This window comes from Bacillus sp. AM1(2019) (assembly GCF_009906915.1).
GTDB classification, from domain to species: Bacteria; Bacillota; Bacilli; order Bacillales; family Bacillaceae; genus Bacillus; species Bacillus velezensis.
The window spans coordinates 2594916-2823603 of sequence record NZ_CP047644.1 but is presented as its reverse complement, the minus strand read 5'-3'; the positions used below and the strand labels follow the sequence as shown (position 1 = coordinate 2823603).

Below are 228688 nucleotides of genomic sequence, written 5' to 3'. Positions count from 1 at the left end.
GAACCATGTTGCCGCGGCCCGGTTTGTCGGAGAGCCGTCTAAAGAAAAAATCGCTGAAATCAAAACGTACTTTAAGGACAAATACGGATCTGAACCGAACGTCAGCACGGTATCGCCGACAGTCGGAAAAGAACTGGCCCGTAATGCTTTATATGCTGTCGCCATTGCATCAATCGGCATCATTATTTACGTGTCAATCCGTTTCGAGTACAGAATGGCAATCGCCGCAATTGTATCCCTGCTGTATGACGCTTTCTTTATCGTCGCGTTTTTCAGCATTACCAGGCTGGAGGTCGATGTCACCTTTATCGCCGCTGTACTCACCATAATCGGTTACTCGATAAATGATACGATCGTTACATTTGACCGGATACGTGAGCAGATGAAAAAACGTAAGCCGAAGTCATTTGCCGATCTGGAACATATCGTGAATCTGAGCTTGCAGCAAACCTTTACACGTTCGATCAATACGGTCTTGACCGTTGTGATTGTTGTCGTCGTGCTGCTCATTTTGGGCTCATCGTCAATTACAAACTTCTCCGTCGCTTTATTGGTCGGTTTATTGACGGGTGTTTATTCCTCTCTTTACATCGCCGCGCAGCTGTGGCTTGTATGGAAAGGAAAAGAATTTAAAGGGAAAAAATCAATCGAAGAGTAAAATGGGAACAGGCTGTCTTGCAGAAGGCAGCCTGTTTTTTCAGGCCGCATTGAACTTAAAACCTGCATTTGCTATAATGACATACGCTTACATAATCAATCATCATTGTAAAAACATGTAGGAGGGTTCTTATGAACGTTCGTGAGTCGGAGCTTCCGGGCATCGGCCAGAAAGTAGAAGTCATTACGAAAAATCACGATAAAATCAGTATTATTCTTCATGATGACGGCAGAAAAGAGCTCTATTACTTCGATGAGAATGATCATGACGAATGCTTGGCATGCGTTGAATTTAACGACGAAGAGGCGAGGCAGATTTCCGCTATTTTAGGCGGGATGACGTATAAGCCGAAAGCGCTGGAATCTGTGGAAGTCGCGCTTGATGGCCTCGTCATTGAGTGGTTTAAAGCCGAATCTCATGCACCGGCTGTCAGCCGTACAATCGGAGATTTGGAGATCAAGAAACATTACAACGTCCAGATTATTGCGATCGTAAAGAAAAATCGGCAAAAACAGCTGAGCCCCGGCATTGATACCGTAATTGAAGAAGGGGACACCCTCGTCATATCGGGAGAAAGAAGCGGACTGAAAAAGCTGGTCCGCGAGCAGTTAACGGCCCGGATTTCCTGAGACCGGGGTTTACTCCCGGGAAAATGGGGGAAAAGATAAGAGTGAACGATTGGGGGCAGACGCATGAATAAACAATGGACTATTATATTCGCATTACTATTTACTCTGATTGTCGCCATTTTTGCTGTCATTAACGTGCGGGCGGTTGAGGTTGATTATCTGTTCGGAACCGCTGAATGGCCGCTGATTTTAGTCATTTTAGGTTCTGTGTTAATGGGAGCGCTGATCGTGTTTTCGGCCGGCATATTTCAAGTGATGAAGCTGAAGCGCGAAATTAAAATGCTGCGGAAAGAAAACAGATCCGCAGGTGAATTGACGGCTGATTCGGACGGCCAAAAAACAGCCGCGCCGCCGGAAGAAATGCTTGAAGAGAAAAAAGGATCAGAATAACATTTGAAACCCCTCAGTCCGCTCTAGTATAATAGGGTGGTTGAGGGGTGAATTTATGTTAGCGTCAAAAATGCGCTGGGAAATCCAGCAGCCGGATCAGGAAAAAGTCAAATCACTCACAGAACAATTGGACATAACACCTCTTGTGGCATCACTGCTTGTAAAAAGAGGTTTTGATACTGCCGAAAGCGCAAGGCTGTTTTTACATACAAAGGATGCAGACTTTTATGACCCGTATGAATTAAAGGGAATGCGGGAAGCAGTTGATCGGATAAAACTGGCGGTTTCTCAAGGGGAACCGATTATGATTTACGGAGATTACGATGCAGACGGCGTTACAAGCACGTCAGTGATGCTGACGGCACTCAGACAGCTGTCGGCGGACGTTGACTTTTATATTCCCGACCGTTTCACAGAAGGCTACGGCCCGAATGAACAAGCTTTCCGTTCCATAAAAGAGCGGGGATTTTCGCTGATCATTACAGTGGATACGGGAATCGCCGCCGTCCATGAAGCTGAAGTCGCAAAAGAGCTGGGCTTAGACGTCATTATTACCGACCACCATGAGCCGGGACCCGAGCTTCCTGACGTATTTGCGATCATCCACCCGAAGCAGCCGGGCTGCGGCTATCCGTTTAAAGAATTGGCCGGCGTCGGTGTGGCGTTTAAGCTTGCCCATGCGCTTACGGGTTCTTTGCCGGAAGCTATGCTGGACTTGGCGGCAATCGGTACGGTTGCAGATCTGGTGCCTCTTCATGATGAAAACAGATTAATTGCGTCACTTGGGATCGAAAGGCTTCGAACGACAAATCGGCCGGGCCTCAAAGCTCTGATTAAGCTTTCCGGCGGAGATATCGGACAAGCTGATGAGGAAACGATCGGATTTCAGGTCGCGCCGAGGCTCAATGCCGTCGGAAGAATAGAACAGGCCGATCCCGCCGTGCATCTGCTGATGACCGAAGATCAGTTTGAAGCGGAGGAACTGGCTTCGGATATTGACCTGCTGAATAAAGAGCGGCAGAAAATGGTGAAAACCATGACCGAAGAGGCTGTTGAAATGGTTCAGCAGCAAGGCGGAAACCCGTCTGCCATTGTAGTGGCAAAAGCCGGCTGGAATCCGGGAGTCGTCGGTATTGTCGCATCGAAGCTGGCTGAACGTTTTTACCGGCCCGCTGTTGTGCTTGGGATAGATGAGGAGCAGGGCATCGCTAAAGGGTCGGCGCGAAGCATCAGAGGCTTCAACCTTTTTACGAGCCTTTCACAGTGCAGAGACATTCTTCCTCATTTCGGCGGGCATCCGATGGCGGCAGGAATGACGTTGAAGGCTGAAGATGTGGCGGAATTAAGGGACAGGCTGAATCAAATGGCTGAAGAAACCCTTACGGAAGAGGATTTTATTCCCGTTCAGGAGGTTGATCTTGTCTGCGGCGTTGAAGACATAACCGTTGAAAGCATTACAGAATTGAATATGCTGTCGCCGTTCGGCATGCTTAACCCTAAACCGCATGTGATGGTGAAAAATGCCGTGCTTGATGATGTGCGCCTGATCGGAGCGAATAAAAATCACGTGAAAATGACGGTGAAAAGTGATTCCGCCGTCCTTGACTGCGTCGGCTTTAACAAAGGGGAGCTTGAAGCCGGAGTTGTCCCCGGATCAACGATTTCCATTGTCGGCGAGATGTCCATTAATGAATGGAACAACAGAAAGAAACCCCAGCTGATGATTAAAGATGCTGCGGTGCCGGAATGGCAGCTTTTTGATATCAGGGGCAAGCGGACGTGGGAAGACACGGTCACCTCGCTGCCGAAGGAAAAACGGGTGCTCATCAGCTTTAACGAAAAAACCGCTCAGAAGCTCCGTGCAAAAGAGCTGTCGGGCGAGCTGGCCGGGATCACATCGGAATCCGAGGCGGAAGCTCTCCAGCTTGACGGAAAATATGCCGTTTTTCTGGATGTGCCGCCGTCAGCGGATCGCCTGCAGCATTTGCTTGACGGAAAGAAGCCGGAACGGATTTATTTTGTTTTTATCAATCATGAAGAACATTTCCTGTCCTCATTTCCATCGCGGAATGATTTCAAGTGGTTTTACGCATTTCTCTTAAAAAGGGGCGCTTTTGACTTCGGCAAGCATGGTTCAGAGCTTGCGAGACACAGAGGATGGTCAATTGACACAATCAATTTCATGACAAAGGTGTTTTTTGATCTCGGTTTTGTTAAAATAGAAGATGGTGTGCTGTCTGTCGTGAGCGGCGCGAAAAAACGCGACCTGGCAGATTCGCAAACCTATCAGGTAAAACAGCAGCTGATGGAATTAGACCAGAAGCTCAATTATTCCGCAGCCCATGAGCTGAAGGAATGGCTGAATAAGCTGATGAACCAAGGTTCAGAAGCTTATGAAAGTACGAGGAGGACATAGAACAGATGGATCTTAAAAAATACGTAACAATTGTGCCCGATTACCCGAAAGAAGGCGTACAATTTAAAGATATTACGACATTGATGGACAAAGGCGACGTATACCGTTACGCTACTGACCAAATTGTTGAATATGCAAAAGAAAAAGAAATTGATTTAGTTGTCGGGCCTGAAGCGCGCGGCTTTATTATCGGCTGTCCGGTTGCATACGCTCTCGGAGTCGGCTTTGCGCCGGTTCGGAAAGAAGGAAAACTTCCGCGTGAGGTCATTAAAGTCGATTACGGTTTGGAGTACGGAAAAGACGTACTGACGATTCATAAAGATGCGATTCTGCCGGGACAGCGCGTGCTGATTACTGATGACTTGCTTGCAACAGGCGGCACGATCGAAGCAACGATTAAGCTAGTCGAAGAACTGGGCGGCGTCGTAGCCGGTATTGCGTTCTTAATCGAGCTTTCTTACCTTGACGGCAGAGACAAGCTTGACGATTACGATATTTTAACATTAATGAAATATTAACCGCATATGGAAAAAAGCACTCGTGTCAGGGTGCTTTTTTCCTATTATTTCATCATCCTGACAGATTCTTTAGGTGTTTTGAACTTCTGCCCTTTACATCTCTCGTTTTTTTCTTGATAATAAACTAATACAGTTTACATTTAAAAAAGGTGATTCCATGGCGAACGAACAAGTATTGACTGCCGAGCAAGTAATAGATAAAGCGCGCACTTATCTGCCGGAGGAGCAGATTGCGTTTGTTGAGAAAGCTTACCTGTATGCGCAAAACGCGCATCGCGAACAGTACCGCAAATCAGGTGAGCCGTACATCATTCATCCGATTCAGGTGGCGGGGATTCTCGTCGATCTGGAAATGGACCCTTCCACAATTGCGGGCGGATTTCTGCATGACGTGGTAGAGGACACGGATGTCACCCTCGACGACCTGAAGGAAGCATTTTCTGAAGAAGTGGCGATGCTTGTCGACGGCGTGACGAAGCTCGGTAAAATTAAGTATAAATCTCAAGAGGAGCAGCAGGCGGAAAACCATCGAAAAATGTTTGTCGCTATGGCTCAGGATATCAGAGTCATATTGATCAAGCTGGCGGATCGCCTTCACAATATGCGGACGTTAAAGCATCTTCCGCAGGAAAAGCAGCGGAGAATTTCAAATGAGACGCTGGAGATTTTCGCTCCGCTGGCCCATCGGCTCGGGATTTCTAAAATCAAATGGGAGCTTGAAGACACCGCTCTCCGTTATTTGAATCCTCAGCAGTATTACAGAATCGTCAACCTCATGAAGAAAAAGCGCGCGGAACGCGAACTTTATGTCGAAGAGGTTGTCAATGAAGTGAAAAAACGGGTCGAAGAAGTGAATATCAAAGCGGACTTTTCAGGACGTCCGAAGCACATCTACAGCATTTACCGCAAGATGGCGCTGCAAAATAAACAGTTCAATGAAATATATGATCTGCTCGCCGTCCGTATTCTTGTCGGAAGCATTAAAGACTGCTACGCCGTACTCGGCATTATTCATACGTGCTGGAAGCCGATGCCGGGCAGATTCAAAGATTATATTGCGATGCCTAAGCCGAATATGTATCAGTCTCTGCATACGACCGTAATCGGGCCTAAAGGCGATCCGCTGGAAGTGCAGATCAGAACGTTTGAGATGCATGAGATCGCTGAATACGGGGTGGCCGCACACTGGGCATATAAAGAAGGCAAGGCTGCAAACGAAGAAGCGACATTTGAGAAAAAACTGTCCTGGTTCCGTGAAATTCTGGAATTCCAAAACGAGTCTACCGATGCGGAAGAATTTATGGAATCGCTGAAAATCGATCTGTTTTCTGACATGGTATACGTATTTACGCCAAAAGGCGATGTCATTGAACTGCCGTCAGGCTCTGTGCCGATTGATTTTTCCTACAGGATACACTCGGAGATCGGCAACAAAACAATCGGGGCGAAAGTGAACGGAAAAATGGTGACGCTTGACCATAAGCTCCGGACGGGCGACATCGTCGAGATTCTGACGTCCAAGCATTCATACGGCCCGAGCCAAGACTGGGTCAAACTGGCGCAGACGTCCCAGGCGAAACACAAAATCCGCCAATTCTTTAAGAAACAGCGCCGTGAAGAAAACGTCGAAAAAGGCCGTGAGCTTGTCGAGAAAGAAATTAAAAATCTTGATTTTGAAGTGAAAGATGTTTTAACACTCGAAAATCTTCAAAAAGTTGCCGACAAGTTCAATTTCTCAAATGAAGAGGATATGTACGCGGCGGTCGGGTATAACGGCATTACCGCTCTTCAGGTGGCCAACAGGCTCACCGAAAAAGAACGGAAGCTGCGTGACCAGGAAGAGCAGGAAAAAATCGTTCAGGAAGTCACTTCCGAGCCGAAACATTATCCGCAAGGGAGAAAACGGGAAGCGGGTGTGCGCGTAAAAGGCATTGACAACCTTCTCGTCCGCTTGTCGAAATGCTGCAACCCGGTGCCGGGCGACCATATTGTCGGTTTTATTACAAAAGGCCGCGGTGTATCCGTTCACCGGGATGACTGTCCGAACGTCAAAACGAATGAAGCGCAGGAACGTCTGATCCCCGTTGAATGGGAGCATGAATCACAGGTTCAAAGACGCAAAGAATATAACGTTGAGATTGAGATTTTGGGGTATGACCGTCTCGGGCTTTTAAATGAGGTGCTCCAAGCCGTAAATGAGACGAAAACCAACATCTCCTCTGTCTCCGGCAAATCCGACCGCAATAAAGTCGCTACGATTCATATGGCGATTTTTATTCAAAACATCAACCATCTGCATAAAGTGGTCGAGCGGATTAAGCAGATCAGAGACATCTATTCAGTCCGGCGGGTAATGAACTAAAAGGAGCTTGCTATGAAATTAGTTGTTCAGCGTGTAACAGAAGCAAGTGTGACGGTTGACGGCGCTGTCGCCGGCCGGATCGGACCCGGCATTATGGCGCTTGTCGGCATCACTCATGAAGATACAGAAGAAGATGCCGCTTACTTGGCGGATAAAATCGTGAATCTTCGGATTTTTGATGATGAAAGCGGCAAGATGAATTTATCGCTTTTGGATACGGGCGGGGAGATTTTATCCGTTTCCCAGTTTACGCTTTACGGCGAAACGAAGAAAGGGAGACGCCCGAATTTTATGAATGCGGCTAAACCGGATCAGGCTGTGCTCCTTTATGAAAAGTGGAACGAACTCCTTCGGGAAAAAGGAGTCAAAGTGGAAACAGGAATATTCGGAGCCATGATGGATGTTCAGCTGACGAATTCCGGGCCGATTACATTGATTATGGATTCTAAACAATAAAAAAAGCTGCCGTTCGGCAGCTTTTTTTATGATTGAAAATAATGTTCCAATCCGCTTTCAATTCCGTCTGTCACTTTTTCCTGATAAGAGCCGCTATGTATGATTGTTTCTTCTTGCGGTTGACTGAGATAGCCGAGCTCATACAGCATGGCAGGCCGTTTATTTTCCCTCAGGACGTAATAATCGCCAAACAGAACGCCGCGATCCGGGATAGGGGAACGCTTCAGTACTTCAGAATGGACGTCTGAGGCAAGCTGGCGATCCTTAGACGGACTGTAATAATAAGCCGTGCTTCCCCGCGTTGACGTATCGGCATAGCTGTCATAGTGAATGCTGATAAAGGCATCCGCATTCCGGTAATGAGAGGTTGAAACCCTGGCCTGCAGGCTGATAAAAGTATCATCCTGTCTGGTGATATACACGTTTGCACCGGATGCCCGCAATTTTTGGGCCAGCAGCTTAGCGGTTTTAATCGTTACGTTTTTTTCAAACTTTCCGGAGTAGCCGATCGTTCCGCTGTCTTTTCCTCCGTGTCCGGGATCAACGACGATCGTTTTGTTTTTAAGTGAGCCGCTGCCGCCCGACGTGTCGGGAGAAGGTGCTTCTCCTGTTTCCTCCCCGCTTTTTGACGTTTGTACGACCCAGTTTGCCACATATGCGGTTTGTCCGTTTTCAAGCCGGACTTCATACCATTTGCCGCTTGAGCCGACAATCGGGTAGGCTGCGCCTTTATCTGCTCTTTTTACGATAGAAGCGGAAGTCGAGGCCGAGCTCCTTAAGTTGGTGCCGCCGTACACAATATACGCTTTTTTCGAGGAGCCTGAGCCCGCAGAACCGTCTCCCGAGCCGGATGCGCTGCCCGATGAGTCAGAATCCTTTATGATGTAGTGGCTTGCTGCCCAGCCTTTTTGCCCGTTTGCTTCAATTTTCAGCCAGCCGTGGTCTTCACTTAAAATGGAAACCTTTGTTCCGCGTGATAATTTAGTCATAATCGCTGAATCATGTGATGCTGCACTTCTGACATTCAATGAAGAAACGCCGACCGTTCCGTTTTTTGACCCGCTTCGGGCCGAAGTTGCTTTCGTATCCGATCCGCCGCTGTCCGCGGTGACGTATTCGGAAGAAACCCATCCGGTTGTGCCTTGATAAGAAATGTTCACCCATCCGCTGTTCTTGTCCAGCACAGATGCATGTGCGCCTTGCGGAAGTTTGCCGATGACTTCATATGATGTCCCCGGGCCTTTTCTGATGCGGAGGTCAGGATCGGTGGAAGTGACTGTTCCGCTTGTTGCGGATGAATTGTCTGCTCCCCCGGCTGTTTTTGATATCAGCCAGGAAACGACCCATCCGGTTTTACCGGGGCTCAGCTGAAGCTGCACCCAGTCTCCCTCTTCTTTAGCGATCGGGTATCTTTCCCCTTTTTTTACTTCAGCCTTAATTCCATAGCTCAGGCCGGGACCGCCTCTGACATTGATCTTGTCTGTCGCGATGACCGCTTCTCCCTCTGCGGCGATTGCGGTGTGGAATGACGGAAGAAGCGCTGTGATGATGACGCCGCATAAAATAAGAGCAAGAGTTCTCTTCTTCATGGCTGTCCTCCTTTCTGAACTAACTAAAATACATTCTTGTATAATATCGTATTTTCCTTGCTGAATGTTAAATAAAAATAAAATGGTTTGTTTATACTAGTCATAAATACAGCGAAAAGGTGTGCAAATCATGAAATATCAACCAAAAATGGGACGCGCGCTGCACGATGCGGAAGGAAATCTGCACTTCAGTGATCAGAGCGATAGAGAAAAGGCGGGTTTTCTTGAAGAGACGGCGACGGAGTTCGGTCTCTTATCGAAAGAAGCGGTCGCAAGGAAAAACAGACGGAATAAAACTTGACAGGGGAGTGCAATCCCATTATTATAATAGAAATTGATGTACATAAGTCATGATAACGATTTTGAACCGATAATGGAGAAGAGTAGGTCAGAATGCATGGAGAAGAGAGGAACCGTCCCGGGCTGAAAGCGGATCCGCACTGCATCTTTCTCGAAACAACACTCCGGAGGTTCCCTGCTGAACGCTTTTGCAAGTCATTAGGCAGCGGACGTGAACCTGCGTTAAAGGTCAGAGCGGGGATGCTTCGGCATTCCAACTAGGGTGGCACCACGGGTATAACTCTCGTCCCTACTATACATGTATAGTAGGAGCGGGAGTTTTTTTATTTGAAGAAAGACATTAAGGAGGCCTGTAACATGGCATATCACATTCCAAGAGGCACACAGGACATACTGCCGGGTGAATCAGACAGATGGCAGTTCGTCGAACAAATTATGAGGGAGACGTGCCGCACTTATCAATATAAAGAAATCCGCACGCCGATTTTCGAGCATACGGAATTGTTCGCAAGAGGCGTCGGTGAGTCTACAGATATCGTGCAGAAAGAAATGTACACGTTTGAAGACCGTAAAGGGAGAAGCCTGACGCTTCGGCCGGAAGGAACAGCCGCCGCAGTCCGCGCGTTCAATGAAAATAAATTATTTGCGAACCCGGTGCAGCCGACGAAGCTTTATTATGTCGGACCGATGTTCCGTTACGAACGTCCGCAGACGGGGCGTTTCCGCCAATTCTATCAATTCGGAATTGAAGCGATCGGCTCCAAAGATCCGGCCGTGGATGCAGAAGTCATTGCGCTTGCGATGAGTATTTACCGTAAAGCCGGTTTGAAACATGTCAAGCTTGTGCTGAACAGCCTTGGTGACCAGGAGAGCCGCAAATCCTACCGGGAAGCGCTCGTCAAACATTTTGAACCGCGCATCGGAGAATTTTGCTCAGACTGCCAGTCGCGTCTGCACACAAACCCGCTCAGAATTCTTGACTGCAAGAAAGACAGAGAGCATGAACTGATGAAAACGGCTCCGTCCATTCTTGATTACTTAAATGAAGAATCAGCCGCTTATTTTGAGAAAGTAAAACAATACTTAAACGATCTCGGCATCCCGTTCGAAATAGATCCGAATCTTGTCAGAGGGCTTGATTATTATAACCATACCGCTTTTGAAATTATGAGCAATGCCGAAGGATTCGGAGCGATTACAACCCTTGCCGGCGGGGGCCGTTATGACGGGCTTGTTGAACAGATCGGCGGACCTGAAGCGCCGGGTATCGGATTTGCGATGAGCATCGAACGTCTGCTGGCAGCCATTGACGCTGAGAAAACAGAGCTTCCCGTCAATCAGGGGATTGACTGCTACATCGTGACGCTCGGAGAAAAAGCGAAGGATTATTCCGTTTCCCTCGTGTACAAACTGAGAGAAGCGGGCATCTCAAGTGAAATCGATTATGAAAATAAAAAGATGAAGGGCCAATTTAAAACGGCTGACCGTCTCGGCGCACGTTTTATTGCGATTTTAGGGGAAGATGAGCTTGCCCAAAATAAAATCAATGTAAAAGATGCGGAAACAGGAGAGCAGCGTGAAGTGGTGTTAGACGAGCTGATACAAGTGTTAAAGGCAGATCAAAAGCAGTGAAGGAGAGGAACGCTATGTTTGGAAGAACATATTATTGTGGCGAGATAACTGAAAAAGCGATTGGCGAAACCGTCAAACTGAAAGGGTGGGTGCAGAAGCGGCGCGATCTCGGCGGCTTGATTTTCATTGATTTGCGCGACCGCTCGGGTATTGTGCAAGTTGTGTTCAACCCTGACGTATCGAAGGAAGCCCTTGCCGCAGCGGAAGCAATCAGAAACGAATATGTGCTTGATATCGAAGGCACGGTTTCTGCCCGTGAAGAAGGCACGGTGAATCCCAACCTGAAAACCGGTAAAATTGAAATCAAAGCTGAAGCGGTGACGGTGCTCAGTACGGCGAAAACGCCTCCGTTTCCGATCAGTGACCAGGCGGCTGACGTTTCTGAAGACGTCCGGTTAAAACACCGCTATTTGGATTTGCGCCGCCCGGCGATGTTTCAAACATTGCAAATGCGCCACCAAGTCACAAAATCCATCCGCCATTTCTTGGATGAAAACGGATTTCTTGATATTGAAACACCGATTTTAACAAAAAGCTCTCCCGAAGGCGCCCGTGATTACTTAGTGCCGAGCCGGGTGCATGAAGGAGAATTTTACGCCCTTCCGCAATCGCCGCAGATTTTTAAACAGCTTCTGATGGTGTCGGGCTTTGAACGGTATTATCAAGTGGCCCGCTGCTTCCGCGATGAAGACTTGCGTGCCGACCGCCAGCCGGAATTTACGCAGATTGATATCGAAATGTCCTTTATGAGTCAAGAGGACATCATGGCTCTGGCGGAAGAGATGATGGCGAAAGTCATGCTTGAAACAAAAGGTGTTGAAGTACCGCTTCCGCTTCCGCGAATGACATATGAAGAAGCGATGAACAGCTACGGTTCCGACAAGCCTGACACCCGCTTCGACATGCTGCTGACGGACGTGTCAGACATAGTGAAAGATACTGAATTTAAGGTGTTCTCATCAGCCGTGGCAAACGGCGGCGTTGTAAAAGCGATCAATGTCAAAGGCGCTGCCGGCGACTATTCCAGAAAAGATATCGATGCGCTCGGCGTTTTTGCCGGAAATTACGGCGCGAAAGGTCTCGCTTGGGTGAAAGTTGAAGCTGACGGCGTAAAAGGCCCGATTGCGAAATTCTTTGATGAAGAGAAGCAGGCAAAACTGGCTGAAGCGCTTGATGCTTCTGAAGGCGATCTGCTCCTGTTCGGGGCTGATAAGTTTGAGGTTGTGGCTCAATCCCTCGGCGCGCTTCGCTTAAAGCTCGGCAAAGAACGCGGCCTGATTGACGAAAGCCTCTTCAACTTCCTGTGGGTTGTGGACTGGCCGTTACTGGAGCATGACGAGGAAGAAGGCCGTTTCTATGCGGCTCACCACCCGTTTACAATGCCTGTCCGTGAAGATCTTGACCTGATTGAAACGGCGCCTGAAGATATGAAAGCGCAGGCTTACGACCTTGTCTTAAACGGCTATGAACTCGGCGGAGGCTCAATCCGTATTTTTGAAAAAGACGTTCAGGAAAAAATGTTCGGGCTTCTCGGCTTTACAAAAGAAGAAGCGGAGGAGGAGTTCGGATACCTGCTTGAAGCCTTTGAATACGGCGCCCCTCCGCACGGCGGAATCGCGCTCGGCTTAGACCGGTTGGTTATGCTTCTTGCAGGCCGCACAAACTTAAGAGATACGATTGCTTTCCCGAAAACGGCAAGCGCAAGCTGCCTTCTTACGGAAGCGCCCGGCGAAGTGAGCGACGCCCAGCTTGAAGAACTTCACCTTTCTGTCAAAAGAAAAGTGAAACAGTAAAGATCAGCAGTTTGTTTCTTGAAAATCAAAATCTGCTGTGATATGATTTTGACAAGTTAAATAAAGTCCTGATGTGTTAGTTGTACACCTAGTTTTGACCGAACATTTTTTTGATTTGGGAGCCCGCATTTTTAAATGGCGTACATGCCTCTTTTCATTCGTTAAGAGGACTTACAAGATTTAAAAAAGGGCACCCACCTGCTGAGAGCGGGTTCAAAACGAAGGAAAGCTGCAACGGCACAATTGGGACTTTATTTTTTGTGCGCTAAAACCAGCGGCTTTTTGACAAGCCGAGTTTATAAAACCAGAATGTGGAGTGAGGTTCTTGTTACATCAGTTTTCCAGAAATGAGCTAGCGATTGGAAAAGAAGGGCTGGACACGTTAAAAAACAGCACGGTGGCCGTTCTCGGCGTCGGCGGAGTCGGTTCATTCGCAGCCGAAGCATTGGCGAGGTCCGGAGTGGGGCGGATCGTTCTCGTCGATAAAGATGATGTTGACATTACAAACGTAAACCGCCAGCTGCATGCGCTCTTGTCGACGGTGGGACAGCCGAAAACAGACTTGATGAAAGAGCGGATCGCGGATATTAATCCGGATTGTGACGTCGTCGCCTTAAAAATGTTTTATACTGAAGAGACATATGAGCAGTTCTTTGAGTATCCGCTTGATTACGTCATTGACGCGTCGGATACGATTCATTATAAAATTCATCTGATGAAAGAATGTCTGAAACGGAATGTTCCGCTGATTTCAAGCATGGGAGCAGCGAATAAAACAGACCCGACACGCTTTCAGATTGCTGATATTTCAAAAACCCATACCGATCCGATTGCCAAAGTCGTCCGCACAAGGCTTCGCAAAGAGGGCATTAAAAAAGGCGTACAGGTCATTTTTTCTGATGAAAGCCCGATCGTCATCCGTGAAGACGTCAGAAAAGAAGTCGGGAATGATGAAGCGAAAATCCGCAAAGCGCAAATGCCGCCGTCTTCCAACGCCTGGGTTCCGTCAGTGGCCGGTCTGATTATGGGCGGACATGTTGTCATGGAGCTCTTAAAGGACATCGACATTAAACGGGTTAAAGATAAATAAAAAGAAAAACAGCCTTCTTCAGGAAAGGCTGTTTTTTATTTGAATCCGCCGTTTACACGAAAGATTTTGGCCGGTATCAAAAAAGACAAGAACACATAGGTGTCCTTGTCCGGTTATTTTTTCTGCTTCATCAGTTTTTCATACACTTGCTTTATGGCGGCTTCAAATTTCCCCGTTTGTTTCGGTTTATAGTATTGCTTGTTTTTTAACGGATCAGGCAAATATTGCTGTTCGACCCATCCGTTCTCGAAATCGTGAGGATATTGATAGCCGATCCCGCGTCCGAGCTCTTGGGCCCCTTTATAGTGGGCGTCTTTTAAATGTTTCGGCACATCGCCGATTTTACCCGTCCTGATGTCTTTGAGCGCCTCATCAACGGCTGAGATGGCGGAGTTTGATTTTGGCGAGAGGCATAATTCGATTACCGCATTGGCCAGCGGAATTCTCGCTTCCGGAAAGCCGATCCGTTCTGCGGTCTGAATCGCGCTCAGCACCCGGGGGCCTGCCTGCGGGCTTGCGAGGCCGATATCTTCATAGGCGATCACGAGAAGCCTTCTTGATAAGCTTTCAAGGTCTCCGGCTTCGATCAGACGGGCCAGATAATGAAGGGCGGCGTTTGCGTCCGAGCCTCGGATTGATTTTTGGAAGGCGGATAAGACGTCATAATGCGCATCGCCGTTTTTATCATGAGTATAGCTTTTTTTCTGCAGACATTCTTCCGCCGTTTCCCGTGTAATCCGGATCGTGCCATCGCTTGATTCCTTTGTAGAGAGCACGGCAAGCTCCAGTGCGTTCAAAGCGGAGCGGACGTCTCCTCCGCACCCTTGTGCGAAATGATCCATCGCGTCGTCGTCCACCGAAACGCTGTAGGAACCGAGTCCCCGGTGTTTATCTGTGAGCGCTCTTTTCAATGCCTGCTTGATCAGATCGGGTGTTAACGGTTCGAGCTCAAATATCTGGGTCCGGCTTCTGATGGCCGGGTTAATGGCATGATAAGGGTTGGCGGTCGTCGCGCCGATTAAAATAATCATTCCGTTTTCTAAATAGGGCAGCAGAAAATCCTGCTTTCCCTTATCAAGCCTGTGCACTTCGTCAAGGATTAAAATGACCTGGCCTGACATTTTCGCTTCCTGTACGACAATCTCCATGTCTTTTTTATTATGAATGACGGCATTCAATTTCCTGAATGCGATGCTTGTCGATCCTGCGATCGCTGTGGCGATGGACGTTTTTCCGATGCCCGGCGGTCCGTACAGGATCATGGATGATAAGTGCTTTGCACGCACCATTCTGCCGATGATTTTATCTTCTTTGACCAAATGTTCCTGGCCGATAATGTCTTCGATATTGGCAGGCCGCATCCGATACGCCAATGGTTTCATGAACATCTCTCCTTACATATACAGGGTAACGGAAAACGGACGATTAGAAAAGCGAATTGCGGCGGGCCCCGTGTTTCAATGAAAATTAGGATAAGTTATGTTATAATAACAGTTGGTCTATAAGATACTAAACAGATTATTCATATCCATTTACTTGTATAAATTAACAATTAGAATTGACTGGGGTGTTCATATTGAAAATATCGACAAAGGGAAGATACGGGCTCACCATTATGATTGAATTGGCGAAAAAGCACGGAGACGGTCCGACGTCGCTCAAAAGCATCGCCCAAACAAACAGCCTTTCTGAGCATTACTTGGAACAGCTTGTATCACCGCTCAGAAACGCGGGACTCGTAAAAAGCATCAGAGGCGCTTACGGGGGTTACGTGCTCGGGGGCCAGCCTGAAGAGATAACGGCCGGAGACATTATCAGAGTGCTGGAAGGGCCGATCAGCCCGGTAGAAGTGCTTGAGGATGAAGAGCCTGCCAAGCGGGAGTTATGGATCCGCATCCGCGACGCTGTAAAAGACGTGCTGGACAGCACGACGTTAGAAGACCTTGCGAGCTACACGGACGGCGAGCAGGAAGCTTATATGTTCTATATTTAAACCAGAGGTGTACAGACAATGGAACGGATTTATTTAGATCATGCCGCGACTTCCCCGATGGATGAGCGTGTGCTTGAAGAAATGAAGCCCCATTTCTTCGGCAGTTTCGGCAACCCGTCAAGCATTCATTCATTCGGGAGAGAATCCCGGAAATGGGTCGATGAAGCGAGAGCGGACATCGCGCGCGAAATCAGTGCGAAAGAACAGGAAATTATTTTCACAAGCGGCGGCACGGAGGCTGATAATTTGGCGATTTTCGGAACGGCTGCCGCCCGGAAAAATGAAGGAAAGCATATCATTACGACCGCTGTTGAGCATCATGCTGTATTGCACGCCTGCGAAAAGCTGGAAGAAGACGGCTTTGAGGTGACATACCTCATCCCCGGCCCTTCAGGACGGATCAGTGCAAATCAGGTGAAAGAAGCGCTCCGTGATGATACAATCCTTGTTACCGTCATGTATGGCAATAACGAAGTCGGAACCATTCAGCCGATTGACGAAATCGGAGAGCTGTTAAGCGGGCATCAGGCCTATTTTCACACAGATGCCGTTCAGGCATTCGGTTATATGCCGATTGACGTGAAAAAAAGCAGAATTGACATGCTGTCTGTTTCCGGTCACAAGCTTAACGGGCCTAAAGGGACAGGCTTTTTATATGTAAATCAAGAGGTGAAGCTGTCACCGATTCTTCTCGGGGGAGAGCAGGAACGAAAGCGCCGCGCGGGGACGGAAAATGTACCGGGCATCGCCGGCTTAAAAGAAGCGGTCGTCCTTTCAAACCGTGAGAGGGAAGAGAAAACAGCGAAGTATAAGGAGTTTAAGAACATTATCATGAGCACGCTGGAAAAATCCGGCGTTACAGCGGAGGTGAACGGAGATGCCGAGAAATGCCTGCCTCATATTTTAAACCTTTACTTTCCCGGTGTGCCGGTGGAAGCGCTGCTGGTCAATCTTGACATGGAAGGCATTGCCGTCTCCAGCGGATCTGCTTGTACAGCGGGATCCGTTCTTCCGTCCCATGTGCTTACGGCCATGTTCGGAAGTGAGAGCGGCAGGCTGACTTCGTCAATCCGCCTCAGCTTCGGCCTCGGCAATACGGCGGAACAAATCGAAACAGCCGCCGAAAAGCTTGCCGCCGTCGTTAAACGGCTTGCTTAAAACGGCGGACTTACGTTTTTAATGGAGTGAATGCAAATGGAAAAACGGCCGGAGGATACAAGAGTCGTAGTCGGCATGTCCGGCGGCGTGGACTCTTCCGTGGCGGCCCTTCTGCTGAAGGAGCAGGGCTACGATGTAATCGGAATCTTTATGAAAAACTGGGATGATACGGACGAAAACGGTTTTTGCACGGCGACGGAAGATTATGAAGACGTCATCCGGGTCTGCAACCAGATCGGAATTCCGTATTATGCCGTCAACTTTGAGAAGCAATATTGGGAAAAGGTATTTCAATATTTCCTTGATGAATATAAAGCCGGAAGAACCCCCAATCCGGATGTCATGTGCAATAAAGAAATTAAGTTTAAGGCTTTCTTGGATCATGCTCTGTCACTCGGCGCGGATTATCTTGCGACGGGCCATTACGCCCGTGTAGACAGAAGCGCAGGTACAGTGCGCATGCTCCGCGGTCTGGATGAAAACAAGGACCAGACTTATTTTCTGAATCAGCTCAATCAGGAACAGCTCAGCAAAGTCATGTTCCCGATCGGTGATCTGCAAAAAAGCCGCGTGCGGGAAATCGCCAAAGAAGCGGAACTTGCGACAGCTGCGAAAAAAGACAGCACGGGAATCTGCTTTATCGGCGAACGCAACTTCAAAACGTTTCTCAGCCAATATCTCCCTGCTCAGCCGGGCGATATGATGACAATGGACGGAGAAGTAAAAGGGCGTCATGACGGTCTGATGTATTATACAATCGGACAGCGCCACGGTCTTGGAATCGGCGGAAGCGGCGAGCCGTGGTTCGCCGTCGGTAAAGATCTTGAAAAAAACATTCTGTATGTTGATCAAGGATTCCATAATCCGCTTCTGTATTCCGATAAGATCACGGCGACAAATGTCAGCTGGACGCGTCCCGGTCTGATGGACGGCGGCGAAATGACATGCACGGCGAAATTCCGCTACCGTCAGGAAGATCACAAAGTAACGGTGAAAATGACGGGTGATGATGAAGCGGAAGTCATTTTTGACGGGCAGGTACGCGCCGTTACGCCGGGACAAGCCGTCGTTTTTTATGACGGAGAAGAGTGCCTCGGCGGCGGAACGATAGATGACGTTTATAAAGACGGAACAAAACTGTGGTACGTATAACACATGTAAAAAACCTCAACTCGCATGTTGGGGTTTTTTAGCGAAAGGAAGTTAAAAATGGATTATAATAAAATCGGGATTGACGCCATGCAGGAGGGCGATTTTGAAAAAGCAGCAGAGGCTTTTACGAAAGCGATTGAGGAAAACGGCCAAGATCCGGTGCCGTATATCAACTTCGCAAATCTGCTTTCTTCTGTGAACGAACTCGAACGGGCGCTTGCATTCTATAACAGAGCGCTCGAATTGGACAATTCGGCGGCAGCCGCTTATTACGGTGCGGGAAACGTATACGTGATGAAAGAATCGTTTTCCGAAGCGAAGGATATGTTTGAAAAAGCGCTTCGCTCCGGAATGGAAAACGGAGATTTGTTTTATATGCTGGGGACCGTTCTCGTTAAATTAGAGCGGCCGAAGCTTGCACTGCCGTATTTGCAGCGTGCCGTTGAATTAAACGAAAATGACACGGAAGCACGCTTCCAGTTCGGAATGTGTCTCGCAAATGAAGAAATGCTGGATGAAGCTCTGGCGCAGTTTGAGACGGTGATCGAGCAGGACCCAAGCCACGCGGACGCATTTTATAATGCCGGGGTCGCTTACGCGTACAAAGAAAATCGTGAAAAGGCGCTTGAGATGCTCGAAGGCGCAATCGGCATACAGCCTGATCATATGCTTGCGCTTCATGCGAAACAGCTTATCACCCAGTCATAACAAAAGGAGGGAAGGCTCGTGGATCAGCTGAACATCGAAGAACAGCCGTATGTAAAAGGCGTCATTCATACGGTCATTTATCATAATGACACCAACCTGTATACAGTGCTGAAAGTCAAAGTTGCAGAAACGTCTGAGGCGATCGAAGACAAGGTCGTATCCGTAACGGGCTACTTCCCTCTGCTGCAAGAAGATGAGACCTACACATTTTACGGAAAAACCGCCACGCATCCTAAGTTCGGCCTGCAATTTCAGGCTGAACACTTTAAAAAAGAAATTCCGACCACAAAAGAAGGGATCATTCACTATTTATCAAGTGATCTGTTTGAAGGAATCGGAAAAAAAACGGCGGAAGAAATCGTCAAAAAGCTCGGAGACGGCGCGCTCAATAAAATTCTGACGGATGCGTCGGTGCTTTACGATGTGCCGAAAATGTCGAAAAAGAAAGCGGATAAGCTTGCCGGAGAGCTGCAGCGGCATCAGGGGCTTGAGCAGATTATGATCTCTCTGAACCAATACGGTTTCGGGCCCCAGCTATCAATGAAAATATATCAGGCCTACGAAACGGAAACCCTGGAGAAAATTCAGGAAAATCCTTATCAGCTTGTAAAAGACGTTGAAGGCATCGGCTTTGTGAAAGCTGACGAGCTGGGCGGAAAAATGGGTCTGTCAGGAAACCACCCGGAGCGGATCAAAGCGGCAATCTTATATACGATTGAATCGACCTGTCTTTCAGAAGGCCATACGTACATAGAGACAAAGCAGCTGATTATCAATACGCAAACGCTCCTGAATCAGTCAGCTGAAGGCGGCCGCGTCACGGAGATGGATGCGGCTGACGGCATCATCGCCCTCGGGGAGAGTAAGGATATCGTCATAGAAGGAGAGCGCTGCTATTTTCCGTCCTTGTTTTACGCCGAACAAAATGTCGCAAAACGCGTGCTCGACATTGCGGCTCAGACGGAGTATGCCGATCAATTTCCTGAATCGGAATTTCTGCTTGCACTCGGTGAACTGGAAGAACGGATGAATGTTCAATACGCACCAAGCCAAAAGGATGCCATTCAAAAAGCGCTGTCTTCACCGATGCTTTTATTGACCGGAGGACCCGGGACGGGGAAAACGACCGTTATTAAAGGAATCGTGGAATTATACAGTGAACTGCACGGAGTATCGCTTGACCCCGGTGATTATAAAAAAGACGAGACGTTCCCGGTGCTGCTTGCCGCGCCGACGGGAAGAGCCGCAAAACGGATGAGCGAATCTACGGGGCTGCCGGCTGTTACGATTCACAGGCTGCTCGGCTGGAATGGCGCTGAAGGCTTTACCTACAATGAAGATCAGCCGATTGAAGGGAAACTGATCATTATAGACGAAGCGAGTATGCTCGATATCTGGCTCGCCAGCCATTTGTTTAAGGCGCTTCCTAAGCACATTCAGCTCATTGTCGTCGGTGATGAAGACCAGCTTCCTTCAGTAGGACCGGGGCAGGTGCTCAGAGACCTTTTGGCTTCTGAGGTGCTGCCGACCGTGCGTTTGACAGATATTTACCGTCAGGCTGAAGGATCATCCATTGTGGAACTTGCGCATGATATGAAAAAAGGACTGCTTCCAAAAGGGCTGACCGCGCCGACAAAGGACCGCTCATTTATCCGCTGTAATTCTTCACAGATTAAAGAAGTCGTGGATCAGGTCGTCTCGAACGCGTTAAAAAAGGGGTATACCTCCAGGGATATTCAAGCGCTCGCCCCGATGTACAGGGGAAAAGCGGGAATTAACGAGCTGAATATGCTTCTTCAAGACATCATGAATCCGCCGAAAGAAAACAGGCGGGAGCTGAAATTCGGTGATGTCGTCTACAGGACGGGCGATAAAATATTACAGCTTGTCAACCAGCCGGAAAACAATGTGTTTAACGGCGATATCGGCGAAATCGTGTCCATTTTTTATGCCAAAGAAAATACGGAAAAAGAAGACATGGTCGTCGTCTCGTTTGACGGCAACGAAATCACCTTTACGAAAAAGGATTTCAGCCAGTTTACCCATGCTTACTGCTGTTCCATTCATAAGTCGCAGGGAAGCGAATTCCCGATTGTCGTCCTGCCTGTCGTCAAAGGCTACTATCGAATGCTCAGGAGAAATCTGCTTTATACCGCCATAACAAGAGCGAAAAAATTTCTGATTCTTTGCGGAGAAGAAGAAGCGCTTGAATGGGGCGTCAAAAACAATGATGCCACCGTCAGACAGACGTCGCTTAAAAACAGGCTCACAGAGCAGACTGAAGAGATGGATGCAGAACTGGCCGCCCTGCAAAAAGAGCTGCCGTTCAGTGTATATGATGCGAACATCGGAATGGAAGGCATCACGCCGTTTGACTTTATGGAAGAAAAAGCGTAAATAAAACCCGGCACATGTTTATGCGCCGGGTTTTCGCCTGTGGAAGTCATTTCAAAGTATGCTGCCCGGCTTCTTGGCAAAACCTATACGTGTTCAACAAAAGGTGGTTGATCACACTTTGAGAACATGCCATGCAGCTGAAGGACGAACAGTATATGACGAAAACTCCGGGCGCAGTCTCGGGATGATATCGGATGTTTGTTTCTCTCTGGACGGCCGGTTTCTCGGTTTCGTGCTGGAGCAGAAACGCCTGTTTCACAACCGCCATCTTTTTTTAGAGGCAAGTGATATAAAAGAGATGGATCAAGAAGCCGTAGCTGCCGGTCATGCTCATTTGCAGCCTTTGCCGAAGAGCTGTTTCACTTTTGAACAGATTAAGATGCAGCCGGTGAAATCGCCTGATGGTGAAATGTTCGGTTTGCTGGAAGATGTATACTTTTGTTTGGACAGGGGCATAATCGTAGCATATGAACTCTCGGACGGCTTCTTTTCAGATCTGGCTGGCAGACGCCAAGTGCGCCGCGCCGCCGATACGCTTATTGAAGCGGGGAAAGAAGGCATCGTCCTGAACGGATAAGAGGTGTAGTCTGTGCTTGTATGTCCGAACTGCAAAAGTAAAGATATCGGCAAAATCGGCGTAAACCAATACTATTGCTGGGGCTGCTTCATTGAGCTGACAGTGGCCAAAGGCAAAATTGCGACACATCAAGTAGAGGAAGACGGCACGTTAAGCAGTCTTGATGATTTGTTTTCTGAAGACGAACGCAGTATCAATTTTTAAAGTTGAAAGGAGATACGCGCGATGGGCAGAACAATGACCTCTCTGTTGGCTTTAGGAGCTGGAGCCGTTATGTATCGTATGGCTTCTCAGTCCGATATGCTGAATAAAAAAGGTATGAAACGGATGAGAAGACGAGTCATGAAAATGTTTTAAGCAGAAAAAAGGATACTTCTCCGGAAGTATCCTTTTTACGTTTGTCTCGCTTCCAGCCGTCTGGCTGCGAGAGACAGGCTGTAATTGACCGCGAAATACATCAGGGCCGCCAGCAGAAAGATCGGGAAAAAATACCCTCCGTCAGCGCTTTGTCCGTTTAAGATCTGCGCGTTATGAATCAGTTCGGGCAGAGCGATGACGACCGCAAGTGACGTATCCTTTAATAAAGAAATAAACTGGCTCACAATCGGAGGAACCATACGCCTGAGCGCCTGCGGCATGACGACGAGAAAAAGAGTCTGCGTGTATGTCAGTCCTGAAGAACGCGCCGCTTCAATCTGTCCTTTGTCAACGGATTGCAAACCGCTTCTGATGATTTCTGACAGCATGGCCGATTCAAAAATCGTCAGCGCCGTGATGGCGGCCGCGGTAATTTCCAGTTTGATCCCGATTTCCGGAAGGGCAAAAAACGTAAAGAAAATGATTAATAACAGCGGCAGGTTGCGGATGGTTTCCACAATGGCCGCTATAATGCCCGAGACGATAGGAATTTTCGCATAGCGCAAAGTGCCGGCGGCAAGCCCGAAAATAAAACTCAGGACAATGGAGATCAGCGCAACATAAAGTGTGACCAAAAAGCCGTCCCATAAAAACAGCAGATGGTCAGGTGTATAGGCGCCGCTAAAATCCATGTTTTTCACTCTCCTTCTCTAATAACTCTTTCCGAGACGTCTTTCCAAATAGTGAACCCCGATGCTGAGCGGGATCGTTACTATCAAATAAAAAAGCGCGACGAAAATATAGACATCAAACACGACAAGAGTACTTGAGGAAACGAGATCCGCCTGATACATCAAATCGAGTCCCGCCACCACTCCGAGTATTGACGAGTTTTTGACAAGGTTGAGAAATTGGTTTCCGAGCGGGGGAATCACGATTTTTACGGCCTGAGGAAGAATGACGTATCTCATCGCCTGACTGTAGGTGAAGCCTGACGATCTGGCCGCTTCCATCTGCCCTTTGGAGACAGTCTGAATTCCGGCTCTGATGGCTTCTGCGATAAAGGCCGACGTGTATATCGTCAGCGCAATCGTTCCCGCCTGAAAGCCGTCCAGTCTCAGCCCGGCGTTCGGAAGTCCGAAATAAAAAACGAATGTGATGAGGAGAAGCGGGATGTTGCGGATAAATTCCACATACGCAGTGCCGATCCATTGAAGGGGTTTGAAAGCCGTGATTCTCATGACTGCGATCAGAACGCCCAGCGCAAAGCTGCCTGCCAGCGCGATGAAGCTCGCAAGCAATGTGTGCAGGAAACCGTCCATATACATATCGAAGTTTTCCGTTAAGATTGAAAAGTTCATCTATGTCACTCCTTATAAAACGGGGATGAGCATGCCTGCTCATCCCGCGGTCCTTTCTATTTTGCCGGTTCTTCTTTAATCCATTTTTTATAGATTTTTTCGTACCTGCCGTCGGCTTTCATTTTTTTCAAAGAGGCGTTGATTTCCTTGATAAGTCCGGATTGGCCTTTTTTGACGGCGATTCCGTAAGGTTCATCGGTGAAGGTTTCGCCTGTCAGCTGATATTGTTTATTTTCATCCGCCATGCCGTATAAAATCGCATTATCGGTTGTGAGCGCATCTCCCTGTCCCGCTTTTAGCGCAGTGAATGCTTCGGCGTAATTTTCAAATTCCAGCACTGAGGCGTCAGGCGCTTTTTCTCTGATGTTTTGTGAGGAAGTAGAGCCTTTTACCGCCAATACTTTTGAGCCTTTTCCCAGGTCTTCGGTGCTTTTGATGCTGCTTCCTTTTTTGACGAGCAGGGATTGCCCGGCTTCAAAATAAACATCTGAGAAATCAACTTCTTTTTTCCGCTCATCCGTTATCGTCATCGTGGCGGTGATGGCGTCGATATCGCCGTTTTGCAGCATCGGAATTCTCGTTTTTGACGTCACTTCTTTAAATTCCGCTTTCTTCTCATCCCCCAGAATATCTTTTGCGAGCTGTTTTGAGATATCGATATCGAAGCCTTCAATATCACCGGAGCTTGGGTTTTTCAGTCCGAATAACCTCGTGTCGGTTTTGACGCCGAAGATGATTTTGTCTCTGTCTTTAATAGAGGCTAACGTGTCTTTTCCCGTTCCCTTTGAATCCCCGGACGTATCTTTCCCTCCGCAGGCTGCCAGCATAAAGACGGCCAGCAGTGATATCAATCCGAATGACAACCATTTTGTTACGCGTGACATAAGCACTCCTCCGTTTCTTTTCAGTGATTTAAAATACGGCTTAAGAATAAACGCGCCCTCTCTTCACGGGGGCTTTCGTAAAATTCAGCCGGTGCAGCTTCTTCTAAGATGGCTCCGCCGTCGATAAACACGATGCGGTCCGCCACTTCTTTTGCGAATCCCATTTCATGTGTGACGACTGCCATGGTCATGCCTTCCTTTGCGAGTGTTTTCATGACATCCAGCACTTCCCCGATCATTTCCGGATCAAGCGCGGATGTGGGTTCATCAAACAGCATAATTTCGGGCTTCATCGCAAGCCCCCTGGCGATGGCGACACGCTGCTGCTGGCCGCCGGAAAGCTGTGAAGGATAAGCGTCCGCTTTTTCCGGTATACCGACTTTTTTCAAATAGTATAAGGCCGTTTCTTTTGCTTCTTCTTTTGATTGCTTAAGTACTTTGATCGGTGCGAGCATGATGTTTTGCAGAACGGTTTTGTGCGGGTACAGATGAAAATGCTGGAACACCATGCCGATATTGCGGCGGACCTTATTTATATCCGTTTTCTTGTCATGGATGGAGACGGCGTTTACCGTTAAGGCGCCTCCATCAACTGTTTCCAGCTGATTAATGCAGCGGAGAAGCGTGCTTTTTCCCGATCCTGAAGGTCCGATGATAACGACGACTTCCCCTTTTTTAATGTGCAGATTAATGTTTTTCAGCACGTGGAAATGTCCGTAGTGCTTATTTACATCCTGAAATGAAATCATGGCCATCCTCCTTAAAAAAACATGAGTCATATTGACTGGACAGTTTTTGAAATCCTTTAACACATTACGATGGTTATACAGATTTTTATGAATATTATTTAGATTATTTCGTAATTTCTGATAATTATTTCCGTCAAGAGGTCTGCGTCATAAGGCGGAGTTTATGAAACGGGAATAATTCCGGCTTTCTGTCAAAAGATAAAGCAAGAGGTGAAACGTCATGCTTCAAAAACCGCTGCAGCTCTTAATGTGGACGGCTGTATGTCTGCTCGTTTTGTTAACAGTGTATGTCTTTTGCATGCTCGATATGTTATGGTCTCCCATTTGGCTTGTTATAAAATCTCTCTTTATTCCTATATTCATCGCAGTATTTATTGCTTATCTTTTACTTCCGATTACTGAATGGCTTCATAGAAAAGGGATGCCTAGAACTTTAAGCCTGCTTCTGATTTATTGCCTGTTTTTCGGCGGAATCGGCTGGGGGGTTTATAAAGGGGTTCCTGTTTTAATTGAACAGCTGCAGGATCTTTCTGAGAGCATTCCCGGTCTTGCCAAAAACTACAACAGCATGCTGAAGCATCTGCATAATCACACGGATCATTGGCCTGACGGCATGCACCATCGAATGGACAAAATGATTCAGCAGACAGAAACGTTTCTTGCCGGCACGATTGAAAGCACGATCAGAAGCATCCGTTTCGTGCTTGATTATATCCTGATCGCGGCGACGATTCCTTTTCTCGTGTTCTATATGGTGAAGGATATAGACGTCATGAAAAAGACAGTCTGGTATTTGACGCCGAAGTCCTGGAGAAAAAGGGGGAGTGAATTTCTGCGGGATGTAGACGACTCTCTCGGTGATTACATCCGCGGTCAGCTTCTCGTTTGTTTTTTGCTCGGGCTAATAGCCGGCGTTTCATTTTGGCTGTTCGGGCTTCCTTACCCGCTGATTTTGGGCCTTGCCATCGGGATTACGAATGTCATCCCGTATTTCGGTCCGTTTATCGGCGCTGTACCGGCGCTGCTCCTTTCGCTGGCGATTTCTGCTAAAGCTGTGATCATCGTAATCGTCACGATTTTTATTCTGCAATTTATAGAAGGAAACATTTTGAGCCCGCTTATTGTCGGGCGCAGTCTCAGAATGCATCCCGTCGTGATCATGCTGGCGCTCCTTGCCGGAGGAGAGCTCGCGGGCATTCCCGGCATGATTCTCGCTGTTCCGGCGGCAGCCGTTTTAAAAGTGACGGCCATACACTTTTTGCGGATCAGGACGGAACATTGACATTCGGGTTCTGCTTGTCTATAATTTCGAGTAGAATACATACGAATCTCGAGTGACGGATATGAGTACGCCGAAGCCCTGTTTAAGAGAGAAGCTCCGATACGCTGAAAGGAGCTTCAGCAGAAGATCGGCCGAAGCTAATCCTGAGTGCAGTTAAAGGCTGCCGCAGTCCTGCGTTACGGGATGAAAGGTGACAGGCCTTTTTCGGCCTGTAATCAGGGTGGTACCGCGAGACAGCTCTCGTCCCTGTGTGAACGCATGGTTTGCATAGGGAGAGAGCTTTTTTGCTGTCGCAAAAGAGAATTTCGGGTAGTGATAAGGAGGAATATAGATGAAACACTTAACTTCTGCTGAAGTGCGTCAAATGTTTTTAGATTTCTTTAAAGAAAAAGGTCATGCCGTTGAACCGAGCGCCTCATTGGTTCCGCATGAAGATCCGTCTTTATTATGGATCAACAGCGGCGTTGCGACGCTGAAAAAATACTTTGACGGCCGCGTTGTGCCGGAGAATCCGAGAATTGTAAACGCGCAAAAATCAATCCGAACAAATGATATTGAAAATGTGGGGAAAACGGCGCGCCACCACACGTTCTTTGAGATGCTCGGAAACTTTTCAATCGGTGATTATTTTAAAGAAGAAGCGATCACGTGGGCATGGGAATTTTTAACGAGCGAAAAGTGGATCGGCTTTGATCCGGAGCTGCTGTCTGTAACGGTTCACCCTGAGGATGAAGAAGCTTATACGCTATGGGCGGAAAAAATCGGCGTTCCGGAAGAAAGAATCATCCGTCTGGAAGGGAACTTCTGGGATATCGGCGAAGGCCCGAGCGGACCGAATACGGAAATTTTCTATGACCGCGGCGAGAAATACGGCAATGACCCGTCAGATTCTGAATTGTATCCGGGCGGCGAAAATGATCGCTATCTTGAAGTATGGAACCTGGTATTCTCAGAGTTCAACCACAACCCGGACGGCACATACACACCGCTTCCGAAGAAAAACATTGATACGGGCATGGGGCTTGAACGGATGGTCTCCGTGATTCAGGATGTCCCGACAAACTTTGACACTGATTTGTTTATGCCGATTATTGAAGCAACAGAGCGCATTTCCGGAGATGCTTACGGAAAGGACGCAGTGAAGGATACGGCCTTTAAAGTGATCGCCGATCATATCAGAACGGTCGCATTTGCGGTAAGCGACGGGGCGCTGCCTTCGAACGAAGGGCGCGGGTATGTACTGAGACGCCTCTTGCGCCGGGCAGTGCGATACGCGAAAACCATCGGTATCAGCCGTCCGTTTATGTACGAGCTAGTACCGACTGTTGCAGGAATTATGGACGCTTTCTATCCGGAGGTGAAAGAAAAGCAAGAGTTTATCGCCAAAGTCATCAAAACGGAGGAAGAGCGCTTCCACGAAACATTAAACGAAGGTCTGGCCATTTTATCCGACGTGATAAAGAAAGAGAAGGAAAAAGGCAGCGGCATCATCTCCGGAAAAGACGTATTCAAACTGTACGATACGTACGGATTCCCGGTTGAATTGACGGAGGAATACGCGGAAGATGAGCAAATGACGGTTGACCATAAAGGCTTTGAAGCCGAAATGGAAAAACAGCGTGAACGGGCGAGAAATGCGCGCCAAGATGTAGGAAGCATGCAGGTTCAGGGCGGCGCATTGCGCGATATTACCGCAGAAAGCACATTTGTCGGCTACAGTGCCGTAAAAGCTGAAGCGAAGGTAATCGAGCTTCTTCATGACGGGCAATTAATCAGTGAGGCGCATGAAGGGGATACCGTCCAAATCCTTCTTGACAAAACGCCTTTCTATGCTGAAAGCGGCGGACAGATCGGTGACAGAGGAGTGCTGAGAAGCGAGCAGGCTGTCGTAACCATTAAAGACGTGAAAAAAGCTCCGAACGGTCAGCATGTACACGAAGGCACGGTGGATAGCGGCACGATTCAAAAAGGTGCAGGCGTGACGGCTGAAGTTGAAGATCAAATGAGAAGCGGCGTGGTGAAAAACCATACGGCTACCCACCTTCTGCACCAAGCGCTGAAAGACGTTCTCGGCACACATGTCAACCAAGCGGGTTCACTCGTTACCGAAAACCGTCTGCGTTTTGACTTCTCTCATTTCGGTCAAGTGACGAAAGAAGAACTTGAACGCATTGAAGGAATCGTCAACGAAAAAATCTGGGAGAGCATTCCGGTAGCGATTGATTTGAAACCGATCAATGAAGCGAAAGAAATGGGCGCGATGGCCCTGTTCGGCGAGAAATACGGCGATATCGTCCGCGTCGTACAAGTCGGAGATTACAGCCTTGAGCTTTGCGGCGGATGCCATGTCACGAATACGGCAGAAATCGGCCTGTTTAAAATCGTATCCGAATCAGGGATCGGCGCAGGGACGCGAAGAATTGAAGCCGTAACAGGAAAAGGCGCTTATCAGGAAATGAACAGCCAGCTCAGCCTTCTGCAGCACGCTGCGGACGAGCTGAAATCAAACGTAAAAGACGTACCGAAGCGAATTCAGTCTCTTCAAGCGGAGCTGAAGGAAGCGCAAAGAGAAAATGAATCATTACTCAGCAAACTCGGCAATGTGGAAGCCGGAGTCATTCTGTCTAAAGTAAAAGACATCGGCGGCGTAAAAGTGCTGGCTGAAAAAGTAAATGCGAAAGACATGAACCACCTTCGCACTATGGTGGATGATCTGAAAGCGAAGCTCGGTTCTGCGGTCATCATTCTCGGCGCCGTGCAAAATGAGAAAGTCAACCTTTCAGCAGGCGTGACGAAAGACCTGATCGAAAAAGGCCTTCATGCCGGCAAAATGGTCAAACAAGCGGCTGAAGTCTGCGGAGGCGGAGGCGGAGGCCGTCCGGACATGGCGCAGGCCGGCGGAAAGCAGCCTGAAAAATTGGAAGAGGCGCTCGCATCTGCGGAAGATTGGATAAAATCCGTTTTATAATCCTTTCAAGTAGTGTAGAATGATGATAAGATGAGGACCTCAGGCTGAACTTTGCCTGCGAATTTGGGAAAGAGGTGCAAAACGGTGAGCTCGTTTGATAAAACGATGAAATTTAATTTCTCCGATGATTCTGCTGAAACAAACGTCGAAGAAGTGCTGATTACGGTATATGATGCGCTTCAGGAAAAGGGGTACAATCCTATCAACCAGATTGTCGGATACTTGCTGTCTGGAGATCCTGCATACATTCCTAGGCATCGCGACGCCCGGAACTTAATTCGCAAACTGGAACGTGACGAATTAATCGAGGAATTGGTAAAATCCTATCTAGAACAGCATAAAGAGGCGTAAATACATTCATGAGAATATTGGGACTTGATCTTGGAACGAAAACACTCGGCGTAGCTTTAAGCGATGAAATGGGCTGGACCGCTCAAGGCATTGAGACGATAAAAATAAACGAGGCTGAAGGAGATTACGGTCTGGACCGTTTATCCGAGCTGATGAAAGACTATAATGTAGAGAAGATCGTGCTCGGTTTTCCGAAAAACATGAACGGGACGATCGGTCCGAGAGGCGAAGCCAGCCAAACATTTGCGAAACTGCTTGAAACAGCGTACAATGTCCCTGTTGTGCTGTGGGACGAGCGTCTGACGACGATGGCGGCTGAAAAAATGCTGATCGCGGCTGACGTCAGCAGGCAAAAACGAAAAAAAGTCATTGATAAAATGGCGGCTGTCATGATCCTTCAAGGATATCTGGACAGTTTAAACTAAGAGGTGAAAAAAATGGAACACGGCGAAAAACACATTACAATTGTCGATGATCAAGGCAACGAACAGCTTTGCGAAGTGCTGTTCACATTTGAAAACGACACATTCAACAAATCTTACGTACTTTATTATCCGATTGATGCTCAAGACGATGATGAAATCGAAATTCACGCTTCAAGCTTCGAACCGAACGAAAACGGTGAAGACGGCGAACTGATGCCGATTGAAACTGATGAAGAGTGGGAAATGATCGAAGAAACGCTGAACACGTTTTTAGCGGAAGAAGACGAAGAATAAAATGAACGGAAAAAGCCGGAGCGCATATGCGCTTCGGCTTTTTTTTGTAATAAATTGCCGAATGGACATGAATCATGTAGTATAAGAGCTGTTGGGAGGAAAATACTTGTATGAATATCAATCAGACTAAACATTCATTTCCGCGTAAAAACAAAAAAACGACGATAATACTGTCCTCCGTGATCGCTCTGCTTATCATCATTTGCGGTGCTTTTTTCTATGGAAAATCTTTGCTGTCTCCGGTTGACAAAGGCAGCAAAACGGCAGTCAATATTAATATTCCGAGCGGTTCTTCCGTTTCGGCAATCGCTGAAATTCTTGAGGATCAGCATGTCATCAAAAGCAAAAAAGCATTTCAGCTGTATGTGAAGTATAAAGGCGCTTCCGGGTTTCAGGCGGGATTTTACCACCTGAATAAAGGAATGGATGCGGATGCGATTATCAAAAAACTGACCGCGGGATCAACGGGATATGCCTTTCAGATATCCGTTCCTGAAGGAAAACAGCTTACACAGATTGCGGATGCGATCGCAAAAGAAACATCATATTCAAAAGAAGAGATCATGGCGAAACTGGATGACAAAACATTCATCGGCAAACTGAAGAAACAGTTTCCTGATACGATAACGGACGCACTTTCAAACAAGAAGCTCAAGCATCCGCTCGAAGGCTATCTGTATCCGGCCACATATCCGTTTAATGATCCGGATGCATCGCTTGACACGATTTTGACGGCAATGGTTCAGGAAACAAACACCCGTATCGAAACGTATAAATCTGAACTGGAAAAAAAGAAACTTTCCGTCCATAACGCGCTGACAATGGCATCGCTAATTGAAGAAGAAGCCACCGCCAAAGCCGACCGTCACAAAATCGCCAGCGTTTTTTACAACAGGCTCGAAGAAAAAATGCCGCTGCAGACTGACCCGACGGTATTATATGCGGCCGGTAAGCATAAAAGCCGGGTCTACTACAAAGACCTGAAAATTGATTCTCCGTTTAATACGTATAAACATAAGGGGCTGCCGCCGGGACCGATTGCAAATGCCGGTGATTCATCATGGGAAGCGGCTCTCCGCCCTGACAAAACGGATTATCTCTATTTCCTTGCAAAATCAAACGGCGAGGTTGTTTTCACCAAAACATTAAAAGACCATAATAAAGCGAAGGAAAAGTATATTTCCAAAAAAGACAGCGAATAAAAGGAGGGCAAAAGCTCTCCTTTTATTCCATTCTGAAAGGTTTTATGATAAAATATATCGGGTTGTTTACTTATGGATAAAGAAGTGTCTTAAGAGAGTGTCCCCGCGGATTCGTCAGGGGCACTCCTTTTTAGAACGGAGGCTGTTTGCCGTGAATGATCGGTATGAACAAATAAACGAGTATATAAACGCGATGCTGAAGCCTCGGCCTGATAAAGTGAAAAAGCTTGAAGCCTATGCAAAAGAGCACCATGTTCCGATTATGGAAGAAGCGGGCATTGAAGTGCTGCTTCAAATGCTGTCGATTCAACAGGCGAAAAACATTTTGGAAATCGGCGCGGCAATCGGATATTCCGCCATACGGATGGCGCTTGAGCTTCCGGATGCGAATATTTACACGATTGAACGGGACGACAAACGCTATGAAGAAGCTGTGAACAATATAAAAGACTTTGAAATGGAAAACCGGATTCACGTAATGCACGGGGATGCGCTGGAACTTTCTGAGTCTGTCCGTGTCACGGCTCCTTATGATGCCATTTTTATCGACGCGGCCAAAGGCCAGTACACGAACTTTTTTGAGCTCTATGAACCGATGCTTGCGCCGGATGGAGTCATTTTTACGGACAATGTTCTGTTTAAAGGGCTGGTGGCACAAAATCACTCGGACATTGAGCCGAAAAGAAGACGGAAGCTTGTTGAAAAAATTGATCAATATAACCAATGGCTGATGGACCGGCCTGACTATCAAACGGTCATACTGCCGGTCGGAGACGGCATCGCCATCAGTAAAAAGAAGAGGTGAAGGATCATGAAAAAACCTGAACTTTTGGTGACTCCGACTTCTGTACAGGATATTCTTCCGCTCATTCAAGCGGGCGCAACGGCCCTGTTAGTCGGAGAACAGAGATACGGCCTGAGACTGGCCGGTGAATTTTCAAGAGAAGATATAAAAGAAGCCGTAAAGACAGCTCATCAGGAAGGCGCGAAAGTGTACGCCGCCGTCAATGCTATTTTTCACAACGAAAAAGTGGACGAGCTGAACGGCTATCTTGCCTTTTTGCAGGAGGCCGGCGTTGATGCGGCTGTTTTCGGTGATCCGGCCGTTTTAATGGCGGCGCGTGAAGCGGCTCCCGAGCTTAAACTGCATTGGAGCACGGAAACAACGGGAACCAACTACTATTCCTGCAATTACTGGGGACGCAAAGGCGCACGGCGGGCAGTGCTGGCTAAGGAATTAAATATGGACAGCATCATTGACATAAAAGAAAACGCCGAAGTCGAAATTGAAATTCAAATCCACGGCATGACGTGCATGTTCCAATCGAAGCGTTCTTTAGTGGGCCATTACTTCGAATACCAGGGTAAAGTCATGGACATCGAACAGAAGAAAAAAGAAGCGGGAATGTTTCTGCATGACAAGGAACGGGGCAATAAATACCCGATTTTTGAAGATGAAAACGGCACGCACATCATGAGCCCGAACGATGTGTGCATGATTGATGAATTAGAGGACCTGATGGATGCCGGCATCGATTCTTTCAAAATCGACGGAGTTTTGAAGTCTCCTGAATACTTAACTGAAGTGACCCGCATGTACAGAGAAGCAATCGATTTGTGCTTCGAAAGCCGAGAGACATACGAAGAGAAAAAAGAGAGCTGGATAGAGCGGATTGAAAGCATTCAGCCTGTGAACAGAAGCATCGACACAGGATTCTTCTTTAAAGAAACGGTCTATTAAAAAGGAGGGTGCAACGGATGACAGCCGTAAATCAAACCATTTCCAAAGTCGTAAACGGAAAACGCGTCATTACGAAAAAACCTGAACTCCTTGCTCCGGCAGGAAACCTTGAAAAATTAAAAATTGCCGTTCATTACGGAGCGGACGCGGTTTTTATCGGAGGACAGGAATACGGACTCCGCTCAAATGCGGATAACTTCTCAATAGAAGAAATCGCAGAGGGCGTAGAATTTGCCAAAAAATACGGGGCAAAAATATATGTGACAACAAACATTTTCGCCCATAATGAAAATATGGACGGTCTGGAAGAATACTTAAAAGCGTTGGGTGACGCAAAAGTTGCCGGAATTATCGTCGCTGATCCGCTGATTATTGAAACATGCCGGAGAGTGGCCCCGGATGTAGAAATTCACCTCAGCACACAGCAGTCCCTTTCCAACTGGAAAGCGGTGCAGTTCTGGAAAGAAGAAGGGCTTGACCGCGTGGTGCTTGCCCGTGAAACGAGCGGACTGGAAATTAAAGAAATGAAGGAAAAGGTGGATATTGAAATTGAAACCTTTATCCACGGCGCCATGTGTATCGCTTATTCAGGCCGATGCGTGCTGAGCAATCACATGACGGCCCGGGATTCCAACCGCGGCGGCTGCTGTCAGTCCTGCCGCTGGGATTATGACCTGTATCAGACAGACGGTGCAAACGCGGTCGCGCTCTATGATGAAGAAGACGCTCCGTTTGCGATGAGCCCGAAAGATTTAAAATTGATTGAATCCATTCCGCAAATGATCGAGATGGGCATCGACAGCCTGAAAATTGAAGGCCGGATGAAATCAATTCATTACGTTGCGACGGTTGTCAGCGTGTATCGCAAAGTCATCGACGCATACTGCGCTGATCCTGAAAACTTTGTCATTCAAAAAGAATGGCTGGATGAGCTGGACAAATGTGCAAACCGGGATACCGCGCCTGCTTTCTTTGAAGGCACGCCTGGGTATGAAGAGCAGATGTTCGGTGAACACGGAAAGAAAACAACATTTGATTTTGCCGGTCTCGTGCTCGCGTATAACGAGGACACTCAAATGGTGACGCTCCAGCAGCGCAATTTCTTTAAACAAGGTGACGAAGTGGAATTTTTCGGTCCTGAAATCGACAATTTCACATTCACAATCGGCACTATTTGGGACGAAGACGGAAACGAGCTTGATGCTGCCCGCCATCCCCTGCAAATCGTTACATTTAAAGTAGACAAAAAGATTTATCCGAGCAACATGATGAGAAAGGGGAAGTAATCACCAATGGGTAAGAGTCCTGTAGTTATAGGCATCGCAGGAGGTTCCGGATCAGGAAAAACAAGCGTCACCCGTTCCATCTATGAACAGTTTAAAGGACACTCGATTTTAATGATCCAGCAAGACCTTTATTATAAAGACCAAAGCCATCTTCCGTTTGAAGAAAGGCTGAACACAAACTATGATCACCCGCTCGCATTTGATAATGACTATTTAATAGAGCATATTCAAGAGCTTTTGAATTACCGGCCGATAGAAAAGCCGATTTATGATTATAAACTGCATACGCGTTCTGAGGAAACCATTCCGGTTGAGCCGAAGGATGTCATAATTCTGGAAGGCATTCTCGTTCTCGAAGATAAAAGGCTTCGCGACCTCATGGATATGAAACTTTATGTTGACACGGACGCGGATCTCCGTATCATCAGACGGATTATGAGAGATATTAACGAAAGAGGCCGTTCAATCGATTCTGTCATTGAGCAGTATGTGTCCGTCGTCAGACCGATGCACAATCAGTTTGTTGAACCGACGAAACGCTACGCGGACATCATTATTCCGGAAGGCGGGCAAAACCACGTCGCAATCGATCTGATGGTCACGAAGATTCAAACGATCCTTGAACAAAATGCAATTTTGTAATACCATAGCATAGACATAAATAACTCAGACCATATTATGTATAGGCTGGAAGGGAATGAGACAGTTCCCTTCTTTCCCTGTTTATAAACCGAAACATTTGCAGAAAACACACATTCAGTTTAAGATAAACAGTACCTATATGGGAGAGAAGAACGAGGACTGCCCTGTGTTCTCATTCTTGATTTTTTCGTTTATGCTCTCATACATAATCACACGTTATTGTTGAGGGACAACCACCAAGGAGTGAAGGAACATGGCACAAGAAAAAGTTTTTCCGATGACTCACGAAGGAAAACAAAAACTTGAACAAGAATTAGAGCAATTGAAAACGGTTAAACGTAAAGAAGTAGTAGAACGCATTAAAATCGCAAGAAGCTTCGGAGATCTGTCAGAGAACTCTGAGTATGATTCTGCAAAAGAAGAACAGGCATTTGTGGAAGGGCGCATCACGACGCTTGAAAACATGATCCGGAATGCGAAAATCATCGAGGACGACGGCGGTTCAAATGTAGTCGGTTTGGGAAAAACCGTATCATTTATCGAATTGCCGGACGGTGAAGAAGAATCTTACACGATTGTCGGAAGCGCTGAAGCTGATCCGTTTGAAGGAAAAATTTCAAACGACTCGCCAATCGCCAAAAGCCTGCTCGGCAGAAAAGTGGACGAAGAAGTGACAGTTCAGACGCCGGGCGGAGAAATGCTCGTGAAAATTGTGAAAATTTCATAAGATCCGTTTAACAATGAAACACCTCGTCCAAAATGTGGATGAGGTGTTTTTTATGATCGTATCAAAAAGGCTGAAAACGGCCGTGATTTGTTTTCTGCTCGTGTTTTTCTTTCTGCTTGCCAGGCTGGCTGAAATTCAGCTGTTTTTTACAGAATCTTTTTCAAAATCCAATATTAATCTGATTCAGGAAAGCGTCAAGCAGCGGACGGAAGAAGTCCTTATTTCAGACGGACGCGGCTCTTTTCTTGATCGGAACGGCAAAGAACTGACCGGAAAAAAGCAGCCTGCCGTCATACTGTTTCCTTTTCTCGTGACGCAGGATTGGCCGGTTGACCGGGTATCAGACATTCTCGGAATGAAACAGGGGGAGCTCAGGCAGCTGCTCACGGAAGCAAAAAAACCGGTGATCCTGAACAGCAGAAAAATAAAACATTTGACGAAACAATCCGTGTCAAATATCAATTCTTTGAAATATCCCGGCATTTACGGCGTATATATGAAAGACAGCAAAGAAACAAACATAGCCGCTCATCTGTTGGGCGCGACAAACCAGGACCCTGAGCTTTTGAAAAAGAAATACCCCGGCAGGAAGGAACTGCCGATCACGGCAAAAATCGGGACAAGCGGGATGGAGCGGACGTTTGATGAGTTTTTACTGGCGGATCAGGACACAAAACTTTTGTATCATGTCGACGGAAGGGGAAACCCTTTATTCGGAATGGACGTCAAATATACGGCTGAAGCAAACGCGTTTTATCCGCTGCAAGTCAAAACCTCCATCGACCGCAATATTCAAAAAGCAATGGAAGATGTATTGAAAGACCGCGGGTTAAAAAAGGGGGGAGCCGTCCTTTTAGACATTGAAAAAAGCAGTGTGCTCGGAATGGTATCTAAGCCTGACGCCGACATGTCAAAGCAGCAGACATTGCAAAATTACATGCTGACGCCGATTTATCCGGGATCAGTATTTAAAACGGTGATCGCCGCAGCCGCAATAGAACAAAACGAAGTGAAGCCGGGCACATCCTTTAACTGCAATCTCAACCTGTACGGAGAGCCGGGGGATGACAAAGGCACGCTCAGTTTTGGAGAAAGCTTTGCCCAAAGCTGCAATTATACGTTTACAAGCCTTGCGGAAAAATTGATCAAAAAAGATGATTCCGTTATTGAAAACATGGCGGAAAAACTCGGTCTCACCCAGCGGGCGGGCTGGGAAGGCAAGCTGTACCGGGAAGACCGATTCAGGCAGCTGTATAATGAAAAAAGCGGGGTCATTTGGGGAGATGACAAAGACAAAACCGTAAAAAAAGCCGTCGCACAGACGGCGATCGGGCAAAAAAACGTGAAAGTCACCCCTCTTGAAGTCGCCAATATGATGGCGGCGATCGCGCGCGGCGGTGAAAAAAAACAAGTCAAAATCGCGGACAAAATTGAATACAAAAACAAAACGACGATGGCGTCATTCAAAGATCAGCAGTTAAAAGGGGAAAACATCGACAAATATACGGCGCAGCAGCTTCAAAAAATTCTCAGAGAAGTCGTCACCTCACCGAAAGGAACCGGCCGAAGGTTTCAGGACCTGCCGTATGAGATAGCAGGCAAATCGGGAACGGCCCAGACGGGAATGTTCACAAAAGAAAAACAGACGCTTTACCACAAATGGTTTGCGGGATACTTTCCCGCGGACAAGCCGAAATACGCTCTCGTGGTGCTGCACATGGACACGCCGGGGGATAAGGCTCTGACAAATACAGTGTTTTATGATATTGTTAAAAAGGTACATGAAAATGAAATAAATCAGACATAGAACAACCGCTCAGCCCATGTTAAAATATATGCTGAGCAAGAGGGATAAAGGAGTGCAGAATGATTGAGCAATAAACAATCTCGTTTTGAAAACCGTGATAAGCGCAGAAAAGCAAATATGGTGCTTAACATTTTAATTGCTATCGTATCTATTCTTATTGTCGTCGTTGCCGTCAGCCTCTTCATCAACAGTCCGTCGGGCGACGTGAGCGAAAAAGCGGACACGAGCCAGAAGCAGGAAACACCTGCATCAGGCAAGACGAAGCAGACATCGGATGAAGACATAAAAGACAGCAAAAAAGATACGGCATCAGACGATGACAAAAAAGATAAACAGGATAAGGACACATCTGATTCATCTTCAGACTCTGACAGCAAAAAAGACGATGATTCATCGAAAAGTGATGACAGCAGCAAAAAAGACTCTGATTCAAGCGATCCTTTTAAAGGCGCAAAAATAACAGAGGGCGGCTCATCAAGCGATGTCGAGAAAACAATTGTTAACCCAAAATGGAAAGCGGTCGGCACAAAGCAGACGGGAGAACATGCGGCGACGTATGACTCAAGCTCTGAAGACTGGGCCGAAATGCTTGACGCCATCTCTTACGCAACCGGCGTGTCAAAAGATCACATGACAGTGCTGTGGCTCGGAAACAATGGAAGCCCGCAAGATGCGAAGGGTAAAGTTTTAGACAAAACGAACGGCAAAAAGTATCAGGTCACCATCACTTGGAAAGACAAAAAAGGCTGGAAGCCGACAAAAGTAGAAACCTTAAAATAACCGCAAAAAAGCAGCTGAGTAATCAGCTGCTTTTTTCTGTCATACGTCAGCTGAAAAATGCACCGACGCACTGTAAAGGATTCTGCCGTCAACGGCCGTCACCTGATGGGATACGGAACGGACGCGAAGCATAATCGCCTGGTTGTTTTCAATCTGAACGTTTATTTTCTTTTCAAGCTCCTGCAAAGATGCCGCTTCGAAAAACTCTACTTTATCTTTGATTAAATCCAATTGAAAATTCATCAGTACAGATCCTCCTGATTTTTCTTCTGAGTCAATGAAAGTATAAGCCTTTCTGCCGTAATTGCGCAATAATCCCAAAGTATTTTAGTACCCTTCCATTCTTTTTTGTGATAGGATAGTAACTGTTCCATGATTAATCCATACTATACTCATAGGAATTATAAAATATGGAGAGTGAAAAATATGGGCCGTGAATTTATTCCTTTATTTGAAGATTGGGCAGCGACTTATGACGCCACAGTGCACGGGGCTGACAAACAATATGCCGCTGTTTTTAAAGGATATGACAACATTCTTGACAGCATCGTCGCACTTTCAGGTTCAAACGTTTTAGAGTTCGGACCGGGAACGGGGAATTTAACGGCGAAATTAGCCGCCGCGAACAAAAAGGTGTTTGGTGTAGAACCGTCTCCGTCAATGAGAAAACTGGCGGCTGACAAGCTTTCTGACAAAGCCGTGTTCAGTGACGGAGATTTTCTGGAGTTTCCCGCTCCGCCTTTTCAAATAGATACCATCGTCAGCTCGTACGCCTTTCATCATTTAACCGATGAAGAAAAGCGAACGGCTGTAAAGCAGTATGGCGCAATCCTTCAGAAGCATGATAAAATAGTGTTTGCCGATACAGTCTTTAAAGATCATGAAGCTTATGATGAAACCATTAAAAAAGCAATCCGAAACGGCTATCATCAATTAGCGGACGATTTAAAGACGGAACATTATCCGACACTCGGGACAATGAAAAACATCTTTTCAGAAGAGGGATTTGCCGCGCGGTTTACGCAGCAAAATGACTTTGTCTGGATAATGGAGGCGATTAAACGGTAAATCGAAGGGATTGTGTATAAATGAAACTGGCAGTCATCGGAGCAATGGAAGAGGAAGTTACGATTTTAAGAAGCAAACTGAAAGACGCAAAACAAGAGATGATCGCTCACTGTGAGTTTACAACTGGCAGCTATGAAGGCGTCGAAGTCATCTTGCTGAAATCGGGTATCGGGAAAGTCAACGCGGCGATCAGCACGACGCTTCTGCTTGACCGTTTCAAACCTGATTATGTGATTAACACAGGCTCAGCGGGCGGTTTTCATCATACATTGAATGTAGGCGACGTCGTCATCTCAACAGATGTCCGCCATCATGACGTGGATGTGACGGCGTTTGACTATGAATACGGACAGGTGCCGGGTCTTCCGGCAGCATACAAAGCTGATGAAAAGCTGATCAGCATTACTGAGGAAGCGGTTTCTGAACTGAACGGCATTCAAGTCGCCAAAGGCACAATCGCTACGGGAGATTCTTTTATGAATGATCCGAAGCGGGTTGAAGACGTACGCGCCAAATTTGCGGATTTGTACGCGGTTGAAATGGAAGCTGCGGCTGTCGCACAGGTGTGCCACCAGTTCAAAACGCCTTTTGTTGTCATCAGAGCTTTATCTGATATTGCCGGAAAAGAATCTGATGTTTCATTTGATAAATTTTTAGAACAGGCTGCCGTTCATTCAACTGAGCTTGTCCTGAATGTCATCAAACGAATTCACTAAGCGGGGGATTCTCGTTCTCCTCCGCTTTTCCAGGAGGAGGACACATATTGAACGTGATAACAGATATTACAGAACTGATCGGAAATACACCGCTGCTCCGTCTCAAGCATTTTGATATACCGGAGGGAACAGCGGTTTATGCTAAGCTTGAGATGATGAATCCGGGCGGAAGCATTAAAGACAGGCTGGGCGGGATGCTCATTGAAGATGCGCTTCGCACGGGAAAGGTGAAACCGGGCGGCGTTATCATTGAGGCGACTGCCGGAAACACCGGGATCGGACTCGCTCTGTGCGCCAGAAAGCATCAGCTTCGCGCCGTTTTTTGCGTCCCGGAGCATTTCAGCAGAGAAAAGCAGCAAATTATGAAAGCTCTCGGAGCGGACATCGTGCATACGCCGAGAGAAGAAGGCATGCAGGGAGCCATCCGAAAAGCGCTTGAACTGGAGAGAGAGATTAATAATTCTTATGCCGTTCTGCAATTTAAAAACCGAGTAAATCCATTGACTTACTACAAAACGATCGGACCCGAAATATGGAACGCGCTCGGCGGGGATATCCACGCTTTTGTTGCAGGAGCGGGTTCCGGCGGCACCTTTGCCGGTACGGCAGCTTATTTAAAGGAGAAAAATCCTGCCGTCAAAACGGTGATCGTTGAACCGGAAGGCTCGATCCTGAACGGAGGAGAGCCGCATGCCCATAAAACGGAAGGCATCGGCATGGAGTTTATCCCGGATTATATGGACGAGAACCATTTTGACGCCATTTACACGGTGGAAGACGATACGGCGTTTTCGCTTGTCAGAGAAGCGGCCGAGAAAGAAGGCCTCTTAATCGGAAGCTCTTCAGGGGCGGCTCTTTATGCAGCGCTTGAAGAAGCGAAAAAAGCGCCCGCCGGATCAAATATCGTCACCATTTTCCCTGACGGCAGCGATCGATATATAAGCAAAAACATTTTTCAAGGAGGTCAGTAAGATGAAGAAAAAAACGCTGATGGTGCACGGAGGAATTACGGGAGATGAAAAAACAGGAGCGGTTTCCGTACCGATTTATCAAGTAAGCACGTACCGGCAGCCGAAAGCGGGCGAGCACACGGGTTATGAATATTCAAGAACGGCCAATCCGACGCGGACGGCGCTTGAAAGCTTAATTGCGGAGCTTGAAGGCGGAGCGGCGGGATATGCGTTCGGCTCAGGCATGGCTGCGATTACTGCCGTCATGATGCTGTTTGACAGCGGCGATCATGTTATTTTGACGGATGATGTATACGGCGGCACTTACCGGGTGATGACAGGTGTGCTGAACCGCTTCGGCATTGAAGCGGACTTTGTTGATACGAGCAATGAAGAAAAAGTCAAAAAGGCCATTCGCCCGAATACGAAAGCCATTTATATCGAAACACCGACAAACCCGCTATTGAAAGTGACTGACCTCAAACTGATGTCTGACATCGCAAAAGAAGCGGGCGTATTGCTTATCGTCGATAATACGTTTTACACGCCGTATTTCCAGCAGCCGCTCAGCTTCGGCGCGGACATCGTGCTGCACAGCGCGACAAAATATCTCGGCGGCCACAGCGATGTCGTCGGCGGCTTAGTCGTCACGGCTGATAAAGAACTGGGCGAAAAGCTTCATTACGTGCAAAACTCAACGGGCGGCGTTTTAGGACCGCAGGATTCATGGCTTTTGATGAGAGGGATTAAAACGCTGGGACTCAGAATGGATGCCATCAATCACAGCGCCGGAAAAATCGCCGAGCTGCTTGAAGCGCATGATGCCGTTCAAACGCTCTATTATCCGGGATCTGCGAAACATCCGGGCCATGAGCTGACAAAAGCGCAAAGCTCCGGTTTCGGCGGAATGATTTCCTTTGATGTCGGCAGCAGCGAACGCGTCGACGCGTTTTTAGAAAAATTGAACCTGTTTACGATCGCGGAAAGTTTAGGAGCGGTTGAAAGCTTAATCTCCGTGCCGTCCAGAATGACGCACGCTTCGATCCCGCGCGACCGCCGGCTTGCGCTTGGCATTACCGACGGGCTCGTGCGGATCTCAGTCGGTATTGAGGATACTGAGGATTTAACGGCGGATGTGAAACAGGCGCTTGATTCACTTTTATAAAGAATGGATAGATTTACATTCTCTGTCGGCTGTCAGCTTGTATTATAATGTTGGTAGACTATAAAACTGGCAGGTGACCTTATATGGAGAAGAAAAGACTGAAATCATTAATAGAAGATTTTAAGCATTACGCATTTATTCTGCTTGCAGTCAGCACCTTCATTTATATCGGCGCGGTTCTTCCCGGACAAGGGCTGACTGCGGGCCAGAAAATGCTGATGTTTGTAACGGATTGTGTATTTTTAGCGGGCGCTTATTTCTGCGTTGACCGTTCACTTATTTATAAAAAGAGGCTGGAAGAGGCCGATGAATAAAAAAAGCCATTGTCTTTTGACAATGGCTTTTTCGTTTCTTATTCAGACGGGGTTTCGCGTAATTCTTTTCCCATTCCTTTTAAAAACTGCAGCCCGAAGCCGAGCGCGCGGTTAATATCAGGATCACCGACGGCTTTCATCAGTTCAAACATACTGACTTTCCTGTCCTCTTTTAAAAATCTTTGCGCCTGATCCGTACCGGCCATGGCGCTTTCTAAAAGTCTGCCCATAAATTCGGGATCAGCTTTTGACAGCGCGCCTCCCGCGGCCATCATCGTATTCAGGAGATTGGTGACAGGTTCCCGGGAAATCTGTCCGAGTGCGATTTTGGCAATCTCCTCTTTTGCCTGGAGCATATAGCCGGCGGCATCAAAAATGCCCAAGCTATTCAGCTCTGCCATGATGGACATCGTTTTTGCGACGGCTTCTTCATTTTCTGCGAGAAGCGTCTTCAGCTCTTCCAGTTTTTCAGCTTTCAGCTGTTCCTCTGTTTTCGTTTCTTTTTGAATTTCAGTAATTGGGCTTGCCATAATGTTTCCTCCTTTCCTTAATCAGTTAAGTGCACATAGCCCGGACGGTTCCATTTTCGCTGAGCTTCCACACCGTTTTGCGGATGACGTTTTTTGTTCCGCGGATTCGTTTTCGGAAGCGGCGGAGTATCACAGGAACCGAGCACTTCCATGCGGACTTTTGTCTGCTTATAGGCAGGTGTATGTGTCCGTGAATCATACGCAGGCCCGGTCAGGAAATTAATCGCAGAATCTTTATCTGTAGAGTTCATCGGCAGATAAAGCTCATTTGCGCGGACGCGGTCTGTCACAAGCGCGTTCAATTTAACCGCCCCAAAAGGAGAGACGAGCCGGATCATTGTTCCGTCGCAAATTCCGCGTTCAGCCGCGAGCTCCGGCGATACTTCAACAAATACATCCGGAACTTTAGACTGAATGCCTTTTGACTTGTTTGTCATGTTTCCTTCGTGGAAATGTTCAAGCATCCGTCCGTTGTTAATATGCAGGTCATATTCTTCAGGGAATACAGCAGGCTCCACCCAATCGCTCAGCGCAAAGCGGGCTTTTTTGTCCGGGAAGTTAAAGCCGTCTTCATAAAGAAGCGGAGTGCTTTCTCCCGTAAAGCTTCCCCACAGGAAGCTGTTCCAGCCGCTAAGAACGTCGTAGCTTGCTTTTCCGAACAGCGGAGAAAGGCTCGCCATTTCTGAGAAAATGTCGCTAGGATGCGTGTAATTCCAATCAGCGCCTAAACGATTGGCGACTTCCTGAATAATCCACCAGTCGGGTTTTGCATCGCCGAGTGTCGGAAGCGCCTGATACAATCTTTGCACACGACGCTCTGTGTTTGTAAATGTTCCGTCTTTTTCAAGAGATGGAACCGCAGGCAGGATGACATCCGCGTATTGCGCCGTTCTTGAAAGGAAAATATCCTGTACAACAAAGAAATCAAGGCTGGATAAAATGTCATGAACATGGTTGGCGTTTGAATCGACGAGCGCCATATCTTCACCGACGAGATACATGGCTTTCATGTTTCCTTCTTCAATCGCATGGAGCATTTCGATATTATCAAGACCCGGCTTGCCGTCAATTTCAACACCGTAAGCTTTTTCGAATTTAGCGCGTGCCGCATCATCTGTAATATGCTGATATCCCGGAAGCCAGCCTGGAAGAGTTCCCATATCGCAAGCGCCTTGAACGTTGTTATGTCCCCGCAGCGGATAGGCTCCGGCGCCCGGACGGCGGTAGTTTCCTGTGGCAAGCAGCAGGTTGGAAATCGCCGCTGATGTATCAGAGCCGCCTGTATTCTGGGTTACGCCCATGCCCCAAAGAACACAAGTGCCGTCTGCATCACGAATCATTTCGGCAATGCGGATGATCGTATCCTGAGAAAGTCCGGTGATGCGCTCCGCATATTCCAATGTGTATTTTTCCAGCGTTTCTTTATAATCATCAAAGTAGTTGACATTTTCATCAATAAACGCTTGATCGTGCCAGCCTTGGTCAATCATATATTTCGTTACTGCCATGAGCCAGACCTGGTCAGTCCCTTGTTTCGGGCTGATAAAGAGGTCGGACCGTTCAGCCATTTCATTTCTGCGCAGATCGGCAACAATCAGTTTTTGGCCGTGCAGCTTATGGGCGCGTTTCACGCGAGTGGCCAGAACCGGATGTCCTTCCGCCGGATTGGCGCCGACGATGAGCACGAGGCCCGCTTTTGCGATATCTTTAATTGTGCCGGCGTCTCCGCCCATACCGACGGTGCGGAATAAGCCGTCCGTTGCCGGTGACTGGCAGTAGCGTGAGCAGTTATCCACGTTGTTGGTTTCAAATACTTGGCGTGCCAATTTTTGAATGACGTAGTTGTCTTCATTCGTAATTTTAGAAGAAGAAATAAAACCGACAGAACCATTTCCGTGTTCGGCCTTGATCGAACCGAGTCTTGAAGCGACAAGGTCAAGGGCTTCTTCCCATGACGATTCAACAAATGCGCCGTTTTTCCGGATGAGCGGTTTTGTAATCCGTTCTTCCGAATTCACGAAGTCCCAGCCGAATTTCCCTTTCACACAAGTGGAAATCGCGTTAACCGGAGCATCGGAAACAGGCTGAATTTTAAGGATGTCACGGCCTTTTGTCCATACTTCAAAAGAGCATCCGACGCCGCAGAACGTGCAGACTGTTTTTGTTTTTTTCGTCCGTTTATCGCGCATAGCCGCTTCCACTTCAGACACGGCGAAGATGCTTGTATAGTCGGGTTCAACATTTTTTACTAAATCAATCATCGGTTCCATAACATCTTCTTTTATACCTGTCATAAATCCGGCTTGGCCGAGCATTGATTTTTCCATCAGTGCGTTACAAGGACAGACAGTGACACACTGGCCGCAGCTGACGCAGGAAGATTCATTAATGGCGACGCCTTCATCCCAAATGACCCGCGGGCGGTCGCGCTCCCAATCAATTGAAAGAGTCTCATTCACCTGAAGGTTTTGACACACTTCCACACATTGGCCGCAGGCGATGCATTGGTTCGGATCATAGCGGTAAAACGGGTGAGACATATCAACCGCGCACTTTGAATCATCTTTCGGCGTATATGGATATTTCTGATGCTCAATTCCCATCATTTCCGCTGTATTATGCAGTGTGCAGTTGCCGTTGTTGTTATCGCAAACCGTACAGTAAAGCAGGTGATTCTCGAGCAGACGGTCCATGGCCTCTGTCTGAGCCTCTTTTACCCTTCCCGACGTAAGCGAGATGGACATCCCGTTTTCTGCAGCCGTGGAACAAGAGCGCTGCAATTTCCCGTTTACTTCAACAATACAGGTGTCACATGTTTGAATCGGATCCACTTCCGGTACATGGCATATTTGCGGAATCTCAATTCCGTTTTGGTTTAAAATATCTAAAATCTTAGACCCCTCTGGTGCTTCATACTCCGTGCCGTCAATTTTGACACGGATAGACTGAACGTCTGTCACTTCCAATTCCCCTCCATCTTTTAAACTCGAAAAAAAGCCATGCACATAGATACCGGCCTCCTGTCCGGAGAACGGTATAAATACGCATGGCGGAATAGTTCACTAGCAAGTCTTACTAACAGACCAATCCTATTTGTATAAAACGATAGACTCGTAACACGTTTCCTATTACAAATCCATCTTCACTGCTTTTATTATAAGGTGATATTTATTATAATACAATACGAAAGGAAAACTTTAACCAGGTGAAATGTCACAAAGGGGAACCGGGAATGTCTTTCATAGGCTAAAATCGGAGGGGACAATATGTCTAAAAAAATTCATGAATTTAACGATATTATCCGGAAATTGCGCAAAGAATTATTTGGAAAGGGGCCTGAACGAATTCACACCGTTTTTGTGGATAACATGGCGGTATCTACACTTTACGGCAATCTAAGCGCAAGTGAGCAGTTTATCGCACGCACGCCTGAAGGAAGAGAAATGGTTCATGCGGCGCGAACCAGCTTAATTCAGGAACTGTATTCAAAACAAACGCCTGACGGAATGGAAGAGCTCATCGGAGCAAAGCTGGTGCATCTGTTTTCAGATATAAAAATAGAGGAAAATATTGCTGTATCGGTGTTTGTCTTTGACCGCTCAATTGAAGAGCATAAAGAAGAAATCAAAAGCTGACAATATTCAATTGACACGAAATTGTCACATTTGATATGATATGAACTGCCGGCAGTGGCCTAAGGACGATTTTTTATGGAATGTGTGCATGATCTGTACATATTCTATACCGCATATTTTCATTCTGCTTGATATTGTTGTATGGGTATGCATACAAGTTAGGCAGCATTCAAACCCTCGTTTTTTCAGACGGGTTAGTTGAATGCTGCCTTTTTTGTTAGGCGTCTTTGGAAACTGCGGGCTGAATTGTTAAATGGAGGGGTTATTATGGCTTTTCGTAAACCGGACGAAATAGCGGAGCTTGCGGTCGAATCAGGGGTAAAAAAGGTGCATTCACCGCTTTCAGCACTGATTGTATTAGGATTTTTGGGAGGAGCGTTTATCGCACTCGGTTATTTGCTTGATATCCGTGTCATCGGCGACCTTCCGAAAGAATGGGGAAGCCTGTCGAGTTTAATCGGGGCGTCCGTGTTTCCCATCGGATTGGTGCTCGTCGTTCTTGCCGGCGCGGAGCTGATTACGGGAAATATGATGTCGGTATCCATGGCGCTGTTTTCCAGAAGAATATCCGCCGGTGCATTAGTGAAAAATTGGGTGATCGTGACGTTGATGAATCTTGTCGGCGCACTGTTTGTCGCTTACTTTTTCGGACATGTTGTCGGATTAACCGAAACAGGACCTTACTTGGAAAAAACGATTGCGGTCGCACAAGGCAAATTGGATATGCCGTTTGGAAAAGTCATTGTTTCGGCGATCGGCTGTAACTGGCTTGTCTGTTTGGCCGTCTGGCTTTCTTTCGGCGCAGAAGACGGAGCCGGAAAAATCGCGGGTATATGGTTTCCGATTATGGCGTTTGTCGCAATTGGTTTTCAGCACGTTGTAGCCAATATGTTTATCATCCCGGCTGCGATTTTTGCAGGTTCTTTTTCGTGGGGTGATCTGATTGGCAATCTCATTCCGGCCTTTATCGGGAATGTCATCGGCGGGGCAGTGTTTGTCGGCCTTATTTATTTTATTGCATATTCAAAAAAAGATCAGAAAAAGCAAGGGATGAAAAGAGTTTCCTGAGGTAAGAAAGATGCCGGAAAACACGGACAATTGAAGCGGAATGCCAGCACATTTTCCGTCCAAATCTTGAAAAAAATGTTTACAAAATGGAAGTTGATGGATATACTTACAAAGTAAGAAAAAAGCAAAGGGAGGTTGAATCACATGACGACGTTAAACGGCAATCAAAATCTACAATTGAACCGATTCAGCCTGTGGAAGAGTTCGTGTCCTTCCTTAACCTCTGCCCGTCAAGCACGTTAATTTCGGAGTATCAGGACATTCGCAGCTCCCCGCAGGGAAAGAAGCACCGTCTTCTTTTGTCTGCGGATTTAGTCTGCCCGCAGCGCATATGAACTTTGCTGCGGGTTATTTTCGCTTGTGCGGATATTGAAAGGGGGTGAGCGATAATGACCATTAATCTTTTCTTTTTAACACTGACCATTTCAAAGCGTTTTAAAAGTGCGGAAGAGTATGAACGAGAACAGCAGGTCGAAGAGTTTTATAATGAAGCGAAAGAACGCCAGCTGAAACATTTTTATATGAACTAACGGACACGAAGGGCCAAAACGGAGGAGAAGGAGGAGATTATCATGTTCAGAATTGAACTGCTGAATCATTACACAATGGAGAAGGACCAGGTTTAGCGAGGATGTTGCTGTCACATCGCAGACGGCCTGCATACCATGGTAAAGAAAGAAAAATTGGTAAGCGGGTGATAGCATGCAAGGCGGTCAGAACAGAATTCCATCCATCGGGCACGGGTATGCGTCAATGCCCCATTCATTTAAACACGGCTACGGCAACCCGTACCGCCGGCAGAGAATGGCGGCGCTTTCCCGGCAGACAAGATATATAGCACCGTATTATTGGTACTAGAGCAGGCGGAAAACCTACGTTTTCCGTCTTTTTTTTATGAAAACAAATATAAATTTCAAATAAATCGAAACGTTCATGAAGAGAAGTGCGTCTAGTTAGTACCTCATACTAATACGAGGTAATATTATTTCTGAATAATAAATCACAGGAATGGAAAAGCGGGTGTTATACAATGTTGCAACATACATCTTCAGCATTAAAACGAATGCGCGCGAAATACTTTGCTGCATCAGAACCGGCAGAGTCAGTCATTCAGCAATTCTTGATGGACATACAGGAATACGACCGCATTTTGGAAATCGGGACTGGAAACGGCTCAATGTTTAAACAAATCATCGGACAGCTTGAAAAGGGCAGTCTTAAAAGCATAGAAACATCGAAACGTAAAATACGGAAAACACAGCGCGCAAACCGTTCGGTTATAAAAGCCGGGCTCGGAAACATTCAGCAGGGGAGGCCGGAAAGCATACCGTTCCGCGACCGCAGTTTTCATAAAGTCTTCTCGTTACATACTGCTGAAACAGTCAGCGATTACCGGACAGCATGTAAAGAAGTGTACCGCGTTCTTCAAATTGACGGGTGTTTCTATATGGTTTTGAAGCCTTCGCGGATGAGTGAGAAGGATGTGATTGAGGTGCTCTATGATCAGCATTTCAGAGACATTTCAGTTGTCAGCAGAGATTCATTCCATTTTATTACTGCCATTAAATAGAATATTTCTTGGGAAATAAAAAGAGCTGCTTAAGTCACTGCAGCTCTTTTTGTGAAATTGGGCATATTTCCTTATTTTTGGTTATTTCACATATATTTTATATTAAAAAAAGTTTTTTTCTTATACAATGATAATCAGATGACCGTACATTTTAAATATTTTGAACAAACGGAATGAATATTCATTCCGCATTTAGAAAGGGGGATGAAATGACAGCTTCAAACAAGGTTGAACTCATTATGAAAGCGTCGCTTACTTTGTTTACAGATAGAGGATTTGACGCAACGACGATTCCGATGATTGCCGCTCAGGCCGATGTCGGAACCGGCACAATTTACCGTTACTTTGACAGTAAAGAGACACTTGTGAACGTACTGTATCAGGAAAGTGCGCAGCGTTTTATGAAAAAAGTCAAAACGGACTTTCAGGATATATCTGTAAGAGAAGGGTTTCATCACCTGTTTTATTGTCTGATTGATTTTACGAAGGAAAGTGAGTATGCATTGTTTTTTCTTGAAACGAATAAGGACGCCTACTTTCTGAATGAAACGAGCCGTAAGCTTCTTGATGAAATAACACAGATGCTTGACGTCTTTTTTCAGCGCGGCAAGTCTGAAGGTGTGCTCCGCAATCTGCCGTCCAATGTGCTGATGGCGCTGCTGCTCGGGGCATATCTAAAACTCTATCAGCTTGTCCGGACGGGAAGCGTCGAAATAACAAAACCGTTTCTGAAAGAATTGGAACAATGTTCTTGGGATGCCATCAGAACTCATTAATTATACGCCGAAGGAAGGAAGATCGATATGAAACAGCTAAGCGCTATACCGCAGCCGAAAACATACGGGCCTCTGAAAAATCTCCCTCACTTGGAAAAAGAAAAACTGTCACAATCGCTTTGGAAAATTGCCGAAGAATACGGCCCGATCTTTCGTTTTGAATTTCCGAGCTCTGTCGGGGTCTTCGTATCAGGCCGCGAGCTCGCGGCAGAAGTCTGTGATGAAAAGCGATTTGACAAAAATCTCAGCAAAGCCCTGCTGAAAGTCCGTGAGTTTGGCGGTGACGGACTATTTACGAGCTGGACTCACGAAAAGAACTGGCAGAAAGCGCATCGGATTTTATTGCCGAGCTTCAGCCAGAAGGCGATGAAAGGCTATCATTCAATGATGCTGGATATTGCCATGCAGCTCGTGCAGAAATGGAGCAGATTAAATCCGAATGAAGAAATTGACGTTGCCGAAGATATGACGCGCCTGACGCTGGATACAATCGGCCTGTGCGGATTTCATTACCGCTTTAACAGCTTTTACCGCGACACACAGCATCCTTTTATCACAAGTATGCTTCGTGCGCTGCAGGAGGCAATGCGCCAATCGCAGAGACACAGCCTGCAGGACAAGCTGATGATCAAAACGAGACATCAGTTCCAGCAGGATATTGAAGAGATGAATTCGCTTGTAGACCGGATCATCGCTGAGCGGAGGGAAAATCCGGATGAGAATCTGTCTGACCTTTTAGCATTGATGCTTGAAGCGAAAGACCCTGTAACGGGGGAAAGGCTGGATGATGAAAATATCCGTTATCAAATCATCACCTTTTTGATCGCTGGGCATGAAACCACAAGCGGGCTGCTTTCTTTTGCGATATACTGCCTGCTGAAAAATAAAGATAAATTGAAAAAAGCCGTTCAGGAAGCCGAGCGAGTGCTGACGGGAGAGACACCTGAATATAAGCAGATTCAGCAGCTGACATATATCCGCATGGTGCTAAACGAGACTTTGCGGCTGTATCCGACTGCCCCGGCATTTTCTCTGTACGCGAAGGAAGATACGGTTCTCGGCGGGAAGTATCCGATTGAGAAGGGACAGCCGGTGACGATTCTGACTCCGCAGCTGCACCGGGATAAAAGTGCGTGGGGAGAAGATGCCGAGTCATTCCGCCCGGAAAGGTTCAGCGATCCCGCGGCCATTCCGGCTGATGCGTATAAGCCGTTCGGAAACGGACAGCGCGCATGCATCGGGATGCAGTTTGCCCTGCAGGAAGCGACAATGGTGCTCGGCCTTGTCCTGAAACACTTTGAACTGATTGATCATACTGATTATGAGCTTACGATTAAAGAAGCTCTAACCATTAAGCCCGGTGATTTTAAAATCCGTGTGAAAAACAAGGACGTGTCCAATCAGCAGTCCGTACAAAACCATAAAGCTGAAGGAAGCGGTCACAAAGAAGAAACGAAAGAAATCCCGTCCCACGGAACACCGCTTCTCATTCTTTACGGATCAAATTTAGGAACTGCGGAAGGAATCGCGGAAGAGCTGGCTGATATCGGAAGAAGCAAAGGATTTTCAACTGAAACCGGCCCGCTCGATGATTATGCCGGGAAACTGCCTGTAAAAGGCGCGGTCGTTATTGTTACGGCTTCTTATAACGGGGCGCCGCCTGATAATGCGGCGGGTTTTGTGAAATGGATGGAAACCCTTGAAGATCAGGAATTAAAGGGTGTTTCTTACGCCGTCTTCGGCTGCGGAGACCGCAACTGGGCTGCCACTTACCAGAGGATCCCCCGCCTGATAGACAAAGTGCTTGAAGAAAAAGGGGCAAAACGGCTGACCTCTATCGGAGAGGGCGACAATGCCGATGATTTTGAGTACAGTCAGGAAGCCTGGGAAGACTCATTCTGGAAGGACATCATGAAGGCTTTTCATATAGAGGCTGCTCCAAAACAGACAAACAAATCACAGTTATCAATCGAATACGTAAGTGAAGCAGCCGAGACGCCGATTGCCAAAACGTACAAAGCATTTGAGGCGGAGGTCATCATGAACAAAGAGCTTCATACCGAAAGCAGCAAGCGCTCAGTCCGGCATATTGAGCTGCGTCTCCCCGAAACAGAAACGTATCAGGAAGGAGATCATCTCGGGGTGCTTCCGCAAAACAGCGGGGAACTGATCAGCCGTGTCATTCGCCGATTCGGTCTTGATCCGAACAAGCACTTTAAGATCAAGGGCCGGCAGCTGCCTCATCTGCCGATGGACCGGCCGGTTAATGCGCCGGAGCTTTTGGCGTCCTATGTAGAGCTGCAGGAGCCGGCAACGAGAGCCCAGCTTCGCGAACTTGCCGCACATACCGTGTGCCCGCCGCACCAAAAAGAATTGGAGCATCTTTATTCTGATGATGCGGCATATAAAGAAAACGTCCTGAAAAAACGAATGACCATGCTGGACCTGTTGGAAGATTATCCTGCATGTGAACTGCCGTTTGAGCGCTTTTTAGAACTTCTGCCATCCTTAAAGGCGCGCTATTATTCAATCTCAAGCTCACCGAAGGCAGCCAGCGGGGAGCTCAGTATCACGGTCGGCGTTGTGACGGCTCCGGCATGGAGCGGCCGTGGGGAATACCGGGGCGTGGCTTCGAACTATTTAGCCGGATTACAGAATGGCGATCCTGCCGTCTGTTTCATCCGCTCGCCGCAGTCGGGTTTCGCATTGCCTGAAAATCCGAAAACGCCTCTCATTATGGTCGGAGCAGGCACAGGAATTGCGCCGTTCAGGGGATTTATCCAGGCGCGGGCTGCCGAAAAAATGTCCGGTAACAGCCTGGGCGAAGCTCATTTATACTTCGGCTGCCGGCATCCTGAAGAAGACGATCTGTACAAAGATGAATTCGACGATGCGGAGAAAAACGGCCTTGTCACCGTGCATCGGGCGTATTCCAGATTAGATCAGGACTGTAAAGTTTACGTACAGGATGTCCTGCTTCGCGAGGCTGCACAAATTATTGCGCTTCTTGACCAAGGCGGCCATCTCTATATATGCGGCGACGGAAGCAAAATGGCTCCGGCCGTCGAAAATGTACTGCTTCAGGCGTATGAAAAGGTGCATAACACTGATTCAAAAGTTTCCTTGAATTGGCTTGAACAGCTGCAGGCGGAAGGAAGATATGCGAAAGATGTTTGGGCAGGTATGTAACAGAAGAGTGAGACAACTGAAGAATGTTTTTTAATTGAAGAAAGCCGGCACGATATTTGAAATCTACTGAATCAAAAGGAATAGTTATAGGGAGTATCGTGCCGGCCTTAACTTTAGTATCGGACAAAAGACACAAATCTTTAATGTTTTTATTGATTTACATGCAGGCGGCTATGTCCCTTTTTTCTGAATTCCGCCAGAAATAAAACCGGATAAGACACTAATAGCAAAACCGAAATAAATGAAATGATACCGATCCAATGAAAATGCGTCCAAAAGAAACCGCCGCAAGACCCTGCCACGCTTGAACCGATATAGTATGCAAGCAGATATAATGAAGAGGCTTGCGCGCGATGATCACCGGCTGCGCGGCCGACCCAGGCGCTTGCGATCGAATGCGCGCCGAAAAAGCCGAAGGTAAAGACGGCAATCCCCGCGATTTTAAGCGCAAGCTGGGGCAAAAGTGTCACCGCTGCACCGGCAAGCATAACAAAAATCGCAACCTTAATCATTTTTGCGCTTCCGAAAAGATCTGCTTTTTTCCCCATATAGACAGAGCTGAACGTTCCCGCGAGATAGACAATAAAAATAAAACCGATCACAGTCTGCGACAAATGATAAGGAGCCGCCATTAAATGAAAGCCGATATAATTATATAATGTCACAAAACTCCCCATTAATATAAATCCCAGAGATATTAACAAAAGCAGCCGTTTGCGGTGCAGGACCGCTCCGTATTCCTTACATGCCGCTTTTACGCCCTCATGCCGCTGAGATGAATGGCGCGGAGCCGGAAGAAAACGCCAAAACAAATAGCTTAATACAATAGAAAGAATGCCGATGATGGCAAGCGCCGGCCGCCAGCCGAATACATCGGTCAGAAGCCCCGTTAACAGCCTGCCGCTCATTCCCCCGATGCTTGTGCCGCTGATATACAAGCCCATCATGTTCCCGAGGCCCTTCGGATCAAACTCCTCGCCTACATATGTCATAGCGACAGCCGGAACGCCTGCCAGGAAAATACCGAGCAGCGCCCTCATCGCCAAAAGCGCCGGAAAAGCCGGACTGAACGCTGTTAATAGACCTAAAACAGAAGTAGCTGTTAACGACAGCACCATTAATTTTTTTCTGCCGAATCCGTCAGACAACGAAGCGGCGGCCAATAATGAAAATGCCAAAACGGCTGTTGAGATGGATAAAGTTAAGCTGGCAGCCGCAGCGGAAATATGAAACTCTTCCGAAAACAAAGGCATAAGCGGCTGTGTTGTGTAAAGCGTGGCGAAGGTCACAAAGCCGCTGATAAACAGAGCCAAGCTGGCCTTTCTGTAAGCCTTTGTATGAGGCTGAATAAACGTCATGAATGTCCCTCTTTTCTCACTGTTGGTTATATATGTATCGTACGCTTTTCATTTCAATGTGTCTAATTTATAATAACTATAGAATTAATGCGTGTAGGTTATGAAGAAAGGGGAGAAGGAGAAAATGGAGCTTCATCAAATTGACAACTTCATTGCGGCGGCAACTCATCAGCATTTCACAAATGCGGCAAAAGAAAGAATGATTTCTCAGCCGGCATTAAGCCGATCAATTATCAGGCTCGAAGAAGAATTAGGCGCGCCGTTATTTTACAGAGAGACAAAAGCCGTCCGGCTGACAAGGCACGGAGAGCAGTTCTTAATAAAAGCAAAACAAGCGAGACGAGCTTTAAATGAAGGCGTTGAACAAGTGAAAAAGAATATGAGCCTGGAGCACGGCGAAATATCTGTATCTTTTCTTCATACGCTCGGGCTGCGTTTAATGCCTCAGCTGATTGCCGAATTTAAAAAGCTATACCCAAACGTGACCTTCCGGCTTTATCAAGGCGCAAATGAAACGCTTCGCAAAATGGTGGAAACGGGAGAGGCGGATATCTGTCTCAGCTCCCCGCCGCTTCCCAGCGAGCTTTTACAATGGACAGTGCTGGAGAAAGAGCCTCTTTATGCGGTGCTTCCTGAGAACCACCCGCTTGCAGGAAATAAAAGCATTCAAATGAAAGAGATGCAGGACGAGGATTTTGTGGGTTTTAAACCGGGATACGGACTGAGGTATATGTTTGATCTGATGTGCCGGGATTTGAATATACACCCGCATCTCGCATTTGAAGGAGAGGAAGTGTCAACCATATTAGGGCTGACCGCCGCGGGTCTGGGGGCTGCAGTGCTGCCGAAAACCGCGGAGCATTCATACTTTCCGGTCGTTTTTCTTCCGGTTGCAGATTACCAATGCGAACGCACCATAGCGTTAGCCCAGCTGAAAAACCATGCACTCTCTCCCGCTGCTGAACGTTTTAAACAGTTTGCACTTGAGTATTACAAAGCACGCAACTGAGCGGTCATTTTATTAAAATCGAAGTTGAAAATAAAGCGGAAATACAGAAAATGGAGGAAAACCATGGCGAAAAAAACAGTGAAAACAAATGCTGTCCGTATCATTGAGCAGCAAAACATTCCCTATGAGCTATTAGGTTACAAAACAGAAGGGGGACAGCCCGCAGACGGTCTTTCCGTTTCACAAAAAATCGGATACGCTGCCGAATATGTTTATAAAACCTTAGTGGCATCTGCAGGAACAGATCGTTATTACGTCTTTGCCGTTCCCGTTGCAAAAGAACTGAATCTGAAAAAGGCTGCGAAGGCGGCAGGTGAGAAGAAAATAGAAATGATTGCCATGAAGGACCTTTTGGGAGTAACCGGCTATATGCGCGGCGGCTGCTCTCCGATCGGCATGAAAAAAAGGTTTCCGACTTTTATTGATAGATCCGCTGAAACACTGGAGTTTATGATTGTCAGTGCGGGGAAAATCGGAATGCAGCTGAAAGCAGCGCCTCAAGATTTAGCCGAAGCAAGCGGGGCGGTATTTACAGACATTGTATAAATGTCCGATGAATCTAATGGAATACACGTGTCAAGGGAGAATGATAATGAAAAAAAGATATGAAAACTTGAATGGCGTGAAGAATGAACATGGATTCAGGGACATGTTGAAATGGATGAAAGAACGAAGAGAGAAAAGTAAAGACTTAAGCGAGAACATTCCGAAAGCGGTCACTAGGGATGTCCGTGATGTTGCCGTCAATCGGACGGAAACCGCCATAACATGGATCGGCCATTCTTCATTTCTGATCCAAATACAGGGGCTTAACATAATGACCGACCCTGTATGGGCGCGGCGGATGGGTTTTCAAAAACGGCTGACAGAGCCGGGATATGAATTGAGCGAACTGCCCGACATTGATGCCGTGCTCATTTCACACGGGCATTATGACCATCTTGATTTTCCGAGCATAAAAAAACTGAGAGGAAACCCGGATTTTTACGTGCCTGCGGGACTGAAAAAGCTGTTCAACAAAAAAGGCCGCAAAAAGGTCCATGAAATGAATTGGTGGGATCGTTTTGAGATGCGGGGGGTGAATATATCATTTGTTCCGGCCCAGCACTGGACACGGAGAACGCTTTGGGATACCGATACCTCTCATTGGGGAGGCTGGGTCATAGAAAGCGAAAACGGCGAGTCCATCTATTTTGCAGGAGATACAGGCTATTTTGAAGGCTTTAAAGAAATCGGAGAGAGGTTTCGTATTAAGGCGGCTCTGATGCCGATCGGAGCATACGAACCGGAATGGTTTATGCAAGTGTCACATATCAATCCGGAAGACGCCGTGAAAGCGTTTTTGGAGCTGAAGGCTGACAGCTTCATTCCGATGCATTACGGGGCATTCCGGCTTGCTGATGATACAGGCCCGGAAGCATTAAGCAGACTGCACGGCGAGTGGAACCGGCTTGCATTACCTCCTGAAAACCTGAAAGCATTAGCGCTTGGCGAAACATTTTGGCTGTAACAGCAGGTTTTCGCTGCCGACACCAATCGTTTAAAAACGGTTGGTGTTTTATTGTCAATGTGAATAGCTCTGTATAAAACATGATTTTTCCGGAACCTGCGGTAAAAAACAAAACTTTTTACTCTTTTGTTTCACTATAAAATGAAAACGGTTTCGTATGTGCAGTATATTTAACCTATCACAATTGCTTCAGCAGAAACGGACAGGAAGGATAGAAAAACAGATGAAATACATGAATTCAAGGCAGAAAAAGATTTTGTATCTGTTGTTATCTGAACCTGATGACTACTTAGTTGTGCAAGATTTCGCAGACAGGGTCCGCTGTTCTGAAAAAACGATCAGGAATGATTTGAAAACGATTGAAGATTTCCTGAATGAACATGCTCAAGCTCAGCTGATCCGCAAACCGGGATTAGGCGTCTATTTACATATATCTGAACAGGAAAGGTCACAGTTAAGCCGGCAAATTTATAATGAGCACTTTACGTGCAGGCACAAGACCGATGAAGAAAGAATACTTCACATCGCTTATGATTTATTAATGAATTCAAAGCCCGTTTCCGCAAAAGAAATTGCCGCACAGCATTTTGTAAACAGAGCTTCCATTAAAAAGGATGTAAGTGCGGTTGAAGAGTGGCTGAAGCGATTTGATCTCACGCTGGTTTCTAAACAGCGGCTCGGCTTAAAGATTGAAGGGGACGAAAAAAACAAAAGAAAAGCATTGGCGCGAATTTCAGATTTGATTGATAATATGGAGTTTACAAGCCAATTTATAAAAAGTAAGTTTTTAAGTCATGAAGCGGACTTTGTGAGAAAAGAAATCAAGTTATTACAAAAAAACCATTCTATCTATTTTACGGATGAAACATTTGAAAGTTTGCTGCTGCATACATTGCTGACGATCCGCCGTATCAAAATGAAACAGCCGGTCGCCATTTCTGCAAGACAGCTGGACGCGGTAAAAAAGAAGAAAGAATATGAATGGACACTGGCTTGTTTAAAACGGCTTGAGCCGGTATTTGCCATCCGGTTTCCTGAGGAAGAAGCCGTCTATTTAACTTTACATATTATAGGCGGGAAAGTCCGCTATCCATCGCAGCAAGAAAAGAAGCTTGATCTTGAAGATTCTGAGCTTTCCAAAGTCGTCAGGCATTTGATCAACTGTGTTTCAGAACTGCAAATGCTGGATTTTCATAAAGACCAGGAACTGATCAACGGATTGAACATTCATCTCGATCCGGTGTTGAAGCGGCTGAGCTATGATCTCTCTGTTTCAAACCCCATGCTTCACGACATCAAAAAAATGTACCCTTATTTGTTTCATCTTATCATTGACGTTTTAGAAGACATCAATCAAACATTTGATCTCTGTATTCCTGAAGAGGAGGCGGCCTATTTGACGCTGCATTTTCAGGCAGCGATCGAACGGCTGCGCCGAAGCAGTCATAACCCTAAAAGGACGATCATCGTCTGCCATATGGGCATTGGCATGTCGCAATTGCTGCGGACTAAAATTGAACGCAAATTTCATCACATTACGGTAAAAGAATGTATCGCAAAAGCGGAGCTGACAGAGTATATCAAAAAGCATAAAGATATAGATTTCGTCATTTCTACGATAGGGCTTGGAAATGTAACGATCCCTCATATTGTCGTATCACCGCTTTTGGAGCCTGCTGATGAAAAGAAGCTCAGCGCATTTATGCAACAGCTTGATACATCGCACCGCCGGGAGCAAAAAACGTTTAAAATGCTGAACGATACGACTCCGTTTCTCGTTTTTTTACAGCAAGAGACAGAGCACCGTTATCAGGTCATTGAAAAGCTGGCGCAGGCTTTGTATGAAAAAGGCTATGTAGAAAAAGAGTATGGCATTCATGCAGTAATGAGAGAAAAAATGTCGGCGACAAATATCGGGGCGGGTATTGCTATCCCTCACGCGAACTCTAAATATATCAAACAATCAGCCATTGCAATCGCCACCTTAAAAGAGCCGATTGAATGGGGGACAGAAAAGGTGTCGCTCGTTTTTATGCTTGCCGTCAAACACGAAGATCAAAACAAGGTAAAGCAATTATTCAGTGAGCTTTCCTATCTTAGCGAGCAGCCGGCATTTATTCAAAAACTGACGGAAGAAAAAAATGTGATGACGTTTTTATCGTATTTAAACTATTAAAAGCAGGGAATGGCTCCCTGCTTTTTTTCTGTTTATAGGGAAAAATGCCGTTATTTCCGGAACTTATGGTAAAAAAACGCGCTTATCACAGGCTGATTTCAGTATAAAGTTGAGACAAGATCTTGAAATTCAGACTGCAAAGGAGGATTTATATGAAACTGTTAGCGATTACATCATGTCCGAACGGCATTGCCCATACGTATATGGCTGCTGAAAATTTACAAAAAGCAGCCGGCAGATTAGGCGTTGAGATCAAAGTGGAAACCCAGGGCGGAATCGGGGTGGAAAATAGGCTGACCGAAGAGGAAATCCGGGAAGCGGACGCAATCATTATCGCGGCGGACCGTTCGGTGAACAAAGACCGATTCGCGGGAAAAAAGCTGCTGGCCGTCGGGGTTCAGGAAGGCATCCGCAAACCGGAAGAATTAATTCAAAAAGCGCTTAGCGGTGAAGTGCCGGTCTATCAATCTGCTTCAAAAGCTGAATCCGCAAGTCAGCAGGGCAAAAAACAAAACCCGATTTACCGTCATTTAATGAACGGCGTTTCTTTTATGGTTCCTTTCATTGTCGTCGGCGGATTATTGATAGCGGTTGCATTGACGCTTGGAGGAGAAAAAACACCAAAGGGCTTAGTCATTCCGGACGAGTCTTTTTGGAAAACGATTGAACAGATCGGCAGTGCTTCTTTTTCATTCATGATCCCGATTTTAGCCGGGTACATCGCGTTCAGCATCGCTGATAAGCCGGGTCTTGTCCCCGGAATGATCGGCGGATATATTGCGGCATCCGGCAGCTTTTACGACAGTGCAAGCGGCGCAGGATTTCTTGGAGGAATCATTGCGGGATTTTTGGCGGGATATGCGGCGCTTGGAATCAAAAAATGTAAAGTTCCTAAAGCAATACAGCCGATTATGCCGATCATTATTATTCCGGTGTTTGCCTCACTGATCGTCGGTTTGGCGTTTGTCTTTCTGATCGGCGCCCCCGTCGCTCATATTTTCGCATCATTAACGGTTTGGCTTGCGGGAATGAAAGGTTCGAGCTCAATTCTCCTGGCATTGATTTTAGGAGCGATGATCTCCTTTGATATGGGAGGACCCGTAAACAAGGTGGCCTTTCTTTTCGGATCGGCAATGATCGGAGAAGGAAATTATGAAATTATGGGCCCGATTGCCGTTTCCATTTGTATACCGCCGATAGGGCTTGGGATTGCGACGTTTTTAGGAAAAAGAAAATTCGCCGCCGCAGAAAGAGAAATGGGAAAAGCATCATTTACGATGGGCCTTTTCGGTATCACGGAAGGAGCCATTCCATTTGCGGCCCAAGACCCCCTTCGAGTGATCCCGAGTATTATGTCGGGTTCTATGACCGGCTCGGTGATAGCAATGATCGGCCATGTGGGGGACAGAGTGGCACACGGCGGCCCCATCGTTGCTGTACTTGGAGCAGTAGATCATGTATTGATGTTTTTTATCGCTGTAACAGCAGGCTCTCTTGTCACCGCTCTGTTGGTTAATGTATTGAAAAAAGATTTGGCGAAATCCCCCGCGCCCGGCGAGGTGCTGCCGTCTGCCGAACCAAATGAAGCTGCAGCGGCAAAAGAAACAAAGGAACCATCTCAGGCTGACAGCCGAAAAGCCGGGATGACCGAAATCAAAAAACTGACTGACATTATCAGTACGGACTTGATTGAACCGCATTTATCCGGCGAAACGAGGGATGACATTATCGATGAAATGATCGAGAAAATGTCCCGTCAAGGTATGCTGCTGTCTGACAGCGGATTTAAGCAGGCCATTTTGAGCCGGGAACAGCAGGGAACCACGGCGATAGGTATGAATATCGCCATTCCGCACGGAAAGTCTGAAGCCGTCAAAACGCCGGGTGTCGCATTCGGAATAAGACGTTCGGGTGTTGACTGGAACAGCCTTGATGGTTCTGATGCAAAACTGATTTTTATGATTGCCGTACCGAAGGAAAGCGGCGGAAATCAGCATCTGAAAATATTGCAGATGTTATCCCGAAAACTGATGGATGACAGCTATCGGGAAAGGCTGCTCTCCGTTCAGACAAAAGAAGAGGCGTATGAGCTTCTGGAAGAAATCGAATAAAGCGGGGGATGATCATGTCTACTGAACCGATATTTTTCAATCCGGTTTTCAAAGAAAGGATTTGGGGAGGCGCCGCCCTGCGTGATTTTCACTATAATATTCCGTCCGAGCGGACAGGGGAGTGCTGGGCCTTCGCCGCTCATCAAAATGGACAGAGCACAGTTCGAAACGGCATGTATAAAGGATGTACACTCGGTGAATTGTGGGAGCATCACAGAGATTTATTCGGAAACCTTGAAGGAGACCGTTTTCCTCTTCTTACAAAAATATTGGATGCGGACCAAGACCTGTCCGTTCAGGTGCATCCGAATGATGACTTTGCCAAAATGCATGAAAACGGAGAACTTGGAAAAACCGAATGCTGGTATATCATTGATTGTGCAAAAGATGCGGAGATCATTTTCGGCCACAACGCAACTACAAAAGAAGAACTGATATCCATGATTAAGCACGGAGAATGGGACGGGCTCCTGAACAGAGTTAAGGTAAAGCCGGGAGATTTCTTCTTTGTTCCAAGCGGCACCGTTCACGCGATTGGAAAGAGCACACTTATTTTAGAGACGCAGCAAAATTCAGATACGACTTACAGATTGTATGACTACGGAAGAAAAGATGCGGACGGCAGGATGCGCGAGCTCCATCTGGAAAAAGGTATAGACGTGATAGACGTTCCATCTGTCCGTGAACGGCCGACCGTTCACTATAAACAAACAGATGATCTGCTTGCGGCTATTTTAATAGAATGTCCTTATTTTTCAGTCGAAAAGTGGGATGTAAAAGGTGAAGCAAATCTATTCCAGCATCAGCCCTTCCTTCTTGTCAGCGTGATCGAAGGAGACGGAATAATGATTGCAGGCGGGCATGAATATACCTTTAGAAAAGGAGATCATATTCTCCTGCCTTCCGGTTTGGGAGAATATAAACTGGCCGGCCATGCAAATTGTATTGTGTCTCATCTGTGATCCTCAAAACCCTTCTCTAGCATCAGAGAAGGGTTTCTCATCACTTTTGCAAAAATGCCGAAATTTCCAGCGTATCAGTGGTTCGTTCCTGAATTTATTCTCTCAATTTGTATATCTCCCGAGCCATTGATTCAAGTATGTACATAGCGGGGATTTGGGTGGTGACATTCGCATTTTCAACCCATTCTTCCGTCACGTAATATGAAATATTCACATCGGACATTTTGGCAATGGTTGAATGTTTATGATTTGTAATACTGATGACCCGGCTGCCTTCTTGTTTCAGCTGATTCAGATGAGTCACCGTAGAATCTCCTTCACCTGAAACCGATAATGCGATTGTGATGCTGTTATGGCGGAAATGGGAATGGGCCGGAAAGTAAGGATCTTTAATATACATTGAAAGTTTCCCTAAGCACGAAAAATATCTGGCTCCGTATTCGGCGAGAATTCCTGAACTTCCCACTCCGATAAAAATGACGCTTTCTGCATCGGCCGCAAGGGCTGCTGCTTCCTTCAGCTTTTCTTCCATGCCTCCGCTTACTGTTCTTTCAAAAAATTCGGCAACGGAATGATGGGGACTCTTTAAAATCGTTTTTTTATTTGCCTCCGTATACATTTTCAGCTTCACCTTAAACTCCGAAAACCCTTCACAGTTTATTTTTTTGCAGAAACGTAAAATAGAAGCCGTCGATACATGGGTTTCATTTGCCAATTCACGGATTCGCATATAGACGACTTTCTCGCTGTTTTGGGAGATGTAGTTGTATAAAGAAGTTTCAAGCTCGTTAAATGAAGCAATCATTTCGTGTGTGAACATGCAGGGGGATTCTCCTTTTTATGAGAATGGTGAATGTACATCTAATCGTAACATATCATTTTTAAAAGAAACATAGTGTTATATTTATGTGACAAATCACTTTTTGTGTCATTCAAAACAAGACGTCAGCCAATGATTTACGGCGCAAAACAACTGCGGCTATAATTCGTTCATACGCTTTATGCATGATCTCTTCAAGGGTCTCTGACAAAAGCGGCCGAAAAAGGAGGACAATATGAGTATCAAACTGATAACGGTTGATATGGACGGAACGTTTTTGAATGATGAAATGGCATATAACAAAGAGCGTTTTATGAATCAGTATCGTGAATTAAAAGCGCGGGGAATTAAATTTGCCGTAGCAAGCGGAAACCAATATGCGCAGCTTACATCCTTCTTTCCGGAGATCGAAAGTGAAATCGCTTTCGTTGCCGAGAATGGCGCTTTCGTCGTGAATGCCGGAGAAGAATTATTCGCGGGTAACATGTCTGAAGACACTATAAAAGCAGTAATCCGTGCTTTAGAGCAGTATGAGGTGAAAAACGTCATTGTCTGCGGAAAAAAAAGCGCGTATATTCATGAAAATGCCAGTGAAGATGAATATCTGCATGCCAGTAAGTATTATTATGTGTTAAAAAGGGTGCCGCATTTTGAAAACGTCGATGATCACATTTTCAAATTTTCCATCAGCTTTCCCGCCGAACATTGTTCCGCACTTCTGAGCCACTTGAAAAACGCTATCGGGTCTTTCGTCACGCCTGTATCAAGCGGGCACGGTGACATAGATCTGATCATACCGGGGCTTCATAAAGCAAGCGGGATGAAGCTTCTCCAGAAACAATGGGGGATAAATGATGAAGAATGCGCGGCCTTCGGAGACAGCGGCAATGACCTGGAGATGGTGTCCGCCGTGAAATACGGGATCGCCATGGATAATGCGCAGGAAAGCATTAAACAGGCTGCCACGTATATCACGCAATCAAACAATGAAGAAGGGGTCTTAAATGCGATTGATTCCATTCTCAAATGTGAAAAACCCTTTGTCTGAAAAAGACGTTTTAACTGCGGAGGTGCTGAACGATGATTAAATTAGTGATTACGGATTTAGACGGCACATTTTTAAATAATCAAGGCGATTTTGACAGAACGTTATTTGAAAAGACAAAACGAGTAATGGAGGAACAGCATGTCGCTTTCGCCCTCTGCACCGGGAAGCAGTGTGAAAGGGTGGAAGCCTTATTCGGAGAAGATGCGAAAGATTTTTGGATTTTAGGAGACAGTGCCACACGTATAAAAAAGAACGGCAAATTCGTATATGAATCTTTGATCAGCAATGAAGCGGGACTGTCAATTATAGGCGCTTTAGAAAAAATCAGCTGCGGGCATAGCATTATCGCATGCACAAAAAATGGCGCGATCGTAAAAGAAAATCTGTCTGAAAGTGAAATGAAATATGTAAATGCTTCTTATGCACATGTAACGAAAATAACTGATTTTACTGAGATAAAAGACGATTTTATCAAGATTACGGTTCATGATCCCGACGCCAACTGTCCGGAAACGAGAGAAAAGCTGCATGAATTTTTTCACCAATTATATATCGTAGCATCAGAGGATACCTGGATGGACATATCAAATATCGGAATACATAAAGGAACAACAGTACAAGAACTGCAGCGATTATTAGGGGTTTCGGCTGATGAAACAATGGCGTTCGGAGACGGCCGCAATGACAAAGAATTGATGGAAGCGGCATCCTACAGCTTTGCGGTTAAGAATGCCATTGACGAAATAAAAGATGCAGCACACTTTGTCATCAAATCAAATGAGGAAAGCAGCGTCATGCACACGATTATGAGAATATTAGCGCTGCAAAAACAATGATGGGCTAAAATCAATGCGGCAGGATTACTAGGGAAAGAAAAAGCGGGCTATCCTCAGACTTTAATTCCCTCCTGATTTCCCCGAAATATGTTAAAAGTGAATAAAACGGTGTAATATCAAGATGAAAAAAATCACTTCATATCAGACAAAAAGCAGGAACTGCCTCGTTTTGAAATTGGGAGGTGTTTGTATTAGCCCGCTGTTGAGTCCCGCGTATATCATTCTCATTTTTCTTCCGGCAGCTTCTTTTCTGTTAGGGATATTAGGGTACTTCATCTTTAAAAAAGTATGGATGATGGTTGTTATTGTATTCATTTTGTCCTTGATATTCATGTTTATTGTAATAGGTGCCGAGCCGACATTTTTCATTTGGGTAGCTATGATGACGGGGAGCTGTTTTATCTCCGGTTCAATCACTAAGACGATATGGACTTTTGCAAAGCGAAAATATTAGACAGAAGAATCCTGTTTGAACAGCTATCCTTTTTTGTCGATTGAAGAAAAAGAAGTATAGAGTTATCCGTTATGTTCTTATATTTTGTCTGTTGTTGTCAGATCGGGCTTTCTGTTAAAAATGTCTGTCTATCGTTTTGTTCTTTTTTAACTAAGCGGAGCACTATAATTGAACTGTAGATACATAGAAAAACAAAAAAGGATAAGGAGGATTTTTATGTTTCAAACCTTAGACCATTTTTTGAAATCTTGGGAGTTCGAAGCCGATGCGACACAGAAACTGCTGAATCATCTGACTGATGAATCACTTAAACAAGAAATCACTTCACAACATTGGACTTTAGGCCGTATTGCATGGCATACTGTCGCGGCCATTCACATCATTACCTCGAACACAGATTTAACGTTCCACGCTCCGGCTGAAGATTATCCTGTTCCTGCATCGGCGCGGTTTATTGCTGAGAGTTATCATCAAGCCAGTAATGCATTTGTACAGGCGTTAAAAACGCAATGGACTGACGATACACTTCAAGAATGTGTCAACTTTATTGGTCAGCAATTGCCAAATGGTTCACTTTTGATGTTTTTAATTCAACATCAAAACCATCATCGAGGACAAATGACTGTCCTTATGAGACAAGCAGGTTTACCTGTTCCGGGTATTTACGGTCCGGCAAAAGAGGAATGGATTAAATTCGGTTTGGAAGCTCCGATATAGGATATTGTTGTAAGGGCTCGAATGAATAGATGATACCAATCGATGTTGGTATCTTTTTTGTTTTTGAGTTATTAAACCGGTATCCATGACATGCAGACGAATCAACAGTTCAAAAGATGTAAGTTAAGGTCAATAAATGCAGAAAGGTGATTATGATGATAACTAAAATGACGCGATTCAATATGAAAGACTTCAATAAACCAAACGAACCTTTCGTTGTTTCAGGGAGAATCATCCCTTCATTTGAGGACAATGTTTGGACATATACAGAGGAGAAATTTGCTGAACCTTATGTCAAAAAATATGACGATGAAGACATTGATGTCAGTTATATTGAAGCAGAGGATAAAGCTGTCTTTTTTTATTACGCAGAGAACGACTGTGTCGGCCGGAGTAAGCTTCGTTCTAATTGGAATGGATACGCACTGATTGAAGACATTGCCGTTGCAAAAGATTATAGAAAAAATGGTGTCGGGACGGCTTTATTACATAAAGCGGTTGAGTGGGCAAAGGAGAATCATTTATGCGGTCTTATGCTTGAAACACAAGATATTAATGTTTCAGCTTGTCATTTTTATGCCAAAAATAACTTTGTCATAGGAGCTGTCGATACAATGCTTTATTCCAATTTTTCAACAGCAAATGAAATTGCGGTTTTTTGGTACTGTAAATTTTAAATATAACAGTATTTGATGTTTCGTCAGTTAGCGGGTGTGTGTCGCAAAGTATTCAAAACATCGGCTTGAAGATTTATAATAAGGTATATCAATCAATGCAGGGGGAGTTATGTATGAAGTGTGAAAAAATGAACAGGGTCCAATTAAAAGAGGGAAGCGTATCAACGGCCCTATAAACTGCGTCTGCCCTCATTAATGGAGGGAAAGTTGTGAATACGTCTTATTCACAGTCAGCTTTACGGCACAACCAAGTGTTCATTTGGCTTTGTGTTCTGTCATTTTTCAGCGTATTAAATGAAATGGTTTTGAACGTCTCATTACCTGATATCGCCAACGATTTTCATAAACTGCCGGCGAGTGCAAACTGGGTGAACACGGCCTTTATGTTAACCTTTTCCATCGGAACTGCTCTGTATGGGAAGTTATCAGATCAGCTGGGCATCAAAAAGATGCTTCTATTTGGAATTATGGTAAATGGCTTCGGATCGATCATTGGATTTGTCGGACACTCTTTCTTTCCTGTACTTATTCTGGCCCGATTTATTCAAGGGGCTGGTGCAGCCGCATTCCCGGCTCTTGTGATGGTTGCAGCAGTACGCTATATTCCGAAAGAAAACAGAGGTAAAGCATTTGGTCTGATCGGGTCGCTGGTGGCAATGGGGGAAGGCGCCGGACCAGCTATTGGCGGAATGATCGCTCATTATATTCACTGGTCATATTTGCTGCTTATTCCGACAGCAACAGTTATCACCGTTCCATTCCTGATGAAATTGCTGGAAAAGGAAGAAAGAATCAGCGGGCGCTTTGATATGACGGGGATTATATTAATGTCTGCAGGTATCGTATTTTTTCTGCTGTTTACAACGTCATATAGACTATCTTTTCTGATCATCAGTATTCTGGCTTTCCTGATATTTGTGAAACATATTAGGAAAACTCAAAATCCCTTTGTTGACCCTGCACTGGGGAAAAATGTCTTGTTTATGATGGGCGCCCTTTGCGGAGGCCTGATATTCGGCACTGCTGCAGGATTTGTGTCTATCGTTCCTTATATGATGAAAGATGTTCACCATTTAAGTACTGCGGCAATTGGAAGCGGGATTATGTTTCCCGGAACGATGAGCGTCATCATCTTCGGTTACATTGGAGGATGGCTTGTTGATCGGAAAGGTTCTTTATATGTGCTGACCATTGGGATTGCATTGATGTCTTCCAGCTTTTTAATCGCTGCCTTTTTTATAGATGCGACACCATGGCTCATGACCGTTATCATCGTTTTTGTTTTTGGGGGGCTCTCCTTCACAAAAACGGTTATATCTACAATTGTGTCTGGCAGTTTGAAACAAAAGGAAGCAGGCGCCGGAATGAGTCTGCTTAATTTTACAAGCTTTTTATCAGAGGGAACGGGTATTTCGATTGCAGGCGGTTTATTATCGGTCCGCTTGCTGAATCAAAGGCTGCTGCCTGTTAACGCTGATCATTCCGCTTATTTGTACAGTAATATGCTCATTCTTTTTGCAGGAATCGTTGTTATGAGCTGGCTGGTAACCATGAATGTCTATAAACGTTCGCAAAGAAATGACTAAAAAGGGAAAAGGATCAAACTTGATAAAAGTTTTGATCCTTTTTTTGAGGAGCTTCCTTATTCCGAAACCTTTTGTCGATCAATGAAAGGGGAGTTAAAGTGAATTACATTTATAAGAAAAAGGAAAAGAAAAATGGAAATGGTATCATTTCAATCAGAGATAAATGGGAGAATGCACTTATTGAGTTTGAACAAAATAATAATCAAATTAAGATCGTGATCAATTATCGTAACGAGAAAACAACCAAGTTTTCACTGCCAATCGAGACTTTTGAGAAAGTGTATGAGGATATTAAAATAGGCCGGAGAGAAAGTTAATCATTCTGTTTGAAAATGACCATGATGTTCGTAAGCAGTATGGTTTTAACACGCATCTGGATTCCCCTGGCAAAGTAAAGGTTTTTGGGGATTTATATTAAAATAATAGTAAGAACCTTGTGCAGCGGACAGGGAGTTTCGTTGCTTTATAAGGAGAGGGAACTATGAAAAAAAATATTCACATACTGGGAGCCTCCGGAGTCGGAACTTCAACATTGGGTGTTGCATTATCAAAGCATTTGCCTCATACGCATCTTGATACTGATGATTACTATTGGACAGATAAATTCACTAAGAAAAGAGAAATTCCTGAAAGAAGAAAGTTGCTTGAAAAAGACTTGACAATAAATGAGAAATGGATTCTTTCTGGCGCAGTGTGCGGCTGGGGCGATGATCTAAAAAGTTATTTTGACCTTGTCATCTTCTTATGGATTCCGCAGGATATACGGCTTGAGAGATTAAGGCATAGGGAATTTCACCGTTATGGAAACGAAGTGTTAGACGGCGGCAGTAAATATGAACAATCAAAAACATTTTTAGAGTGGGCTTCTTTATATGATAATGCCGGAATGGAAGTTAGAAGCAAAGCTTTACACGAACATTGGATGGCAGATTTATCTTGTCCATTGTTAAAAATTGAAGGAGATTACTCAGTCAATGAAAGAGTTGATCGTGTCTTGGATTATCTGAATTCTAATTAAACTAACGATGGAGATAACTGCAAAATCCAAAAGTCAAAGACGGTTCCGGCCATTTTAACGGAGCTGTTTTTTTTATACCGCTTTCAGTTTCTTTGTTGTGAAGTGATTTATTTTCGGCAGCATCCTACAATAGAGAAGTGATTTGTTCCTCGTTAAGTTCTCCGTTGGAGTATTTCTCTAAAATTCGTTTAAATCGTTCATCACCTAATTAATTATTTCTTTGTTTATTTTTATTCTCCATTTCATTTTCAGACCGAATTAAAGCCCCCTCATAACGAGAAGGGCTTTCCGCCTTTTAATACTTTCTCCTCAAAAAGAAGGGGAAGGCTTTATCCGTTTATCCCTCGTATCGTTTATTAATTAACTCTGTAAACATGGGACATTTACAATAATAGAAGTATACTTATGTTTGTGAAAATAATTATTGACATAAATATATTTTTAGAATTTTTTCGATCCAAACAATTATCTTTAAAAAGTTACCGGCAACTTTCTGCCGCATATCGCAGTGTTCGATTGTTTAGTCCTTCTTTTTCATAATCTTTACAAATCTGAAAAAGTCATCATCATCCGGCAGGGGCTTGTCATCTTCGCGTCCATTGCGATGCATATGCGGATCAGAGTGATGTTCATTGTAGAACTCTACGATATGGAATCCGCACTTATTCACATAGAAGTTGATATTTCGCTTTTCAAAATAAGGTGTCACGGTTTCCCAAAGCACAGTATCCGGATACTGTGCTTCAATGGCTTTCCAAGCAGAAAGACCAATCCCCTGGCTGTGATATTCTGGAGATACATAGAATAAATCTAGCGAATTATGATGTGTTTCGCTGTTGATACGTACTACTGCACCACCGACCTTCTTACCATCCCGAAGAATATGATATACGACTGCTCCGGGAGCGTCGAAAGACTCCTGAACATCATTGTCCGATGGAATCGGTCCATCTTCGCAATCACCGAACGTTTCAATCACGGCGATCGCAAAGGCTTCTTGTAATTTTTTTTGGAATTCTGGCAGATCAGATTCCTTTGCTGGTTCCAGAATAACTTTTGGTTCCTTTTTTGTTTTCATGATTGCTCACTCCTTCATTTGCTGAAATATCGAATTCAGTCGTTCGGTAAAATATTCTAGCTGTTCTGCCGCTTTTTCTTCCGCGGTAAATTTGGCGTTAAAATACTTCAAAAGCTTTCTCCTGTCTTTTTGTATGATGTCTTTTTCTTTGTTTCCTTAGAAAACAAGCTGCATGTAACCCTTATTTACTATTGTTCACTGCCGTATTAAGTGTGGTACGCGGGATTTGCCATCATTCTCAAACTTTTCCTGCGAAAAGTTGCAAAAATAGTCGAATGTGGCGCCTTTGACTATGAACATGCGTAAAAGATTCAATTTAGATTCGGTCATGAGCAATGCACATTGAGTAAACTCTGGTGAATTTATTAGCCCAAAGAAGCCTAAATGATATAAAAATAACTAGTATATATATCAAATCTGTCCGTTTAATGCCCGCTTCTCAACAACTAATTTGAAGTCATGCAATCTGTGCAAGGGGGTTATTTCTGAATAGATTTTTCCGAATGCAGCGGAGTCGCTTTGGGACTCCCGTTTACTTTGCCGTACGTCAGCTTGCGCCATATCAATTCCATCGGACCGTACTTAAATCGTTTCAACCACAATGTACTAAAGCTCATAAGCACGAAGTACACGGCCAGACTGAACATGAACGTGCCGGCGGATTGAATATGATCCGCAAGCCCGAATCCGTACCGGAGGAACAGAACTGTTCCAATGATAGAGTGAAGCAGATAACAGGTCAATGACATCCGTCCGACTTTGGTGAATATCATCATAGGGCCTCGCAGCTGAGGAACGTACAGAAACAGCATTGCAAAAGTGCTCATATAAAACATACTTCCGGTTAAGCCGCCATTTTGACCCAAGACAGAGGAAATGTCCTTCCACAGCATATTCTCAGAAAGATTAAACATGTCTAGTAATATACTGCTTTGTGTTATTAGAAAAGCGATTGTGCTAATGATCCAGATACGCTTCCATATGAACTTTTTCGCTTCCATGTCTTTGAAAAATTCCATCTTAACAAAGTACACGCCCAGCAGAAACATGAGAAACATGGAATAGATCATAGAGAAAGAGCCAGCCGCCATCGTGACCATATCTGTCCACCGAGTGCTGATGGATTCCATGTAAGTAAGGGTTGTGTGGCTAAACAAAGTAAACTCTGAAAAATTCGGGTTTTTTGACCCTGCAGTATTGATGACATTGTACAACATTGTGAAAACAGGGGTCAGGAATTGAAACACGATAAGTGCGATAATCCATCTAAGCACCGTTTTGGCCGTGCGTTTATAGAAGGCGAGTAACAGGAAGCCGCTTACGGCGTAAAAGGTCAATATGTCACCGACCCAAACAAATGTGATGTGCAAAATGCCAAATCCCAACAGGATAGATAACCTACGGGCAAACAGCTTGTTGGGACTATCTACCTTCTGCGCGGCTCGATCCATAAAGATCATAAACCCAACTCCGAACAAGAAGGAGAATAATGTAACGAATTTCCCTTCGGCAAACCAGGAAACCAGATTGTGCAGTACGTCATCGGAGGCCATTTCGAATCCCTTTACTGAATCTACGATCAGGAAATAGTTGACAATAATAATGCCAAGCAAGGCAAATCCACGTACGATGTCCAGAAAATGAACCCGTTCCCGCAGACTTACCGGTTGCCCGCGTCCTTCGTTTTGTACAATCATATCAATACTCCTTTTCCATTTATCATTGCAATGTGCAGTGCGGATCTGAAAAACTTGAGCCTTACAATGGATAAATATAAAGACAGAATCTTAACAATTTATGAAGGTTCATCATTTTTTTAGAAAATGTGACAAATTTGTGGCGAACATCAGCTTTCATAAACTGTTAAGATTTACGTAGTATCTTATAACGTACGTGTTACTTATGAATGATATATAGTAAGGTCACACGAGAAATAACATCAAGAATCATGAGGTGAAAGAGGCATGACCCATCGAATATTAGTCGTAGAGGATGATCATGATATTGGTGATCTTTTGGAGGAATCCCTTACGCGTGCAGGATACGAGGTGCTAAGAGCCAAGGATGGGCAGCGAGCATTGCAACTTGTGAATGATTCGCTCGATTTGGTTATTTTGGATATTATGATGCCAGGCATTTCGGGAATCGAAACCTGTCAGCACATCAGGAAAACCTCTAACGTTCCAATTCTGTTTCTGACGGCCAGATCGAGTACACTCGATAAAACTGAGGGATTACTCGCCGGCGGCGATGATTATATGACTAAACCCTTCTCGGAAGAGGAACTTCACGCCAGAGTGATTGCTCAATTACGCAGATATACAATCTATCAGGAAAAGAAGGAACAGGAAGAAACATTTCTTATCGGGGGCAAACTGAGAGTGAGCGAAGAATTTAATGAGGTTTGGAAAGAGGAGCAGCAAATCAAGCTGTCAGATCTGGAATATCGTATCCTGAAACTGCTGATGAGCAAACGCAACAAAATATTTTCTGCTCAAAATATATATGAGAGTGTGTGGGGACAGCCTTACTTTTACTGTTCCAACAATACGGTGATGGTGCATATTCGGAAGCTGCGCTCCAAAATTGAGGATGATCCGGCACGTCCGGTTTATATAAAAACTGAATGGGGAAGAGGATATCGATTTGGCGCATCGTAAATTTACGCTAACCAAAAAACTGGCTTTGCTGATCATGGTTGCTGCGATTGTGAGCGGTGTGATCTTTCTGACGTTGCAAAAGATCACAGATGATCTGATCGAGGGATACCTGAGTTCGGATGAGTATTACCACAAGGAGTCAGCGAGATACATTCAAAAATTCAGTCAGTACGTTTCAGAAAATGAGTTGTCTACATCGGATAGAAAAGCGTTTGGCGAGTGGGTCAAAAAAGAAAATTATATTAACCTCACCATATTCAAGGATCAGGAGCTGCAATATGATTCCGTTTATTCTGAATCGGATTATGGAAAGGAAAAGCTGACTCAGTATGCTCAAAATCATTCACATCCGGTCAAGTTCAGCGATGGTGAAGGACGAGTCATTATCGACGGTTTCTACTCTTCCCGATATTATGATCTGGCCTTTACTTTGGATTTGCTCGGTGCAACCCTCATCTTTTTAATCATTGTTCTCTTGGGCATTCGCCAAAGTCTTCGCTACCTTAAAACGCTTCACCAAGAGATTCATATTCTTGAAGGGGGCCAGCTGGACTACGAGATGACGATAAAAGGGCATGATGAATTAGCGATGATTGCAAAGAGCATTGAGGATCTGCGGAAAGCTTTCCTGGATAAACTTAAAGCTATCGAGGAATTGCAAGCTGAGAGCCGCAGCCTGGTTACCGAAATGTCGCACGATATGCGCACACCGCTGACGTCGCTGATCATGAATCTGGAGTTTGCCAAAAAAGAGGGAGGCGAAGCGGGTTCCAGCAAAGATCGGTATGTAGCCAATGCTTATGGTAAAGCACTGCAATTAAAAAGCTTGTCTGACAATCTGTTTGCGTATTTCCTGCTGGACAAGGAATATGAGGCCGATCTGGAGACCGTTGCAGTGAAAGAAGTGATCTACGATCTAATATCAGATCAGATTGCTATCCTTCATCAGGAGCATTTCCGGGTCCATATTTCAGGCGAGCTGCCGGAAACCTATATTAACGTGAATTTGGAGGAGCTTGGGCGTGTATTTGATAATGTGTTGTCAAACTTATTTAAATACGCAGATCCGGAAGAAGAAATCAGCATCACGTTTATATCGGATCAAGAAATATTTGAGATTCATGTTAGCAATACGATTAAACTTGCGGATGTAACACCGGACAGCAACGGACTCGGTGAAAGAAGCATTGCGCGAATGATGTCCCGCATGCAGGGGCAGTTTCACAGTATACAAAAGAATTCCAAGTACTGCATCGTGCTGCGATTTTGGAACAGAAAGATGTAGGCTGCGAATCAAAACGACGAAAATATTGTAATAGGAGACAACAAGATGAGATTTTCCAACAATTTTAAAAAGGCGCCTTACCTGTTACAAGCGCTTCTCAATGTCTGTCTGTTCTTCCTGGCGATAGCCTTAAGCGGACTTCTGATCAGCGAGACATGGTACATCGTGCAATTCGTATACAAGTCACTGTTCAACAAAGTGGACAGCTATTATGAGATGCTTGGGGAACTGCTTATATTCTTCATGTACTTTGAGTTCATTGCTTTGATTATCAAATACTTCAAATCAGACTTTCATTTCCCGCTTCGCTACTTTATTTATATTGGCATCACGGCTGTCATTCGTTTGATTATCATCGATCATGATCAGGCGATCTCAACGTTCTGGTGGGCGATGGCCATTCTTGCAATGATTTGTGCATTCTTTATTGTCAATAGACGAAATTCTGTTGTTGAACATTAATAAATTAGTTCACTTTATACCGATACGCCACTAAAATGTCCCTAATTGTGAATGAGAGCTGGAACAGAATAAAAAAATTGATATCGGTACTTGTCCCAAGGACATGACATGAACTGTCTGGAAATGAGATTGCTTCTTTATTTTACAAGGAAGAGATTAAAATTCTTAATAAATAATGATTAGTCGAATTTCATTGACAGACAGTATGGATCAAGTAGCATCTTACCTTTTACTCACTTTGTTGATGCAGACAGTGCTTCAAATGTTGGTTTCAAAATGGCAGGGGATCAAGTTGGGGCTAAAGGAAGGGAAGAACCCTTCCTTTTTTACTTGGACAGACTGAAAACAGTGCCCTTTTTCTGGTCAAAATGAATATAAAATGATGTAAATGAGCGGAAGGTGTCCGTAAGTAATCATTGTAAAAGAAATAACTATGTCCTATACGAACTGTAAAATCTCCCGTTTTTGTTTATACATCCAAGCTTGGGTGAGAAATTCTTAAAATCGTAATTTGTCTTGAGAATTAGTAGCGGGTTTCTTTAATTGACGCATCCAAATAAAGTGTCGGATCAAATAAAAAGCAGTTATAAGGGCAAGCATTAATAAAACCCATATTGATGAGAAAGAAAGGATAATTAAAAAGCTGATAATAAGCATTAATGATAAACTCTTTGAAAACTTACCAGGTAGCAGTTTATATGCAGACAAAATACCGCAAATCGCATTACTAATAAAGAAAGCATTTGCTATGCCGACAATTTGTTCAACATTAATGAAGTTTATAAATAAAAGAATAAAAACGATTGTATGAATTAATGTTAATAAGCCTATGGCTCCAATTGGTATGTTTGTTTTGGAGCGGAAAGAAATCAAGGTTGTTTTTTTATTCTCTGAGGCTATTAGACGTGATACTCCGCCAGTAACCAATAAATATGTGCTCATACATAATATTGTTGTGATGAAAGCCATTGTCGGTGAAGCAAACGTTCCAAGCAATGGAATTAAAATAATCGTTAATGTGTGTGTGTGATGTAAATCAATCCATTGATAAGAAGCAGCTACAACAATACAAACCGTTGTGATGACCACTGAGCTTATTACTATTGCTTGGGGAATCGTTCTTTTTCTGTTTTTGACATCCAAACTATAATTACCTATAATTTCCCAACCAACTAGAGCCCAAAAAAGTAATAGAATACTATAACCAAAATCATCAAGATGAAATGGTGTTTTAATAAAAGCTTTATCCCTCATAAAGGGAATTGAACTAATTCCGCCACTTAACAATATTGCTGTGGCAATTGTGGAGAACATAAATGACACTTTTCCTACAGAAGAGATATTCAATAATAGAACGAATAAACAAATCATCATCAGAATGATTCCATATGTCTCTAGCGGCCAACCATTACTTTTGAACAAAGCCTTTAGATATTGACTGGCTGTCATGAGAACGGCAACTGGCCCCACACTGCCCGCAATAATAAAAAATACAGAAGTTAATTGTTTTATATGTTGTCCAAATGCAAGATCGACTGTATGCGCAACACCAGATTCATTCGGAAATAAAACACTCAATTTTCCAAACAATGAAGCAAATAGAAAACTAATGATCATCATCATAAACCATGCTAGTATGGCATAATCTCCAGTCTTACCATAAATGATTGGTGGAAGCAATATAATTCCCGATCCTAAAATAGGACCAACAATTAATCCGCTTAAAAGTACGGGGCCGAGTTTTCTTTCTCTCACTTTCCATTCCATCCTTTCCTAAACGTGTTTTACGATCATATTCCAATTGTAATTTGTTTCCTTTCATCGGTAAAATAGATATATATGAACTGTTCCATCGGAATTAGTGATGTTCAAAGGGGGGAGACATGATGGAAATACGGCACTTAAAAACATTTATAACAATTGTGGAAAAGGGAGGATTTACAAAGGCAGCTGAATATTTGGGTTATGCCCAATCGACCATAACTTCACATATTAAAGATATTGAGCAAGAAATAGGAAAACCGTTATTTAATCGTTTTGGGAAGAAAATGCTGTTAACTGAAGCGGGGGAACTTTTGTTTCCTTATGCAAACGAAATGATCAGGATATCTGAAAAAGTAAAACAAATACAATCCAACGATGAACCGATGGGGACTCTCGTTATTGGTGCTCCGGAATCTTTAACGGTTTACCGTTTACCTCCAATTATTCACGAATTCAAAAAGCTCTTTCCTAAAGTGAAAATAACATTGAAATCATCGACATGCTGGGAATTAAAAAACGATCTCCGAACTGGGAAGGTGGATTTAGCGTTTCTTTTGGAGTACGAACAAGAGGAAGCTGATTTATATATAGAAAAATTGATAACTGAACCAATGATCTTGATATTCCCTAAAAAGCATAGGCTGCAAAATACTCCATTTGATGATTTTTATTTTTCACCTGATGAAGTGATTTTATATACAGAACATGGGTGCAGCTACCGTACTTACTTTGAAGAGTATATGAAACACCAAGGACCGGTTTCGGAGAATACCTTTGAATTCTGGAGTGTAGAGGCAATTAAGCAGTGTGTGATGTGCGGATTAGGAATTTCGTTATTACCGTTGATCACTGTACAAAAAGAGTTGAAAGAAAACAAATTAAGTGGATTGATTTTGAATGAAACACGTATTTTAACGCAGATGGCTTATCATAAAAAAAGATGGCATTCCTTAGCGATGGCTGAATTTATAAATATCGTAAAAAAACATGCGGAATTATGGAAAAGAACTCAGACTTTATAGTCGATGCTCATTAAAGTTTTCGAGTCGGTGCAAAAAGAGGAGGGGATGAGACCCCTCCCTTAAAACCTTCAATTCCTCTAATTTCATTGTAAGATATATTACTTTTTTGAAATGGGGATCCAAATTTCACTTTTAAAAGATGGCGATGTTACATCTTTATGCTCGTTCCACAGGATTTCTGGGCCTTCAATTTGTTCATAATGTGACGATGGAAACCATTCGGAATAAATCCGCCCCCATACTTCCTGCAGTGCATCCGGAAATGATCCGGCTGCTTCGAATACAGCCCATGTTGAGGCAGGGACTTCAAGCTGTGATAGGTGATTTGGGCAATATTTCGTTGTGGCTGCGCCAATATAGTGATCAAGCTCTCCGTTTTCCTCTGTCCGGCCTTCAGAAAAGTTCGTGGATGCACTAATGAGTCCTACAGGCGCTACATTAGAAAGCTCTTTTAGTTGATTGATTGCTGCTTCATCTAAACTTTCCCACATCGATGCAATGTCAGGATTCACGCCTTTAAACAAAATAGGGACTCTTTTTTTAATGCCGACGATGCGAAATGCCTCTTTCTCTTCAATGCGATAGTTCATTTCATTTCCTCCTTTGATTGATAACTGGAAGGTCATTCGCGGATAAGCTTTAAGTGAATGGCCATTATGTTTAGCTTCTGATGGTCTTATGCCATGCAGATTTTGAAATGCTCGTGCAAAAGAATCTGGTGAGTGATAACCGTATTTTATCGCAAGATCAATCACCTTTACGCGGCTGTCTTTAAGTTCAAAAGCTGCAAGAGTAAGACGTCTGCGGCGAATATATTCCGATAATGAAATACCTGTAAGGAAGGAAAACATCCTTTTAAAATGATATTCAGAGCAGAAAGCAAGCCTTGCTGCTTCTTTGAAATCAATATCGTTCGTGAGGTTTTCTTCAATATACGTTAATGCGCTGTTCATCCTTTTAAGCGAATCCATTTATTTGACCTCCTTTAACAAAAGAATAACAGGAGCGAAATGTATCTACCCGACATTTCGTGCACAGTTTTGCAGGATAACTTATATGTAATAAATTAAGTTATTCACCTGTATTTGTACAGATAAAGAAAACACCTAATAACTGCTTGGGTTTCATAAGATGAAAGAAGTTATCATTGTTTTATCAATTACCTTTAACAAAACTTTCTCTATTGAAAAGAAAGAGGAAGTGATTCCTCTTTAAGGGAGATCACTTTTACTTATTCGACGAAAGCAGCAGTTTAGCGGACGAAGGAGAAAAATCAGTTGCCTTACTTGAATACTAAATAGGTGTAAAAAAAGCGGTTATTCATACGGATTGAAAAAGAAGAACACGCAGCAGATTCACTTGCTCTTGTTTGGGGCAAGTGTTGACAACCCTATACTGGTTTAATTAAAGAAGGAGTATAAAACCTGTATCAATGGTGTTACTAGATATCTGCGACACAGGTTTTATATGTAGGTAACTAATATTCTGATATATGTAACATTGCATTTTTTTATTATGCAATAGTTCACTCTATTTCTGCTTTCAATTTTTCGAACCACTCTAAATTAACCAAGTGATGTGAACGGGAATTTTCATTCATGCGGCGAAAGTAATTGATTGTGCCGGGAATTTCTTGAGTGATGGACAGGTATTCATCAAGAAGCTCGATTCGAGTTTTAGTCTGATCGATTTGTGATTGGATCAGATCCAGTAATTTATTTTTGTCGAATTCATCGGCAAAGAGTAACGCCCCATAAAATTGCAGGTTCACATATTCCGATTTGGTGCCGTATTTGATCATTAATTTTTCGAATTCTGCCTTTCCCGAATCTGTGACTTTAAAGTTACGGATTTCACGCCCGCTGGTTGAGGGTTTCTGCTGAATCTGTTCAATCAAACACTTTTCTTCAAGTTGCTGCAGATTGTAATAAAATGAACCTTTCGTGAAGTTAACAATGTATTTGTAATGACGTTTTTCCATTAAAGCCAGAAGTTCATAGCCGTGAGCTCCGGGGTTTTGGATGAGCAAGCCAAGGATAAGTAAGGGAATCATGGTTTCATCACCTTCGCCATCCGCGCCTCAAATTCCGCGTACGTGATTTTACCCGAAGCCAAATCCATACTATGAAGGTAAATCTGTTCTGTTTTAGAATAGTCACCATTCACTTTCAGTGATTGCTCCTCTCCCGAAATGGGTTTAAGGATATGGTGCTTTTTCGAAAAAGCCTCGAAATAGCGGTAACCGAATTTGCGTTGTGAAGCTGCGTCTAAATGAATGCCATCAGGATTCGCAGTCAAACCTGCCGCAGTAACAAAATAACAATTCTGTTGTTCATTAGCAAAACGCAGCAATTGTTCATTAACCTGTCGAAATTCAGTCGCGTGCTGTCCAAAACCGGTCTTCCCAAGAAAGTCACCAAGCCCTCCAATAATCAACGGTACCTCATCAAGTTTCAACTCGTTTCTTAGCGTCTCGATGATAAGAGTTAATTTCTCGTAATAAGTTTCATGCAGCGAACGATAACTGTCACTCTCACCTTGGTGCCAAAGGATTCCGCAAATTTGACTGGACTGGAGGGCGAAGCGGGCTTCGGACAAAGCATGCTGAAAAAGGATGCCTTCCGGATGCCAGTCATTCAATGAACTGCCGCCTTCCGCACACGGGATCAAGCCAATTTCTTCATCGGGATGAGCTTTCGACCATGCATCTGCAAAAGATGCCGCCAGGCCAACGCCGGAAACCGGACGGTCGTAATTAATCGGCTCTGTCATCATCTGCCACTGTCCATTGCGCAGCATTTTTATTTTTTCATTATAGATAGGGTCTGCTTCATTCAAAAATCCACGGCCCGCCATATTCGACTGCCCCAACATTAAAAAAGACTTTATCATCTAATTTTTCACTTCTTTACATCAATATTTTAGTCTAATTAGACTATAGTCAATTCAGCTTGTCTTGTAAAGTTTCAACTAGGTTTTATTTTTATTATTAGTATGTATGAAGAACAAACTAACATTGAACATTTGGTGGATGTATTTGAGAAATAGCAAGTTCTTTTGCTTTAGGTCTTGATAAACAATGAAAAAACAACAAAAACCCTGTTATGTAAGGATTCCTACGAGGTTCAAAATCATTTTTCATAGGAAATACATTCAATGATGGGGGTGTAGCCCAAATGAAATGGATTGGTAAAAAGGGAGGGCTGTGTTGAAGGGGTTAAATATCAATAAAAAATTATTAAAAAGGTTAACGATTGTACCAATTCTATTCATTTGTTATGTTTTATTTTTAAATCCTGAAGTTATACTTGAAGAGCGATGTCCTAAAATGCAGAAAAAGCCGGGATGTCAGATCCGGCTTTTCGCTCACTTTCCCTTCGACTTCTTCCGCTTCTCCTTCTCCGCCCGGTAAAACTCATGAAACATCTTCATCAATGCGCGTTTTTCAATCCGCGACACATAACTCCTTGAAATGCCGAGCTCCTTTGCGATTTCGCGCTGCGTTTTTTCTTTTTTTAGATCAAGCCCGAAGCGGCCGACGATGACTTCTTTTTCGCGGTCGTCTAAAATGTCGATATATTTTTTGACCTTTTCAAGTTCCATGTTGAGCTGAATGGTGTCGATCACATCCTCGCTTTCCGACTTGAGGACATCGATCAGGCTTATTTCATTCCCTTCTTTATCCTGGCCGATCGGATCATGAAGGGAGACGTCTTTTTTCGTTTTTTTCAATGCGCGCAGGTGCATTAAAATCTCATTTTCAATACATCGTGCGGCATATGTGGCAAGCTTCGTGCCTTTTCCGGCTGAGTAGCTTTCAATTCCTTTGATCAGCCCGATTGTACCGATGGAGATCAGATCTTCCGCGTCCTCTCCCGTGTTTTCGAATTTTTTCACAATATGGGCGACTAAACGGAGATTATGTTCGATCAGCATGTTGCGGGCGTGTTCATCTCCTTCAGCCATAAGGTCTAAGTATTTTTTCTCCTCATTATTTGAGAGCGGTTGTGGAAAGGCATTATTTTTCACGTATGATACTAAAAACACAAGTTCTTTCACAATAAACCCGAGCGCTGCAAAAACACCTGTCACCGTCCTCACCTCCACAAAGTTATGTAGGCAATCGCCTATATGTAACTGTATGTGTCGGTAGGGCTGTTTGTGTCTGTACAGGGAAATTAATCAAAATCGGGTTTTATTTCTTACAGCCTCTTGATTTTTGCTGATTGAGCCTGTATATTGTTAAAAAAAGTAAGGGTAAAAACAATATAACCGAAAAGCGCTGAAGAGACGAGTAGACAGATATCATTCATGACAGAGAGCTCCGGGAGCTGTGAAGGAGTATGAATGGATGTGTTGAAACAAACCTCTTAGCTTCGCATCGGAATCATGCAACACGAGGATGATGCGGCGGATACTCCTGTTACCGAGTAAGCTTTGTACCCGGCATGGCCGGCACCAAACCGAATTGAGGTGGCATAGCGGGCTGTTTCCCGTCCTCAAGACTTTATTGTCTTGAGGGCGTTTTTTATTTCTAAGGGAGGGATAAGATGAAAAACCTGAAGTCTTGGCGGTACCCGATGTTTCTGTTAACCGGAATCGGGATAGCAAATATTGGTGAATGGATTTATTTTTTGTCTCTTAATCTTATTGTCTTAAAAGAAACGGGGTCTGCTTTTGCGGTTTCCATCCTTTATTTAATCAGGCCTGCGGCTGTTTTGATGACAAATGGGTGGGCGGGCAGCATCATCGACCGGTGCAACAAACGGAATATGATGATGTCGCTTGATTTCATCCGGGCTGCATTCATTGCCGTTCTGCCGCTGATGTTTACTGCACGGTCTTTATTTTCCGTTTATTGTATTGTATTTTTGATTCAAATGGCCAATGCGATGTTTCGTCCGTGTTCCATGGCGTATGTGACGATGCTTATCCCGGCTGAAAGGAGAAAACGATTCAATTCACTAAGGGCTTTGTCGGAATCAGGGGCTTTTCTCCTCGGTCCGGCTGCGGCCGGGCTGCTTTTTATCGCCGGCACGCCGATTTTTGCGATTTGGGTGAATGCGGCGGCTTTAGTGCTGTCCGGGTTCATCACGATGATGCTGCCGAACCTTGAAAATGAGCCTCACGTACATTCTCCCAGACAGAAGCTTTCTTTGGCAGTGTACAAAGAAGATTGGAAGCTCGTCTATCGCTTCAGCCGAACGGCGCGAAACGTCATGATCATTTATTTTTTATTCAGTCTGGTCATGACCGTTATGCCATCCGCGCTTGATTCGCTTGAAGCCGCTTTTGCAAAAGAGGTTCTTCAGCTGACTGATGCCGATTACGGTTTTCTCGTCAGTGTCTCAGGGGCAGGCATTATTGCGGGGGCGCTTGTCAATGTGTTCTTTAATAAAAAAATGCCGGCTTCTTTATTGATGGGAATGGGCTCTTTATTCACAGCGGCCGGATATATGATTTATGCGTTTTCTGACGTTTTTTGGACGGCTGCTTTCGGATTTTTCCTTCTCGCTTTTTTTCTGGCGTTTGCCAATACAGGCTTTCTGACGTTTTATCAAAAGAATGTTCCGGTGGACATCATGGGGAGAGTGGGGAGCTTTTATTCATTAGTCGAAGCTGTCTTCATTATAGTGGTAACGGCGGTTTTCGGAGCGGCTTCTGTCAGTTCGTCCGTCCGCGGCATCGTCATCGCAGGCGCTGCTGTTATGCTGGCGTTGGCAGCCGTTTTATGCTCGTTCTTATTTGCGGCCGCAAAAAGGAGGACTCCTGATGTATTTCAAGCGGATCAATGTAAACAAACATAAAGAGACGGCCGTTTCATTTCGTGAGGATTCGTTTTTCGTCAGCTTTTCAGAGCGAAGGGTGTTTCGGAATATCACCTGAGAGTTTCGGGGGCAATAAAGCGGCTCTGTCATTTTACAGAAAGAAAAACATGGAGTGATCGGTTCAGAATGTAACGGAAAAGTTCTCAGAATGAGAGGAGCCGTACCGCCGGAATAGGGGGCGGTACGCGCTTCATTTTTTCGTTGTTTTTAAAAGGCCGGGAAACTTCTTATAAATGACCGCCATTAAGACGAGCATATACATTCCGTAAATCCCGAAAGACAGCAGTTTGTTGCTTGTAAATGAAGCGCCTGCGACGGTCACAATCACAATGTTCGGAATTTTGCCGAGCACCGACGCAGAAAAAAAGATCGGCCATCGGATATGACTCAGCCCGCAGACGGTATTCATGGCAAGCGACGGTATAATCGGAATCAGCCGTCCGAAAAGCACCGCCGTAAACGCGTGCTGATGAAATGAATCTTCATATTGGGCCGCGGCCGGGTAAGCCAGCAGCTTTTTTCTGGCCCAGTCTCTGAATCCGTACCGGACGAGAAAAAACAATGCCATTGTTCCGAGCATTGCGCCTGACAATGTAATCCACACCCCGTTTACAATCCCGAAAACCGCTCCGTTTAAGGCCGCGATAATGGCGAATGGAACGATCGGAAAAAATACGTCAGCTGCGACCAGAAGGATACTCATAAGCACGGCGTACATGCCGCCCGCGCGAATCATGCTGAGCCAGACGTCTTTTTGCATAAAGCCGATCATCACGACAGCAATGATGACGGCAAGACTGAATCCCTTTTTTATCATCTGCACGTTCACCTCTTTTCAATTAGTATACAGCACAAATCTATCTCCTTCTATTAAAATAAGCTGTCCGATAAGCTCATTTGTTTATCAGCATTTGCCGTTTGATGAGAAACGGCTGCACCCGGATTTGGACAAAAACAAGCGGGAAGCGGGTGATGTGCATCATTTGATGCAGAGAATGATTTTTTATAAAAGGGGACACGTTAACAGTAGTGTTTACTGGAGGTGTAAACGTTGAGATGCTTTCATCTGATCATCATGATATGCGTCCTCACGAGTCTCACTGCCGTGTCCGCCGATGCGAAATCTTTAAAAAGAAGTGACATGGAGAAGACGGGAAACGTGTACTGGGATATAAGGTCTGAAAAAAAGAAACTATCTTTAACCTTCGATGACGGCCCCCATCCTGTCTATACGGAGGCAGTGTTAGACGTGCTGAAACAGCACAATGTGAAAGCAACCTTTTTTTGTGTCGGGAGCCGTATAGACAAATACCCCATAACGGCAAAACGCATCGTTGAAGAAGGGCATGAAATCGGCAACCATACGATGAACCATGTTTATTTTCACCGTCTGAAACGCAAAGACATTTTACAAGAGCTTCACAGCTCAGCGCATCATATCACATCGCTGCAGCCGGAAGGGGACAAGTTATTCCGCCCGCCGGGAGGGTCGCTGAATCATACGGCTTTCAAAAGCATCTTAAAAGAGGGCTATCATATCATCATGTGGTCATGGAACCAAGATCCGAGGGACTGGAAAAGGCCCGGGAAAGGAAAAATCGTCAGGCACGTTGTTTCACATGCCAGAGATGGAGATATCGTTCTTCTGCATGACGGCGGAGGAAACCGGCGCCAGACGGTTGAGGCTTTGAAAGAAATCATTCCCAAGCTGAAAAAGCAGGGCTACACGTTTGTTAAGGTTTCGGATTTGATCGGACAGGATTCCGGCCCTTTTCATATCCAGTAAAGAGAGCGCCGCGTTGAAAGCCGCCAAAGAGATGTGTACCATAGGAGGTAAGGTTTGGGGGGAGAGAAAATGAAGTTTGCTGTTCTTTTTATTACGATAATCTGTCTGTTATCAGGATGCGCTGCGGGCAAAGAGAAAAGTGTTGTCGCGTTCGGCGACAGCAATACGCGCGGTTCCAACTGGGATTATCGTGATTATCCGAAGGCGCAGCAGTGGGTAAACATGTTAAAAACAGCGGAACGCGGCCGTCTTACGGTTATAAATGCGGGAATAGGCGGCCAGACGACTGAGGATGCGCGCCTGCGCTTTCAAAGCGACGTGCTGGACCGTAAGCCCCAATATTTATTTATCATGTTCGGAACAAATGATGCGGGCATTTTGACGGGCGATCAGCCGCGGGTATCAAAGAAACGGTTTAAAGAAAACCTGACTTATTTCATAAACGAAAGCAAAAATCACGGCATAAAGCCGATTTTAATGACGTGCATCCCGGTTATAGAAGGAAACGGAACGCATCATCTCTATTACTATTCGAGATATAAAGCCTCAGCCTTTAAAGAAAAAGGCGGCGCGAGAAAATGGCATAATTCCTATAACGGCGTTACGAGGCAGGTTGCAGCTGAGTTGAAAGTGCCGCTGGTGGATAACTGGAAACACTTTATACGCGTGGACGGCGGCAAAGATACAGACCGGGCGCTGATCCAATCCGGACTGATAGATCCCTCCGGAAATCATATGACGCCAAAAGGCGCCAGAATCTTAATTGAAGGCATAAAAAATGGGCGGGTTTTGGAACGCTGACGCCGTCAGCTGCCTAAACCGTTTTGCTTCTGCTTCATAGGCTGTAGAAAAAACATCTTTTTGGAGGCGATTGCTATGAACCGCGGTTTCCCTCTGCAATATCCTGTATGCCCGCCTCCTCGGGTGAATGCGGGGTACTGGTACGCATTTTTTGTTGTGCTGCTCGTCGTCATTCTCGTCCTGGGCGGTCTGTATTGGTTCAATATATAGCAGCCATCCTCTTAAACACCTCTATTTTAGGGGTGTTTTTTGTTGAAAGTGGTAGTAATGCGCATAACCGAAGTGATATAATATCAGTCATCTGAGTAAAAAAAGGAAATTCGCCCGGGAATTTTTTTCTGTTTAAGAAGAAACGGAAATAATGTGTCCGAGCGATCTTCTTTTGATTTCGTTTTCAATTAACTCGATAAATTCACGGCTCAAATTCATTTCAGTGGCTTTGAAATAAGATTCTATTAGTAATTCATCAGAAAGCTTTCTCATGCCGGGGACCCAATTAATGGGAGTGGCACCTCCTTACAATTGTAATCAATCATCAGACGCAAGCATATGATGGAAGGTTGCGTTTCAATCATGGTGAGGTTATCTTTAATCTACCATGAAATACAAATAAGAACAATCGTTCTGTTATCCACACTCGTAAGTGGATAACTTGTTAGTATCTTGTTTATAATCTGGATAAATCCGGATGTAATAAGAGTGGATAATGTGTGTAATTTTATCCACAACTGGTGAAGAAACCCAATTTTTGTCGAAATTTTTTTACTGAGTCCGACTTTGTTTTTAAATCTGACAGGTTTCGACATATAGATGATAGAAAGAAAAGGAAGGGTGCGGGTTTTGTTAAAAAAGTTTTTTTTACCTGACGAATTTGTGAAAAATATATTTCATATCACACCGGAAAAGCTCAAAGAACGCAATGTGAAAGGGATTATTACAGACCTTGACAACACGCTTGTGGAGTGGGACAGACCGAGTGCGACACCTCGATTGATCGAGTGGTTTGAAGAAATGAAGGAGCACGGCATTAAAGTCACGATCGTCTCCAATAATAATGAACGAAGAGTGAAATTATTCTCGGAGCCGCTTGGCATACCGTTTATTTATAAGGCAAGAAAACCGATGGGACGCGCCTTTAAAAGAGCCGTCAGCAGCATGGATCTGAAAAAAGAAGACTGTGTGGTCATCGGCGATCAGCTGCTTACTGATGTTCTCGGCGGAAACAGAAACGGGTATCATACGATCCTCGTCGTGCCTGTCGCTTCCTCTGACGGAGTCATGACGCGCTTTAACCGCCGGATTGAACGGAGAATATTGAGTTCTTTGAAACGTAAAGGCCATATTCAGTGGGAGGATTAGAAATGGAAAAGGTTGTTTGCATCGGCTGCGGAGTAGCGATCCAGACCGAGGATAAACAAGGTCTCGGATACGCGCCAAAGGCATCGCTCACGAAAGAGAATGTCATCTGCCAGCGCTGTTTCAGACTGAAAAATTACAATGAAATTCAAGATGTTTCATTAACGGATGATGACTTTTTAAATATCTTGCACACAATCGGCGATACTGACTCTCTTATTGTCAAAGTCGTTGATATTTTTGATTTTAACGGAAGCTGGATAAACGGGCTGAACCGCTTTGTCGGCGGTAATCCGATTATTCTTGTCGGTAATAAGGCCGATATCCTGCCAAAATCCGTAAAACGGGAACGCCTCGTTCAATGGATGAAACGCGAAGCGAAAGAATACGGCTTAAAACCCCTTGATGTCTATTTAATCAGCGCTTCCCGCGGACAAGGGATGAAGGAAGTCATTGACGCCATTGAACATTACCGCGAAGGGCGCGATGTGTATGTGGTGGGCTGTACCAATGTCGGCAAATCCACATTTATCAACCGGATTATTAAAGAGGTCTCAGGGGAAGAGAATATTATTACCACCTCTCAATTTCCGGGCACGACGCTTGATGCGATTGAAATCCCGCTTGATGACGGATCTGCGCTTTATGATACGCCGGGAATCATTAACCATCACCAGATGGCGCATTACGTGGACAAGCGTGACTTAAAGGTGCTGACACCGAAAAAAGAACTGAAGCCGCGCACTTTTCAGCTGAATGAAAAACAAACGCTTTATTTCGGCGGGCTTGCCCGGTTTGACTATGTATCAGGCGATAAAACGGCGTTTGTCTGCTATATGCCGAATGAATTGATGATTCACAGAACAAAGCTTGAAAATGCTGATGCCTTATACGAAAAGCATGCGGGAGAACTGCTTACCCCGCCCGGAAAAGATCATTTGGATGAATTTCCGGAGCTTACGGCCCACACGTTTACGATTAAAGAAGGAAAGACGGATATCGTTTTTTCCGGACTCGGCTGGGTCACGGTGCAGCAAGCAGATAAAAAAATAACGGCATACGCTCCGAAAGGCGTACACGTATTTGTCCGCCGTTCATTAATATAGAGAGAAGGGGAGAGGGAGCATGAAACAATTGTACGGAGTAATCGGAAATCCGATCGGGCATTCAATGTCACCCGATATTCATAACGCGGCTTTGCAAGATAAGAACATCAACGGGCAGTATTTTGCGTTTCAGGTGGAACCTCGTCATCTCAAGGACGCCGTTAACGGAATCAAGGCGCTTGGCATCTGCGGAGTGAACGTCACAGTTCCGCATAAAGTCGCGATCATGGAGCATCTGGATGAAATACATGAAAGCGCGAAAGTACTCGGGGCCGTAAATACCGTCAAAAGAGAGGGAGACAGGCTCATCGGGTATAATACTGACGGAGATGGGTTTTATAAATCCTTAGTCAAAGTATTGGACAAACCGATATCAGAGCTCTCCATCCTCATGATTGGGGCGGGAGGAGCGGCAAGAGCGATTTTTACGACGATCGTCCGCAGAGAGCCGAAACAATTTGACGTTTGCAACCGCACGCCGGAAAAAGCAGAAAGTCTGATTGCGGCTGCTCCCTCTTTTCAGCAGAAACGCGCCCTTACTTTAAAAGAAGCTGAAAATCAGCTTGAACAATATGACGTCATTATTCATACAACATCTGTCGGCATGTATCCGAAAACGGATGCCGTGCCGCTCTCATTGGAACGGGCCAAAACGGGCGCCATCGTTTGTGATATCGTATACAACCCGATTCAAACGGCGTTCTTAAAAGAAGCTGAAAAAAGAGGTTTAACAACCCTTGACGGTGTCGGCATGTTTGTGGAACAGGCTGCACTGTCTTTCAAGCTGTGGACGGGACAAGAGCCTGACAGCGGCTTAATGAGAGCAATTGTTGAAGGAAAACTAGGAGGAACACAATGTTAACAGGAAAACAAAAACGGTTTTTGCGTTCAAAAGCGCATCATTTAACGCCTATTTTTCAAGTGGGAAAAGGCGGAGTCAACGAAAACATGGTGAAACAGATTGCCGAGGCTTTAGAAGCAAGAGAGCTGATTAAAGTCAGCGTGCTTCAAAACTGCGAAGACGATAAAAATGATGTCGCAGAAGCCCTTGTGAAAGGCAGCCGCTCACAATTGGTGCAGACGATCGGAAATACGATCGTACTGTATAAGGAATCAAAGGAAAATAAACAAATCGAGCTTCCGTAAGGTGGTTGACATGAAGAAAATCGGAATATTCGGGGGCACATTTGACCCTCCGCACAACGGACATCTTCTGATGGCTAATGAAGTCCTTCATCAGGCGGTGCTCGATGAGATTTGGTTTATGCCCAATAAAATCCCTCCGCATAAGCAGAATGAAGACTTTACAGACAGCCGGCACCGGGTGGAGATGCTGAAGCTTGCCATCAGCTCTAATTCCGGCTTTAAGCTTGAGCTTGCGGAAATGGACCGGAAAGGCCCTTCTTATACCTATGATACCGTCCGTTTACTGAAGGAGCGGCACCCGAACGACAAGCTTTTCTTTATTATCGGGGCGGATATGATTGAATATCTGCCGAAATGGTACAAACTGGACGAACTGCTCACGCTCATTCAATTTATCGGAGTGCGGCGCCCGGGGTATCATATTGAGACCCCGTACCCGCTGCTTTTTGCCGACGTTCCGGAATTTGACGTTTCGTCAACGATGCTGAGAGAACGTCTCAAAGCAAAAAAGCCGACGCAATACTTAATGCCGGATAAAGTGAGGCAGTATATAGAGGAGAATGATTTATATGAATCGTGAGGAAGCACTTGCCTGCGTCAAAGAGCAGCTGACCGAGCATCGCTACATCCACACAATCGGCGTGACAGATACGGCGGTTATTCTCGCAGGCCGGTTCGGAGCAGACCCGAAAAAAGCGGAAATGGCGGCTATTTTTCATGATTATGCGAAATTCCGGCCGAAAGAAGAAATGAAGCAGATCATCGTGCGGGAAAAAATGCCGGCTGAGCTCTTGGATTACAATGCCGAGCTGTGGCATGCCCCTGTGGGAGCGTATTTGGCTGAGAAAGAAGCGGGGATCACTGATCCTGAGATCTTGGATGCAATCCGCTATCACACGTCAGGGCGTCCCGGAATGACCCTTTTAGACAAAGTCATTTACGTTGCGGATTACATTGAACCCGGACGCCATTTCCCCGGAGTGGAAGAGGTGCGCCGTCTGGCGGAAACAGATCTGAACGAAGCGCTCATACAAGCAATGAAAAATACAATGATATTTCTGATGAAAAAAAACCAGCCGGTCTTTCCGGAGACGTTTGCAACCTATAATTGGCTGGTGTCTCAAAATTGACAGGAGGAATTTAAAGAATGAATCAAGCTTCCGTATTAAAAATCGCGGCAAAAGCATGCGACGATAAACGTGCAGAAGATATTTTAGCGCTGGACATGGAAGGAATCTCACTTATAGCGGATTACTTTTTAATCTGCCACGGGAATTCTGATAAGCAGGTTCAGGCAATTGCGCGTGAAATTAAAGATCAGGCAGAAGAAAACGGCATTGATGTCAAAAAGATGGAAGGGTTTGATGAGGCCCGCTGGATTTTAGTTGATCTCGGCGACGTCATTGTCCACGTTTTCCATAAAGATGAAAGAAGCTACTACAATCTTGAAAAGCTATGGGGCGACGCACCGCTCGCAGAGCTTGAACTCGGCTTGAACTCATGATTTACCAAGGCTTCGCCGGCGTATATGACGAGTTAATGTCACATGCGCCGTATGATGAATGGGCGGGCTGGATCGAAGCGTCTCTTCCGGAAAAGGGAAGGGTGCTTGATCTTGCCTGCGGAACCGGAGAAATATCCATCAGGCTTGCTGAAAAAGGCTGCGAAGTCACGGGGATTGATTTGAGTGAAGATATGCTGAGCTGTGCCCAGCAGAAAAAAACGGGAAAGCCGATTCTTTTTCTCCAACAGGATATGAGAGAGCTTTCCGGTTTTGAAGAACAGTTTGATGCCGTTGTCATCTGCTGTGATTCCCTAAATTACTTAAAAACGAAAAATGATGTCTTAAGCACCTTCAAAAGTGTTTTTCAAGTTTTGAAGGAGGGCGGCCTGCTTCTGTTTGACGTCCATTCCCCATTTAAAATGACGGAGCTTTTTCCGGACAGCACCCATGCGGATCAGGATGAGCAGATCAGCTATATCTGGCAAAGCTTTGCCGGCGATGAAGAGCTTTCTGTCATCCATGATATGTCCTTTTTTGTATGGAACGGACAATCTTATGACCGTTATGACGAGACGCATGAGCAAAAAACATTTTACATTGAAGAATATGAACAAATGCTTGCAGAGACCGGATTTGAACTGAAGAAGGTGACGGCTGACTTTACAGACCGGCCTCCTTCAACAGAGTCTGAACGTCTTTTCTTTACGGCAGGCAAACCAAAAACCATCGTTTAAACGGAACGATGGTTTTTAAAATGTATTTTTTGCGATTGGCGCGATAAAGCACTTTATGGCATACTCAGTTACACGTGAAATTGCTTCTTCACTAACGATATATCTTCATCGTATTTGTCATGTGTACGCTGAAAGACACGGTTGAACATATCCTGAACACCGCTTTCGAGAGCCTTCAGTCCTTCTCCGGTGACGCCGCCTTTTACGCATACTTTTTCCTGCAAGGCGGGAAGCGTGTAATGCCCTGTTTCCAGAAGCTTTCCGAGACCGACAAGCATTTCCGTCGACATAATCACGGCTTCTTCTTTGGTGATGTCCGTTTCTTCCACTGCCGCGTCAATAAAGCGCTGAACGAGATAACTCATAAAAGCGGGCCCGCAGCTGACAATGTCTGACGCCGCTCTTGTAATGCCGCTGCTGATTTCTACAGGTTTTGAGATATGAGTGAACAGCGTTTGAATATCCGCTTTTGCAGACTCGCTGCAGCTTTTGCCGAACGTAACAAGCGAGACGCCGGCCAAGGCGCGGTTCGTAATGCTCGGAATGACGCGGGCCGTCTGACACGGAACCGTATGTTCAATCTGATCCGTCTGAACGGGACTGGTAATGGAGATTAAAATGTGATCTTTCCGTAAATGCGGTGTGAGTTTCTTCAGCAAAGGATATATATCCAGCGGTTTTACACAAATGAATATTATTTCATTTTCCTGTACGAGCTTTTCCTGATCCTCGGTGACATGGATGCCGCTGAAACGTTCTTTTAGTTTTAATGCTTTTTCGATTGTTCTGTTTGTGATGGTGATATGTGAGGGATCGGCAGCGTTTGATTCGATAAACGATTCAATCAGGATCGTCCCCATGTTTCCGGTGCCGATAAAGCCTATTTTCAATGAATTCCCCTCCTTTTTCCCTTAATCCTCTAAACCTTATGCGGGGAGGCAATGCAATATGACGAAAGCGATGATGACGGAGCGGCTGCGGCGGAACCTGAAAATTCTGGGCGCTTGTCTTGTAGCAGGGGCGGTTTTTATCTGCATTTGGCTGTTTCGTTCTGAAAAGGAAGAGCCGGTCAAACAGCAGTCCGTGCTCGGCCAAACAGCCTCAGCATCCGTCGCGGACAAAAAAGACACCGCAGACGACAAGATTATGATTGATGTGAAAGGCGCGGTCCGAAATCCCGGCGTGTATGAAATGAAAGCGGGAGACAGAGTGACGCAAGCCATTGAAAAAGCCGGCGGCCTGAAGAAAAAGGCGGATGAATTGAATGTTAATTTAGCAGAGCAGCTGCAGGACGGCACGATTGTTTATATTCCGAGTGAAGGCGAAGAGGAGAATCGCCCGAAAACAGCGGCGGGTGAAAAGGAGAATGCAGCTGTCAATATCAATACGGCATCTCTGGACGAACTTCAGGCGATTTCCGGGGTGGGGCAGAAAAAAGCGGAAGCGATTATCGCCTACCGAGAAGAAAACGGACGGTTTCAGACTGCTGAAGATTTGATGAATGTATCAGGCTTTGGAGAAAAGTCATTTGAGCGGATAAAAACTTCCATTACGGTAAAGTGAATTGACGGTTTTGCTTAAATCTATGTAAACTTAGAAAAGCAACAAGACTTTTTGGAGGGAACACTTGTGGAACGAATCTCATGGAATCAATATTTTATGGCGCAAAGCCATTTGCTGGCGCTGAGAAGCACATGTCCGAGACTGTCAGTCGGGGCAACCGTAGTCAGAGACAAGCGGATGATTGCCGGCGGATACAACGGCTCAATTGCCGGCGGCGTCCATTGCGCTGATGAAGGATGCCTTTTAATAGATAATCATTGCCAGCGGACCATACATGCAGAGATGAATGCGATTCTGCAATGTTCTAAGTTCGGTGTTCCGACGGAGGGCGCCGAAATTTATGTGACGCATTATCCTTGTATTCAATGCTGCAAATCAATTATCCAGGCAGGCATCAAAACGGTTTATTATGCTGAAGATTACAAAACACAGCCTTATGCAAAAGAGCTGTTCAGCCAAGCCGGAGTCAAGGTGGAGCAGGTCGAACTTGATGAAATGATCATCGATCTGAAAAACCGCGAAAAATTGTCTTTTGTAGCAGGTCTGATTCAGCAATTATCTGATGCGGGGGTTAAGGCAGATGAACTGAAAAAAATTCATGAACAGGCCAATGAGCTGTTTACCAGTTACGTATAAATGAAATATAAATACCTTCTTCTGCCTCTGGCGGCGGTTTCTGCAACTGCGGGAATTGCCGCCGCTCATGTCTTCTGGGTTCTGCTCCTTTTTCTTCTGTATCTTCTCTTTATTATTGTAAAAACAAAGCAGTATGCTCCGGTTATCGTCTGCCTCGTTTCTTTTTGTGTTTATTTCTTTCTTTATACGGTTTGTGACGCTGCGAATGTAACGCGCTATCAGGCCGGCAGTTATACTGAACAGGCCGTCATCACTAATATTCCGAAGGTTGACGGAGCGAAAATGTCAGCCGTTATCCGTACACATGACAAGGAAAAATGGGCGGCTTCGTACAAAATCCGGTCTCTTGAGGAAAAGAGACTCATTGAACAGCTTGAACCGGGGATGCGCTGCACATTTACAGGCTCTCTGGAACAGCCTGCACATGCGACGGTTCCCGGAGGTTTTGATTATAAGGAATATCTTTACTCTCAGCAGATTCACTGGTTATTTTCCGTGACTTCCATTGAGCAGTGTGAAAAATCCAAACAGCCGCTGTTTAAACTGCTGAACATCAGAAAAAATTTGATTTCGATCATTCGGAATCACGTGCCTGAATCTTCCGCCGGAATTGTTGAAGCGCTGACCTTAGGTGAAAGATTTTCTATAGAGGACGATATACTGAGTGCATATCAAAATTTGGGAGTCGTTCATTTAATGGCGATTTCCGGAATGCATGTCGGTCTTATTACGGCGGGATTATTTTATGCTCTGATCAGAATCGGGCTGACAAGAGAAAAGGCGGGAATTTTGCTGCTGCTGTTTTTGCCGGTGTATACGCTGCTGAGCGGTGCCGCCCCATCCGTATTGCGCGCATCCCTCATGCTGGGATTTTATATCGCCGGAACTCTTGTTAAACGCGGCATTCATTCCTCTGCTGCATTGTCCCTGTCTTATCTGCTGCTCCTGCTGTTTAATCCTTACTTCCTTTGGCAGGCGGGCTTCCAGCTTTCCTTTGCGGTAAGCGCCTCTTTAATTCTGTCATCCTCCATTTTAAAGAAAGCAGGGAAAAGCAGACTTGCCGGGCTTGCGATGGCCTCATTCATTGCAGAGCTCAGCTCACTTCCGTTTCTTCTCTATCATTTTCAGCAGATTTCACTTGTCAGTTTTCCGATGAATATGGTGATGGTGCCATTTTATACGTTATTTGTCATTCCGGTTTCTGTCATCGGTTTCCTTCTTCTTTTACTCTCAAGGCAGATGGGAGAATGTTTGTTTGGTATGTTTGACCTTGTGATGAAGCCTGTGCATGATTTCATTACATATGCGGCATCCGTTGATTTATTTACTATGATTGTGTCAAAGCCTGACTTTCTTTCCCTTCTTCTGCTTGCGGTTTCCGTTTTTACGCTTTTTGCGGCTTTGGAAAAGGGAGGTTTTTTAAAACTCAGGAAATCGGCTCTTTTTTTCTGCGCGGTTTTGGCTTATTTAATATGCCGTCCGTATTTCAGTCCATGGGGAGAAGCGGATATGCTTGATATCGGGCAGGGAGACTCACTGTTTATAAGCGCGCCGCACCGCAAAGGGACCGTAATGGTTGATACAGGGGGAGTGATTGCTTATCCCGGAGAATCATGGAAAGAAAAACGCCACCCGTATTCTATCGGCGAGAAGGTTTTGATTCCATTTTTAAACGGAAAAGGGGTGAAAAAGCTGGATGCACTGATTTTAACCCATGCGGATCAAGATCACATCGGGGAAGCCGGAGTGTTAATCAAAAATCATAGAGTCAAACGGTTAATTGTCCCCGTAGGATTCGTAAAAGAACCGAAAGATCAGAACATATTAAATATGGCGAAAGAAAACAACATTCCCGTTGCCGAAGCAAAGCGGGGCGACACCATTACAGCCGGGGATCTTCAGTTTCAGGTGCTGTCTCCGGAGTCGTCTGACGGAAGGAGTAAAAATGATTCGTCACTGGTGCTTTGGACGGTTTTAGGCGGAGTGAGCTGGCTTTTGACGGGAGATTTAGAATCGGACGGCGAAACGGAAGTGCTGAAAACGTATCCGAATCTGAAGGCTGATATATTGAAGGCGGGTCATCACGGCAGCAAAAGCTCTACGAGTGAAGCCTTTTTGAAACAGCTTCAGCCGGAAGCAGCGCTGATTTCAGCAGGAAAAGAGAATCGATACCATCATCCGCATGAAGAAGTGCTGGATCGTTTGAAGGCGTACTCTGTAAATGTGCTTCGCACCGATATCAGCGGAACGATTCAATACAGATTTAAAAAAGGCGCCGGAACGTTTTCCGTCTTCCCTCCATATGATATAGAAGAAACCAGGGCGCAAGAAGTAAAAAAGACTGCCGATTGACAGCAGCCCGGAATGCGGCTAAGAGCCGATAAGATGGATGGCTGTTGCCATCACGAACAAAAAGGCGAAAAATCCGAAGGACACGACAAAACCGACAGCTGAGTCAACAGCATCATTTCGTTTGCTTTGAACGTTTTTTTCAAAATCATTCAATTTCATCCCTCCTGACTTCCCTAAGTATACTGGAATTGTTTTGAAAAATCTAGAAGTGATGGTAACGTTTTCTGTTCTTGTGATTATCGCCTTTTTACAAGCAGACCCGGGAGCTTGTGAATCAGGCGTTTATTATAAATGAGGAAGCTGTCCTTAAAGCTTCCTCTTTACTATTTGCCGAACTCAATTTAGGATAGAAGGGGATCAAGAAAGAGAGGAAGTCATACGATCATGGTATTTGATGTTTGGAAAGCCCTGAAAAAAGGGGATGTCCGCTCCGTTTATTGCTTATACGGAAAAGAAACGTATCTGCTCCAAGAAACTGTCAGCCGGATCAGACAAGCTGTCGTTGATGAGGAGACAAAGGATTTTAACCTGTCTGTTTTTGATCTTGAAGAGGATCCGCTTGACCAGGCCATAACCGATGCGGAAACGTTTCCGTTTATGGGAGAGAAGCGGCTGGTCATCGTAAAAAATCCGTCTTTTTTAACAGGGGAAAAAAAGAAAGAAAAAATAGAGCATAATACAGCCGCTCTGGAGACTTATCTGAAGGAGCCTGCACCTTACACGGTCTTTGTGATTGTGGCTCCGTATGAGAAGCTGGACGAACGGAAAAAGCTGACGAAAGCGCTGAAGCAAAAAGCCCTTATGATTGAAGCTAAGGAGCTGAATGCAAAGGAGACGACTGATTTTACGATTAATCTGGCGAAATCCGAAAATAAAATGATCGATACAGAAGCTGCCGAGCATTTGGTTCTGCTTGCAAACGGCCATCTGTCTTCCATATATCAGGAAATACAAAAACTCTCCGCCTACACCGGTGACAGACATGAGATCACACTTGAAGATGTCCGGGAGCTCGTCGCAAGAAGTTTGGAGCAGAATATTTTTGAGCTGATCAACAAAATCGTGAACCGAAAACGGACGGAAAGTCTTCAAATATTTTATGATCTTTTAAAACAAAACGAAGAACCGATCAAAATTATGGCGCTGATCGCCAACCAATTCCGTCTGATTATGCAGACGAAGTATTTTGCAGGACAAGGATACGGCCAAAAGCAAATCGCTTCCAACTTAAAGGTGCACCCCTTCCGGGTAAAGCTGGCGATGGATCAGGCGAGGCTTTTTTCTGAAGAAGAGCTGCGGCGTATTATAGAAAGACTTGCAGTGATGGATTATGAAATGAAAACGGGGAAAAAGGACAAGCAGCTCTTGCTGGAGCTCTTTCTCCTTGAGCTTCTCCGGACTGAATGAAAAAAACGATCCCCGTTAAAGGGATCGTTTTTGTATTATGCAGAAAGTCCGTTCACTTGTTTCGCAAGTCTAGATTTGTATCGAGCTGCGGCATTTTTGTGTACAAGACCTGTTTTCACTGCTTTATCAATGCGTTTCGCTGCTTCAGAAAGAGCAGTTTTCGCTTTATCCGCTTCGTTGTTAGCAACAGAAGCTTCAACTTGTTTGATTGCAGTACGCATAGCAGATTTGATTGTCGCGTTATGAGCGCGGCGTTCGTTGTTTGTTTTTGTACGTTTAATCGCTGATTTAATGTTTGGCATGTGTTTCACCTCCTAAGATACAACCTGTAGCACAGTGTCTTAAGGTTAAATCTTCTTCACAATAGAACAAATTGTATTCTATCAAACAGAACTTTAGATTGCAATATAAATGTAAAGTATTTTTCGTTGATGGGTAAATTCGCATGATTCGTTTTGTAAATGGCCACACTATGTACCACGATGATTGAAGGAGGTCTTCCCTGTGAAAAACAACGAACTGGATGTCAATCAATTTCTGATACGGACGGATTTAGCGGTAGAAACGAAACAGGCGGTAAAAGACGGACAAGCCGGTCAGAAAAAAGAAATAAACGGGTTTATTGAAAAAGAACGCGACAAGGGCGGCATTAAAGTCAGAACCGTCGATATTACCAAAGAAGGCGCCGAGCTATCGGGGAAAAAGCAGGGACGCTATGTCACGATCGAGGCTCAAGGGGTTCGGGAACACGACTCTGAGATGCAGGAAAAAGTAACGGAAGTGTTTGCCGAGGAATTTTCCGCCTATCTGTCGGCATTAAAGATTCCAAAGGATGCAAGCTGTTTGATCGTCGGTCTGGGCAACTGGAATGTGACGCCGGATGCGCTCGGCCCTCTCGTGACCGAAAACCTTCTCGTGACAAGGCATTTGTTCAGGCTTCAGCCGGAAAATGTGCAGGAAGGGTACAGGCCGGTCAGCGCGCTTGCTCCCGGTGTGATGGGATTAACGGGAATTGAAACGAGCGATATTATTCAAGGTGTGATCAAAGAATCAAAGCCGGATTTTGTGATCGCGGTAGACGCTCTTGCGGCAAGAGCCGTTGAAAGGGTGAACACGACCATCCAATTTTCTGATACGGGCATTCACCCGGGATCAGGCGTCGGCAATAAGAGAAAAGAATTAAGCAAGGAGACGCTCAGCATCCCCGTCATCGCAATCGGGGTACCGACTGTCGTTGATGCGGTTACGATCGCAAGCGATACGGTGGATTATATTTTAAAACATTTCGGCAGAGAGATGAAAGATGACAGCCCGTCAAGATCTCTGGTGCCCGCCGGAATGAACTTCGGCAAAAAGAAGGTGCTGACAGACGAAGACCTTCCCGGAGAAAAAGAACGCCAATCCTTTCTCGGTATTGTCGGCACGCTGGACGAAAACGAAAAACGCCAGCTGATTCACGAAGTGCTTTCTCCGCTCGGCCATAATCTGATGGTCACGCCGAAGGAGATTGACACCTTTATTGATGATATGGCGAATGTACTTGCAAACGGGTTAAACACCGCCCTTCATGAAAAAGTGTCACAAGATAACAAAGGTTCTTATAATCATTAAAATGGTTCTACCTCCTCTAGCTTGTTCATAGAGTAATTACTAGACAAGCGCTGGAGGGATTCAAATCATGAGAAAAAAACGCAGAAACCGTCAAATTGTCGTTGCAGTAAACGGTGGAAATGCGCTCAAGGGCATGTTTTTGTTTATGACAAGCCTTATCGTTATTTTCGTATTATCGGGTGTGCTCACATCGCTTCGCCCTGAACTGAGGCTTTCTTCGGATTCTCTTCACGGAATTGCCGGAGAACTTCCGGGTGACGCGTTTGCACACCTCCTCGGCATGGAAAATCATTATTTCGCCTCAGAGCTTCCTGAAAAAGACTCTTTTCAGCTGTCCCGGCTTTCCTTAAAACTGGCGACAAGCATTAATATGGAAGACCCGCGGAGTTTCTTGGGACGTGAGCTGCCGGGATTTGCCCAATACGATACGGAGATCCTTCTGGCGGGGCAGGGGACGGATTATACGAATATGCCGGCTGAATCTCCGCCGCCGTCAAAGGTGATGGAAAAAGAAAAAGAAGTGAACCTGGCAGAAATCGAAAACAAAACGAAAAAAGAAGAAACGGCGCCGCCGAAACATTCAACAGGCAGCAAAAAAGTCGTCTTTATTTATCACACTCACAATACCGAATCCTATCTCCCTCTGTTAAAAGGGGAAACAAATCCGGATAACGCCCGCCATTCGAAGGCCAATGTCACGCTTGTCGGAGATATGTTCGGAAAAGCGCTTGAAGCGCAAGGTGTAGGAGCGACCGTAGATAAAACCGACATTCAGGCCCGCCTGAACAAAGATGGCTTAAATTATGCGCGAAGCTACGACGAATCAAGGCCGGTCGTAAAAAGCGCGCTCGCCAAAAATAAAAACCTGCAATATACCATAGACATTCACCGGGATTCCCGCCGCAAGAAAAATACGACAGCCGACATTAAAGGAAAAAGCTATGCCAGAGTCGCCATCGTCGTCGGCAAAAAAAGCGCTAATTTTGAAGAAAACTATAAACTCGCAAGTGAACTTCATAAGCTGATGGAGAAAAAATACCCCGGCTTAAGCGTCGGTGTTTTATCAAAAGGCTCTCCGGGAGATAATGGAGTATACAACCAAGATTTAAACGATCGGTCACTTCTGCTGGAATTCGGGGGCGTGGATAACAATCTTGAAGAACTGAGGCGCGCATCAGATGCCGTGGCCGATGTGTTCAGCGAACTGTACTGGGATGCAGAAAAGGTCAGCTCGCAATCAGGAGAGAAGAAAAAACAATAGAAATCAGGTGATTCAAATGATCCGTTTTACCGGCAAATGCCTGCTGATCGCCATTGTCATGTTTTTCGGCGTTTTGTTCGGCATGCAGCAGGCAAACAGCGGAATGCTTGATATGAAAGGATACAAAGATCCCTCCTTAAAAGGAGCATTCACGCTCGGCGGCGGAGAAGGACAGGAAAAAGAAGCTTCCATTTTGGGACAAACCGTTACGGCGAAAGATCTGGAAGAAAAACAAAAACAGCTGGAACAGGCGGAAACCTTCAACCTGTTTTCAAAAGCCGGAGAAACCCTTTCAAATACCGTGACGGACTCGGCGCAGGCGATGTATGAGTGGGTTTCGAAACTGAACCGTTAGCATTGATGAAGAGAAAAGCGGATGATTCCTTAAAGGAAGCTTTTCTCTTTCTTGTTTTAATTGAATGTTTACAATCCTATTGATATAATCTAAACTAGTGTATTTTGCGTTTAATAGTAGGAGTGATAGATTGTGACAGATAAAGAAAAGCGTTTAGAGAGGCAGTCAAGAATCCGGAATTTCTCCATCATCGCCCACATAGACCACGGCAAATCGACCTTGGCGGATCGGATTTTAGAAAAAACATCGGCGATCACCCAGCGGGAAATGAAAGAACAATTGCTTGATTCAATGGACCTTGAACGCGAACGGGGAATTACCATCAAATTAAATTCCGTTCAGCTGAAATACAAAGCAAAAGACGGAGAAGAATATATATTCCATCTCATCGACACGCCCGGACACGTCGACTTTACATATGAAGTATCGCGAAGCCTGGCTGCCTGCGAAGGCGCGATTCTCGTTGTTGATGCGGCTCAGGGAATAGAAGCGCAGACATTGGCGAACGTCTATCTGGCGCTTGATAATGATCTTGAGATTCTTCCTGTCATTAATAAAATCGATCTTCCGAGCGCAGAGCCAGAACGTGTGCGTCAAGAGGTTGAGGACGTTATCGGCCTTGACGCTTCAGACGCCGTCCTCGCTTCAGCGAAAGCGGGCATCGGCATCGAAGACATTTTAGAGCAGATCGTAGAAAAAGTGCCGGCTCCCGCGGGAGATCCGGAAGCTCCGCTGAAAGCGCTCATCTTTGACTCGCTTTATGACGCGTACCGCGGAGTCGTCGCGTATATCAGAGTCGTAGAAGGAACGGTCAAACCGGGCCAGAAAATTAAAATGATGGCAACCGGAAAAGAGTTTGAAGTGACAGAAGTCGGTGTGTTCACGCCGAAAGCAACTCCGACAGATGAACTGACCGTCGGCGATGTCGGCTTTTTAACTGCTGCGATCAAAAATGTCGGTGACACACGCGTCGGTGACACGATAACAAGCGCGGCCAATCAGGCTGCCGAAGCATTGCCTGGATATCGCAAGCTGAACCCGATGGTGTATTGCGGTTTGTATCCGATCGATACGGCCAAATACAACGATTTAAGGGAAGCTCTTGAGAAGCTTGAACTGAATGACTCATCGCTTCAATATGAAGCAGAGACATCCCAAGCGCTCGGATTCGGTTTCCGCTGCGGATTTTTAGGTATGCTTCACATGGAAATCATTCAGGAGCGGATTGAGCGTGAGTTTAAAATCGACCTGATCACAACGGCACCGAGTGTTATCTATGATGTGTATATGACAGACGGCGAAAAGGTTGTTGTCGACAACCCGTCCAACATGCCTGACCCGCAAAAGATCGAAAGAATCGAGGAGCCGTATGTAAAAGCGACAATGATGGTGCCGAACGATTATGTCGGTGCGGTGATGGAGCTTTGCCAAGGAAAACGCGGCAATTTTATCGACATGCAATATTTAGACGCAAATCGTGTCAGCATTGTCTATGACATGCCATTAGCGGAAATCGTCTATGAGTTTTTTGATCAGCTGAAATCAAGCACAAAAGGCTACGCGTCCTTTGATTACGAACTGATCGGCTACAAACCGTCTAAACTTGTCAAGATGGACATTATGCTGAACGGAGAAAAAATCGACGCGCTGTCATTTATCGTGCATCGCGATTACGCGTACGAACGCGGAAAAGTAATTGTGGAAAAACTAAAAGAACTTATTCCGCGCCAGCACTTTGAAGTACCGATTCAAGCAGCGATCGGACAGAAAATCGTGGCCCGCTCGACCATTAAGGCCATGCGGAAAAACGTCCTTGCAAAATGTTACGGAGGAGACATCTCGCGGAAACGGAAGCTTCTTGAAAAACAAAAAGAAGGAAAACGCCGGATGAAGCAGGTCGGCTCAGTAGAAGTGCCGCAGGAAGCGTTTATGGCCGTTCTTAAAATGGATGACAGCCCGAAAAAATAACGGAAGCCGCCGCAGTCCCGCACTGCGGCTTCTTTCTGTAAAGAAGAAGGTGTTTCAAAATGAAATCAGCTTATATTCATATCCCGTTTTGTGAGCATATCTGCCACTATTGCGATTTCAATAAATATTTTATTCAGAGCCAGCCTGTCGATGAGTACTTAAACTCACTCGAAAAGGAAATGATAAATACAATAGAACGGACGGGACGCCCTGATCTCCGTACGATTTTTATCGGGGGAGGCACGCCGACATCGCTCTCACCCGTCCAGCTGGAAAAATTGATGGATTCCATTCACCGCGTGCTGAAGCCTTCTGACGGACTCATAGAATTTGCCGCGGAAGCGAATCCGGATGATTTGTCCCCGGAAAAATTAAAAATCATGAAAAATGCCGGTGTCAACCGGCTGAGCTTCGGTGTTCAAACCTTTGAAGATGAGCTTTTACAAAAAATCGGCAGAGTGCATAAACAAAAGGACGTATTCACTTCCTTTGAACGTGCGAGGGCTCTCGGCTTCGACAACATCAGTCTCGATTTGATGTTCGGCCTGCCGGGTCAGACGCTGGCCGATCTTGACAATTCCGTCAAAACGGCTTTGTCTCTTGATGCGGAGCACTATTCCGTTTACTCGCTGATCGTAGAGCCGAAAACGGTGTTTTATAATTTAATGCAAAAAGGCCGCCTGCATCTCCCGGCGCAAGAACAAGAGGCCGAGATGTATGAAACGGTCATGAGGCAGATGAGTGAAGCGGGCATCCGTCAATACGAGATCAGTAACTTTGCAAAGCCCGGATACGAATCGCAGCATAATCTGACGTATTGGAGCAATGAAGAGTATTTCGGTTTTGGCGCTGGCGCTCACGGATATATCAGCGGCACGCGCACCGTCAACGCCGGGCCTGTGAAACATTACATGCAGCTCATCGAAGAAAAGGGGCTGCCTTACCGTGACACGCACGAGGTGACACGTGAGGAGCAGATTGAAGAAGAAATGTTCCTCGGTCTCAGAAAAATGTCCGGCGTACAAAAGCAAGCTTTTCTCGATAAATTCGGACGCTCGGTCGACGAACTGTTTCCCGATGTTCTCAAAGATTTAACCGAAAAAGGCCTGATCTGTGACACGGAAGAATCGGTTGCATTAACGCATGAGGGCAAATTATTAGGAAATGAGGTTTTTGGCGCTTTTTTGGGTGAGTTATAATTGACATTTTTCTTTTGGTTTGTTACTTTTGATATAGAATTAGCACTCGCTGACCTTGAGTGCTAACAGGGGTGATGATGATGTTAACAAATCGTCAGCTGTTGATCCTGCAAGTGATTATTAATGATTTTATACAATCAGCGCAGCCTGTAGGATCAAGAACTCTTTCAAAAAAAGACGAGATTACATTCAGCTCTGCAACGATCAGAAACGAGATGGCTGACTTGGAGGAATTGGGCTTTATTGAAAAAACCCATTCATCCTCAGGACGGATTCCGTCGGAAAAAGGGTACAGGTATTATGTCGATCATTTGCTGTCACCCGTCAAGCTGACAAAAACCGATCTGGATTTAATTCACTCGATATTTAAAGAAAAAATCTTCGAGCTGGAAAAAACAGTCCAAAAATCAGCGCAAATCTTGTCCGATCTGACAAACTACACATCGATTGTCCTCGGGCCGACGCTGAGCGAGAACTATCTTAAACAGATTCAAATCGTTCCGATCCAGCCGGATAAGGCGGTCGCCATCCTCGTCACGAACACGGGGCATGTCGAAAACCGCACTATCAATTTCCCGGCTAAAGTGGATCTGGCCGATATTGAAAAACTGGTCAATATATTAAACGATCGATTAGCGGGCGTGCCGATGGACGAACTGAATGAGCGCATTTTCAAAGAGGTTGTCACATATTTAAGGCAGCATATCGCCAACTATGACAGCATACTTGAATCGCTCCGCTCCACATTCCATCCGGCGGCCCACGTTGAGAAATTATTTTTCGGCGGAAAGATCAACATGCTGAATCAGCCGGAGTTCCATGATATTGAAAGGGTCCGCTCGCTCTTATCTTTAATTGAAAAAGAGCAGGATGTTCTGAAGCTGTTTCAGTCATCAAAAGCCGGGATTTCAATCAAAATCGGCAAAGAAAATGACTACGAAGAAATGGAAAATTGCAGTTTAATCACGGCCACCTATACAGTTGATACGAAACAGATCGGATCAATCGCCATTATCGGGCCGACGCGCATGAATTATTCAAGAGTCGTCAGCCTGCTGCAGCACGTGACTTCGGACTTGTCAAAAGCATTCACAAGTTTGTATGATGAATAAGGGAATTTTGGCAATCATTTTCAGTCATCTTTTTACAGCATTTGAGGGAGGTGAACACAATGTCAGAAGAAAAACAAACCGCAGAACAGGTTGAAGCAGCAGAACAAGAAGAAGTGACAGAACAGGCAGAACAAGCCGCTTCACAAGAGCAGCATGAAGAAACGGCAGGTCAGGAAGAAGCCCTTCAGCACCAAATTGATGAATTGCAGGGTTTGCTTGATGAAAAAGAAAACAAACTTTTGCGTGTTCAAGCAGACTTTGAAAACTATAAACGACGCAGCCGCCTTGAAATGGAAGCTGCTCAGAAATACCGTTCTCAAAACGTCGTAACGGAAATCCTTCCGGCTCTCGATAACTTTGAACGGGCGCTACAGGTAGAAGCTGAAAGCGAGCAGACAAAAAGCTTGCTGCAAGGTATGGAAATGGTCCGCCGCCAGCTGATGGACGCACTTGAAAAAGAAGGCGTTGAAGCCATCGAAGCTGTCGGTCAGGAATTTGATCCGAACCTTCACCAAGCCGTCATGCAGGTGGAAGATGAAAACTTCGGCAGCAATATTGTTATCGAAGAACTGCAAAAAGGCTACAAACTGAAGGATCGCGTCATCCGTCCTTCAATGGTAAAAGTGAATCAATAACTACATAGCAGGAGGTAATTCAAAGTGAGTAAAGTAATCGGAATTGACTTGGGTACGACAAACTCATGTGTGGCAGTGCTTGAAGGCGGAGAGCCTACAGTTATCGCCAACGCTGAAGGAAACCGTACGACTCCGTCAGTCGTTGCATTTAAAAACGGCGAGCGCCAAGTAGGGGAAGTGGCAAAACGCCAATCTATCACAAACCCTAACACAATCATGTCTGTTAAACGCCATATGGGTACTGACTATAAAGTGGAAATCGAAGGAAAAGACTACACGCCTCAAGAAGTGTCAGCTATTATCCTTCAGCATCTGAAAGCATATGCTGAAAGCTACCTCGGCGAAACAGTTTCAAAAGCCGTTATCACGGTTCCTGCATACTTCAACGATGCGGAGCGCCAAGCGACAAAAGATGCCGGTAAAATCGCCGGTCTTGAAGTAGAGCGTATTATCAACGAGCCGACTGCAGCAGCGCTTGCATACGGACTTGATAAAACGGACGAAGACCAAACAATTCTTGTTTACGACCTTGGCGGCGGTACGTTTGACGTATCTGTTCTTGAACTTGGCGACGGCGTGTTTGAAGTCCGTTCAACTGCCGGTGACAACCGTCTTGGCGGGGACGACTTTGACCAAGTCATCATCGATCATCTCGTAGCAGAATTCAAAAAAGAAAACGGCATTGATCTTTCAAAAGACAAAATGGCGCTTCAGCGTTTGAAAGATGCGGCTGAGAAAGCGAAAAAAGATCTTTCCGGCGTATCATCTACACAAATTTCTTTACCATTTATCACGGCGGGAGAAGCAGGTCCGCTTCACCTTGAGCTGACACTGACCCGCGCTAAATTCGAAGAGCTTTCCGCTCACCTTGTTGAGCGCACAATGGCTCCTGTCCGTCAGGCTCTTCAAGATGCGGATCTTTCTGCAAGCGAAATCGACAAAGTTATCCTTGTCGGCGGATCAACACGTATTCCTGCCGTACAGGAAGCAATCAAAAAAGAAACGGGTAAAGAAGCGCATAAAGGCGTAAACCCTGATGAAGTTGTAGCGCTGGGTGCAGCGATTCAAGGCGGCGTCATCACGGGAGACGTAAAAGACGTTGTTCTTCTTGACGTTACACCGCTTTCTCTCGGTATTGAAACAATGGGCGGCGTGTTCACGAAACTGATCGACCGCAACACGACAATTCCGACGAGCAAGTCTCAAGTATTCTCAACCGCTGCTGACAACCAAACGGCTGTTGACATTCACGTGCTTCAAGGTGAGCGCCCGATGTCTGCCGACAACAAAACGCTCGGCCGCTTCCAGCTTACTGATATCCCGCCGGCACCGCGCGGCGTACCGCAAATCGAAGTTTCTTTCGATATTGACAAAAACGGTATCGTAAACGTAAGAGCGAAAGACTTAGGCACAGGAAAAGAACAAAACATTACTATCAAATCTTCTTCAGGTCTTTCTGATGATGAGATCGAACGCATGGTAAAAGAAGCGGAAGAAAACGCTGACGCTGATGCGAAGAGAAAAGAAGAAATCGAAGTCCGCAACGAAGCTGACCAGCTTGTGTTCCAAACGGAAAAAACATTAAAAGATCTGGAAGGCAAAGTGGACGAAGAGCAAGTGAAAAAAGCAAACGACGCGAAAGACGCGCTGAAAGCCGCTATCGAGAAAAACGAAATTGAAGACATCAAAGCGAAAAAAGATGAGCTTCAAACAATCGTTCAAGAGCTTTCTATGAAGCTTTATGAAGAAGCTGCAAAAGCGCAGCAGGCTGAAGGCGGGGCAAACGCTGAAGGCAAAAAAGCGGACGACAACGTTGTCGATGCGGAATACGAAGAAGTAAAAGACGACGAAACGAAAAAATAAGTTCTTTCCCGCATGGCTATAGGCGGAAGAACACACAGCATATTCTGATTCAACAGACAGAAAGTCAAAGTCAGGCATCTCTTGGCTTTGACTTTTTTTCTTGCCCGGGATAAAAGGAATTGAAAAAACATAATTCAAAATGATACAATCTAATTTATGTGAGAAATTCGGGAGAGTGAAGCGAGATGAGTAAGCGTGATTACTATGAAGTGCTTGGGGTAAGTAAGAGCGCTTCAAAGGATGAAATCAAAAAAGCCTATCGGAAGCTTTCAAAAAAATATCATCCTGATATCAATAAAGAATCCGGAGCAGATGAAAAATTCAAAGAGGTAAAAGAAGCGTACGAAGCGCTCTCAGACGACCAAAAACGCGCTCAATATGACCAATTCGGCCATACAGACCCTAACCAGGGATTCGGCGGCGGTTTCGGAGGCGGCGGAGACTTCGGCGGCTTCGGTTTCGATGACATCTTCTCAAGCATCTTCGGAGGCGGCACGAGACGCCGTGACCCGAATGCGCCGCGGCAAGGCGCGGATCTGCAGTATACAATGACCCTGTCATTTGAAGACGCGGCTTTCGGAAAAGAAACGATCATTGAAATTCCGCGCGAAGAGAATTGCGAAACATGTAAAGGGTCTGGCGCGAAGCCGGGAACAAAGCCGGATACGTGCTCGCACTGCGGAGGTTCAGGCCAGCTGAACGTCGAACAGAACACGCCGTTTGGCAAAGTGGTTAACCGAAGAGTCTGCCACCACTGTGAAGGAACAGGAAAAATCATCAAAAACAAGTGTTCTGACTGCGGCGGCACGGGCAAAGTAAAAAAACGGAAAAAAATCAATGTCACGATTCCTGCCGGTGTGGATGACGGACAGCAGCTGCGCGTTCCGGGCCAAGGTGAACCGGGCGTAAACGGAGGGCCTGCGGGAGATCTGTTTGTCGTATTCCATGTGCGCGCCCACGAGTTCTTTGAGCGCGACGGAGACGATATTTATTGCGAAATGCCGTTAACGTTTGCCCAAGCGGCACTCGGAGACGAAGTGGAAGTGCCGACGCTTCACGGAAAAGTGAAATTGAAAATACCTGCCGGCACACAAACCGGCACGAAATTCAGATTAAGAGGCAAAGGCGTTCAGAACGTCCGGGGCTACGGACAAGGCGACCAGCACATTGTCGTCCGCGTCGTCACACCGACGAATCTGACAGATAAACAAAAAGACATCATCCGCGAGTTCGCTGAAGTCAGCGGAAACCTGCCGGATGAACAAGAAATGAGTTTCTTTGACAAAGTAAAACGCGCATTTAAAGGCGAGTAATGATTGGATAGGAGTTGGTAGTTTTGAAATGGTCCGAAATCAGCATTCACACAACACATGAAGCGGTCGAACCCATCTCAAATATTTTGCATGAAGCTGGTGCGAGCGGGGTTGTCATCGAAGATCCGCTTGATTTAATGAAAGAGCGTGAGAATGTTTACGGGGAAATCTACCAGCTCGACCCCAATGATTACCCCGATGAGGGTGTCATTGTCAAAGCGTATCTGCCGATCAACAGTTTCCTCGGCGAAACGGTGGACGGCATTAAAGAGACGATTAACAATCTGCTTTTGTACGACATTGATTTGGGCAGAAACAAAATCACCATTTCTGAAGTTAATGAAGAAGAATGGGCGACAGCTTGGAAAAAGTATTATCATCCTGTGAAAATTTCTGAAAAGTTCACGATCGTTCCCACATGGGAAACGTATACACCTGTTCATACAGATGAACTGATTATCGAAATGGACCCGGGTATGGCATTCGGTACGGGAACGCATCCGACAACGGTTTTATGCATTCAGGCGCTTGAGCGTATCGTTCAAAAAGGCGACCGTATCATTGATGTCGGCACCGGTTCAGGAATTTTAAGCATCGCGGCCGCCATGCTTGAGGCCGAATCGGTTCATGCGTATGACCTTGATCCGGTCGCTGTTGAAAGCGCGCGTCTGAATCTGAAATTGAACAAAGTGAGTGATACGGCCGAAGTGAAGCAGAACAATTTGTTAGACGGCATCACGGGCGAACATGATGTCATTGTCGCAAATATTTTGGCGGAAGTGATTCTCCGCTTTACATCACAGGCGTACGACCTGCTCAAAGACGGAGGCCATTTTATTACTTCAGGCATTATCGGCCAGAAAAAACAGGAAGTAAAAGAAGCGTTGGGAAAAGCCGGCTTTACCATCATAGAAATTCTGTCTATGGAAGATTGGGTCAGCATCATCGCGAAAAAATAACAGTTAGTAGGTGTCACAGCGTATGCAACGATATTTTATCGAGCTCACGAAGCAGGAGATGGACGAAACTCCTGATTTTCAAATCACGGGGGAAGACGTCCACCATATAGCGAACGTCATGAGAATGAGTGCGGGAGACCGGATTATCTGCTGTTCGAAAGACGGCCATGAAGCGTTATGCCTGCTTAAAGAGGTTTCTAAAGATCATATATCATGCAGCATTGCTGAGTGGACGGGTGAAAACCGTGAACTGCCTTTGAAGATCAGGATCGCAAGCGGCCTCCCGAAAGGCGATAAGCTTGAATGGATTATCCAAAAAGGGACCGAGCTGGGGGCAAGTATGTTCATCCCTTTTCAAGGCGCCAGATCCGTCGTTAAGCTAGACGACAAAAAGGCAAAGAAAAAACGGGAGAGATGGGCGAAAATCGCGAAGGAAGCGGCGGAGCAATCGTACCGCAATGAAATTCCCGAAGTGAAAACCGTTCATACGTTCCGGCAGCTGCTTGAAATGGCGGAGAATGTCGATAAATGTGTCGTTGCATACGAGGAGTCATCAAAGCAGGGAGAAACGGGCGCTTTCGCCGCGGAGCTCAAAAGCCTTCCGCAAGGTTCGTCTCTTTTAATCGTATTCGGCCCTGAAGGCGGTCTGACTGAGTCTGAAGTTCATCAGCTTTCAGAAAAAGGCGCCGTCTTATGCGGCCTCGGACCGAGAATTTTACGGACTGAAACTGCGCCTCTTTACGCGTTAAGCGCAGTTTCCTATCATACAGAGTTATTAAGAGGTGATCAGTAATGGCAACTGTTGCTTTTCATACCCTTGGCTGCAAGGTCAACCATTATGAAACAGAAGCAATCTGGCAGCTGTTTAAAGATGCGGGTTATGAACGAAAAGAATTCGAACAGACAGCAGATGTATATGTCATTAATACATGTACGGTAACAAACACGGGAGATAAAAAAAGCCGTCAAGTCATCAGACGGGCGATCCGCCAAAATCCTGACGGCGTCATCTGCGTAACAGGGTGCTATGCGCAAACCTCTCCGGCAGAAATTATGGCCATCCCGGGTGTTGACATCGTCGTCGGCACGCAGGATCGTGAAAAAATGCTCGGTTACATTGAGCAGTACAGGGAAGAGCGTCAGCCGATCAACGGCGTCGGCAATATTATGAAAGCACGCGTGTTTGAAGAGCTGGGTGTTCCCGCTTTTACTGACCGCACAAGAGCGTCGTTAAAAATCCAAGAGGGCTGCAACAACTTCTGTACGTTCTGCATTATCCCTTGGGCGCGCGGCCTGCTTCGTTCCCGTGATCCGGAAGAAGTCATTAAACAGGCGCAGCAGCTGGTGGATGCCGGCTATAAAGAAATCGTCCTGACGGGGATTCATACGGGCGGCTACGGCGAAGATATGAAAGATTATAATTTCGCCAAGCTTCTCCGCGAGCTTGATACACGTGTAGAAGGATTGAAGCGGATCAGAATTTCATCTATTGAAGCAAGCCAAATCACTGATGAAGTGATTGAAGTGCTGGATGCGTCTGATAAAATCGTCCGCCACCTTCATATCCCGATTCAGTCAGGATCAAACACCGTTCTGAAACGGATGAGACGCAAATATACAATGGAATTTTTCGCGGACCGTTTAAATAAGCTGAAAGAAGCGCTGCCGGGTCTTGCCGTCACATCTGATGTCATCGTCGGTTTCCCGGGAGAAACGGAAGAAGAATTTATGGAAACATACCGGTTCATTAAAGAACATAAGTTTTCAGAGCTTCACGTATTCCCTTACAGCAAACGCACCGGAACACCTGCGGCCAGAATGGAAGACCAGGTTGACGAGAACGTGAAAAACGAACGGGTGCATAAGCTGATCGCGCTGTCTGACCAGCTTGCCAAAGAATACGCCTCCGATTATGAAGGAGAGGTTCTGGAAATCATTCCGGAAGAGGCGTTTAAAGAGTCTGATGAGGAGGGCATGTTCGTCGGCTATACGGACAATTACATGAAAGTCGTCTTCAAAGGCACGGAGGATGTAATCGGCAAACTTGTCAAAGTCAAAATTCAAAAAGCGGGCTATCCGTATAATGAAGGGCAATTCGTACGCGTCGTTGAGGATGAAATGACCCGGAACATGCGCATGTCTTCATAACAGATAAAAAAACCGGTGCCTTCCCGCATCGGTTTTTTTACGGTTTCGGAGGAATCAGCCTGTCAATCAGCCGGTAAAACAAATGTGTGAACGGCAGAAACAATAGGGCGGTGACTACGTTAAATAACAGGCTGAAATGGGCAATCATCTGCGCGGGATCATCAGACAGGCGCTCCGTAAAACCTGCTGATGCGGACAGGAAGGGAAATACGAGCAGCACGCCGAGAATATTAAACACAACGTGAGCACCGGCGGTCTGTCTGGCGGCATAACCGCCTGAAACAGCAGCCATGACGGCCGTGACGCATGTCCCGATATTAGATCCCAGAACGACGCTGACCGCTTGTTCAATGCCGATCACCCCTTCGTTCATAAAACTCATCAAAATGCCGATACAGACGGAGCTTGAATGAATGATTGCCGTCAATATCATACCGATAAAAAGAGCGGACCAGCTCGAATCATTCACATGTCGCAAAACCTCCGCCCCCGCCTTCATTTCTGTCAGCGGAACGGCGAGCCGGCTGAAGCATGTGATGCAAAAAAAGATGATGCCGAGACCGAGGAAGCTTATGCCGATCTGCCTGAACGGATATTTACGGAGGAGGATAAACACAAGGCCTCCGATAAAAAGCACCCAAATGAGCACATCCATCTTTATGGCTAAAAACTCCGTCGTAAACGTGGAGCCGACATTCGTGCCGAGAATCATCGGAATGGTCCGTTTAAAAGATAAAGCGCCTGCGCTGACAAAGCCGATGACAATGACCATGAAGGCTGAGCTGCTCTGAAGAAAACCGGTGAATACGATGCTTATGAGAAAAGCTTTCAAAGGGTGGTCGGTAAATAAGAGCAGGCTCTTCTCAATTTTTGAATACGTTAATGCGATCAGCCCCTGCCTGAGCAGGCTCATTCCGAGTAAAAAAATCAGGATAAGTGCGGTAAAGAGAATCAGTATCATCAAATGAAACACCCCTTTCCATCATTATATAGACAAGCAGCCTTATTCATGACGGAAAAGTGAGCTCGCTTAGTTGACCTGACTGATGGCTTATATTATAATGTCAAAGTACATGTTTATATATGTATCTTTTTAAAGGTAGTCGATTGGTGTATTCGGAGGGAGGGAAAGAGAATGTCAAAAACGGTCGTTAGAAAAAACGAATCGCTTGAAGATGCTCTTCGTCGCTTCAAACGCAGTGTATCAAAGACAGGTACTTTGCAAGAAGCAAGAAAGCGCGAATTTTATGAAAAACCTAGCGTAAAGCGCAAGAAAAAGTCAGAAGCTGCTAGAAAACGCAAATTCTAAAAGAGGGTGGATTTATGAGTCTTCTTGAGCGACTTAACCAAGATATGAAGCTGTATATGAAAAGCCGTGAGAAAGACAAACTGACTGTCGTTCGAATGGTGAAAGCTTCACTTCAAAACGAAGCAATTAAGCTTAAGAAAGACAGTTTGACCGAGGATGAGGAACTTACTGTCCTATCTCGTGAACTTAAGCAACGTAAAGACTCCCTCCATGAATTTTCAAACGCTAATCGTTTAGATTTAGTAGATAAAGTTCAAAAAGAGCTGGACATTTTAGAAGTTTATTTACCGAAGCAGCTTTCTGAAGAAGAGCTGCAGACAATCGTAAATGAAACCATCGCTGAAGTCGGTGCGAGCTCCAAAGCGGACATGGGCAAAGTGATGAGTGCTATTATGCCTAAAGTAAAAGGTAAAGCTGACGGCAGCGTAATTAACAGACTTGTCAGCAGTCAATTATCTTAATTGACAAGAAAAAAGACATCTTTCCTTGAGAGATGTCTTTTTTTATACATAAAAAAATGAAACTAAAGTACATTTGTTACGTATATAAAGAAGAACGAAACGGGAAGGAGGGTATATTTGCCTTGTTCCGAAAAAAAACCGGAATTGCTGTTGCTCTATTGGGCTTATTTGTATTATCTTTATTAGGGGTTCAATTGAACGCGAAAGCTGATCACCCATCGGTTTATGTCATCCCGGTTGAGAAAAATGTCGAACAGGGGCTCGCCTCGTTTTTATCGCGTTCTTTCAAAGAAGCGAAGGAGTCCGGCGCGTCATACATTATTCTTGACATCAATACACCGGGAGGCGCCGTTCAATCAGCCTTGGATATTGCGGATATCATCGGCCGCGCGGATGTGCCTGTTACCGCTTACGTTAATAAACGGGCGCTTTCTGCCGGAGCGTATATAGCGCTTCAGGCAGATGAAATCTATATGGCGCCGGGCGGAAAAATGGGTGCCGCAGCCATCATCGACGGAAAGGGAAACGCGGCAGACAAAAAGGCCCAATCACTGTGGCAAGCAGAAATGGAGGACGCAGCGGTTAAAAACAACCGAAATCCGAAATACGCCCTGGCCATGGCTGACCCCGCCATCAACGCAAAGGAAGCGGGCGCCCCAAAGGGAAAACTGCTGACACTGACAGCTGAAAAAGCCAAGGAAGTCGGATATTCGGAGGGCACGGTTTCAGACCTTGATGCTTTATATACAAAGCTCGGTTTTGACAAAGCGGATGTTCACCATGCAAAAGAAGGTTTCGTCGGCAAACTGGGCAGATGGCTGACAAATCCGTTTGTTGTCCCCGTCTTATTAACGCTTGCTTTGCTTGGTTTGACCATTGAATTGTTCTCGCCGGGCCTCGGGATACCGGGTGCTGTCGGACTGACGGCCATGCTGCTGTTTTTTACCGGGCATATCGCTGCCGGATTCGCCGGCTATGACAGCGTATTCTTATTTTGCGCGGGCTTGGTTTTTATCCTTTTAGAGATATTTCTGCCCGGAGGCATAATCGGTCTTATCGGTATTGCAGGCGTCATAGCGAGCCTCTTTCTCGCTGCGGGCAGCTTTACTGTAATGGCGGTTTCTCTCTTGATCGCCTTTGCTGTATCTATTACAGCCTTTATCATATTAACAAGGGTGTTGGGGAAACGAATGAAATTCTTTAAAAAATTAATATTAACTGATTCAACAAGCACGGAGAGCGGTTATGTTTCAAATCAGAACCGGACGGAGCTGTTGGGAAAAGTCGGCGTTACCGCTACAGCCCTCAGACCGTCAGGCACCGTCATTATTGATGATGAACGTCTGGATGTCGTCTCGGAAGGATCATTCACTGAAAAAGACAGACAGGTGAAAGTAGTGAAAGCGGAAGGCTCACGCATTGTCGTGAGAGAAATATAGATGATAACCTTGAGGAGGAATTAGATGGAACTGTCAAGTTTGGCGATTTTAGCATTAGTTGCTGCTGCCATTATTGTGTTAGCCATATTCTTCACCTTTGTACCGGTGATGCTATGGATTTCGGCGCTTGCGGCAGGAGTCAGAATCAGCATTTTCACTTTGGTCGGGATGAGGCTGCGGCGCGTCATACCAAGCCGCGTTGTCAATCCGTTAATTAAAGCGCATAAAGCCGGCCTATCCGCAACAACAAATCAGCTCGAAAGCCATTATCTGGCCGGAGGTAATGTCGACAGGGTGGTCAATGCCCTGATTGCGGCACAGCGTGCCAATATTGAACTGACATTTGAACGCTGCGCAGCCATTGACCTGGCTGGGCGTGACGTATTGGAAGCCGTACAGATGAGCGTCAATCCGAAGGTCATTGAAACACCGTTTATCGCGGGTGTCGCCATGGACGGAATTGAAGTAAAAGCAAAAGCCAGAATCACGGTAAGAGCCAATATTGAGCGCCTTGTCGGAGGAGCGGGAGAAGAGACGGTTGTCGCCCGTGTCGGAGAAGGGATTGTCTCGACAATCGGTTCTTCACACAATCATAAAAAAGTGCTTGAAAATCCTGATATGATTTCGCAGACCGTACTTGGCAAAGGGCTGGATTCAGGCACCGCATTTGAAATTCTTTCGATTGACATCGCCGACGTTGATATCGGCAAAAACATCGGAGCGATTCTTCAGACGGATCAGGCAGAAGCAGACAAAAACATTGCGCAGGCCAAAGCCGAAGAGCGCCGCGCCATGGCGGTCGCCCAAGAGCAGGAAATGCGCGCTCGCGTAGAAGAAATGCGTGCAAAAGTCGTGGAAGCAGAAGCCGAAGTGCCGCTTGCGATGGCAGAAGCGTTGCGTGAAGGAAACATCGGCGTCATGGACTATATGAACATAAAAAATATCGACGCGGATACGGACATGAGGGATTCTATCGGCAAGCTGACGAATGACCAGCAAGATGAAGACCAACAATAACCTCTCTATTAAGGAGGGAGCCGCTATATGCACGAGATTCTGACAAATCCGCTCGTCATTGCCGCCGTCATCGGCATTATATCGGCAATATTCGGCAAGAAAAACAAAGATGAAAAACGTCCGCCGGGTACACGTCCCGGAAATCAGGCAAAAAAGCAGGATCAAAAACAGCCGCAGAAAGAGCATAAGCCGGAAGCGGAAGAATTGCCTGCCGTTTCAAAAGAGAACCCTTTTGAGCAAAAAAGAAGGGAAGCTGAAAAGCGCCTAGCGGAGACGGAGCAGATGTTTAACGGGCTTGAACATAAGCTGACATCCGCACGCGCACGAAACGCGTCTCTGAAGAAATCAGCCCTCAAAATAAATAAAGAAACTGCGGTCCAAGGCATTATATTCAGTGAGGTTTTGGGTCCGCCCCGTGCAAAAAAACCGCACCGGACCATGCGGAACATCGGTAAAAAATAAAGTGTTAGAACCCCTTTTCAAATCATACATATGAGATGAAAGGGGGTTCTTTTTTTATGGGGCAAAGAAAGAATCGTGTAAAGGCATGGCTGACAAGAGCATTGGAAATTCCCCCGGACGTTATGATGGATCTGCCTCGTATTACGATGGTCGGCAGACTTCATATCTACATAGAGAATCACAGAGGCCTCCTGCTGTTCAGCGAAGAAGAAGTCAGGCTGATGCTCAAGCAGGGGCAATGTATCATATCAGGAAAAAACTTGGTCATTAAGGCAATCCTTCCTGAGGAAATTCTTTTGGAAGGCACGATAGATCACGTACGATATGTCGATTCATAAAGCCGGGGGGAAATAATGTGAAAAACAAATGGCTGTCATTTTTTTCGGGTAAAGTCCAAGTAGAAGTCAAAGGAAAAGGGATTGAACGGCTGCTGAATGAATGCACGAGAAACGGAATCGCCATCTTTGCGGTGAAAAAAAAGCAAGACTGTGTCCTGCTGATGATTCAGCTTCAGGATGTACATGCTTTCAGAAGAGTCATCAGAAAACATGAATGCAAAGCAAGCTTTACAAAAAGAAAGGGTCTTCCCTTTCTGCTTCTCAAATCAAAATTAAACCTGGGCTTCACTGCGGGATTTGTGATATTTTTTGTTATATTGTTTCTTTTGTCCAACATGATTTGGGAAATTGATATTAAAGGGGCCAAGCCCGAAACTGAGCATCAGATGGTAAAGCACCTTGAAGAAATCGGTGTGAAAAAAGGCCGTTTGCAATTTTTAATGATGACGCCGGAGAAAATTCAAAAATCATTAACAAACGGTATCGATAATATTACGTGGGTCGGTGTGGAATTGAACGGGACAGCCCTTCATATGAAAGTGGTCGAAAAAAACGAACCGACAAAAGAAAAGTACGTGAGCCCCCGTCATATCGTTGCCAAAAAGAAGGCGGTCATCAAAAGGATGTTCGTGCAAAAGGGGCAGCCGATGGCTTTTGTGAACGATCATGTTGACAAAGGACAGCTCCTCGTCTCAGGACTGATCGGAAATGAAGACCGGAAAGTCGCCTCAAAAGCGGAAATTTACGGAGAAACATGGTACAAGTCAGAAGTAACCGTGCCTCTTGAAACATCATTTACGCTATATACGGGTAAAGTAAGGACGAAGCACAAGCTGTCTTTCGGATCATGGGGCGTGCCTTTTTGGGGCTTTGAATTTAATGAGAAGCCGCTGAAACAGCCGAAAACAGAGGAAGAAAAGCATCCGTTTCAATTTCTGGGGATGAAGCTTCCGGTTTCTTACGTTCAAGAACAGACAAGAGAAAGTGAAACATCCGTGCGGACTTATACGAAAGGCGAAGCTGTTCAGGCCGGTATCAAAATGGGAAGACAAGATGTAGAAAAGCGATTAAACGGCAGCGGAGAGGTGGAAAGTGAAAAAGTTTTGCACCAATCCGTTGAGAATGGTAAAGTAAAGTTGATTATTCTCTACCAAGTTATAGAAGATATCGTTCAAACCACACCTATTGTTCAGGGAGACTAAAGAATGGCAGAACATTTACTTGCGATTAATCACAAACTGAAAAGCCCGGACGAAGCACTTTCTTTGTTCGGCAGCCAAGATGCTTTTTTACATTTAATGGAGAAGGATCTGGGCATTAGCCTCATCACACGCGGTGAAACCATTTACGTTTCCGGGAATGATGAAACATTTGAGATCGCTGACAGATTATTGGGCTCGCTCCTTACTTTAATTCGCAAGGGGATCGAGATTTCGGAACGTGATGTGCTGTATGCCGTGAAAATGGCAAAAAAAGATGAACTGGACTATTTTGAAAGCATGTATGAAGAGGAAATAACGAAAACGGCAAAAGGCAAACCGATCCGTGTCAAAACCATCGGTCAAAGAGAATATGTGGCGGCGATGAAGAAAAACGACATGGTGTTCGGCATCGGGCCGGCGGGAACCGGCAAAACTTATTTGGCGGTCGTAAAAGCGGTGCATGCTTTAAAAAACGGCCACATTAAAAAAATCATTTTAACAAGACCCGCTGTGGAAGCCGGCGAGAGCCTCGGCTTTCTGCCCGGAGATTTAAAGGAAAAAGTAGATCCTTATCTGCGCCCGCTGTATGACGCGCTCCATGATGTGCTCGGAAGCGATCATACTGAGCGTCTTATGGAAAGAGGGGTTATCGAAATCGCCCCGCTTGCCTATATGAGAGGGCGGACGCTTGACGACGCGTATGTGATTCTTGATGAAGCCCAGAATACCACTCCCGCTCAAATGAAAATGTTTTTGACGAGATTGGGTTTTGGCTCTAAAATGATCATTACGGGCGACGTAAGCCAAATTGACCTGCCGAAAGGCGTCACATCGGGACTTGCAGTAGCGAAGGACATGCTGAAGGACGTAAACGGCATCTCCGTGATTGAACTTGACCAGACAGATGTGGTCAGGCATCCGCTTGTTGCAAAAATTATTGAAGCTTATGATAAGCAAAAGTAATGCAAAAATGACCCGATCTCCCGTTATCGGGTCATTTTTATATGATGTGTTCCTGATGTTTCAGGGAGGAGGTTCTTGTTTTGAAAAAGAAGGGAAAGGGCAAAAGCGCCCGGGAACGGTTCCGCAGTTTCAGACATGCCCGCTCAGCCCATGTGCTGCTGTACCTGCTGCTTTCAGCGATCATGTTTGGTTTGCTCTTTATTCATGTAAAACCTGAATCACTTAATTTGGATTTGTTTGCAGTCAGTGATAAGACGATTTACGCGCCCGCCACAGTGGAAGATCAGCAGGCGACGGAATCGAAAAAGCAGGCGGCCGAAGATGCGGTGGAAGATCAATACACTCTGAAAAAAGGCTATACCGACAACCGGCTTGACCTGATTACTTCCATTTTTGACAGCATCGGCGAAGTGAAAAAAGTTGCGGAAAAAGACAAAAAGTCACCTTCGGAAAAATCACTGGTAAAATCGGTGAAAAACAAGCTGACACAGGATGTCAATGAATCCGTCTCGGAAGATGCCATTAAATCGCTTCTCCATGCAAACAATGAAGATTTCTCATTTGTGAGGGATTCCGTCATTACCGCGGTGAATACGGTGATGAGCAGTGAAATTCCTTCTGAAAAGCTTGCCGAAGCGAAGGATAAGGTCGCAAAAGAGCTGAAAAGCGCTTCTGTGCCGTCAAAATATTTAGCGGCTGCGACTGAAATCGGAAAATACGCGGTCATCCCGAATTACGTGTTTGATCCGAAAGCGACGGATGAAAAACGCCAGGAAGCGTCAGACAGCGTCCAGCCGGTACAGATCAAACAAGGACAGGTTCTCGTGGAAGAGAATGATCTGATCGACCGGGAAGTATACAGGAAGCTCGAACTGACGGGGCTTTTGAATAATTCCAACCTGTTAAAACCGATCAGCGGTCTCCTTCTGATGATCGGGCTGTTTATTGCCACGCTTGTCTACTATTTTGAGAAACAGCAGCAGGAGCTTAAGCTGAAAAATAAATCTCTTTTGCTGTTTTCTATCATTACAACGCTTATTCTCGTCATTATGGAAGTCGTCAGTCTCTTTCAGAAGATTGAATACACCAATATCGGCTATCTTGTGCCGATCGCCGCCGGCGCGATTTTAATCAGGCTGCTGCTCAATGAAAGGCTCGCCATTTTAGGAAGCATCATTCTGGCGATCTGCGGCAGTATGATGTTTAATCAGGGTGTGACGGGAACATTTAATTACGTCATCGGCATTTACTATTTAATCAGCAGCATTTCAGGCATTCTGTTTTTGGGAAAACATAATGCGAGATCAAAAATATTGCAGGCGGGACTGTTCGTCTCATTTATTAATATGATTATCGTGCTGTCGCTTTTATTAATACAAAATACGGCGCTGTCACCGGTTGAAATCGGAACGCTGATGCTGATGGGGGCCGTCTCGGGACTTGCTTCATCCGTTCTGATTATCGGTCTGATGCCGTTTTTTGAGACGGGATTCGGCATTCTTTCAACGATGAGACTGATTGAACTGTCTAATCCGAATCATCCCCTGCTTCGAAAGATTTTAACGGAAACACCCGGTACATATCATCACAGCGTCATGGTGGCAAATCTGTCGGAAGCGGCTTGTGAAGCCGTAGGGGCAAACGGTCTTTTAGCACGGGTCGGAGCGTATTATCACGATCTCGGCAAAACGAAACGTCCGCAATATTTTATTGAAAATCAGATGAATATGGATAATCCGCATGACAAGCTGTCTCCGCAGCTCAGCAAAAATATCATTATCGCACATACGACAGACGGTGCGAATATGCTCAGAAGCTATAAGTTTCCGAAAGAGCTCGTGGATATCGCGGAGCAGCATCACGGAACGTCCCTTTTGAAATTCTTTTATTATAAAGCGAAAGAAAAGGGCGACCAGATTACTGAGAAAGAGTTCCGCTACCCGGGGCCGAAGCCGCAATCGAAAGAAGCGGCTATTATCTCAGTGGCCGACAGCGTTGAAGCCGCCGTCCGTTCCATGCATAATCCCAATCCCGAGCGGATCGAAAAACTGGTGCGGGGAATTATATCCGATAAGCTTCAGGACGGACAATTCTCAGAATGTGATCTCACGTTCCGAGAACTGGATACGATCGCAAAAACACTATGTGCGACGTTAAAAGGAATTTTCCACTCCCGGATTGAATATCCGGAGGCTACGAAGAAGGTGAAATAAATGGGTTTACTCATAGATATTGTTGATGAAACGAACAGCGTCTCAGCTGATGCGCTCCAAGAAGTGGAGAAGCTGCTCCAATTCGCGGCGGAAAAAGAAGGCGTTCAGGATCAGGCTGAAGTATCGGTCACGATTGTGACAAATGAGGAAATCAGAGAAATCAACAGAGACTACCGGGGAAAAGACACTCCGACTGACGTCATTTCGTTTGCGCTTGAAGAAGAAGGCGAAGACGAGGTTGAAATCGTAGGCGCCGACATGCCGCCTGTTTTAGGAGATATTATCATCAGTGCAGACAGAACGGAAGAGCAGGCGGAAGAGTACGGCCATTCGTTTATGAGAGAGCTCGGTTTTCTGGCCGTCCACGGCTTTTTGCATTTGCTTGGCTATGATCACATGACAAAAGAAGAAGAGGAAGAAATGTTTTCAAAGCAAAAGGATTTGCTGGATGAGTATGGACTCACGAGATCATAAAAACGAGTGGAGCAGGTTCCTGAAGAGCTTTGTCCATGCATGGAGGGGAATCTGGAAAACGGCGCGGTCAGAGCGGAATTTTCAATTTCATATTACCGCGGCCTGCGCCGTTATCGTTTGCGGTTTTCTCACCGGGCTGAGCACAGCCGAATGGGCCGTTGTTTTGGTGCTGATCGGAGGGATGCTTGCTTTGGAGCTTTTAAATACGGCGATAGAGCATGTTGTGGATTTAGTTACCGATCAGTATCACCCGCTCGCAAAAGCGGCAAAGGACGCGGCCGCCGGAGCCGTTTGCGTCTTTGCCGTGATATCGTGTATCATTGGTTTACTCATCTTCTTGCCGAAGATATGTTAGCAGAAGATTCTTACAATTATTTTACATTGCCAAAAATGGGCGTGAAAAACCAATCATAATTATGTAAAATAAAAGTGACAGCGGTATCATACAGGATAAAGGTAAGAGAGGAATTAAGTACACATGAACAGACAAGAATTGATTGCAGAAGCATTAAAAGCGCGGGACACAGCGTATGTGCCGTATTCAAATTTCAGAGTGGGAGCCGCTCTTCTTACCAAAGACGGAAAAGTGTACAGAGGCTGCAACATTGAAAATGCGGCATACAGCATGTGCAACTGTGCTGAACGCACGGCGATATTCAAAGCTGTTTCCGAGGGGGATACGGAATTTGCGATGCTCGCCGTGGCTGCGGATACTCCGGGACCGGTTTCGCCGTGCGGAGCCTGCAGACAAGTAATTTCCGAGCTGTGCTCAAAGGATATGCTTGTTATTCTGACCAACTTACAAGGACAAATAAAAGAAATGACTGCGGAAGAATTATTGCCGGGCGCATTTTCATCGGAGGATTTACATGACGAACGAAAGCTTTAAATCAGGATTTGTATCTATCATCGGAAGGCCGAATGTAGGGAAGTCTACCTTTTTAAACAGGGTCATCGGTCAAAAGATCGCCATCATGAGCGACAAACCCCAGACGACAAGAAATAAAGTCCAAGGGGTGCTGACAACCGGCACGTCGCAGACCATTTTTATTGATACACCGGGCATTCACAAACCAAAGCACAAGCTTGGCGACTTTATGATGAAAGTGGCCCAGAATACGCTGAAAGAAGTTGACTTGGTGTTATTTATGATTAACGCCGAAGAAGGGTACGGAAAAGGCGACGAGTTTATCATTGAAAAGCTCGGACAGACGTCCACGCCGGTCTTTCTGATCGTAAACAAAATTGATAAGATCCACCCCGACCAGCTGCTTCTTTTAATTGATGAGTACCGTACGCGCTATCCGTTTAAGGAAATCGTGCCGATCTCAGCTTTGGAAGGGAACAACGTCGAAACCCTTCTCGCGCAGATTGAAGCGTATTTACCGGAAGGGCCTCAGTTCTATCCGAGCGATCAGGTGACTGACCATCCCGAGCGGTTCATTATTTCTGAACTGATCAGGGAAAAGGTGCTCCATCTGACAAGGGAAGAAGTGCCGCACAGCATCGCTGTCGCTATCGAGTCCATTAAAGGGCAGGAAAACGGCTCCGTCCATGTCGCTGCCACGATTGTGGTCGAGCGGGATTCTCAAAAAGGCATCGTCATCGGCAAAAAAGGAGCGCTTCTGAAAGAAGTCGGCAAAAGAGCGCGGGCTGATATTGAAGCTCTTTTGGGTTCGCGCGTTTACTTGGAATTATGGGTGAAAGTGCAGAAGGACTGGCGGAATAAAATGTCTCAGCTGCGTGATTTCGGCTTCAAAGAGGATGAATATTAATTCATCTAAGGCGCATGCCTGAGGTGTGAGATTACCTCACAGAAGCAGGGATTCGTTAGCAAAATTTGTTTAACATGAAAAGGAGGACATCAGGTCAAGATAAGGGTAAGAATTTGGATTGCAAAAGCTAGTTTAATGATGAAAGGTGGGTTTTTTGTGTTGAATTTTACCTGGAACGTATTTTCTCAAACAGGAAGTGTTGATACGTACCTTCTTTTTAAAGAACTGGAAAAAGAGAACCTGGAAAGACCCGAAGAACCGGAAGATGAGCTAGCCCGAATTGATTTTCCAATTTTGTAAACCTCTTGGCCCCTCCCGTTGTTGGAAGGTGCGGAAATGCTGACTAAATGTGAAGGAATCGTGCTCCGTACGAATGACTACGGGGAGACGAATAAAATCGTGACATTGCTGACGAGGGAACACGGCAAAATCGGCGTCATGGCAAGGGGCGCCAGGAAGTCAGCCAGCCGGCTGTCAGCAGTCAGCCAGCCGTTTTTGTACGGGTCATTTTTAATGCAAAGAACATCCGGACTCGGCACGCTCCAGCAGGGTGAAATGATTCTCAGCATGAGAACGATCAGAGAAGATTTATTTTTGACGGCGTATGCCGCTTTTATCGCTGAACTCACTGACAAAGGAACGGAAGAGAAGAAACCGAACCCCTATTTATTCGAATTGATTCTCGAATCCTTTAAGAGGCTGAATGACGGGACTGACCCGGACGTGATCACCTTCATCGTGCAGATGAAAATGCTCGGCGTCATGGGGCTGTATCCGGAGCTGAATCATTGTGTCCACTGCAAAAGCGGGGAAGGGACGTTTCATTTTTCGATAAGAGATAACGGGTTTATCTGCCACCGCTGCTTTGAAAAGGATCCGTACAGAGTTCCGATTTCGCCGCAAACGGCAAGGCTGCTAAGGCTTTTTTATTACTTTGATATCGGAAGGCTCGGCAGCGTCTCGTTAAAACAGGAAACCAAAAACGAAATTAAACGGGTCATTGATCTGTATTACGAGGAATACTCAGGACTTTATTTAAAGTCAAAACGGTTTTTAGATCAGATGGAAAGCATGAAGAACCTTTTGGATGAAAACAAAAGTTGACATTCTGCCCATCTTTTTATATGATCATTTATTATAAAATATGTTGCAGTGACAGAAAGAAGTACTTGCGTCCAACTCATACAAGCGACCTTAGGGCAGTGTAAGCTAAGGATGAGCGCGCAACGAAAGGCATTCTCGAGCAACCCTTTAAAAAGAGGCTGAGTGATTCACATCCTCAGCAACTAGGGTGGAACCGCGGGAGAACTCTCGTCCCTATGTTTGCGGCCGGCAAGCATAGAGACGGGAGTTTTTTGGTTGCCGCCGCACTTGTAAAAGAATGGAGAAAGTGGAGGTGCTTGAAATGAACATTCAAGATATGATTTTAACCTTGCAGAAGCACTGGTCGAATGAAGGCTGTGTGCTCATGCAGTCGTATGATGTGGAGAAAGGCGCAGGCACAATGAGCCCGTATACATTTTTACGAAGCATCGGGCCGGAACCGTGGAGAGTGGCTTACGTTGAGCCGTCCAGACGGCCTGCGGACGGACGGTACGGTGAAAACCCGAACAGGCTCTATCAGCATCACCAATTCCAAGTCATTATCAAGCCGTCGCCTGATAACATTCAAGAGCTTTACCTTGATTCATTGCGTGCGCTCGGCATTGACCCGCTTGAACATGATATCCGTTTCGTAGAAGACAACTGGGAAAACCCGTCTTTAGGCTGTGCAGGTCTCGGCTGGGAAGTATGGCTTGACGGGATGGAAATTACTCAGTTTACATACTTCCAGCAGGTGGGCGGAATTGAATGTAAACCGGTATCTGTTGAGATCACGTATGGTATTGAACGTCTCGCGTCATATATTCAGGACAAAGAAAACGTCTTTGATCTTGAATGGACGTCAGGATTTACTGTGAAAGATTTATTTATGATGGCTGAATATGAGCATTCCGTTTATACTTTTGAAACATCTGACGTGGATATGCTTTTCCATTTGTTCAGCACCTATGAAAAAGAAGCGATCAGACAAATGGATAACGGGCTCGTGCATCCGGCCTATGATTATGTGCTGAAATGCTCTCACACATTTAATCTGCTCGATGCAAAAGGCGCGATCTCGGTGACAGAGCGGACGGGTTATATCGGCCGTGTCCGCAACTTAGCGAGAAAAGTGGCAAAAACGTATTATGAAGAACGGGAAAAATTAGGGTTCCCAATGCTTAAAGAGGAGGGCTCTTCCCATGAGTAAACAAGACTTGCTTTTAGAGATCGGACTCGAGGAAATGCCGGCGCGGTTTTTACATGACAGCATGGTGCAGCTCGGTGAAAAGCTGACCGGCTGGCTGGCTGAAAAAAATATCGCTCATGGCGAAGTGAAACTTTTTAATACGCCGAGACGTCTGGCAGTATATATAAAAGACGTAGCAGAAAAACAGGCTGATATTCAGGAAGAAGCAAAAGGCCCTGCGAAAAAAATCGCTCTGGATGCTGACGGAAACTGGACAAAAGCCGCTATCGGATTTTCAAAAGGCCAAGGCGCCGGAGTGGATGACCTGTATATAAAAGATGTAAACGGCACGGAATATGTCTTCGTTCAAAAATTCCAGGCGGGACAAGAGACGAAGACACTTTTACCGCAGCTGGAAAATTTGATTGCCGGAATGCATTTTCCGAAAAACATGCGCTGGGGCACGCAGGATCTGCGCTATATCCGTCCGATCAAATGGATTGCCGCCCTCTTTGGAAAAGACGTCATTCCGTTTGAAATCACAAATGTCGAGACGGGCCGGAACACGCAGGGACACCGCTTTCTCGGCCAAGAAGTATCTGTTGATACGCCGGCATCATACGAAAAACTGCTGAAAGAACAAAGCGTCATTGCTGACCCGAAAGAACGCAAACAAATGATCCAAAGCCAGCTGGACGCGCTTGCGGCCGAGAAGAAATGGAACATTCCGATCGATGAGGACCTGCTGAACGAAGTCAACCATCTGGTGGAATACCCGACGGCGCTTTACGGATCTTTTGAATCCGAGTTTCTTTCTATCCCTGAAGAAGTGCTTGTGACAACAATGAAAGAGCATCAGCGCTACTTCCCGGTAAAAGATGAAAACGGGAATCTGCTGCCTCATTTTATTACGGTAAGAAACGGGAACAGCCATGCAATTGAAAATGTTGCCCGCGGAAACGAGAAAGTGCTGAGAGCAAGGCTTTCAGATGCTGCGTTCTTCTACAAAGAAGACCAAAAGCTGAACATTGATGAAAACGTGAAGAAACTGGAAAATATCGTTTTCCATGAAGAGCTCGGCTCCCTTGGAGATAAAGTAAGAAGAGTGGCCGCCATTGCGGGCAAACTTGCCGTCCGCCTGAAAGCGGATGAACAGACGCAAAAACTTGTGAAGCGCGCCGCAGAGATTTCTAAATTTGACCTGGTTACACATATGATCTATGAGTTCCCTGAGCTTCAAGGCGTAATGGGAGAAAAATATGCGCGCATGCTCGGTGAAGATGATGCCGTCGCTGCCGCTGTCAATGAGCACTATATGCCGAGAGCGGCCGGGGGAGAAGTGCCTTCAACCTTTACCGGCGCGGTCGTGGCGTTAGCTGATAAACTGGATACGATTGCTTCCTTCTTCAGCATTGACGTAATTCCGACAGGTTCTCAGGATCCGTACGGATTGCGCCGTCAGGCAAGCGGCATCGTTTCCATTCTGATCGACCGCAATTGGGGCATTTCGTTTAAAGAGCTGCTGTCATTGACAGAAACGGAAAAAGAAAATGAGCTCCTCGATTTCTTTACACAGCGTCTGAAATACGTCTTAAACGCTGAAGACATCCGTCATGACGTTATTGAAGCCGTTCTGGACAGCACAGAGCTTGAGCCGTATGCAGCCGTTCATAAGGCAAGAGTGCTTGAGAAGCACCTCGGCACACCCGGCTTTAAAGAAACGGCTGAATCACTCGGCCGGGTTATCTCTATCAGCAAAAAAGGCGAGAGCCGGGATATCAAGCCGGATCTGTTTGAAAATGAACAGGAGAAAAAGCTGTTTGACGCTTATCAAAAAACAAAAGACAGTGTCGCGGAAAGCTTTGCCTCCAAAAACTATGAACAGGCGCTTGATGTGCTCAGCGGATTAAAGGAGCCGATTGAAGACTACTTTAATCACACGATGGTAAATGCGGACGATGAAGCATTAAAAACCAATCGTTTAGCGCAAATGACCGCTCTTGCAGATGTGATCAAGTCTTTTGCTAATATGAATCATCTTATTGTAAAATAAAGAAAAAGACGGTTGCTGTGTGATCGGCAATCGTCTTTTCCCCTTTTACATAAACATCACAGAATGAAAACATAGATAAAGAAACCCTTCCATAAAGGTGGTGAGTACGATCGAATTAAATAAACGGCAAGAACAAATTTTACAGATTGTAAAGGAAAACGGCCCGATTACCGGAGAGCATATCGCAGAACAGCTCAATTTAACGAGGGCCACGCTGCGGCCGGACTTGGCCATACTCACCATGTCAGGCTTCTTAGAGGCCCGTCCGCGGGTCGGTTATTTTTATACGGGGAAAACGGGAAATCAGCTGCTTGCGGATAAACTGAAAAAGCTGCAAGTGAAAGATTTTCAATCGATCCCTGTTGTCATCAATGAAAATGTCTCGGTATACGATGCCATCTGCACCATGTTTTTAGAAGATGTCGGCACGTTATTTGTCGTAGATCGTGATGCTGTCTTAGTCGGTGTGCTGTCACGCAAAGATTTGCTGCGGGCGAGCATCGGCCAGCAGGAACTTGCCTCAATACCGGTTCATATTATCATGACAAGAATGCCGAATATCGCCGTCTGCCGGCGTGACGATTATGTGATGGACATCGCCAAGTATTTAATTGAAAAACAGATCGATGCCCTGCCCGTTATTAAAGATACGGATAAAGGCTTTGAGGTCATCGGCCGGTTTACCAAAACGAATATGACTAAGATACTTGTCAGTTTATCAGAAAATGAAATCATATAAGCTTGAAAACTAACGGGGGGATAACATGGACAATCGCATCATTTATGTAGTATCAGACTCAGTCGGAGAAACCGCCGAACTCGTTGTAAAAGCCTCGCTCAGCCAGTTTAACGGCTCAGCCGATGATACGCATATCAGAAGAATACCTTATGTGGAAGATATCGGCACCATTAATGAAGTCGTGTCTCTCGCCAAAGCGGACGGCGGCATTATTTGTTTTACGCTCGTTGTTCCTGAAATACGCAAATACCTGGTTGAACAAGCGGAAAAAGCGAATGTGCTGTATTACGATATTATCGGTCCGCTCATCGATAAAATGGAATCGGCTTACGGTCTGACCGCCAAATATGAACCGGGCCGCGTCCGCCAGCTTGATGAAGATTATTTCAAAAAGGTCGAGGCGATCGAGTTTGCCGTCAAATATGACGATGGCAGAGATCCAAGAGGCATTTTAAAAGCCGATATCATCTTGCTCGGAGTATCCAGAACGTCTAAAACCCCATTATCACAATATCTTGCCCATAAGCGTCTGAAAGTGGCCAATGTGCCGATCGTTCCTGAGGTCGATCCGCCGGAAGAACTGTTCAGCGTTGATCCGAAAAAATGCATCGGCTTAAAAATCAGCCCTGATAAACTGAACCATATACGAAAAGAACGGTTAAAATCTCTCGGCTTAAATGACAAAGCCATTTATGCCAATATCAACAGAATTAAAGAAGAGCTGGAGTATTTTGAGAAAATCGTGGACCGGATCGGCTGCCAAGTCGTTGATGTTTCGAATAAAGCGGTCGAGGAAACAGCGAACATCATTCATCATCTCAAAACAAAGGGCCGATAACTCAGGACGCTTTATCCTGGGTTTTTGGGTATGCAAATAGGGAATAAACAAAAAGGATGGCATCTTCGCGAAGTTTGTATTATAATAAAAAATTGTGATAAAATGTTTATTTTTAGGTTTAAGCTTCGTGTGATACGAATAAACTATTATGGGTAAGATGTCAAGAATAACTCCCGGAAATTTTTCGACAAAGCTCAAAATAGATCCGCAGTCATGGAGCATATGCGATTTCGCTTGTTTTTATGCAGGAGATTGATGGAGGGATGGAGAATTAGTCTTCTAAATGAAAAAGAAAAGACGATTTTTGTCGATGCAGACGCATGCCCCGTAAAAGAGGAAATAATGCTCATTGCATCGCAATTCAGCGTTCGGGTTATTTTCGTCGCATCATTTGAACACTACCAGCTTTCCAGAAGCAAAGACGAGAACTGGGTATACGTTGATCCTCATAAAGAAGCGGCGGATTTATATATCGCAAACCATGTGAGATCGGGAGACGTCGTAGTCACGCAGGATATCGGTTTAGCCTCTCTTTTGCTGAACAGAAATATTGCCGTCTTATCGGAAAGGGGCCGTTCTTATACTGAAGACACGATTGATTTCGCTCTGATGAGCCGTCATATGTCAGGCAAAATGAGAAGAAGCGGCATTCATTCCAAAGGACCTAAAAAATTAAATAAAGAAGATCGGAATCGATTTGTTACCCTGCTTAAAAAAATCCTGTCGAATGATGAAGGGATTTCAAATCAAAACATCGAATAATGTACGACGGAGTGTTATAAGATGGGAAACCGCATACCAGATGAAGTAGTTAATCAGGTGCAGCAGTCAGCAGACATTGTTGAAGTCATAGGTGATTATGTCCAATTGAAAAAGCAAGGCCGCAACTACTTTGGGCTCTGTCCGTTTCACGGAGAAAACACGCCCTCGTTTTCCGTCTCCAGCGATAAGCAGATCTTTCATTGCTTCGGATGCGGTGCGGGCGGGAACGTTTTCTCTTTCTTACGGCAGATGGAAGGCTATTCATTTACGGAAGCTGTTTCTCACCTTGCGGATAAATATCAGATTGATTTCCCTGATGATATAACGATTCACTCTGCATCCAGGCCGGAATCTTCCGGAGAGCAGAAGATGGCGGAAGCCCACGAGCTTCTGAAGAAATTTTACCATCATTTGCTAATAAATACAAAGGAAGGCCAGGAAGCGTTAGATTACCTTTTATCAAGGGGTTTTACGAAAGAGCTCATAGATGAGTTTGAAATCGGCTACGCGCTGGATTCCTGGGATTTCATGACGAAATTCTTGAAAAAGCGCGGTTTTGAGGAAGAACTGATGGAAAAAGCGGGTCTGCTGATCAGAAGGGAAGACGGCAGCGGGTATTTTGACCGTTTCAGAAACAGAATTATGTTTCCCATTCATGATCACCACGGAGCCGTGGCGGCTTTTTCAGGAAGGGCGCTCGGAAGCCAGCAGCCGAAATATATGAACAGCCCGGAAACGCCGCTGTTTCATAAATCTAAGCTTCTGTATAACTTTCATAAGGCGCGCCTGCCGATCAGGAAAGAGGAGAGAGCCGTTCTGTTTGAAGGCTTCGCTGACGTCATATCCGCCGTCAGCTCAGGCGTAAAAGAAAGTATCGCCACAATGGGGACGTCGCTCACCGAAGAACATGTGAAAATCCTCAGGAGAAATGTTCAGGAGGTCATTCTCTGTTACGATTCGGATAAAGCCGGGTACGAAGCTACGCTGAAAGCGGCCGGCCTGCTCCAGAAAGCCGATTGTAAGGTAAGAGTAAGCATGCTGCCTGACGGGCTTGATCCTGATGATTATATCAGAACCCGGGGCGGAGAAAAATTCCGGACCGATATCATTGATGCAAGCGTTACGGTCATGGCTTTTAAAATGCAATATTTCCGCAAAGGGAAAAACTTATCTGACGAAGGAGACCGGCTCGCTTACATGAAAGAAGTGCTGAAAGAAATCAGCGCTCTTTCCGGGTCGCTTGAGCAGGAAATGTATGTGAAGCAGCTCGCCTCGGAATTTTCTCTTTCGGTAGAATCTTTGACGGAACAGCTTTCCATCTACGCCAGACAAAACGCCCCCGGCGACAAAAACGCTGAACCGCAGACAAGACGGGCCCGGGTGACGACAAAAGCGAAACGGCGCCGTCTCCGTCCCGCCTATGAGAACGCGGAAAGACTTCTGCTCGCTCATATGCTGAGAGACCGAAACGTCATAAAGAAAGTGATTGAGCGTGTCGGCTTTGAATTTAACATTGACGGACATCGTGCGCTGGCAGCATACCTGTACGCTGTTTATGAAGAGGGTGCTGACATGACGCCGCAGCATCTTATGGCGAGAATGCAGGATGAGGAAATCAGCCAGCTGCTTTCAGATATAGGGATGCTCCAAGTAAACGAGGAGCTCTCAGAGGCCGAGTTATCCGATTACGTAAAAAAAGTGTTGGATCACCGAAAATGGTCAATGATAAAGGAAAAAGAAGCAGAAAGAGCGGATGCGGAGAGGCAGAAAGACTTCGTGAAAGCTGCGTCTCTGGCTCAAGAAATTGTTGCATTGAACCGATCATTAAAGTAACACCAAAAAGAGGCTTGCGTTCTGATTGGCAATGATTCCTTGCGGAGGAGCAAATAGATCGCTTAACCTCATCATGAATTGTCATTTATTATCCGCAGCCCTGCATGCTGAAAAAGAGAGAAGGCTTCCGGGTCGGATAAGAAACATACCGCTTTTAGAATTCGTTGCAAGCTTTGGAAGGAGGGATCCATAATGGCTGATAAACAAACCCACGAAACAGAAACAGAACTTACATTAGACCAGGTAAAAGAACAACTTACTGAAACTGGAAAAAAACGTGGCGTTTTAACATATGAAGAAATTGCTGAACGCATGTCCAGCTTTGAAATTGAATCAGACCAAATGGATGAGTATTATGAATTTTTAGGAGAACAAGGTGTTGAATTAATTAGTGAAAATGAAGAAACGGAAGATCCTAATATTCAACAGCTTGCCAAAGCCGAAGAAGAATTTGACCTTAATGACCTCAGCGTACCGCCTGGCGTAAAGATCAATGATCCAGTCCGCATGTACCTTAAGGAAATCGGACGGGTAAATCTTCTTTCTGCTAAAGAAGAAATCACCTACGCTCAAAAAATTGAAGAGGGTGACGAGGAATCTAAACGCAGACTGGCTGAAGCAAACCTTCGTTTAGTTGTCAGCATTGCTAAACGGTATGTCGGCCGCGGCATGCTTTTCTTAGACTTGATCCAAGAAGGAAACATGGGTCTCATGAAAGCCGTCGAGAAGTTTGACTACCGTAAAGGATATAAATTCAGTACGTATGCGACTTGGTGGATCAGACAGGCGATTACACGCGCCATCGCTGACCAGGCGAGAACAATCCGTATCCCGGTTCACATGGTGGAAACCATCAACAAATTAATCCGGGTGCAGCGTCAGCTTCTTCAGGATCTTGGCAGAGAGCCGACACCGGAAGAGATTGCTGAAGACATGGATCTTACGCCTGAAAAAGTCCGTGAAATATTAAAAATTGCTCAAGAGCCTGTTTCTTTAGAAACGCCGATCGGTGAAGAAGACGACTCACATCTCGGTGACTTCATCGAAGACCAGGAAGCGACATCTCCGTCGGATCATGCGGCATATGAGCTTTTAAAAGAACAGCTGGAAGATGTGCTGGATACGTTGACAGATCGTGAAGAAAACGTGCTGCGTCTCCGTTTCGGTCTGGATGACGGACGCACAAGAACTTTGGAAGAAGTCGGCAAAGTGTTTGGAGTAACGAGAGAGCGTATTCGCCAAATTGAAGCAAAAGCGCTTCGCAAATTGAGACATCCGAGCAGAAGCAAACGTCTGAAGGATTTTCTCGAATAGAATGGAACGGGTCTTTTTGATCCGTTCTTTTTTATGTATAAGATATATGGATAATATACCTTTATTTTACTGGATAAGCATATGTTTTGCAAATGAGTTCGGAAAAAATGCGGCATGTCCTGAAAGGGGGAAAATGAGATAAGTTTATTTATATTCTTTATTGTAAGCGTATACAATTCATTATACAATAGAATAAAGATAATTTTGTGATAAACAAAACAGTTATTTTTGCTTTTTGTATAAATTGTGAAATCAATGAAATTGCTGAGCAAGACCATTTACTTTTTGTAAAAATAAGTTAGAATTAGAAGTGTTTACATAGGGGGAGAATGAAAAAGGGGGATGGAGATATGAAGTGGAATCCGCTGATTCCTTTTTTGCTCATTGCAGTGCTGGGAATAGGGCTGACTTTCTTTTTAGCTGTAAAAGGCAACGGAGATGCGCATCAGATCGCAAGCGGCGGTGAAAGCAAAAATGCCGAGAAGGAAACTGCAAACGCTTCACCTGAAGAGATTTATAAAGCGAACTGCATCACCTGTCACGGGGAAAACTATGAAGGTGTGTCAGGGCCGAACTTAAAAGGCGTCGGCAAAAGAAAAGATGTCGCTGAGATTAAAACAAAAATTGAAAAAGGCGGCAACGGGATGCCCGCGGGCCTTGTGCCGGCCGAAAAGCTGGATGACATGGCAAAATGGGTTTCTGACATTAAATAAAGCTTTACCGGTCCCTATATAAAAGACATATGAAAAACTCTATCCGCCGCTTGGATTCCGGGCGGTTTTTTTATATGATAGTAAAGGAAAAAGAACCTGAGAAAAGTTGTGATATTGTGAATGAAATGAAGTTATCTAAAAGATTGCAGTCTGTGGCGGAATATATCCCTCCGGGTGCCCTGGTTGCTGATATCGGGTCGGACCACGCGTATCTTCCTTGCTATGCCGTTTTGAATCATTTGGCAAGCCGGGCAATCGCCGGTGAAATTACAGACGGGCCGTATCTATCCGCCAAACAGCAGGTGGAAAAACTGGACTTAAGCACTCTTATCTCCGTAAGGAAAGGTGACGGGCTGAGCGTCCTTGAAAAAGGAGAAGCCGGCGCCATTACAATCGCGGGCATGGGCGGAGCACTGATCGCTCATATTTTGGAGTCGGGAAAAACGAAATTGACGGGGCGTGAACGGCTGATTCTGCAGCCGAATATTCATGCCGTTCATATAAGAGAGTGGCTGTATCAGGAAGGCTATGAACTGCTTGATGAAGTGATTCTCGAAGAAGACGGAAAGTGTTATGAAATCCTCGTTGCGGAAACTGGCGACCGTGATACGCCTTATCGGGACGTGCCGATGGCTGCCGGAATGCTTGCGGGTCCGTTTTTATTAAAAGAGAGGAATGAAGTGTTTCTTCGGAAATGGAGCCAGGAACTTAAGCATACTGAACAAATTTATGAACAGATCAGCCGCAGCGCAAAGCATGAAAATCATGAAAAATTAGCTGAATTGAAAGAGCGGATCTCTCTGCTGAAGGAGGTAATCGGACATGCCTAAACATGTGAACGGACAGGAAATCATCCAGCTGTTTGAACAATTTTCACCGAAGGCTTTTGCGGTGGAAGGAGACAAAATCGGCCTGCAGATCGGTACATTGAATAAGCCGGTGAAAAATGTCATGGTGACACTGGATGTTCTGGAACAAACGGTAGATGAAGCCATTGAGAAAAAAGTTGACTTAATTATCGCCCACCATCCGCCGATTTTTCGGCCGCTTAAACAGATCACCACTGATCAGCCTGGCGGAAGACTGATTGAGAAATGTATAAAGCATGATATTGCCGTATATGCGGCTCATACGAATCTTGATGTAGCGGACGGCGGTGTTAATGACCTGCTTGCCGAAGCTCTCGGCCTGACAGACACAGAGGTGCTCGTCCCGACATACTCGGACCCGCTGAAAAAGCTTGCCGTATATGTTCCGAAAGACTATGAAGAAGCTGTAAGAACCGCACTCGGTAACGCCGGAGCGGGACATATCGGCAATTACAGCCATTGCGCGTTCTCCTCTGAGGGAATCGGCAGCTTTAAGCCGCTGGACGGGGCAGAACCGTTTATCGGACAGACGGGAGAACTGGAGCTCGTCCATGAAGTGAGACTTGAGACCGTTTTTCCGGCAAGTATGGAGAGAACCGTCGTAAAAGCGCTGAAAAAAAGCCATCCGTATGAAGAAGTGGCATATGATATTTATCCGGTGGAGCAGTCTCCGCTTGAAAAAGGGCTCGGCCGCATCGGAAAACTTCAGCAAGACATGACGCTTGAAGAGTTTGCGCTGTTTGTGAAAGAAAAGTTTGACGTTAACGGAGTACGGATGGTCGGAGAGCGAAACAGCAAGGTGAAAAAAGTCGCGGTTCTTGGCGGTGACGGAAATAAATATATTTATCAGGCAAAGCGGAAGGGTGCAGATGTTTACGTGACGGGCGATCTTTATTTCCATGTAGCGCATGATGCGATGATGATGGGATTAAACGTTGTGGACCCTGGGCATTATGCTGAAAAGATCATGAGAAAAGGCACGGCTGAGAAGCTTACGGCAATGGCCGGAGAGAAAAACTATGACGTGCGCATTTTCGCTTCCGAAACAGATACAAACCCATTTACCTTCTTATAAAAAAACTGAGGCCCCGGGCCTCAGTTTTTTATTTTTACTTTCGGAAGGATTTTTTTAAGCGGCACACTGTGTTCAAGCTGCCATGTCGATTCATCGTTGTGGTCAAACTGCTCTAAAAAGCGGATGACTTCCTTTGTAATCGGTGTCGGTGTTGATGCGCCTGCGGTAACGGCGACGGTATTGACGTCTTTCAGCCATTCGAGCTTCAGTTCACTGATGTCTCCGATTCGGTAGGCTTTTGTTCCGGCGATTTCTTCTGACACTTGCGCCAGTCTGTTGGAGTTATTGCTTTTCGGATCACCGACAACAATGGTTAAGTCCGCTTTTTTTGCCTGCTCTGATACAGCTTCTTGACGAACCTGTGTGGCCAGGCAGATTTCCTGATGGTATTCCACGTACGGGTACTTTTCTTTGACTGATTCCATAATATCGTGGACGTCCCACTGGGACATTGTCGTTTGGTTTGTAACGATTAATTTCTCAGCCTGAATATCGAGATTTCTCACGTCTTCCTCTGTTTCAACGAGATGAACGATTTCAGGAGCGACGCCGACGGCTCCTTCAGGCTCGGGGTGGCCTTTTTTGCCGATGTATATGACGTGATAGCCTTCAGCTTTTACTTTCCGGATTAAGTCATGTGTTTTCGTGACGTCCGGGCATGTGGCGTCAATCGTAACGAGCCCTTTTTCCTCAGCGACTTTTCTTACTTCCGGAGATACCCCGTGAGCCGTGAAAATAACGGTTCCTTTTTCCACCTGCTTTAAAATCTCCAGACGGTTTGTGCCGTCAAGCGTGTAAATGCCGTCTTCCTCAAAAGCATCTGTGACATGCTTATTATGAACAATCATTCCGAGTATATATATAGGTCTTGGCAGTGTTTTATCGAGTGACGCGTTTTTAGCTATGACCATGGCATCAACAACGCCGTAACAGTAGCCGCGCGGCGATATTTTGATAACGTTCAATGTAGATGTCCTCCTATCAAAAGTGAGTGTAGAGGCAATATAAAAAGCCGTAGTTAAACGGCTCAAATCTTGCATTCTTCTGATCTCATTATAGCTAATCTTTCGTGAGATATCAAAGAATGTTAAATATATAATTTCGGCTTTGATCTGCCCGATGTTCTTTTTGGACGCGGCTGTTCCGCTGAGTCTGCCTGTGCGGCGTCTTTTTCTTTTGAAGCGGATGCTTTTTCAGACGTCTTCTTTGATGTTTTGGATGAGGCGTCTGATTTGTTTTCATCTTCTGTTTCATCTGTTTTTTCAGCTTCATCCTTTTTGTCCTGTTCGTCTGTTTCTTTCGTCTCGTCAGATTCATTCTCGTCATCACTGCTGCTTAATTGGCTGTAAAGCTTCATCATGGCGGGCAGACTCCGTACTAAAGGACCGTACTGCTGGATCATCGGCGTAACCTGCTGCGCCACGCCGAGCACCTTCTGAACGTTGCCGAGCATGCTCGACAGGGATGCCGGACTTGCCAGGTTCTGTATTCCCTGCAATCCTGCACCTGCTCCTCCGCTGGCCGCCGCCGGTGCCGACGCGGCAGCGCTTCCTCCTCCTGAACCGGGTAAAAAACGGGAAAGCATCCCTTTTAAGCCCCCTCCGCCGCCCGTGCCTGCGTTTCTCAGGCCCGCTCCGGCAATCTGCTGCTGAGGGAAAAGCTGCCGGCCCTGCTGCATCAGCTGCCGGCCCGGCAATGACGGTCTTCCTCCCATCATCATACGCGGATTCATAAACGGCCGGCCCTGCTGCGCCATATTTCTCATCGGCTGCTGTGGAAACATACTTGTACCTCCTTTCTGTCTCTCTGCTATTACAATATGCATCGGAGGGGGCATTTGCTTTTCTGTCTCGAAAACAGGATTCCCCCGAGACATGGTGTTTTTAAGTAAAATCGGTTATAATGTGATGATGGACACAGAATGTGCCGCTTTAAGGAGCTGGGAAAAATGAAAGAAACTAAATTTGATGGATACAACTTAAAACCGTTTATTATAGATGCAGTTCACCGCCTTGGTTTTTATGAACCGACAGATATTCAAAAGCGTCTGATACCTGCCGTACTGAAAAACGAAAGCGTGATCGGGCAGTCCCAGACGGGGACGGGGAAAACCCACGCCTATTTATTGCCAATTTTGAATCGGATTGATCCGGGTTCTGATACGGTACAGGCTGTTATCACGGCGCCGACGAGAGAGCTTGCCAATCAGATTCATCAGGAAGCGCTCAAAATCACACAGGGTGCGGAAGATGAGCCGATCCGGACAAAATGCTTCATCGGCGGGACGGACAAGCAAAAATCAATTGATAAGCTGAAAACACAGCCTCATCTCGTCGTCGGAACGCCGGGCCGGATCGCGGATCTGATTAAGGCGCAGGCATTGAACGTCTATAAAGCGCAGTCTCTCGTCATTGACGAAGCTGATCTGATGCTTGACATGGGCTTTTTAGAAGACGTTGATTTCATCGGATCGCGTATGCCGGAAGAACTTCAGATGCTAGTGTTCTCAGCTACGATTCCGGAAAAGCTGAAGCCGTTTTTGAAAAAGTATATGGAAAATCCGAAGTACGCGCATGTTGAGCCGAAAAGAATCACAGCCGAAAAGATTGAACATGTTTTGGTTCCTTCTAAACAGCGTGATAAAGACAAACTGCTTTTTGATATGATGTCTCATCTGAACCCTTATCTGGGCATTGTGTTTGCAAATACGAAAAACACGGCTGACCATATTGCGAAATATCTGACTGAAAAGGGCATGAGGATCGGTCTTCTGCACGGGGGATTAACGCCGCGTGAGCGTAAGAAGGTAATGAAGCAGATTAATGATCTGGAATTCACTTATGTCATTGCGACAGACCTTGCGGCAAGAGGAATTGACATTAAAGGCGTAAGCCACGTCATCAACTATGAGCTTCCGGACGATCTGGATTTTTATGTTCACCGCGTCGGTAGAACTGCACGCGCCGGTTCATCAGGTCAAGCACTGACCATTTATGAGCTTTCTGACGAAGATGCGCTCGTAAGACTCGAAAAGATGGGTATTGTGTTTGACTATGCGGAGCTTGTAAACGGCGAATGGAAGAAAGGCGATGACCGCCACCGCCGCAAAAAACGCAAAAAATCGGAGAATGAGGCCGACCAAATGGCGAAGCGCCTCGTGAAAAAACCGAAAAAAGTGAAGCCGGGCTATAAAAAGAAAATGAGCTACGAAATGGAAAAGATAAAAAGAAAGCAGAGAAGAAACAAATCTAACAAAGGAAAGTAGGGGAATCGGGTTGCTGAAAATAGGTTCACACGTCTCAATGAGCGGAAAACATATGCTCCTTGCCGCAAGCAAGGAAGCTGTTTCGTACGGGGCGAATACATTTATGATCTATACGGGCGCTCCCCAAAACACGCGCCGCAAAAAAATTGAAGACTTGAATATTGAAGCGGGCCGCGCCCATATGAAGGAAAACGGCATCGACGAGATTGTCGTGCATGCGCCGTACATCATTAACATCGGAAATACGACAAATCCGGCAACGTTTGAGCTGGGCGTTGATTTTCTGCGTTCTGAAATTGAAAGAACGGCAGCGATCGGCGCGAAACAAATCGTGCTTCATCCAGGAGCGCATGTCGGAGCCGGGGCTGAGACGGGCATCAAAAAAATCATTGAAGGTTTAAACGAAGTGATTGTTCCCGGTCAAAACGTGCAGATTGCGCTGGAAACAATGGCGGGCAAAGGATCAGAATGCGGAAGAAGCTTTGAAGAGCTGGCCGAGATCATTGCGGGAGTCACGCATAATGAACATCTATCCGTCTGCTTTGACACTTGCCACACCCATGACGCCGGGTATGATGTCGCTAATGATTTTGACGGTGTTCTTAACGAGTTTGATAAAATCGTCGGCATCGATCGGATAAAAGTCCTTCATGTTAACGACAGTAAAAATATCAAAGGCGCCCGGAAAGACCGCCATGAAAATATCGGGTTCGGAGAGATCGGTTTTGACGCTCTGCAGTACATCGTTCATCACGAGCAGCTTGCCGATATTCCGAAAATCCTCGAAACACCGTATGTAGGCGAAGACAAGAAAAATAAGAAGCCGCCGTATCGTTTTGAAATCGAAATGCTGAAAGAAAAGCAGTTTGATAAGGAGCTTCTTGAAAAAATATCAGCTCAATAAGAAAGAAAGGAGGGGCGGGTGTCCCTCCTTTCTTACCCTGAGAATTGATTGAAAAGTTCGTCAACTTTCCGCGCCGTTTCTTTTGAGGTTATCGTTTCCACTTTTTTCAGCAGGCGCAGCCGCTCCTGATCATCAAAAATATTGATGTTTTTTCCGTGCATCAGAGCCGCTACCTCAGCCGCTTGACTCATCGTAATGCTGATTCCGTATTGCTTGGAATATTTCAGCAGATCGTCCGCAGTGACTTGATTGAGCCGCTGCAAAATAATTCTTTGTATTAAAATCATCGATACTTTCACCTCTTTAGACATAATGTATTGAGCAGATCATTAAAATGTTACAGCTTTTAATGGTAAAATAAAGTTGCTTACTGTTTAAAATAGTTATTATAGGAAAGGAGATTTTATGACCCCAAATAAACAGCATAAAAGAGAATCATTTTTACACTTTATCTTCAGGGTCATTATGATTCTGATCGGGGCGGGTTCAGCCGCCGTAAGTATTGAATTGTTTCTGGTCCCTAATAATTTTATCGACGGAGGCATTATCGGTGTTTCATTAATTTTAGACCACCTCTTTATGTCCAATCCCCTCCTCAATTTTGCCTTATTCGTTGTGTTACTCAACATTCCATTTATGATTTTCGGATATAAATATATCGGAAAAACATTTCTCATCTCTACTGTTATCGGAATCGTCGGTTTAGCGCTGATTGAATCCTCATTGCACCATGTGGAGGCCATTACGACCCAGCCTATTTTGGCGACAGTATTCGGGGGGCTTTTGCTCGGTTTCGGGGTAGGCCTTGTCATCCGAAACGGAGGCTCGATGGACGGTACTGAAATCCTCGGTATCCTTCTCACGAAAAAGCTGCCCTTTTCAGTCGGGGAATTCGTTATGCTCATCAATGTGTTTATTTTCATTTGGGCCGGTTTTGTGTTCGGTCCGGAGCAGGCAATGTATTCTTTCATGACTTATTATATTGCCATGAAAACGATTGACGCCGTCATCCAGGGGCTTGATGAAACAAAAGCGGTCATTATTGTTGCAGAGCAATATGCTGAGATCTCAGATGCTATATTGCACCGGCTTGGACGGGGAACTACCAAGCTTCAGGGAAAAGGCGGATATACGGATGAAACCAAAGAAGTCATTTACGCGGTCGTGACAAGGCTTGAAGTGACTAAATTGAAATCCATTGTGTTTGAAATTGATAAAAACGCCTTTATTACGATCATGAATACCCATGAAACGAGGGGCGGTAAGTTCAAAACCGCGATTCACTAGGCTTTCATTTACTTTTCATCATTTTATAGGTATAATTTGATACATCATAAGAAAATGGCCTGCTGTTCAGACAGCTGCCATTTTCTTTTTGGAGCGATACCGTGTTGTAAAGGGGAGGTCCTCATGAACGTACAAGAAGCGTTGAACCTGCTGAAAGAAAAAGGGTATAAATATACGAGTAAGCGAGAAGACATGCTGCAGCTTTTTGCTGATTCTGATAAATATCTGACCGCCAAAAACGTGCTTGCCGCATTAAATGACGACTATCCGGGTCTGAGCTTTGATACCATATACAGAAATCTTTCGTTATATGAAGAACTCGGCATTTTGGAAACGACGGAGCTTTCCGGAGAAAAACTGTTCCGTTTTACATGCTCTTATACCCATCATCATCACCATTTTATCTGTTTAACCTGCGGGAAAACGAAGGAAATTGAGTCCTGTCCGATGGATAAGCTGCACGATGATTTGGAAGGGTATGAAATCAGCGGCCATAAGTTTGAAATTTACGGCACCTGTCCGGCGTGCCGATAAAAAACCTCCTGCTTATACAGGAGGTTTTTTATCAGCTTTTCACATGCTGAAAGCTATGTTTGTTTTTATTAATCCAGGCGACGGCTTCAAGCCAATTCTGCACCCTGATAATATTGGAATCGATGGGGAGCTGATTATATGGGGAGTTAAAAAGGATAACCGGAATGCCTGCTTCTTTTGCGATCATTGTCGCATTGCCGTGGTGATCTTCGAAAAATAAATCAATGCCGTGTTTTTTGACCGCTTCCACTTTGTGATGGCCTCCGACAAGCTCAATGTGATCGTAATGAATGTCCCGGTTTGCAAACCAGTCCAGCGTAACATCTTCTAAGTGGCCGCGTCTTGCCGTAATGTAGATCAGACGGTGCTCTTCTTTCAGTCCGTCCAGTGCCTGCTTGGCAAATTCCGCGAGCTTCGCTTCTTTATATATGGCTGCTTCATGAACGTTCATCCATTCCCAAAATTCCTCGTCTGTAATGTTCAAAAGCTTCGTCAGATCATAATCAGTCATATCATCCAAGGTAATGGAAAGATGAAATGAGCGGTTTAAATAAGGGACAAATGTATCCTGTGCCGTAACTGTGCCGTCAATATCTATACCTAACCGTAACATGTCCACACTCCTATAAATTCATCCCTTCAAGTGTAACATAAACAATTAACAATACCAGAAAAGTTTAGCAAACATGAATCCGTAAAAAACGCGGAAACTAAAAAAGCTCCTTTCATAAAAGAAAAAGGGGGAATTGAAGGTGGCATACGATTACGAAAATCGAAAAGGCAACGACTACTATGTGGATCATGGATCGGAAGGAACTGATATCACGCGTGATGTTTATTCAGAAGAAACAGCGGCGGAAATTTCAGAGCCATATCGTGCTTCTGACCGGGCAGCAGACCGTGATGATAACCGGGACGGAGTAAGTGAAGGCCGGGGGATAGGGTATGCAGCATTGGCTATTTCTATCATTTCCCTGTTTGTGCTCCCTGTTTTATTAGGGGCATGCGGCATTATCGTCGGCTATATCGCCAGAAGAAGAGGAGCAGGCGCTTTAGGCGGATGGGCGATGGGAATCGGTATTGTTTCCCTTGTGCTTGGCATCTTCATTACACCGTTTTTTTAACACAACGCAAAAAAAAGCTTGGCGGAATATCCGTCAAGCTTTTTGTGTTTCTTGTTCTGCTTTTGCTTTTTCCGCTTCAAGCTTTGCGTAGTGTTCTTCTGCCAGCTTGTCGATTTCTTTTTTCAGCTCATCGACCATGGTTTCTTCAGGGACTTTGCGGACGATTTGGCCTTTGCGGAAAAGAAGGCCTTCGCCGCGCGCACCGGCAATCCCGATATCGGCTTCTCTTGCTTCACCCGGTCCGTTAACGGCGCATCCGAGAACGGCTACTTTAATCGGCGCTTTGACTTTAGAAATGTATTCTTCCACTTCATTTGCGATGCTGATAAGATCAATTTCGATCCGTCCGCATGTCGGGCATGAAATAAGCGTAGCCGCGTTTGAAGCAAGACCGAATGATTTCAGCAGTTCTCTGGCTACTTTTACTTCTTCAACCGGGTCGGCGCTCAGAGAGATCCGGAGCGTGTTTCCGATTCCTTTGCTTAAAATCGCTCCGAGTCCGGCCGCGCTTTTTACCGTTCCGGCAAACAGCGTGCCCGATTCTGTAATTCCGAGGTGGAGCGGATAATCAAATGCTTTTGACGCTTTTTCGTATGCTTCTATGGCTAGATTGACGTCAGACGCTTTCATGCTGACGATGATGTCGTGAAAGTCAAGGTCTTCCAGGATTTTGATATGATGAAGCGCACTCTCAACCATTCCGTCAGCAGTCGGATAGCCGTATTTTTCTAAAATGCGTTTTTCCAAAGAACCCGCGTTTACGCCGATCCGGATCGGAATTCCTTTTTCTTTCGCTGCTTTTACGACGGCTTCCACTTTTTCGCGGCGGCCGATGTTTCCCGGGTTGATTCTGATTTTGTCGGCCCCGCCCTCAATTGCTTTTAATGCAAGCTTGTAGTCAAAATGAATATCGACAACGAGAGGGATGGAAATTTGTTTTTTGATGTCGGCAATCGCGTTAGCGGCGCGTTCGTCCGGACATGCCACCCGGACAATTTGGCAGCCGGCTTCGGCTAAACGGTTGATTTCCGCAACTGTTGCTTCTACGTCGTGTGTTTTGGTCGTCGTCATACTCTGAATGACGACTTCGTTATTTCCGCCTATTGTTAAAGGTCCCACTTTGACGGGACGCGTTTTTGTACGATGTGTGATTTCACTCACTTGTCAATCGCTCCTTAATTGTAGTTACCGCTTTTGCAGGCATAGCCTTTTACATGTCAGGCAACTTCTATTTACATGTTATATTGTAACAGTGTATTTGCCGAACTGACAAGAAATTAACGTTTAATTGCGGTAGACGGGGAATTTATAAGCGGTGCCTGCCTGAATTGCGTTTGCTTTTACATTCGGATTCAGCGCTTCAAAATCTTGCGCAATATCATCTGGCGCTTTATGTGCGCCGACTATCGACATCACCGTATCGCCTTTTTTGACCGTAACCGTTCTGTATGAAGATTCCTGTCGGGCTGGCTGTGCCGCCGCTGCGTATGCTGGAAGGTCTTGAGAAGGGATCGTGCCGATTTTAAGATCGTAAAAGATAATGAATATCACAAATAAACTGCCGAATACAAAAGTAAGCCGCTTCATTCCAACCGCCTCCCGCATACATTTTTACTTCATTGTATGCTTGTCCCATTTTGTTCATGACAAAAAAGAAGACCGCCGGGGGCAGTCTTTGTTACACAGCTGTTTTTCTTGGCGGTATCTCTTTTAAGACGAGGAAAAGGATGATAAAGTTTACAAACCAATTCACTAAAAATTCACTCGGCACCGTAATAACAAGCGCGCGCATGATCGTAAAGAATATGGTCGAAAGTGTAATGGAATAAGCCGAAAGCTTCCAGAGCTGCGGGTAATTCAATGTCTTTCTTTGCGCATTTTTCAATATCAGTCCGATGACGGCGAGAAATGATACTTCAATGAATTTTCCGGCCGCTGTCATGATGAACAGCAAAACGGACAGGACGGTGACGATCATTGTTTTATTTTGGTTTAATGCTGATATGATTTCTTTTTTTGTGATATCAGCAGGCATCAGCGAATAATTCATTTCTGTCGCCTGTCCGTCTACAGCAAGCACCATTTTATTTTTCAAAATGCCGATCGCATTTTGTTTGGCCGCTATTTGTTTCGCGCCGTAAGCATCTGTCGGATCAAACACGATGACGAACCCGTTCGCTTCCGTTTCCTTAGAGGCGGACGCTTTCGTCTGCAATTCTCCGTTTGAAATGCTGAAATCAGGGAAATCTTTCTTTAACACGGTTTTGAAACCGTTCATTGAGTTTACGGTGCCGGAGCAAAGGTAATAAGCGCTTGGCAGCGTAAAAAGGACAGACAGCAAAAATACATAAAGGATCGCTTTTCCTATCCCCTGAAACCGTGTTTTTGCAATATCTGCCGGAGAGTATGTACTTTTCAATAAAGCCGTAAATATGTTCAACATCTTCACTTCCTAGCCTAAACTGGTATATGTTGCTTATTGTATCGTTCACAGGGGATGAACACAAGTGAGAGTATTTAAAGCGGTGATAAGGAATCATACATAATAAGATAAAGCGGGAAGCGGTGATCGCCCGCAAAACAAAGGAGGGTGTTTTTGTTATGAGTGTTTTGTATTGGCTGATGATCATTGCGGTCTTCGTCATTGCTTTTATCGGGCTTGTATATCCGGTGATTCCAAGCGTTATTTTTATTGTGGCCGGTTTTCTTCTCTACGGATTTTTGTTTTCCTTCAGTCCTTATTCTTACCTGTTTTGGCTCATTGAGGCGGTATTTGCGGCCGTTTTATTCGCAGCTGACTATGTGTCAAATTTACTTGGCGTTAAAAGGTACGGAGGAAGCAGGGCGGCAATCTGGGGAAGCACGATCGGATTATTGATCGGGCCCTTCGTTATTCCCGTGGCGGGCATTATATTAGGCCCGTTTATCGGTGCTCTCTGCGCTGAGGTGTTTGTTCATCAAAAGGATATCAAGTCCGCGGCAAAAGTGGGGCTCGGCTCGTTAATCGGCTTTTTAACAAGCGTGGCGGCAAAAGGCGTCATTCAGCTCTTTATGATCGGATATTTCTTATGGACAGTGCTTTAGAAAGGTTTAATTTCGGCCGTGAACGGATAAAGTGTAATATGTCTGCTGGAATCGCCGGATTGTGAGCTTTTTCATTGATTACCACGCTTTCTTTTGTTACATTGAGATTAGAAAAGTTCGCGTTAAGCGGCATTTCAGTACATATATTTAAAGGAGGAAAAAATTATGGCTTACAAACTTCCAGAATTGCCTTACGCTTATGATGCTTTAGAACCTCATATCGATAAGGAAACGATGACGATTCACCATACGAAGCACCATAACACATACGTGACAAACCTCAACAAAGCGATCGAAGGATCAGCGCTTGCAGAGAAATCTGTAGATGAGCTTGTTGCTGATTTGAATGCAGTGCCGGAGGACATCCGCACGGCAGTCCGCAACAATGGCGGCGGACATGCAAACCACTCTTTATTCTGGACTCTTTTATCTCCGAACGGCGGAGGCGAACCGACTGGTGAGCTTGCTGAAGAGATCAAAAGCACGTTCGGAAGCTTCGATCAATTTAAAGAAAAATTCGCCGCGGCAGCTGCAGGCCGTTTCGGTTCAGGCTGGGCTTGGCTCGTTGTAAACAACGGCAAACTTGAAATTACAAGCACGCCAAACCAAGATTCACCGCTTTCAGAAGGTAAAACACCTGTTCTCGGTCTTGATGTTTGGGAGCACGCGTACTACCTGAACTACCAAAACCGCCGTCCTGATTACATTTCAGCTTTCTGGAATGTTGTGAACTGGGATGAAGTTGCCCGTCTTTACAGCGAAGCAAAATAATTGAGTTGAATGATCACAAGGTCTCCCGCGGGAGGCCTTGTTTTTTTATTGACTTTGATTCCTTTTACATATCTCAGTTTGAGTGAGACAAACTAATGTGTAGTAAAGGGGAGTCAATGATGAGCAAAATAAAAAAAATTATCGGCGACATCGAAATAAATAAAGGGCTGCTGCTGTTATTGACGATTGGCGGCCTTTACTCATTGGGCATCGCGCTGTCAAATACATTTGTCAACGTGTATTTGTGGAAGCAGTCGGGAAAATTTATTGATTTGGCCATATACAATTTGTCGGTCGTGACGATGCAGCCGGTTACCTTTCTGCTGGCTGGCCGGCTGGCTAAAAAAATTGACAGGGTGTTTATTCTCAGGTTCGGCGTTATCTTTTTGGCCGCTTTTTATTTAAGTGTGCTGCTTGCCGGAGAAACTGCGGCTTCCCGTCTCGTTTTGATAGGGGCCGTGCTCGGAGTTGGATACGGCTTTTACTGGCTGGCTTTTAATGTGCTGACTTTCGAAATCACGGAACCGGAAACGAGAGATTTTTTTAACGGGTTTTTAGGCATTTTGTCCTCATCGGCGGGCATGATCGGTCCGATTGTGGCCGGATATGTCATTTCAAGACTTGAAAACAATACGGGTTATACAATCATTTTCAGCCTGTCGCTCGGCTTATTTGCCCTTGCCGTGGTCATGAGCTTTTTTCTGAAGCGGAGGGAGTCGAAAGGCCGGTTTATGCTGAAAAAAGTTTTTGATGAGCGCCACACGAATCTGAATTGGCGCCGGATTACCAACGCGCACTTTTTTCAAGGCTTGAGAGAAGGGATTTTTGTTTTTTTAATCAGCGTATTTGTATTCATTGCGACAAACAGTGAGCTGGCGCTCGGAACATTCGGTCTCGTCAATTCCGCGGTTTCTTTTTTTGCCTATTATTTTGCATCAAGGCTCATCAAAAAAAGAGCGCGGAAAAAGGCGATTCTTATCGGCGGATTGATCTTGTACGGCGCCCTGTTTCTCATCATTTTTAAAATGAGCTTCACGACGCTCCTTTTGTACGGAGTGTTTATTGCGATCGGCTATCCAGTTCTGCTCGTGCCGTATGTCTCGCTTACATATGATGTGATAGGCCGGGCGCGGCTTGCCAGAAAAGCCAGAATTGAATACATTGTGCTCAGGGAATTATTTTTAAATGCGGGCCGGATCGTTTCCATCCTTTGTTTCCTTGTAATCGTTACATTGTTCAAGGAAAAAGTGGGAATACCGGCGGCGCTCGTGCTGCTCGGAGCCGGCCATCCGCTGATTTATTACTTTATAAAAGACATCAAACTGGATACGGAAACTTCTGATGAAACAGTAGAAGAAGACCGACAAAAACAGGCGGCGGAACCGAATTTTATAAAAGGAGAAAGATAAAAGGGTTATCTGTAGAAAAATATCGAAAAAACCTTTAGAATGAAAAATGGCACCTGAACAGAAGGTGTCATTTCTTTCTGTAAATAAGAAAAGGTGATGTCATGAGGAGAAATAAAAAGAAAATAGCTGTAAACAAAGAAAAGAAAAAATCACTGCCGATCCGGCTTAATTTTTTGTTTTTGGCCGCGTTTCTTATTTTCACTTGGATTATCGTCGAGCTTGGCATCAAGCAGATCGTTCAGGGTGATGATTATAAAAACGCCGCTAATAAGCAGGAGGAGTCTGATGTCAGCACGGCGGTTCCGAGAGGGAAAATATACGACCGGAACCTAAATCCCATCGTAACGAATAAAGCATTAAATGCGATTACATATACACGTTCAGCCTCAACCACCCAGGCGCAGCGTTTGAAAATCGCAAAAAAACTGTCGGGTATGATTAAGGTAAGCACCAAAAAGGTGACTGAGCGGGATAAAAAAGACTATTGGATGTTAACGAGGCCTGATGAAGCGAAAAAACTGATTACGGCCGAAGAAAAGCAAAAAGCTGAAGACAAAAAACTGTCTGACGATGATTTATATCAGCTTCAGCTGAAACGCATCACAGACAAACAGCTGAATGAGCTCACTTCAAAAGACATGCAGATCCTCGCGATCAAAAGGCAGATGGATTCAGGCTACTCCCTGACGCCTCAATACATCAAAAATGAAGGCGTGTCGGCAAAAGAAATGGCCGTCGTCAGCGAACATTTAGATGAACTGCCGGGAGTTGACGTGACGTCTGACTGGGAACGGTCTTATCCTTATAAAAGCCTGATCCGGACATTGCTCGGCAGTGTATCCAGTTCGAACGAAGGTCTTCCGTCCAACCTGCTGGATCACTATCTGTCACTCGGCTACAGCCGGAATGACAGGGTCGGAAAAAGCTATTTAGAATATCAATATGAAAGCCTGCTGCAGGGTCAAAAAGAGAAAGTGCAGAACTTAACCGACTCATCCGGAAATGTCACGGGCAGCAAAGTGATTTCAAAAGGACAGGCCGGCAAAGACCTTGTTTTATCCATTGATATGGACCTGCAGAAATCCGTTGAAAAAATCATTGAGAAAAATTTAAGATCGGCAAAAGCGAGACCGAGCACGAAGCTTCTTGATCGGGCCTTCGTCGTCATGATGAACCCGAAAAACGGAGAAGTGCTGACGATGGCCGGCAAACAGATTACGAATGACCATGGAAAGTACAAAATTAATGATTATGCCCTCGGCGCAATGACTTCCTCCTACGCAATGGGATCGGCGGTCAAAGGAGCGACGGTGTTGACCGGACTGCAGACGGGCGCGATTAATTTGAACACCGTTTTCCAGGATGAACCTATGTATTTCAAGGGAAGTAAAAACCCGAAAAAATCATGGACGAATTTAGGTCCCGTAGATATCCAAAAAGCGCTTCAGGAATCATCAAACGTGTTCATGTTCAAAACGGCGATTGCCGTCGGTAAAGGGGAGTACAAAAAAGGCCAGTCCCTGCCGCTTGATATGAAGGCATTCGATACTTTCAGATACTACTTCAATCAGTTCGGACTCGGAGTTAAGACGGGGATTGATCTTCCGAATGAAGCGACCGGGTACCAAGGGTCACAGCGAATTTCCGGTCTTCTGTTAGACTTTGCCATCGGACAGTATGATACGTTTACACCGCTGCAAATGGCGCAGTATGTATCTACAATCGCCAATGGAGGCTATCGTTTGAAACCTCAGCTTGTAAAAGAGGTCAGGCAGCCTGATTCGAAAAAAGGAATCGGAGCCGTTGTAGAGTCTGTTCAGCCCCAAGTACTGAATAAGATTGATATGAATAATGCAGACATTAAAGAAGTGCAGGCAGGTTTCAGACGCGTCATGACAAAAGGGACAGCCGCAACTGATTTTGCGACTGCGACATACAGTCCTGCCGGTAAAACGGGTACCGCGCAATCTTTCTATGACGGTCCTGACAAATCAGAGACGGGTGAAGCAACATATAACACGACTCTTGTCGCGTATGCACCTGCTGATAATCCGGAAGTAGCTATTTCTGTAGTCGTTCCTTGGGCCTATATTAATTACAGCGATCGATATTCGATTACGGATGATATAGGAAGAGCAGCTCTGGACAAATACTTTGAGCTGAAAAAGAAACAAGAAGATAATAATACGAAGCAGAAAAACGAAGATAAAATTCAGGAAGACGCTGAAAACGGCAATACAAACAACTAACAGAAAAACGCTCACAACTTGTGAGCGTTTTTTTTATACAAAAAAACATCCGGATTTACAAAACCTTAACACTTGATTTATACGCATTTTACAAGAACCCTTTACTCTATACGTGTAGGACAAATTACACATTAAATGCAGGGGGAATTCAGGAAATGAAAAAAAACAAATGGATGCTTATGCTTCTGATGGCTGCTGTTATGATTGTTGCTGCAGCATGCGGAAATGCAAAGGAAAGCGGCAAGACAGACAGTCAATCTGCAAGTGAGGATAAAAAAGCATCAGGTTCTTTAACCATTTCTGGTTCATCAGCCATGCAGCCGTTAGTACTGGCAGCGGCGGAAAAGTTTATGGAAAAGCATCCGGATGCTGATGTGCAGGTGCAAGCGGGAGGTTCAGGAACAGGTCTTTCGCAAGTGTCTGAAGGGGCAGTGCAAATCGGCAACTCAGATGTCTTTGCTGAAGAAAAAGAAGGCATTGATGCGAAAGCCCTAAAAGACCACCGAGTAGCGGTAGTGGCGATGGCGGCTGCGGTCAACCCCGGTGCGGGCGTAAAGGATATAACCAAAAAACAGCTGACAGACGTCTTTACAGGCAAAATTAAAAACTGGAAAGAGCTTGGCGGTAAAGATCAAAAAATTACACTTGTGAACCGTCCTGATTCATCAGGAACGCGCGCTACGTTCGTCAAATATGCTCTTGACGGAGCAGATCCTGCAGAGGGCATTACAGAGGATTCCTCCAATACAGTCAAAAAAATCATTGCGGAAACGCCGGGAGCAATCGGTTATCTGGCATTCTCTTATATAAACGATGACAAAGTAACGCCTTTATCGATCGGAGGCATCAAACCGGAAGAGAAAAACGTCGTCACAGGCGAGTATCCGATTTGGGCTTACGAGCACTCTTATACGAAAGGTGAGGCGTCAGGCCTTACAAAAACGTTTCTTGACTATATGAACAGCGATGAAGTACAGAAAAGTATCGTAAAAGATCAAGGCTACATTCCGATCTCTGATATGAAAGTCACACGTGACGCAAACGGCAAGCAAAGCTGAGGGGAGGGCGGGCTCCCCGCCTCTTCTTCCTTATAGGAGTGTAAACAAATGATAAATCACAGAGAAAAAGAGTCTGTAAGCGAACGCTTAATAAGCTCAAAACAAAACAGGCAATTGGATGAAGTCCGCGGAAGGGTGATTGTGTCTGTGTGTGCCGCGATTATTATTGCGGCATCAGCGGCGATCACAATTTTTCTCGGCATAAAGGGGCTGCAATCTTTTTTTGTAAATGGTGTAAGCCCGATTGAGTTCTTAACAAGTCTGAATTGGAATCCAACCCAGGCAAAACCTGAGTTCGGCGCGCTGCCTTTTATTTTCGGATCATTTGCGGTCACGGTTCTGTCCGCTCTGATCGCAGCGCCCCTCGGTATTGCGGGTGCCGTGTTTATGACGGAAATTGCGCCGACTTGGGGAAAAAAGGTGCTGCAGCCGGTAATTGAGCTGCTTGTCGGCATTCCGTCCGTCGTTTATGGATTCATAGGTCTTACAGTATTGGTTCCGTTTATCGGCTCTTTTAAATCAAGCGGAACGGGTCACAGCCTTCTGGCGGGGACGATCGTACTCTCGGTAATGATTCTGCCGACTGTGACATCGATTTCCGCTGATGCGCTTGCGTCACTTCCGAAACACCTTCGCGACGGTTCATATGCGCTTGGTGCGACGAGGTGGCAGACAATCAGAAAGGTGCTTATCCCGGCGGCGTTTCCGACATTGCTGACCGCTGTCGTGCTCGGGATGGCAAGAGCGTTCGGAGAAGCACTCGCCGTACAGATGGTTATCGGAAATACAAAGCTTCTGCCGGAAAGCCTGCTTGATACGGCGGGAACATTAACGACGATTATTACGTTAAACATGGGCCATACCACATACGGCAGTATTGAAAATAATACGTTATGGTCTATGGGGCTTGTTCTTCTCATCATGTCGTTTCTGTTTATATTGCTCATACGCTACTTGTCGTCTAGGAGGAAAGTGTAATGAACCGGAAAATAACGGATAAATTGGCCACCGGTGTATTCGGGTTATGCGCCGCTGTAATCGCGGCGATTTTGGCAGGATTGTTTTTGTACATTCTTATTCACGGCGTCTCTGAAATCTCCTTGCATTTTCTTACGTCAAAATCGAGCGCCATTGCGTCAGGCGGCGGAATACGGGATCAGCTTTTTAACTCCTTTTACATTCTGTTTATCACCATGCTGATCACGATACCGCTTGGAGTGGGGGGCGGCGTCTTCATGGCTGAATATGCGCCCCAAAATAAAATCACTGATTTTATCAGAACGTGTATTGAGGTTCTGTCTTCGCTTCCGTCCATTGTCATCGGGATGTTCGGCATGCTGATGTTTGTAAACCTGACCGGATGGGGTTACACGATTATCGGGGGCGCGCTCGCATTAACGGTCTTTAACCTTCCCGTTATGGTCCGGGTGACGGAAGGCGCGCTCACTGCAGTTCCTAAGGAGCTGAAAGAAGCTTCTCTCGCTTTAGGCGTATCGAGATGGCATACCGTCAAAACGGTGCTGGTTCCGAGTGCGGTTCCTTCGATTTTAACCGGAGCCATTCTCGCATCCGGAAGAGTATTCGGAGAAGCGGCCGCATTGTTATTTACAGCGGGACTGACAACGCCGCGGCTGAACTTTACGGATTTGAACCCGTTTTCTGAATCATCTCCTTTCAACATTTTCAGGCCGGCTGAGACGCTGGCGGTTCATATATGGAGTGTCAATACGGAGGGAATCATCCCTGACGCCGAAGCGATTGCAAACGGCGGCTCGGCGGTGCTGGTGATTTCGGTGCTCTTGTTTAACCTTTGTGCAAGATGGCTCGGGTCTGTCATTTATAAAAAGCTTACGGCAAATTAATCAGAAAGAGGCGAAAACATGATTGATTACATCATCAGGGAACAAGCGGAACAGACAAAGCGTTCGCCGGAGTCTTCAATTTTGGAAGTGAAGCATTTATCAATTTATTACGGTGACAAACAAGCGGTTAAAGATGTAAACATGGATATTGAAAAACATGCGGTGACGGCTCTGATCGGTCCGTCCGGCTGCGGGAAATCAACATTTTTGAGACAGATTAACAGAATGAACGATGCCATTCCTTCGGCAAGAAGCGAGGGAGAGATCCTTTATGAAGGGCTGAATATTTTGGGGGAAGCGATTAATGTCGTGTCTCTCAGACGGGAGATCGGTATGGTGTTTCAAAAACCGAATCCGTTCCCGAAATCCATTTACAATAACATCACACATGCGCTGAAGTATGCGGGGGAACGCAGGAAAGCCGTTTTGGATGATGCGGTCGAGGAAAGCTTAACGAAGGCGGCGCTTTGGGATGAAGTTAAAGACCGGCTTCATTCATCGGCTCTTTCGTTATCAGGCGGCCAGCAGCAGCGTCTTTGCATCGCCCGTACGCTTGCGATGAAACCTGCCGTGCTACTTTTAGATGAACCGGCATCAGCTCTGGACCCTATTTCAAACGCCAGAATCGAGACGCTTTTGACAGAACTGAAAAAAGATTATTCGATTATTATCGTTACGCATAACATGCAGCAGGCACTTAGGGTGTCTGACCGAACGGCTTTCTTTTTAAACGGGGAAGTGGTGGAATACGGGCAGACAGAACAAATTTTCACGAGTCCTAAAGCGCAAAAGACAGATGACTACATTAACGGAAAGTTCGGATAGGGGGAAGGACTGTGAGCCTTGTGAAGGAAGCGGTGCACACACAGAATTTATTTGATATTCACGGCATGAACGTATGGTACGGAGCCCACCAGGCTTTAAAAGACATTACGATCGGTTTTGAGGAGCGGAAGGTAACTGCGATCATCGGTCCGTCCGGCTGCGGGAAATCCACTTTTATTAAAACATTAAACTTAATGCTGCAAATGGCCCCGAATGTCAAAGTGACAGGCGACATGATCTATAACGGGCGCAATCTGCTGAAAGAAAAGACGGATGCGGCAGAATTAAGAAAACAGATCGGTATGGTGTTTCAAAAAGGCAATCCATTTCCCCAGTCAATATTTGAGAATGTCGTGTACGGTCCGAGAATTCACGGCGAAAAAAATAAAAAGAAACTGCTTGAAATCGCCGAGGAATCTTTAAAGGCAGCTGCGCTCTGGGATGAAGTGAAAGATCGCCTTCACCAGCAGGCGCTTTCACTGTCAGGCGGTCAGCAGCAGCGGCTGTGCATCGCAAGAGCGCTCGCCACAAAACCGGACGTCCTTCTGATGGATGAACCGACGTCCGCTCTTGATCCCGTGTCCACGCGGAAAATAGAAGAGCTGATTTTGACATTGAAAGAAAAGTATACAATCGTCATTGTGACGCACAACATGCAGCAGGCTGCGAGGGTCTCTGATCAAACCGCGTTTTTCTATATGGGCGAACTGGTAGAGTGGGGGGATACGGACAAAATATTTTCTCAGCCGGATCATCAAAAAACACATGATTATATCACCGGAAAATTCGGATGAAAAAAACGGGCCCGGCCATTGACCGGGTCCGTTTTATATTGCTTATTAAAAAAGCCTGCCGGCCGTATCCATCTGAATGGATGATGCCTGCAAGCTTTTTTAGCGGGTTAATGTTTTGACGATTTTTTTAAAGCTCATATCTGAGTCGACTTTGAAATGGCCGGCGCGGATTTCTTTATGGTAGCCTGCGTCAATGACGTAATCATTAAAGTCCTTCGCTGAAGGAATAATCCCTTCTTTTTCAAGAATGGATGACACATCAGCAGTGCTCATTCCGTTTTTAATCGTCAGTTTGTATGTTACTTTTTTCTTTTTGTCGTCTGTGTTTTGGTCGTTGTTTAACGATTTTTCTTTAGAATCAAGAAGTTTTTGATAGTCATCCCGGTTGACGGAGACTTTTTGCTGATCGTCGAGGTAGCTGTTTACTTCTTTTTCTGTCAATGCTGTTTTTTCGGTTTTAACGGCGGCTGCCTGGTCATGGTCAGTCAAATAGAAGACAGCGGCGAGAACGGCCGTCGCTAAAATCATGCCTGCTGCAAAAGCCTGAATGCCCCGTTTTGTCATACGAGCACCTTCTCATTATCTTTAATAATGGTATTGACGTCCTCGACAGACACGTGCTCCGCTTTTGCGATGGCTTCCGCAGACATTCCGTTGTTATATTTTGAAATGATTTGTTTGGCGATTTTTTGGTTAATGCCGCTGCTTTTGGCTTTGCGGATCACGAGGTTGGTTTCCAGCAATTCTTCTTCAAGCACCGTCATTTTCTTTTTCAACTTGTAAATTTCCTGCATGGCGGAAAGCTGAAGCGTTTCAAGCTCCTGTTCCACGTCTTTCATCGGATCTCTTTGAGAATATGAGAATGCAATAAGCGCTATACTGACGATAAACAACGCAATAATAGCAATTTCCACGTTTCATCACCTTCTATTATTAATTTGCCCTTCTTTTTTATACCATAAAACGCCGCCATTCTAAAGGAAATAGAGAAAAAAACGGAATTTTGTCGGGAAATCTTTTTTATTCGGGGAGCAAACGGTTATTTCTCTATAGATTTCGTATCAGAAAGTCCTTTTTTGTCCTGTTTCGTCATATTTTCCCTTCATCTGACGCAGGCTCATTCAGAGGATCAGAAGCGTAAACTGATGTTTTCTGCACTTAAACAACATTTCATGTAAATCACTCTAGCATTCCGTCCATTATAGTGGTATTATATATAAGTCTGAATAAGTAAATGATATTTAGTTTGGAGGGAAAATAATGCGCGTTAATATTACTTTGGCTTGCACTGAATGTGGTGAGCGTAACTATATTTCTAAAAAGAACAAACGCAACAATCCGGACCGCGTTGAATTTAAAAAATATTGCCCACGTGATAAAAAATCTACGTTACACCGTGAAACAAAATAAGCTGTTTAAAACAGCGGAAAAAGCTGGAGCTTTCAATAAAGTTCTGGCTTTTTTGTCTTTCAGGGAGGTTTGACAAACGTGAAAGCACAAATCAGAACCGATATAAAAGCAAAGCTTTCTGACATGACAGAAAGTGAATGGGAGAAAAAATGCCGCAGCATGCGTGAAACGCTGTTTTCTTTAAAAGAATGGAAACAGGCCCGCGTGATCGCCGTTACCATCTCGACACGCCTGGAAATTCCGACACGGCCGATTATTGAACAGGCCTGGAAAGAGAAAAAACAAGTCTGTATCCCAAAATGCTTTCCGCAGACGGGAGCGATGGAGTTCCGTACATTTTCTGCGTATGATCAGCTGGAAACCGTATATGCGGGCCTCAGTGAACCGATCGAGAGCCTGACGGAAAAAGCCGCCCAAAAAGACATTGACCTTGTGATTGTGCCCGGCGTGGCTTTTGACCGGGAAGGCTTCAGAATCGGATACGGCGGAGGATATTATGATCGGTACCTCTCCGGTTATAAAGGCCGTACCGTGTCGCTTCTCTTTGACTGCCAGCTGACAGACCGCATTCCCCGCATGCCCCACGATATTCCGGTCGATATGATCGTGACTGAATCTGAAACCATCGCTTAATCGCATAAAAAACTTCTTGCACCGGAATAATTCTCGCTGTTTGACAAACGATAGGGGCAGGAGGGATAAGATGAAAAAAATGTTGATCTACTCATTATGCGCCGTATCTGTTTTAGCCGTTTACCAAAACCGCTACCGTCTGATGAACAGCGTGCTCAGCCAGCCGGGGATCAGACGGTCATTCATTCATTTCTTTTTAAAAATACCGTTTATCAGAAACAAATTCATTCAGCAGGCATTTTAAACAAATCCCGTTTTTCAGCGGGATTTTTTGCATAAGAAAACCTGCCGGTAAAAAACGGCAGGTTTTCTCGTATTGTCAGCTTTTTTTCAGGAAACCGAGCAGAATTGAGATCATAGGAGAAATGTACAGGAAAAAGGTAAACGGCAGGTAGTCGATGACGGAAACCCCTAATGCGCTTGCCATAAAAGCGCCGCTTACTCCCCAGGGAATCAGCGGGTTGATCAATGTTCCGCCGTCCTCAAGCGACCGCGCAAGGTGAATCCGCTTAATGCTGAGCTTGTCATATAAAGGTTTATAAGATTGGCCCGGAATTAAGATCGACAAATACTGCTCACCTGTCGCAAGGTTTACGCCTATACTTGAGAAGACGGTCGCCATGACAAGACGTCCTTTCGTATGCACGCCTTTTATCAATCCTTGAAGCAGCGCCGCGATCAGGCCCGTTTTTTCCATCAGGCCGCCGAGCGCAAAGGCGATCATGATCAGAGAGACTGATCCCATCATCGATTGGAGCCCGCCTCTGTTGATAATGCTGGCCACAGCCTGGTCGCCGGTTTTAAACGCCGTCCCGCTTTGCAGGGCGGATATAAATCCTTGAATGCTGCTGTCAGGAATAAAAACAGCAGTCAGAAGCCCTGCGGAAATAATACCGGCGGTAAGCACCGGAATCACGGAAACCCGTCTCACAGCTAAAATGATCACCAACAGAGGTGAAAGAAGCGACCAAGGCGTAACGTGAACGGCCTCTTTTATTCCGGAAATGACCGCCTCAATATTTTGCGTTGAAGCGGCATTTATTGAAACCGATGAACCGAGAATATAAAAAAGAACAATCGTGATCAGCAGTGCCGGAACGGTAGTGCCCATCATATGGCGAATATGCTTAAAAATCGGAATTTCGCCGATTCCGGCGGCAAAATTCGTCGTGTCGGACATCGGTGACATTTTATCACCGAAACAAGCCCCGCAAATGACTGCTCCCGCCGTCCATTCGAGCGGAACTCCCGCCGCGCTTGCTACCCCTAACAGCGCGACGCCGATTGTACTGACAGTTGTCAGACTTGAGCCGACAAGCGTGCTGATAATCATGCAGGAAAATAATGCGGTCAAAAGCAGCTGACTCGGCTGTATAATTGACAAAGCGTAAACGGTGACGGTGGGAATGGCGCCGCTGTACATCCAGGCGCCGATCAGCACACCGATCAAAGCCAGCACGATAATCGGCTGCACACCGTTTTTCAATCCGCTGACAATTCCTTTTTCAAGACTGTCCCACGAGAAACCGAGCCACAAACCTGCCAGAGACAGAATAATGACGCAAAAGAACAGCGGCATATGCGGCTCTGTATGAAAGAAAAACAGGCAGGAAATAATGACTGCTAACATCAAGACAAATAAACTGATGGCTGAGATGAACGTCAGCCTTTTTTCTTGTTTCAAAACAACACCCCATCAAACTTTAATCCTTTTGTGCTTTTGGGCACGAAAGTATTGTAACAGAAAAACGCATAAATGAGTGTTTTTTTACAATTTTGAATATACAATTTATGAAAATAATACAAGGATATTTTCTCCAATCGTTTTTTGCTTGACGCCCGGATCAGTGATGAAATACGCTTATACTAAGAAGAATAGAAATGGTGAAGAAGATGAATTCATTTTATGACGTGCAGCAGCTGTTTAAGTCATTCGGACATATCGTTTATTTCGGTGACAGACAAGCCGAAATTGACTTTATGAAAGATGAATTAAAGGAAATGTACTTGTCAAACGTGATTGAAAGAGAATTATGGCAAAAAGCCGCCGGAGTTCTTCAGAGAGAATCGGAGCGGATCAAAGGCAGATAACACAGCAGGATTTTAAATAAGAAAAGGAGATTATTATGGAAGATACATGGTTTGCGGGGATTGATCTTGGCGGAACAACCATCAAGCTGGCCTTTATCAACATGTACGGTGAAATTCAGCATAAATGGGAAGTTCCGACCGATAAATCAGGAAACACAATTACGGTCACGATCGCCAAAGCGCTTGATCAGAAGCTGGAAGAACTGAACAAGCCGAAACGGATCGTAAAATGGATCGGAATGGGAGCGCCCGGACCCGTGGAAATGGCGACGGGAATGGTCTATGAGACGACAAATATGGGGTGGAAAAACTATCCGCTGAAAGACCATCTCGAGGCGGAAACGGGTATTCCGGCCGTCATTGAAAACGATGCCAATATCGCGGCGCTAGGAGAAATGTGGAAGGGTGCAGGTGACGGGGCCAAAGATGTCATTTTAGTGACGCTCGGAACCGGAGTCGGCGGAGGCATTATCGTCAACGGAGAAATCGTTCACGGTAAAAACGGGGCCGGCGGAGAAATCGGTCATATTTGCAGTATTCCGGAAGGAGGAGCTCCGTGCAATTGCGGAAAATCCGGCTGCATCGAAACGATTGCGTCCGCAACCGGCATCGTCCGCATCGCGAAAGAAAAGCTTGCGGCGGTTTCCGACTCTTCGCTCTTACAAGTGCGCGATCTGACGGCACGTGACGTGTTCGAAGCGGCTAAACAGCAGGATAAGACCGCGCTTGAAGTCGTCGATTATGTCGCAAAACATTTAGGCCTCGTGCTCGGAAATCTGGCAAGCGCCATGAATCCGACAAAAATCGTGCTCGGCGGAGGCGTGTCTAAAGCGGGTGAAATCCTGCGGTCAAAAGTGGAAGAGACCTTCAAAATCACCGCGTTCCCGCGTTCTGCGGAAGCGGCCGATATTTCGATTGCGGCACTTGGAAATGACGCCGGAGTCATCGGCGGGGCGTGGATTGCCAAAAATGAATGGCTCAAACATCAAAACTGCTGAAGAAAGTCTGCCTGCCCATATCGCGGGCAGCTTTCTTTTTTTATCTCCCCTGTCATATAGTTTTTAAAAAAGGGGGATGAACATGGCGGGAATTCGTGTCAAACCTGAATTGAAACAGCATATGAAAGATATTGCAAAGGTGCTTTCAATTGATGAAAAACTGTTGAAAGCCGCTGATAAAACGGCGGAAAGCGATGAATTATTTTGTCCCGGCTTTGCCGTGAGCGGGCAGTCAGAGGGTCCGCCGCTTGAGACGCTGAGCGGGCTTTCGCGATACATCCGGCACTGTGAAAGCGTTCTTTCCGCTGATCAATGGCTGAAGGAAGAAAAGGTGTACGGCTCCCAATCGGTTTATGAAGAAATTGAGAAAATAACGGATGTCTTTCCGTTTGTCACATGCCGTAAAATCGGCAGTTCCGTATTGGGAAAGCCGCTTTATGAGCTGAAAATAGGTGCGGATACGGCCGAAAGAAAAGTCCATGTAAACGCCTCATTTCATGCCAATGAATGGATCACCACCTCGGTCGCGCTTAAATGGTATAAAGAATATTGCGCGGCATTATGCGAAAATAAAACCGTTTTCGGGCACTCTGCGCTTGATATATTCAGCCGGACATCATTGTCATTCGTTCCGCTCGTAAATCCCGACGGGGTTGATCTCGTACTTTACGGGTGTGAAGATTTATCAGAAAAAAATGAATTTCTCAACGAATTAAATGAGCACCGCCCGGATTTCCGCGAATGGAAGGCGAATATAAACGGTGTGGATTTAAATAAACATTTCCCATCCAATTGGGATATTGAACAAAGGCGCAAACCGAAAGCCCCTTCATACCGTGATTTTCCGGGAACGGCGCCGCTCACTGAACCGGAGGCGCAGGCGATGCATCGGCTGATAACGGATCAGCCGCCTGACCGGCTGATCGCGCTTCATACGCAGGGAGAAGAGATTTATTGGGGATACGAAGGATGTGAACCGGAGCAATCATCTCAGATGATTCGGGAGTTTGAAGCGATAAGCGGAAACCGCTATCAAGGCGTTAAAACCATTGACAGCCATGCCGGTTTTAGGGATTGGTTTATACAGCAGTATGGAAAAGAGGGCTATACCATTGAGCTCGGGAAGGGAAAAAACCCTTTGCCTTTTCATCAGTTTGCTGATATTTATCAAGCGACGGAAGGTATTTTGTGGAGGTCGCTTGTTTTTTGAGACATCTGTGAAATTTCTCATTTGTTTACATAAACAAATATGGGACAATAGAAAAGAATGGAGGGAAGGCTGATGAGATACTTGGTTTGTGTTCTGCTGTCCGCATTCGTTCTGTGTTTAGCGGCCTGTGAACCATCTCATCAGCAGCAAGACACAGGCGTTTCGGCAAAATCGGCAGAACAGAAAATCGTTCCGCTCAGTAAAAAGGAAGCGGAAAAAACGGAAGGATGGCTGGATAACAGAACAATTCTGTTTACAGCACATCATCAGCTGATGAAATATGATCTTTTCAGCGGAAAATCCGAACGGCTCTATGGAACAAAGGGCAATATTGTCAATGTAAAGATCAGCCGGAAAAAACAGCTGATTCTCGTACAGGTGACAAGCAGCGGTCAGACTGAGCTTGTGCTTATAAGCAAGCAGGGGAAAAGACTTTATCACAAAGCCTTTAACTCTTATGAGCTGGAGACGGCTTGGAATCCGTATGACCCGTATCAAATGATGATTACCGTTTTTACTGAAACATGGGACTTCACAGCCTATACGGCCGATATGAACAACGGCATTTTAAAAAAGAGTCCCGTTCAGGCCCCTTTTGTCCATTGGACCTCCACTGATGAATTCCAATATATCAAGCAAGGAAAAACGGAGGAAGAGGGTCCTTTATATTCTTATGACTTGCAGACGAAAAAAGAAAAAAGAGTGCTTCATCACGTCATCTGGGCTGATTCCCGCCCGGGCATGACGATTGCCGTCAGACCAATGGATCAATCGGACGGAGACGGCGAGTTCCTTTTCCAAAAGCCGGTATCCGTGACACACCGCTTTCCTCTCCAAAAAAAGTATGAGAGCTTCGCGCCGATGGAATATGATTACGATCAGACACACAAGCGGTTTTACATATTTAAGCCTGAAGGCCGCTCTTACAATCTGATCAGCTTTGACTTAGGAGACGAACGGGAGCGGACGGTGCTCAAAAACACGGAAATGGAGCCGATTCAGATCTCTCCGAACGGGGAATACGCTTTATACGGCTTTACGTATGACCGTCTGATTTCACTGAAAACAGGCATGACAGAACCAATCATAACAAATGAAAAAGGAGTTTGAACCAAATGGCAATTGCAGATGTCACAATCATTCCGATCGGAACAAAAACACCGAGCGTCAGTGAGTATGTAGCGGATGTACAAAACATTTTGGAGGGTTACAAAGCTGCCGGCAAAATCAAATTTCAGCTCACGCCGATGAACACGTTGATTGAAGGTGAGCTGAGCGACTTATTCGCAGTCATTCAGGACATTCACGAAGCCCCGTTCCAAAAAGGGCTGCACAGAGTGGCGACAAATATCCGCATTGATGACAGACGTGATAAAGAAACGACGCTGGAGAGCAAAATCAAAAGTGTCAGCAAACATTTGCAGCAATAAAAAATAAGCCTGTATCCATTGGATACAGGCTTTTAATGTGCAGTCGGATAGCCGCTGGTTACAACGGTCATTACGGTAAACCAGCCAAACACGCCCAGCGTGGCGGCGGCTAACAAAAATCCCAGGATATTTCTCTGTCTGACAGCCCGCAGGACTCCTAATACAGCTAATAATGCGACAAGGCCGAAGATTACAACAAGTAACATCATGCTCCTCCTTTGTCATTGGAACCTGAAAATCTTTCCATTTTATTTTAACCGTTTTCATTTTATTTGTCGATAGCGTTTTCCCATCCGCATTCATTGAATCTTCCGCAGAAAACCTTCATAATAAGGGCATATACATAAAGAGGTGATGAAAGTGAAATGGAGACGAATGCCGGCCGGTCCGATTCAGGCAAACGCGTATTTTCTTGTCAGTGAGGATCAGTCCTGTCTTATTTTTGATCCGGGCGGGGAAGCGGACAAAATCAACAATTACATAAAAGAAAACAATCTGAAGCCGCTGGCCATCTTACTGACGCACGCCCATTTTGACCATATCGGCGCACTTGACGAAGTAAGAGACAGATGGGATGTTCCCGTCTATCTTCACAAAAATGAAGAAAAGTGGCTGGAGGACTCTTCCTTAAACGGATCAGGCATATTGCGGGGCATTGCCGTAACAGCACGGCCCGCCGAACGGCTCATCGAAGGCGACGGCATTTTGGACATCGGGCCTTTCCATTTGGAGACATTGTTTACGCCGGGACATTCACCGGGAAGCGTTTCTTATTATGTGAAGGACGCGGATCTGGTGATTTCAGGTGACGTGCTCTTTCAGGGAGGCATCGGCCGAACTGATTTACACGGCGGAAGTCAGGACGTATTGCTTGATTCCATTCATCAAAAACTGCTCACGCTTCCCGGACATACACTTGTATTAAGCGGGCACGGGCCGGAAACGGACATCCAGACAGAGCAGGAGCGAAACCCGTTTATCAATGGTTTTTCACTGTAAATGAAAAAAGACAGACCATAATCGGTCTGTCTTTTTCTGTTCAATGGGTTCCGCCGCCCGGTGTCATAATAAAAATAGAGTAATATGTAAATCCGGCGAAAAATACGGTTAAGTAAGCTCCGAAAATATAAATATACATCCGCTCAGTCAGATTCAAATAAGAAAGAAATACGAAAAAGATCGTCTGTCCAAAAAACAAAAGAGAAGCGTCTTTCATGCCCCCTAGAAAAAACATGACTGCAAATATCCCCGTCCAAAATCCTAACACCCGGAACATGCGATTCATTCCTTATCCCCTCCCGAGAGTCTATCTGAAGTTTATTATAATAGATCGGCACTCAAAATGTAAACATTTTCATGATTATATTTATTGTGGAATTTATGTCTTTCCCTGTGTTTTATATCTTATGCCGCTCTCTAAAAAAGATCCGAAAAATCTTTTTGAAATACGTTTAGGGAAAAAAAGTTCAGGGTACTTATGTTAACAAAGAGACGGATTATCCGAGGGAGGAATTTTTAAAAATGAAAGAACTTATTTTTTATTCATACCCGAGCTGCACATCATGCCGAAAAACGAAACATTGGTTAAAAGCCCACAATGTTGACTTTCAAGAGCGCCATCTATTCAGGGAGACACCGACAATTGATGAATTGAAGCAGATCTTATCATTAACGACCGAAGGAATTGATGAAATATTGGCGACGAGAAGCCAAACATTTAAAAACCTCAACCTGAACATTGAAGAAATGACTGTAAATGAAGTGCTGAAGCTTTTGACTGAGAAGCCGAAACTGCTGCGGCGTCCGATTCTGATCGATCGCAATAAGCTCGTTATCGGATACAATCCGGGAGAACTGATGAAGCTGACGAAGAAAAAAACGGTACATCAATCTGTATCATAAGAGAAAAACGAAGATCCGCTGATCAAATTTATCAGCTAATCTTCGTTTTTTGCGGTTGCGCGACTGGGCTAGCTGGATTCGAACCAACGATCACGGAGTCAAAGTCCATTGCCTTACCGCTTGGCTATAGCCCATCAGATGTAATTACAGTATGTGCGTCCGGCGCCGATTTATACATACAAAGTAATTTGAATGGAGGAGACCCGTGAAACATTTGAATGAAACATTATCTCGAACCTTAATTGAAGAATCAGGTGAAATCACACGCCAGTGGCTGCTCATACCAAAATCGGGGCGGCCTTCAGATGATCAGAAAGCGGAAATGCAGCACCGTCTGTTAATTGAAATCGTTGCCGGCATTCTATCGGAAAAAGACGGCGGGGAAGAGGAGCTGACAAAATGGGCGCTTCAGTTCGCAAGGGACCGGGCCGTCCATGAAGTACCGGTCTATGAAAGCGTCACGAGCTTTAAAGAATTCCGGAGATTAGTCTGGAACCGCATACAGACATGCTGTGAAAAAATGTCTGAGAAGCCTGGGGCGAATGCGGTATTCTATTGGGGAGAGAAGCTGAACAAAGCAATTGACCATATGATTGAAGTATTTACAGAGGAATATTATAAAGTGACGGTTACACAATTAAACGCCCAAAAAGAAATGATTAACGAACTAAGCGCGCCGATTATGCCGATTGCCGACGGTATTGGAATTTTGCCGCTCGTCGGCGAAATTGACACCTACCGGGCAAAAATGATTTTGGAATCGGTGCTTGATCAATGTTCCTCGCTCCGGCTTTCTTATTTATTTTTAGATATATCAGGTGTGCCGATTGTGGATACGATGGTCGCTTATCAGATTTTTAAAGTGATTGACAGCACAAAACTTCTTGGCATAGAAACGACAATCTCAGGCATCAGGCCGGAAATCGCGCAGACCGTCGTGAAGCTCGGCATCGATTTTTCTCAGGTGAAAACGGAGCAGAGTCTGGCGAAAGCGCTGGCAAAAAACGGATTTATCGTAAAAGAATCATTAAGATGATAAAAAGCTGAATGGCCGGGAGGGATTTCTCCCTCAGCTATTCAGCTTTGTCAGCTTCAATCGTAATGATATGATGGCTGTCGATTTCTTTTACCGTAAATGTGTAGCCTTCAAAATCAATGGTGCTCCCGGGCTTCGCGTCAATATGCTGAGTAAGAAACCAGCCCCCGAGTGTATCGACTTGATCAGCCGTAATCTCTGTTCCGAGTACATCATTGACGTCACTGATCAGCAATTTGGCGTTCAGGAGATAGCGGTTCTTCCCAAGCTTTTGAACGGAAGGTGTTTCGTCCGTATCAAATTCGTCGCGGATTTCGCCGACGATCTCTTCAATGATATCTTCCGCCGTTACTAATCCCGCAGTTCCGCCGTACTCATCAATGAGAATGGCCATATGGGCGTGTTCCCGCTGCATTTTAACGAATAATTGATAAATCGGAATCGTCTCAATCACGTGGATCGCCGGCTGGATGTAAGGGCTGAGTTCGTGTTTTGTAAACGCCGCTCCTTCTGACAGGAATCTGAATAAAACTTCTTTTATATTGATGATGCCGACTACATGATCTTTATCTCCTTTTACTACGGGATACCGGGTATATTTATTTGTTTTGATAATGTCCCGGAGCATATGTCCCGATCCGCTGTCTAACGGCAGGCTCACCATTTCATTCCGGGGCACCATAATTTCTTTGGCAGTGCGCTTATCAAATGTAAAAATGTTATTTACGTAATGCAGCTCGCTTTTTTTGATCATGCCGCTTCGATAGCTTTCGGCAAGGAGCACCCGCAATTCCTCTTCCGTATAAGCCATTTCATGTTCGGAAGCAGGCTTCAAGCCGAACATGGCTGTAATCAGGCGGGCGGAATGATTGAGCAGCCAGATGAACGGAAACATTAACTTATAAAACAAAATCATCGGTCTGGCAGACAAAAGTGTAATCCGCTCGGCTTTTTGGATAGCAAAACTTTTCGGGGCGAGTTCGCCGATGACGACATTCACATATGTAACCAGCAGAAAGGCGATGATCAATGACAGGACTTGGGCAACCGCTTCGTGAACTCCGGTCTTTAAAAATAACGGCTGAAGCATTGCTTTGACTGTCGGTTCACCCAGCCAGCCGATTCCCAAAGCGGTGACGGTGATACCCAATTGGCACGCCGATAAATATTCATCAAGGTGTGTAATGACATGCTTGGCTGCTTTTGCTCCTTTTACATTTTCCTCAATGAGCTGATTAATGCGGGAGCGCCTTGCTTTAACGATTGAAAACTCTATGGCGACAAAACACGCCGTTAATAAAATAAATAGTACGATGGCAGATAGTTTGATGATATACAATGTAACGCCTTCCGCGAAGGAAGGCTTGCACCTCCCTTTTTTCGGAATAATACCACTGTAGAAAGCTGCTCAAACATCGAACCTGGTTTAGCCTGCTTCATTTACGGTAATAAAACAAGAAAGCGATACTGGAGGATGACAAGAGATGAAGGTACATTCGAGTGCGGACTGGCTGTGGTACCAGCTCGGTCCGCATGAAAAAACGGAAGCGAAAAAAATGATCCATCACAATCACTGGCCGCAATGCGAAAAGTGGTTTGAACATGAAAATCATATAAACTTTCTGCGCTCAGATACAAATGATCAGAATAATGAAGCGGTTTTCGGTTCTTTAATCTATCATCAAGGATTAGATGATGAAAAAAACCATACCGTATTTCACTTTTATATTACGAGAGACTTCTTTTTTACAATTAATTTTGATTTTTCGCTGCTGCGCGGTGTAAAAGAAAAGCATGCCACACAGCAGATTCAAACCTGTGAAAATCCGATTGAAGGCTTTTTTGTTTTACTGGGAGAGCTGATGAATTCCTATCTGATCGGACTGGATGAATTTGAAGTCAAGCAGCGGACGCTGAAATGGCAGATTCATGATGACAACAGCAAAGGAATCTTGGAAAATGTGCATAAACTGCGCCATGAGCTGTTCATTTGGAAAGGCCTTACACTGGGGGCTAAAAAAGTAGAAATGGCTTTAAAAGAAGCTTTTCTCCCGAAAAATGACAGGCAGAAAGATTACCTCAGAGCTCATCAAAAGATGGAAAGAGGAATTACATATATCAATGAGTTTGATCAGGAACTGAGCAATCTGCTGCACGCCGAGGAAGTCATTACCTCCCAAAGAGGAAATGAAATTGTGAAAGCCTTGACGATCTTTACAACTCTTTTTACACCGATGACGGCGCTTGGAGCTCTCTGGGGGATGAACTTTGATAACATGCCGGAGCTTCATTGGAAATATGCGTATATCTGTTCCATCGTGCTCATTATTGTATCAACCCTGCTGATTTATATTTATCTGCGGCACAAAGGCTGGACAGGGGACATTTTGAGGGAGCATCAAAAAAAATATTTGCGGAAAGAAAAGAAACGCTAAGAAGAGCAGGCATTCGCCTGCTTTTTTTGATGGCTGAAAATGGCCGAATGGTTCCGGATTTCATTCGGTAAATCAATGTCAGGGGACTTGTTTTTTATTTTTTTACGTTTTACACAGTGTAAAACGCATAATCTCTCTTTTGCCGGCTTTTATGTATCTGATTTACAATACGTGCGGAAGGAGGGAAGTCTTGTGAAAAATATTGAAACATACAGCAGGAACATCATAAACGAGGCCTATACGGCAAGGGCTTCAGATATACACATTGTGCCGAGAGAAAGGGATGCTTTCATTCATTTTCGCATCGGCCATGCTCTTGTGAAAAAAAGAGTCTTAAAAAAAGAGGAATGTGTAAGGCTTATTTCTCATTTCAAGTTTTTATCGGCCATGGATATAGGAGAAAGACGAAAGCCGCAAAACGGGTCATTGTCTCTGCCGCTTCCGACAGAAACCGTTCATTTGAGAATGTCAACCTTGCCGACAATGAATGATGAAAGTCTTGTCATCAGGCTTTTGCCTAAGCAGCAGATTCCCCCTCTGGATAAACTGTCCTTATTTCGGGGGGCAGGCGCCGCATTATTGTCCTTTCTGAAGCATTCGCACGGCCTGCTTCTGTTTACCGGCCCGACCGGATCTGGAAAAACGACCACTCTTTACTCGCTTGTCAACTATGCAAAACGGCATTTCAACCGGCGGATTGTCACGCTTGAAGATCCCGTAGAAACAAGAGATGAGGATGTGCTGCAAGTTCAGGTGAATGAAAAAGCCGGAGTCACATATTCCGCCGGTTTAAAAGCGATTTTAAGACATGATCCCGATATGATCATCTTAGGGGAAATCAGGGATGCCGAGACGGCTGAAATCGCAGTCCGTGCCGCCATGACGGGACACCTCGTTCTTTCAAGCCTGCATACAAGAGATGCTAAGGGCGCCATATACAGGCTGCTGGAGTTTGGCGTGAACATGACAGAAATTGAACAAACCGTCATTGCTATTGCCGCTCAGCGTCTGGTTGATTTAACATGTCCGTTCTGCAAAGAGGAAAACTGTTCCGTGTACTGCCGGATGTACAGGCAGACACGCCGTGCGGGCATTTATGAACTGCTCTACGGGAAAAACCTCACCCAATGCTTTCAGGAAGCAAAGGGAGAGCACGCCAATTTTCAATATCAGACGCTCCGCAGGCTGATCAGAAAAGGAATCGCTCTCGGCTATGTCACGACCGACAATTACGATCGGTGGGTGTATCATGAAGCGGATTAAACGAACCTGGCCGTTGAAGGATCAAGCGGCTTTTTTGAAAAGGCTCGGTGAAATGACGGAAAAAGGATACAGTCTGATTGAAGGGCTCAGACTGCTGAAACTCCAGCTGCATAAACGTCAGCTTGCAGAGCTGACGGACGGAATCCGACGGTTGAGGGAAGGTGATGCGTTTTACCAAGTGCTTGAGGCACTGTCTTTTCACAAAGAAGCCGTCTCTATCTGCTATTTCGCGGAGAAACACGGGGAATTGCCGGGGGCGATGAAACAAAGCGGCGAATTATTACAGAGAAAGCTCATGCAGACGAATCAAATCAAAAAAATGCTCCGGTATCCGATGTTTTTAATTTCTTCCGTCTGTGTCATGTTTTATATCCTGCAAAGTTTAATCATTCCGCAGTTTTCTGGGATTTATCAATCAATGAATATGAATACATCCGGTGCGACTGCTTTCATCTTTGCATTTTTTCGGCATTTTCATGAAGCCTGCGCACTGGCGCTGTCCGCCGCTTTCTGCTTGTTTTTGTACGTTTGGTTCTTATGTAAGAAAAAATCCCCGCAAGATAAAATGCTGATTGTTGTGAAAATCCCCCTATTAGGAAAAGCGGCCGTTCTTTTTAACAGCTACTTTTTCTCTTTACAGCTCAGCAGTCTTCTGAAATCCGGCCTTTCTATCTATGACAGCTTAACAGCTTTTAAAGAACAATCTTTTCTGCCTTTTTATCGTGAAGAAGCAGAGATGCTCATTACACGTCTGAAAGCCGGAGAAACCATAGAATCCGCTCTTTCCGGGCATCCGTGCTATGAAAAAGACCTTGCGGCTGCAGTCAGCCACGGACAGGCAAACGGCCGGCTTCACCGCGAACTTTATACGTACAGCCAGTTTATGATGGAGCGTCTTGAACAAAACGCGGCGAAGTATACCGGCATTCTCCAGCCTGTCATTTACGGTGTTGTGGCCGGTATGATTTTAATTGTCTACATGTCAATGCTGATGCCGATGTACCAGATGATGAACCAAATGTAAGGGAGTGCTTCGTCTGAAAAATCAAGATGGATTTACTTTAATTGAAATGCTGATTGTTTTATTTATCGTTTCCATTCTGCTTTTAATCACCATTCCTAACGTTACAAAACATAATCAAAGCATTCAGCGTAAAGGCTGTGAAGGACTGCAGAATATGGTGAAAGCCCAAGTGACGGCGTACGAAATCGACCATGAAGGTAAAATGCCGGATATGAACGATTTACAATCAGAGGGGTATATCAAAAAGAATACAGCCTGCCCGAATGGTAAACAGATCTTAATTAGTGGCGGAGAAGTTACAGTTGAACAATAACAGGCGGACAGAAAATGGGTTTACCCTTCTTGAAAGCCTGATTGTGTTAAGCCTGGCGTCCGTCCTGCTGACGGTTTTGTTCACGACGGTTCCGCCGGTCTGCACCCACCTTGTCGTGCGGCAAAAAACAGAACAGCTCCAAAAAGATATTCAGCTTGCTCAGGAAACGGCTATCGCAGAACATAAAAGAACAAAAATCACTTTTCTTCCAAAAGAGCATAAATACAAACTGCAGTCAGGCGGAAGGATTGTCGAGCGTTCTTTTGATTCGCTTCACATTACGCTTGTGACTTTACCGGAGAGCCTTGAATTTAACGAAAAAGGCCATCCGAATTCGGGAGGAAAGATTCAATTGAAGAGTGCCGGGTTCACCTATGAGATCACAGTTTACTTAGGGAGCGGAAATGTCCATGCTAAACGGAAATAAGGGGTTCTCTACTATTGAAACGCTATCAGCAATGGCCATTTGGCTGTTCCTTATGACGTCTATCATTCCGGTCTGGACGGGCATGCTGACAGATGGCCTGAAAATAGAAGATCGCCAGGAAGCGTACCAGCTTCTTCAGAAACATATCAGCACTTATATGATGACCGGAAAAAAGCCGCCGTCTCCCGGTGTGAAGTGGAAGGAGGATGGTGAGTATTACAAAGTGTGTGCGGCTGACCCCGGCGAAAAAGAAATGTGCCTCAGCATTCTCAAAACAGACTGGCTTTACGCTTCTTAATGTTTTGATCTCCTTGGCAGTCTGTCTTTTCCTATCAGGCACCCTGGGCCCGATTTTACATCTGTTCTTATCAAACCGGACCGATAACGGCGGATTAGACAGCCGGGAGCATCAAATTGCCGTTCAGCAGATCATGAACGAATGTAAACAGGCTGAGACTGTGAAGCCGGCGGACGGCGGACGGGCGTTAGCATGCCGGAAAACAGGAGGCAAAGAAGTGCGTTTTGAAATTTATCATAAGATGATAAGGAAAAGAGTAAACGGAAAAGGCCACGTGCCGATCCTGCAAAACGCGGCATCATTAACGGCTGATGTGAAAAACGGCCTGCTCTTATTAGAGATCTCAAGCGTTACAGGTAAAAAGAATCAGGCGGTCATTCCGGTTTACAGCTCTTTTAAAGGTGATTAAATGTACAAATCTGACGGTTTTATATATCCCGCGGTTCTGTTTGTTTCCGCCGCAGTTTTACTTGTCATCAGCTATACTTCATCTGATTTCATCACCCGAAAAACATTTGCAAAAGAGGCCGGGGAGTACTGGATCGGAGAGAACCTGCTCCAAAACGGCGCGCTGCTGTCAAGCCGCCATATGACACAGGGACAAAAGGTCCAAACTGGTACACAGCGTTTTCCGTACGGCACCGTTTCTTTTCACATCACCGGGAGTGATCGCCGGGAAACGGTTAAGGTTACAATTCAGGCGGAAACCATGACAGGCACGAGACGGGAGGCTACCCTTTTGTTCGATCAGAAGAAGAAACAGCTGATTCAATGGACGGAAGTATAAAAAAGAGGCGGCGGGACAACACTTCATAATAAAGACAGCACTATGAGGTGAGAGCCGTGAAAACAAATGATTATGTAAAATATATGACTGAGCAATTCGTTAAATATTTCGATACGCCGAAACAGGAACGGAGAGAGCGAAAAGAAGTGCGGAAAGAAAAGAAAGTGCCGGCTTCTCAGCACTGGTTCGGAATATTGCCGTACAGTTTTAAGCTGTGGATGCAGCGGAAAAAATAAAGTTGAATCACACGAAAGGTCCTCCTGATACAGGAGGGCCTTATTGGTATTCCTCAATGACGGCAATTTTATTTACTTTTTGGCTGTAGGGATTAAAAGAAATCGTAACAAACACACCAAATTCTTTTGCGCCATCCCGCAATGTCAAGTGGTATTGCTTGACTGCTTCGTCCGTTCTTTTCCGATCCCACACCTTTTGAATAAATAACGTTTGGGCGAGCGGATATCTTTTTTTAGCTTCTTTTTCTGCTAACTTTTCCCATTTTGATTTATGGTGAACAGCATAATAAGGCACCGTTTCCGCCTGAGCTGTTCCTGAAACCCCGAAAACAAGAAGAGAAAGGCAAATCAGACTTTGTTTGATCATCATTCTTCGTCCTTTCGCTGTATATACTTTCCATTTTGTGCTAGGCACCTCGTTATTTTCTCACGTTTTATTAGAAAAAATTCCAAAAAGGTGTGTAATTTGAAGCAAAACGATGTTTTTGAAAGATACCATTCTTAAAAACGAACAATTTGACCGAATTTGACATTTTTCAAGACGATAATCCTTGATTATACTTTGTTCATACAGTTCTTTAAAGAGAACGGTTGTCATATTTATTAACAGTTTTACAGGGGGTAAGGCATGTTCCGATTGTTGCGAATGGAAAAAAAGGGCAAGGTGAGATGGCGGATGATGCTATTTTTACGGCTTTCGTTCATTTTTTGCCTGTCCGTGATGATATGTGCTCAGTTCACAGGTGATACAAGTTCCTCCTTCAATGATGTGAAAAGCTTCAGTCTCCCGGTTCAAACGTGCGGAGATTTTCAATATACGGATGACGATTGCCGTTATGACGAACGCTGGGATCAAAGTGATTTACATATAACAAATCAAACTGATACGTCAGGCACCGTGTGTGCGCCGCTCCAGCTCTATGCCGAGCTGGAGAATAAGGGAAAAGAGCGGACTGTTTCTGACTGGAAATGGGAGCTCCATAAAATCGCTTCTCAGCAGCAGCCTTTACGAAACGGCAATGTTGTGGATAAAGGGCTTATTACTGATAAAAAAAGCAAAACGATTTATAAAATTGAGTCAAAGCGGTCTTTGCAGCCGGGCATATACGCATTCAAGGTTTACAAGCCTGAAGGGTACCCGGCCGACGAAGAAAAATTTGAGTGGTCAAAACCGATGAAACTCGTCAAATGCCGGGAACAGGCGACCGTTTCCGATCTAAAGAAAACGGAGAAAGAGCCGGCTGAGCCGGTAAAAGAAAGCGGGGAAGAACATGAAAAAAACGCTGAAACTGATCAGTAATATTTTGTATGCCGTCATCTTCAGCTTGATTATTGTGCTGACGTTAACGGTGATTTCGACCCGGGCTTCCGGGGGTGAGCCGGCCATTTTCGGCTATACGCTGAAATCCGTGCTGTCGGGTTCAATGGACCCGGAATTTAAGACGGGTTCGCTCATAGCGGTAAAGAAAATTTCTGACGTGAATGACTTAAAAAAAGGGGATGTGATCACCTTTACGCAAGATGACGGAACAGCCGTCACACACAGAATAATCGGGATCACAAAAAAGGACGGGAACCCTCTGTTTGAGACAAAAGGGGACCATAATGCCGCCCCGGATGCCGCACCCGTTCAAGCTGAAAAAGTGGCGGCCCAGTATACGGGATATCAGCTTCCGTATGCCGGATATGTCATACATTTGGCCAGCCAGCCGATCGGAACGGCGATTCTGTTAATCGTTCCCGGCGTCATGCTTTTGATTTACTCAATAACAGTCATTGTCAGCGCCCTCCGCGATATTGAGCGGAAAACGAAAGCGCTGGAAGAACATGCGAAAAAGGGAACCATCTCCACATGAATACGGTTGCAACCTGGCGACAGGATTTGATAACAAAAATAAAAAGTAAGGGGAGAGTACAAACATGGGTATGAAAAAGAAATTAAGCTTGGGCGTTGCCTCAGCCGCACTCGGTTTAGCATTAGTAGGAGGAGGCACATGGGCCGCATTTAATGATGTGAAGTCGACGGACGCTACATTTGCGTCAGGAACACTTGATTTATCGGCTAAAGAACAATCAGCCAATGTCAATTTGTCAAACTTAAAACCAGGCGATAAATTGACGAAAGATTTCGAATTCAGAAACAACGGTTCACTTGCCATTAAAGAAGTGCTGATGGCTTTGAATTTTACTGACTTTAAAGGAGCAAAGAAAGGAAATGAATCTGCGGAGGATTTCCTCAGCCAGTTTGAAATTACGGTTCTGACAGTCGGTAAAGAAGGGGGCAACGGCTATCCTAAAAATATCATTTTGAAGGCGGCCAGCCTGAAAGACTTATACTTAATGTCAACAAAACAGGATAAAGCAGCTGCCGAAGCGATCAGCAAGCACATTGATCCGAAATTCCTGAGTGAGAGCGGAAAAGTCAATGTAGCAACCATTAACGGCAAAACAGCTCCTGAGTACGACGGAGTTCCGAAAACGCCTGCTGATTATGACCAGGTGAGAATGGAAATCCAATTTAAAAATGACACCGCAAAAACTGCGGACGGATTAAGTGTGCAAAACAAGTTCCAAGGCAATGCGATTTCTCTTCAATTCTCTTTTGAAGCAACGCAATGGAACGGCTTGACCATTACGAAAGATCATACGGATAAAGACGGTTACGTCAAGGAAAATGAAAAGGCTCACAGTGAGGATAAAAACTAATCCGAAAGTCGGACAGTTAAAAGAGGAGTTGTGCACATATGGCGGCACTACTCCTCTTTTTGCGCTTTTCTCCATTTTTGATAATCTAAAAATTCACGAAATTGTTTTTTTGATACCCCGGATGTCATTGCATCGCGAACTAATTTCTCCCATTCACTATCTAATTGACCATCGTATTCGGTTTCATGTTTTTCATCAAGTAAAGTATGAACCGAGACGTCCAGAACAGCGGAGACTTTTTCGAGAAATTGAATGGAGGGGTTCGTCTGTAAATTTCGTTCTATTGAGCTTAAATAAGACTTCGCTACCCCAGCTTTTTCAGCTAGTTCTGATAGTGAGTAGCCTTTTTCTTTTCGGTATTGTTTAATACGCTGGCCAATCAATGTCATCACCTTCCTTGTGATATTATAGCACATTCAGAAAGGATTTACGGTATGACTTCTGGCTGCCTGGATATGTTGAGAAGACTTTTTATTCGAAAGCAGGTATTTGCGTATTTCTTCTAGGCTGATATTTGCTTTTTGGGCTTCTAATATCAGCTCAACCCATTCCTTATCTAATTGCGAAAATTCTGTTTTTGCATTTTTCATGCATTTTCTCCTCCTAAAATACTTGTTTATGTATTTCAGCCAATCCGGCCATGACCTTATCTTTACATGTCTGGAAGTGATTCATCGCATGCGAAACGCCAGAAATTTTTTCTATATACTTTTATTATAATATAGAATTTCCAGAAAAAACGGGAAAGGTGTCGAATGGATAACGCTTATCCAGAAAAATTACTTTGCAGGAAAAATAAACCGCCGTTTTCAATCTGAATGTGAATTTTCGGCTGATATAAGGCTTTCAGCGCTTGTTTTTCCAAATGGTATTCCTCAGGTTTTTCCTCTGTCTGCCCATAAAACTGATCGAGCAGCCTGAGGTCCTTTTTCCATCTGGCGATCGCGCTGTCAGCCCAGTCTGACGGCTCTTTGGCGGCAGCGTCTTTTAAGTAATGCTCCATCCTTTTAATCCCGCTTTCCGGCTTAATCATCGGCGATATGGTAAAGCAATAGTCTGATATTTGCGAGGTCAGCGGAAGCGGTGCAAGCTTCTGCTGAAACCCTTCTATAATTGTTCCAGAAACAAGATGCAGGCCTAAAGACAAAAGTCTGTCTTTTTTCATGTCGGATTGGTATGAAATCACTACATTTAATCCCAGCCAGGGCTGAAGCGGCACTCTGGCTCCGGCTGATACAATTTTCTCATATATTCTTGTAAATCTCCCATTTTGTTTAACTGCTTGAAAGATTTGAAAGAGGCGCGGGGCTCCAAAGTAAATAAATTCGCCGTTCATATCCTCCGGAGCCGTTTCTTTATCAGTGATGAACGTGATCTTCATCGGGTTCGGTTCGCCGCCCGTTTTTTCACGCCAATGCCAATAAAACGGGCGGTTCATAATTTGTTTGTCCATCTCGACCGTCAACTGAACCGTCATAAAACCCGGCCCGTGTTCTGTAATCGGACAGTGGTTCGCTTCAAAAAAGCGCAGTAAAAATTCGTGAACCTCCTGCTGTCTCATGTCGCGCTTCCTCCTTTTAAATTAAGATCCTTTTTTTCTGGCGGGCTTGTCCGTACCGTACGACAGAAAAGAGGTGAGATTGTCCATTTTGATTCTCATTTCTTCCTCTGTCAGCGAATGGCATAAAATATCATGCAAATGGTCTTCAAAATTGCTCACTTTGATTTTTGTTAAAATGTCATCTAATTCTCCGACGACATTTTCAAATAAATGAATTTTGTCATACAGAAGTTTTAAGATATGCTCTTCCACCGTATGTTTTGTCGCCATATTGTAGATATGGACATCTCTTTCCTGACCGAGTCTGTGAATCCTTCCGATTCTTTGTTCAAGCCGCATCGGGTTCCACGGGAGGTCATAATTGATAATATGGTTGCAGAATTGCAGGTTGATCCCCTCGCCTCCGGCTTCTGTAGCGATCAGCACCTGCACTTTGCCGCGGAAGAGATCCTTCATCCAGTCTTTTTTTCCGCGTTTAAATCCGCCTCTGAACGGAACGGAGCTTATGCCGTTCTGCTGAAGGAACCATTGCAGGTAAATCTGTGTCGCCCTGTATTCAGTAAAAATAATGACTTTATCATTAATCTTTTGGATCAAGTCAACAACTTGAATTGCTTTTGAGTTTTGCGTGACTTGATTGATGCGGTCCATTAAATTAGCGATCGTCTGGTCATCGAATGCGGGCGCATGTTTGTCTTTTTGGTCAAGCATTTTTTTGAGCGTCATATACACGGCTTCCCTGCTTGAACAGCACTCTCTTTGCAGCGTCATAATGGAAAATGCGCTTGCGGGCTTTTCCGTGCCGTTTTTCAGTGCGGCAATGTCATCGTAAAGCGCCTGTTCCGTCGGTGAAAAGGTGATCGGCACTGTTTCCACGTGGCGCTTCGTCCATGTAAGGCCGGTGTCGCTCCGCGTGTTGCGGATCATCACCTTATTGACGAGCTCTTTCAAATGCTCATGAGCGTCAATCCCGTCCTTCTGATTGAAGGTTTCTTGAAATCCGCTTTCATTTCCTAAATGGCCGGGCTTTAACAGTGACACTAAATTGAAGATTTCTTCGATCCGGTTTTGAATCGGCGTCGCCGTCAGAAGCAGGCAGTATTTCTTCACAAGACTTCTCGCAAATTCATAATTTTTCGTTTTGCTGTTTTTGAGCTTGTGCGCCTCGTCAATAATGACGAGATCATACGGAATAGAAAGCACAATGTCCTTGTGAGGCGAGCGTTTGGCCGTATCAATAGAAGAAACGACGATATCGCACTGTTCCCACACATAGCTTTTCTTCTGTTCAACAGCGGGTATCAAAAACTTCTCCTGAAGCTCTTTGACCCACTGGGAAACGAGTGATGCCGGCACAAGAATCAGGATTTTTTTGGCCAGCCCGCGAATCATGTATTCTTTTAAAATCAGGCCCGCTTCCACCGTTTTTCCGAGCCCCACTTCATCAGCTAAAATCGCCTTGCCGTTCATTTTTTCAACGACTTTCTGCGCGACTTCAAGCTGATGGGGAAGCGGAGTGAAATCGGGCAGGTATAAAGGAGCCCTCAATCCTTCAAATTCAGGAATGGCAAGGGTCTGCTGGACTTCAGCCGACAGTTTGTACATCTCCCAATTTGACCAGGGACCGTCCGTTTTCAGCCGCTCAGAAAACTCTCCCGGCCAGTTTGCATCAAATATGATCTCTGCTGTCATATGTAACAAAACCGCCTTTCTTTTAAAAAACTGATTTATCATAATTTTTGTTGCCGGACGTAAGTGAGGGTGGTAGGATATAAGTAATGATTTCACTAAAAGATATTGCTTTAGTATGTCCATAAAATTGGTAAATATGAGCGAATGACAGCAAGGGGAGAGACTCGGACGAAAGATGGGCGTCCGGGCGCCGAAGGAGCAAACTGCGGAGTGAATCTCTCAGGCAAAAGAACTCTTGCTCGACGCAACTCTGGAGAGTGTCTGCACTTAGAAGAAGCAGGCCACCAAAGGGGACGTCTTTATGATATGTTCATAAAGTAAACTTTCAGGTGCCGGGACAGAGAAACCTTCATTTTCATGAGGTGTTTCTCTGTCCTTTTTTATATGTTTTTACAATGCGCCAATGACTGAAGGGGGAAGATGATGCTGAAACGAACACCGCTTTATGACGTGTATAAAGAATACGGCGGAAAAACGATTGATTTTGGAGGATGGGAGCTGCCGGTTCAATTTTCTTCTATTAAAGAGGAGCATGAAGCCGTCCGCACAAAAGCGGGCCTGTTTGATGTGTCTCATATGGGGGAAGTTGAAGTATCCGGTAAAGACGCCCTGTCTTTTCTGCAAAAAATGATGACAAATGACGTTGCCGATTTAAAGCCGGGAAACGCGCTCTATACCGCCATGTGTTATCCTGACGGCGGTACGGTGGATGACTTGCTGATCTATCAGAAAAGCGAGAGCTGCTATCTGCTCGTGATTAACGCGTCCAATATTGAAAAAGACATCGCTTGGCTGACGGAACATGCAGAAGGCGATGTCACGCTGACGAATCAGTCTGACGGGATTTCACTGCTTGCCGTTCAGGGGCCGAATGCTCAGTCGGTTCTTGCGAAGCTGACTGAATGTGATTTGTCCTCCTTAAAGCCGTTTACGTTTATTGATGGGGCGGACGTTGCCGGACGACAAGTCCTGCTTTCAAGAACAGGCTATACCGGTGAAGACGGGTTTGAGTTATATTGCCGCAATGAAGATGCAGTTCATCTATTTAAGGAGATACTTGCAGCGGGAGAGTATGAAGGTCTCGTTCCGTGCGGCCTCGGCGCCCGTGATACGCTGAGATTTGAAGCGAAGCTTGCTTTATACGGTCAGGAATTGACGAAAGATATTACACCGATTGAAGCCGGAATCGGATTTGCCGTGAAACACAAGAAAGATTCCGATTTTTTCGGGAAGTCTGTATTGCGCGAACAGAAAGAAAAAGGAGCCCCGCGAAAGCTGGTCGGACTTGAGATGATTGAAAAAGGGATTCCGAGACACGGGTACGCCGTGAAAAAAGACGGTGTTCCGATCGGTGAAGTCACGACAGGCACGCAATCTCCGACTTTAAAGAAAAATATCGGCCTTGCCTTAATCAAAACGGAATTCAGTGAAGTCGGAACGGAAGTAGAAGTGGAAATCCGTAAAAAAACGGTAAAAGCGAAGATTGTCCGCACACCGTTTTATAAACGTCCAAAACAGAGCTGAAAAAGGAGAGTCATATGAAGCATCGATATTTGCCCGCGACAGAACAGGATAAAAAAGAAATGCTGAAAGCCATCGGCGCAGAAACAATTGATGAACTGTTTGCCGATATTCCGGAAAATGTACGGTTTCAAAAAGACTACCGCATTAAACAAGCAAAGTCAGAAACTGAGCTGACGAGAGAGCTGACAAAGCTTGCGGCGAAAAATAAAGACGCTGTTACATATGCATCTTTTCTGGGTGCAGGAGTGTACGATCACTACCAGCCGGTTATCGTCGATCATGTGATATCCCGATCAGAGTTTTACACGGCATATACGCCTTATCAGCCTGAAATCTCACAAGGAGAGCTGCAGGCGATTTTTGAATTTCAAACGATGATCTGTGAATTAACGGGAATGGATATCGCAAACTCCTCTATGTACGATGGGGGAACGGCGCTGGCGGAAGCGGCGATGCTTGCGTCGGGCCATACGAAAAAGAAAAAAATCGTCATTTCCGCAGCCGTTCATCCGGAATCACGGGATGTTTTGAAAACATACGCAAAGGGCCAATATATTGAGGTTGTAGAGGTTCCCGCGAAAAACGGCGTCACAGATCTTGAAGCATTGGAACATGCCGTTTGTGATGAAACGGCCGCCGTGATCGTCCAGTATACGAACTTCTTCGGACAAATCGAGCCGTTAAAGGACATTGAGCCGCTCGCACATAAAGGAAACAGCCAGCTGATTGTTTCTTCAAACCCGCTCGCGCTCGGTATTTTGACACCGCCCGGGGCATGCGGAGCTGATATCGTCGTCGGGGACGCGCAGCCTTTCGGCATACCTGCGGCGTTCGGCGGCCCGCATTGCGGCTATTTTGCAGTAACGAAAAAACTGATGAGAAAGGTGCCGGGCCGGCTTGTCGGCCAAACGGAAGATGAAAACGGGCGAAGAGGCTTTGTTCTCACTCTTCAGGCGCGCGAGCAGCATATCAGAAGAGACAAAGCCACGTCTAACATTTGCTCAAATCAGGCGCTGAATGCTTTAGCGGCTTCAGTCGCGATGACGGCGCTCGGAAAAAACGGCGTCAAAGACATGGCCCGCCAAAATATATTGAAAGCTGATTACGCGAGACGCCAAGCGGAAAAAGCCGGCTTGCACGTAGCATTTGACGGCCCGATATTTAATGAATTTGCCGTCAGGCTGAATCTTCCCGTCAAGGAAGCAAACCGGCGGCTCCTGCAAGACGGCATAATCGGCGGATATGATTTAGGCCTTGCGTATCCGGAACTGAATCAGCATATGCTCATTGCCGTTACAGAGCTGAGAACAAAAGAAGAGATCGATTCGCTTATTGCGGGATTGGGGGATCAACATGAATAATCAAGATCAGGCGCTTATTTTTGAAATGTCCCGCGAAGGGCGTATCGGTTACAGCCTTCCGGAGCTTGATGTGCCGGAAACAGAGCTTGAAAGTCTTCTTCCCGGTGACTATATCCGCGATGAAGACGCAAAGCTGCCGGAAGTATCAGAGCTCGATATTATGCGGCATTATACCGCTCTTTCTAAGAGGAACCACGGAGTTGATTCAGGCTTTTATCCGCTCGGCTCTTGTACGATGAAATACAATCCGAAATTAAATGAAAAAATTGCCCGGATCGCAGGTTTTTCCGCTATTCATCCGCTTCAGGACGAGGACACGGTTCAGGGGGCGCTTGAGCTTTTATACGATTTAAGCGAACACTTGGAGGAAATTACGGGCATGGACGAGGTGACACTGCAGCCTGCGGCGGGCGCTCACGGCGAATGGACCGGTCTGATGATGATCCGCGCCTATCACGAAGCGCGGGGAGACTTCGGACGGACGAAGGTGATTGTCCCTGATTCAGCCCACGGCACGAATCCGGCATCCGCCACGGTCGCCGGTTTTGAAACGATTACCGTCAAGTCAAATGAGCACGGGCTGGTTGACATTGAAGATTTGAAAAGAGCGGTAAATGAAGAAACAGCGGCGCTGATGCTGACGAATCCGAACACCCTCGGGTTATTTGAGGAAAACATTACGGAAATGGCTGAAATCGTCCATCAGGCCGGCGGAAAGCTTTATTATGACGGAGCGAATTTAAATGCCGTTTTAAGTAAAGCAAGACCGGGAGATATGGGATTTGACGTCGTTCACCTTAATCTGCATAAAACATTTACCGGGCCGCACGGCGGGGGAGGACCTGGCTCAGGGCCGGTCGGCGTAAAAAAAGAATTCATTCCGTATCTGCCGAAACCCGTTCTCACGAAAAAAGAGGGCCGTTTGACGTTTGACTATGACCGGCCGCAGTCGATCGGGCGCGTAAAACCTTATTACGGCAACTTCGGCATTAATGTCAGAGCCTACACGTATATCCGGTCCATGGGGCCTGACGGCTTAAAAGCTGTGACCGAAAACGCGGTTTTAAATGCAAATTATATGATGAGAAGACTCGCGCCTTATTATGATCTCCCGTATGACCGTCATTGCAAGCATGAATTTGTGTTATCGGGTAGAAGGCAGAAAAAGCTTGGCGTACGAACGCTTGATATTGCCAAACGGCTTTTGGATTTCGGCTATCATCCGCCGACTGTGTATTTTCCTCTCAATGTTGAAGAAAGCATCATGATCGAACCGACGGAAACGGAATCAAAGGAAACGCTTAATGCGTTTATAGATGCCATGATTCAAATTGCGCGGGAAGCGGAGGAATCGCCTGAAATCGTTCAGGAGGCGCCGCATACAACAGTTGTCAAAAGAATGGATGAAACCAAGGCGGCAAGAAAGCCGGTTTTAAAGTACGAACATACACCTGACGTCAGCCGCTGACACGGTGTAAAAAAAGAGCTTCCGTATAAAACGGACAGCTCTTTTTTTATGATTAGTTTTTTGCTTTAATTTTTCCGCCCCATTTTTTAAATCCGCCTTTCAGGTTGTAAATATCTTTACAGCCGTGTTTGCGGAGCGTCTGTGCCGCGCGTCCACTGCGGACATTGTTTTGGCAGTACAGATAAACGGGTTTATCAGGACGGATTTCACTTTTGCGCTGTTTCAGCTGTGACAGCGGAATGTTGCGCGCGCCGAGAATATGGCCGCCTTCAAATTCATTCGGTTCACGGACGTCAATCAGCTGCGCTTTTCTGTAGCCCGCGCGGAATTCCTCTTCCGTAAGTGTTTTCATTAAACGCTGCTGGTAAAAATACGACACGATCATATAAACGATAAACGCCGCAACAATAATTAAAGCAATCATATTAGACAATGCGATTCTACTCCTTTAGCTTATAAAATAAAACCCTGCTTCCTGAAAACAAGGCTTACCGGACGTTTTGGGACAAATACTATTATAGTAAAGCATGAAGCGATTGTCATCCTTAATGAAACGAAATATTTTTCATTTTCAAGGCAGTTTGTTAAACTGATTTTATTAAAACGATAAAGAAGGGTTCAGTGTATGGAAAAAGAAACATGGCGGTTTATTGACTCAGGGAATGAAAGCCCGGCATTTAACATGGCGCTGGATGAAGCGCTTTTATATTGGCACAGCCAAAAAAAAATTCCTCCGGTGATCCGTTTTTACGGCTGGAATCCGGCAACTTTGTCTGTCGGGTATTTTCAAAATATTAAGAAGGAAATTAACTTTGACGCAGTACATAAACACGGCCTCGGGTTTGTCAGAAGACCGACAGGCGGACGGGGTGTTCTGCATGATAAAGAATTGACATACAGCGTAATCGTTTCAGAGGATCACCCGGAAATGCCGGCCACGGTGACAGAGGCGTACCGGGTGATTTCAGAAGGTATTCTGCAGGGATTCAGAAACCTTGGACTTGATGCCTGCTTTGCGATTCCCCGAACGGAGAAAGAAAAAGAAAGCTTGAAAAATCCGCGCTCGTCCGTCTGCTTTGATGCGCCTTCGTGGTATGAACTGGTCGTCGAAGGACGGAAAGTTGCCGGAAGCGCACAGACACGCCAAAAAGGCGTCATTCTTCAGCACGGTTCCATCCTGCTTGACATTGATGAAGATAAGCTGTTTGATCTGTTTTTATATCCGAGCGACAGAGTCCGTGAGCGCATGCAGCGGAATTTCAAAAACAAAGCGGTAGCCATCAACGCCTTAGCGCCGAAACGGGTAACGATGGATGAGGCCAGAATCGCTTTTAAAGCCGGTTTTGAGGAAGGGCTGAACATTCATCTTGAGCCTTACACACTCACGTCTGAAGAGCTTGCATTTGTCAATGAGCTGGCTGAGACGAAATACGCGTCTGATGAATGGAATTATAAGCGCTGATAAGGCTTGACAGACCGGAAGCATCCTTGTTTTTTCATGACCGTTAGTGTAAACTTGTAATGGTTTATAAAGTTAAGGTGCTTTTTGGGAGGGTTACTTATGACAACACCAAGTATGGAAGATTATATTGAACAGATTTATATGCTGATAGAAGAAAAAGGATATGCACGGGTTTCTGATATCGCGGAAGCTTTGGCAGTCCACCCCTCCTCTGTAACGAAAATGGTTCAAAAACTAGATAAAGACGAGTATTTGATTTATGAAAAATATCGCGGGCTCGTATTGACGTCAAAAGGCAAAAAGATCGGCAAACGGCTCGTATACAGACACGAATTGCTTGAGCAGTTTTTAAGAATCATTGGTGTTGATGAAGAGAAGATTTACAATGATGTTGAAGGAATCGAACATCATCTGAGCTGGAACAGCATTGACCGCATCGGCGACCTCGTTCAGTATTTCGAAGATGACGAAAGCCGGAAAAAAGAATTGAAATCCGTACAGAAAAAAACCGAAAATCCCGGTGAATAAAGGGCAGCCCGAAATGGGGCGCCCTTTTTTTAATGTCTTCATTCTTTGGTCTATTTCGCCCAGCCGTTTCTTAAAATAATAATACACCTTGAGATGGAAGGGAGAGGGCGCGCTATGCAGATTGACGGCGTATTTTCGGGCGGGGGGATAAAAGGGGTGGCGCTTGCCGGCGCTTATGAAGCGCTGGAAGAAAAGGGCTTTCGCTTTGAAAGGCTCGCCGGAACAAGCGCCGGCGCAATTATTGCCGCATTTATCGCTGCGGGCTATACGAGCAGAGAGGTTCATTCCATCATAGATGAGGTGGACGGAAGGCAATTGCTTGATCAGAGATACTCATTCCTCCCGCTGAAAATCCTGCAGTGGGTGTCGATATATTGGCGCCTCGGACTATACAGAGGCGATATGCTGGAAAAATGGATTGCGGATAAATTAAAAGCGAAGGGCATCATCGCGTTCGGTGATTTGAAAAAAGGCTCGCTCCGTCTCATCGCTTCAGATCTGACGAACGGAACGATGATCGTGCTTCCTGACGATCTTCCCCGCTACGGATTAAATCCGGAAATGTTCCCGGTTGCCAGAGCCGTCAGAATGAGCTGCAGCATTCCTTATTTTTTTGAACCGATAAAACTGAAAACCGAAAAAGGCACCTCGACGGTCGTTGACGGCGGCGTGTTAAGCAATTTCCCGATTTGGCTGTATTCAAAAGAACGCAAACGGCCGGTCATCGGAATTTCACTTTCGCCCAACGAAAAAGAGCGCCCGAAAAAATCAATCCGCAACGCTTTTGAGCTGTTCGGAGCTTTGTTTGAAACGATGAAAGACGCTCATGATGCCAGGCATATCGCGACAAAGTACGAACAGAATATTATTTTTATTCCGGTGGAACATGTGATGGCGACGGAGTTTCATCTCACACCGCAAAAAAAACTAGCTCTCATTGAGCTAGGAAAAAGCAGAACAGAGCAATTTTTGAAGCAATGGAGCTATTAAAAAAGCGCTCTGTTTTTCTTTTTATTCTTTTTGCCTTCTATGACGGTAAGCTGGGTCTGGCTTTTTTTCTTAAGAATCATCGGCTTCGGTCTGCTGCTGCTCGGCACGCTCCGCAAATGGCTGACCCGGCCTCTGTGTCCGGCGCGGTGCTTCGCTTTTTGCTCCTTCATTCGGAGCCGCGATTGTCTGGCCGCTTTTCTGAAAGCGGTTCCGTCACGGCCGGTGCGGCGGTTCAGGACCGTCCTCACGATAAAATAAATAATGATGCCTGCGATAATAACGGTGATCGCTCTTGAAATCATCTGCCCGGGGTTGGTTACCGCCGCATAAATGAAACCGAATGCGCCAAGCGCTATCAATACAGCAAAAAAAGGTTGTACACGATGATTCATAACTGCCCACCTCCAAAATAATAACGGTAACGGTTCAAATTACGTTGTGAGACGGTTTTTCGCTCTGTTCTGAAATGTCTTCCAGTCTGAGAAGCTCGTTAAAGCTTTCTATGGCAACCTCGACCTGGTCATCCGCCGGTTCCTTTGTCGTTAAAAGCTGCAGCCACAGGCCGGGATAACCGAGCACTTTCAAAACGGGGATATTCCGCACTCTGTTCGTCAGCTGGAGCACTTCAAAGGAGATGCCGAGAACGACCGGTATAAGCGCAATCCTGTCTAAAATCCGCACCCAAAGCGGATCTGTCGGAACGAGTAAATAGACGAACATGCCGACAATGATCGTAAATAAAATAAAGCTTGAACCGCAACGGTAATGAAGCCGTGACTGTTTCTGAACATTTTCTATTGTAATTGGCAAATTCTGTTCATAACAGTTTATGACCTTATGTTCGGCTCCATGATATTGAAACACTCTTTTAATTAACGGCGTCATTGATAAAAAATAAATGTAGCCGAGAAGCAGAATAAGCTTAAACAGACTTTCGATTCCGATCTGCGCGGCGTCTGAGGAAAATACGGGCCTTACAAGCTCCGCTAAGAAGACCGGGACGAGCGTAAAAACGAATTTGCTGAACAAAAACGACAGAACGCCGATCACCGCCAGGCTGAAAAACATCGATAAGCCCGAACCCTTCTTATCTTCCTGCTCCAGCTTGGCGTCATCTTGAGGATCAAGCCCGTATCGTTCGCTGGAAAAGTTTAAATGCTTTGTGCCGTTGGCGCTCGCCTCAATGATGGCGACGATTCCCCGCAAAAAAGGAATCTTTTTTAAAGCCGAAAGCTTGGCGTTCGGCACTCTGGGAAGCTTGAAAAAATCAATGCTTCCGTCATTCCTGCGGATGGCGGTAACATAATTCTTTCTGCCGCCGAACATGACCCCTTCAACGACAGCCTGCCCGCCGTATGCAGGGGGCGTTTTTTGTTTGGACATTGTTTATCAACCTGCCTGTTTTTTTAGGATTTACTAACCATTTCCTTTCACTCTATTGTACAGGAAACCGCGGTAAACCTCTAGTTAGACAGTTGGGAAATCAATGCTTTTTCTACATGCAGTATACCCCGTTTCTTTAGATTTTACTCATTGAATGAAAATATGGCGCAGCTTTTTATGACTTTTCAATTTTGGGGCAGTCTATTACTGGAGGTGCCATGATGACAAGCGAAAAACATTCAGAACAGGAAGAAAAAAAGAAGCGGGATGATGATCAGCAGCCTGTTTCATTTACCGGCAGAATTTGCGGTATCGGATTTGCCGGCGGTGTATTTTGGAGTTTGATCGGCTATCTCGGGTATGTCTTTCATTTTTCAGAGATCAGCCCCAACATGATTCTTCAGCCGTTTATGATCGGAGAATGGAAAAAACAATGGCTCGGCACGATGGTCAGCATCGTTGTCATCGGATTCATTTCAATTGCCGGGGCGTTTATTTATTTCGTCTGCCTGAAGCGTTTTAAAACGATGTGGCCGGGGATGGTGTACGGCGTCATTTTATGGTGTGCGGTTTTTTTCTTATTCAATCCGATTTTCGAAGATGTGAAATCCATCACTGAATTGAAATCAGATACAATCGTGACGACGCTTTGCCTTTACATTCTGTACGGTTTGTTTGTCGGCTACTCAATTTCCTTCAACTACAATGAACTTACGTCAGACAAGCTTGCAAGGGCGCTCGGCAACAAGTGAATAAGTGTATAAACCCTGTCCGGTATGGTAAAATGTTCACGAGAAGTGAACATTTTTTATGCTGAAAACCGGGCGGGGATGCTCCCGCGTTGTCAGGCGGCAGTCAAGAATCGGCGAGGAGGAGAAAGGGAATGAAACTTGAGAAATTGCGAAATCTTTTCGGTCAGCTGGATATAGACGGAATGTTGGTGACAAGCTCCGCCAATCTGCAGTATATGACGGGATTTACGGGTTCGTCAGGCCTTGCGGTCATATCGAAAGAACGTGCGGCATTTATCACGGATTTCCGTTACACCGAGCAGGCGAAGACGCAAGTGAAGGGTTTTGACATTATCGAGCACGGCGGAAGCTTAATCCAAACGGCTGCGGATACGATTCTTGAGTACGGCATTAAAAAACTCGGCTTCGAGCAAAACAGCATGACGTACGGAACATATGCATCCTATCAAGCGGTGCTGCAGGAAGCGGAGATGGTTCCCGTCGCGGATTCCGTTGAAAAGTTGCGCTTGATTAAGTCAAGTGAAGAGATTAAGATATTAGAGGAAGCTGCGAAGATTGCGGATGATGCGTTTGAACATATTCTGACGTTTATCAAACCGGGCATCTCAGAGATTTCAGTTGCAAACGAGCTTGAATTTTATATGAGACGTCAAGGAGCGGACGGCTCTTCCTTTGATATGATCGTCGCCTCGGGAGTCAGATCCAGCCTTCCCCACGGAGTGGCAAGCGGCAAATTGATTGAAAAGGGAGACTTGGTCACGCTCGATTTCGGCGCTTATTATAAAGGCTATTGTTCTGATATCACACGCACCGTCGCGGTCGGAGAGCCAAGTGATAAACTGAAAGAGATTTATCAGGTCGTATACGATGCCCAAGCGCTTGGTGTCCTGCATATTAAACCCGGCATGACGGGGAAAGAAGCGGACGCTCTGACGAGGGATCACATCACCGCAAAAGGCTACGGACAGTATTTCGGCCATTCGACAGGACACGGGTTCGGAATGGAAGTCCATGAATCACCGGGGCTGTCTTTCAGGTCATCGGCCGTTCTTGAGCCGGGCATGGCGGTAACGGTTGAGCCGGGCATATACATACCGGAAGTTGGGGGCGCAAGAATCGAAGATGATATCATCATCACTGAGGACGGCAACCGGACAATTACGCATTCCCCTAAAGAATTAATTATTTTGTGATCGGAATATAGGAGGACATCAAACATGATTTCAGTTAACGATTTTCGTACAGGACTAACGATTGAAGTAGACGGCGGCATTTGGCGCGTCGTTGACTTCCAGCACGTAAAGCCGGGAAAAGGAGCGGCATTTGTCCGTTCTAAATTGCGTAACCTGCGCACGGGCGCTATTCAGGAGAAAACATTCCGTGCAGGTGAAAAAGTCGCGAAAGCGCAAATCGAAACAAAAACGATGCAGTATCTTTATGCCAACGGCGATCAGCACGTGTTCATGGATACAAGCTCATATGAACAGCTTGAATTGAACGAAAACCAAATCGAAGAAGAATTGAAATACCTTCTGGAAAATATGTCTGTGCACATCATGATGTATCAGTCTGAAACGCTCGGTATTGAACTGCCGAACACAGTTGAACTGAAAGTTGTTGAAACAGAGCCGGGAATTAAAGGCGACACGGCGTCAGGCGGCACAAAACCTGCCAAAACGGAAACAGGTCTTGTCGTAAACGTACCGTTCTTCGTGAACGAAGGCGATACGCTTGTTGTAAATACATCAGACGGTTCTTACGTGTCAAGAGCGTAGTTAAAGAAATTCGGAGTCTGCTCCTTTTACGGGGCAGGCTTTTTTTGTGTTCTGCATCAAATCTTTCTTCTATATCAAAATAGTGAGACTACTTCCGTCAGCTAGAGCATATAGTGTAACAAAATGCTTGAAGTTGGGGGATTGCAATGAAATTTTTGTTTAGTTCAATCAATTCTACTGTTTTAACGATGGCCGGTTTACGAGTTTTGTCCTCGCTCATTGAATTATCGGCCGCTATTATCATGCTTTTGACAAACGACATCAGAAAAGCGGTTGTGGTGAATAGTATTTTGGCAATCGTCGGCCCGCTGATCTTTATCATCACAATGACGATCGGCATTTATCAGATTGCCGGACAGCTCTCATATGCAAAGTTAATATTGATTTTTGCGGGAGTGGTGCTGATTTTGGCCGGTGTGCATAAATAGAGGGCCGGGGTGTCATAAAGTCTGTCCCGGATCATACATTTTAAAGAAGCCAATCGGTAAAAAAGGAGGAGACTCTATTGAATGAGATTACAGAGGTTCTCCCTGAATTATTGAGAGATGCCATCTCCGCCGTGCCCGAAGAAGCGAGGCGGGATACAGAAGAAATCAGAATCCGCGTCGACAGGCCGGTTGAACTGATCCAAAAAGGACAACCTTTGTATTTGTCATATGTGTGCACGGCCGGCGACGCACAGCTGATCCTCAGCCGGCTCAGCAATTACAGTATGTACACGCTGGAAGAAGAGCTGAAAAAAGGATACATCACAATCAGAGGAGGCCACCGTGTGGGGCTGGCCGGAAGAGTCATCGTCGAAAACGGAGCCGTCAAAGGACTCCGGGATATTACTTCTTTTAATATCCGAATCGCCCGGGAGAAGCTGGGAATCGCAGAACCGCTCATTCCTTTCTTATGGAAAGAAAACTGGCTGAACACGCTGATCATCGGTCCTCCGCAAACGGGGAAAACGACCTTGCTTCGTGATTTGGCCCGGCTTTCCAGCACCGGATCAAAACGCATTCCTGCAAAAAAAACAGGTATCGTAGATGAACGGTCGGAAATTGCCGGCTGCCTGCGGGGCATTCCCCAGCACAGTTTCGGCTGCAGAGTCGATGTCCTTGATGCCTGTCCGAAGGCGGAAGGGCTGATGATGATGATCCGCTCTATGAGTCCTGATGTCATAATTGTGGATGAAATCGGGAGAATGGAAGACTCACAAGCGCTGCTGGAGGCGCTCCATGCGGGCGTATCCGTTATCGTATCTGCGCACGGGTGGGACATGAAAGACTTGGTAAAGAGGCCGTCGCTGAAAATGCTTTGGGAGGAAAACGTGTTTGACCGATATGTTGAACTGTCAAGGCGCCGCGGTCCGGGAACGATCAGCAGGATGTACGGAAAAGACGGGAAACCTGTTCCGCATGCTGAAAGCGTGATGACATGCTGAAGCTTTTGGGTGCCGTGTTCATTCTGACGGCGACGACATGGACGGGATTTGAGATCGCCAAAATGTATATTGAAAGGCCGAGGCAGATCCGTCAGCTGCGCGCGGCGCTCCAATCGCTAGAAGCGGAAATCATGTTCGGGCATACACCGCTGCATACCGCCTCGGGACAAATTGCCGCACAGCTTTCCAAACCTGTATCGTTATTGTTTCAAGCTTTCAGCAGAAGGCTTGAGCAGGGAAGCGATTCCGCCAAAACGGCTTGGGAACAGAGCTTGAAACATAACTGGTCTTCCATGGCGATGAAAAAAAGCGAATATGATGTGCTGAAGCAATTCGGAGAGACGCTCGGGCTCCATGACCGTGTTTCTCAGCAGAAACATATCAAGCTTGCGCTTACACATTTGGAAGCGGCGGAAGCGGATGCCGGACGGGCGCAGGCGAAAAATGAAAAAATGGTGAAAAGCTTAGGATTTTTAGCCGGACTGTTACTCATTCTTCTATTGATGTAAACATGAGGGGAGCAAACATAAAATGGGAGTCGACGTAAATGTCATTTTTCAAATCGCCGGAGTCGGTATCGTGGTTGCGTTTCTGCACACCATACTTGATCAAATGGGAAAAAAAGAATACGCCCAGTGGGTGACGCTGCTTGGCTTTATCTATATTTTATTTATGGTGGCGACGATTGTCGATGACCTGTTCAAAAAGATCAAAGCTGTGTTTCTATTCCAAGGATAGGGGGGCTTACAGATTGAGATTGTTCAAATTGTAGGTTTAGGCCTGATCGCCACATTTCTCTCCCTGATCGTAAAAGAACAGAAACCGACTTTCGCGTTTATGATTGTCGTCTTCAGCGGCTGCGTGATCTTTCTTTATCTCATCGACCAGATTTACGACATTATCAGAATGATAGAAAAAATAGCCGTCAATGCAAATGTCAATATGGTCTATGTGGAAACCATTTTAAAAATTATCGGCATCGCCTACATCGCTGAATTCGGAGCGCAGCTTACAAAGGATGCGGGCCAGGGAGCGATTGCTTCGAAAATAGAGCTGGCCGGAAAAATTTTGATACTGGTAATGGCCGTGCCGATACTCACCGTCATTATTGAAACGATTCTCGGACTTATTCCTTCTTGATCATAAATAAAATGGAAAGGGGGGCACAAAAAATGAAGCGCTTTCGGTGGGCGGGAGCTTTTTTGTTCATCCTCTTATTTTTTCAGACTGAATGTGTACAAGCAACCGGAACAGACGGTGCGTCGCAGGAAACCGCAGTTCACCAAGAATCCGCTGATGAAGTGGCGAAAAAGCAGGCCGAAGCGCTGAAAACAGAAGGCATCGGAAAGTTTTGGGACGACATCATGACAGAATACGGCGGTCTTCTGCCTGAAAGCCAAAAGGGAAGCATCATCGACTTTATTAACGGAGAAAAAACGTTCTCACCGGAGGCATGGCTGAAGGCTTTATTTTCATACTTGTTTCATGAAGTGCTCGCAAACGGAAAGCTTCTGGGAACTTTGATTCTTCTCACCATTTTTTGTGTCATTCTGCAGCTCCTGCAAAATGCGTTCCAGCAGAGCACCGTCAGCAAAGTGGCTTATGCGATCGTCTACATGGTGCTGATTATTCTCGCTTTAAACAGCTTTCATGTTGCTGTCAATTATGCCAGTGAAGCGATCCAGACGATGACAAGCTTCATTCTCGCGCTTATCCCGCTTTTACTCGCGCTTTTGGCGTCTTCCGGGGGAGCCGTCTCCGCAGCTTTTTTTCACCCCGTTATTTTATTTCTGATGAATACGAGCGGCCTTCTCATTCAAAACATTGTCATGCCGCTTATCTTCCTGTCAGCGATTTTAAGCATCGTCAGCACGATGACGGATCAATATAAAGTCACGCAGCTTGCCAATCTGCTCAGAAATATCGCGATCGGCGCGCTTGCCGTATTCCTCACCGTGTTTCTCGGCGTCATCTCCGTACAGGGGGCTTCGGCTGCCGTGACGGACGGGATTACGCTCAGGACTGCAAAATTTATAACAGGCAATTTTATTCCCGTGCTCGGCCGGATGTTTACGGATGCGACGGATACGGTCATCAGCGCCTCGCTCCTATTAAAAAACACCGTGGGAATCCTCGGAGTCGGAATTTTGATCTGCATCTCCGCGTTTCCGGCGATCAAAGTGCTCTCGCTCGCTTTTATTTATAAGCTCGCGGCCGCTATTCTGCAGCCGCTCGGAGGCGGGCCCGTCATTACGTGCCTCGGCGTCATCAGCAGAAGCGTACTGTATATTTTCGCGGCGCTCGCCATCGTCTCTCTCATGTTTTTCCTCAGCATCACAGTCATTATTACAGCAGGCAACCTCACCATGATGATGAAATAAAGGAGGCCCATTGGATATGAGCTTTTTAACAGAATGGCTGACAAGCATTATTTTATTTATCTTATTCGCCATCGTCATCGACATGCTGCTGCCCAGCTCCAGTATGCAAAAATACGCAAAGATGGTTGTCAGCCTGCTGTTAATCATTGTCATGCTCAACCCGATATTCAAACTTTTCAAAACAGACCCGGAAATCATCTTCGATTATTTGACAAAACAAGAGCAATCTCAATCCGCTGATATAAAAAATCAAATCAAATCAGAAAAAAAAGAAATACAAGCATCAAACCGCGCATATGTTTTAGAAGAAATGGCTGTCCAACTAAAAAAGAAAGCGGAGGAGATGTTCAGTCATGACGAATACAAAATAGACGACATCCGCCTTACAGCGGAAGAACAGGTTCGTTCAGAAGAAGATGTAAAAACGATCAGCGTGTATATGGCCCCATCTTCTGAAAAAACCGTGCAAACCGTCGCACCGATCGACATCCGCACAGACCGCAAATACGAACCGGAAGGCGCAGCCGACAAAAAAGAGGCCGCAGACATCAAAGAAAAACTTGCGGATATATGGGAAATCGGCAGTGAGAAAATTACGGTTTATATGGAAGGCGGGGAGAAAAACGGCCATGAATAAAAACGGACTATGGACCATACTCAAAAAACAGCTGATGATCGGACAGGCGAAAGACGGAGAAAAACCAAAACTGACAAAATATCATTACTTTCTGTTCGTGTTTGTGCTCGGGGTATCTTTTATGCTGGTCAGCCAGCTGTTCTCTTCACCGGAGAAAACCGGGAAGGACCAAACGGCTCAGACCGTCATGTCCGGCCGAACGGAAGACAAAAGCGGGCAAAAAAGCGCACCCGTTTTTAAGGCATCGAAAGACGGCAGCGCAAAAACCACGATCGATGATTACGAAAGAGACTATGAAAACCAGCTGAAAGAAATCCTTGAAACGATTATCGGCGTGGAGGATGTCTCAATTGTCGTAAACGTAGACGCAACATCTTTGAAAGTGTTTGAGAAAAATAAAACGAAAAAAGACACCACCACTGAAGAAACCGATAAAGAAGGCGGCAAAAGAAGCGTAACCGATCAAACCTCTGAAGAACAAATTGTCATGATTCGAAACGGGGACCAGGAAACCCCGGTCGTCGTCCAGACGAAAAAGCCCGATATCCGCGGTGTACTCGTTGTCGCTCAGGGAGTGGACAACGTTCAAATAAAAAAAACCATCATTGATGCCGTCACAAGGGTGCTCGATGTTCCGAGCTATCGTGTAGCGGTTGCCCCTAAAAAAATCAAGGAGGATTCATAAATCATGCTGAAAAAACAAACGGTTTGGCTTTTAACAATGCTCAGTCTCGTCGTGGTATTAAGTGTTTATTATATTATGTCGCCGGAAAGCAAAAATGCCGTGCAGATGAAAAGCGAAAAAAGCAGCGGAGAAGTCGCCACTGAAAAAACGCCGGCTCCTGAAACGAAAGATAAGAGCGGAAGCGGCACGGATAAAGAAGACGGCACAAAAGGAACGAAAGATTCTAAAGGCACAAAAGAGGATAAAGAAACATCAGCCGAAGCATCGGACAAAGACGGATCGGTCGCCACAGAAACAGCTGATGAAAACTTATTTACCGCATACCGCATGGAGCTTGAAGACGCGAGAAGCAAAGAAAGGGAACAGTTAAACAGCATTGTTTCAAGCGATGATGCGACCGCAAAGGAAAAAAGCGAAGCCTACGATAAAATGACGGCGCTGAGCAATGCTGAAGGGACGGAAAAACAGCTGGAAACGCTGATTAAAACACAAGGCTACAAAGATGCGCTCGTGGATGCTGAAGGAGACAAAATCAACATTACCGTCATGTCTGACAAACATTCAAACGCAAAAGCTTCCGCTATCATTGACCTGGTGGAAAAAGAAATCAAGACGATGAAAGACGTCGCCGTCACGTTTGAACCGACAAAGTAAGAGACCTGAACCGCCCGCACCCGCTGCGGGCTTTTCTGATGTCATTTTAGATCAGTGTTGAATTTACACAAGCGCTCCTGTAAGATAAACATAGTATGTACTTTTAGTAGCAACCCATAAATTTCTATTTTTTATACATAGGAGTGGAAACTGATGTTAAAAATCAACGAAATTCATGAACTGATAAAAAGAATCGATGAATCTTCCATCGACGAATTTGTTTACGAAATTGAAGGCGTAAGCCTCAAACTGAAAAAAAATGAAGCGCCGGCAGTGAATGTAACGGGACAAGCCCAAGCCGTTCCCGCGGCTTACGCACCTGCTCCGCAGGCTGCAAAACCGGAAGCGCGTGAAGCCGCTCCTGCTCAGGAAGCGCCGAAACAAGACGAAAACCTGCACAAGATTACGTCTCCGATGGTCGGAACGTTTTATGCTTCTTCATCGCCGGAAGCCGGCCCTTACGTAAACCAAGGATCAAAAGTGAGCGAAAATACAGTTGTTTGTATCGTAGAAGCAATGAAACTCTTTAACGAGATTGAAGCCGAAGTAAAAGGAGAAATCGTTGAAGTGTTAGTTGAAAACGGCCAGCTGGTCGAATACGGACAACCTCTATTTCTTGTAAAAGCTGAGTAAGGAGACCTGCTATTATGATTAAAAAGCTATTGATCGCCAACCGAGGAGAAATCGCCGTCAGAATCATCCGGGCCTGCAAAGAGCTGGGCATTGAAACTGTAGCCGTTTATTCTGAGGCAGATAAAGACGCCCTGCATGTCCAAATGGCCGATGAGGCTTTTTGTATCGGGCCGAAAACATCAAAAGAAAGCTATTTAAATGTAACGAACATCGTCAGCGTCGCAAAACTGACCGGCACGGATGCGATTCATCCGGGATACGGGTTTTTAGCTGAAAACGCCGACTTTGCCGAGCTGTGCGAGGAATTAAACGTAACGTTTGTCGGCCCTACGGCTGACGCCATTTCAAAAATGGGAACAAAAGATATCGCGCGCGACACGATGCAGCTGGCGGGCGTGCCGATTGTGCCCGGTTCAAAAGGAATCATAAAAAATACGGAAGAAGCGGTTTCGCTTGCAGGTGAAATTGGGTATCCTGTCATTATAAAAGCCACTGCGGGCGGAGGCGGAAAAGGCATCCGGGTCGCACGCACAGAAGAAGAACTGATCAAAGGCATTGAAATTACCCAGCAGGAAGCCGCTACGGCATTCGGAAATCCGGGTGTGTACATCGAGAAGTACATAGAAGATTTCCGCCATGTTGAAATTCAGGTGCTTGCGGATAATTACGGAAACACGATCCATCTCGGAGAGCGTGACTGTTCTATCCAAAGACGTCTGCAAAAACTTCTTGAAGAGTCACCGTCACCTGCGCTTGATTCTGAAATCAGGGAGCAGATGGGCGAAGCAGCGGTAAAAGCAGCGAAGGCCGTCGGTTACACGGGAGCCGGTACAGTAGAATTCATTTATGACTACAGAGAACAGCGCTACTACTTCATGGAAATGAACACGCGTATTCAAGTAGAGCACCCTGTCACAGAAATGGTGACGGGAACGGATCTGATCAAAGAACAGATCAAAGTGGCATCCGGACAGGAGCTCTCGCTCAGACAGGAAGACGTTGAATTTAACGGCTGGGCGATTGAATGCCGCATCAACGCTGAAAATCCTGCGAAAAACTTCATGCCTTCACCCGGTAAAATTAACATGTACCTGCCGCCGGGCGGACTCGGTGTGCGCGTGGATTCAGCCGCATATCCCGGCTATTCGATCCCGCCGTACTATGACAGTATGATTGCTAAAGTCATCACATACGGAACAACGCGTGATGAGGCAGTCGCACGGATGAAACGCGCGCTGAGCGAATTCGTGATTGAAGGTATTGAAACGACGATTCCGTTCCATTTGAAACTGCTTGAACACGAAACATTTGTCAGCGGAGAGTTTAATACAAAGTTTTTAGAAACATATGATGTAATGGGCTCATAATTTTTGCGGGAGGTGAATTGAATGGAAGACAACAGTGTGCTTAAAATGGATCATGATGAGGCTCATTTAGGCAAGGTTGAAATTGCTCCTGAGGTCATTGAAGTCATTGCCGGCATCGCCGCTTCCGAAGTTGAAGGAGTTGCTGAAATGCGCGGCAATTTCGCCACGGGCGTCGTAGAACGCTTCGGCAAAATCAATCACGGCAAAGGCGTAAAGGTCGATTTAGCCGATGACGGGATTACCATCGACGTCTATTGCGTCGTTCAATTCGGGATCTCGATCCCGAAAGTGGCGGCAAGCGTTCAGGAGAATATCCGCCAAACCTTATTAAACATGACGTCTCTGACCATTAATGAAATCAATATTCATATCGTCGGCATTCAATTTGACACGAAAGCCCAAGAAGTCGAAATCGACGAAGAAATGTAATGAGCGTATAAAAACCAAGGGGATGGGCAGCCCTTTGGTTTTTTATACGTTTCCCGTCATTTCAGGCATGAAGAAAGCCGGCTTACAAACGGCAGCCGAGTTTCTTCATGCTGTGAAATCCGAATGAAATTAATACGGTTTGTGAAAATATTCGGCATTAGGGTGGAAAAACCTAAATTTCGACATGCGATTGAGAAAAAAATATGTTATGATCTCTTTAAGCTTAACGACAAGCGGATAAAGCGGATCTGAAGGAGAAAGAAAATGAAAAGAAGAACAGCTAGAGAAAAAGCTTTGCAGGCACTTTTTCAGATTGATGTCAGCGATATTGCACCGAACGATGCCATTGAGCACGCGCTCGATGGTGAAAAAACAGATGCCTTCTTTGAACAGCTGGTGTACGGAGTGATCGAACATAAGGTTCAGCTTGATGAAATGATTTCCGGCCATCTCGTCAATTGGAAGCTTGACCGGATTGCAAACGTAGACCGCGCGATCCTGCGTCTGGCGGTGTATGAAATGGTTTATTCTGACGACATTCCTGCTAACGTGTCATTAAACGAAGCAATCGAGCTGGCAAAACGGTTCGGCGACGATAAAGCTGCAAAATTCGTAAACGGGGTTCTTTCTAACATTAAAACTGATATCGAATCATAGGAGGAAAGAAAATGACTGCAACAATCATCGACGGAAAAGAAACGGCTAAAGAAAAACGCGAACAATTGGCAAAAGAAGTAGAAGAGCTGAAAGCACAAGGCGTAGTGCCTGGCTTGGCGGTCATTTTAATCGGAGACGATCCCGCTTCTGTTTCATATGTGACAGGCAAGAAAAAAGCCGCTGAAACAATGGGAATGAAATTTAAGCTTGACCGCTTTGACTCAAGCTTAACCGAGGCGGAGCTTTTAACAGTGATTGATCAGTATAATCAAAATCCGGAATTCCACGGCATTCTCGTCCAGCTGCCGCTCCCGGATCATATTTCTGAAAAAGCCGTAATCGAGCGGATCTCCCCTGATAAGGATGTTGACGGTTTCCACCCTCTCAACGTCGGGAAAATGCTGCTTGGCGAAGATACATTTCTTCCATGCACGCCGCACGGAATTGTCGAGTTATTGAAAAAGACGAACGTAGATCTTTCCGGCAAAGAAGTTGTTGTAGTCGGACGAAGCAATATTGTCGGAAAACCGGTCGGCCAGCTGCTGCTGAACGAAAACGCGACCGTCACATATTGCCATTCCCGCACGAAAAATATGTCTGAGCATACGAAAAAAGCAGATATTCTTGTGGTAGCGGTCGGTAAAGCGAATTTCATCAAAGCCGATCAAATCAAAGAGGGCGCCATTGTCATTGATGTCGGCGTCAACCGTCTCGAAAGCGGAAAACTCTGCGGAGACGTTCAGTTTGATGAAGCGAAAGAAAAAGCATCTTTCATTACGCCGGTGCCGGGCGGAGTAGGTCCGATGACCATCACAATGCTTGCGCATAATACTGTTAAATCTGCCAGACGTACGTTATCATAGATAACCGGAGACAGTCACAAAAAGTGTGACAATGAGCACGATACCCGCTTCTTAAGGCTCCTTTCAGCCAGAGCGGGTTTTCTTAGTTTAGGGCAAAAAGCCTTTATGAAAGGAGTGCAGGATGTGAGTGAAGCGGCATATGTCACGGTTTCCGCGCTGACCAAATACATTAAACGAAAATTCGATGTGGACCCTCATCTTGAAGACATTTGGATTAAGGGTGAGCTCTCCAATGTTAAAATTCATACGAGAGGCCACATTTATTTTACATTAAAAGATGAGCATGCCCGCATGCAGGCCGTCATGTTTCAGAGGCAAAGTTCGAGGCTTGCGTTTAAGCCCGAAGACGGAATGAAGGTCATCGTAAGAGGCGGTATCTCCGTCTATGAACCGAGCGGAAGCTATCAGCTGTACGCGAAAGAAATGCAGCCGGACGGTGTGGGGGCGCTCTACTTAGCATATGAAGAATTAAAGAAAAAACTTGCCGGCGAAGGGTTGTTTGATGACCGGCATAAGCAGGCCATCCCCGCTTTTCCGGCTACGATCGGGGTCGTCACGTCACCGACGGGAGCAGCCGTCAGAGACGTCATTACCACACTCAAAAGAAGATACCCCCTTGTGAAAGTCATTGTGCTTCCCGCGCTCGTTCAAGGTGAAAATGCCAGCAGATCGATTGTGAAGCGCATTGAAGAAGCCAATGCACAAAAAATGTGTGACGTCCTGATCGTCGGAAGGGGAGGGGGTTCGATCGAAGAATTGTGGGCATTTAACGAAGAAATCGTGGCCCGGGCGATTTTTGCTTCCGCCATTCCGATTATATCAGCCGTCGGACATGAAACAGATTTTACAATCAGTGATTTCGTCGCGGATATCCGGGCGGCAACGCCGACAGGAGCGGCAGAAATCGCCGTCCCCCACACGACGGACTTAATGGAACGGACAAAAACGGCGGAAGTCCGCCTGACAAGAGCGATGCAGCAGCATATCAGCAAGAAAAAAGAACGGGTTCAATCGCTCCAGTCATCCTACGCGTTCCGTTTTCCGAAACGATTGTATACCCAAAAGGAACAGCAGTTTGACCTTTTGTATCAGCAGTTCCAATCACAGCTCACAGGGCTTACGGACAGGAAACAAAGGCAGCTGGAGCGGAATACGTACAGATTAACGGCGCTCCACCCTGAAACCCAGCTGAAACAGGCGAAAAAACGGTACGAGGAGCGCTCAAATCAGCTCGCCCGAAGCATGAATGTCCAGCTGAAGCAGCTTCATTCGCAGTTTCAGACGGTTCTTGGTAAACTGAATGCATTAAGTCCCCTTCAGGTGATGGAGAGAGGATACAGTCTGGCCTATAAAGACAAAGAGCTGATCAAAAGCGTTGATCAAGTGGAACAAAATGATACGCTTGAAGTAAAGATGACAGACGGCGTTCTGACGTGTGAAGTATTGCAAAAGAGAGGCGAACGAAAATGACAGAAACCAAAAAAAGTGAAGAGCTGACATTTGAAGAGGCGATGAAAGGCCTTGAAGGCATTGTGGCAAAGCTTGAAGAAGGAGACGTGCCGCTGGAGCAGGCGATTAATTATTTTCAGGAAGGGATGGCCCTTTCAAAAATGTGCCATGAAAAGCTTCAGCATGTCGAAAAGCAAATGGACTTTATTTTAAAAGATAACGGAGAACTTGCACCTTTCAGCGTTCAGGAGGAAGACGAAGGTGACAAATAAACTGGACGCATTTTTAGCATCGCGCAAACAACTGATTGAACAGCAGCTTTCTTTGTATACAGAACGGCTTGCGATGCCGGAAACCCTCAAAAAATCTATGCTGTATTCTTTGGAAGCGGGCGGAAAGAGGCTGCGCCCCCTCGTCGTCTTAGCCGTTCTGAATGCTTACGGAAAAGATGAAAAAGATGGGATTCCGGTCGGATGCGCTGTCGAAATGATTCATACGTATTCTTTAATACATGATGATCTGCCTTGCATGGACGATGATGATCTGCGCCGGGGAAAGCCCACAAACCATAAAGTCTTCGGAGAAGCGGCAGCCGTATTGGCCGGAGACGGGCTTCTGACAGAAAGCTTTAAATTGATCACATCCCACGTGTCTGAGGCGGTTTCAGCAGAAAAACGGCTCCGTCTCGTCGATGAGCTGATCAGCGCAGCGGGAACGGAAGGAATGGTCGGCGGGCAGGCTGCCGACATGGAAGCGGAACAAAAGCAGGTAACGCTTGAGGAGCTGGAATCCATCCACGAGCGGAAAACGGCCAAGCTCCTCGGTTTTTCCGTGACGGCGGGCGCCATTTTGGCAGATGCGCCGGAGGATGAAGTCGAAAAGCTCCGTTTGTTCAGCAGCCATATCGGCATCGGATTTCAAATCAGAGACGACATCCTTGATATTGAAGGGCATGAGGAGAGGATCGGCAAACCGGTCGGCTCAGACACCTCGAACGAAAAATCAACGTATCCGTCGCTTTTAACGCTTGAAGGCGCGAAAGAAAAGCTTGCGTATCATATCAGCGAGGCGAAACAGATCATCAGCGGCCTTTCCCTTCAGAAAGAATTGCTGCATGACCTCTGTGATTTAATCGCGGCGAGAGATCATTAAAAACGGTCCTGATTTGAAGGGGCTGCCGCTCCTATGGTAAAATGTAAGCAGTTTCGATGAAAATACAAAGGGAGTCTTTTTCTTTTTTCAAAAAGACACTGTTTAATTTGCAGAAATTCATGCTGAAAGTGAGTTGATCCGCTTTGGATCTTTTATCAATACAGGACCCGTCATTTCTTAAAAAGATGTCAATTGAAGAGCTGGAAGAGCTGAGTGAGGAGATCCGCAATTTCCTCATCACATCGCTGTCTGCCTCTGGCGGCCATATCGGGCCGAACCTCGGGGTTGTCGAGCTGACAATTGCGCTTCACAAAGAATTTGACAGTCCGAAAGATAAATTTTTATGGGATGTCGGACATCAGTCCTATGTTCATAAACTGTTAACCGGACGCGGTAAGGAGTTTGAAACCTTGCGCCAATATAAAGGGCTTTGCGGTTTCCCGAAACGCAGCGAAAGCGAACATGACATATGGGAAACAGGCCACAGCTCAACCTCGCTCTCAGGCGCGATGGGAATGGCTGCCGCCCGTGATATTAAAGGATCGAAGGAATATATCATCCCGATTATCGGAGACGGCGCTTTAACCGGAGGAATGGCGCTTGAAGCGCTGAACCATATCGGTGATGAGAAAAAAGACATGATCGTCATCCTGAATGATAATGAGATGAGTATTGCGCCGAATGTCGGGGCGATTCATTCTATGCTGGGACGGCTTCGGACTGCCGGCAAATATCAATGGGTAAAAGACGAGCTTGAATATTTATTTAAGCGCATCCCGGCCGTCGGCGGAAAATTGGCCGCCACAGCGGAACGGATAAAAGACAGTTTGAAATATATGCTTGTGTCAGGCATGTTTTTTGAAGAGCTGGGCTTTACGTATTTAGGCCCGGTTGACGGTCATTCCTACCACGAACTGTTTGAAAACCTGCAATACGCCAAAAAAACGAAAGGCCCTGTCCTGTTACATGTCATTACGAAAAAGGGCAAAGGCTATAAACCGGCTGAGACCGACACAATCGGCACATGGCACGGAACGGGTCCGTATAAAATCAATACGGGTGATTTCGTCAAGCCGAAAGCCGCGGCGCCTTCATGGAGCGGACTTGTCAGCGGCACCGTGCAGGAGCTGGCGCGTGAGGATGACAGAATTGTCGCGATTACACCGGCCATGCCGGTCGGCTCTAAACTGGAAGGGTTTGCGAAAGAATTTCCTGAACGCATGTTTGATGTCGGAATCGCAGAACAGCATGCGGCGACGATGGCGGCTGGAATGGCGCTCCAAGGCATGAAGCCGTTTCTTGCGATTTATTCGACCTTTTTGCAGCGGGCGTACGATCAGGTCGTCCATGACATCTGCCGTCAAAACGCGAATGTATTTATCGGCATTGACCGCGCCGGTTTGGTCGGCGCTGACGGGGAGACACATCAAGGCGTCTTTGACATCGCCTTTTTGCGGCATATACCAAACCTCGTTTTAATGATGCCGAAGGATGAAAATGAAGGCCGCCATATGGTCAATACAGCCCTTAATTATGAGGAAGGTCCGATTGCGATGCGCTTCCCGCGCGGAAACGGGCTCGGCGTAAAGATGGATAAAGAGCTGAAAACCATTCCGATCGGAACATGGGAAGTGCTCCGTCCCGGAAAAGACGCGGTCATTTTAACATTCGGTACGACCATTGAAATGGCGCTGGAAGCGGCTGAAGAACTGCATAAAGAAGGCCTGTCCGTGCGTGTCGTGAATGCGCGGTTCATAAAACCGATTGATAAACAAATGATGAAGGCCATTCTTAATGAAGGTCTGCCGATTTTAACGATAGAAGAAGCCGTGCTTGAAGGCGGATTCGGCAGCACGATTCTTGAATTCGCTCATGACCTCGGCATGTATCATACACCGATTGACAGAATGGGCATCCCAGACCGGTTTATTGAACACGGCAGCGTAACCGCCCTGCTTGAAGAAATCGGTCTCACGAAGGCTGAGGTTATGAACCGGATAAAACTGCTGATGCCGCCGAAGACACATAAAGGAATTGGATCATGACAGCAAAAAAAGAACGATTAGATGTACTTCTTGTAGAAAAAGGCCTTGCGGAAACGCGGGAAAAAGCGAAACGCGCCATTATGGCGGGCATCGTATACTCAAATGAAAACCGATTGGACAAACCGGGTGAAAAAATCGCCCGGGATCTTCCGTTAACGGTAAAAGGAAACCCTCTTAAATACGTCAGCAGAGGCGGATTAAAGCTTGAAAAAGCCCTGGAAGTGTTTCCTGTCTCGGTAAAAGGCAAAACGATGATTGACATCGGCTCGTCTACAGGGGGATTCACGGATTGCGCCCTCCAAAACGGAGCCGAGCGGTCCTACGCAGTGGATGTCGGCTATAATCAGCTTGCCTGGAAGCTCAGACAGGACGAGAGGGTCGTCGTCATGGAACGGACGAATTTCCGCTATTCCGAGCCTTCCGATTTCACAGAGGGTTTGCCGGAATTTGCGACAATCGATGTTTCTTTCATCTCACTCCGCCTCATTCTGCCGGTTTTAAAAACGCTGCTTGTACCGGGGAGCGATTGTATCGCACTGGTGAAGCCGCAATTTGAAGCCGGACGGGAATCCGTCGGAAAAAAAGGCATTGTCAGAGATCCAGGCGTTCATACTGACGTTCTCCGCCGCATGAATCAATTTGCCGCTTGTGAAGGATATACAGTGAAAGGACTGTCCTTCTCACCGATTACAGGGGGAGACGGCAATATTGAGTTTCTGCTTCATTTGGAATGGGGCGGAGAAGACGGAAACGGCGCTGAACTGCCGGAAGAAGACATTCTCCGTACCGTCCGCGAAGCACATGAAACATTAAAAGCCAAAAAGACAGATGTACCGGAATAATAGGGGGCTATTATTCCTTTTTTCTGCCATCATGTACTTTTTATCAAGAAGCGGTTAACATAATGACAAGAACAGCTTGAAAACAGAGGTGCTTATATGACAAAAGGCCAAAGGCATATAAAAATCAGAGAGCTTATTACAAGCCATGAGATTGAAACGCAGGATGACTTAGTTGACATGCTGAGAGAAGAAGGATATAAGGTAACTCAGGCGACTGTCTCCAGAGACATTAAAGAGCTGCATCTCGTAAAGGTGCCGACGAACAACGGCTCCTACAAATACAGCCTGCCGGCGGATCAGCGGTTCAATCCGCTGTCAAAACTGAAGCGTTCATTAATGGATGCGTTCGTAAAAATTGACTCAGCAAGCCATATGATCGTATTAAAAACGATGCCGGGGAATGCTCAGGCAATCGGCGCTCTGATGGATAATCTCGAATGGGAAGAAATCATGGGCACGATCTGCGGAGATGACACAATTTTAATCATCTGCAGGACGCCTGAAGATACAGAAGGCGTACAAAGCCGTCTTTTGGAGCTGCTGTAGCGTAATTATCAGATAAAAGGTGGAATGCTGTTTGTTAGCTGAACTATCAATAAAAAACTTTGCCATTATAGAGGAACTGACGATTTCGTTTGAACGGGGGCTCACCGTCCTGACGGGAGAAACAGGGGCCGGCAAGTCAATTATTATAGACGCCGTTTCCCTATTAGTCGGCGGCCGCGGCTCGTCTGAATTTGTCCGTTACGGTGAAACAAAGGCCGAGCTTGAAGGACTGTTTCTATTGGACAGCGGTCATCCCGTTTTTGAAGTATGCCGTGAGCAGGGAATAGACGCATCTGACGACATGATTGTCATGAGAAGGGACATTAATGCCGGAGGAAAAAGCGTCTGCCGTGTCAACGGAAAATTAGTGACGATTGCGGCTTTGAGGGAAATCGGCAGACTTTTATTAGATATTCACGGACAGCATGATAACCAGCTGTTAATGGAGGACGATAAACACTTAGAGCTGTTGGACAGGTTTGCGGGCGCTGAGGCCGAATCCGCGCTTCAGGCTTACCATGAAGGCTATGAGCGTTATATGAAGCTGCTCAAAAAAGTGAAGAAGCTGTCAGAAAGCGAGCAAGAAATGGCGCATCGGTTAGACCTGATTCAATTTCAGCTTGAAGAAATCGAGTCGGCGAAGCTTGAATTGAATGAAGACGAACTTCTTCAGGAAGAGCGGAAGCAGATATCCAACTTTGAAAAAATTTATGAATCATTGCAAAACGCCTATAATGCGCTCCGCAGCGAGCAGGGGGGGCTTGACTGGGTCGGAATGGCCTCTGCCCAGCTTGAAGATATTTCGGATATTAATGAACCGCTGCAAAAGCTGTCTGAAAGTGTGTCAAGTTCCTATTATCTGCTGGAGGATGCCACCTTTCAGATGCGCAATCTGTTAGATGATCTGGAATATGACCCGGAACGGCTGAATTTTATTGAAACCCGTTTAAACGAGATTAAACAGCTGAAGCGCAAATACGGAGCGACGGTAGAAGACATTTTGGAATACGGCTCCAAAATAGAAGAGGAAATCGATCAAATCGAGAACCGCGACAGCCACCTTGAAGCGCTGAAGAAGGAATTGGAGTCGGTCGGCAAAGATGTGGCCGTAGAAGCCGCCAATTTATCAAAAATCAGAAAAGCTTGGGCTAAGAAACTGGCGGAAGCGATTCATCAGGAATTAAAAAGTCTGTATATGGGCAAATCAACGTTTGATACGGAATTTCTCGTGAAAACCGATCCGTCAGCCAGTGAAGCACCGGTTGTCAACGGGCAGCCCGTGCAGCTTACCCAAAAGGGGATTGACCTTGTGAAGTTTTTAATTTCAACAAACACCGGTGAGCCTTTAAAACCGCTGTCAAAGGTCGCTTCCGGAGGCGAGCTTTCACGGGTGATGCTGGCGATGAAGAGTATTTTTTCTTCCCAGCAGGATGTCACCTCCATCATCTTTGACGAAGTGGACACCGGTGTAAGCGGGCGGGTTGCCCAAGCCATCGCGGAAAAAATCCATAAAGTATCGACCGGTTCACAGGTGCTCTGCATTACACATCTGCCGCAGGTTGCCGCCATGGCGGATACGCACCTTCTGATCGCAAAAGAATTCAAAGACGGCCGGACGACAACGCATGTCACGCCGCTTTCCAAACAGGACAAGGTAGCGGAAATCGGCCGCATGATTGCGGGCGTTGAAGTGACCGATCTGACAAAACGGCATGCACAAGAGCTTTTAAAACAGGCCGGACAGGTAAAAACGACAGGATAAGCTGCTGATACAGGCAGCTTATTTTTTTGTTCCATTTCTCTAACAGTGTATCCAATGTTTTTCTTCGTATGCCGGTTATAAATCAAGCGCAGGAAGGCAAAAGTATAGATGTAGCAGAAAAAGAAAGTGGTGTGGGATAGGAGCGAGGAGAGTGAAGGAATGAATGCACGATAACATGAGGAAAGCAATAGGTGTAATTCTCCTTGTTTCTTTACTAAGTGTAGGCTTTTTTAAGCCGTTTAAAGAATATTTACTGATACCGTCAGAAATGAGCGTCTTTGAAAACCAGACACAAGCCGTTCCGGTCAATGCATCAATAAGCGCTGAAAAGGGCGAATTATCAGAAGCCTTTACGCTGAAAGAAGAGCACGGCCATGCAAACATAACAGGGCAAACACAAGGCCGGTCAGAAGTAGTATATGATCTTGCCGGGTTTCCCATTAAAAAAACGAAAGTGCGTGTCCTTCCAGAATTGAAGGTCATTCCGGGCGGACAGTCCATCGGTGTAAAACTGCATTCAGTCGGTGTTTTGGTCGTCGGCTTTCACCAGGTGATGACAAAGGATGGGAAAAAGTCTCCGGGAGAACAAGCGGGAATTGAATCTGGCGACATCATTATTAAAATGAACGGACATAAAATTGAAAAAATGAGCGATATCGCCCCGTTTATTCAAAAAGCGGGCAAAACCGGTGAATCTTTGGATTTATTGGTGAAACGCGATAAGCAAAAAATCAAAACAAAGCTGATTCCGACAAAGGACGAAGCCGAGGGGAAATATCGAATCGGCCTTTATATCCGCGATTCGGCAGCCGGCATCGGCACCATGACATTTTTTGAACCGAAAACAAAAAAATACGGCGCATTGGGCCACGTCATCTCTGATATGGATACAAAAAAACCGATTGTTGTAGAAGACGGAGAAATCGTCCGTTCAACTGTAACATCGATTGAAAAAGGAAAAGGCGGCAATCCCGGCGAAAAACTGGCAAGGTTTTCGTCAGAACGGAAAACGATCGGCGATATTAACCGCAACAGCCCGTTCGGCATTTTCGGGACATTGCATCAGCCGATTAAAAACAACATTTCCGACAAAGCGCTTCCGATTGCTTTGTCAAATGAAGTGAAAAAAGGACCTGCGCAAATGCTGACGGTTATTGAAAACGATAAAGTAGAGAAATTTGATATTGAAATCGTCAGCACCACGCCGCAAAAATTCCCGGCGACAAAGGGAATGGTGTTGAAAGTGACAGATCCGAAACTGCTGAAAAGAACCGGCGGAATCGTTCAGGGGATGAGCGGAAGCCCGATCATCCAGAACGGAAAGGTCGTCGGAGCCGTAACCCACGTATTTGTCAATGATCCGACAAGCGGCTACGGCGTTCATATCGAATGGATGCTGTCTGAAGCGGGTGTTGATGTTTACGGGAAAGACAAAGCAAGCTGACTGCCGGATGATCCGGCAGTTTTTTTATGTGATGCGTTCTTCACTTCTTTCCTGGATTCATGTAAAATAAGACATGAAGATTTTTCGACAAATTCACGTTTCCTGATTTGTCAAACTTAATTTTTAGTCGAAAAACCTAGAAAATGCTAGAAAAACAAAGATATACCACTATTATTGGTAAATATGGATTTTTTAAAAGGGGAAGTAGTGGTTTTGTCGAATGTAACATGTAGCAGTCAAATGGGTTGCGTCCTGTTAATACATTGGGGGAGGAAGAAACGTGGAGAAAATTAAAGTTTGTGTTGCTGATGATAATCGAGAGCTTGTAAGCCTGTTGAGTGAATATATAGAGGGACAGGATGATATGGAAGTGATCGGTGTTGCTTATAACGGACAGGAATGTCTTTCTTTGTTTAAAGATAAGAATCCCGATGTGCTCGTTTTAGACATTATCATGCCGCATCTGGACGGACTTGCGGTTTTGGAGCGTCTGCGGGAATCAGAGATCGAGAAGCAGCCGAACGTCATCATGCTGACGGCATTCGGTCAGGAAGACGTTACGAAAAAAGCCGTCGATTTAGGCGCGTCCTATTTCATCCTGAAGCCGTTTGATATGGAAAACCTTGTCGGCCATATCCGCCAGGTAAGCGGAAATGTCAGCAGTGTCACACACCGTGCGCCGTCCGCGCAAAGCAGCATTATCCGCAGCCAGCCGGAGCCGAAGCGGAAAAATCTCGATGCCAGCATTACAAGCATTATCCATGAGATCGGTGTGCCTGCCCATATCAAAGGCTATCTTTATTTGCGTGAAGCCATTTCCATGGTGTATAACGATATTGAACTCCTCGGCAGCATCACAAAAGTCCTTTATCCCGACATCGCCAAAAAATTCAACACGACCGCAAGCCGTGTAGAACGGGCCATCCGCCACGCCATTGAAGTCGCATGGAGCAGGGGAAATATTGATTCCATCTCTTCACTGTTCGGATATACGGTAAGCATGACAAAAGCAAAACCAACCAATTCAGAATTCATCGCGATGGTTGCTGACAAGCTGAGATTGGAGCATAAAGCTTCGTAACAAGCTTTTGGCTAAATGTCTTTTTCGCGCCTTCTATTCCGTGCATGAACGCGGAAGAGAAGGCGTTTTGAAATTTTGCTGACGAAAACAATGGGAATCACTCACGCCGTACTTGTTCTATACATAAATGCGGGGTTTATGCCGTCTACACGTATAATACCGGGGCTGATATTTTAATGATTTTGCCGTCTCTGAAATAAAAGCGGGGGACGCGGCGGCTTAACACAGATAGGACTTCGTAGCTGATCGTACCGAGCATTTCGGCAATTTCATCAACGGAAATCTCGGCTCCTTGTTGTTTACCGTAGATGACGACTTCTTCTCCTTGTTTGCCCTCATTCTCACCTAAACTGACCATGATCATATCCATTGTCACTCTCCCCGCCACCGGCACCCGTCTGCCGCGGTGCAGAATAAACCCGCGGTTGGACAGGGCGCGGGAGTAACCGTCAGCATAGCCGATCGGAATCGTCGCGATGATTTCACCCGGTTCGGCGATATATGTGGCGCCATAACTGACGGTTCGGGGATCTGTCACCATGGCTTTCACATAAGCGATACGCGCCTTTAAACTTAGTGCGGGTGTGAGATCCACGAGGTTCAGTTCCTTTATCGAGGCGGACGGATATAAACCATATAACCCAATGCCTAAACGGATCATGTCGGCGCTGAATTCCGGGAATGCGATAGCGGCGGCTGTATTGCACATATGCACGGTAGGCAGCGTAATGTCCTGATTTTTTAAAAAGCGGAGAAAGCTGATAAACTTTTCATGCTGCAGCATCGTCAGCTCAGTGTCCGGTTCATCCGCTGTTGAAAAATGTGTAAAGATGCCATCCCATGACAGGTATGTACTCGACTTGAGCGCTTTCACCACTGCTAAAAGTTCTTCTTCCGTACGCACACCCAGCCTGCCCATTCCGGTATCCACATTGATATGAATGGACAGCCGTTTCGAATCTGCTTCTTTTTCCAATATCCGATTCGCTTTTTTGATCCAGCTGACCTGAAACGCTGATAATGTTATGTTCCAAACGGCAGATTTTTTCACACAGCTGAGAGCTGTGAAGCCGAGCACAAGAATAGGTGCCGTAATTCCCGCTCTCCGTAACACAATTCCCTCTTCGACGCTGGCGACAGCGAGCTCGCTCGCCCCGCTTTCCAGTGCCTGCCGCGCTACTTCCACAGACCCGTGGCCATAAGCGTTCGCTTTTACGACGGCCATAATTTTAGACGTATTCGGAATATGGCGGCGAATCGCCCGTACGTTCTTTTTTATCGCATCAAGGTCAACTTCAATCCAAACTTCCCGGCAAAGTTTTTTCATCACGATTCCTTCTTTCCTTAATGAGATTCAGTACTCGCTTTCAATCTGCATTCTATTCATCTTGAACTGAAATCATTCAAAACAAGGGAAGGTGATCGCTGATGTTTAAAAATCTAGCTTTCGGGAAATCAGTGAGCCTGCTTTATTTATGCTGAAAGGGCTGCTTGTCAGCCCTTAAATTGACTTTACAATATTCTGATCTGAAAATTGATGTTCAAACATTTTGGTGTGGCTCACAGCATTGTTTTGAATGACAATGCCGATATTTCCCCCTCCGGCACCGAAAACGGTTTTTGATGCAGTCAGCGGACTGATGGATATGGCGCCGCCAACATTGACAACTCCGTTTCCTGATACGTTGTTTATCGTAATCGGGCAACCGCTCATTCTATTTTTTCTCCTTTCTCTCACAGTCTACTAACTATATGTACGCTGTGATATGGAAGAAGATTAAACAAAACGGCAAAAAGAATCCGGCTGCTGCCAGCCGGAAAGGGAGGGAAATGGGGATGTCATAGTGTTTTCGTTACATTTTGATCAGAGTATTGAGAGCTTGAAGATTGAGATGTACTGGATTGATTCATTTGCAGGACCAACCCTGTATTTCCCCCTCCTGAGCCGTAGACGGTTTTTGATACGGTTAAAGGACTTATCGAAAACGCACCGCCGACATTGACAACCCCGTTTCCGGAAAGACTGTTAATCGTAATAGGAAAACCAGCCATCATATACGGTCTCCTTTCTATTAATCTATTTACTATATGTACGCTGTGTGTTAGAAATAGGAGTAAACAAAGCGGTAAAAACTTGTGAATCAAAAAAACTGCCGGACATCCGGCAGTTTTTTTAGTCTACTTTTCAAACGGCACCCAGCCGCCTGTATTCTGAATCATTTCCCATAACGGTTCAGGAAGTCGGTATTTCTCAATTTCAGATGCTTGAATGGCTTTTTCGATTTCCTGTTCGCGGCCTTCTTTGACCAGCACCGCCCATTCGGGGTTAATCAAAATGACACGTCCCAGAGCCACCAGCGGAATTCCGCTTTCTAATACGGCAAGCGCTTCGTCCGCGGTATAGATGGAACCGACGGCCATCAGCGGCACTTTATGGCCGACGCGTTCGTTTAATAAATCCATCCGGGTCCGTGAAGTATCCGCCCCGCGGCGGGCTTTGGAATTGACATCCATCAGTGAAATATGCAGATAATCCAAGTTCTCTTCCGCAAGCGCGTCGGCGAGCATGAATGTTTCTTTCATTGTAAGCCCCGGTGTTTCCGGCTCTTCCGGTGACAGGCGGTAGCCGAGAACGAATGGATTTTCAGCGTGTGTATCAATTGCCTGTTTGACAGCGTCAACGACTGCAAGCGGGAACGCAAGGCGCTTTTCATCGCTTCCGCCCCAGCGGTCTGTGCGCCGGTTTGTTTTCGGTGAATAAAATTGGTGAATCAGGTACCCGTTTGCCCCGTGAATTTCAACACCGTCAAAGCCGGCTTCAATCGCTCTGCGTGTCGCTTCGCCGAATGCTTTCACGATGTGCTCAATTTCTTGTTCGGTGAGAGCCCGGGACGTTTGTCTCCCGTCTTCTTCTGAGCCGCTCGGACTGACGACGTCGTTGTTTGGCACGAGTTCAGGAGGGCATTCCAATCCTCCGTGGTGAATCTGCACAACGGCTTTCGCTCCTTGAGACTGGATCGCCTGAGCGAGTTTTTTCAAGCCGGGAATGTGAGAATCATCATAGATGCCGGGCTGGCCTGGAAACGCTTTGCCGTCCGGCGTTACGTTTGCACATGCCGTAATGACCATGCCCATTTCTTTTGAACGGGGAGTAATGTAGCTTAATTCACGGTCGGAAATCGTTCCGTCATCATTTGATGAATAGTGTGTCATGGGTGCGACTGAAATACGGTTTGGTATGGTGACGCCGCTTTCGAACGTAAAAGGTTCAAACAGCGGTTTATAAGTTTGCTTCATCATTTCGCCTTCTTCCTTAGGAGTTTAACTCGTCCGTATTCTAGCTTATGTTTTAATTGTGTGCAATTATTTTGCTTGTTCTTCTTCCTGAGGTTATGACCGGCTGAACCATTTAAACGAATGAAACGGTTTTCTCCGTTCCTTTTCAGGATCTTTATATCCTCCTGAAATTTGATGGCCGATCGAGCTGAATATGACAGCGGCGGCGAAGAGGAGAATGATTTTTTTCATATGCATATCTTCTTTCTTATCTTTTACAAGGTTATTTATAAGCATACGCTTGTGCGAAAAAACCGTCAATTTGTTTTTATTTATTCTTTTTTCCACTTTCCTGCGGCGAATATCGTTCCGATCTGAATCACAACACTTAACAGAGCGCACACTGCCACAACTGTGTTGCTGTCCATAGAAGACACCCTCCTTTTTGTTAGGTTGATGTATCATATGACAGCTGTCTCTGTTTTGACAAAACCGTAATGCGGTGTTTCATATTTTTCAACACAAAAAGGGCGCTTTTTTAAGCGCCTTTACTTTTTTTTCAGCCGGTTCAAAGCGATTTGAACGGCGATGGCGTCATCCAGGTAGCCGATCGGAAACATGTAATCCGGAATGACGTCGGTCGCTAAAATATAATACAGCAGCGCGCTCCCGAGAATCGCGCGGTCTTCAGCCGGTGTTGATTCATCCATATACTGATGATGCATGTTTTTCAAATGATCAATAAAAGGGCCGACGCTTTCTTCATTGTCCATTTTCTTTTGAAACTCATCGCAAATCAGGCGATGGCCCTGCTGGGTTTTGGCATATTGTTCATATCTGGTCAGTTCGCGCTCAATTTGCTCCCGGGAAAAAGGCTGATCAAACATCTCGGCCATATTCAGCATATCCTGAATCGCGTGCATCGGGTCTTGCGGCGCAGCTTCTTTTTCATGGCCGATGTCTATGCCTGACGCCTCAAGCAATTCCTCCAGCGGGGTGCGGAGATGTTTTGAAAATTCCTGAAGATGCTTTAAATTGGCCTTCTGCTTGCCGTTTATAATCCGGGAGATGGTGGCCGTATCAATGTTTGTTAAGGCGCCGAGTTTTCTCATGGAGAGCGAGTGCTTATCAAGCAGTGATTTTAAAAGGGGCCCCAGTGTCTTATTTTTATTTTCTGTCAAGGGTGTCACCTCGTTTCCGCCGGAATGATGATCATTAATCAATAATTTTTGCAGAAAAGGTACCTTTTCTGTGCGGCTGAATAGGATAGTGTAGATTCAACGGCACAACATGTTGAAAAGACATCAAAGAATGGAGAGAAACGAACATGGCTTGGTTATTGATTTTAGGTTTGGCAGTGTCCTCGAGCATTGATAATTTAGGAGTGGGGATGTCATACGGCATCAGAAAAATCAAAATATCGCATGCGTCGAATATGATGATCGCTTTTATCTGTTTTGTATTCAGTTATATCGGAATTTATTTCGGCAAATGGATTTCAGCCGTTTTACCGGGCTTTCTTCCTGTATTGCTGGCGGCGTTTATTTTATCTGTCATCGGTATCCGCATCATTCTGCTGGCTGTGCCGAGAAAAACAGCGCGTGTTGGCGCGTCAGGAAAAAAAGGCCGTTTTGCCGGTCTGCTGCAAAATCCGGAGGCAGCGGATGCCGACGGTTCGGGAGAAATCGGTATATTGGAATCCATGGTTCTCGGGGTGGCCGTATCCGCAAATGCGCTGACCAACGGATTAAGCGCGGGGTTGATCGGACTTTCTCCCGCTGCCATTTCCATCACTGCGGCGGTCGGAAGCTTTTTGACCATATGGATCGGCTGCTCGCTTGGAAAAAAAGCCGCATCATTGCGCATCGGTTCTTTTCACGTCGGACAGTTCAGCACGGTGCTGAGCGGAGTGATTATTCTCATCATTGCCGCCAATACGCTGCTCTTTTAAGTTGTCCCGTTCATTTTATGAAAAGCTCAAAATAAATATGAATGTTTCTATTCGGGAGAGCGCATGACGCGGCTCTCTTTTTTTGCCGATCTGATATTTTTTCAAAATGAACAGAAAGTCGTCCGTTTCCGTTAAATTCTGCATATTCGGCCTTCAGACAGAACCTTTTTCATAGACTGATCAGCTTGTTTTCTTTCTAAGTTCAGGTAAACAGCAGGTCAGATAGCCTTCATTCCAAATATGGAAAAGCGCTGGAGGAATGAAGGCTCCCTTTACAAATCGGCCATTCTGTTCAAAGATAAAGCCGAATGAGAAAACGTGAGGTGATCTGTGTGAAGTCTGTCATACTTCTGATCTTCACCGCATGGCTGTTATCAGGCTGCGAGTATACCGCGGAGGCTGATGCGGCGCCGTCATTTACACAGGAAGGAACATTTATAAAAGCGGCCGGAAACGATACAATCGCGGTCGAAATTGACGGAGAAAGGCAAGAGGTGAAGGTGCCTTTCGCCAAGCGGTTTGAATGTCAGTCTCTGCCTGAACATACGGCGGTGCAAATCACCTATAAAAAAGAGAGCAACGGACAATTACGGCTTGAGGAACTGAAAAAAGAAACAGATATGTGAAAACGGGGAGGAAAAAAACGTGGGTTTACTGACAAAAAGCGCTGCTGCCTTCGGTGCCGCTCTGCTTCTGCTTGCGCCGTCTGCTTATGCAGCTGAACCTTTGCAAGGGAAAACCATTTATATCGATGCCGGACATGGCGGAGAAGACAGCGGGGCCGGCGGAAATGGACTGCTTGAGAAAAACATCAATTTAGCGGTGTCAAACAAGGTGATCGCCAAATTGGAGACAGAAGGCGCAAAACCTGTAGCTTCAAGGACTGACGATACTTTTTTACGTTTGGACGAGCGGGTGGCGAAAGCAAGCGCCAGCCAATCCGATTTATTCGTCAGCCTCCATACGAATTCAGCCGTCTCAACGGCATCGGGCACGGAAACGTATTTTAATTCGACATATGAAGGCGCAGACAGCGAAAGGCTTGCTTCCGACATCCAGCAGCAGCTTGTCACGTCTTTAGGGATGAAGGACAGAGGCGTAAAAGAAGCTCCTTTTTATGTCATTACATATTCAAAGATGCCGAGTGTGCTGGCTGAATTAGGTTTTATCACAAATCCTCAAGATGCGGACAAGCTGAAAAGCGATAACGGACAAGAGCACGCCGCGGACGCCGTTGTAAACGGAATCGAAACCTATTACAGCGGCCGGTAATTATAAAATATGTGTAAATAGCGCCCTCCTTATGTGCATAACGATTATAATAGAGAAAACCGATGACAAACACCTGAGGTGACACATATGACAAATATTTTTGCCCACCGGGGGGCGTCGGGCGACTGCCCGGAAAATACGATGCCCGCGTTCAAAAAAGCGATTGAGGACGGGGCTGACGGAATTGAACTTGATGTACAGATGACAAAAGACGGCCGCATCGTGGTCATTCACGATGAAACCCTCGACCGCACGACGTCTTTGAAAGGATTTGTGAAAGATACGGCGTATGACAAAATCAGAACCGCCGATGCCGCCGGAAAATGGAAAGATGCTTTTAAAGGTGTCAGAATTCCGCTTTTGTCAGATGTGCTGCGTTTTGCGGAACGTACTGATTTTCTGATAAACATTGAGCTGAAAAACAGTGTATTCCGTTACGAAGGAATGGAAGAAGAAGTGATTAAAAAAGTCAGATATTACGGACTGGAAAAGCGCGTTATTTTTTCTTCATTTAATCATGAGAGTCTCGCGGTTTGCCACGCCCTGGCGCCTGAAATTGAACGGGCGGTGCTGACAATGGATGTGCTGTACCGGCCTGAACGGTATCTTGCAGCCATTCCCGCTTCGGGTTATCATCCGAAGCTCGGTACGCCGGCGGTGAGCGCTGAAGTGATCAAACATCTTGCAAAACACCAAGCGGCGCTCCGTCCGTTCACCGTCAATCGTCCTGAGGATATGAAGCAGCTGATGAAAGCGGGAGCAGACGCGATTTTTACCGATTATCCAAAACTGGCTGTTTCTATAAAAGAAGAATGCCGCAGCTGAGAAGACTGTTCAGACAGTCTTCTTTTTTTTATGGGCGGGAAAAAGGCGGTGCAATCATAACTCGGTCAGCCGGTTCATATATTGTAACAGGGCGTTTTGTGTAAGCGTTATCTTTTATCTTATTGAAAGTGAGGCAAAATTGTGGGAAAAACGGTTATCGTCAGTGCGGCAAGAACGCCGTTCGGAAAATTCGGCGGCGCATTAAAAGAGGTAAAGGCAGCCGAGCTTGGCGGCATTGCCATAAAAGAAGCAATCAAGCGCGCCGCTATCAGTGAAAGCGAAGCGGAAGGAGCGGTGATGGGAATGGTCGTCCAGGCGGGTGCCGGGCAGATTCCGGCACGGCAGGCTGCAAGATATGCCGGGCTTCCATGGTCCGTTCCGGCTGAAACCATTAATAAGGTCTGTGCATCAGGGCTCAGGGCCGTTACCATCTGTGATCAAATGATCCGGGCGAAAGATGCGGACGTGCTGATTGCAGGCGGAATGGAAAGCATGAGCAACATTCCGTACGCCATTCCGGCCGGCCGCTGGGGTGTGAGGATGGGGGACGGGGTGTTTCAGGATTTAATGGTTCATGACGGGCTGACCTGTGCGTTCGACCAGGTGCATATGGCTGTCCACGGAAGCACTGCGGCCAAAAAGTACGGCATTTCCCGGGATGAACAGGATCATTACGCTCTTTTGAGCCAGAAACGTGCGGCAGGGGCGGCTGAAGCGGGCAAATTGCGTGAAGAAATCGTTCCCGTCACCTGGACCGGCAAAAAGGGCAAACAGCATACTGTTGAAGCGGATGAGGGGCTGCGTCCTGATACGAGCCTTGAGCAGCTTGCAGCGCTCAAGCCAATTTTTACAGCCGACGGAACGGTTACAGCCGGAAACGCTCCCGGTGTAAATGACGGGGCCGGAGCATTTGTGCTGATGTCAGAGGAAAAAGCCGCAAAGCAGCATGTCAGGCCGCTCGCAGCGATACTTGGCTTTGCGTCAGTCGGACTGGAAGCGTCCGAGCTGGCAAGCGCGCCGGGAGAGGCCATCAGCCGGCTCTTGAAAAAAACCGGACTGTCCGTTGACGATATTGATTTGTTTGAAGTAAATGAAGCATTTGCGTCCGTCGTGCTCGTGAGTGAAAAAATAGCCGGGTTCAGCCGGGAAAAAGTGAATGTAAACGGAGGGGCGATTGCGTTCGGCCACCCGATCGGCGCAAGCGGAGCGAGAATCATCATGAGTTTAATATACGAATTAAAGCGTCGCGGAGGAGGTTTAGGCATAGCGGCTATATGTAGCGGAGCGGCTCAAGGAGATGCCGTCCTGCTGGAGGTGTACTGATCAAAGGAGGGAGCGCCGGATGAAGATGAAAACAATCATGGTCGCAGGTGCCGGTCAGATGGGAGCAGGCATCGCTCAGACGGCTGCAGAAGCCGGGTTTGCCGTCAAGTTATACGATTGGGAGCCGGAAACGGTAACAAAAGGTCTTCACCGCATAAAGACCAACCTGGAGAAAGAGCAGGCAAAAGGACGGAAGTCACGGCAGGAGACAGATGCCGTTTTCAGCCGTATTTCCCCGGCAGAACTCAGAGAAGCGGGAGATGCTGATTTTGTAATTGAAGCCATTGCCGAAAACAAAAAAGCAAAAGCAGAATTGTTTGACACACTAGATAAAATCTGTCCTCCGCATGCCGTATTGGCAAGCAATACGTCTTCTCTTCCCATTACGGAGCTTGCCGCGGCCACAAAAAGGCCTGAAAAAGTAATCGGCATGCATTTTATGAATCCGGTTCCTGTCATGGAGCTTGTCGAAGTCATCAGAGGACTCGCCACATCGGAAGAAACGGCGGAAACAGTAAAGAAGCTTGCCGTCCGGATGAATAAAACCCCTGTCGAAGTCAATGACTTCCCGGGCTTTATATCTAATCGCATATTAATGCCGATGATTAACGAAGCCGTTTATTGCCTTTACGAAGGAGCAGCTTCAAAGGAAGCGATTGATGAGGTGATGAAGCTCGGCATGCGGCATCCGATGGGTCCTTTAACATTAGCTGACTTCATCGGTCTGGATACGTGCCTTTCCATTATGGAGGTTCTGTATGCGGGGCTCGGAGATCCGAAATACCGCCCATGCCCTCTGCTCAGAAAATATGTCAGCGCCGGCTGGCTCGGCAAAAAAAGCGGGCGCGGTTTTTATGAGTACGGCAGATGACGTAAAGATCATGAGGGGAGACGGCAGCCATGCATTTTACAGAAGAGCACATCATGATGAGAAAAATGGTGCGTGATTTTGCCCGAAAGGAAATCGCGCCGATGGTTGAGCTCATGGAATCAACAGATGAATTTCCGGAGCGGCTGATTAAAAAAATGGGCGAAGCGGGATTGATGGGCATTCCCGTCCCGGAAGCTTACGGCGGGGCGGGTGCTGATACAACATCTTACATTTTAGCGATTCATGAAATATCAAAAGTCAGCGCGGCCGTCGGCGTCATTTTGTCCGTCCACACATCGGTAGGGACAATCCCGATTTTGCATTTTGGGACAGAAGTCCAAAAACAAACGTATATTCCGAAGCTGGCAGCGGGCGAATATATTGGGGCTTTTGCGCTTACTGAGCCTCAATCCGGATCTGATGCGGGAAGCCTGAAAACAAGAGCCGTGCGAAAAGGCGGTTCATATATTCTGAACGGTTCAAAAATCTTTATTACAAACGGCGGAGCGGCAGATCTGTATCTGACATTCGCCATAACCGATCCGGGTAAAGGGAGAAAGGGAATTTCCGCGTTTATCGTTGAAAAAAACACACCCGGTTTTTCTGTCGGAAAAAAAGAAAAAAAGCTCGGATTGTTAGGTTCCAATACTGTCGAATTGCAGTTTGACCAAGCGGAAATTCCGATTGAAAACCGGCTCGGCGAAGAGGGCGAGGGCTTTTCAATCGCCATGAAAAACCTTGACGTCGGACGGATCGGCATAGCGGCTCAGGCGCTCGGGATTATCGAAGCGGCGCTCGGCTGCTCGGTGGAGTACGCCAAAACCCGCAGCCAGTTCGGCAGACCCATCGCTTCGAATCAGGCCGTTTCATTTAAATTATCTGACATGGCGACGAATGCGGAAGCTGCCAAATTATTGGTCTATCATGCTGCTGATCTGTATCAGCGAGGGCTTCCGTGCGGAAAAGAAGCATCTATGGCGAAGCAATTCGCGTCCGATGCGGCGATGAAAGCGGCGGTGGAGGCTGTGCAGATTCACGGCGGCTACGGCTATATGAAAGAATATCCCGCGGAGCGTTTATTTCGGGATGCGAAAGTCACGCAAATCTATGAAGGAACCAATGAGATTCAAAGGCTGATTATTTCTAAGTATCTTCTTCAATAAAAAGTGCGCAAAGGAGCGAAACCATGGAATCTTATTCTCCCGGTTTAGATGGCGTCATTGCGGTGGAAACGGGGATTTCTTTCCTGGATACACAGCAGGGCAGTATTTTAATCAAAGGCCACGATCTGATTGAGCTTTCTAAAACGGCCGGCTATATGGACATTGTTCATCTCTTATTGGAAGACAGACTTCCTGATGCGAAAGAGAAGGCGGCGCTTGAAGAAGACGTTCGGCGCGGCGGACACCTTCCCGAGGAAATCTTGCACATATGCCGTCTGCTGCCCGAACATACTCACCCGATGGACGGACTGAGGACGGGTTTGTCCGCCCTTGGAGGCTTTGACAAGGACATCGATGACCGTTCATCTTCCGTAAATCAGCACCGTGTACGCGGACTGATAGGCAAAATGCCGAATCTGACGGTCAACAGCTATCGAGTCATCAACGGGCTGGAGCCTTTGGCGCCGGTCGGAACCTTATCATACAGCGCAAACTTTTTATATATGATTACCGGAAAAACGCCGTCATCTTTGGAAGAAGAAATCTTCGACCGGTCGCTTCTTTTATACAGTGAGCATGAATTGCCGAACTCAACGTTTACGGCCCGTGTCATTGCTTCGACGCAATCGGATATTTACGGCGCGCTGACCGGAGCCGTCGCCTCGCTTAAAGGAAACCTTCACGGCGGCGCGAACGAAGCGGTTATGTACATGCTTGAGGAAGCGAAGGATACAGACGGGTTTACACAATTGTTAACTCAAAAACTCGCAAACAAAGAAAAAATCATGGGCTTCGGCCACCGTGTCTACATGAAAAAAATGGACCCGAGGGCGCTCATGATGAAAGAAGCGTTAAAAAAGCTGTCTGATCTTTCAGGTGATTTCCGTCTTTATAATATGTGTGAAGCCGGCGAAACCGTCATGCGGGAGAAAAAAGGCCTTTATCCGAATTTAGATTACTACGCAGCGCCGGTCTATTACATGCTCGGCATCCCGATCCCGCTGTACACGCCTATATTCTTCAGCGCACGGACGGTCGGACTGTGCGCCCACGTCATTGAACAGCACAGCCGAAACCGGCTTTTCCGCCCGCGTGTCCGCTATACCGGAGCGCGCCTGTAAACAGATGAGAAAGGAAGATGAAAACATGACAGAACCCCGCCGAATGGACGCTGTAATCGAAGAGATTTCTGACTACGTGCTCCATCAGGAGATTGACAGTTCAGAAGCATTCACTACGGCAGGACATGTGCTTCTTGATACGATAGGCTGCGGAATTTTGGCGCTCAGCTATCCCGAATGTACAAAGCTGCTCGGCCCGATTGTCCCGGGAACCTCCGTGCCCAACGGCAGCAGAGTCCCGGGCACGCCTTTTGTTTTAGACCCGGTCACGGCTGCTTTTAATATCGGCTGTATCAACAGGTGGCTTGATTATAATGATACGTGGCTTGCTGCGGAATGGGGTCATCCGTCTGACAATCTCGGAGGCATATTAGCTTGTGCGGATTATTTATCCAGAGTGCGGATTTCAGAAGGGAAAGAACCGCTTACCGTGCGCGATGTGCTTTGCGCAATGATCAAAGCGCACGAAATTCAAGGGATTCTCGCTTTGGAAAACAGCTTAAACAGAGTGGGGCTTGACCATGTGCTGTTTGTGAAAGTGGCGACTGCGGCTGTTTGCGCGCAAATGCTGGGCGGCTCAAGAGAGGAAATCAATAACGCCGTATCTCACGCTTGGATTGATAATTCAAGCCTCAGAACGTATCGTCATGCGCCGAACACCGGATCACGCAAATCATGGGCGGCCGGCGACGCGACGAGCAGAGGCGTATATTTGGCCCTTATGGCGCAAAAAGGTGAAATGGGGTACCCGACGGCTCTGACCGCATCTGGGTGGGGATTTCAAGACGTACTGTTTAACCGGCAGGAAATGAAGCTTGCCCGCCCGCTTGGGTCCTATGTGATGGAGAATGTTTTATTTAAAGTATCCTACCCGGCTGAATTTCACGCCCAGACAGCGGCGGAATGCGCGGTCCGGCTTCATCCGGAGGTGAAAGACCGCATTGAAGACATTGATAGGATCACGATTATGACCCATGAGTCGGCAATCCGGATTATCGATAAAAAAGGGCCGCTTCACAATCCGGCTGACCGGGATCACTGCCTCCAGTATATTACGGCAATCGGGCTGCTTTTCGGAGATATCACGGCGGATCATTATGAAGAGGAAACGGCGTCTGACCCGCGAATTGATACATTGCGGAGCAAAATGGAGGTGACGGAACACAAAGCGTACTCAAAAGATTACTTAGACCCGAATAAGCGATCCATATCAAATGCCGTACAGGTGCATTTTACAGACGGCACGGCTACGGGACGGATTGAATGTGAATACCCGCTCGGACACCGGTTCCGCAGAAAAGAAGCCGTTCCGAAGATTCTTGCCAAGTTTTCAGCAAACATCAGCACTCATTTTTCATTGAAGCAGCAGCGAAAAATCGAAGAGGCCTGCGAACATAGCGGCCGAATGCAGAAGCTCAGCGTTAGTGAATTTATGGACTTATTTCTCGTATAAAATAGGAGGGTGACAAACATGACGTGGATCGTCAGCGAGCAGTCGTCTCAAGAGGAGCTTGCAGAGCGGTTCCGTACGCTGATGGCAGCGCCGGATCTATTGCAGATCCCCGGCGCTCACGATGCGATGGCCGCTCTTATCGCCAAGAAAACGGGGTTTTCGGCTCTTTATTTATCAGGCGCGGCTTACACGGCGAGCAGAGGGCTGCCCGATTTAGGGATCATCACGTCGGCGGAAATGGCTGAACGGGTTAAAGATCTGGTCCGCTCGTCTGATCTGCCCGTCCTTGTCGATATTGACACGGGTTTCGGAGGAGTGCTGAATGCCGCCCGGACGGCGAAAGAAATGTATGAAGCGCGCGCGGCCGCCGTCCAGATGGAGGATCAGCGCCTGCCGAAAAAATGCGGACATCTGAATGGGAAGCAGCTCGTGCCGATTGAAGAAATGGCGCAAAAAATCCAAGCGGTCAAGCGGGCCGCGCCGACCCTTCTTGTTGTTGCGAGAACAGACGCCAGACAGCAGGAAGGGCTGGAGGGGGCATTAACAAGGGCGTCCGCTTATATAAAAGCGGGTGCTGACGCTGTTTTTCCGGAAGCGCTCCAATCCGAAAGTGAATTCAGAGCGTTTTCCAAACAAATCAGTGTGCCGATTCTCGCAAACATGACTGAATTCGGAAAAACGCCGTATTACAGTGCTGATGAATTTTCCGATATGGGCTGTCAGATGGTCATTTACCCGGTCACGTCACTCAGAACGGCGGCCAAGGCTTTTGAGCGTATTTTCCGCCTTCTGAAAGAAGAAGGCTCGCAAAAAGAGGGGCTTTCAGATATGCAGACGAGAAAAGAATTATATGAAACGATCGCTTACGATGACTATGAAGAACTGGATCAATCCATTGCCAAAACGATACTGCCGGACGACTGAAAAAGCCCTTTTTTTGCAAGGGCTTTTTTTACAGCTTTTTTTTCCTGAACCGCGGGCTGACTTGATTGCGTTTCCGATCTCTGTACAAAATAAACCCGGCCAGAACATAAAGGCCGAACAAAAAAAACGCCAATCCGGCCGCCCCCTGAAGAAAAAGGGACGGAAACGGGGAAAACACATGTCCGAATAATGCATCTCTCATCAGCTTAATGCCGAGCGCCGCGACAGCGCCGGGGAGGACCAGAATCAAAAGCGCAACAAGCCGGCTCATATTCAGAAAACCCCTTTACGATATGTTTTCCTTTATTGTCCAATCGAAAAAATATTTTGTCAAGAGATCAAAACGTGGTAACATAGGGGTTGTGCAAATTATTGCAACGGGAAATACAGGCGTGCAAATTTTTTCATATAAAGGGGTATCGGGATGCAGAAGGTGCTGATTATAGGTGCTGGTAAAGGAGGCACGGCGCTCCTACAGATTTTGATGAAAACAAAGCTGATCCGGATTATTGCGGTGGTTGATCAAGATCCGGAGGCGCAAGGGCTGCAAGAAGCCCGGAAATATGGAATTGCAACCTCATCAGATTGGAAATCTTACATAACCGAAGATATAGATATTATCATCCATACAACAGGCGATAAAGCGGTCATGGATGAGCTGCTCCATGAGAAAAAAGAACAAACCATCGTCATGCCGGGAAAATTGGCGTACATGGTGTTTCAGCTGATGGAGGAAAAACAGCAGCTTATCCAAATGCTCAAGTCGCAGACGTATAAGCATGACCGGATTTTTAATTCAACGCACGACGGCATGATTTTTATAGACGTCAACGAAACGATCATTTTATTTAATCAGATGGCAGAAAAAATGGTCGGCCAAAAACGGGAGGATGTCATCGGCCGCCAAATTAAAGACGTAGTGCCGAACACAAAGCTGCCGCGGATTCTGGAAACGAGAGAGCCGGAATATAACCAGAAGCAGCTTCTCGGAAAGCACCTGCAGATTGTCACGACAAGACTGCCGATCATTGATGAAGGCGGAAAACTTCTCGGCGCGTTATGCGTGTTTAAAGACATCACCGACGCAGTTGAACTGGCGGAAGAGGTCACGAACTTAAAACAAATCCGCACCATGCTTGAAGCGATTATTCAATCCTCAGACGAGGCCATTTCCGTCGTTGATGAAAACGGCATCGGAATGTTAATCAACAAAGCGTATACAAAAATGACCGGGCTGTCAGAAAGCGAAGTCATCGGAAAACCCGCTTCCACCGATATCTCAGAAGGGGAGAGTATGCACCTGAAAGTATTGGGGACAAGGCGGCCTGTGCGGGGTGTGAGAATGAAGGTCGGCCCCAATAAAAAGGATGTCATCGTAAATGTTGCCCCCGTTATTGTGGACGGTATTTTAAAAGGCAGCGTCGGCGTCATTCACGATGTGTCAGAAATTAAAACGCTGACTGCTGAGCTGAATCGGGCGCGCCAGATCATCCGCACGCTTGAAGCGAAATACACGTTTGATGACATTATCGGCACGAGTGAACAAATGCTGGTCGCCCTTGAACAGGCGAAGCTCGGGGCGAAAACGCCGGCGACGATTCTGCTGCGGGGAGAATCCGGCACAGGAAAAGAACTTTTCGCCCACGCCATCCATAATGAAAGCGACCGAAAATACAATAAATTCATCCGGGTCAATTGTGCGGCCCTGTCTGAATCCCTGCTAGAATCCGAGCTTTTCGGCTATGAGGAAGGCGCGTTTACGGGCGCGAGGCGCGGAGGCAAAAAAGGACTTTTTGAGGAAGCGAATAACGGCAGCATTTTCTTAGATGAAATCGGAGAGCTGACCCAAAGCACTCAGGCAAAGCTGCTCAGAGTTCTGCAGGAAAAAGAAATTATCAGAGTCGGCGGCGCTAAAGCGATTTCTGTCAATGTCAGAATTATCGCAGCGACAAACGTCAACATCGAAAAGGCCATGGCGGAAGGCGCGTTCCGTGAAGACCTGTATTACCGGATTAACCGCTATCCGATCTCAATCCCGCCGCTTCGGCAGCGCAAAGAAGATATTGAAGCGCTGAGCATTCGGCTCATTGAAAAAATCAATCAGGATTACGGCCGCAATGTAAAGGGGCTCGCGCCGAACGCGCTGCGAGCTTTATCAGCCTACAGCTGGCCGGGAAACGTCCGGGAGCTTGAAAATGTTCTCGGACGGGCAATGATATTTTTAGAGCCGCACATGGAACGGATCGAACAGCAGCATCTGCCTGTTTTTGAATCAGAGCTGAATGAAAAAAACGGCACCCAAAGTGATTTTCCGGATGTGGAAGGGGAAAAGCTGTCTCAGGCTGTTGAAAAATTTGAAGCGCACGTCATTCAAAAAACGCTTGAAAAGCATAAATTCAACCGAACCAAAACGGCAAAAGCGCTTGGTGTCAGCATTCGGAATCTGTACTACAAAATGGACAAGTACGGCCTTGCAAATGACGGCATGCAATAAATTGCAGAGAAAGCGCAAACAGCTGCATGTTTTCTTGAAAAAGCCGGAATAAACCCTCCCGCATATTTGGCACGGAACTTGCATTGTTAAAAGCGGATTCGCACAAGGAAGGTGGTACAAAATGAAGCTGAGAGACCTAGTTGAAAAAGCCGCGGCAAAAAACGCAAAAACCATTGCAGTGGCCCACGCAGCAGATAAAGAAGTGATCCAGACCGTCAAAATGGCGGCAGAACACTTGTCGGTACGATTTTTACTGACGGGTGACAGCGGAAAGCTGAAAGAGCTTCTGGCAAATGAGCCGAAGTTCAATGCTGAAATCATCCACGCCGATTCACCCGAAGAATCTGCGGCAAAAGCAGTGCGCGCAGTGCGTGAACAAGAGGCGGACATTTTAATGAAAGGGAATCTCCCGAGCTCAACTCTTCTGAAATCGGTTTTAAACCGCCATGAAGGGCTTCGTTCAAAAAGGGTGTTATCACATGTAGCCGTTTTTGAGGTGCCGGACTATGACCGGCTGATGTATGTGACTGATTCAGCGCTGAACATTGCCCCGTCTCTTGAAGAGCTCGGGCATATTCTGCAAAATGCGGTTCATGTCGCACATTCAGTAGGGAACCCTATGCCGAAAGCCGCAGTCCTTGCCGCTATTGAAACGGTTAATCCGAAAATGGAGGCGACGCTGAACGCGGCTGCGATCGTCCAGATGTGCAACAGAGGACAGATTACCGGCTGCATTGCGGACGGACCGCTTGCTTTGGATAATGCCGTATCCCAAGCGGCTGCGCTGCAAAAAGGGATTTCCGGAAGCGTAGCGGGCCAGGCGGATATTCTCTTGGTTCCTTCAATCGAGGCCGGAAATATGCTTTATAAGTCAATGATTTATTTTGCGAAAGCAAATGTTGCTGCCGTCATCGCCGGTGCAAAAGCGCCGATCGCATTAACGAGCAGAGCGGATACCGCAGAAAATAAACTGTATTCAATTGCGCTTGCGATTTGCGCATCACAAGAACAGTAGGAGGAACGAACCTATGGAAATTTTTAAATATATGGAGACTTATGATTACGAACAATTGGTATTCTGCCAAGATGAACAATCCGGATTAAAAGCGATCATCGCGATTCATGA

At 45.9% G+C, this 228688-nt stretch carries 248 protein-coding genes, 1 tRNA gene, 1 other RNA gene, 4 pseudogenes, 1 riboswitch and 2 other annotated features (2 of these 257 only partly in view); of the genes and pseudogenes, 200 read left to right on the top strand and 54 right to left on the bottom strand.

Annotated features, from left to right (window positions below):
• The 7 genes from secDF to dtd form a co-directional block, all read left to right on the top strand.
• On the top strand, positions 1-658 hold the 3' portion of the coding sequence (gene secDF / locus GNE05_RS13885; protein WP_022552888.1) for a protein translocase subunit SecDF. 1562 nt of this gene lie to the left of the window's left edge; the window shows 658 of its 2220 coding nt (coding positions 1563-2220); the start codon falls outside the window, past its left edge; it ends in the stop codon at positions 656-658.
• Positions 659-789: 131 nt separating this feature from the next.
• Positions 790-1287, top strand: coding sequence for a cation:proton antiporter regulatory subunit (locus GNE05_RS13880; protein ID WP_014418529.1), 498 nt, complete (start codon positions 790-792; stop codon positions 1285-1287).
• A gap of 63 nt (positions 1288-1350) precedes the next feature.
• Positions 1351-1677 (top strand): LapA family protein, encoded by a 327-nt coding sequence (locus tag GNE05_RS13875; RefSeq protein ID WP_014418528.1) that lies wholly within the window; start codon positions 1351-1353, stop codon positions 1675-1677.
• Between the two features lie 55 nt (positions 1678-1732).
• Entirely contained in the window at positions 1733-4093 is a 2361-nt protein-coding gene (gene recJ, locus GNE05_RS13870) for a single-stranded-DNA-specific exonuclease RecJ (protein ID WP_021494382.1), read from the top strand.
• 5 nt (positions 4094-4098) lie between these two features.
• Positions 4099-4611 (top strand): adenine phosphoribosyltransferase, encoded by a 513-nt coding sequence (locus tag GNE05_RS13865; protein WP_003152714.1) that lies wholly within the window; start codon positions 4099-4101, stop codon positions 4609-4611.
• A gap of 157 nt (positions 4612-4768) precedes the next feature.
• Positions 4769-6973: a GTP diphosphokinase gene (relA, locus tag GNE05_RS13860; protein WP_003152716.1), complete on the top strand. Its 2205-nt coding sequence runs from the start codon at positions 4769-4771 to the stop codon at positions 6971-6973.
• Positions 6974-6985: 12 nt separating this feature from the next.
• The gene (dtd, locus tag GNE05_RS13855) at positions 6986-7429 is read left to right on the top strand and encodes a D-aminoacyl-tRNA deacylase (protein ID WP_007408194.1); all 444 of its coding nucleotides are present in this window, start codon (positions 6986-6988) and stop codon (positions 7427-7429) included.
• Between the two features lie 26 nt (positions 7430-7455).
• Here the strand turns inward: dtd and GNE05_RS13850 are convergent, their stop codons facing one another.
• Positions 7456-9018, bottom strand: a complete 1563-nt coding sequence (locus tag GNE05_RS13850) for an N-acetylmuramoyl-L-alanine amidase family protein (protein WP_014418526.1) — start codon at positions 9016-9018, stop codon at positions 7456-7458.
• A 130-nt stretch (positions 9019-9148) separates the two neighbouring features.
• On the opposite strand from GNE05_RS13850, the gene GNE05_RS13845 reads away from it, so the two are divergent.
• From GNE05_RS13845 to GNE05_RS13825, 5 genes are all read left to right on the top strand, one after another.
• The gene (locus tag GNE05_RS13845; RefSeq protein WP_003152722.1) at positions 9149-9319 is read left to right on the top strand and encodes a YrzK family protein; all 171 of its coding nucleotides are present in this window, start codon (positions 9149-9151) and stop codon (positions 9317-9319) included.
• Positions 9320-9379: 60 nt separating this feature from the next.
• Positions 9380-9612, top strand: a binding site (T-box leader).
• Positions 9613-9675: 63 nt separating this feature from the next.
• The gene (gene hisS, locus GNE05_RS13840) at positions 9676-10950 is read left to right on the top strand and encodes a histidine--tRNA ligase (RefSeq protein WP_007612829.1); all 1275 of its coding nucleotides are present in this window, start codon (positions 9676-9678) and stop codon (positions 10948-10950) included.
• Between the two features lie 14 nt (positions 10951-10964).
• A complete protein-coding gene (gene aspS, locus GNE05_RS13835; protein ID WP_032866630.1) occupies positions 10965-12743 on the top strand; it encodes an aspartate--tRNA ligase in 1779 nt (592 codons plus the stop codon).
• A gap of 62 nt (positions 12744-12805) precedes the next feature.
• Positions 12806-12997, top strand: a non-coding RNA gene (gene ssrS, locus GNE05_RS13830) — 6S RNA.
• 71 nt (positions 12998-13068) lie between these two features.
• Complete coding sequence (locus tag GNE05_RS13825; RefSeq protein WP_022552891.1) at positions 13069-13833, top strand: tRNA threonylcarbamoyladenosine dehydratase; 765 nt, start codon at positions 13069-13071, stop codon at positions 13831-13833.
• A gap of 113 nt (positions 13834-13946) precedes the next feature.
• On the opposite strand, the gene GNE05_RS13820 is transcribed toward GNE05_RS13825, so the two are convergent.
• A complete protein-coding gene (locus tag GNE05_RS13820) occupies positions 13947-15215 on the bottom strand; it encodes a replication-associated recombination protein A (protein ID WP_072177616.1) in 1269 nt (422 codons plus the stop codon).
• A 194-nt stretch (positions 15216-15409) separates the two neighbouring features.
• Here GNE05_RS13820 and cymR point away from each other — a divergent pair, with 194 nt between their 5' ends.
• From cymR to GNE05_RS13780, 8 genes are all read left to right on the top strand, one after another.
• Complete coding sequence (gene cymR, locus GNE05_RS13815; RefSeq protein ID WP_003152730.1) at positions 15410-15826, top strand: cysteine metabolism transcriptional regulator CymR; 417 nt, start codon at positions 15410-15412, stop codon at positions 15824-15826.
• Positions 15827-15844: 18 nt separating this feature from the next.
• On the top strand, positions 15845-16984 hold the full coding sequence (locus GNE05_RS13810) for a cysteine desulfurase family protein (RefSeq protein WP_007612815.1): 1140 nt from the start codon (positions 15845-15847) through the stop codon (positions 16982-16984).
• A gap of 36 nt (positions 16985-17020) precedes the next feature.
• Positions 17021-18136, top strand: a complete 1116-nt coding sequence (mnmA, locus tag GNE05_RS13805) for a tRNA 2-thiouridine(34) synthase MnmA (RefSeq protein ID WP_012118077.1) — start codon at positions 17021-17023, stop codon at positions 18134-18136.
• A gap of 87 nt (positions 18137-18223) precedes the next feature.
• Positions 18224-18844 carry a tetratricopeptide repeat protein gene (locus tag GNE05_RS13800; RefSeq protein WP_088461189.1) on the top strand — a complete coding sequence of 207 codons (621 nt, stop codon included), beginning with the start codon at positions 18224-18226 and terminating at the stop codon, positions 18842-18844.
• Between the two features lie 18 nt (positions 18845-18862).
• The gene (gene recD2, locus GNE05_RS13795; protein WP_029973377.1) at positions 18863-21241 is read left to right on the top strand and encodes an SF1B family DNA helicase RecD2; all 2379 of its coding nucleotides are present in this window, start codon (positions 18863-18865) and stop codon (positions 21239-21241) included.
• 118 nt (positions 21242-21359) lie between these two features.
• Entirely contained in the window at positions 21360-21818 is a 459-nt protein-coding gene (locus tag GNE05_RS13790) for a PRC-barrel domain-containing protein (RefSeq protein ID WP_029973378.1), read from the top strand.
• Positions 21819-21830: 12 nt separating this feature from the next.
• Positions 21831-22022, top strand: a complete 192-nt coding sequence (locus GNE05_RS13785; RefSeq protein ID WP_003152738.1) for a hypothetical protein — start codon at positions 21831-21833, stop codon at positions 22020-22022.
• 21 nt (positions 22023-22043) lie between these two features.
• The gene (locus GNE05_RS13780; protein WP_003152741.1) at positions 22044-22175 is read left to right on the top strand and encodes a YrzQ family protein; all 132 of its coding nucleotides are present in this window, start codon (positions 22044-22046) and stop codon (positions 22173-22175) included.
• Positions 22176-22210: 35 nt separating this feature from the next.
• Here the strand turns inward: GNE05_RS13780 and GNE05_RS13775 are convergent, their stop codons facing one another.
• The 4 genes from GNE05_RS13775 to GNE05_RS13760 are packed head-to-tail and all read right to left on the bottom strand — an operon-like array spanning position 22211 to position 25169.
• Entirely contained in the window at positions 22211-22867 is a 657-nt protein-coding gene (locus tag GNE05_RS13775; protein ID WP_015417903.1) for an amino acid ABC transporter permease, read from the bottom strand.
• 18 nt (positions 22868-22885) lie between these two features.
• Positions 22886-23536, bottom strand: coding sequence for an amino acid ABC transporter permease (locus tag GNE05_RS13770; protein WP_007408207.1), 651 nt, complete (start codon positions 23534-23536; stop codon positions 22886-22888).
• 56 nt (positions 23537-23592) lie between these two features.
• Positions 23593-24420, bottom strand: coding sequence for a transporter substrate-binding domain-containing protein (locus GNE05_RS13765; RefSeq protein ID WP_021494374.1), 828 nt, complete (start codon positions 24418-24420; stop codon positions 23593-23595).
• Positions 24421-24440: 20 nt separating this feature from the next.
• Positions 24441-25169, bottom strand: coding sequence for an amino acid ABC transporter ATP-binding protein (locus GNE05_RS13760; protein ID WP_119001864.1), 729 nt, complete (start codon positions 25167-25169; stop codon positions 24441-24443).
• 220 nt (positions 25170-25389) lie between these two features.
• On the opposite strand from GNE05_RS13760, the gene GNE05_RS13755 reads away from it, so the two are divergent.
• From GNE05_RS13755 to GNE05_RS13695, 13 genes are all read left to right on the top strand, one after another.
• Positions 25390-26451 carry an AI-2E family transporter gene (locus tag GNE05_RS13755; RefSeq protein ID WP_007612803.1) on the top strand — a complete coding sequence of 354 codons (1062 nt, stop codon included), beginning with the start codon at positions 25390-25392 and terminating at the stop codon, positions 26449-26451.
• Between the two features lie 43 nt (positions 26452-26494).
• Positions 26495-26702 (top strand) — a binding site (T-box leader).
• A gap of 80 nt (positions 26703-26782) precedes the next feature.
• Entirely contained in the window at positions 26783-29419 is a 2637-nt protein-coding gene (alaS, locus tag GNE05_RS13750; protein WP_160182895.1) for an alanine--tRNA ligase, read from the top strand.
• An 84-nt stretch (positions 29420-29503) separates the two neighbouring features.
• Positions 29504-29770 carry an IreB family regulatory phosphoprotein gene (locus tag GNE05_RS13745; protein ID WP_003152749.1) on the top strand — a complete coding sequence of 89 codons (267 nt, stop codon included), beginning with the start codon at positions 29504-29506 and terminating at the stop codon, positions 29768-29770.
• Between the two features lie 8 nt (positions 29771-29778).
• Positions 29779-30195 (top strand): Holliday junction resolvase RuvX, encoded by a 417-nt coding sequence (gene ruvX / locus GNE05_RS13740; protein WP_003152750.1) that lies wholly within the window; start codon positions 29779-29781, stop codon positions 30193-30195.
• A gap of 12 nt (positions 30196-30207) precedes the next feature.
• On the top strand, positions 30208-30489 hold the full coding sequence (locus GNE05_RS13735; protein ID WP_003152751.1) for a DUF1292 domain-containing protein: 282 nt from the start codon (positions 30208-30210) through the stop codon (positions 30487-30489).
• 110 nt (positions 30490-30599) lie between these two features.
• A complete protein-coding gene (gene mltG, locus GNE05_RS13730; protein WP_007408212.1) occupies positions 30600-31691 on the top strand; it encodes an endolytic transglycosylase MltG in 1092 nt (363 codons plus the stop codon).
• A 151-nt stretch (positions 31692-31842) separates the two neighbouring features.
• Positions 31843-32496 carry an O-methyltransferase gene (locus GNE05_RS13725; RefSeq protein ID WP_007612793.1) on the top strand — a complete coding sequence of 218 codons (654 nt, stop codon included), beginning with the start codon at positions 31843-31845 and terminating at the stop codon, positions 32494-32496.
• Between the two features lie 6 nt (positions 32497-32502).
• Positions 32503-33432, top strand: coding sequence for a peptidase U32 family protein (locus tag GNE05_RS13720; RefSeq protein WP_007408214.1), 930 nt, complete (start codon positions 32503-32505; stop codon positions 33430-33432).
• A gap of 17 nt (positions 33433-33449) precedes the next feature.
• Positions 33450-34718 (top strand): peptidase U32 family protein, encoded by a 1269-nt coding sequence (locus GNE05_RS13715; protein WP_017418217.1) that lies wholly within the window; start codon positions 33450-33452, stop codon positions 34716-34718.
• A 6-nt stretch (positions 34719-34724) separates the two neighbouring features.
• On the top strand, positions 34725-35360 hold the full coding sequence (gene udk, locus GNE05_RS13710) for a uridine kinase (protein WP_003152763.1): 636 nt from the start codon (positions 34725-34727) through the stop codon (positions 35358-35360).
• Positions 35361-35613: 253 nt separating this feature from the next.
• Entirely contained in the window at positions 35614-36087 is a 474-nt protein-coding gene (gene greA / locus GNE05_RS13705; protein ID WP_003152766.1) for a transcription elongation factor GreA, read from the top strand.
• A 52-nt stretch (positions 36088-36139) separates the two neighbouring features.
• The gene (locus tag GNE05_RS13700) at positions 36140-37894 is read left to right on the top strand and encodes a peptidoglycan D,D-transpeptidase FtsI family protein (protein WP_160182894.1); all 1755 of its coding nucleotides are present in this window, start codon (positions 36140-36142) and stop codon (positions 37892-37894) included.
• A gap of 63 nt (positions 37895-37957) precedes the next feature.
• Positions 37958-38674, top strand: a complete 717-nt coding sequence (locus GNE05_RS13695) for a YrrS family protein (protein WP_014418462.1) — start codon at positions 37958-37960, stop codon at positions 38672-38674.
• Between the two features lie 39 nt (positions 38675-38713).
• Here the strand turns inward: GNE05_RS13695 and GNE05_RS13690 are convergent, their stop codons facing one another.
• Entirely contained in the window at positions 38714-38917 is a 204-nt protein-coding gene (locus tag GNE05_RS13690) for a YrzA family protein (RefSeq protein WP_003152771.1), read from the bottom strand.
• A gap of 183 nt (positions 38918-39100) precedes the next feature.
• On the opposite strand from GNE05_RS13690, the gene GNE05_RS13685 reads away from it, so the two are divergent.
• From GNE05_RS13685 to GNE05_RS13665, 5 genes are all read left to right on the top strand, one after another.
• On the top strand, positions 39101-39742 hold the full coding sequence (locus GNE05_RS13685) for a class I SAM-dependent methyltransferase (RefSeq protein WP_014418461.1): 642 nt from the start codon (positions 39101-39103) through the stop codon (positions 39740-39742).
• A 20-nt stretch (positions 39743-39762) separates the two neighbouring features.
• Positions 39763-40458, top strand: coding sequence for a 5'-methylthioadenosine/S-adenosylhomocysteine nucleosidase (mtnN, locus tag GNE05_RS13680; protein ID WP_003152774.1), 696 nt, complete (start codon positions 39763-39765; stop codon positions 40456-40458).
• Positions 40459-40505: 47 nt separating this feature from the next.
• A complete protein-coding gene (locus GNE05_RS13675) occupies positions 40506-41429 on the top strand; it encodes an O-acetylserine dependent cystathionine beta-synthase (RefSeq protein WP_015387961.1) in 924 nt (307 codons plus the stop codon).
• A 1-nt stretch (position 41430) separates the two neighbouring features.
• Positions 41431-42573: a bifunctional cystathionine gamma-lyase/homocysteine desulfhydrase gene (locus GNE05_RS13670; RefSeq protein ID WP_160182893.1), complete on the top strand. Its 1143-nt coding sequence runs from the start codon at positions 41431-41433 to the stop codon at positions 42571-42573.
• A gap of 83 nt (positions 42574-42656) precedes the next feature.
• Positions 42657-42887, top strand: a complete 231-nt coding sequence (locus GNE05_RS13665; protein WP_012118061.1) for a YrhC family protein — start codon at positions 42657-42659, stop codon at positions 42885-42887.
• Between the two features lie 38 nt (positions 42888-42925).
• Here GNE05_RS13665 and GNE05_RS13660 read toward each other — a convergent pair whose 3' ends face one another.
• A complete protein-coding gene (locus GNE05_RS13660; protein WP_007612765.1) occupies positions 42926-43417 on the bottom strand; it encodes a helical membrane plugin domain-containing protein in 492 nt (163 codons plus the stop codon).
• Between the two features lie 17 nt (positions 43418-43434).
• Positions 43435-46377: a formate dehydrogenase subunit alpha gene (gene fdhF / locus GNE05_RS13655; RefSeq protein WP_087920802.1), complete on the bottom strand. Its 2943-nt coding sequence runs from the start codon at positions 46375-46377 to the stop codon at positions 43435-43437.
• A 306-nt stretch (positions 46378-46683) separates the two neighbouring features.
• Between fdhF and GNE05_RS13650 the strand changes: the two genes are divergently transcribed.
• The 7 genes from GNE05_RS13650 to GNE05_RS13625 all read left to right on the top strand — a co-directional run bounded on the left by GNE05_RS13650 (position 46684) and on the right by GNE05_RS13625 (position 53655).
• Positions 46684-47052: a Na-translocating system protein MpsC family protein gene (locus tag GNE05_RS13650; RefSeq protein WP_007408224.1), complete on the top strand. Its 369-nt coding sequence runs from the start codon at positions 46684-46686 to the stop codon at positions 47050-47052.
• A 267-nt stretch (positions 47053-47319) separates the two neighbouring features.
• The gene (locus tag GNE05_RS13645) at positions 47320-48120 is read left to right on the top strand and encodes a formate/nitrite transporter family protein (RefSeq protein WP_007408225.1); all 801 of its coding nucleotides are present in this window, start codon (positions 47320-47322) and stop codon (positions 48118-48120) included.
• A 389-nt stretch (positions 48121-48509) separates the two neighbouring features.
• On the top strand, positions 48510-48650 hold the full coding sequence (locus tag GNE05_RS13640) for a YrzI family small protein (protein ID WP_003152787.1): 141 nt from the start codon (positions 48510-48512) through the stop codon (positions 48648-48650).
• Positions 48651-48822: 172 nt separating this feature from the next.
• Entirely contained in the window at positions 48823-48978 is a 156-nt protein-coding gene (locus GNE05_RS21035; RefSeq protein ID WP_007408227.1) for a hypothetical protein, read from the top strand.
• Positions 48979-49150: 172 nt separating this feature from the next.
• On the top strand, positions 49151-49690 hold the full coding sequence (locus GNE05_RS13635; RefSeq protein ID WP_022552903.1) for a class I SAM-dependent methyltransferase: 540 nt from the start codon (positions 49151-49153) through the stop codon (positions 49688-49690).
• A gap of 209 nt (positions 49691-49899) precedes the next feature.
• Positions 49900-50466 (top strand): TetR/AcrR family transcriptional regulator, encoded by a 567-nt coding sequence (locus tag GNE05_RS13630; RefSeq protein WP_021494366.1) that lies wholly within the window; start codon positions 49900-49902, stop codon positions 50464-50466.
• A gap of 27 nt (positions 50467-50493) precedes the next feature.
• On the top strand, positions 50494-53655 hold the full coding sequence (locus GNE05_RS13625; protein ID WP_160182892.1) for a bifunctional cytochrome P450/NADPH--P450 reductase: 3162 nt from the start codon (positions 50494-50496) through the stop codon (positions 53653-53655).
• A gap of 149 nt (positions 53656-53804) precedes the next feature.
• Here the strand turns inward: GNE05_RS13625 and GNE05_RS13620 are convergent, their stop codons facing one another.
• A complete protein-coding gene (locus tag GNE05_RS13620) occupies positions 53805-55013 on the bottom strand; it encodes an MFS transporter (RefSeq protein WP_022552905.1) in 1209 nt (402 codons plus the stop codon).
• Positions 55014-55137: 124 nt separating this feature from the next.
• On the opposite strand from GNE05_RS13620, the gene GNE05_RS13615 reads away from it, so the two are divergent.
• The 6 genes from GNE05_RS13615 to manA all read left to right on the top strand — a co-directional run bounded on the left by GNE05_RS13615 (position 55138) and on the right by manA (position 62781).
• Positions 55138-56022 carry a LysR family transcriptional regulator gene (locus GNE05_RS13615; protein ID WP_095272480.1) on the top strand — a complete coding sequence of 295 codons (885 nt, stop codon included), beginning with the start codon at positions 55138-55140 and terminating at the stop codon, positions 56020-56022.
• 63 nt (positions 56023-56085) lie between these two features.
• Positions 56086-56568, top strand: a complete 483-nt coding sequence (gene ybaK / locus GNE05_RS13610) for a Cys-tRNA(Pro) deacylase (RefSeq protein ID WP_014418453.1) — start codon at positions 56086-56088, stop codon at positions 56566-56568.
• A 46-nt stretch (positions 56569-56614) separates the two neighbouring features.
• Complete coding sequence (locus GNE05_RS13605) at positions 56615-57532, top strand: MBL fold metallo-hydrolase (RefSeq protein WP_022552907.1); 918 nt, start codon at positions 56615-56617, stop codon at positions 57530-57532.
• Between the two features lie 223 nt (positions 57533-57755).
• The gene (locus GNE05_RS13600) at positions 57756-59708 is read left to right on the top strand and encodes a mannose transport/utilization transcriptional regulator ManR (protein WP_160182891.1); all 1953 of its coding nucleotides are present in this window, start codon (positions 57756-57758) and stop codon (positions 59706-59708) included.
• A 152-nt stretch (positions 59709-59860) separates the two neighbouring features.
• A complete protein-coding gene (locus tag GNE05_RS13595; RefSeq protein ID WP_029973386.1) occupies positions 59861-61819 on the top strand; it encodes a fructose-specific PTS transporter subunit EIIC in 1959 nt (652 codons plus the stop codon).
• Positions 61820-61833: 14 nt separating this feature from the next.
• Complete coding sequence (manA, locus tag GNE05_RS13590) at positions 61834-62781, top strand: mannose-6-phosphate isomerase, class I (protein WP_160182890.1); 948 nt, start codon at positions 61834-61836, stop codon at positions 62779-62781.
• 94 nt (positions 62782-62875) lie between these two features.
• On the opposite strand, the gene GNE05_RS13585 is transcribed toward manA, so the two are convergent.
• Complete coding sequence (locus GNE05_RS13585) at positions 62876-63601, bottom strand: MurR/RpiR family transcriptional regulator (protein ID WP_007612737.1); 726 nt, start codon at positions 63599-63601, stop codon at positions 62876-62878.
• A gap of 235 nt (positions 63602-63836) precedes the next feature.
• Between GNE05_RS13585 and GNE05_RS13580 the strand changes: the two genes are divergently transcribed.
• The 9 genes from GNE05_RS13580 (at position 63837) to GNE05_RS13540 (ending at position 69937) form a co-directional block, all read left to right on the top strand.
• Positions 63837-64649, top strand: coding sequence for a Cof-type HAD-IIB family hydrolase (locus GNE05_RS13580; protein WP_160182889.1), 813 nt, complete (start codon positions 63837-63839; stop codon positions 64647-64649).
• A 32-nt stretch (positions 64650-64681) separates the two neighbouring features.
• The gene (locus GNE05_RS13575; protein ID WP_160182888.1) at positions 64682-65485 is read left to right on the top strand and encodes an HAD-IIB family hydrolase; all 804 of its coding nucleotides are present in this window, start codon (positions 64682-64684) and stop codon (positions 65483-65485) included.
• 121 nt (positions 65486-65606) lie between these two features.
• Positions 65607-65939, top strand: coding sequence for a DUF2651 family protein (locus tag GNE05_RS13570; RefSeq protein ID WP_014418446.1), 333 nt, complete (start codon positions 65607-65609; stop codon positions 65937-65939).
• Positions 65940-66155: 216 nt separating this feature from the next.
• On the top strand, positions 66156-66656 hold the full coding sequence (locus GNE05_RS13565; RefSeq protein ID WP_160182887.1) for a DinB family protein: 501 nt from the start codon (positions 66156-66158) through the stop codon (positions 66654-66656).
• 155 nt (positions 66657-66811) lie between these two features.
• A complete protein-coding gene (gene satA, locus GNE05_RS13560) occupies positions 66812-67333 on the top strand; it encodes a streptothricin N-acetyltransferase SatA (protein ID WP_094296053.1) in 522 nt (173 codons plus the stop codon).
• 113 nt (positions 67334-67446) lie between these two features.
• On the top strand, positions 67447-67509 hold the full coding sequence (locus GNE05_RS21535) for a tetracycline resistance efflux system leader peptide (RefSeq protein ID WP_366208037.1): 63 nt from the start codon (positions 67447-67449) through the stop codon (positions 67507-67509).
• Positions 67510-67542: 33 nt separating this feature from the next.
• Positions 67543-68919 (top strand): Tet(L)/Tet(K)/Tet(45) family tetracycline efflux MFS transporter, encoded by a 1377-nt coding sequence (gene tet, locus GNE05_RS13550; RefSeq protein WP_160182886.1) that lies wholly within the window; start codon positions 67543-67545, stop codon positions 68917-68919.
• A 98-nt stretch (positions 68920-69017) separates the two neighbouring features.
• Positions 69018-69236 carry a hypothetical protein gene (locus GNE05_RS13545; RefSeq protein ID WP_029973392.1) on the top strand — a complete coding sequence of 73 codons (219 nt, stop codon included), beginning with the start codon at positions 69018-69020 and terminating at the stop codon, positions 69234-69236.
• 164 nt (positions 69237-69400) lie between these two features.
• Positions 69401-69937 (top strand): ATP-binding protein, encoded by a 537-nt coding sequence (locus GNE05_RS13540; protein ID WP_029973393.1) that lies wholly within the window; start codon positions 69401-69403, stop codon positions 69935-69937.
• A gap of 520 nt (positions 69938-70457) precedes the next feature.
• Here GNE05_RS13540 and GNE05_RS13535 read toward each other — a convergent pair.
• The 3 genes and pseudogenes from GNE05_RS13535 to GNE05_RS13525 all read right to left on the bottom strand — a co-directional run bounded on the left by GNE05_RS13535 (position 70458) and on the right by GNE05_RS13525 (position 72712).
• Positions 70458-71015 carry a GNAT family N-acetyltransferase gene (locus GNE05_RS13535; protein ID WP_110124270.1) on the bottom strand — a complete coding sequence of 186 codons (558 nt, stop codon included), beginning with the start codon at positions 71013-71015 and terminating at the stop codon, positions 70458-70460.
• Between the two features lie 316 nt (positions 71016-71331).
• Positions 71332-71576, bottom strand: a pseudogene (locus GNE05_RS13530) (hypothetical protein).
• On the bottom strand, positions 71495-72712 hold the full coding sequence (locus tag GNE05_RS13525; protein WP_017418195.1) for a DUF418 domain-containing protein: 1218 nt from the start codon (positions 72710-72712) through the stop codon (positions 71495-71497). Before GNE05_RS13525 ends, GNE05_RS13530 begins: the two are co-directional and overlap by 82 nt.
• A gap of 267 nt (positions 72713-72979) precedes the next feature.
• Here GNE05_RS13525 and yrkP point away from each other — a divergent pair, with 267 nt between their 5' ends.
• Genes yrkP through psiE form a run of 3 tightly spaced genes read left to right on the top strand, consistent with a single transcriptional unit; the run spans position 72980 to position 75422 of the window.
• Complete coding sequence (gene yrkP, locus GNE05_RS13520) at positions 72980-73675, top strand: two-component response regulator YrkP (RefSeq protein WP_022552925.1); 696 nt, start codon at positions 72980-72982, stop codon at positions 73673-73675.
• Positions 73662-74960 carry a two-component system sensor histidine kinase YrkQ gene (yrkQ, locus tag GNE05_RS13515; RefSeq protein WP_021494348.1) on the top strand — a complete coding sequence of 433 codons (1299 nt, stop codon included), beginning with the start codon at positions 73662-73664 and terminating at the stop codon, positions 74958-74960. Before yrkP ends, yrkQ begins: the two co-directional genes overlap by 14 nt.
• Positions 74961-75005: 45 nt before the next feature.
• Positions 75006-75422: a phosphate-starvation-inducible protein PsiE gene (psiE, locus tag GNE05_RS13510; protein WP_012118039.1), complete on the top strand. Its 417-nt coding sequence runs from the start codon at positions 75006-75008 to the stop codon at positions 75420-75422.
• Positions 75423-75920: 498 nt separating this feature from the next.
• Here psiE and GNE05_RS13505 read toward each other — a convergent pair whose 3' ends face one another.
• Positions 75921-77177 (bottom strand): APC family permease, encoded by a 1257-nt coding sequence (locus GNE05_RS13505; protein ID WP_022552926.1) that lies wholly within the window; start codon positions 77175-77177, stop codon positions 75921-75923.
• 131 nt (positions 77178-77308) lie between these two features.
• Between GNE05_RS13505 and GNE05_RS13500 the strand changes: the two genes are divergently transcribed.
• Positions 77309-78208 carry a LysR family transcriptional regulator gene (locus GNE05_RS13500; protein ID WP_021494346.1) on the top strand — a complete coding sequence of 300 codons (900 nt, stop codon included), beginning with the start codon at positions 77309-77311 and terminating at the stop codon, positions 78206-78208.
• 98 nt (positions 78209-78306) lie between these two features.
• Here GNE05_RS13500 and GNE05_RS13495 read toward each other — a convergent pair whose 3' ends face one another.
• From GNE05_RS13495 to sigK, 4 genes are all read right to left on the bottom strand, one after another.
• Complete coding sequence (locus GNE05_RS13495; RefSeq protein ID WP_022552928.1) at positions 78307-79179, bottom strand: AraC family transcriptional regulator; 873 nt, start codon at positions 79177-79179, stop codon at positions 78307-78309.
• A gap of 554 nt (positions 79180-79733) precedes the next feature.
• Positions 79734-80261 (bottom strand): PadR family transcriptional regulator, encoded by a 528-nt coding sequence (locus GNE05_RS13490; protein ID WP_095061035.1) that lies wholly within the window; start codon positions 80259-80261, stop codon positions 79734-79736.
• Positions 80258-81100: a sialate O-acetylesterase gene (locus GNE05_RS13485; RefSeq protein ID WP_160182885.1), complete on the bottom strand. Its 843-nt coding sequence runs from the start codon at positions 81098-81100 to the stop codon at positions 80258-80260. Before GNE05_RS13485 ends, GNE05_RS13490 begins: the two co-directional genes overlap by 4 nt.
• A gap of 474 nt (positions 81101-81574) precedes the next feature.
• The gene (gene sigK, locus GNE05_RS13480) at positions 81575-82300 is read right to left on the bottom strand and encodes an RNA polymerase sporulation sigma factor SigK (protein WP_014418430.1); all 726 of its coding nucleotides are present in this window, start codon (positions 82298-82300) and stop codon (positions 81575-81577) included.
• A gap of 458 nt (positions 82301-82758) precedes the next feature.
• Between sigK and GNE05_RS13475 the strand changes: the two genes are divergently transcribed.
• Entirely contained in the window at positions 82759-84015 is a 1257-nt protein-coding gene (locus tag GNE05_RS13475) for an MFS transporter (protein WP_014418429.1), read from the top strand.
• Between the two features lie 211 nt (positions 84016-84226).
• On the opposite strand, the gene GNE05_RS13470 is transcribed toward GNE05_RS13475, so the two are convergent.
• On the bottom strand, positions 84227-84853 hold the full coding sequence (locus GNE05_RS13470; RefSeq protein ID WP_014418428.1) for a TVP38/TMEM64 family protein: 627 nt from the start codon (positions 84851-84853) through the stop codon (positions 84227-84229).
• Positions 84854-85087: 234 nt separating this feature from the next.
• Between GNE05_RS13470 and GNE05_RS13465 the strand changes: the two genes are divergently transcribed.
• The 3 genes from GNE05_RS13465 (at position 85088) to GNE05_RS21410 (ending at position 86833) form a co-directional block, all read left to right on the top strand.
• On the top strand, positions 85088-85822 hold the full coding sequence (locus GNE05_RS13465; protein WP_007612700.1) for a polysaccharide deacetylase family protein: 735 nt from the start codon (positions 85088-85090) through the stop codon (positions 85820-85822).
• A 69-nt stretch (positions 85823-85891) separates the two neighbouring features.
• Positions 85892-86623 (top strand): SGNH/GDSL hydrolase family protein, encoded by a 732-nt coding sequence (locus GNE05_RS13460; protein ID WP_121984408.1) that lies wholly within the window; start codon positions 85892-85894, stop codon positions 86621-86623.
• 75 nt (positions 86624-86698) lie between these two features.
• A complete protein-coding gene (locus tag GNE05_RS21410; RefSeq protein WP_014721534.1) occupies positions 86699-86833 on the top strand; it encodes a hypothetical protein in 135 nt (44 codons plus the stop codon).
• Positions 86834-86965: 132 nt separating this feature from the next.
• Here the strand turns inward: GNE05_RS21410 and GNE05_RS13455 are convergent, their stop codons facing one another.
• On the bottom strand, positions 86966-87106 hold the full coding sequence (locus GNE05_RS13455) for a sporulation histidine kinase inhibitor Sda (protein WP_014418425.1): 141 nt from the start codon (positions 87104-87106) through the stop codon (positions 86966-86968).
• Positions 87107-87463: 357 nt separating this feature from the next.
• Between GNE05_RS13455 and GNE05_RS13450 the strand changes: the two genes are divergently transcribed.
• The 8 genes from GNE05_RS13450 to GNE05_RS13415 are packed head-to-tail and all read left to right on the top strand — an operon-like array spanning position 87464 to position 92469.
• Complete coding sequence (locus tag GNE05_RS13450; RefSeq protein ID WP_007408254.1) at positions 87464-87982, top strand: YqeG family HAD IIIA-type phosphatase; 519 nt, start codon at positions 87464-87466, stop codon at positions 87980-87982.
• A 2-nt stretch (positions 87983-87984) separates the two neighbouring features.
• Entirely contained in the window at positions 87985-89085 is a 1101-nt protein-coding gene (yqeH, locus tag GNE05_RS13445) for a ribosome biogenesis GTPase YqeH (RefSeq protein WP_160182884.1), read from the top strand.
• Between the two features lie 19 nt (positions 89086-89104).
• On the top strand, positions 89105-89947 hold the full coding sequence (gene aroE, locus GNE05_RS13440; RefSeq protein WP_160182883.1) for a shikimate dehydrogenase: 843 nt from the start codon (positions 89105-89107) through the stop codon (positions 89945-89947).
• The gene (yhbY, locus tag GNE05_RS13435) at positions 89941-90231 is read left to right on the top strand and encodes a ribosome assembly RNA-binding protein YhbY (protein ID WP_003152858.1); all 291 of its coding nucleotides are present in this window, start codon (positions 89941-89943) and stop codon (positions 90229-90231) included. The genes aroE and yhbY overlap by 7 nt, the downstream gene beginning before the upstream one ends.
• A gap of 10 nt (positions 90232-90241) precedes the next feature.
• Positions 90242-90811: a nicotinate-nucleotide adenylyltransferase gene (locus GNE05_RS13430; RefSeq protein WP_160182882.1), complete on the top strand. Its 570-nt coding sequence runs from the start codon at positions 90242-90244 to the stop codon at positions 90809-90811.
• Positions 90801-91361 (top strand): bis(5'-nucleosyl)-tetraphosphatase (symmetrical) YqeK, encoded by a 561-nt coding sequence (yqeK, locus tag GNE05_RS13425; RefSeq protein ID WP_014418422.1) that lies wholly within the window; start codon positions 90801-90803, stop codon positions 91359-91361. Before GNE05_RS13430 ends, yqeK begins: the two co-directional genes overlap by 11 nt.
• A 17-nt stretch (positions 91362-91378) precedes the next feature.
• Positions 91379-91735, top strand: coding sequence for a ribosome silencing factor (gene rsfS, locus GNE05_RS13420; protein WP_007408260.1), 357 nt, complete (start codon positions 91379-91381; stop codon positions 91733-91735).
• On the top strand, positions 91732-92469 hold the full coding sequence (locus GNE05_RS13415) for a class I SAM-dependent DNA methyltransferase (RefSeq protein ID WP_015417856.1): 738 nt from the start codon (positions 91732-91734) through the stop codon (positions 92467-92469). The genes rsfS and GNE05_RS13415 overlap by 4 nt, the downstream gene beginning before the upstream one ends.
• A gap of 68 nt (positions 92470-92537) precedes the next feature.
• Here the strand turns inward: GNE05_RS13415 and comER are convergent, their stop codons facing one another.
• A complete protein-coding gene (gene comER / locus GNE05_RS13410) occupies positions 92538-93359 on the bottom strand; it encodes a late competence protein ComER (RefSeq protein WP_012118027.1) in 822 nt (273 codons plus the stop codon).
• Between the two features lie 58 nt (positions 93360-93417).
• On the opposite strand from comER, the gene GNE05_RS13405 reads away from it, so the two are divergent.
• The 3 genes from GNE05_RS13405 (at position 93418) to GNE05_RS13395 (ending at position 97020) form a co-directional block, all read left to right on the top strand.
• Positions 93418-94032 carry a helix-hairpin-helix domain-containing protein gene (locus GNE05_RS13405; protein WP_025285016.1) on the top strand — a complete coding sequence of 205 codons (615 nt, stop codon included), beginning with the start codon at positions 93418-93420 and terminating at the stop codon, positions 94030-94032.
• 66 nt (positions 94033-94098) lie between these two features.
• On the top strand, positions 94099-94668 hold the full coding sequence (locus GNE05_RS13400) for a ComE operon protein 2 (protein ID WP_003152868.1): 570 nt from the start codon (positions 94099-94101) through the stop codon (positions 94666-94668).
• Positions 94669-97020, top strand: a complete 2352-nt coding sequence (locus GNE05_RS13395) for a DNA internalization-related competence protein ComEC/Rec2 (protein WP_160182881.1) — start codon at positions 94669-94671, stop codon at positions 97018-97020. It abuts the gene before it with no gap.
• Between the two features lie 18 nt (positions 97021-97038).
• Here GNE05_RS13395 and GNE05_RS13390 read toward each other — a convergent pair whose 3' ends face one another.
• Positions 97039-97173 (bottom strand): YqzM family protein, encoded by a 135-nt coding sequence (locus GNE05_RS13390; RefSeq protein WP_003152870.1) that lies wholly within the window; start codon positions 97171-97173, stop codon positions 97039-97041.
• Between the two features lie 40 nt (positions 97174-97213).
• Here GNE05_RS13390 and GNE05_RS13385 point away from each other — a divergent pair.
• Positions 97214-97365, top strand: a pseudogene (locus GNE05_RS13385) (hypothetical protein).
• 39 nt (positions 97366-97404) lie between these two features.
• Positions 97405-98446 (top strand): annotated as a pseudogene (gene holA, locus GNE05_RS13380) (DNA polymerase III subunit delta).
• A 16-nt stretch (positions 98447-98462) separates the two neighbouring features.
• Here holA and rpsT read toward each other — a convergent pair.
• Positions 98463-98729, bottom strand: a complete 267-nt coding sequence (gene rpsT, locus GNE05_RS13375) for a 30S ribosomal protein S20 (protein ID WP_003152876.1) — start codon at positions 98727-98729, stop codon at positions 98463-98465.
• A gap of 202 nt (positions 98730-98931) precedes the next feature.
• Between rpsT and gpr the strand changes: the two genes are divergently transcribed.
• The 12 genes from gpr (at position 98932) to mtaB (ending at position 112851) form a co-directional block, all read left to right on the top strand.
• Positions 98932-100038, top strand: a complete 1107-nt coding sequence (gpr, locus tag GNE05_RS13370) for a GPR endopeptidase (RefSeq protein WP_159354392.1) — start codon at positions 98932-98934, stop codon at positions 100036-100038.
• 67 nt (positions 100039-100105) lie between these two features.
• A complete protein-coding gene (gene spoIIP, locus GNE05_RS13365; RefSeq protein WP_007612673.1) occupies positions 100106-101299 on the top strand; it encodes a stage II sporulation protein P in 1194 nt (397 codons plus the stop codon).
• A 16-nt stretch (positions 101300-101315) separates the two neighbouring features.
• Entirely contained in the window at positions 101316-101654 is a 339-nt protein-coding gene (locus GNE05_RS13360) for a YqxA family protein (protein ID WP_007408270.1), read from the top strand.
• A gap of 132 nt (positions 101655-101786) precedes the next feature.
• Positions 101787-103622, top strand: coding sequence for a translation elongation factor 4 (gene lepA, locus GNE05_RS13355; RefSeq protein WP_014418416.1), 1836 nt, complete (start codon positions 101787-101789; stop codon positions 103620-103622).
• A 59-nt stretch (positions 103623-103681) separates the two neighbouring features.
• On the top strand, positions 103682-104821 hold the full coding sequence (gene hemW, locus GNE05_RS13350) for a radical SAM family heme chaperone HemW (RefSeq protein ID WP_012118022.1): 1140 nt from the start codon (positions 103682-103684) through the stop codon (positions 104819-104821).
• A gap of 80 nt (positions 104822-104901) precedes the next feature.
• Positions 104902-105933, top strand: a complete 1032-nt coding sequence (gene hrcA, locus GNE05_RS13345) for a heat-inducible transcriptional repressor HrcA (RefSeq protein WP_003152889.1) — start codon at positions 104902-104904, stop codon at positions 105931-105933.
• A 59-nt stretch (positions 105934-105992) separates the two neighbouring features.
• Positions 105993-106568, top strand: coding sequence for a nucleotide exchange factor GrpE (grpE, locus tag GNE05_RS13340; RefSeq protein ID WP_003152892.1), 576 nt, complete (start codon positions 105993-105995; stop codon positions 106566-106568).
• A 24-nt stretch (positions 106569-106592) separates the two neighbouring features.
• On the top strand, positions 106593-108431 hold the full coding sequence (gene dnaK, locus GNE05_RS13335; RefSeq protein ID WP_007408273.1) for a molecular chaperone DnaK: 1839 nt from the start codon (positions 106593-106595) through the stop codon (positions 108429-108431).
• A gap of 185 nt (positions 108432-108616) precedes the next feature.
• On the top strand, positions 108617-109744 hold the full coding sequence (dnaJ, locus tag GNE05_RS13330) for a molecular chaperone DnaJ (protein ID WP_003152895.1): 1128 nt from the start codon (positions 108617-108619) through the stop codon (positions 109742-109744).
• A 23-nt stretch (positions 109745-109767) separates the two neighbouring features.
• Positions 109768-110703, top strand: coding sequence for a 50S ribosomal protein L11 methyltransferase (gene prmA, locus GNE05_RS13325; protein WP_160182879.1), 936 nt, complete (start codon positions 109768-109770; stop codon positions 110701-110703).
• Between the two features lie 22 nt (positions 110704-110725).
• A complete protein-coding gene (locus tag GNE05_RS13320) occupies positions 110726-111496 on the top strand; it encodes a 16S rRNA (uracil(1498)-N(3))-methyltransferase (protein ID WP_007408275.1) in 771 nt (256 codons plus the stop codon).
• The gene (gene mtaB, locus GNE05_RS13315) at positions 111496-112851 is read left to right on the top strand and encodes a tRNA (N(6)-L-threonylcarbamoyladenosine(37)-C(2))-methylthiotransferase MtaB (protein ID WP_160182878.1); all 1356 of its coding nucleotides are present in this window, start codon (positions 111496-111498) and stop codon (positions 112849-112851) included. The genes GNE05_RS13320 and mtaB overlap by 1 nt, the downstream gene beginning before the upstream one ends.
• Positions 112852-112888: 37 nt before the next feature.
• Here the strand turns inward: mtaB and GNE05_RS13310 are convergent, their stop codons facing one another.
• The gene (locus tag GNE05_RS13310; protein WP_015240237.1) at positions 112889-113815 is read right to left on the bottom strand and encodes a Na/Pi symporter; all 927 of its coding nucleotides are present in this window, start codon (positions 113813-113815) and stop codon (positions 112889-112891) included.
• Between the two features lie 171 nt (positions 113816-113986).
• Between GNE05_RS13310 and rpsU the strand changes: the two genes are divergently transcribed.
• The 25 genes and pseudogenes from rpsU (at position 113987) to GNE05_RS13185 (ending at position 136972) form a co-directional block, all read left to right on the top strand.
• Positions 113987-114160, top strand: coding sequence for a 30S ribosomal protein S21 (gene rpsU / locus GNE05_RS13305; RefSeq protein ID WP_003152957.1), 174 nt, complete (start codon positions 113987-113989; stop codon positions 114158-114160).
• 14 nt (positions 114161-114174) lie between these two features.
• Entirely contained in the window at positions 114175-114621 is a 447-nt protein-coding gene (locus GNE05_RS13300) for a GatB/YqeY domain-containing protein (RefSeq protein WP_007408278.1), read from the top strand.
• A 122-nt stretch (positions 114622-114743) separates the two neighbouring features.
• A complete protein-coding gene (locus GNE05_RS13295) occupies positions 114744-116060 on the top strand; it encodes an NfeD family protein (protein WP_160182877.1) in 1317 nt (438 codons plus the stop codon).
• 24 nt (positions 116061-116084) lie between these two features.
• Positions 116085-117077 carry a flotillin-like protein FloA gene (gene floA / locus GNE05_RS13290; RefSeq protein WP_014418409.1) on the top strand — a complete coding sequence of 331 codons (993 nt, stop codon included), beginning with the start codon at positions 116085-116087 and terminating at the stop codon, positions 117075-117077.
• A 27-nt stretch (positions 117078-117104) separates the two neighbouring features.
• Positions 117105-117539 carry a hypothetical protein gene (locus tag GNE05_RS13285; protein ID WP_014418408.1) on the top strand — a complete coding sequence of 145 codons (435 nt, stop codon included), beginning with the start codon at positions 117105-117107 and terminating at the stop codon, positions 117537-117539.
• Positions 117540-117595: 56 nt separating this feature from the next.
• The gene (gene yqfC / locus GNE05_RS13280; protein WP_003152966.1) at positions 117596-117877 is read left to right on the top strand and encodes a sporulation protein YqfC; all 282 of its coding nucleotides are present in this window, start codon (positions 117596-117598) and stop codon (positions 117875-117877) included.
• A 17-nt stretch (positions 117878-117894) separates the two neighbouring features.
• Positions 117895-119119: pseudogene (gene yqfD, locus GNE05_RS13275) on the top strand (sporulation protein YqfD).
• On the top strand, positions 119083-120042 hold the full coding sequence (locus tag GNE05_RS13270) for a PhoH family protein (RefSeq protein WP_007408283.1): 960 nt from the start codon (positions 119083-119085) through the stop codon (positions 120040-120042). The pseudogene yqfD and the gene GNE05_RS13270 overlap by 37 nt, the downstream one beginning before the upstream one ends.
• An 80-nt stretch (positions 120043-120122) precedes the next feature.
• Complete coding sequence (locus tag GNE05_RS13265; protein ID WP_160182876.1) at positions 120123-122255, top strand: HD family phosphohydrolase; 2133 nt, start codon at positions 120123-120125, stop codon at positions 122253-122255.
• On the top strand, positions 122256-122729 hold the full coding sequence (ybeY, locus tag GNE05_RS13260) for an rRNA maturation RNase YbeY (RefSeq protein ID WP_053284930.1): 474 nt from the start codon (positions 122256-122258) through the stop codon (positions 122727-122729).
• Positions 122710-123084 carry a diacylglycerol kinase family protein gene (locus GNE05_RS13255; RefSeq protein ID WP_003152974.1) on the top strand — a complete coding sequence of 125 codons (375 nt, stop codon included), beginning with the start codon at positions 122710-122712 and terminating at the stop codon, positions 123082-123084. The genes ybeY and GNE05_RS13255 overlap by 20 nt, the downstream gene beginning before the upstream one ends.
• A gap of 123 nt (positions 123085-123207) precedes the next feature.
• Positions 123208-123618 carry a cytidine deaminase gene (locus GNE05_RS13250; protein WP_003152976.1) on the top strand — a complete coding sequence of 137 codons (411 nt, stop codon included), beginning with the start codon at positions 123208-123210 and terminating at the stop codon, positions 123616-123618.
• Positions 123599-124504, top strand: a complete 906-nt coding sequence (gene era, locus GNE05_RS13245; protein ID WP_007408285.1) for a GTPase Era — start codon at positions 123599-123601, stop codon at positions 124502-124504. Before GNE05_RS13250 ends, era begins: the two co-directional genes overlap by 20 nt.
• Before the next feature lie 156 nt (positions 124505-124660).
• Positions 124661-124804 (top strand): YqzL family protein, encoded by a 144-nt coding sequence (locus tag GNE05_RS13240; RefSeq protein ID WP_007408286.1) that lies wholly within the window; start codon positions 124661-124663, stop codon positions 124802-124804.
• Positions 124805-124840: 36 nt separating this feature from the next.
• Positions 124841-125608 (top strand): DNA repair protein RecO, encoded by a 768-nt coding sequence (recO, locus tag GNE05_RS13235; RefSeq protein ID WP_007408287.1) that lies wholly within the window; start codon positions 124841-124843, stop codon positions 125606-125608.
• A 301-nt stretch (positions 125609-125909) separates the two neighbouring features.
• A complete protein-coding gene (glyQ, locus tag GNE05_RS13230) occupies positions 125910-126797 on the top strand; it encodes a glycine--tRNA ligase subunit alpha (RefSeq protein WP_003152984.1) in 888 nt (295 codons plus the stop codon).
• A complete protein-coding gene (gene glyS / locus GNE05_RS13225) occupies positions 126790-128829 on the top strand; it encodes a glycine--tRNA ligase subunit beta (RefSeq protein ID WP_021494328.1) in 2040 nt (679 codons plus the stop codon). Before glyQ ends, glyS begins: the two co-directional genes overlap by 8 nt.
• 100 nt (positions 128830-128929) lie before the next feature.
• On the top strand, positions 128930-129568 hold the full coding sequence (gene ccpN / locus GNE05_RS13220; RefSeq protein WP_003152989.1) for a transcriptional regulator CcpN: 639 nt from the start codon (positions 128930-128932) through the stop codon (positions 129566-129568).
• A 25-nt stretch (positions 129569-129593) separates the two neighbouring features.
• Entirely contained in the window at positions 129594-130406 is an 813-nt protein-coding gene (locus GNE05_RS13215) for a pyruvate, water dikinase regulatory protein (protein ID WP_017418169.1), read from the top strand.
• 255 nt (positions 130407-130661) lie between these two features.
• Positions 130662-131168, top strand: a complete 507-nt coding sequence (locus tag GNE05_RS13210) for a YaiI/YqxD family protein (RefSeq protein WP_014418404.1) — start codon at positions 130662-130664, stop codon at positions 131166-131168.
• Positions 131169-131189: 21 nt separating this feature from the next.
• Positions 131190-133001 (top strand): DNA primase, encoded by a 1812-nt coding sequence (gene dnaG / locus GNE05_RS13205; protein WP_007408290.1) that lies wholly within the window; start codon positions 131190-131192, stop codon positions 132999-133001.
• 192 nt (positions 133002-133193) lie between these two features.
• Positions 133194-134315 carry an RNA polymerase sigma factor RpoD gene (rpoD, locus tag GNE05_RS13200; RefSeq protein WP_003152998.1) on the top strand — a complete coding sequence of 374 codons (1122 nt, stop codon included), beginning with the start codon at positions 133194-133196 and terminating at the stop codon, positions 134313-134315.
• Positions 134316-134665: 350 nt separating this feature from the next.
• On the top strand, positions 134666-135028 hold the full coding sequence (cccA, locus tag GNE05_RS13195; protein WP_003152999.1) for a cytochrome c550: 363 nt from the start codon (positions 134666-134668) through the stop codon (positions 135026-135028).
• Between the two features lie 125 nt (positions 135029-135153).
• The gene (locus GNE05_RS13190; protein ID WP_155515264.1) at positions 135154-135858 is read left to right on the top strand and encodes a tRNA (adenine(22)-N(1))-methyltransferase; all 705 of its coding nucleotides are present in this window, start codon (positions 135154-135156) and stop codon (positions 135856-135858) included.
• Positions 135851-136972, top strand: coding sequence for a Nif3-like dinuclear metal center hexameric protein (locus tag GNE05_RS13185; protein ID WP_014418401.1), 1122 nt, complete (start codon positions 135851-135853; stop codon positions 136970-136972). Before GNE05_RS13190 ends, GNE05_RS13185 begins: the two co-directional genes overlap by 8 nt.
• 20 nt (positions 136973-136992) lie before the next feature.
• On the opposite strand, the gene GNE05_RS13180 is transcribed toward GNE05_RS13185, so the two are convergent.
• Together GNE05_RS13180 and vrrA are read right to left on the bottom strand one after the other, a co-directional pair.
• Positions 136993-137937, bottom strand: a complete 945-nt coding sequence (locus GNE05_RS13180) for a 4-hydroxy-3-methylbut-2-enyl diphosphate reductase (RefSeq protein ID WP_014418400.1) — start codon at positions 137935-137937, stop codon at positions 136993-136995.
• Positions 137938-138059: 122 nt separating this feature from the next.
• Positions 138060-138755: a VrrA/YqfQ family protein gene (gene vrrA, locus GNE05_RS13175; protein WP_012118006.1), complete on the bottom strand. Its 696-nt coding sequence runs from the start codon at positions 138753-138755 to the stop codon at positions 138060-138062.
• A 165-nt stretch (positions 138756-138920) separates the two neighbouring features.
• Between vrrA and GNE05_RS13170 the strand changes: the two genes are divergently transcribed.
• Positions 138921-140237, top strand: a complete 1317-nt coding sequence (locus GNE05_RS13170; RefSeq protein WP_014418399.1) for a DEAD/DEAH box helicase — start codon at positions 138921-138923, stop codon at positions 140235-140237.
• A 10-nt stretch (positions 140238-140247) separates the two neighbouring features.
• On the top strand, positions 140248-141141 hold the full coding sequence (locus tag GNE05_RS13165) for a deoxyribonuclease IV (RefSeq protein WP_014418398.1): 894 nt from the start codon (positions 140248-140250) through the stop codon (positions 141139-141141).
• Positions 141142-141173: 32 nt separating this feature from the next.
• Here the strand turns inward: GNE05_RS13165 and GNE05_RS13160 are convergent, their stop codons facing one another.
• Positions 141174-141428: a DUF2624 domain-containing protein gene (locus GNE05_RS13160; protein WP_160182875.1), complete on the bottom strand. Its 255-nt coding sequence runs from the start codon at positions 141426-141428 to the stop codon at positions 141174-141176.
• A 118-nt stretch (positions 141429-141546) separates the two neighbouring features.
• On the opposite strand from GNE05_RS13160, the gene GNE05_RS13155 reads away from it, so the two are divergent.
• Both GNE05_RS13155 and GNE05_RS13150 read left to right on the top strand, forming a co-directional pair.
• Positions 141547-142428, top strand: a complete 882-nt coding sequence (locus GNE05_RS13155) for a YitT family protein (protein ID WP_007408296.1) — start codon at positions 141547-141549, stop codon at positions 142426-142428.
• Between the two features lie 123 nt (positions 142429-142551).
• A complete protein-coding gene (locus GNE05_RS13150; protein ID WP_003153018.1) occupies positions 142552-142962 on the top strand; it encodes a zinc uptake transcriptional repressor Zur in 411 nt (136 codons plus the stop codon).
• Between the two features lie 31 nt (positions 142963-142993).
• On the opposite strand, the gene GNE05_RS13145 is transcribed toward GNE05_RS13150, so the two are convergent.
• Positions 142994-143575 carry a nucleotidase gene (locus GNE05_RS13145; protein WP_007408297.1) on the bottom strand — a complete coding sequence of 194 codons (582 nt, stop codon included), beginning with the start codon at positions 143573-143575 and terminating at the stop codon, positions 142994-142996.
• 133 nt (positions 143576-143708) lie between these two features.
• Between GNE05_RS13145 and GNE05_RS13140 the strand changes: the two genes are divergently transcribed.
• A complete protein-coding gene (locus GNE05_RS13140) occupies positions 143709-144086 on the top strand; it encodes a DUF308 domain-containing protein (RefSeq protein ID WP_087920773.1) in 378 nt (125 codons plus the stop codon).
• Positions 144087-144119: 33 nt separating this feature from the next.
• Here the strand turns inward: GNE05_RS13140 and ispG are convergent, their stop codons facing one another.
• From ispG to GNE05_RS13125, 3 genes are all read right to left on the bottom strand, one after another.
• Entirely contained in the window at positions 144120-145238 is a 1119-nt protein-coding gene (gene ispG, locus GNE05_RS13135; RefSeq protein ID WP_170616544.1) for a flavodoxin-dependent (E)-4-hydroxy-3-methylbut-2-enyl-diphosphate synthase, read from the bottom strand.
• A 132-nt stretch (positions 145239-145370) separates the two neighbouring features.
• Entirely contained in the window at positions 145371-145673 is a 303-nt protein-coding gene (locus tag GNE05_RS13130) for a LysM peptidoglycan-binding domain-containing protein (RefSeq protein WP_007408299.1), read from the bottom strand.
• Between the two features lie 91 nt (positions 145674-145764).
• Positions 145765-146529 (bottom strand): DUF1189 domain-containing protein, encoded by a 765-nt coding sequence (locus GNE05_RS13125; RefSeq protein ID WP_052827649.1) that lies wholly within the window; start codon positions 146527-146529, stop codon positions 145765-145767.
• A 158-nt stretch (positions 146530-146687) separates the two neighbouring features.
• Between GNE05_RS13125 and GNE05_RS13120 the strand changes: the two genes are divergently transcribed.
• The 9 genes from GNE05_RS13120 to pstB (GNE05_RS13080) all read left to right on the top strand — a co-directional run bounded on the left by GNE05_RS13120 (position 146688) and on the right by pstB (GNE05_RS13080) (position 156138).
• Positions 146688-147170 carry a DUF456 domain-containing protein gene (locus GNE05_RS13120; RefSeq protein ID WP_007408301.1) on the top strand — a complete coding sequence of 161 codons (483 nt, stop codon included), beginning with the start codon at positions 146688-146690 and terminating at the stop codon, positions 147168-147170.
• A gap of 165 nt (positions 147171-147335) precedes the next feature.
• Complete coding sequence (gene sodA / locus GNE05_RS13115; protein ID WP_003153025.1) at positions 147336-147941, top strand: superoxide dismutase SodA; 606 nt, start codon at positions 147336-147338, stop codon at positions 147939-147941.
• 119 nt (positions 147942-148060) lie between these two features.
• The gene (locus tag GNE05_RS13110; RefSeq protein ID WP_012118002.1) at positions 148061-149350 is read left to right on the top strand and encodes an MFS transporter; all 1290 of its coding nucleotides are present in this window, start codon (positions 148061-148063) and stop codon (positions 149348-149350) included.
• A 101-nt stretch (positions 149351-149451) separates the two neighbouring features.
• Entirely contained in the window at positions 149452-151599 is a 2148-nt protein-coding gene (gene pbpA / locus GNE05_RS13105; RefSeq protein WP_007612612.1) for a penicillin-binding protein 2A, read from the top strand.
• A 155-nt stretch (positions 151600-151754) separates the two neighbouring features.
• Positions 151755-152657 carry a phosphate ABC transporter substrate-binding protein gene (locus GNE05_RS13100; RefSeq protein WP_007408304.1) on the top strand — a complete coding sequence of 301 codons (903 nt, stop codon included), beginning with the start codon at positions 151755-151757 and terminating at the stop codon, positions 152655-152657.
• 48 nt (positions 152658-152705) lie between these two features.
• Positions 152706-153635, top strand: coding sequence for a phosphate ABC transporter permease subunit PstC (gene pstC, locus GNE05_RS13095; protein WP_007612605.1), 930 nt, complete (start codon positions 152706-152708; stop codon positions 153633-153635).
• Entirely contained in the window at positions 153635-154519 is an 885-nt protein-coding gene (gene pstA / locus GNE05_RS13090; RefSeq protein WP_160182874.1) for a phosphate ABC transporter permease PstA, read from the top strand. Before pstC ends, pstA begins: the two co-directional genes overlap by 1 nt.
• An 18-nt stretch (positions 154520-154537) precedes the next feature.
• Positions 154538-155344 (top strand): phosphate ABC transporter ATP-binding protein PstB, encoded by an 807-nt coding sequence (gene pstB / locus GNE05_RS13085; protein WP_052827648.1) that lies wholly within the window; start codon positions 154538-154540, stop codon positions 155342-155344.
• 11 nt (positions 155345-155355) lie between these two features.
• Positions 155356-156138 (top strand): phosphate ABC transporter ATP-binding protein PstB, encoded by a 783-nt coding sequence (gene pstB / locus GNE05_RS13080; protein ID WP_038461533.1) that lies wholly within the window; start codon positions 155356-155358, stop codon positions 156136-156138.
• A 99-nt stretch (positions 156139-156237) separates the two neighbouring features.
• Here pstB (GNE05_RS13080) and GNE05_RS13075 read toward each other — a convergent pair whose 3' ends face one another.
• On the bottom strand, positions 156238-156702 hold the full coding sequence (locus tag GNE05_RS13075) for an endolytic transglycosylase MltG (protein ID WP_022552954.1): 465 nt from the start codon (positions 156700-156702) through the stop codon (positions 156238-156240).
• On the bottom strand, positions 156699-157052 hold the full coding sequence (locus GNE05_RS13070; protein WP_003153047.1) for a hypothetical protein: 354 nt from the start codon (positions 157050-157052) through the stop codon (positions 156699-156701). Before GNE05_RS13070 ends, GNE05_RS13075 begins: the two co-directional genes overlap by 4 nt.
• A gap of 346 nt (positions 157053-157398) precedes the next feature.
• On the opposite strand from GNE05_RS13070, the gene rpmG reads away from it, so the two are divergent.
• The 3 genes from rpmG to GNE05_RS13055 all read left to right on the top strand — a co-directional run bounded on the left by rpmG (position 157399) and on the right by GNE05_RS13055 (position 158425).
• On the top strand, positions 157399-157548 hold the full coding sequence (gene rpmG / locus GNE05_RS13065; RefSeq protein WP_003153056.1) for a 50S ribosomal protein L33: 150 nt from the start codon (positions 157399-157401) through the stop codon (positions 157546-157548).
• Positions 157549-157626: 78 nt separating this feature from the next.
• Positions 157627-158181, top strand: a complete 555-nt coding sequence (locus GNE05_RS13060; RefSeq protein ID WP_017418150.1) for a 5-formyltetrahydrofolate cyclo-ligase — start codon at positions 157627-157629, stop codon at positions 158179-158181.
• Between the two features lie 70 nt (positions 158182-158251).
• Positions 158252-158425, top strand: a complete 174-nt coding sequence (locus GNE05_RS13055; RefSeq protein WP_094296041.1) for a hypothetical protein — start codon at positions 158252-158254, stop codon at positions 158423-158425.
• A 75-nt stretch (positions 158426-158500) separates the two neighbouring features.
• Here the strand turns inward: GNE05_RS13055 and nhaC are convergent, their stop codons facing one another.
• Positions 158501-159865 carry a Na+/H+ antiporter NhaC gene (nhaC, locus tag GNE05_RS13050; protein ID WP_021494320.1) on the bottom strand — a complete coding sequence of 455 codons (1365 nt, stop codon included), beginning with the start codon at positions 159863-159865 and terminating at the stop codon, positions 158501-158503.
• Positions 159866-160062: 197 nt separating this feature from the next.
• On the opposite strand from nhaC, the gene GNE05_RS13045 reads away from it, so the two are divergent.
• The 5 genes from GNE05_RS13045 to GNE05_RS13025 all read left to right on the top strand — a co-directional run bounded on the left by GNE05_RS13045 (position 160063) and on the right by GNE05_RS13025 (position 163910).
• Positions 160063-160272, top strand: a complete 210-nt coding sequence (locus tag GNE05_RS13045) for a YqgQ family protein (protein ID WP_007408313.1) — start codon at positions 160063-160065, stop codon at positions 160270-160272.
• A gap of 35 nt (positions 160273-160307) precedes the next feature.
• On the top strand, positions 160308-161270 hold the full coding sequence (gene glcK / locus GNE05_RS13040) for a glucose kinase GlcK (RefSeq protein WP_017418148.1): 963 nt from the start codon (positions 160308-160310) through the stop codon (positions 161268-161270).
• Positions 161271-161352: 82 nt separating this feature from the next.
• On the top strand, positions 161353-162480 hold the full coding sequence (locus GNE05_RS13035) for a M14 family metallopeptidase (protein WP_103526756.1): 1128 nt from the start codon (positions 161353-161355) through the stop codon (positions 162478-162480).
• A gap of 72 nt (positions 162481-162552) precedes the next feature.
• Complete coding sequence (locus tag GNE05_RS13030) at positions 162553-163590, top strand: YqgU-like beta propeller domain-containing protein (RefSeq protein WP_156735556.1); 1038 nt, start codon at positions 162553-162555, stop codon at positions 163588-163590.
• A 5-nt stretch (positions 163591-163595) separates the two neighbouring features.
• Positions 163596-163910 carry an MTH1187 family thiamine-binding protein gene (locus GNE05_RS13025; RefSeq protein WP_003153073.1) on the top strand — a complete coding sequence of 105 codons (315 nt, stop codon included), beginning with the start codon at positions 163596-163598 and terminating at the stop codon, positions 163908-163910.
• A gap of 32 nt (positions 163911-163942) precedes the next feature.
• Here GNE05_RS13025 and GNE05_RS13020 read toward each other — a convergent pair whose 3' ends face one another.
• Positions 163943-164116: a DUF2759 domain-containing protein gene (locus GNE05_RS13020; protein ID WP_003153076.1), complete on the bottom strand. Its 174-nt coding sequence runs from the start codon at positions 164114-164116 to the stop codon at positions 163943-163945.
• Between the two features lie 154 nt (positions 164117-164270).
• Between GNE05_RS13020 and GNE05_RS13015 the strand changes: the two genes are divergently transcribed.
• Positions 164271-164909 (top strand): MBL fold metallo-hydrolase, encoded by a 639-nt coding sequence (locus tag GNE05_RS13015; protein WP_003153077.1) that lies wholly within the window; start codon positions 164271-164273, stop codon positions 164907-164909.
• Between the two features lie 40 nt (positions 164910-164949).
• Here the strand turns inward: GNE05_RS13015 and GNE05_RS13010 are convergent, their stop codons facing one another.
• Entirely contained in the window at positions 164950-165195 is a 246-nt protein-coding gene (locus tag GNE05_RS13010; RefSeq protein ID WP_003153078.1) for a DUF2626 domain-containing protein, read from the bottom strand.
• Between the two features lie 236 nt (positions 165196-165431).
• On the opposite strand from GNE05_RS13010, the gene GNE05_RS13005 reads away from it, so the two are divergent.
• On the top strand, positions 165432-165812 hold the full coding sequence (locus tag GNE05_RS13005) for a Spx/MgsR family RNA polymerase-binding regulatory protein (protein ID WP_003153079.1): 381 nt from the start codon (positions 165432-165434) through the stop codon (positions 165810-165812).
• Positions 165813-165875: 63 nt separating this feature from the next.
• Here the strand turns inward: GNE05_RS13005 and GNE05_RS13000 are convergent.
• Positions 165876-165946: transfer RNA gene (locus GNE05_RS13000), tRNA-Gln, on the bottom strand.
• A 71-nt stretch (positions 165947-166017) separates the two neighbouring features.
• Here GNE05_RS13000 and GNE05_RS12995 point away from each other — a divergent pair.
• The gene (locus GNE05_RS12995) at positions 166018-166848 is read left to right on the top strand and encodes an STAS domain-containing protein (RefSeq protein ID WP_021494316.1); all 831 of its coding nucleotides are present in this window, start codon (positions 166018-166020) and stop codon (positions 166846-166848) included.
• A 37-nt stretch (positions 166849-166885) separates the two neighbouring features.
• Here the strand turns inward: GNE05_RS12995 and GNE05_RS12990 are convergent, their stop codons facing one another.
• Positions 166886-168187, bottom strand: a complete 1302-nt coding sequence (locus tag GNE05_RS12990) for a hemolysin family protein (protein WP_029973873.1) — start codon at positions 168185-168187, stop codon at positions 166886-166888.
• A gap of 145 nt (positions 168188-168332) precedes the next feature.
• Here GNE05_RS12990 and GNE05_RS12985 point away from each other — a divergent pair, with 145 nt between their 5' ends.
• The 9 genes from GNE05_RS12985 to GNE05_RS12945 all read left to right on the top strand — a co-directional run bounded on the left by GNE05_RS12985 (position 168333) and on the right by GNE05_RS12945 (position 173631).
• Positions 168333-169283, top strand: coding sequence for a magnesium transporter CorA family protein (locus tag GNE05_RS12985; RefSeq protein ID WP_160182873.1), 951 nt, complete (start codon positions 168333-168335; stop codon positions 169281-169283).
• Between the two features lie 192 nt (positions 169284-169475).
• Positions 169476-170546, top strand: a complete 1071-nt coding sequence (gene comGA / locus GNE05_RS12980) for a competence type IV pilus ATPase ComGA (protein WP_014418378.1) — start codon at positions 169476-169478, stop codon at positions 170544-170546.
• Positions 170533-171570 carry a competence type IV pilus assembly protein ComGB gene (gene comGB, locus GNE05_RS12975; RefSeq protein WP_014418377.1) on the top strand — a complete coding sequence of 346 codons (1038 nt, stop codon included), beginning with the start codon at positions 170533-170535 and terminating at the stop codon, positions 171568-171570. Before comGA ends, comGB begins: the two co-directional genes overlap by 14 nt.
• Before the next feature lie 4 nt (positions 171571-171574).
• Positions 171575-171883, top strand: a complete 309-nt coding sequence (gene comGC, locus GNE05_RS12970; RefSeq protein ID WP_014418376.1) for a competence type IV pilus major pilin ComGC — start codon at positions 171575-171577, stop codon at positions 171881-171883.
• Complete coding sequence (gene comGD, locus GNE05_RS12965) at positions 171873-172310, top strand: competence type IV pilus minor pilin ComGD (RefSeq protein WP_095061019.1); 438 nt, start codon at positions 171873-171875, stop codon at positions 172308-172310. Before comGC ends, comGD begins: the two co-directional genes overlap by 11 nt.
• Entirely contained in the window at positions 172294-172608 is a 315-nt protein-coding gene (gene comGE / locus GNE05_RS12960) for a competence type IV pilus minor pilin ComGE (RefSeq protein WP_017418140.1), read from the top strand. Before comGD ends, comGE begins: the two co-directional genes overlap by 17 nt.
• 13 nt (positions 172609-172621) lie before the next feature.
• Positions 172622-173017 (top strand): competence type IV pilus minor pilin ComGF, encoded by a 396-nt coding sequence (gene comGF / locus GNE05_RS12955; protein ID WP_061862390.1) that lies wholly within the window; start codon positions 172622-172624, stop codon positions 173015-173017.
• Positions 173018-173395 (top strand): competence type IV pilus minor pilin ComGG, encoded by a 378-nt coding sequence (comGG, locus tag GNE05_RS12950; protein WP_061862389.1) that lies wholly within the window; start codon positions 173018-173020, stop codon positions 173393-173395.
• Between the two features lie 56 nt (positions 173396-173451).
• A complete protein-coding gene (locus GNE05_RS12945) occupies positions 173452-173631 on the top strand; it encodes a YqzE family protein (RefSeq protein ID WP_003153093.1) in 180 nt (59 codons plus the stop codon).
• Positions 173632-173671: 40 nt separating this feature from the next.
• On the opposite strand, the gene GNE05_RS12940 is transcribed toward GNE05_RS12945, so the two are convergent.
• Positions 173672-174001 (bottom strand): DUF3889 domain-containing protein, encoded by a 330-nt coding sequence (locus GNE05_RS12940; protein ID WP_012117979.1) that lies wholly within the window; start codon positions 173999-174001, stop codon positions 173672-173674.
• Between the two features lie 258 nt (positions 174002-174259).
• Between GNE05_RS12940 and tapA the strand changes: the two genes are divergently transcribed.
• From tapA to tasA, 3 genes are all read left to right on the top strand, one after another.
• Complete coding sequence (gene tapA / locus GNE05_RS12935; protein WP_014418371.1) at positions 174260-174931, top strand: amyloid fiber anchoring/assembly protein TapA; 672 nt, start codon at positions 174260-174262, stop codon at positions 174929-174931.
• Positions 174903-175487, top strand: coding sequence for a signal peptidase I SipW (sipW, locus tag GNE05_RS12930; protein ID WP_022552967.1), 585 nt, complete (start codon positions 174903-174905; stop codon positions 175485-175487). The genes tapA and sipW overlap by 29 nt, the downstream gene beginning before the upstream one ends.
• A gap of 64 nt (positions 175488-175551) precedes the next feature.
• Complete coding sequence (gene tasA / locus GNE05_RS12925) at positions 175552-176337, top strand: biofilm matrix protein TasA (RefSeq protein WP_007408329.1); 786 nt, start codon at positions 175552-175554, stop codon at positions 176335-176337.
• Between the two features lie 47 nt (positions 176338-176384).
• On the opposite strand, the gene sinR is transcribed toward tasA, so the two are convergent.
• The 4 genes from sinR to GNE05_RS12905 form a co-directional block, all read right to left on the bottom strand.
• A complete protein-coding gene (gene sinR, locus GNE05_RS12920; RefSeq protein ID WP_003153104.1) occupies positions 176385-176720 on the bottom strand; it encodes a transcriptional regulator SinR in 336 nt (111 codons plus the stop codon).
• Between the two features lie 33 nt (positions 176721-176753).
• Positions 176754-176927 (bottom strand): anti-repressor SinI, encoded by a 174-nt coding sequence (sinI, locus tag GNE05_RS12915; protein WP_014418369.1) that lies wholly within the window; start codon positions 176925-176927, stop codon positions 176754-176756.
• Between the two features lie 176 nt (positions 176928-177103).
• Positions 177104-177898, bottom strand: a complete 795-nt coding sequence (locus tag GNE05_RS12910; protein ID WP_160182872.1) for a YqhG family protein — start codon at positions 177896-177898, stop codon at positions 177104-177106.
• A gap of 21 nt (positions 177899-177919) precedes the next feature.
• Positions 177920-179590, bottom strand: a complete 1671-nt coding sequence (locus GNE05_RS12905) for a DEAD/DEAH box helicase (protein WP_021494309.1) — start codon at positions 179588-179590, stop codon at positions 177920-177922.
• 144 nt (positions 179591-179734) lie between these two features.
• Positions 179735-179835, top strand: a riboswitch (glycine riboswitch).
• Between the two features lie 178 nt (positions 179836-180013).
• Here GNE05_RS12905 and gcvT point away from each other — a divergent pair.
• The 3 genes from gcvT to gcvPB are packed head-to-tail and all read left to right on the top strand — an operon-like array spanning position 180014 to position 183943.
• Positions 180014-181114: a glycine cleavage system aminomethyltransferase GcvT gene (gene gcvT / locus GNE05_RS12900; RefSeq protein ID WP_061890721.1), complete on the top strand. Its 1101-nt coding sequence runs from the start codon at positions 180014-180016 to the stop codon at positions 181112-181114.
• Between the two features lie 14 nt (positions 181115-181128).
• Positions 181129-182475 carry an aminomethyl-transferring glycine dehydrogenase subunit GcvPA gene (gene gcvPA, locus GNE05_RS12895; protein WP_160182871.1) on the top strand — a complete coding sequence of 449 codons (1347 nt, stop codon included), beginning with the start codon at positions 181129-181131 and terminating at the stop codon, positions 182473-182475.
• Positions 182468-183943 carry an aminomethyl-transferring glycine dehydrogenase subunit GcvPB gene (gene gcvPB / locus GNE05_RS12890; protein WP_094296037.1) on the top strand — a complete coding sequence of 492 codons (1476 nt, stop codon included), beginning with the start codon at positions 182468-182470 and terminating at the stop codon, positions 183941-183943. Before gcvPA ends, gcvPB begins: the two co-directional genes overlap by 8 nt.
• Positions 183944-183995: 52 nt before the next feature.
• Here gcvPB and GNE05_RS12885 read toward each other — a convergent pair whose 3' ends face one another.
• Positions 183996-184376, bottom strand: coding sequence for a rhodanese-like domain-containing protein (locus GNE05_RS12885; protein ID WP_007408335.1), 381 nt, complete (start codon positions 184374-184376; stop codon positions 183996-183998).
• Between the two features lie 192 nt (positions 184377-184568).
• Here GNE05_RS12885 and GNE05_RS12880 point away from each other — a divergent pair, with 192 nt between their 5' ends.
• The 3 genes from GNE05_RS12880 (at position 184569) to GNE05_RS12870 (ending at position 186923) form a co-directional block, all read left to right on the top strand.
• Entirely contained in the window at positions 184569-185405 is an 837-nt protein-coding gene (locus tag GNE05_RS12880) for a lipoate--protein ligase family protein (RefSeq protein WP_003153114.1), read from the top strand.
• Positions 185406-185504: 99 nt separating this feature from the next.
• On the top strand, positions 185505-185933 hold the full coding sequence (gene mntR, locus GNE05_RS12875; protein ID WP_007408338.1) for a transcriptional regulator MntR: 429 nt from the start codon (positions 185505-185507) through the stop codon (positions 185931-185933).
• 114 nt (positions 185934-186047) lie between these two features.
• On the top strand, positions 186048-186923 hold the full coding sequence (locus GNE05_RS12870; RefSeq protein ID WP_003153118.1) for a patatin-like phospholipase family protein: 876 nt from the start codon (positions 186048-186050) through the stop codon (positions 186921-186923).
• Here GNE05_RS12870 and GNE05_RS12865 read toward each other — a convergent pair.
• Together GNE05_RS12865 and GNE05_RS12860 are read right to left on the bottom strand one after the other, a co-directional pair.
• On the bottom strand, positions 186920-187315 hold the full coding sequence (locus GNE05_RS12865; RefSeq protein ID WP_007408340.1) for an SA1362 family protein: 396 nt from the start codon (positions 187313-187315) through the stop codon (positions 186920-186922). The genes GNE05_RS12870 and GNE05_RS12865 overlap by 4 nt on opposite strands.
• Before the next feature lie 34 nt (positions 187316-187349).
• Complete coding sequence (locus tag GNE05_RS12860) at positions 187350-188306, bottom strand: DUF1385 domain-containing protein (RefSeq protein ID WP_003153120.1); 957 nt, start codon at positions 188304-188306, stop codon at positions 187350-187352.
• A gap of 221 nt (positions 188307-188527) precedes the next feature.
• Here GNE05_RS12860 and GNE05_RS12855 point away from each other — a divergent pair, with 221 nt between their 5' ends.
• The 26 genes from GNE05_RS12855 to spo0A all read left to right on the top strand — a co-directional run bounded on the left by GNE05_RS12855 (position 188528) and on the right by spo0A (position 210889).
• Positions 188528-189058 carry a YqhR family membrane protein gene (locus tag GNE05_RS12855; RefSeq protein ID WP_014418362.1) on the top strand — a complete coding sequence of 177 codons (531 nt, stop codon included), beginning with the start codon at positions 188528-188530 and terminating at the stop codon, positions 189056-189058.
• A 131-nt stretch (positions 189059-189189) separates the two neighbouring features.
• Positions 189190-190251, top strand: coding sequence for a M24 family metallopeptidase (locus GNE05_RS12850; RefSeq protein WP_003153122.1), 1062 nt, complete (start codon positions 189190-189192; stop codon positions 190249-190251).
• Between the two features lie 24 nt (positions 190252-190275).
• Positions 190276-190833: an elongation factor P gene (efp, locus tag GNE05_RS12845; RefSeq protein WP_003153123.1), complete on the top strand. Its 558-nt coding sequence runs from the start codon at positions 190276-190278 to the stop codon at positions 190831-190833.
• 146 nt (positions 190834-190979) lie between these two features.
• Positions 190980-191261: a YqhV family protein gene (locus GNE05_RS12840; RefSeq protein ID WP_100261893.1), complete on the top strand. Its 282-nt coding sequence runs from the start codon at positions 190980-190982 to the stop codon at positions 191259-191261.
• Positions 191262-191338: 77 nt separating this feature from the next.
• Entirely contained in the window at positions 191339-192262 is a 924-nt protein-coding gene (gene spoIIIAA / locus GNE05_RS12835) for a stage III sporulation protein AA (RefSeq protein WP_160182870.1), read from the top strand.
• Positions 192256-192771, top strand: coding sequence for a stage III sporulation protein SpoIIIAB (spoIIIAB, locus tag GNE05_RS12830; protein WP_007408343.1), 516 nt, complete (start codon positions 192256-192258; stop codon positions 192769-192771). Before spoIIIAA ends, spoIIIAB begins: the two co-directional genes overlap by 7 nt.
• A 22-nt stretch (positions 192772-192793) precedes the next feature.
• The gene (gene spoIIIAC / locus GNE05_RS12825; protein WP_003153142.1) at positions 192794-193000 is read left to right on the top strand and encodes a stage III sporulation protein AC; all 207 of its coding nucleotides are present in this window, start codon (positions 192794-192796) and stop codon (positions 192998-193000) included.
• Positions 193001-193012: 12 nt separating this feature from the next.
• Complete coding sequence (spoIIIAD, locus tag GNE05_RS12820) at positions 193013-193402, top strand: stage III sporulation protein AD (protein ID WP_071392571.1); 390 nt, start codon at positions 193013-193015, stop codon at positions 193400-193402.
• 32 nt (positions 193403-193434) lie between these two features.
• Positions 193435-194643 carry a stage III sporulation protein AE gene (gene spoIIIAE, locus GNE05_RS12815; protein WP_160182869.1) on the top strand — a complete coding sequence of 403 codons (1209 nt, stop codon included), beginning with the start codon at positions 193435-193437 and terminating at the stop codon, positions 194641-194643.
• Positions 194644-194659: 16 nt separating this feature from the next.
• A complete protein-coding gene (spoIIIAF, locus tag GNE05_RS12810; protein WP_003153146.1) occupies positions 194660-195280 on the top strand; it encodes a stage III sporulation protein AF in 621 nt (206 codons plus the stop codon).
• The gene (spoIIIAG, locus tag GNE05_RS12805) at positions 195273-195965 is read left to right on the top strand and encodes a stage III sporulation protein AG (protein ID WP_014418358.1); all 693 of its coding nucleotides are present in this window, start codon (positions 195273-195275) and stop codon (positions 195963-195965) included. The genes spoIIIAF and spoIIIAG overlap by 8 nt, the downstream gene beginning before the upstream one ends.
• 3 nt (positions 195966-195968) lie before the next feature.
• Complete coding sequence (locus tag GNE05_RS12800) at positions 195969-196619, top strand: SpoIIIAH-like family protein (protein ID WP_022552974.1); 651 nt, start codon at positions 195969-195971, stop codon at positions 196617-196619.
• 153 nt (positions 196620-196772) lie between these two features.
• Entirely contained in the window at positions 196773-197252 is a 480-nt protein-coding gene (gene accB, locus GNE05_RS12795; RefSeq protein ID WP_007612510.1) for an acetyl-CoA carboxylase biotin carboxyl carrier protein, read from the top strand.
• A 14-nt stretch (positions 197253-197266) separates the two neighbouring features.
• On the top strand, positions 197267-198619 hold the full coding sequence (gene accC, locus GNE05_RS12790) for an acetyl-CoA carboxylase biotin carboxylase subunit (protein ID WP_007408348.1): 1353 nt from the start codon (positions 197267-197269) through the stop codon (positions 198617-198619).
• Between the two features lie 21 nt (positions 198620-198640).
• Entirely contained in the window at positions 198641-199048 is a 408-nt protein-coding gene (locus GNE05_RS12785; RefSeq protein WP_003153156.1) for an Asp23/Gls24 family envelope stress response protein, read from the top strand.
• A gap of 264 nt (positions 199049-199312) precedes the next feature.
• On the top strand, positions 199313-199705 hold the full coding sequence (gene nusB, locus GNE05_RS12780; protein WP_022552975.1) for a transcription antitermination factor NusB: 393 nt from the start codon (positions 199313-199315) through the stop codon (positions 199703-199705).
• An 11-nt stretch (positions 199706-199716) separates the two neighbouring features.
• Positions 199717-200568: a bifunctional methylenetetrahydrofolate dehydrogenase/methenyltetrahydrofolate cyclohydrolase FolD gene (gene folD, locus GNE05_RS12775; protein ID WP_007408350.1), complete on the top strand. Its 852-nt coding sequence runs from the start codon at positions 199717-199719 to the stop codon at positions 200566-200568.
• 123 nt (positions 200569-200691) lie between these two features.
• A complete protein-coding gene (gene xseA / locus GNE05_RS12770) occupies positions 200692-202038 on the top strand; it encodes an exodeoxyribonuclease VII large subunit (protein ID WP_003153166.1) in 1347 nt (448 codons plus the stop codon).
• Complete coding sequence (locus tag GNE05_RS12765; protein WP_007408352.1) at positions 202035-202289, top strand: exodeoxyribonuclease VII small subunit; 255 nt, start codon at positions 202035-202037, stop codon at positions 202287-202289. Before xseA ends, GNE05_RS12765 begins: the two co-directional genes overlap by 4 nt.
• On the top strand, positions 202279-203169 hold the full coding sequence (locus tag GNE05_RS12760) for a polyprenyl synthetase family protein (protein WP_094296033.1): 891 nt from the start codon (positions 202279-202281) through the stop codon (positions 203167-203169). The genes GNE05_RS12765 and GNE05_RS12760 overlap by 11 nt, the downstream gene beginning before the upstream one ends.
• Positions 203170-203312: 143 nt before the next feature.
• Positions 203313-205214 carry a 1-deoxy-D-xylulose-5-phosphate synthase gene (dxs, locus tag GNE05_RS12755; RefSeq protein ID WP_014418354.1) on the top strand — a complete coding sequence of 634 codons (1902 nt, stop codon included), beginning with the start codon at positions 203313-203315 and terminating at the stop codon, positions 205212-205214.
• The gene (locus GNE05_RS12750) at positions 205211-206056 is read left to right on the top strand and encodes a TlyA family RNA methyltransferase (protein WP_014418353.1); all 846 of its coding nucleotides are present in this window, start codon (positions 205211-205213) and stop codon (positions 206054-206056) included. Before dxs ends, GNE05_RS12750 begins: the two co-directional genes overlap by 4 nt.
• Positions 206057-206152: 96 nt before the next feature.
• Positions 206153-206602, top strand: coding sequence for a transcriptional regulator AhrC/ArgR (gene ahrC / locus GNE05_RS12745; RefSeq protein WP_003153173.1), 450 nt, complete (start codon positions 206153-206155; stop codon positions 206600-206602).
• A gap of 31 nt (positions 206603-206633) precedes the next feature.
• Entirely contained in the window at positions 206634-208364 is a 1731-nt protein-coding gene (gene recN / locus GNE05_RS12740) for a DNA repair protein RecN (protein ID WP_007408359.1), read from the top strand.
• Between the two features lie 163 nt (positions 208365-208527).
• The gene (gene spoIVB / locus GNE05_RS12735; RefSeq protein ID WP_007408360.1) at positions 208528-209808 is read left to right on the top strand and encodes a SpoIVB peptidase; all 1281 of its coding nucleotides are present in this window, start codon (positions 208528-208530) and stop codon (positions 209806-209808) included.
• A gap of 280 nt (positions 209809-210088) precedes the next feature.
• On the top strand, positions 210089-210889 hold the full coding sequence (spo0A, locus tag GNE05_RS12730) for a sporulation transcription factor Spo0A (RefSeq protein WP_061862382.1): 801 nt from the start codon (positions 210089-210091) through the stop codon (positions 210887-210889).
• A gap of 145 nt (positions 210890-211034) precedes the next feature.
• Here spo0A and alr read toward each other — a convergent pair whose 3' ends face one another.
• The 6 genes from alr to GNE05_RS12705 form a co-directional block, all read right to left on the bottom strand.
• A complete protein-coding gene (gene alr, locus GNE05_RS12725; protein WP_021494302.1) occupies positions 211035-212216 on the bottom strand; it encodes an alanine racemase in 1182 nt (393 codons plus the stop codon).
• A gap of 174 nt (positions 212217-212390) precedes the next feature.
• Positions 212391-212603 carry a spore germination protein gene (locus GNE05_RS12720; protein ID WP_014418351.1) on the bottom strand — a complete coding sequence of 71 codons (213 nt, stop codon included), beginning with the start codon at positions 212601-212603 and terminating at the stop codon, positions 212391-212393.
• A gap of 125 nt (positions 212604-212728) precedes the next feature.
• Entirely contained in the window at positions 212729-212941 is a 213-nt protein-coding gene (locus tag GNE05_RS12715) for a spore germination protein (RefSeq protein ID WP_029973891.1), read from the bottom strand.
• Positions 212942-213067: 126 nt separating this feature from the next.
• Positions 213068-214186, bottom strand: coding sequence for an NADH-dependent flavin oxidoreductase (locus GNE05_RS12710; protein ID WP_032863662.1), 1119 nt, complete (start codon positions 214184-214186; stop codon positions 213068-213070).
• Between the two features lie 93 nt (positions 214187-214279).
• Positions 214280-214417 (bottom strand): hypothetical protein, encoded by a 138-nt coding sequence (locus GNE05_RS21030; protein ID WP_014470646.1) that lies wholly within the window; start codon positions 214415-214417, stop codon positions 214280-214282.
• Positions 214418-214713: 296 nt separating this feature from the next.
• Entirely contained in the window at positions 214714-215346 is a 633-nt protein-coding gene (locus tag GNE05_RS12705; RefSeq protein WP_014418348.1) for a helix-turn-helix domain-containing protein, read from the bottom strand.
• Positions 215347-215492: 146 nt separating this feature from the next.
• Between GNE05_RS12705 and ytaF the strand changes: the two genes are divergently transcribed.
• The 10 genes from ytaF (at position 215493) to prpB (ending at position 225068) form a co-directional block, all read left to right on the top strand.
• Positions 215493-216116 (top strand): sporulation membrane protein YtaF, encoded by a 624-nt coding sequence (gene ytaF / locus GNE05_RS12700; RefSeq protein ID WP_007408366.1) that lies wholly within the window; start codon positions 215493-215495, stop codon positions 216114-216116.
• Positions 216117-216424: 308 nt separating this feature from the next.
• Positions 216425-216742 (top strand): hypothetical protein, encoded by a 318-nt coding sequence (locus GNE05_RS12695; RefSeq protein WP_014721488.1) that lies wholly within the window; start codon positions 216425-216427, stop codon positions 216740-216742.
• A gap of 19 nt (positions 216743-216761) precedes the next feature.
• On the top strand, positions 216762-217388 hold the full coding sequence (locus tag GNE05_RS12690) for an N-acetylmuramoyl-L-alanine amidase family protein (protein WP_017418119.1): 627 nt from the start codon (positions 216762-216764) through the stop codon (positions 217386-217388).
• An 87-nt stretch (positions 217389-217475) separates the two neighbouring features.
• Positions 217476-218213, top strand: coding sequence for a glycerophosphodiester phosphodiesterase (locus GNE05_RS12685; RefSeq protein ID WP_021494297.1), 738 nt, complete (start codon positions 217476-217478; stop codon positions 218211-218213).
• A gap of 141 nt (positions 218214-218354) precedes the next feature.
• Positions 218355-219536 (top strand): acetyl-CoA C-acetyltransferase, encoded by a 1182-nt coding sequence (locus tag GNE05_RS12680; protein ID WP_160182868.1) that lies wholly within the window; start codon positions 218355-218357, stop codon positions 219534-219536.
• A 19-nt stretch (positions 219537-219555) separates the two neighbouring features.
• On the top strand, positions 219556-220407 hold the full coding sequence (locus GNE05_RS12675) for a 3-hydroxybutyryl-CoA dehydrogenase (protein ID WP_160182867.1): 852 nt from the start codon (positions 219556-219558) through the stop codon (positions 220405-220407).
• Between the two features lie 29 nt (positions 220408-220436).
• Positions 220437-221570 carry an acyl-CoA dehydrogenase gene (locus GNE05_RS12670; RefSeq protein ID WP_160182866.1) on the top strand — a complete coding sequence of 378 codons (1134 nt, stop codon included), beginning with the start codon at positions 220437-220439 and terminating at the stop codon, positions 221568-221570.
• A gap of 23 nt (positions 221571-221593) precedes the next feature.
• Entirely contained in the window at positions 221594-222691 is a 1098-nt protein-coding gene (mmgD, locus tag GNE05_RS12665) for a citrate synthase (protein WP_007612474.1), read from the top strand.
• 25 nt (positions 222692-222716) lie between these two features.
• Positions 222717-224144 (top strand): bifunctional 2-methylcitrate dehydratase/aconitate hydratase, encoded by a 1428-nt coding sequence (locus GNE05_RS12660; protein WP_201741786.1) that lies wholly within the window; start codon positions 222717-222719, stop codon positions 224142-224144.
• Positions 224145-224162: 18 nt separating this feature from the next.
• Complete coding sequence (gene prpB / locus GNE05_RS12655) at positions 224163-225068, top strand: methylisocitrate lyase (RefSeq protein ID WP_022552985.1); 906 nt, start codon at positions 224163-224165, stop codon at positions 225066-225068.
• 28 nt (positions 225069-225096) lie between these two features.
• On the opposite strand, the gene GNE05_RS12650 is transcribed toward prpB, so the two are convergent.
• A complete protein-coding gene (locus GNE05_RS12650) occupies positions 225097-225339 on the bottom strand; it encodes a DUF2627 domain-containing protein (RefSeq protein WP_014418340.1) in 243 nt (80 codons plus the stop codon).
• Between the two features lie 153 nt (positions 225340-225492).
• On the opposite strand from GNE05_RS12650, the gene GNE05_RS12645 reads away from it, so the two are divergent.
• The 3 genes from GNE05_RS12645 to bcd form a co-directional block, all read left to right on the top strand.
• Positions 225493-227562: a sigma-54 interaction domain-containing protein gene (locus GNE05_RS12645; protein WP_160182864.1), complete on the top strand. Its 2070-nt coding sequence runs from the start codon at positions 225493-225495 to the stop codon at positions 227560-227562.
• Between the two features lie 121 nt (positions 227563-227683).
• Positions 227684-228577, top strand: coding sequence for a phosphate butyryltransferase (yqiS, locus tag GNE05_RS12640; protein ID WP_160182863.1), 894 nt, complete (start codon positions 227684-227686; stop codon positions 228575-228577).
• Positions 228578-228590: 13 nt separating this feature from the next.
• On the top strand, positions 228591-228688 hold the start of the coding sequence (gene bcd / locus GNE05_RS12635; protein ID WP_007612452.1) for a branched-chain amino acid dehydrogenase. It continues 997 nt past the right edge of the window; 98 of the gene's 1095 nt are visible here — the first part of the coding sequence; the start codon lies at positions 228591-228593; the stop codon falls past the right edge of the window.

Excerpts from the sequence above, each read along its gene's own strand:
- GNE05_RS13880 (WP_014418529.1), top strand. The coding sequence starts at position 790 with ATGAACGTTCGTGAGTCGGAGCTTCCGGGCATCGGCCAGAAAGTAGAA.
- GNE05_RS13875 (WP_014418528.1), top strand. The coding sequence starts at position 1,351 with ATGAATAAACAATGGACTATTATATTCGCATTACTATTTACTCTGATT.
- recJ (WP_021494382.1), top strand. The coding sequence starts at position 1,733 with ATGTTAGCGTCAAAAATGCGCTGGGAAATCCAGCAGCCGGATCAGGAA.
- GNE05_RS13865 (WP_003152714.1), top strand. The coding sequence starts at position 4,099 with ATGGATCTTAAAAAATACGTAACAATTGTGCCCGATTACCCGAAAGAA.
- relA (WP_003152716.1), top strand. The coding sequence starts at position 4,769 with ATGGCGAACGAACAAGTATTGACTGCCGAGCAAGTAATAGATAAAGCG.
- dtd (WP_007408194.1), top strand. The coding sequence starts at position 6,986 with ATGAAATTAGTTGTTCAGCGTGTAACAGAAGCAAGTGTGACGGTTGAC.
- GNE05_RS13850 (WP_014418526.1), bottom strand. The coding sequence starts at position 9,018 with ATGAAGAAGAGAACTCTTGCTCTTATTTTATGCGGCGTCATCATCACA.
- GNE05_RS13845 (WP_003152722.1), top strand. The coding sequence starts at position 9,149 with ATGAAATATCAACCAAAAATGGGACGCGCGCTGCACGATGCGGAAGGA.
- hisS (WP_007612829.1), top strand. The coding sequence starts at position 9,676 with ATGGCATATCACATTCCAAGAGGCACACAGGACATACTGCCGGGTGAA.
- aspS (WP_032866630.1), top strand. The coding sequence starts at position 10,965 with ATGTTTGGAAGAACATATTATTGTGGCGAGATAACTGAAAAAGCGATT.
- GNE05_RS13820 (WP_072177616.1), bottom strand. The coding sequence starts at position 15,215 with ATGAAACCATTGGCGTATCGGATGCGGCCTGCCAATATCGAAGACATT.
- GNE05_RS13810 (WP_007612815.1), top strand. The coding sequence starts at position 15,845 with ATGGAACGGATTTATTTAGATCATGCCGCGACTTCCCCGATGGATGAG.
- mnmA (WP_012118077.1), top strand. The coding sequence starts at position 17,021 with ATGGAAAAACGGCCGGAGGATACAAGAGTCGTAGTCGGCATGTCCGGC.
- GNE05_RS13800 (WP_088461189.1), top strand. The coding sequence starts at position 18,224 with ATGCAGGAGGGCGATTTTGAAAAAGCAGCAGAGGCTTTTACGAAAGCG.
- GNE05_RS13780 (WP_003152741.1), top strand. The coding sequence starts at position 22,044 with ATGGGCAGAACAATGACCTCTCTGTTGGCTTTAGGAGCTGGAGCCGTT.
- GNE05_RS13775 (WP_015417903.1), bottom strand. The coding sequence starts at position 22,867 with ATGGATTTTAGCGGCGCCTATACACCTGACCATCTGCTGTTTTTATGG.
- GNE05_RS13770 (WP_007408207.1), bottom strand. The coding sequence starts at position 23,536 with ATGAACTTTTCAATCTTAACGGAAAACTTCGATATGTATATGGACGGT.
- GNE05_RS13765 (WP_021494374.1), bottom strand. The coding sequence starts at position 24,420 with ATGTCACGCGTAACAAAATGGTTGTCATTCGGATTGATATCACTGCTG.
- GNE05_RS13760 (WP_119001864.1), bottom strand. The coding sequence starts at position 25,169 with ATGATTTCATTTCAGGATGTAAATAAGCACTACGGACATTTCCACGTG.
- GNE05_RS13755 (WP_007612803.1), top strand. The coding sequence starts at position 25,390 with ATGCTTCAAAAACCGCTGCAGCTCTTAATGTGGACGGCTGTATGTCTG.
- alaS (WP_160182895.1), top strand. The coding sequence starts at position 26,783 with ATGAAACACTTAACTTCTGCTGAAGTGCGTCAAATGTTTTTAGATTTC.
- ruvX (WP_003152750.1), top strand. The coding sequence starts at position 29,779 with ATGAGAATATTGGGACTTGATCTTGGAACGAAAACACTCGGCGTAGCT.
- GNE05_RS13735 (WP_003152751.1), top strand. The coding sequence starts at position 30,208 with ATGGAACACGGCGAAAAACACATTACAATTGTCGATGATCAAGGCAAC.
- mltG (WP_007408212.1), top strand. The coding sequence starts at position 30,600 with ATGAATATCAATCAGACTAAACATTCATTTCCGCGTAAAAACAAAAAA.
- GNE05_RS13720 (WP_007408214.1), top strand. The coding sequence starts at position 32,503 with ATGAAAAAACCTGAACTTTTGGTGACTCCGACTTCTGTACAGGATATT.
- GNE05_RS13715 (WP_017418217.1), top strand. The coding sequence starts at position 33,450 with ATGACAGCCGTAAATCAAACCATTTCCAAAGTCGTAAACGGAAAACGC.
- udk (WP_003152763.1), top strand. The coding sequence starts at position 34,725 with ATGGGTAAGAGTCCTGTAGTTATAGGCATCGCAGGAGGTTCCGGATCA.
- greA (WP_003152766.1), top strand. The coding sequence starts at position 35,614 with ATGGCACAAGAAAAAGTTTTTCCGATGACTCACGAAGGAAAACAAAAA.
- GNE05_RS13700 (WP_160182894.1), top strand. The coding sequence starts at position 36,140 with ATGATCGTATCAAAAAGGCTGAAAACGGCCGTGATTTGTTTTCTGCTC.
- GNE05_RS13690 (WP_003152771.1), bottom strand. The coding sequence starts at position 38,917 with ATGAATTTTCAATTGGATTTAATCAAAGATAAAGTAGAGTTTTTCGAA.
- GNE05_RS13685 (WP_014418461.1), top strand. The coding sequence starts at position 39,101 with ATGGGCCGTGAATTTATTCCTTTATTTGAAGATTGGGCAGCGACTTAT.
- mtnN (WP_003152774.1), top strand. The coding sequence starts at position 39,763 with ATGAAACTGGCAGTCATCGGAGCAATGGAAGAGGAAGTTACGATTTTA.
- GNE05_RS13670 (WP_160182893.1), top strand. The coding sequence starts at position 41,431 with ATGAAGAAAAAAACGCTGATGGTGCACGGAGGAATTACGGGAGATGAA.
- GNE05_RS13665 (WP_012118061.1), top strand. The coding sequence starts at position 42,657 with ATGGAGAAGAAAAGACTGAAATCATTAATAGAAGATTTTAAGCATTAC.
- GNE05_RS13660 (WP_007612765.1), bottom strand. The coding sequence starts at position 43,417 with ATGGCAAGCCCAATTACTGAAATTCAAAAAGAAACGAAAACAGAGGAA.
- GNE05_RS13650 (WP_007408224.1), top strand. The coding sequence starts at position 46,684 with ATGTCTAAAAAAATTCATGAATTTAACGATATTATCCGGAAATTGCGC.
- GNE05_RS13645 (WP_007408225.1), top strand. The coding sequence starts at position 47,320 with ATGGCTTTTCGTAAACCGGACGAAATAGCGGAGCTTGCGGTCGAATCA.
- GNE05_RS13640 (WP_003152787.1), top strand. The coding sequence starts at position 48,510 with ATGACCATTAATCTTTTCTTTTTAACACTGACCATTTCAAAGCGTTTT.
- GNE05_RS21035 (WP_007408227.1), top strand. The coding sequence starts at position 48,823 with ATGCAAGGCGGTCAGAACAGAATTCCATCCATCGGGCACGGGTATGCG.
- GNE05_RS13635 (WP_022552903.1), top strand. The coding sequence starts at position 49,151 with ATGTTGCAACATACATCTTCAGCATTAAAACGAATGCGCGCGAAATAC.
- GNE05_RS13630 (WP_021494366.1), top strand. The coding sequence starts at position 49,900 with ATGACAGCTTCAAACAAGGTTGAACTCATTATGAAAGCGTCGCTTACT.
- GNE05_RS13625 (WP_160182892.1), top strand. The coding sequence starts at position 50,494 with ATGAAACAGCTAAGCGCTATACCGCAGCCGAAAACATACGGGCCTCTG.
- GNE05_RS13620 (WP_022552905.1), bottom strand. The coding sequence starts at position 55,013 with ATGACGTTTATTCAGCCTCATACAAAGGCTTACAGAAAGGCCAGCTTG.
- GNE05_RS13615 (WP_095272480.1), top strand. The coding sequence starts at position 55,138 with ATGGAGCTTCATCAAATTGACAACTTCATTGCGGCGGCAACTCATCAG.
- ybaK (WP_014418453.1), top strand. The coding sequence starts at position 56,086 with ATGGCGAAAAAAACAGTGAAAACAAATGCTGTCCGTATCATTGAGCAG.
- GNE05_RS13605 (WP_022552907.1), top strand. The coding sequence starts at position 56,615 with ATGAAAAAAAGATATGAAAACTTGAATGGCGTGAAGAATGAACATGGA.
- GNE05_RS13600 (WP_160182891.1), top strand. The coding sequence starts at position 57,756 with ATGAAATACATGAATTCAAGGCAGAAAAAGATTTTGTATCTGTTGTTA.
- GNE05_RS13595 (WP_029973386.1), top strand. The coding sequence starts at position 59,861 with ATGAAACTGTTAGCGATTACATCATGTCCGAACGGCATTGCCCATACG.
- manA (WP_160182890.1), top strand. The coding sequence starts at position 61,834 with ATGTCTACTGAACCGATATTTTTCAATCCGGTTTTCAAAGAAAGGATT.
- GNE05_RS13585 (WP_007612737.1), bottom strand. The coding sequence starts at position 63,601 with ATGTTCACACACGAAATGATTGCTTCATTTAACGAGCTTGAAACTTCT.
- GNE05_RS13580 (WP_160182889.1), top strand. The coding sequence starts at position 63,837 with ATGAGTATCAAACTGATAACGGTTGATATGGACGGAACGTTTTTGAAT.
- GNE05_RS13575 (WP_160182888.1), top strand. The coding sequence starts at position 64,682 with ATGATTAAATTAGTGATTACGGATTTAGACGGCACATTTTTAAATAAT.
- GNE05_RS13570 (WP_014418446.1), top strand. The coding sequence starts at position 65,607 with ATGAAAAAAATCACTTCATATCAGACAAAAAGCAGGAACTGCCTCGTT.
- GNE05_RS13565 (WP_160182887.1), top strand. The coding sequence starts at position 66,156 with ATGTTTCAAACCTTAGACCATTTTTTGAAATCTTGGGAGTTCGAAGCC.
- satA (WP_094296053.1), top strand. The coding sequence starts at position 66,812 with ATGATAACTAAAATGACGCGATTCAATATGAAAGACTTCAATAAACCA.
- GNE05_RS13540 (WP_029973393.1), top strand. The coding sequence starts at position 69,401 with ATGAAAAAAAATATTCACATACTGGGAGCCTCCGGAGTCGGAACTTCA.
- GNE05_RS13535 (WP_110124270.1), bottom strand. The coding sequence starts at position 71,015 with ATGAAAACAAAAAAGGAACCAAAAGTTATTCTGGAACCAGCAAAGGAA.
- GNE05_RS13525 (WP_017418195.1), bottom strand. The coding sequence starts at position 72,712 with ATGATTGTACAAAACGAAGGACGCGGGCAACCGGTAAGTCTGCGGGAA.
- yrkP (WP_022552925.1), top strand. The coding sequence starts at position 72,980 with ATGACCCATCGAATATTAGTCGTAGAGGATGATCATGATATTGGTGAT.
- psiE (WP_012118039.1), top strand. The coding sequence starts at position 75,006 with ATGAGATTTTCCAACAATTTTAAAAAGGCGCCTTACCTGTTACAAGCG.
- GNE05_RS13500 (WP_021494346.1), top strand. The coding sequence starts at position 77,309 with ATGGAAATACGGCACTTAAAAACATTTATAACAATTGTGGAAAAGGGA.
- GNE05_RS13495 (WP_022552928.1), bottom strand. The coding sequence starts at position 79,179 with ATGGATTCGCTTAAAAGGATGAACAGCGCATTAACGTATATTGAAGAA.
- GNE05_RS13490 (WP_095061035.1), bottom strand. The coding sequence starts at position 80,261 with ATGATTCCCTTACTTATCCTTGGCTTGCTCATCCAAAACCCCGGAGCT.
- GNE05_RS13485 (WP_160182885.1), bottom strand. The coding sequence starts at position 81,100 with ATGATAAAGTCTTTTTTAATGTTGGGGCAGTCGAATATGGCGGGCCGT.
- GNE05_RS13475 (WP_014418429.1), top strand. The coding sequence starts at position 82,759 with ATGAAAAACCTGAAGTCTTGGCGGTACCCGATGTTTCTGTTAACCGGA.
- GNE05_RS13470 (WP_014418428.1), bottom strand. The coding sequence starts at position 84,853 with ATGATAAAAAAGGGATTCAGTCTTGCCGTCATCATTGCTGTCGTGATG.
- GNE05_RS13460 (WP_121984408.1), top strand. The coding sequence starts at position 85,892 with ATGAAGTTTGCTGTTCTTTTTATTACGATAATCTGTCTGTTATCAGGA.
- GNE05_RS21410 (WP_014721534.1), top strand. The coding sequence starts at position 86,699 with ATGAACCGCGGTTTCCCTCTGCAATATCCTGTATGCCCGCCTCCTCGG.
- GNE05_RS13455 (WP_014418425.1), bottom strand. The coding sequence starts at position 87,106 with ATGAGAAAGCTTTCTGATGAATTACTAATAGAATCTTATTTCAAAGCC.
- yqeH (WP_160182884.1), top strand. The coding sequence starts at position 87,985 with ATGGAAAAGGTTGTTTGCATCGGCTGCGGAGTAGCGATCCAGACCGAG.
- aroE (WP_160182883.1), top strand. The coding sequence starts at position 89,105 with ATGAAACAATTGTACGGAGTAATCGGAAATCCGATCGGGCATTCAATG.
- yhbY (WP_003152858.1), top strand. The coding sequence starts at position 89,941 with ATGTTAACAGGAAAACAAAAACGGTTTTTGCGTTCAAAAGCGCATCAT.
- GNE05_RS13430 (WP_160182882.1), top strand. The coding sequence starts at position 90,242 with ATGAAGAAAATCGGAATATTCGGGGGCACATTTGACCCTCCGCACAAC.
- yqeK (WP_014418422.1), top strand. The coding sequence starts at position 90,801 with ATGAATCGTGAGGAAGCACTTGCCTGCGTCAAAGAGCAGCTGACCGAG.
- rsfS (WP_007408260.1), top strand. The coding sequence starts at position 91,379 with ATGAATCAAGCTTCCGTATTAAAAATCGCGGCAAAAGCATGCGACGAT.
- GNE05_RS13415 (WP_015417856.1), top strand. The coding sequence starts at position 91,732 with ATGATTTACCAAGGCTTCGCCGGCGTATATGACGAGTTAATGTCACAT.
- GNE05_RS13405 (WP_025285016.1), top strand. The coding sequence starts at position 93,418 with ATGACGAAAGCGATGATGACGGAGCGGCTGCGGCGGAACCTGAAAATT.
- GNE05_RS13395 (WP_160182881.1), top strand. The coding sequence starts at position 94,669 with ATGAAATATAAATACCTTCTTCTGCCTCTGGCGGCGGTTTCTGCAACT.
- rpsT (WP_003152876.1), bottom strand. The coding sequence starts at position 98,729 with ATGCCAAACATTAAATCAGCGATTAAACGTACAAAAACAAACAACGAA.
- spoIIP (WP_007612673.1), top strand. The coding sequence starts at position 100,106 with ATGAGAAAAAAACGCAGAAACCGTCAAATTGTCGTTGCAGTAAACGGT.
- GNE05_RS13360 (WP_007408270.1), top strand. The coding sequence starts at position 101,316 with ATGATCCGTTTTACCGGCAAATGCCTGCTGATCGCCATTGTCATGTTT.
- hemW (WP_012118022.1), top strand. The coding sequence starts at position 103,682 with ATGAAATCAGCTTATATTCATATCCCGTTTTGTGAGCATATCTGCCAC.
- hrcA (WP_003152889.1), top strand. The coding sequence starts at position 104,902 with ATGTTAACAAATCGTCAGCTGTTGATCCTGCAAGTGATTATTAATGAT.
- grpE (WP_003152892.1), top strand. The coding sequence starts at position 105,993 with ATGTCAGAAGAAAAACAAACCGCAGAACAGGTTGAAGCAGCAGAACAA.
- dnaJ (WP_003152895.1), top strand. The coding sequence starts at position 108,617 with ATGAGTAAGCGTGATTACTATGAAGTGCTTGGGGTAAGTAAGAGCGCT.
- GNE05_RS13320 (WP_007408275.1), top strand. The coding sequence starts at position 110,726 with ATGCAACGATATTTTATCGAGCTCACGAAGCAGGAGATGGACGAAACT.
- mtaB (WP_160182878.1), top strand. The coding sequence starts at position 111,496 with ATGGCAACTGTTGCTTTTCATACCCTTGGCTGCAAGGTCAACCATTAT.
- rpsU (WP_003152957.1), top strand. The coding sequence starts at position 113,987 with ATGTCAAAAACGGTCGTTAGAAAAAACGAATCGCTTGAAGATGCTCTT.
- GNE05_RS13300 (WP_007408278.1), top strand. The coding sequence starts at position 114,175 with ATGAGTCTTCTTGAGCGACTTAACCAAGATATGAAGCTGTATATGAAA.
- floA (WP_014418409.1), top strand. The coding sequence starts at position 116,085 with ATGGAACTGTCAAGTTTGGCGATTTTAGCATTAGTTGCTGCTGCCATT.
- GNE05_RS13285 (WP_014418408.1), top strand. The coding sequence starts at position 117,105 with ATGCACGAGATTCTGACAAATCCGCTCGTCATTGCCGCCGTCATCGGC.
- yqfC (WP_003152966.1), top strand. The coding sequence starts at position 117,596 with ATGGGGCAAAGAAAGAATCGTGTAAAGGCATGGCTGACAAGAGCATTG.
- GNE05_RS13270 (WP_007408283.1), top strand. The coding sequence starts at position 119,083 with ATGGCAGAACATTTACTTGCGATTAATCACAAACTGAAAAGCCCGGAC.
- ybeY (WP_053284930.1), top strand. The coding sequence starts at position 122,256 with ATGGGTTTACTCATAGATATTGTTGATGAAACGAACAGCGTCTCAGCT.
- GNE05_RS13255 (WP_003152974.1), top strand. The coding sequence starts at position 122,710 with ATGGACTCACGAGATCATAAAAACGAGTGGAGCAGGTTCCTGAAGAGC.
- GNE05_RS13250 (WP_003152976.1), top strand. The coding sequence starts at position 123,208 with ATGAACAGACAAGAATTGATTGCAGAAGCATTAAAAGCGCGGGACACA.
- era (WP_007408285.1), top strand. The coding sequence starts at position 123,599 with ATGACGAACGAAAGCTTTAAATCAGGATTTGTATCTATCATCGGAAGG.
- recO (WP_007408287.1), top strand. The coding sequence starts at position 124,841 with ATGCTGACTAAATGTGAAGGAATCGTGCTCCGTACGAATGACTACGGG.
- glyQ (WP_003152984.1), top strand. The coding sequence starts at position 125,910 with ATGAACATTCAAGATATGATTTTAACCTTGCAGAAGCACTGGTCGAAT.
- glyS (WP_021494328.1), top strand. The coding sequence starts at position 126,790 with ATGAGTAAACAAGACTTGCTTTTAGAGATCGGACTCGAGGAAATGCCG.
- GNE05_RS13215 (WP_017418169.1), top strand. The coding sequence starts at position 129,594 with ATGGACAATCGCATCATTTATGTAGTATCAGACTCAGTCGGAGAAACC.
- GNE05_RS13210 (WP_014418404.1), top strand. The coding sequence starts at position 130,662 with ATGGAGGGATGGAGAATTAGTCTTCTAAATGAAAAAGAAAAGACGATT.
- dnaG (WP_007408290.1), top strand. The coding sequence starts at position 131,190 with ATGGGAAACCGCATACCAGATGAAGTAGTTAATCAGGTGCAGCAGTCA.
- rpoD (WP_003152998.1), top strand. The coding sequence starts at position 133,194 with ATGGCTGATAAACAAACCCACGAAACAGAAACAGAACTTACATTAGAC.
- cccA (WP_003152999.1), top strand. The coding sequence starts at position 134,666 with ATGAAGTGGAATCCGCTGATTCCTTTTTTGCTCATTGCAGTGCTGGGA.
- GNE05_RS13190 (WP_155515264.1), top strand. The coding sequence starts at position 135,154 with ATGAAGTTATCTAAAAGATTGCAGTCTGTGGCGGAATATATCCCTCCG.
- GNE05_RS13185 (WP_014418401.1), top strand. The coding sequence starts at position 135,851 with ATGCCTAAACATGTGAACGGACAGGAAATCATCCAGCTGTTTGAACAA.
- vrrA (WP_012118006.1), bottom strand. The coding sequence starts at position 138,755 with ATGTTTCCACAGCAGCCGATGAGAAATATGGCGCAGCAGGGCCGGCCG.
- GNE05_RS13170 (WP_014418399.1), top strand. The coding sequence starts at position 138,921 with ATGAAAGAAACTAAATTTGATGGATACAACTTAAAACCGTTTATTATA.
- GNE05_RS13160 (WP_160182875.1), bottom strand. The coding sequence starts at position 141,428 with ATGATTTTAATACAAAGAATTATTTTGCAGCGGCTCAATCAAGTCACT.
- GNE05_RS13155 (WP_007408296.1), top strand. The coding sequence starts at position 141,547 with ATGACCCCAAATAAACAGCATAAAAGAGAATCATTTTTACACTTTATC.
- GNE05_RS13150 (WP_003153018.1), top strand. The coding sequence starts at position 142,552 with ATGAACGTACAAGAAGCGTTGAACCTGCTGAAAGAAAAAGGGTATAAA.
- GNE05_RS13145 (WP_007408297.1), bottom strand. The coding sequence starts at position 143,575 with ATGTTACGGTTAGGTATAGATATTGACGGCACAGTTACGGCACAGGAT.
- GNE05_RS13130 (WP_007408299.1), bottom strand. The coding sequence starts at position 145,673 with ATGAAGCGGCTTACTTTTGTATTCGGCAGTTTATTTGTGATATTCATT.
- GNE05_RS13125 (WP_052827649.1), bottom strand. The coding sequence starts at position 146,529 with ATGTTGAACATATTTACGGCTTTATTGAAAAGTACATACTCTCCGGCA.
- GNE05_RS13120 (WP_007408301.1), top strand. The coding sequence starts at position 146,688 with ATGAGTGTTTTGTATTGGCTGATGATCATTGCGGTCTTCGTCATTGCT.
- sodA (WP_003153025.1), top strand. The coding sequence starts at position 147,336 with ATGGCTTACAAACTTCCAGAATTGCCTTACGCTTATGATGCTTTAGAA.
- GNE05_RS13110 (WP_012118002.1), top strand. The coding sequence starts at position 148,061 with ATGAGCAAAATAAAAAAAATTATCGGCGACATCGAAATAAATAAAGGG.
- pbpA (WP_007612612.1), top strand. The coding sequence starts at position 149,452 with ATGAGGAGAAATAAAAAGAAAATAGCTGTAAACAAAGAAAAGAAAAAA.
- GNE05_RS13100 (WP_007408304.1), top strand. The coding sequence starts at position 151,755 with ATGAAAAAAAACAAATGGATGCTTATGCTTCTGATGGCTGCTGTTATG.
- pstC (WP_007612605.1), top strand. The coding sequence starts at position 152,706 with ATGATAAATCACAGAGAAAAAGAGTCTGTAAGCGAACGCTTAATAAGC.
- pstA (WP_160182874.1), top strand. The coding sequence starts at position 153,635 with ATGAACCGGAAAATAACGGATAAATTGGCCACCGGTGTATTCGGGTTA.
- pstB (WP_052827648.1), top strand. The coding sequence starts at position 154,538 with ATGATTGATTACATCATCAGGGAACAAGCGGAACAGACAAAGCGTTCG.
- GNE05_RS13075 (WP_022552954.1), bottom strand. The coding sequence starts at position 156,702 with ATGACAAAACGGGGCATTCAGGCTTTTGCAGCAGGCATGATTTTAGCG.
- rpmG (WP_003153056.1), top strand. The coding sequence starts at position 157,399 with ATGCGCGTTAATATTACTTTGGCTTGCACTGAATGTGGTGAGCGTAAC.
- GNE05_RS13055 (WP_094296041.1), top strand. The coding sequence starts at position 158,252 with ATGAAAAAAATGTTGATCTACTCATTATGCGCCGTATCTGTTTTAGCC.
- GNE05_RS13045 (WP_007408313.1), top strand. The coding sequence starts at position 160,063 with ATGGTGAAGAAGATGAATTCATTTTATGACGTGCAGCAGCTGTTTAAG.
- glcK (WP_017418148.1), top strand. The coding sequence starts at position 160,308 with ATGGAAGATACATGGTTTGCGGGGATTGATCTTGGCGGAACAACCATC.
- GNE05_RS13035 (WP_103526756.1), top strand. The coding sequence starts at position 161,353 with ATGGCGGGAATTCGTGTCAAACCTGAATTGAAACAGCATATGAAAGAT.
- GNE05_RS13030 (WP_156735556.1), top strand. The coding sequence starts at position 162,553 with ATGAGATACTTGGTTTGTGTTCTGCTGTCCGCATTCGTTCTGTGTTTA.
- GNE05_RS13025 (WP_003153073.1), top strand. The coding sequence starts at position 163,596 with ATGGCAATTGCAGATGTCACAATCATTCCGATCGGAACAAAAACACCG.
- GNE05_RS13020 (WP_003153076.1), bottom strand. The coding sequence starts at position 164,116 with ATGTTACTTGTTGTAATCTTCGGCCTTGTCGCATTATTAGCTGTATTA.
- GNE05_RS13010 (WP_003153078.1), bottom strand. The coding sequence starts at position 165,195 with ATGAATCGCATGTTCCGGGTGTTAGGATTTTGGACGGGGATATTTGCA.
- GNE05_RS13005 (WP_003153079.1), top strand. The coding sequence starts at position 165,432 with ATGAAAGAACTTATTTTTTATTCATACCCGAGCTGCACATCATGCCGA.
- GNE05_RS12985 (WP_160182873.1), top strand. The coding sequence starts at position 168,333 with ATGAAGGTACATTCGAGTGCGGACTGGCTGTGGTACCAGCTCGGTCCG.
- comGB (WP_014418377.1), top strand. The coding sequence starts at position 170,533 with ATGAAGCGGATTAAACGAACCTGGCCGTTGAAGGATCAAGCGGCTTTT.
- comGE (WP_017418140.1), top strand. The coding sequence starts at position 172,294 with ATGCTAAACGGAAATAAGGGGTTCTCTACTATTGAAACGCTATCAGCA.
- comGG (WP_061862389.1), top strand. The coding sequence starts at position 173,018 with ATGTACAAATCTGACGGTTTTATATATCCCGCGGTTCTGTTTGTTTCC.
- GNE05_RS12940 (WP_012117979.1), bottom strand. The coding sequence starts at position 174,001 with ATGATGATCAAACAAAGTCTGATTTGCCTTTCTCTTCTTGTTTTCGGG.
- tapA (WP_014418371.1), top strand. The coding sequence starts at position 174,260 with ATGTTCCGATTGTTGCGAATGGAAAAAAAGGGCAAGGTGAGATGGCGG.
- sipW (WP_022552967.1), top strand. The coding sequence starts at position 174,903 with ATGAAAAAAACGCTGAAACTGATCAGTAATATTTTGTATGCCGTCATC.
- tasA (WP_007408329.1), top strand. The coding sequence starts at position 175,552 with ATGGGTATGAAAAAGAAATTAAGCTTGGGCGTTGCCTCAGCCGCACTC.
- sinI (WP_014418369.1), bottom strand. The coding sequence starts at position 176,927 with ATGAAAAATGCAAAAACAGAATTTTCGCAATTAGATAAGGAATGGGTT.
- GNE05_RS12910 (WP_160182872.1), bottom strand. The coding sequence starts at position 177,898 with ATGAGACAGCAGGAGGTTCACGAATTTTTACTGCGCTTTTTTGAAGCG.
- GNE05_RS12905 (WP_021494309.1), bottom strand. The coding sequence starts at position 179,590 with ATGACAGCAGAGATCATATTTGATGCAAACTGGCCGGGAGAGTTTTCT.
- gcvT (WP_061890721.1), top strand. The coding sequence starts at position 180,014 with ATGCTGAAACGAACACCGCTTTATGACGTGTATAAAGAATACGGCGGA.
- gcvPA (WP_160182871.1), top strand. The coding sequence starts at position 181,129 with ATGAAGCATCGATATTTGCCCGCGACAGAACAGGATAAAAAAGAAATG.
- gcvPB (WP_094296037.1), top strand. The coding sequence starts at position 182,468 with ATGAATAATCAAGATCAGGCGCTTATTTTTGAAATGTCCCGCGAAGGG.
- GNE05_RS12880 (WP_003153114.1), top strand. The coding sequence starts at position 184,569 with ATGGAAAAAGAAACATGGCGGTTTATTGACTCAGGGAATGAAAGCCCG.
- mntR (WP_007408338.1), top strand. The coding sequence starts at position 185,505 with ATGACAACACCAAGTATGGAAGATTATATTGAACAGATTTATATGCTG.
- GNE05_RS12870 (WP_003153118.1), top strand. The coding sequence starts at position 186,048 with ATGCAGATTGACGGCGTATTTTCGGGCGGGGGGATAAAAGGGGTGGCG.
- GNE05_RS12865 (WP_007408340.1), bottom strand. The coding sequence starts at position 187,315 with ATGAATCATCGTGTACAACCTTTTTTTGCTGTATTGATAGCGCTTGGC.
- GNE05_RS12860 (WP_003153120.1), bottom strand. The coding sequence starts at position 188,306 with ATGTCCAAACAAAAAACGCCCCCTGCATACGGCGGGCAGGCTGTCGTT.
- GNE05_RS12855 (WP_014418362.1), top strand. The coding sequence starts at position 188,528 with ATGACAAGCGAAAAACATTCAGAACAGGAAGAAAAAAAGAAGCGGGAT.
- GNE05_RS12850 (WP_003153122.1), top strand. The coding sequence starts at position 189,190 with ATGAAACTTGAGAAATTGCGAAATCTTTTCGGTCAGCTGGATATAGAC.
- efp (WP_003153123.1), top strand. The coding sequence starts at position 190,276 with ATGATTTCAGTTAACGATTTTCGTACAGGACTAACGATTGAAGTAGAC.
- GNE05_RS12840 (WP_100261893.1), top strand. The coding sequence starts at position 190,980 with ATGAAATTTTTGTTTAGTTCAATCAATTCTACTGTTTTAACGATGGCC.
- spoIIIAB (WP_007408343.1), top strand. The coding sequence starts at position 192,256 with ATGCTGAAGCTTTTGGGTGCCGTGTTCATTCTGACGGCGACGACATGG.
- spoIIIAC (WP_003153142.1), top strand. The coding sequence starts at position 192,794 with ATGGGAGTCGACGTAAATGTCATTTTTCAAATCGCCGGAGTCGGTATC.
- spoIIIAE (WP_160182869.1), top strand. The coding sequence starts at position 193,435 with ATGAAGCGCTTTCGGTGGGCGGGAGCTTTTTTGTTCATCCTCTTATTT.
- spoIIIAF (WP_003153146.1), top strand. The coding sequence starts at position 194,660 with ATGAGCTTTTTAACAGAATGGCTGACAAGCATTATTTTATTTATCTTA.
- spoIIIAG (WP_014418358.1), top strand. The coding sequence starts at position 195,273 with ATGAATAAAAACGGACTATGGACCATACTCAAAAAACAGCTGATGATC.
- GNE05_RS12800 (WP_022552974.1), top strand. The coding sequence starts at position 195,969 with ATGCTGAAAAAACAAACGGTTTGGCTTTTAACAATGCTCAGTCTCGTC.
- accB (WP_007612510.1), top strand. The coding sequence starts at position 196,773 with ATGTTAAAAATCAACGAAATTCATGAACTGATAAAAAGAATCGATGAA.
- accC (WP_007408348.1), top strand. The coding sequence starts at position 197,267 with ATGATTAAAAAGCTATTGATCGCCAACCGAGGAGAAATCGCCGTCAGA.
- GNE05_RS12785 (WP_003153156.1), top strand. The coding sequence starts at position 198,641 with ATGGAAGACAACAGTGTGCTTAAAATGGATCATGATGAGGCTCATTTA.
- nusB (WP_022552975.1), top strand. The coding sequence starts at position 199,313 with ATGAAAAGAAGAACAGCTAGAGAAAAAGCTTTGCAGGCACTTTTTCAG.
- folD (WP_007408350.1), top strand. The coding sequence starts at position 199,717 with ATGACTGCAACAATCATCGACGGAAAAGAAACGGCTAAAGAAAAACGC.
- GNE05_RS12765 (WP_007408352.1), top strand. The coding sequence starts at position 202,035 with ATGACAGAAACCAAAAAAAGTGAAGAGCTGACATTTGAAGAGGCGATG.
- GNE05_RS12750 (WP_014418353.1), top strand. The coding sequence starts at position 205,211 with ATGACAGCAAAAAAAGAACGATTAGATGTACTTCTTGTAGAAAAAGGC.
- ahrC (WP_003153173.1), top strand. The coding sequence starts at position 206,153 with ATGACAAAAGGCCAAAGGCATATAAAAATCAGAGAGCTTATTACAAGC.
- spoIVB (WP_007408360.1), top strand. The coding sequence starts at position 208,528 with ATGCACGATAACATGAGGAAAGCAATAGGTGTAATTCTCCTTGTTTCT.
- alr (WP_021494302.1), bottom strand. The coding sequence starts at position 212,216 with ATGAAAAAACTTTGCCGGGAAGTTTGGATTGAAGTTGACCTTGATGCG.
- GNE05_RS12720 (WP_014418351.1), bottom strand. The coding sequence starts at position 212,603 with ATGAGCGGTTGCCCGATTACGATAAACAACGTATCAGGAAACGGAGTT.
- GNE05_RS12715 (WP_029973891.1), bottom strand. The coding sequence starts at position 212,941 with ATGGCTGGTTTTCCTATTACGATTAACAGTCTTTCCGGAAACGGGGTT.
- GNE05_RS12710 (WP_032863662.1), bottom strand. The coding sequence starts at position 214,186 with ATGAAGCAAACTTATAAACCGCTGTTTGAACCTTTTACGTTCGAAAGC.
- GNE05_RS21030 (WP_014470646.1), bottom strand. The coding sequence starts at position 214,417 with ATGAAAAAAATCATTCTCCTCTTCGCCGCCGCTGTCATATTCAGCTCG.
- ytaF (WP_007408366.1), top strand. The coding sequence starts at position 215,493 with ATGGCTTGGTTATTGATTTTAGGTTTGGCAGTGTCCTCGAGCATTGAT.
- GNE05_RS12695 (WP_014721488.1), top strand. The coding sequence starts at position 216,425 with ATGAGAAAACGTGAGGTGATCTGTGTGAAGTCTGTCATACTTCTGATC.
- GNE05_RS12685 (WP_021494297.1), top strand. The coding sequence starts at position 217,476 with ATGACAAATATTTTTGCCCACCGGGGGGCGTCGGGCGACTGCCCGGAA.
- GNE05_RS12675 (WP_160182867.1), top strand. The coding sequence starts at position 219,556 with ATGAAGATGAAAACAATCATGGTCGCAGGTGCCGGTCAGATGGGAGCA.
- GNE05_RS12670 (WP_160182866.1), top strand. The coding sequence starts at position 220,437 with ATGCATTTTACAGAAGAGCACATCATGATGAGAAAAATGGTGCGTGAT.
- mmgD (WP_007612474.1), top strand. The coding sequence starts at position 221,594 with ATGGAATCTTATTCTCCCGGTTTAGATGGCGTCATTGCGGTGGAAACG.
- GNE05_RS12660 (WP_201741786.1), top strand. The coding sequence starts at position 222,717 with ATGACAGAACCCCGCCGAATGGACGCTGTAATCGAAGAGATTTCTGAC.
- prpB (WP_022552985.1), top strand. The coding sequence starts at position 224,163 with ATGACGTGGATCGTCAGCGAGCAGTCGTCTCAAGAGGAGCTTGCAGAG.
- GNE05_RS12650 (WP_014418340.1), bottom strand. The coding sequence starts at position 225,339 with ATGAGCCGGCTTGTTGCGCTTTTGATTCTGGTCCTCCCCGGCGCTGTC.
- GNE05_RS12645 (WP_160182864.1), top strand. The coding sequence starts at position 225,493 with ATGCAGAAGGTGCTGATTATAGGTGCTGGTAAAGGAGGCACGGCGCTC.
- yqiS (WP_160182863.1), top strand. The coding sequence starts at position 227,684 with ATGAAGCTGAGAGACCTAGTTGAAAAAGCCGCGGCAAAAAACGCAAAA.